Below are 224,144 nucleotides of genomic sequence, written 5' to 3' on the forward strand. Positions count from 1 at the left end.
CGAAGCCGACATGGCGACGATGGAGAAGAAGGGCATGCCGACGGGTCTGACCGTCACGCACCCGGTCTCGGGCGAGCAGATCCCGGTCTGGGTCGGCAACTACGTCCTGATCACCTATGGAGACGGCGCCGTGATGGGCGTGCCGGGCCACGACGAGCGCGATTTCGAATTCGCCAAAAAATACGACCTGCCGATCAAGCAGGTGGTCGCCGTCGAAGGCCAGGAATTCAGCCTGGACGCCTGGCAGGAGTGGTACGGCGACAAGGAAACCGGCCGCACCATCAACTCGGGCAAGTACGACGGCCTGGACTACACCGCGGCCGTGAATGCCGTGTCGGGCGACCTCGCCGCGCAGGAGCTGGGCGACAAGAAGGTGACGTTCCGCCTGCGCGACTGGGGCATCTCGCGCCAGCGCTACTGGGGTACGCCGATCCCGATGATCCACTGCGCCGCGTGCGGCGTGGTGCCGGTGCCGGAAGCTGACCTGCCGGTCGTGCTGCCCGAGCACCTGGTGCCGGACGGTACCGGCAATCCGCTCAACAAGGACGAGGCCTTCCTGAAGTGCGATTGCCCGAAGTGCGGCAAGCCGGCGCGCCGCGAAACCGACACGATGGACACCTTCATCGACTCGTCCTGGTACTACATGCGCTATACCTCGCCGGGCTCGAACGACGCCATGGTCGACGCGCGCAACGATTACTGGATGCCGATGGATCAGTACATCGGCGGCATCGAACACGCCGTCATGCACCTGCTGTACGCGCGCTTCTGGACGAAGGTCATGCGCGACTTCGGCCTGGTGAAGTTCGACGAGCCCTTCGTGAACCTGCTCACCCAGGGCATGGTGCTGAACGAAACCTATTACCGCGACGACGCGTCCGGTAAAAAAACCTGGTTCAATCCGGCCGATGTCGAGCTGACCTTCGACGACAAGGGCCGCCCGCAGAGCGCGATCCTGAAGGCGGATGGCCAGCCGGTCGCCATCGGCGGCACCGAAAAGATGTCGAAGTCGAAGAACAACGGCATCGACCCGGCAGCGCAGATCGCGCAGTACGGCGCCGACACCGCGCGCCTGTTCACGATGTTCGCCTCGCCGCCGGAGCAGACCCTGGAATGGTCGGACAGCGGCGTCGAGGGCGCGAGCCGCTTCCTGCGCCGCGTCTGGGCCTACGGATATGCCCAGCGCGAGCGCATCGCAGCGGGGTTGGCTGACACCGTGGCCGGCCAGCAGCAAGGCACGCTCGAGGAAGCGCATAAAACCCTGCGCCGCGAAGTGCACAAGGTGCTGCAGCAGGCCGACTACGACCTGAAACGCATCCAGTACAACACGGTCGTTTCGGCCTGCATGAAGATGCTCAACACGCTGGAACAGGCCAAGCTGGCCGAGGGCGTGGCGGGCGATGCCGTGATCGCCGAAGGCTTCTCGATCTTCCTGCGCATGCTGAACCCGGTGGCGCCGCACATCACCCACGCGCTGTGGCAGGAACTGGGCTTTGCCAAGACCTACGGCGACATCCTCGACGTGCAGTGGCCGGAAGTCGACCCTGCCGCGCTGGAGCAGGCCGAGATCGAGATGATGATCCAGGTGAACGGCAAGCTGCGCGGTTCGGTGAAAGTGCCGAAAGAGGCGGACAAGGCCGCGATCGAAGCGGCGGCGCTGGCCTCCGAGGCCGTCCAGAAGTTCATCGAAGGCACGCCGAAGAAGGTCATCGTCGTCCCCGGCAAACTCGTCAACATCGTGGTGTAAGGCATGCGCGCCCATTTCCCATCCTTTGCGCGCGCCTGTGCGGCGCTGCTGTTGACCACTACGCTGGCCACCACGCTGACCGCCTGCGGTTTCCATCTGCGTGGCTCGGACGGCGCCTACAACATGCCTTTCTCGAGCATCTACCTGGCCTTCCCGGACACGTCTCCGCTGGGCAATGAGCTCAAGCGCAACCTGCGCGCCGGCGACAAGGTCGTCATCGCCCCCAAGCCGGAGGGCGCGCAGGCGCGCTTCGAAGTGCTCTCCGAGGCGCGCAACAAGGCGATCCTGTCGCTGAACAACCTGGGGCGCGTGCGCGAATACCTGCTCAGCTACACGCTGGTGTTCCAGGTGCGCGACGCCACCGGCAACCTGCTGCTGGGGCCGACCGAGATCACGCTGCGCCGCAACCTCGCCTTCAGCGAGGAAGCCCTGCTGGCCAAGGAAGGCGAGGAAGCGCTGCTGTACCGCGACATGCAGTCCGACCTGGTGCAGCAGATCATGCGCCGCCTGGCCGCCCTGAAGGCGCAATGAGCGCAGCGAGAACCTGATGCAGTTAAGGCCTGAAGCGCTCGAGCCCCATCTGGCGAAGGGGCTGGCGCCCCTGTACGTGATCACCAGCGACGAGCACCTGCTGGCGCTGGAAGCGGCCGACAAGATCCGGCGCGCCGCGCGCGCGGCCGGTCATACCGAGCGCGACGTGCTCACCGTCGAGCGCACCTTCAAGTGGGGCGAGCTGCTGGCGGCGAACCAGGCGCTGTCCCTGTTCGGCGACAAGAAGCTGATCGAGCTGCGCATCCCGAGCGGCAAGCCCGGCAAGGACGGCAGCGCCGCCCTGCAGGCCTATGCGAAGGATCTCAGTCCCGACAACCTCACCCTGATCACGCTGCCGAAACTCGACTGGCAGACGGCCAAGGCCTCGTGGGTGGCCTCGCTGCAGCAGGCCGCCGTCTACATCGAGATCCCGAACGTGGAACGGGCGCAGCTGCCGGGCTGGATCGGCATGCGCCTGGCCGCGCAAGGGCAGAGCGCCGAGCGCACGGCGCTCGATTTCATCGCCGACCGGGTCGAGGGCAACCTGCTCGCCGCGCACCAGGAAATCCAGAAGCTGGGCCTGCTGCACGAGCCGGGCAAGCTCAGCTTCGAGCAGGTGCAGGACGCGGTGCTGAACGTGGCGCGCTACGACGTCTTCAAATTGTCGGAAGCGATGCTGGCCGGCGACCCGGCGCGCCTGGCACGCATGCTCGAGGGGCTGAAAGGGGAGGGCGAAGCCTTGCCGCTCGTCTTGTGGGCCGTCTCCGAAGAAATCCGCACGCTGTTAAAATTGAAAGCCGGGATGGCGCAAGGGCGGCCGCTGGGCGCGCTGTTGAAGGAATACCGGATCTGGGGGCCGCGCGAGCGGATGATGGAACCGGCCTTGCGCCGCATTTCGCTGTCCACCCTGGAAGGCGCGCTGCAGGAGGCGGCGCAGGTCGACAAGATGGTCAAGGGTTTACGGGCCAAGGCCTTCGCGGGCGATGCGTGGGATGCGATGCTGCAGCTGGCCTTGAAGGTGGCGCGGTAGGGTGGGCGCCCTGTGCCCACGCGTAAACGATGAGCAGACGCGACGCTCAATAAACGTCAACACGACGCATGCTTCACGCGTGGGCACGGGGCGCCCACCCTACCTGGAATCTGTACGATGAACATCACCGACTACATGCACACGCTGGGCCGCAACGCCCGTGCGGCATCGCGCGCGATGGCGCGGGCGGACGGCGCGACGCGCAACCGCGCGCTGCTTCACATTGCCGAAGCCATCGAGCGCGAAGCGGCCCAACTGACCGCGGCGAACCAGCTCGATCTCGACGCCGCGCGCGCCGCCGGCCTGGCGCCGGCGCTGCTCGAGCGCCTGGCCCTGTCCCCCGGCGCGATCGCGACCATGGTGGAAGGTTTGCGCCAGATCGCGACGCTGCCCGATCCGGTCGGCGAAATCTCGAACATGAAGTCGCGCCCGAGCGGCATCCAGGTCGGCCAGATGCGCGTGCCGCTGGGCGTCATCGGCATCATTTATGAGGCACGCCCGAACGTGACGGTCGACGCGGCGGGCCTGTGCATCAAGAGCGGCAACGCGGCCATCCTGCGCGGCGGTTCAGAGGCGATCCACTGCAACCGCGCGCTGGCCAGACTCGTCACCGAAGGGCTGAGCAAAGCCGGGCTGCCGCTGGACGCGGTGCAGGTGGTCGACACCACCGACCGCGCCGCCGTCGGCACCCTGATCACGATGCCGCAGTATGTCGACGTCATCGTCCCGCGCGGCGGCAAGGGCCTGATCGCACGTCTGATCGAGGAAGCGACGGTACCGATGATCAAGCACCTGGACGGCATCTGCCACGTCTACATCGACGACAAGGCCGATATCGCCAAGGCGCTGCCGGTCGCCTTCAACGCCAAGTGCCACCGCTACGGCACGTGTAACACGATGGAAACGCTGCTGGTGGCGCGCTCGGTGGCGCCCACGGTGCTGCCGCAACTGGCGCAGCTGTACAAGACGAAGGAAGTCGAGTTGCGCGCCGACCCCGAAGCGCAGACGATCCTGGCCGGCTATCCGCACCTGGCGGCGGCAAGCGAAGAAGACTGGAGTACCGAATACCTGGCGCCGATCCTGGCCGTGAAAGTCGTGGCCGGCATCGACGAAGCGATGGATCACATCGACCGCTATTCGTCGAAGCACACCGAGGCCATCGTCACCGAGGACTACAGCGCGGCGCTGCGTTTCCTGCGCGAGGTCGACTCGGCCTCGGTGATGGTGAACGCCTCGACCCGCTTCGCCGACGGCTTCGAATACGGCCTGGGCGCCGAGATCGGCATCTCGAACGACAAGCTGCACGCGCGCGGCCCGGTCGGGCTGGAAGGATTGACCTCATTAAAATACGTCGTCTTCGGCCACGGCGAGATTCGTAGTTAAACCATAAGGAACCGCATGTACCTCTGGATCAAAGCCTTCCACATCATCTTCATCGCCTCCTGGTTCGCCGGCCTGTTCTACCTGCCGCGCATCTACGTCAACCTGGCGCAGGAAACCAATAGTGCGGCGACCACCCGCCTGCTGGGCATGGCGCGCCGCCTCTACCGCTTCACCACGATGCTGGCGATTCCGGCCGTGCTGCTGGGTGTCTGGCTATGGATGGGCTTCGGGATCAAGGGCGGCTGGCTGCATGCGAAGCTGGCGCTGGTGGTGCTGGCGATCGGCTACCATCATGCCTGCGGGTCGATCCTGAAGAAGTTCGAGGCCGGCGTGAACAAGCGCAGCCATACCTGGTTCCGCTGGTTTAACGAGGTGCCGGTCGTGCTGCTGGCGCTGATCGTGATCCTGGTGGTCGTCAAGCCGTTTTAATTTTCGAACCGAGGTCATCCGCGCGACTCATCCGTGCGTTGAACGCGTGGACGGCATAGCCGTCCACCCTGCTTCGGGTGGACGCACCATGTGAACATTGCAACAAACACCAACACCAACACCAACACCAACACCAACACCGGCAGCGGCGGCGCTTCCGGTGCTTTATTTTTTCACCAACGGACAAAGGGTACCCCCATGACCTCCTATTTCTGCCCCTGCCCGCGCGGCATGGAAGCGGCGCTTGCCGAAGAACTCCTTGAAATCGCCACGGCCCACAGCCCGACCCTGAAGGTGCACAACCAGGTGCCCGGCGGCGTGCACTGCTCCGGCACCCTGGTCGACGCCTACCGCGTCAACCTGCACTCGCGTATCGCCTCGCGCGTGCTCATGCGCATGGGCCAGCGCAGCTACAACAACGAGAACGACATCTACGACCTGGTGCTCGAGCAGCGCTGGGAAGACTGGTTCGGCGTCGACCATACGATCCGCGTCGACGTCACGGCAGTGAAGTCGCCCCTGAAAAGCCTGGAATTCACGACCTTGAAGATCAAGGACGCGATCTGCGACCGCTTTCGCGACATGGTCAACAAGCGTCCGTCGGTCGACACCCGCGAGCCGGACATGCGCATCGTCGGCTTCCTCGACCAGCGCAACTTCATCATCTATCTCGACACCTCGGGCGAGGCGCTGTTCAAGCGCGGCTGGCGCGAAGAGACGGGGGATGCGCCGCTGCGCGAGAACCTGGCGGCCGGCATGCTGCGCGTGTCGGGCTGGAAGCCGGGCGTGCCCTTGTTTGACCCGATGTGCGGCTCGGGCACGATCCTGATCGAGGCGGCGCAGATGGTGCAGGGCATCCCGGCCGGCGCGCGGCGCCGCTTCGCCTTCGAAAAATTCCACGACTTCGAGCGCGAGGCCTGGCAGGAGATGAAGGCGGCGATCAAGGCCAATCCGCTGCCGAGCGAACCGACCATCTTCGGCTCCGACATCTCGGGCGACATGGTCGCCATGACGCGCCATAACCTGAAAATCGCCGGCATCCTGTTCGACGTCCCCCTGAAACAGATCGAAGCCCAGCACGTGAGTCCGCCGGTCGAGGGCCCGGGCATCCTGCTGACCAACCCGCCGTACGGCGAGCGGATCGGCGTGCGCGGCGATTCGACCATGGCGCCGGACGAGATGGCAGTGAGCTTCTATTCCGCGCTCGGCACCACCCTCAAGCAGCGCTTCGCCGGCTGGACGGTGTTCCTGTTCACGGCCGACCTGTCGCTTCCCAAGCTGCTGCGTTTGAAGGAAGCGCGCAAGACGCCGTTCTTCAACGGCGCCCTCGAGTGCCGCCTGTTCCGCTTCGACATGGTGGCCGGCTACAACCGCCGTGAGGAAGCCAAGCCGAAAACCGATCCGGCGCAGGGCTGATCGATGCTGCCGCCGACCGACCCCGACCAGCTGCCCAAGGATCCGGTGATCCCGGTGCCCCTGCCGGCGCCGCACAAGATCGTCATGCTGTCGGCCGGCGGCCTGGCGACCCTGCTGGCGGGATTGTCGATGCTCGGCCCGTTCTCGATCGACGCGTATCTGCCGGCCTTCCCGCAGATCATGGCGAACCTGCATGCGTCGTCGATCGAGGTGCAGCAGACCTTGACGGCCTACATGCTCGCCTTTGCCGGCATGGTGCTGTGGCACGGCGCGCTATCGGACGCCTTTGGGCGGCGCAACGTGATCCTGGTCGCCCTGGTCGTATTCGCGATCGGCACCTTCGGCTGCGCTGCGGCCTCCACCGTCCACTATTTGTGGGTGTTCCGCATTCTGCAGGGGGTTTCGGCCGGGGCCGGGGTCGTGGTCGGGCGCGCCATCATCCGCGACCTGTATTCGGATGCGCCGGCGGCACGGTTGCTGTCGATGGTGACGATGATCTTCTCGATCGCGCCGGCGCTGGCGCCGGTGCTGGGCGGCTGGATCGTCACCTGGTTCGACTGGCGCGCGATCTTCCTGGCGCTGTGCGCCTACACCCTGATCCTGGGCTGGGTGTGCTGGAAGCACCTGCCGGAAACCGTGCCGCAGGCGCAGCGCCAGCCCTTCAATCCGCGCTTCCTGGCGCAGAGCTACAGCGCCATCTTCAGCTCCTTCCTGTTCCACATGAAGGCGGGCGTCACGGCCCTGAACTTCGCCGGCCTGTTCCTCTACATTACTGCGTCGCCGGTGCTGCTGCCGGTGCACCTGGGCCTGGGCCCCTCGCAATTCGCCTGGCTGTTCGTGCCGACCGTGAGCGGAATCTTCCTCGGCTCGATGGCGGCCAACCGCATGGCCGGCAAGTACAGCTTCGCGCGCCAGATCGGGATCGGCTTTGCCTTCATGCTCGGCGCCGTCACCTTCAATGTCGGCTACCACCTGTTCCTGCCGCCGGCGCTGCCGTGGACGGTGCTGCCGATGTTCTTCTTCACCTTCGGCAGCGCGCTCATCTCGCCGGGCGCCACGCTGCTCGCGCTGGATCTGTTCCCGCATATCCGCGGCACGGTCGCGTCCTGCCAGTCCTTCATCGTCACCCTGCTGGGCGCTATCGTCGCTGGGATGATCGCACCGGCGCTGTCGCACTCGGTGCTGGCGCTGGCACTGGGGCAGGCCGGGTTCACCTTGCTGGCGCTGGGCTTCTGGCTGACCTCGCGCCATTACCGGCGCGTGCTGGCGCGCAAGGGGTAGCGCGGCGGTGCCGGACAGACAGGGGGAATGCCGATCGGCGATTTGTTTCAAATAATCAATAAATTCGTGCAAAAAGCATCGTTTGCCCCTGGAAAATTCATACTTTTTGTAGAAAGTATTGTTCCCGAACAGAAATGTATATATGCTAAGACGGCTTTTTGATCTGGATTAAGACTGAAAATTGCCTTCTTATCCAGAGATGCATGAATGTCATGTCGTGGTAGCCCGGTTCGGGAATGCCACCCGAACAAAAACCCCGTACCGTGGCGTCGCTTGAGACAATGCACCAACCAGACCAGGATATCCGCAATCGCCTGCTGATTGCCCGGCTGCCGGCGATGCCGCAGATACTCGTCAAGCTGATCGGGCACCTGCAGGCCGACGACCTCGGCATGCCCGAACTGGCGGCCCTGATCGCCAACGACGCGGGCATGACCGGCAAGCTGCTGGCCGTCGCCAGCAGCTCGGCCTACCACCGCAACGGTCGCGGCGTGAACCTCGAGCAGTCGCTGGTGGCCCTCGGTACCGACATGATCAAGACGCTGGTGATCAGCGATTCCGTCTTCCAGACCTTTAACAGTTTTCCGCACTCGGGCAGCACCGACCTGCGCGCCTTCTGGAAGCGCTCGCTGGCCGCGGCCGTGATCGCGCGCGACATCGCGCGCCGCATCGACTATCCGCACCTGGAAGAAGCCTACCTGGCCGGCCTGCTGCACAATGTCGGCCGCCTGGCCCTGCTTGCCACCGCGCCGAAAGAATACGCCTTCAACTTCACCGCGCTCGACGACGAGGATCTGTGCGCGGTCGAGCAGCGCACCCTGCAGATCACCCATGCCGAAGCGGGCGCCTGGCTGGTCGAGCGCTGGCAGCTCGATTCCTTCCTGGCCGACGCCGTGCTGTACCACCACGAGTCGAGCGAGCGCCTGGAGTCGGCCCACCCGCTGATCCGGATCGTGCGCCTGGCGCACCTGATGTCGCACCACCCGGACGACATCCCGGCCCTGCACGACGGCGCGGCCCTGTGCGGGCTGGACGCGGGCGAGCTGGAGACCATGCTGGCCGGCGCCGCGCGCCAGGTCGACAAGGCCGCCATCCATCTCGGCATCGACCTGGCCGGCGCCGACGACATCCCGACTCCGCCGGCCTATGCCGCGCCGCTGCTCGATCCGGTGCAGCAGCGCCTGCAGGAAGAAGTGCGCAACCTGGTGCTGGTGTCGGAAGTGGGGCAGACCTTCGCGCGCCAGCAGGGCGAAGCCGATCTGCTCGAATCGATGACGCGCTCGGCGCGCATCCTGTTCGACTTCGACAACACGGTGATCCTGCTCGAGAATCCGACCGGACAGATGCTGATCGGCGCGCCCGGCGGCACAACCCAGCGCATCGCCGAATTCGCCATCCCCCTGAACAAGGGCGGCCCGGTCGCCGGCGCCGCGCTGGAACGCCGTACCGCCTATGTGCAGCGCGAAGGCCAGCCCCTGGGCCTGGCCGAAGAGCAGCTGTTCCGCATGCTCGGCACCGACAGCCTGGTCTGCCTGCCGCTGGTGGCCGGCAACCGCTGCCTCGGCGTGATGGTGGGCGGCGTTGCGGCCTGGCAGGTGGCCGGCTGCCAGAAGCGCGAGCGCTTCCTGCAGTCCTTCGGCGCCCAGGCGGCCAGTGCGCTCGAGACGGCCCTGCGCGAGCGCGGCGACGCGCGCCGCCAGCTCGCCAGCGTCGCCGAGGAATACCGCGAAGCCTCGCGCCGCGTGGTGCACGAGGTGAACAACCCGCTGTCGATCATCAAGAATTACCTGAGTGTCCTCGACAGCAAGCTGGCGCGCCAGGAGCCGGTCGCCACCGAGATGTCGGTGCTGAACGAAGAGATCGACCGCGTCGGCCAGCTGATCGGCAGCCTGGCCGAGGTCAAGCCGATCGAGACCGGCCCGCGTCCGCTCGACGTGGCCAAGGTGGCCGAGGACGTCGTGCGCCTGTTCCGCGCCGGCCAGTTCGTACCAAGCAGCGTGCAGATCGCGACCGCCATGGGCGAGGATGCGCGCCTGGTCGAGGGCGAAGCCGACCTGCTCAAGCAGATCCTCGTCAACCTGGTCAAGAACGCGGTCGAGGCGCTGGCGGGCAGCGGCGGCGGGCGCATCGAGATCGTCAACCGCGGCCATGTGCACCGCGAGCGCAAGCTGTACGTCGAACTGGCCGTGCTCGACACCGGCCCCGGCCTGGCGCCGGAAGTGATGGCCAATTTGTTCTCCAGCGTGCGCAGCACGAAGGACGGCGCCCACCGCGGCATCGGCCTGTCGATCGTGCACGGGCTGGTGAAAAAACTGAACGGCCAGATCGCCTGCCGCAGCGGCCGTGGCGGTACCGCATTCGAAATTCTGCTGCCGGCATGGGCCGGCGCCAGCGCGGCGCCGGCCAAGATGCCGCGCGTCCTGGGTTCTGTTTAGGGTCATGATGAACGAGTATCACGTTAACGGGGAACCGGCCTTATCCACCGTGCATGGAGACACCCTCAACCAGCCGCGCCTGCTGCTGGTCGACGACGAGCCGCGCCTGCTGGCGTCGCTCTACGAACTGCTGCGCGGCCGCGGCTTCGATCTCACCACCGCCAGCTCGGGCAGCGAGGCGATCGCGCACCTGTCGCGCAGCCGCTTCGACCTGGTGCTGCTGGACTTGCGCCTGCCCGACATCGGCGGCCACGAGATCATGGATTTCATGAACGAGCGCGGCGTCGACGCCGACGTGATCGTGATGAGCGGCGAAGTGGGCATCGAGGCGGCCATCGGCGCACTGAAGCGCGGCGCCTATGACTACCTGCGCAAGCCCTACAGCCGCGAAGAGCTGATGAAAACCGTCGGCAACGCGCTCGCGCAGCGCCGCCTGGCCGCGGCCAATTCGGTCATGGCGCAGCAGCTGGAAAACTCCGAGAAGATGTACCGCTACCTGGTCGACAGCTCGCCGGATATCATCTACACGCTGAACCACGAAGGCCGCTTCACCTTCGTGAACGACCGCGCCTACCAGTTGCTCGGCTTTTCGCGCGATGAGCTGATCGGCAAGCACTACTCGATCCTGGTGCACGACGAAGACCTGGAGCGCGCACGCTATGTCTTCAACGAGAGACGAGTCGACGAACGCGCCTCGCGCAACGTCGAGCTGCGCCTGAAGTGCCGCGGAGCTAAAAACAATAGCGGCGACCGCACCTTCAACAATACCCTGATGACGATCTCGCTGAACTCGATCGGCATGCACGTGCCCGACAGCGAAGTACAGAAGCTGGAGTTCTTCGGCACCTATGGCGTCGCGCGCGACATCACGGATCGCAAGCGGGCCGAGGAGGTCATCTCCTACCAGGCCTACCACGACATCCTGACGGATCTGCCGAACCGCATCCTGTTCAAGGATCGCCTCGGCCTGGCCGTCATCCAGGCCAAGCGCAAGCAGACCGAACTGGCCGTGATGTTCATCGACCTCGATCGCTTCAAGCTGGTGAACGACACGCTCGGCCATGTAAAAGGCGACGAGCTGCTGCAGCAGGCCGCGCTGCGCCTGAAGGAATGCCTGCGCAAGGGCGACACCATCGCGCGCCAGGGCGGCGACGAATTCACGATCGTGCTGCCGGAACTGCGCGACCGCGACGACGCGCGCATCATCGCCGACAAGTTCCTGGAAAGCCTGCACCGTCCCTTCGACCTCGATGGCCATGAGGTGCACATCTCGGCCTCGATCGGCATCGCCATCTATCCGGGCGACGGCGAATCGATCGACGAGCTGCTGCGCCACGCCGACATCGCGATGTACCAGGTCAAGGCGCTGGGCAAGAACGGCCACAGTTTTTACCATAACTCGATGCTCGACGTGTCGCATCAGAAGATCGCGCTGGAGCAGGCGCTGCGCCGCGCGCTCGAGCACAACGAGCTGGAGATGTACTACCAGCCGCAGATCGATTCGACCAGCGGGCGCATCGTCGGCGCCGAGGCGCTGATGCGCTGGAACCACCCGACCCGCGGCCTGCTGTCGGCCGGCGAATTTTTACCCTTCGCCGAAGAGAACGGCCTGATGCTGCCGATCTCGGACTGGATGATCGGCGCCCTGTGCCGCGACATGCTGCAATGGAACCTGGCCAGCGGCCAGGCCGTGCGCCTGTCGCTGAACCTGTCGCCGCAATACCTGGACCGCGGCGACTTCTTCGAGAAGATGCGCGGCGCCCTGGTGCGCTACGGGATCTCGCCCGGCCAGATCGAGGTCGAGATCACCGAGAACATCTGCATCCGCAATCCGCAGTACGCGATCGAGCAGCTCAACAAGTTGTGCCAGCTCGGTGTGTCGGTCGCGATCGACGACTTCGGCACCGGCTATTCGTCGCTCTCCTACCTGCACCGCTTCCCGATCCACACGATGAAGATCGACCAGTCCTTCGTCAAGGAGATCCACGACGCCGAGGGCCATTATCCGGTGATCCTGGCGATCATCTCGATCGCGCGCGGCCTGAACCTGCACCTGGTTGCCGAGGGCGTCGAGACCGAGACGCAAGCGGACTATCTGCGCGCCAACGGCTGCGAGACGATGCAGGGCTACCTGTTCCACCGTCCGATTTCGCTGTCGAGCTTTATCGGCGTGCTGCGCGCCCAGGCGCCGCTGGCGGGTTCGCCGTCGGGCGTCGTGCATCCGGCCGTGTTCCCGGCGCCGCGCGCGCTACGCGCCTAAGCCGCATCCATGGACGGTGCGAGCGCGACCGATGCCGGCGAGCGCGAGGGGGCACGCCACACCGCCGAGTTCCTGCGCGTAAAAACGCTGGCCGAGCGCGGCGTCGCCAGTGCCCAGCACCAGCTCGGCTTCATGTACGTGAACGGCCAGGGGGTGGCGCGCGACCCGGCGCTGGCCGTGGCCTGGTACCGCAAGGCCGCCGCGGCCGGCCTCGAGCAAGCCCAATACAATCTCGGTCTCATGTTCCAGAAAGGGCAGGGCGTCACCCAGGATCAGGCGCAGGCCCTGGGTTGGTACCGCGCGGCGGCCGAGCAGGGCTATGCGCCGGCCCAATACAACCTGGGCTGGATGTTCGCCAAGGGGCAGGGCACGGTGCCCGACGTGGCCCAGGCCCTGCACTGGTTCGCGCAGGCGGCCGAGCAGGGCGATCCCGGTGCCCAGCACAACCTCGGCATGATGTTCGACGGCGGCAAGGGCGTGGCCCAGGACGGCGACACGGCGCTGCTGTGGTACCGGCGCGCGGCCGAGCAGGGTTACGCGCGCTCGCAGTTCGTGCTGGCGCTGCGCTACGACAGCGGCCAGGGCGTCGAGCGCGACCCGGCCCAGGCGCTGATCTGGCTGCGCCGCGCCGCCGAGCAGAACCACGCGCCGGCCCAGTTCAATCTCGCGCTGCGCTACGACAAGGGGCAGGACGTCGGCCAGGACAGCGCGCAGGCGATCCACTGGTACGAACGCGCCGCGCGCCAGAACCATTTGAGTTCCCAGTTCAACCTGGCCCTGATTTACGACAGCGGCAGCGGGGTGCCGCGCGACGAAGCGGCGGCGTTGACCTGGTACCGGCGCGCCGCGGAAGGCGGCCATGCCGCCGCCCAGGATAACCTCGGCCTGCGCTACGAATATGGCCAGGGCGTCGAGCGCGACCCGGCGCAGGCCGCGCACTGGTACCGCCAGGCCGCGGCCCAGGGCCTGCCTTCCGCCCAATACCATTTGGCCCATCTGTTCGACGCGGGCAGCGGCGTGCCCCAGGATCCGGCCCAGGCCGTGCACTGGTATGCCCAGGCGGCCGAACAGGGCCACCTGCGCGCCCAGTTCGACCTCGCCCTGCGCTACGAAAGCGGCGCCGGCGTGACCCGCGATGCGGCGCGCGCGCTGGCCTGGTACCGGCGCGCCGCAGACCAGGACTATGCGCCGGCCCAGCACATGGTGGGCGTGCTGCTCGAACGCGACGAGACGAGCGATCCGCGCGAAGCTGCCGGCTGGTACCGCAAGGCCGCCGACGCCGGCCACGCGCTGGCCCAGTTCGCGCTGGCGCTGCGCTACGACAGCGCCCACGGCGTCGAGCGCGACTACGAAGCGGCTCATTTCTGGTACCTGTGCGCGGCGCGCCAGGGCCATGCGCGCGCGCAGTTCAACCTCGGCGTGATGTATGCGGCGGGGCAGGGCGCGCAGCGCGATCTGTTGGAAGCCTACGGCTGGCTGGAACGGGCCGCCGGCGCCGGCGTGGCGGGCGCGGCTTCTTACCTGAAACGGATCGCGGCGCGCATGAGCGCGCAGCAGCTGGAACTGGTGCAGGGTTTGCAGGAAGCGGCATAGGGGCTGAGCGTAGGCCGCTTGAACGCGTGGACGGGTTTCCCGTCTACGCGTTCGCCGTACGCATGCATATCCGAAAACTCGCAAAATCCGCGCCGAAGCGCCATGCCCGACAGTTAAAATACTGCCCACAACAACCACACTGCCCCCACGGAGACCCATGAACAAACCGCTTCTCGCTGCGCTGGCCCTCGCCTTCGCTTCGGCCGCCGCGCTGCCGGCGCATGCCGCACCCGCTGCCGCCGCCACCGCCGCAAAATCGCCGTCCTTCGACCGCAAGGCCTACGCGATCAACTTCAAGAAATTCGTGCTGCCGAACGGCCTGACCCTGGTCGTGCATGAAGACCACAGCGTCCCTGTCGTCGGCGTGAACATGTGGTACCACGTCGGTTCGCGCAACGAGAAGCGCGGCAAGACCGGCTTTGCGCACCTGTTCGAGCACTTCTTCTTCAACGGGTCCGAGAACTACCCGCACGGCTTCCGCGAGGCGATGGACGACCTGGGCGCGAACAACCGCAACGGCACCACCAATACCGACCGCACCAACTTCTTCGAAGACGTGCCGGTGTCGGCGCTGGAACGCACCCTGTTCCTCGAATCGGATCGCATGGGCTTCCTCGGCAATTACATCTCGAAGGAGATGCTCGAGCGCGAGCGCGGCGTGGTGCAGAACGAAAAACGCCAGGGCGAGAACCAGCCGTACGGCCGCGTGCGCAACGAGATCAGCGCCAAGATGTACCCGTACTCGCACCCGTATTCGTGGTCGACCATCGGCAGCATGGAAGATCTGCAGGCCGCCTCGCTGGAAGACATCCGCGAGTGGTACCGCACCTATTACGGCCCGAACAACGCGGTGATCTCGCTCGCTGGCGACATCACGCCGGAAAAGGCGCTGGAACTGGTGACCAAGTACTTCGGTGCGATTCCGCCGGGCCCACCGCTGCCGCGCACCGAGACCTGGATTCCCACGCTCGAGCGCAACATCCGCGACGAGATGCAGGATCACGTGCCGCAGGTGCGCATCTATCGCAACTGGCACGTGGCGAACTGGAAGGACGCCGACACCCCGCGCCTGGCGCTGCTGGCCGAAGTCCTGGCCGGCTCCAAGAACGCACGCCTGGACAAGCGCCTGGTCTACGAGAAGGGTCTCGCCACCAGCGTCGGCGCGTTCGTGAACGACGCCGAATTGAGCGGCACCTTCAGCATTTCCGCCACCATCAAGCCGGGCGCCGATCCGCTCGAAGTCGAGCGCGAGATCGACGCCATCGTGGCCGAACTGCTGGCCAAGGGCCCGACGAGTGCCGAACTGGCGCGCGTCAAGACCCGCACCCTGTCCGACTTCTCGCGCAGCATCGAGCGCCTGGGCGGCATGGGCGGCCGTTCCGACGTGCTGGCCGAAAGCCAGACGTATGGCGGATCGCCCGACGCCTACCTGAACCGCCTGGAACAGCTGGCGAGCGCCACCCCGGCCGACGTGAAAGCCGCCGGCAACCGCTGGCTGCGCGGGCACCACTACACGATGACGGTCAACCCGATTGCCAAGCTGGCCGCGACTAAGTCGGCGATCGACCGCAAGGTGCTGCCATCGCTGGGCGAAGCGCCGGACGTCAAGTTCCCGGCCATGCAGCGCGCACAATTGAAGAACGGCCTGAAAGTGATCCTGCTCGAGCGCCACACGGCGCCGATCGTGAACGCGACGCTGGCGGTGGACGCCGGCACGGCGTCCGACAGCAGCGCCAAGGCCGGCGCCGCCTCGCTCGCGCTCGACCTGCTCGACAAGGGCACCAAGACGCGCGACGCCTTTGCGCTGTCGGACGCGCTGGAAAACCTGGGCGCGCGCCTGTCGACCGGCAGCAGCGCCGACCAGTCGCTGGTGCGCCTGCAGGCCACGTCCGCCAACCTGGCGCCGTCGCTGGCCATCATGGCCGACGCCGCACTGGCGCCGAGCTTCCCGCAAGACCAGTTCACGCTGACCAAAACGCGCCGCCTGGCGCAGATCGGCCAGGAAAAGGCGCAGCCGAACAGCCTGGCCATGCGCGTCGTCCCGGCCCTGCTGTACGGCCAGGAACACGCCTACGGCAAGCCGGCCAGCGGCACCGCCGCCAGCGTCGAAGGCATCACCCGCGACGACCTGGCCAAGTGGCATGCCAGCTGGTTCCGTCCGGGCAGCGCGACCCTGATCGTCGCCGGCGACACCACCATGGACAAGCTGCTGCCGGCGCTGGAAGCCTCGTTCGGCCGCTGGGCGGCGGGCAGCGCACCGGCCAAGCCGGCGGCACAGCTGGGCAGCACGACAGGCAAGAAGGTGTATTTGATCGACAAACCGGACGCGCCGCAGTCGACCATCGTCGCCGCCCACCTGTCGCTGCCGTACGGCCAGCCGGAAGATCTCGCGATCGAGCCGGTGATGCACAACTTCGGCGGCATCGCGACCTCGCGCCTGAACCGCAACCTGCGCCTGGATAAACACTGGAGCTACGGCACCAATGCGCGTCTGAGCGAAGTGCGCGGCCAGCGCAGCTTTATCACGATGGCGCCGGTGCAGACGGATAAAACCGTCGAGGCGATGCGCGAAGTGGCGAAAGAGGTCAAGGGCGTGGCGGGCGCGCGTCCGCTGGTCGGCGCCGAGTACGAGAGCATCATGCGCAACATGACCTCGCGCCTGGCCGGCCGCTTCGAGACCCTGTCGGCACTGGAAAGCGCGGCCCTGGCCAGCGTCAACCTGAACCTGCCGGAGAACTACTGGAGCAGCTATTCGGCTAACCTGAAGGCCCTGACCCCGGCGCAGCTGGGCCAGGCCGCGGGCAAGTTCGTCCAGCCGGACAATGTCGTGTGGATGGTGATCGGCGACCTGCGCAAGGTCGAAGCCGGCATCCGCTCGCTGGGTTGGGGTGAAGTCGTGGTTCTGGATCAGGATGGCAAGCCAGTGAGGTAATTTAACGCGCGGGGTGGGCATCAATGCCCACCCCGTAAGATCTGAACCGCCTTTGTCCCGCCACTTCGCGCACTCGCGCGCCGTACATACCCGGACTGGTTTATACTGTACACCCATACAGTTTCTCCACTCCGATGAAACTTTCCGACAAGCTCGAAATCCTGGCGGACGCCGCCAAATACGATGCCTCCTGCGCCAGCAGCGGTGCGCCGAAGCGTGCTTCCGACGGTAACGACGGCGGCATCGGCGCCACCACGGGCATGGGTATCTGCCACAGCTACACGCCGGACGGCCGCTGCGTCTCGCTGCTGAAGATCCTGCTCACCAATTTCTGCGTCTACGACTGCCAGTACTGCGTCAACCGCCGTACTTCGAATGTCCCGCGTGCGCGCTTCTCGGTTGCCGAAGTCGTGAAATTGACCCACGATTTCTATCTGCGCAACTACATCGACGGCCTGTTCCTGAGTTCCGGCATCATCCAGTCGAGCGACTACACGATGGAGCAGCTGGTCGCTGTCGCGCGCACGCTGCGCGAAGAGCACAACTTCAAGGGCTACATCCACCTCAAGACGATCCCGGACGCCGATCCCTTGTTGATCGCCGAAGCGGGCCGTTACGCCGACCGTCTGTCGGTCAACATCGAGCTGCCGACCCACGACAGCGTGTCCCGCCTCGCGCCCGAAAAGAACGTTCACACCATCAAACTGGCAATGGGCTCGATCCGCCGCAAGCTGGATGAAAAAGCGGAAGAGCCGAAGGCGCCGAGCTTCGCGCCGGCCGGGCAGAGCACGCAGATGATCGTCGGCGCCGACGCCAGCGACGACCAGACGATTCTCAACACGGCCGAGACCCTGTACGGCAGCTACAAGCTGAAACGCGTGTACTACTCGGCCTTCAGCCCGATTCCGCAAAGCCCGGACAGCGTGCCGCTGGCGCCGCCGCCGCTCTTGCGCGAGCATCGCCTGTACCAGGCCGATTTCCTGCTGCGCAGTTATGGCTTCAGCGCGGGCGAGTTGATGCCTGAAGCGGGCAACCTGGCGCTCGACGTCGACCCCAAGCTGGCCTGGGCGCTGGCCAACCGCGAGCACTTCCCGATGGATCTGAACCGCGCCGAGGCCGAGATGATCGCGCGCGTGCCCGGCATCGGCCTGCGCAACGCCAAGCGCATCGTCGACCTGCGCCGCCTGCGCCGCATCCGCTGGGAAGACCTGTCGCGCCTGCGCTGCAGCATGAAGAAGATCGCGCCCTTCGTCGTCACCGCCGACTACAAGCCGGCGCAGGGCCTGGCCAGTTCCGACCTGCTGCGCCGTCACCTGGGCGCGCCGCAGGAGCAGATGAATCTGTGGCCGGAGTTGAAGGCGGCATGAACGCGGCGGCCGGTGCTGCTGCGATCGTTGCCGCCGGCCAGCCGCTGGTGGTTTCCAGCTTCCCCGAATGGCGCAGCGCAGCGCGCGAGCTCCTCATGCACGACGTGGCGCCGGAACTCGTTACCTGGAACGAGGCGCGTTCGCTCGACGCCGACCTCTTCTCGGGTGCGCCTCACTCTCCGTCTTCTCCCGATAATGCTCCTGCCGGGCTGATGCCCGTAAAACCCGCACCGCACATTCCACGCGCGCTGATGGACATGCTGCAGTCCGCCGCCTGCTGCCGCGTGCCCGACCGCTGGGCCTTCCTGTACCGCGTCATCTGGCGCTGGCAGCGCGGCGAGCACGACGTGCAGTCGCCGGCCGACGTCGACGGCGGCAAGCTGCACGCGATGGTGAAGGCGGTGCGCCGCGAGGAGCACGACATGCATGCCTATATCCGATTCCGCGAGCGTCCCCTGGAGGCCGGCCCGCCGCAATTCGCCGCCTGGTTCGAGCCGCGCCACGACGTGCTGCCGCAGGTCGCCGAGCATTTCAAGAACCGCATGGGCAACGTTACCTGGATGATCGGCACGCCCGAGGCCAGCGTCATGTGGGACGGCGCGATCCTGCACCATACCGGCCCCCTCATGAAAAGCGCGGCCGACCTGGACGACGCGGGGGAAGCCTTGTGGCTGACCTATTACCGCAGCATCTTCAATCCGGCGCGCGTGAACGCCCAGCTGATGCAAAGCCATATTCCCTCGCGCTTCTGGAAGAATCTGCCGGAAGGCGCGATCGTCCCGCAGATGGTCAGCAACGCCGAACTGGGCGCGCGCAGCACGGGGCAGGCGCAAGCGGTGGGCCGCAAGAGCGGTTTTACGATTCCGATTGCGCCGGCCGACGCCCAGCCGGAACGCCAGCAGCCTTCGAAACTCGACGAATGCCGGCGCTGCGAGCTGTGGCAGTACGCCACGCAGGCGGTGGGCGGGGAAGGGCCGAAGAAGGCGCAGATCATGCTGGTGGGCGAACAGCCTGGCGACCAGGAAGACCTGGCCGGCAAAGCCTTTATCGGGCCGGCCGGCAAGCTGCTCGACCGCGTGTTCGAATCCGCGGGCCTGGAGCGGCGCGAAATCTATCTCACCAACGCCGTCAAGCATTTCAAGTGGGAGCCGCGCGGTAAGCGCCGTCTGCACAAGACCCCGGCGCAGCGCGAGGTCGAGGCTTGCAACTACTGGCTCGACAAGGAACTGGCGGCCGTACAGCCGAAGGTGATCGTGGCGCTGGGCGCGACCGCATTGAAGTCGGTGCTCGGCAGCGGCAGCGCCAAGCTGGGCGAGTCGCTCGGCAAGGCGATCCGGCATGGAGAGTATTGGGTCGTCACCGTCTACCACCCGTCGTACATCCTGCGCGTGCCGGATGAAGAGACCAAGCACCAGGCGTTCAATGTGATGGTCGAGGGTTTCAAGTTGGCGCAGTCGCTGCTGGAGCGGCCGCCGGAAGAGCCACCGGCTTGACCGGTTTTGTAGCGTGGACTCCCGAGTCCACGCGGTGATAAGTGACGGCGAGATCCTCGAGCACGATAGTGGAGCCCGTAGGTATCACCGCGTGGGCACGAGGTGCCCACCCTACTGGTAAAACTCACTTTGCAGGCAAGACCGCCACATCGAAGCGCACCACATCCCCGACGCTGATCTGCCGGGCCGTTGCCGGCGGCATCACGGTGCCGATCGCAAAGCCCGGCTGCACCTGCACGACGCTGAAGGTGCCAAGCGGCGTTTCGACGGCGCCGAGCGGCACCAGCGGGTCGGCGCCATACACCTGCTGGCGCGGGTCGACCCGGTAGACCACGAGCTGGTCGCCCGGCGCCACCGACGAAGTGCTGCCGGCGTCGATGAAGATGCGTTCGCCCTGCACCTGCACTACCTTGGCCGCGAAGGGCAAGGCCGCGATGTCGTCCGAGATGGCGGCGATGCCTTCGTCGAGGGCGCGCAGGATGGCGCCGCCGAAAGGCGTGGCGGCGAAGCTGGCGCTGCCGAAAGGCTTGTCGCGCCCGACGCGGCGCTCGCCGACCTGTTCCACCAGCGCCGTGCGCCGCGCCACCAGGGCGCCGGTGAGTCCGTCATGCACATAGAAGGCGATCTCGATGCGGCGCGCCGCCTTCTTGAGCAGGCCGTAATAGGCCGGCTGCTCGAAGTTACCCGCATCGAGGATCTCGCCCGAGACCACGAACTGGCCCTCGTACATCGACGCCAGGCGGCGGACGGCGGCGCTGTCGGTGCTGGGGCCGTTGACGCCGGGAGAAATGACGTATGGGCTTTCCTTGCCGAGGAATTTGCCGGAACCCGTCATGCGGCGCAGCAGTTCCTGCGGTAGGCGGATGGCGATGTCGTCGACGTCGTCCAGCTGCGGCGAGCGGCGCAGGTGGAAGGGCGTGACGACGATTTTCTTCTTGTAGGCGAGGTTGACGCTGCCGCGCGGACGCGCGTCTTCTTCCTTCACGGCGACGCGCACGTGCAGCAGCGGGCCGGTCTGCCATTCGCGCAGCACCGTGTAGCGCGCGAAATCGACCGCCGGCTGGACGCGGCTGCTTTCCGCGGACTTGCCGCGCGTGGAGCTGCCGGCGGCGACGTCGACGCGGGCGCCGCTCCGCAGGCCGAGCTGCTCGAGCGCGTCGCGGATCGCCGCCTGCCGGGCCTGCGCCAGGCCGCCACCGGCGATCGCGGCGACGCCTTCGGCCTCGATCGGGGCAGCGAAAGCGGGAACGAAAAGAGTGAAAAGCAGTGCCAGGACGGCGCCGCCGAACAGCCGCAGCTTACTGGGCATGGTAGAACGAGGCGCCATAGGCAGCGCCGGGGCCGGCGCCGCCCACCATGGTGCGGGCGTTCTTCGCCACTGCCGGAGCAGCGTGCGGTGCGGGAGGGTGGGACTGGGCCGCATTGGTATCGAAATCCATCTCCACGGTCGTCTCGTAGCTGCCGTCTTCGCGCTGGGCGACGTTGGTCACGCGCGCGCCACGGATGAAGGCGTCAATATACACCTTGAAACTGTCGTCCTTGAGCGCGAGCGACCCAACCGTGCTGCCGCCTTCGATACGCATGCCGTACACCTGTTCGGCCATGGCGCGGTAGGCGTCCAGGCGCGCGGCGCGCATGGCCAGCAGCTTGCGCTGGGCCGGCGAGACGCGGTCGCACTCGCCGTTGCAGGCGGCGGTGTTGACGGCGCCATAGCCGGTGGCGTTCAGGGTGACGATCACCGGCTGGAGTTGAACCTGGGGCACGGGTTTGGAGCGCACGGTGCCACAGGCGGACAGCAGCGAGGCGGCGGCAAGGGCGAGGACAGCGACGATTTTCATGACGGATCCGGAAATAGGTAGGGCATGCGCGCGGTGGCGCGCTATCTCACTGGATAACGGCCGCTCGCGCCGGATCTTGATGGTGTACGGAAATATTTGTACTAAAAATCCGCAAAATCGCAACCAGCTTGGCGCTTCGTCAAGTCCGGTCAGGCTGGCTGGAAGCTGCTCAGGACGAGGACAGGACGAACTGGTTGCCGTCCGGGTCTTTCATGATCGCGAATTCGCCCCAGGGCTGCTTTTGCGGCGGCGAGACGAATTCGACGCCGCGCGCCGAGAGTTGGCGGTAGGTCGCTTCGACATCGTCGCAGGCGAGCGAACCGTTGAACTGGCTGCCGATGCGCTCTTCCTGGCCGGGCGGCGTGAACAGCACGAAGCGGGTTTCCGAAGCGCCGACGCGCAGCTCGATCCAGCGCTGCGGGCCGAAAGGCTGGTCGGTGATCACCCGAAAGCCCAGTTTTTCAGTGTAGAAGGCGAGCGCGACATCCTGGTCGCGGGTCGGAATGCTGACGAATTTGATGTGGGTGATCATGGGCTGTCTCCGGTGGAATGAGCCCGGCATTCTCGCACGCAGGCGGAGCGATCTATAATCATCGTGACTATACTCTTGGTGATGCGAGTGACGACCTTCGACCCGTATGTGCTTGACGTGCTGATGCCCGACCTGGTCGGCCACGAACATTCGCCCTCGGCCTTCCTGATCTATTGCTACCTGTGGCACCGCATCGAGGCCGCCGGCGGACGCGCCGTGCAACTGAGCTATGCGACGATGGCGCTCGACACCGGCCTGTCGCGCATCACCGCCCAGCGCGCCATCGCGCTGCTGCTGCGCCGGCAACTGGTCAGCGCGACCAGCGTCTCGCGTACGGCAGTGCCGAGCTACCTGGTGCTGCGGACCTGGGCGGCGCGCAAGAACAAAGTGAGAATTCGTGATATTCAATATACATATGGCTTGCGTAACATTTTGTCACTAACTTATATCTTGCTTATCTCGCCCAACAGCAACACAATGTCCTTCAGCTAACAACCGGAAGGATGCCGCCATGCTGCAACGTGTCATACCCGCACTCACCCTGTGCCTGCTGAGCTTGCCTGTTTGGGCGCAGACCGAGCCGCCCGCCACGCCGCCGGCGACGGAAAACGCAGCGCCCGCGCAAGTGCTGGAAGAGGTGCCGCAGACCGTGCTGGTGTCCGGGGCGCGCCCGGGGCCGGGCTTGTGGAAGGTCTCGAAAGGCGAACACGTGATGTGGGTGTTCGGCACCTATTCCCCGGTGCCGAAGAAAATGGAATGGCGCTCGCGCGATGTCGAGAAGATCATCGCCGGTTCCCAGGAATACCTGAAGGCACCGGGCGCCGGCTTCGGCGTCGGTTGGAACGGCCTGACGGCGCTGCCTTTCCTGTTCGGTGTCAAGAGCAATCCCGACGGCGAGCTGAAAAACCTGGTGCCGCCCGAGGTCTACGCCCGCTGGCAACCCCTGAAACAGAAGTATTTCGATAACGACGACAGCGTCGAGCGCGAGCGTCCTTCCTTCATCGCCGCCCAGTTGACGAGCCGGGCCTACAAGGAGGCCGGCCTGGTCGGCGGTAATGAGATCACCAAGACCATCGACAAGCTCGCTGAAAAGCACAAGCTGAAGGTGACCAATGCGGCCGTCAACATCCAGATCAAGGATCCAGCCAAGGCCGTGCGCGAATTCAAGAAGTCCCCCATGGACGACGTGCCTTGCCTGATCAAGACCATCGAGCGCCTGGAGGGGGAGCTGGACTTCATGCGTGCCCGCGCCAATGCCTGGGCCGTCGGCGAGATCGAGGACATCCGCAAGCTGAACTACGAGGATCGTGCCGCTTGCCAGCAAGCGTTGAGCTCCAGTTCGCTCGCCAAGAACCAGCCGGAATTCAAAACGCTGCAGGAGACCTCGACCACGAAATGGGTGGAGGCCGCCGAAAAGGCGCTGGCCGCGAATACCAGCACCTTCGCCGTGGTACACATCAAGGACATCTTCGATCCGAAAGGCGTGATCGCGGTATTGCAGGCAAAGGGTTATACGGTCGAGCCGCCGAAATAAGCCGGCCGGGATAAGGCGGCAACGCGCGCCGGACAAGTTGAGAGCGATGCTAGGATCGGCGCATCCTTGTTCCTCCGGCGGATCGCCATGCTGCATGCCTTCGATCGTCATAAAAGCAGTTTTCACATACGTTATCTCGGGGTCAAAGACGAGCTCGAACCCCGGGTCAGTTCCGAAGACGAAATCACCTCGCTCGTCTTCGGCCCCATGGATTTTCTGTCGCCCGCGGATAACTGGCGCTGCTGGGAGACCATCCTGAATCACCAGGCGTCGCGCAAGCGGGGCGGCTTGCCGCCGCCGGATTTTTTCGCACCGTCCTTTACGCCGACCGCATGCACGCTACTGTTCTGGCCCAAGAAAGACAAGGTCGAGCCCGATCTTCATATCGTCTTCTCGGATACGCATGGCACGCGCCGTTCCCTGCTGGTCGAGCTGAAATGGAATGCGCCGCTGAGTGGCGATGATCAGCTCGAGAAGCAATGGGAGCGGTATCACGAAGGCGAGCACGCCCACTCGCTGCACGTCTTCATTGCCAAGCGCGTCGAGGAGTTGCAGGTCGACGAAACGTCCTGGGCCTGCCTGGGCGAGGGCGGCGCTGCGGCCAGCCGCCTGCGCCTGCTGAGCTGGCATGAATTCAGACACGAAATCGAAGGGCTGGGCGCCGCGCCGGATCTTCCGGTGCCGCTGCGGCGCTGGTGCCGGCTGACCAGTCATTTCCTGCTGCAAGTGGGCATCCGCCCCTTCGTCGGGTTCGGCGACAGCATCCGCCTGGCCGATGCCTTCCCGCTCGCAGAGGGCGATCCTGTCACCTTCTGGCATGGCAACGCGCCGTCGACAACTTTCTAAATTCCCAGGTGAAGCACATGCACATGGACGCAGGCACGAAAATCGTACGGGCTGGTGAGCTGATCGAAAACGTCTGGAAGCAGGCCTACGATTTGGGCAACTCGTTAAGGGCCATAACGGAATCGGGCTTGAAAAACAACGAGTTCGATAAGCTGCAAATCGCGGGGAAGTCGAATCTGCGGTATCAGCAAAGTCTGTCCGGATGGTCGACCACGTCGAGCAGCATCAGCATTCCGGTGATGGAAAGAAATCGTCGCAAAATGGCGGCAAGCGCATGGATCAATTACCAGATCAGCGTCTTCGGCGGCGGCCTACCACCTTTGGGCGACGGCCACGGTGAGAGCATCGGCCCCGTGCTCCACGTCTCCTTTTGGCGCCATGCCACCGATTTCAAGGATGAGGAGTTCTATGTCACATTCCCGCCAAACTGGAATTACTGGGAAGTCAAAGATGAGCGTCTGATTTTCTGGGACAGCGAACAGGATGGCAAATATCCGCAATGGACATTCTCGCTCCGGTTGCTCGAGCTGGACAGCGAACATGCGCTCAGAACGAGTGTCCTGGCGCCAATCAAGGCATTGCTGGCGAAGGCCGAACCTGCGGCGGCCCTGCCTGCTAATTTGCCAGGACTGATTTTCTACGCGAATGACGAGACGGGCCTGAATCTGGTGGCAAGCCGTCCGTAAGGCGCCGCTAGCAGCGCCGGCGCCTGAACGCGCGCCGCGCAGCCGCTTAAAAGCAATTACTTCGCGCGCAGATGGCGGCGTGCCGCAACGAAGCCGACCAGCGCGATGCCGAACAGGGCGAAGCTGCCCGGTTCCGGCACCTGGCTCGGCGGCGGGGTCGGGATGACGATGTCGCCACTGAAGCCGGACAGCTTGAAGTAATCGTTGTTCACGGTCAGGCCGCCCGAGGCCGGCATGCCCGAATAACCGGGATTGTAGGTGCTGACCAGCCACCAGGAAGCGGTCTTGGCGTCGCTGCCTGTGTTGAACGAGAGCGGTTTGCCTGGCGCCATCGTCGCGTAGTCGCCGACCAGATCCCAGTCCGCCATATTGCCCAGACCGGTCACGCTGCGGCCCAGGATCGAGGGGGCGGCAGTGCCGGTGTAGCGCAGGATGCTGACATCGGCGTCGCCGCCGCTCCAGCCGATCGACAGCTGGTTCAGCGCGAAGTCGGGGGAACCAAAGTTGATCAGGAAGGCTTCGGTACCGTCGCGGTTGTCCATCGCATGCTGCGAGTTGGTAGTGGGCTCGTTCTTGCCACTGATGCCGATGCCGGCGGATGGATAGTAGCCGATCGTTGCGCTGCTGAAGACGCCGGAAGTAACGGTCGACCAGGCCGACATCGTGGCCGAGCGGCTGGCGCCAGCCGCCTTGATATCGCAGGTGAGCGAGGTGGCCGTGGCCGAACCGGCGACGCAGGTCGTTTCGTTAAACGAGATCGCGCCGGCTTGTGCGACGCCATGAGCGCCGATGATGGCAAGCATGCAGGCGAACGCGCTAAGGGGTTTCAGTTTCATGGAAGCCTTGAATGTTGTTGTTTCTATTGGTCAATTTTAATTGACATGTTACAACAATCAAGCAGGGCTTGATCATTCGACTGAGGTTTTCTCGGGATTTCCAGGAAATGTCGTGGTAAGTAGACACTTTGCCGGGGTGTTGCTGCTCGCTGCCAAGCTGGCAAGGCTGACCAAACGGGCGTAGAATGCTGGCAACGCGGGTGTAGCTCAATGGTAGAGCTGAAGCTTCCCAAGCTTATGACGAGGGTTCGATTCCCTTCACCCGCTCCATTTCCCTCGCACCACATCCCATTCTTTTTCTCTGCAGTTGATCTCGGCACCGACGGCTAGCCTGTCTCTACCTTTGTCGAGAAACCTTACAGTGATTGTCCTGATCTGCCCTCCGTTTATCTCAAGTGCATGTTTACGTTCAAAGGTTTATTGTGGCATGGTAATTGCTATTGATGAATGGTAAGAAAAGATAACCAATAGAAACCAAAACAAGGAATGACCATGCGCGTCAACAAACACTTCGCTTCAGCCCTGATCACGACGGCTGTCCTGTTCGCTTCTTCCGCAAACGCTGCGCCGATCCAGTCAGTCGGACAGAACAGCGCCATCATCAAAACCGACTTCTCGGCAAACTTCGATGGGCTGGCAAGCAATGACAGCCTGGATTACGCCGAAGGTGGCTTGCGCTTTACTCCTGGCAAGTTCCCCGCAGGAGTCGTGTGCCAGGTGGGTCTCTGCGGCAACCACATTGGTTTTGCCAATATGTCGGGTGGAATTTATTACCATGTCGGAACGTATGCTGAAGTCAAAGGCGCCAAGGATGAAGTATTCATGGGCTTCGAGACGATCGTCGGCACCGGCTATTTCACCTCTGCATTGCACGGCGTCTGGGAGACATGGCTGGATAACACGCGTACCGGTATCGGCAGCTTCGACGCCGCTGCGGGCACAGTGATTGGTTTGTACGACGTCAAGGGCTTCGACATGGTGCGGATCGGTACCAGCTCCGCATCGACGCATACGACACTCGACGGCAACGGCGCCACCGCGATCGATAGCGTGCGCATGCAGCTGCAATCGATCCCGGCCGAAGTGCCGGAACCGGGTTCGCTGGCCCTGCTCGGCCTGGGCGTGGCAGCGGCTACCTTTGCACGCAAGCGCAAGGCAGCGAAGTAAGGTGTAACAAGGCGCGTGCCTCTGCCGTCTTCAGAACGGCAGGGGGGCGTCGTCCTCCGGCGGTAGCGAGATATCGATCTCCTCGAAATGCAACTGCTCCAGTTGCAGCAGCGCCAGCAACTCCCCCGTCTGAAACGGCGCATACGCCCGGAAGCCGTTCGGCTCGATCGACACCAGCATGACCGGCAGGGCCGGGTAGTGCTCCGCGACTTTTTTCAGCACCGGTTCCGCCGCGTCTTTCAGCGTGAATGCCGATGCGACGACGGCGACGACGATCGGCGAACCATGGGGCGCGAATTGCGTGACCTGGACGCGCATCAGATCCGGTCGCTTTCCTTGCGCACCACGCGCCCGATGACGAGGCAACCGTCGCCTTCGCAAGCGCGCCGGTAATACGTGCGCTGATCCGGATTGTCCGAGGCCAGCCACCATCTCCCGCCATCCTTCTGCATGCGTTTGACGACGGGTTCGCCATTGAAATTCACGGCGAACACTTCGCCCGCCGCCGGCTTCCTGTCGGCGGTGTTGATGACGACGATATCGTCCTCGTACAGGGTCGGCTCCATGCTTTCGCCCTTGACCAGGATCGCGATCAGGCTGCTTGGATTGAGTCCCTTGCGCTCGACCCAGTCGCGGCGCATGCCGACCGTGCCGCCGTCGTGATGCTCGGGCTCGGTCTGGAACCCGGTGACGCCGGCGGACAGGCGCAGCTTCACCATCGGCACTTGCACGAACGTGTCGTCGTTCACATCGGAGACGACGACGCGCATGGCGCCAGGGTAGAGCGCCACCGGATCGGAGCCGCGCAGGCCGTCGATGATCGCGGCCGGCAGGCTTTTGCCGGTGACCTTGGCGATTGCCAGCAATTGCTGCAGGCTGGGACTGTGCTTTTCCGTCTCCCAATGCGAGATGTTCGCCTTGGTATGGCCGCGCACCGTGCCGAGCTCGAACGCCAGTTTCGTGCCCAAGGCTTCGCCCGACAGCCCTGCCTCGCGCCGTGCTTCCTTGATCCAGTTGGCAATCATCGTTTTAAGTTCCATCGTGAAAGTGTATAGCAAATCTACACGTGCGAGTATAGAAAAACTTTACGAATAAGTATAGTATAACTATACCGCGGTTGACTTGACTCAACGAGAATGGAGACAGCAATGAAACTGAATATGATGGAACTCTCGAGCATGGTAGGCGCACTGGCAGCCGTCGGCACGGCGATGACGCTGGAGCGGGTCGGGGTCGCCCTCGGCATCGTTACCGGCGTGACGACCTGCGCGCTGAACGTGTTTTATATGCTCAGGAAGGACGCGCGTGAACAGCGGCAGGCCGAGCTTGCCATCCGCGAGACCGAGGCGCGGCTGGCGGCGCTGAATACCAAACCCTGAGCTGGAACGTACGGCTATTGAATCCTCATCCAAACTGTGGTGACATGGGGTGTCGGCTGGCCTGCCGGCGCCATTGCGGGAGCGAGCATGCAGGATTTATCGGTCGAACGCAGGATGCTGTTGCGCGCCATGCTCGCGGGCGGGGCCTGTGCAGTGACGGGCGGCGCGCTGGCACAGGCCCCGCAGTTGCTCACGCGCTCGATTCCATCGTCCGGCGAGCAGTTGCCCGTCGTCGGCCTCGGCAGCTGGATCACCTTCAATGTGGGCGACGACCCGGCCGCGCGCGCCCAGTGCACGGCGGTGGTGCGCGCCTTCCTGCAGGGCGGCGGGCGCCTGATCGACTCCTCGCCGATGTACGGTTCCGCCCAGGCCGTCATCGGCCACGCGCTGGCGCAGCTTAAGCATCCGAAGTCGGTGTTTTCGGCCGATAAGGTCTGGATCGGTTCCGGCGCGCGCGGCCCGGCCCAGGTCGAGACGTCGCGCGGCTTGTGGGGCGTTCCCCGTTTCGACCTGCTGCAGGTGCACAATTTACTGGCATGGGAAGACCATCTGCGTACCCTGGTGGCCATGAAGGCGGCGGGCCGGCTGCGCTATGTCGGCATCACCACCTCCGAAGGGCGGCGCCATGACGAACTCGTCGCCATCATGAAAACCCAGCCGCTCGACTTCGTGCAAGTGAGCTACAACGTGCTCGACCGCGAAGTGGAAAACCGGATCCTGCCGCTGGCGCGCGAGCGTGGTATCGGCGTCATCGTCAACCGGCCGTTCCGCCAGGGAGAGCTGACGCAGACGCTGGCGAATACACCTTTACCGGGCTGGGCGCGCGAGATCGGCTGCACTACCTGGGCCCAGGCGTTGCTGAAATTCATCGTCGCCGAGCCGGGCGTCACCTGCGCGATTCCGGCCACGTCCAATCCGGCCCATGCGCGGGAAAACATGCTGGTCGCGCGTGGCCCGCTGCCCGACGCGGCCCTGCGCCGGCGCATCGTTGCGGACGTGAAGCGGCTGACATGAGCGAATGGTGGACGTACACGCTGGCCGATCTGCTGATGTTTTCGAAGGCAACCTATTTCCGCCTGTTCGAACTCCTCAATCTTGCCTTGTGGCCGGTGCAGTTGCTGACGCTGGCGGCCGGGATCGCGCTCGTGGCCGGCCTGCTGCATGGCGGCGCGAAAGCGGGGCGGACGGTGGCAGTGCTGCTGGCGCTGGCCTGGCTGCACGTCGCCTGGCGCTATTTTGCCCAGCGCTACGCCACCATCCACACCGGCGCCCCGTATTTTGCGATCGCGTTCGCGCTGCAGGCCGTACTGCTGCTGTGGCTGGCAAGCAAGCGCCTGGCGCCGCGCTTGACGGAGCCTGTCGGTACGCTCGGTAAGCTGGGGCCGGGGATCGGGCTGGTTGCCCTGATCGGGTATCCGCTGCTGGCGCCGCTGGCTGGGCGGCCCTGGATGCAGGCCGAGGTGTTCGGCATGGCGCCCGATCCGACGGTGGCCCTGACATTGGGCGCCTTGCTGTTGTGGCGTGCGCGTCCCGTGCTGTGGATCGTGCCGCTGCTGTGGTGCGCGGTCGGCAGCGCGACCCTGATCGAGCTAAGGTCGGGCCAGGCCTGGCTGTTGCCGATCCTGGCCGTGCTGGCGGTCGGGGCGCGCGTCATCGCTGCCCGACGCGCCCGTCAATAAAGCTCAGGCACCGAGCAGGTTGCCGGCCCGATGCGCGGTCTCCCCTGCGATCTTGCAAACGTGCATCCCGCGCAGCAGGTGGCGGTGCGCCGTGCTCGCGAAGAAGACGCCGGCGTGTTTAGGCGCTACCGGCGTCACTTGTCCCGTCACCGGGTTGACGATCTCGGCCACCGCCTCGTTCGCCGCGACCCTGTCTCCCAGCTGTTTCAGGAAGACCAGCACGCCGGAGTGGGGCGCGGACAAGGGCTCGACCGCTTCCAGCGGCGTCGGCGCGCACAGCGGCGCGGGCAAGGGGGCGAGCGGCAGATCCAGCACGCCATTCCTCGCCAGGTATTGCAGCAGGGCTTCTGCATCCGGCCGGGCCAGGTCGTAGCGCACGTCGTTCTCCCCGCGCAGCTCGACCGTGATGGCGATACCGGCCGGTGGGATGGCGACTTCCGGCCCAAAGTGCTCTGCCAGATCCCACCACAGACGGCTGCAGGCTTCGTCGAAAGGTTCGCCACCGGACTCGCGCGCCAGCAGCACCGCATGCGCGCCCATCAGGGTGGCCAGCGGCTGCACGGCTTCGGCCAGCGGTTCGCCCGCATACATGTGCAGCACCGCTTCGTTATCGCAATGCAGGTCGAGCATGATGTCGGCGTCGATCGCCATCGACAGCAGGATTTTTTTCAGCAGGCCGCCGCTGGTGGTGGGTTCCCATTCGGCCAGCGAGCCGCGCGCATGTTCGCGGATCAGGGCGACGTTCGCCTGCGCATCCTGGCCCAGCTTGCCTGCCAGCGACCGTTTGAGGTCGTCCGCCACATGTTTATAGGCGCGATTGAAATTCACGCCGGTCGAGAGGTCGTAGCGGCCGAAGGGGGTGCCGTGGATCGTTTGCGACAGGCCGATCGGGTTGGCAGCCGGCACCAGGATGATCTCGCCCTTGATGCGGCCCTCGGCATCGAGGCGATCCAGTTCCTGGCGCAGGAAATGGGCGACCAGCATCGCCGGCACCTCGTCCGCATGCAGCGAGGCCTGGATGTACACCTTCTTGCCGACGCCGGGTGTGCCGTAGTGGAACGAGGTCAATTGGAAGGTCGCGACATTGTCTTCGATCGCGATCGGATGTTTGGTCGAATGCATCGGCAAGCTTTGGCAGGGTGGGCACGAAAGCACAATTATGGCGCAGATTGCCTTCTTGACTAAACACGGATGCGCCGCCCTCATCAGCGCTCCCAGGCCGTAAAGATGCGCAAGCCGTAGGCTATAATGTCCGCCGTTCTTTCCTCTCTTTCATTTCCCATGTCCGCAGACACCCCCGACAACGGCCCGGCCCGTACGATGCTTTACGATCCGACCGAACACCGCATCCGCAGTTTCGTCACCCGCGCCGGGCGCCTGTCGACGGGGCAGGCACGGGCCTTCGAGGAATTCGGGCCGCAGTTCCTGGTGCCCTACCAGAAGGAGATGCTCGACTACGCCGCCGCCTTCGGCCGCGCCGCGCCGACCATCCTCGAAATCGGCTTCGGCATGGGCGACACCACGGCGCACATCGCGCGCCAGATGCCCGAGAAGAATTTTATTGGCGTGGAAGTGCACACGCCGGGCGTGGGCAGCCTGCTCAAGCAGATCGGCGAGCAGGACATCCAGAACCTGCGCCTGATCCAGCACGACGCCTTCGAGGTGCTGAACCACATGATCGCCGACGGTTCGCTCGACGGTTTCCATATCTATTTCCCGGATCCCTGGCACAAGGCGCGCCACAACAAGCGCCGCCTGATCCAGCCGCCGTTCGTAAAGCTGCTGTGCTCGAAGCTCAAACCGGGCGGCTATATCCACCTGGCGACCGACTGGGAAGATTACGCGGTGCAGATGCTGGACGTGCTGGGCGCCGAGCCGCAGCTGGCGAACACGGCCGACGGCTATGCGCCGCAGCCGGCCTACCGGCCGCTGACCAAATTCGAGAACCGCGGCCTCAAACTGGGACATGGCGTCTGGGATCTGGTGTTCACGAAGAAGTGAACAGCTGCGCCGCCCCGGGATTCAATCCGCCCGTGGGCGGCGCGCGAAGATGCCGAAGCACAGGATGACGGCGTAGCACAGTGCCGGGACGATCAAGGCCATTTTCAGGCCGACGCTATCGGCCGCGTGCCCCGTGATCAGCGGCACGATCGCGCCACCGACAATCGCCATGCAGATCAGGCCCGATCCTTCGGCCGCCCGCTCGCCGAGTCCTTCGCAAGCCAGCGAGAAAATGGTCGGGAACATGATCGAATTGAACAGGCCCACCGCCAGCAGCGCCCAGCCCGAGACCATTCCCGTCGTCGTTGCCGACACCAGCAGCAGCGCGATCGTCATCGCCGCCGCGCAGGCCAGCACTTTACCGGGCGAAAACATGCGCAGCAGCGCCGCGCCGATGAAGCGGCCGACCATCGCGCCACCCCAGTACAGGGGGACGTGCTTGCCCGCCGCTTCCGCGCTCAGCCCCAGCACGTTCGCTTCCATCAGGTAGTTGACGATGACGGAGCCGACCGCGACTTCCGCGCCGACATACAGAAAAATGCAGGCCGCGCCGAAGGCGAAGCGTCGCTGGCGCAGCAGTTCGAAGGCGCGCAGCATGCTCACCTTCGGCGCCTTCGTTTCCACCAGCTTGTTGCGGTTGTGCCAGACCAGGGCGGCGACGATCACCAGTGCAAGCGCCAGGCCGAGATAGGTATGCACGACGACCCGCGTCTCCTCGGCGCGGTAGGCGTCCAGCGCCGCGCCCGACAGGCTGGCCGGATCGACCGTGGCGAGCGAACCGAGGATCAGGATGGCGCCGGCATACGGAAACACCGTGGTGCCCAGGGCATTGAAGGCCTGTGCGAAGGTCAGGCGGCTGTGCGCCGTTTGCGGTGCGCCCAGCAGCGAAATCAATGGATTGGCGACCACCTGGACGATCGTGATACCGGATGCCAGCACGAACAGCGCCACCAGGAAGGTGGCGAACACGCCCGACGACGATGCCGGGATGAACAGCAGGCAGCCCGCCGTCATCGTCAGCAGGCCGGCGACGGCGCTGCGCATGTAGCCGATGCGGCGCACGATGGCGGCGGCGGGGATCGAGACGATGAAGTAGGCGGCAAAGAAGGCCGACTGCACCAGCATCGCCTGGGCATAGCTCAAGGTGAACAGATCCTTCAGCTTCGGAATGATGACGTCGTTCAGGCTGGTGATGCCGCCGAAGATGAAGAACAGGGCGAAGACGAAGGTCTGCAGGCTGGCGGCATTGGCCGGCACGGAGTAGGTCGAGGGAGCGGCCGCGGGGGAATCGATGTGCATGATTGGGTCGGTGAATCGTGCCGCGGCGGGTGCTACAGCATCTCGTTGATGATATCGACGATTTCGTCGCCGTAGGAAACCAGTTTCTTCTCGCCGACACCGGACACGCCGCGCAACTGATCGAGCGAGGTCGGCTTCACCTTGGCGATCTCGCGCAGGGTCGCGTCCTGGAACACGACATAGGCCGGCACGCCATGGGTGCGGGCGGCGCCCATGCGCCAGGAGCGCAGACGCTCGAACAGGGCTTGCTCGGATTTCGACAGCTCCAGTTCCTCATAGCCTTTCGAGGAAGCGAAGGTGCGCTTCGGCTTGACCGGCTTCTGGTACTGGCGCAATTGCACCTTCTGCCCGCCTTTCAACACCGGTCTCGCCGCGTCGGTCAGTTTCAGGGAACTGTAGGCGTCGTGGTCGACCGTCACCAACCCCAGCGCAATGGTCTGGCGCACGATGGCGCGCCACTCCTGCTCGCTGCGGTCGTTGCCGATGCCGTAGACCGACAGCGAATCGTGGTGCCACTGGCTGATGCGGTCGGTCTGCACGCCGCGCAGCACGTCGATCACGTGGCCGGCGGCGAAGCGCTGGTCGACCCGGTAGATAGTCGAGAGCAGTTTTTGCACCGGCACGGTGGCATCGAAACTGACCGGCGGAATCAAACACGTATCGCAATTGCCGCAGGGCCCCGAGCGCTCGCCGAAATAGTCGAGCAGGCGCATGCGCCGGCAGCTCAGCGTTTCGCACAGTCCGAGCATGGCGTCGAGCTTCATCGACAGCACGCGTTTGAAGGTTTCGTCGGCTTCGGATTCGTCGATCATGCGGCGCTGCAGCACCACGTCCTGCAAACCGTAGGCCATCCAGGCGCTGGCCGGCATGCCGTCGCGGCCGGCGCGGCCCGTTTCCTGGTAATACCCCTCGATGCTCTTGGGCAGATCCAGGTGGCAGACGAAACGCACATCCGGCTTGTCGATGCCCATGCCGAAGGCGATCGTCGCCACCATCACGATGTTTTCTTCACGCAGGAACTTGGCCTGGTTCTCGGCGCGCTTGGTGTGCTCCATGCCGGCGTGATAGGCCATCGCGCGGATGCCGTGCTCGTTGAGGAAATCGGCCGTTTCCTCGACTTTTTTGCGCGACAGGCAATACACGATGCCGGAGTCGCCCGGATGCTCGGTGGTAATGAAATCGAGCAGCTGCTTGCGGCCGGTGGTCTTCTCGACGATCGAATAGCGGATGTTCGGACGGTCGAAGGAGGAGACGAATTTCCGGGCGTCGTCCAGTTGCAGGCGGTGCGCGATCTCGTCGCGCGTCTGCTGGTCGGCGGTGGCCGTGAGGGCGATGCGCGGCACCTGCGGAAAGCGCTCGTGCAGGATCGACAGGCGAATGTATTCCGGTCGGAAATCGTGGCCCCATTGCGAGACGCAGTGTGCCTCGTCGATGGCGAACAGCGAGATCTGCGAATCCTCGAACAGATCCAGGCAGCGCTGCGTCATGAGGCGTTCCGGCGCCACGTAGACGAGGTCGATCTCGCCGGTGCGCACCAGGCGCTCGATGCGCAGGGTTTCTTCGAAGGTTTGTGTCGAATTCAGGAAGGCGGCGCGCACGCCGACCTCTTCCAGCGCATCGACCTGATCCTGCATCAGCGCGATCAGTGGCGAGACGACCACGCCCACGCCCTCGCGCAGCAGTGCGGGGATCTGGTAGCACAGCGACTTGCCGCCGCCGGTCGGCATCAGCACCAGGGCGTCGCCGCCGCTGGCGACGTGGTTGACGATGTCGGCCTGCTGCCCGCGGAAGGCGGGGTAGCCGAAGACGGTTTCTAAAACGTGAAGCGCACGGGCTTCGAGCTCGGTGGTCATGGTTGTGGTATTGCTGTTGGCTTATTCCGCCCAGTGCACCAGGTCGTAATGCGCGGTGACGAGCACGATGATGCCGAACACGATACGGTACCAGGCGAAGATCGTGAAGTCGTGCGAACTGATGTAGCGCAGGAGCCAGCGGACGCAGAGGAAGGCCGAGATGAAGGCGGACAGGCCGCCGAGGCCGAACATCGGCAGATCCGCCAGCGACAGCAGGGCGCGCTCTTTATAGACCGAGTACACGGTCGCGCCGAGCAGGGTCGGAATGGCAAGGAAGAACGAGAATTCGGTGGCCGCCTTGCGCGACAGGCCGAACAGCATGCCGCCGATGATGGTCGCGCCCGAGCGGCTGGTGCCGGGGATCAGCGCGAAGGACTGGGCGCAGCCGATTTTCAGGGCGTCGAGCACGGTCATCTCGTCGACGGTTTCCACGCGCGAAGCATGGGGCAGTCCCTGCTGTTGCGCATGCTTGGGCCGGCGCTCGACCCACAGGATGATCAGGCCGCCGATGATGAAGGCGAGCGCGACCGGCACCGGCTTGAACAGCTCGGCCTTGATGGCGTTGGCGAAGATCAGGCCGAGCAGGGCGGCCGGCACGAAGGCGACGATCAGGTTGATCACGAATTTCTGCTGGCGCCGCTCGGTGAACAGGCCCGACAGCACGCGCGCAATGCGTTCGCGGTACTCCCAGATCACGGCCAGCATGGCGCCGGCCTGGATCGCGATCTCGAACACTTTGACTTTTTCGCCCGTGAAATTGAGCAGGCTGCCCGCCAGGATCAGGTGACCGGTGGAAGAGATCGGCAGGAACTCCGTGAAGCCCTCGACCAGGCCCATGATGATCGCCTTGATGGCGAGAAGAATGTCCATGAATTGCTTTGTCTCGTAATGCGGAAATGCTGGATGGGAAGAAGGCGCAGGTGCCGCGTAGCGGCGAAGCTTACCACGAGCGGGGGTGGCGCCGCTGAGTCAGGCAGCGCCAGGACGCCCATTGTATGGGAGGGAAATTGGCCTTCTGCCATGTTTTTGTTGCGTAGGCGCCGCCCTGCACAATATCGGCGCGCACCGCGTCACGGCGTCGGATCACGTGCTAGACTGAACCCATGATTCACTCTGCCGTACAACGATGAGTATTGTCGCGATCCTGGTCTTGCTGGCGGTTGCATGGTCCGCCCTTGCCATCGGACAGATTCCCAATCCCTTCCGTGCACGCACTTCCCAGGCCCGCCTGTGGCGCCGCGCCTTTCCCTCCGCATCCAAACGCCAGATCGGCGAATTCCTCGCCCTGTGTGCCGACGCATTTTCCTTCCGCGACAGCGAAGCCCTCAAATTCCGTCCCGACGACCAATTGCTTGGCGTGTACCGCGCGCTGAATCCGGCCAAATGGATTCCCGAGTCGAAGGAAGTCGAACGCCTGGCCAGGCAATTGCGCAACCGCTATGGCGTGGCGCTGGCCGACATCTGGGACGAACGCATCACCCTCGGCGCCCTGTTCGCCTACGTGCAGCAGCAAAAGCGCAGCCACGGCGCCGCCTGAGATACATACCGAATAAAGGCCGCCGGGCCACTTGAAGCGGTCTTGTCGATACTCATGTATTGGCAATGCTGAAACAAAAGCTCAACTGGCGCCGGCCACTCTTCTATCTGCTCCTGCCGATCTTGCTGATCATGGTCTTTCTCGGCTTCCCCTTGCCGGTGGCGCCGCCGCCGGCGATCAAGACGGGGCAGGAGATATCGACGGTGAAAAAGAAGAAGCGGGTGCGCTTGCGCGGGCTGGACTTGTCGGACGAGGATAAGAAGTAGACCTGCCTGACTCCGCGGCGTCAACCGTAGGGTGGGCTCTCAGAGCCCACGCGGATTCGACATACCGATAACAAAACAGGCAACAGCCCCACGTTTCTAAATCACCCGGCTCTATCCCGGCGCCGTTGCCCGCTCTAGCTCACTCAACCACACCATCGCCTGCGCGCGATCGTTCCCGCACATCTCCAGCGACGGCTGCAAGCCTCCGCAAAACGCCGGCCGCTCCGGCTTGCCGAACACCCGGCAACGATTGTCCTCATCGAGCTGCACGCAACGCACGCCCGCCGGCTTACCGTTGGGCATGCCGGGAATCGGACTGGTGATCGAAGGCGCGGTGCAGCAGGCACCACAGTGGTCGCGGCAGTTCATGGAGGAGAGCGAAAAAGTGACCGCATAGTATAAGGCCGCGGCCGCGCCATCGCCAGCGCTTCACAGGCGGGCGCTACGCCCAATTCGATCCTGCTATCGTTGGCGCAACAGTCAACTACCGGAGTCTCTGCAATGGCAAGTTCGCTCAAGCCGCTCGACCAGCAAGTCATCGTCATCACCGGCGCCTCCAGCGGCATCGGTCTCGCCACCGCCCAGGATGCCGCCCAGCGCGGGGCGACCCTGGTGCTGGTGGCGCGCAGCGGCGATGTGCTGGAATCGATCGCCGACGGCCTGGCGACGGGTGGCCATGCGGCCATCCACGTGGTCGCCGACGTTTCCGACCGCGCCCAGGTGGACGAGGTAGCGCGCCGCGCGATTGCCCATTTCGGCCGCATCGATACCTGGGTCAATTGTGCCGGGGCGACGATCTATGGCCGGCTGGACGAAGTCACGGAGGCCGACAGCCGGCGCCTGTTCGACATCAATTTCTGGGGCATGGTCAATGGGTCGCTGGCAGCCTTGCCCCACCTGCGCATGACGGGCGGGGCGCTGGTGAACGTCGGCAGCGAGGCGTCGGAGCTAGCGATTCCGCTGCAGGGCATGTACTCGGCCAGCAAGCACGCCGTCAAGGGTTTTACGGATGCGCTGCGCATCGAGATCGAGCACATGGACGGGGCGCCGGTGTCGATTTCCTTGATCGAGCCGACCGCGGTCGACACGCCGCTGCCCCAGCATGCGCGCAACTACCTGGCGCACGAGCCGAAGCTGCCGGCGCCGCGCCTCGATCCGCACCAGGTGGCCGAGGCCATCCTGCAGGCGGCCACGACGCCGACGCGTAACCTGAAAGTGGGCGCCATGGCCAGCTTCGACGTCACCATGGAAAAGCTGGTGCCCGGCGTGGTCGACGTCCTGTCGGTGTTCCAGGCGCCGCGCCAGCAAACCGATGCGGCGCCGCGCGACCCGGCCGGCAATCTTTATAAAGCCCATGCGGATGGGCGTATCTACGGGCACGGCGGCAAGGCGCCCTAGCGGGCTCCGGAAGCGTAAACACAGGTGCACACCAGCGGTTGCAGAAGCGACACCCTGCTTGACTGCCCCTGAGCCCGGGTCTATATTCGATGACTTAATACTAAGTTGTCGGACAGAAGCATGGAATGCCCCTTTGACACCAAGCCGCGCTGGGAGCGCCGTAAGGATGCTCGTCCACATGAATTGCTGGCGGCCGCGATCGACCTCTTCGTCGAGCGCGGCTTCGCCTCGACGCGCCTAGAAGACGTGGCGCGCCGCGCCGGCGTCTCGAAAGGCACCTTGTACCTGTATTTCGAGAACAAGGAAGAACTGTTCAAGGCCGTCGTGCGCAACAGCATCGTCCCCGTCATCGGGGCGGCCGAGTCCTCGGTCGCCGAATTCGAGGGGCATAGTGCCGACCTCCTCAACAAGGTGATGCTGGACTGGTGGGATCGGATCGGCGCCAGCAAGGCTTCGGGCATCATCAAGCTCGTCATGGCCGAGGCCGGCAACTTCCCGGAACTGGCCAAGTTCTACCAGATCGAGGTCATCAACCGCGGCACGCGCATGATTTCGAGCATGCTCGAGCGCGGCATCACCCGCGGCGAATTCCGCCAGATCGACGTCACGCAAATGACCCAGGTGCTGATGGCGCCGATGCTGATGCTCGTCACCTGGAAGCACTCGGTCGGCCCTTGCGAACGGGGCGACCTCGAACCGCAAGCCTTCCTCGCCAGCTTCCTCGACATGGCGCTGCACGGACTGCTGCCGCCGGGCACGGCGCCTGCGTCCCCGGCCGCGTGACGGCTGAGCGCGCCGCGGCGCCGGATTCGCCGCGTTCACCCCTCTTAAACTGCAGACTGTCGCAATTTCGCGCGATCGAGGTGCCATCCCGATAAGATGCACGCTCCGAGGCAGTTCAACGATAAAATATCGGATTATTTATTTTCCATCGAGTATTAAGATGAATATCGAACAAGCCCGCTTTAACATGATCGAACAGCAGATCCGCCCATGGAACGTGCTGGATCAGGACGTGCTCGACCTGCTGCACGTCGTCAAGCGCGAACAGTTCGTGCCGCAGGCCTACCAGAACCTGGCCTTTGCCGACGTGGAAATCCCGCTGCCGGGCGGCGAAGCGATGTTCAACCCGAAGATCGAAGCGCGCATCCTGCAGGAACTGAACCTCAAAAAACACGAGAACGTGCTGGAAATCGGCGCCGGCTCGGGCTACATGGCGGCCCTGATGGCGCACAAGGCGCGCCACGTGACGACCGTCGAAATTTCGCCGGGAATCAAGGCGCTGGCCGAGCAAAACCTGGCCAGGGCCGGTGTGCAGAACGTGACCGTGGTCGAAGGCAACGGCACCAGCGGCTGGGAGAAAGATGCGCCGTACGACGTGATCGTGATTTCGGGCGCCCTGGAAAACCTGCCGGAAACCTTCCTGAAACAGCTGAAGGTCGGCGGCCGCATCGTTGCCATCGTCGGCCATGCGCCGGCCATGCAATGCGTGAAGGTGACGCGCGTGTCCGAAGCCGCCTACGAGACGGTGACGGTCTTCGAGACCAACGTCAAGATGCTGTCGGGCGCTCCGGCCGCGTCGCGCTTCACGTTCTAACCGGAGCGCGCGATGCAGCACATGACCGCGCCCGAGCTGGCGGAACGCCTGGCCGATGACAACCGGCCGCGTCCGCTGCTGCTGGACGTGCGCGAGAACTGGGAATTCGCCACCTGCCATATAGCAGGCTCGACCCAGATCCCGATGCACCTGGTGCCGATCCGCGCCGGCGAGTTGCCGGACGATCAGGAGATCGTCTGCATCTGCCACCATGGCGCACGCAGCATGCAGGTGGCCGCTTTCCTCGAACGTAATGGGTTCGAGAATGTAACGAATTTGACGGGCGGAATACACGCCTGGGCCGTGCAGGTCGATCCGGCGATGCCGAAGTATTGATCTGTTTTCCAAACTTTTGATGACTCCGACGGAGACCGCAATGCAGAAACCCCTCATCGCCGTGCTGCTGGCCAGCGCTTTCGTGTCGCTCAATGCGCACGCGATCGACCTGATCCAGGTGTACCAGCAGGCCCTGGCCAACGACGCCACCTATGCCAGCGCGCGTGCTTCGCTTGCGGCCGGACGCGAGCGTACTACCCAGGGGCGGGCGGGGTTGCTGCCGCAGGTCGGCCTGTCGGGCTCGATCTCGAAGAACGACAGCGAGTTTTCGCCCTTCAACGAAGGTCAGCCGGGCGTCGTCAATGGCGTGCCGACGATCATCGGTTCGAGCGGCAGCAACCTGCGCACCAACGAATACTCGCTGGCGCTGAGCCAGCCGCTGTTCCGCTGGGATCGCTGGCAGACCTATGAGCAGAGCAAGCTGGCCCAGGCCATCGCCGAAGCCCAGTTCGCGCAGGCCCAGCAAGACCTGATCACGCGCGTGGCGCAGGCCTATTTCGACGTGCTGTCGGCCCAGGACACGCTGGAATCGACGCGCGCCCAGAAGAGCGCCGTGACCGAGCAGCTGGCCTCGGCCAAGCGCAATTTCGAGGTCGGCACCCAGACCATCACCGACACGCATGAAGCGCAGGCCGCCTACGACCTGGTGGTGGCGCAGGAGTTTGCCGCCGTCAACGACCTGGAGAATCGCCGCACGATGCTGCAGATGATCATCGGCGCCGAGCCGGGTACACTGGCGCCGCTGCAAACGGGCGTCACGCTGGCGCCGCCGCAGCCGGCCAATGTCGAGCCATGGGTGTCCTCGGCGGAGACGCAGAACTATGGCGTCACGGTGTCGCAGCTGTCGCTCGAATCGGCCAAGCGCGACATCTCGAAGAACCGCGCCGGCCACCTGCCCACCCTGGATCTGGTCGCCAGCTCCTCGCGCCGCGACGTCAATGGCCGCATCTCGGGCGCCTCGGGCGATACCCGCAATAATGCCATCGGCGTGCAGTGGACGGTGCCGATCTTCAGCGGCTTCGCCGTCACCAGCCGCGTGCGCGAAGCGATCGCGCTGGAAGACAAGGCGCGCAACGACCTCGAGACCACGCGCCGCAACGCGGCCCTGCAGGCACGCCAGGCTTTCCTGGGCGTGAACAGCGGCCTGGCACAAGTCAAGGCGCTGCAGGCGGCCGAGGTGTCGAGCCAGTCGGCGCTCGAATCGAACAAGCTCGGCTACCAGGTCGGCGTGCGCATCAACATCGACGTCCTGAACGCCCAGCGCCAGCTGTACTCGACCCGCACGGATCTGGCGCGCGCCCGCTACAACACCATCCTGAATGGCCTGCGCCTAAAGGCCGCCTCGGGTTCGCTGCGCGAAGCCGATCTGATGCCGGTGAACAATCTGCTGCAAAAATAACGCTGCATACAACATTTGCATCCTGCGCCTGGAATGCAAATAAAAGACGGCGCCCAGGTCGATTGACCGGGCGCCGTTTTTCATTCGGGCTTATTTGCGTGGACGCAGCAAGCCGAGGCCGCCGTTCGTGCGCACCACGATCGCGCCGTCGTCCGCCACCGCCAGCGCCATCGTCAGCACGGTGCCCGCCGGCAGATCCTTGACGCGCTCGTTGAGGTCGACGATGCCGTAGGCCGGGCCCCAGGCGACCGCATGCTCGGCGCCCGCCGCCGGACTCAGGGAAGAACCGACGGCGAGGCCCGCGGCATTGATCGCGACCGCATCGGAATAGCTGCTATCGCCCAGCGAGCCCAGGTCGCGCAGGGTGCTGCCGTCGTGCAGGAAGGCGCGCCGCCCACCGGCGAAATACGCATAACCCACCACCTTACCAGTGGCATTGATGGCGCGCGCCTCGGCCCCTTCGGCGCCCGGCAGCAGGCCCAGGTCGTGCAGCGTCCCTGCTTCGTAGCGGAAGGCGCGCAACAGGCCGGTGCCGTCGCGCGTGTAGCCGACGACCTGACCGGCATCGTTGATGTCCTGCGCCAGCGAATTGCCGGCCGATCCGCCCAGATCCTGGATCGGTGCGCCGGTGCGGGCGTCGTACACGAAGGCGCGGTACCAGGCGTTGTTCGGGCCATAGGCATAGCCGACCGCCTGGCCGACGGCGTTCACGGCCAGCGCGTACGAGCCGGTGCCGCCGAAAGTGCCGAGGTCGCGCATGCCGGCGCTGTCGTGATAGAAGGCGTGGGTTTGCCCAAGCGCGTTGGTGGCCCAGCCGACTACCCGGCCGCAGGTGCTGATTGCGTTGCCGTAGGAATCGGGGCCGCCCAGGGTGCCAAGGTCGTGCAGGGTGCCGTTGTAGAGGAAGCCATGGGGCAGACCGGCTGCGTTCAGGGCCCAGCCGGCGACCTGGCCGCAGCGGTTGACGGAGAAGGCGCGGCCGTAGTTGCCGCCGAAGCTGCCGAGATCGATGTTGGTCTTGCCGTTGTAGAAGAAGGCATGCGGATTGCCGGCCGCATCGTAGGAGGTGCCCGCCACCAGGCCGCCACTCGCGATGCCCTGGCGGAAGACGTCGCCATAGCTGATGCCGGGCAGGCCAAGCAACGTGAAATCGTAGAGCGGGCCCAACTGGGCCGGAGGTGATGGCGGCGCCGGGGGCGTCGGCGTGGCGGGCGGCGTGGGCGTCGTCGCTTGCGGGGCGGGCTGGCCACCGCCGCCACCACCGCCGCACGCGGCCAGCAGGGCCGCCAATGCGATTGCCGCGGCCGCATGACGGGAGGAAGTTGCGGTGTTGGAAGACAGAGAGAACATGGCACGCTCCATGGATGAGTTGAAGGTTCAGTCTAGGACTCGCCATGGACGCGCGTTCTTGTATTGAAGAGATTGCTTGGCGCCGGTCAAACGGGTCGTTGACGGCGTGCAATGTCAGCTAAAGATTCCGGATAGAAAAACGGCGCCGGAGCGCCGTTTCGTTACATCGCTGCCGGCATCAGGCTTGGCGCCGGCGCCATTCGATCAGCTCGGCAATCGTGAGGATCGGGAATCCGCGCTCTTCGGCGAAGCGTTCGATGGCCGCGCCGCGCATCATCGTGCCGTCCGGATTCATCAGTTCGCAGAGGACGGCGGCCGGCTGCAAACCGGCCATGATCGCCAGGTCGACCGAGCCCTCGGTGTGGCCGGCACGGGACAGCACGCCGCCCGGCGTGGCGCGCAGCGGGAACATGTGGCCGGGGCTGACCAGGTGTTCCGGCTTGGCATCGAGGGCCGTTGCCGCGCGCACGGTGGTGACGCGATCCTGGGCCGAGACGCCGGTGCTGATGCCGTCGCGCGCTTCGATCGAAATCGTGAACGGGGTGCCGTAGCGGCTGCCGTTTTCGAGGGTCATCGGCGGCAGTTCCAGGCTGCGCACCTTGTCGGCCGACAGGCACAGGCAAACGATGCCGCTGCATTCGCGGATCATCAGCGCCATCGTTTCGACGGTGAGCTTGTCGGCGGCGACGATCAGATCCGCTTCGTTCTCGCGGTCGAAGTCGTCGAGCAGGATGACGGGGATTCCGGCACAGGTCGCGGCCAGCGCTGCTGCGATGCGGCCGTCCAGGTCGGAACTGTAGAGAGTGTAAGTATTGACTAACATGTGAAACGCTCCTCGCGGTAAGTTGGCGAAAAACGCATCAGGGCAAGCGAAGGCACACGTCGACACAAACCGGCCAGGCGGCAGGCTTGCGATCAACGCGCAATAACGCACATCTTCTTTCATCCGGACTATACCGTCGGCTCTGGCATTTCACCAAGATCTGCTGACCCTGCCCAAAGAATGGGCAGGCGCTCGCGGGCTCGACCGTTGCCGGTCATACCGCCGGTGGGGAATTTCACCCCGCCCCGAAGACGTATTTGTGTTGCCTGGGAATCAGGCGAGGTGATTGTAGCAGCGCCGTGGCGACGCTGCCGGCCACTGCTTAGTTGCTGAGCCCGCGTCCGCCTTCGTTATCCTTACGCTGGATGAACTCGATCTTGTAGCCGTCCGGATCGGTGACGAAGGCGATCACGGTCGAGCCGCCCTTGACCGGGCCCGGTTCGCGCGTGATGTTGCCGCCGGCGGCGCGCACGGCGTCGCAGGTGGCGTAGATGTCTTCGGCGGAGATGGCGATGTGGCCGTAGGCGGTGCCCATCTCGTAGCTGTCGGTGCCGTAGTTGTAGGTCAGCTCGAGTTCGGCGTGGTCGGGATTGCTGCCGTAGCCGAGGAAGGCGAGCTTGTATTTGTACTCGGGGTTGTCGCTGGTGCGCAGCAGTTTCATGCCGAGGACATTGGTGTAGAAGTCGATCGAGCGCTGCAGGTCGCCGACGCGGAGCATGGTGTGCAGGAGGCGCATGGGGTGTCTTTCTGGATGTGTTCGGAAAGATGAAATTTTATGCGGTGGTGGAAAATCCTGCTGGCCGGGCATGCACGCGTGCGTTGAACGCGTGGGCGGGAGACCCGCCCGGTGAAGCCGTGGTCGAGGCCATTGGCCTCGACCACCCCTACGAGCGTGTGAAAAACCGCCATGGCGGCGTTGCGCCGTCTCGCCGTACCCTCGTACTGTCTTCGACGACGCGCCTTGCCCTGGCGATTTTTTCACACGCCCTACGTGCCTGCGCTTTGTTCGAGCTTAATTCTCGAGGCGCGAGGTCAAGGTGATCTCGGCATTCAGGAGCTTCGACACCGGGCAGTTTTCCTTGGCCGTGTTGGCCGCCTTGTCGAAGGCTTCCTGGCTGGCGCCCGGAATCTTGGCGACCAGATCCAGGTGCACGGCCGTGATCGAAAAGCCGCCTTCGACCTTTTCCATCGACACGGTCGCCGTGGTGCGCAGTTCCTGCGCGGTCATGCCGGCATTGCCGAGCTGGCCGGAGAGGGCCATGGTGAAGCAGCCGGCGTGGGCGGCGCCGATCAGTTCTTCGGGATTGGTGCCGGGGCTGTCTTCAAAGCGGGTGTTGAAGCCATACGGCTGCTCTTTCAATGCGCCGCTGCCGGTCGAAACCGCGCCTTTGCCGTCCTTCAGGCCGCCGCTCCAGACGGCGCTGCCGTTACGCTTGATGGTCATGAGTAAATATCCTTTCAGCGGTTCTTGCCCGGGAGGGGCTCGACCGAATCGTGATCGCGCATCGAGCGATGGCGGTCGGGTTGCGGGTTGGCCTGGCCGGTAGCGCCAGGTGCGGGTTCGACGGCTTCGCTGATGCCGGGCGTATTGCGCAGGTCGGTGTCGACCAGGCCCTGCGCCAGGTCTTCGGCGGCCTGCTTCATGATGCCGCGCGGCTCGGTGTCCTGGCCGTCGGGCGCCTCGTCGCGCTCGTGCGGCTCGCGCTTGACGCCGTCATTTTCGATCTTCGCATCGGTATTGACGAAGCGGTCTTTGGTTTCGATAACCATGGTGTTCTCCTCTGCTGACTCTTGCATGAATCCTAACGTGTCGCCCGGAGGACAGTCGCGCAATTGGATGATGCTTTTTTGCAATTAAGTCGCTACCATGGTGTTTTCGTCATCCCTGCCGGAATTTTCCGTGAAAAACGATCTTCAGCTGGAGCACGCCATCGTCTGCCCGAATTGCGCTACCCGGATCGCAGGCAAGTTCTGCCAGGGCTGCGGCCAGCCGGCGCACCTGCACGTGCCGAGCGCGCGCGAATTTCTCCACGAGTTCATCGCCCACTACGTCGCCGTCGAGGGCAAGCTGTGGAAGTCGCTGGGGCTGCTGCTGTTCCGTCCGGGCCGCCTGACGCGCGACTACATCGAAGGCAAGCGCGCCCGCTACGTCGAACCGCTGCGCCTGTACCTCAGCTTCAGCATCATTTTCTTCGCGATCTTTAAACTCGGCGGCGTCAATATCGGCATCGGTGCGCCGGACACGCCGCCTGCCCGCAAGGCGGAAGTGGCGGTGGCGCAGAAGGCGGGCACGGACAACCAGGCCGTTGTTGCCGCGGCGACGCGGGAGCGGGAACGCGCACGGGAGGAGAGCCGCGCCCGCCGGCAAGACGACGATCCGACCCTGCTCCAACTCGACGACGGCGACGACGCAAAGGCGATCAAACTGGCGGCGTCGATCCACCCGGCACTCGGCTCGAAAGTCGCGCGCTTCCTGCAGTTGCCGGCACATGAGCTCAAGGCCGCACTCCTACGCGCCCTGTCGAGCTATGCCCCGTATGCGATCTTCCTGCTGATGCCGGTGTTCGCGGCCCTCCTGAAACTGCTGTATTTCGGCTCGGGGCGGCGCTATGGCGAGCATCTGCTGTTCGCGCTGCACACGAATGCCTTTGCCTTCCTGGCGCTGAGCTTGTTGCTGCTCCTGCCCGACTTTATTCCCCTGGTCGGCTTCGCCCTCGGCGTGTGGCTGGTGTTCTATCTACCGACGGCAATGCGCAAGGTGTATGGTGGCGGGCGCCTGCTCACCGCGCTGCGCTGGATCGTGCTGATGAGCCTGCACCTGGTCTGTATCTTTGTCGCGGTTCTTGCCGCCGGCGCACTGGCTGTGATCGCCTGATCTTGCGGGATCGACGGCCGCGCATCTATACTGTGATTTTGTACAGTATTTGATGCGCGGCCGGGTGGCAGCGGCCGGGATTATCGGTTAATCTCCAGCGTGTTCGCCCATCCACCGCCGAGAGACCTTTATGCCCGCTACACCTGATTCGCAATCGATCATCGCGCTGGTGGTGCGGCAAAATACGGCCGGCATCGAAGAGCCGGTGGCGAGCATCGTCGCCTTCCTCCAGGCGGCCGGCCACCGCGTCGTGTTCGAGGCCGATACCGCGGCCGGTCTCGGCATGCCGAACATCGAAACCATGACGGTCGCCGAGATCGGTGCGCAGGTGCCGCTGGTCATCGTCATGGGCGGCGACGGCACGATGCTCGGCATCGCGCGCCAGCTCGCCAAATACGACATCGCCCTCATCGGCATCAACCTCGGCCGCCTCGGTTTCATCACCGACATTCCGGTCGAGCGCATGCTGCCGGCACTCGGTGAGATCCTGCAAGGCAAATCCACCGCCGAAAAGCGCACGCTGCTGGAAGGGCGCGTGATGCGCGACGGCGAGATGATTTATTGCGGCGTGGCCGTCAACGACGTCGTCGTCGCCCGCGGCAGCGGCGCCGGCATGGCGGAACTGCGCGTGACGGTCGACGGCCACTTCATGTACAACCAGCGCTCGGACGGCCTGATCGTCTCGACGCCGACCGGCTCCACCGCCTACGCGCTGTCGGCCGGCGGGCCGCTGCTGCACCCGAGCCTGCAAGGCATCGTGCTGGTGCCGATCGCCCCGCACGCGCTGTCGAACCGGCCGATCGCCATCCCCGACACCAGCGAGATCGTGGTCGAAATCGTCAGCGGACGCGACATCTCGGTGAACTTCGACATGCAAACCTTCGCCTCGCTGCAGCATGGCGACGAGATCGTCATCTCGCGTTCGCCGAACACCATCACCTTCCTGCATCCGGAAGGCTGGAGCTACTACCACACGCTGCGCGAAAAGCTGCACTGGCACGAATATCCGTCGAACGACGGCAAGCTCAAGTAAAACCATCAATCCCGGGAGACCCCTTCTTTCATGCTGCGCACATTGACCATCCGCGACTTCGTCATCGTCGACGCCATCGAACTCGAATTCGCCCGCGGCTTCTCGGTTTTCACGGGCGAGACCGGTGCCGGTAAATCGATCCTGATCGATGCGCTGCAGCTGGCCCTGGGCGGGCGCGGCGAAGCGAGCATGGTGCGCGAGGGCGCGGCCAAGGCCGACATCACGGCCGACTTTGCGCTGACCGACGCCGCGACCACTTGGCTCGAACAGAACGAATTCGCGGTGGAAGAGGGCGGGGCGCTGCTGCGCCGCGTGATCGACAACGCCGGCCGTTCTAAAGCCTATATCAACGGCATCGCCGCCACCGCCGGCCAGTTGCGCGAACTGGGAGAAATGCTGGTCGACATCCACGGCCAGCACGCGCACCAGTCCCTATTGAAATCCGACGCCCAGCGCGCCCTGCTCGACAACCAGATCGCCGTGCGCGACCCGCTAGCTGCGGCCGAGGCGCAGGAAGTGGCGCTGGCCTGGCGCGCCTGGCGCGCGCTGTCGCGCCAGCGCGAGGAATACGAAACCAACGCGAAGAACGTCCTCATCGAGCGCGAGCGCCTCGAATGGCAGGTAAGCGAACTCGACAAGCTGGCGCCGAAAGCGGGCGAGTGGACGGAGATCACGAACGAGCACAGCCGCCTGTCGCACGCCGCCAGCCTGATCGAAGGCGCGCAGGAAGCGCTGGCCGCGATTTCCGAATCGGATCACCCGATCCTCTCGCAGCTGAGCTCGCTGAACACCAAGCTCGGCAAGCTGGTCGACGTCGACGCCGAACTGCAAACCGTGCTCGACTGCATGGAGCCGGCGCGCATCCAGCTGCAGGAAGCGGTGTACGCGCTCAACAGCTATATCGACAAGGTCGAGCTCGACCCGGCGCGCCTGCGCGAAGTCGACGCGCGCATGGACGCGCTGCACAGCGCCTCGCGCAAGTACCACGTCACACCGGAAGAACTGCACGAGGAACACGCGACGCTGGCCGCCAAGCTGCGCCAGCTGGCCGATGCCAGCGACATGGAAGGTCTGAAACGCCAGGAGGCGAAGGCGGAAGCGGCCTACCGCAAGGTCGCCGAACGCTTGTCGACCCGACGCATGCACGCCGCCCGCGCCCTGAGCGAGCAGGTCACCAACGCCATGCAGGAACTGAGCATGGGCGGCGGGCGCTTCGAGGTCGGCCTTAATCCGGCCGAGCCGGGCGCGCATGGTTTAGAGGTCGTCGAATTCCTGGTCGCGGGTCACGCCGGCGTGGCGCCGCGCCCGCTGGCGAAAGTCGCTTCTGGCGGCGAGCTGGCGCGCATCTCGCTGGCCATCTCCGTCATCACCTCGAACGCCACCACCACGCCGACCCTGATCTTCGACGAGGTCGACAGCGGCATCGGCGGCGGCGTCGCCGAAGTGGTCGGACGCTTACTGAAACGCCTGGGCCAGGAACGCCAGGTGCTGTGCGTGACCCACCTGCCGCAAGTGGCGAGCCAGGCGAACCAGCACTTCCAGGTGGCCAAGGGGACAACGGGCGAGGGCCGCACGGTCTCGCGCATCGAGGTGCTCAACAACCGCGCGCGCGTGGAAGAAGTGGCGCGCATGCTTGGTGGAATCGAGATCACCGAAACGACGAGGAAGCACGCGCGCGAGTTGCTGGCCTCCTGACCGCGTGAACGCTGTGGGCGCTGAAATGGGCCGGCCGGTGTTTCGATGCCGGCCGCATCTTATCTCCTGAGCCTGGCCAGCGGCGACCGCAACACCCGGGCGGCGACAGCGCCATCGACCTGCATGACACGCATGAATATCCGGGCCGCGGCCGGCCCGAAAACCCGATAAACGAACTGCGCCGTGTAGACGCGCTTCGACATTTTCTGATCGGCGCGGGCGTAGCTGCGATCCAGGTCGTCCTCGAATTTATTCGACACGATGCGCGATCCCGGCTAGCAGCGTCACCACACGGTCGGCTTTGATGGGAAGGAAAAGCGCCATGGCGCCGGGAGCGCAGCGCACCGTGGCGGGCGTTGCAAAGACCTGAAGATTCGTCATGGCACTGAGTCCGGTTTGGGCAATCGCGCCATTACAAACGAAGTCGGGAGTCTTACCTAGTGCCCCGCCTGTAAGAAGCGTTACGAAATGTCACCCGATCGGAAATCTCACAATGCGACAAGACCTGGCGATGCCGCGCATGCCTAGCCCTACGGCTGAACCGCCGCTGTCAGATCCTTCCCGCCGTGATCGGAGGCAGCCATCATGACCCGGTTCCTGCCCTTTCGCTTCGCAAGATAAAGCTGAGCGTCCGCTCGTGCAAGCAGACCCTGTACGTCCAGCGTCGCCGGTGAATGATTCATCGCCGCGCCGATACTGACCGTACATCCGTGCGGTAGTCCGGGAAGTGCGGCAGTGCTGAGCACAAACTGAAGGCGAATCGACTCGGCCAGTTCGATCAGGGATCGCGAGGTGGTTGCCTCGGCGACGACGCAAAACTCTTCGCCACCCCAACGGGACACGCTCGTTTTCGATACGTCCATTTCAAGCAATACCCTGCCGAATGTGGCAATCACCTGGTCGCCTACTTCGTGACCATACCTGTCATTGATTTTTTTGAACTCATCGATGTCGAGTAACAGGACGCCGATGGTGTCTTTAGATTCATAATGCGGCGCAAGCAAATCGTCGAATTTCTTGCGCATGCCCCGCCTGTTGAGCAATCCGGTCAGCACATCCCGCTCCGCGGCAGCGCTCAGCTCTGCGACGAGGCGCAGCATGATAAGCAACATCAAAATGGAATTGCCGACGACGGCGCTGAGCAGGGAGCCGGCCCAGCTGATCGTGTTCGCGATCGGAAGCTGCGGCGCGCCATAATCGAACTGCAGGGAACTGGTGCTGACCAGGCCGGCCTGTGCGAGTGCGGACAAGCCTTGCAGCAGCGCCACGGTGGCGGCAGCGAGAAACGCGCGCCGTGAAAAAGCATCGCCGTGTCGAAACAAAACCCAAGCGGTCGCAAAATTCAGGGTGGCCTGATAAACACTCAAGGTCGTAATCCGCCAGGTCGTCTCCGGATAAACCAATGTGAATGCAATCGTCAGCACGATCGCCATCACAGACAAGGCCGGCAACAACTGCCTGCCGTGAAAGCGCATGCAAAAATCCAGCACCCCGACAAACATATACGCCTGTCCTATGCTGAAGGGAATATTGAATAACAGGGAAGCCCATTGCCAATTCGAGATCAATCGGGGGCCGTCGAGTACAGTGGCAAAGCCGATCGCAAGGCAACCAATGGCCCAGAAGCGAACCCCAGCGATGTCACGGGCGAATGCGCCGAGCGCAAAGAAAAGTGCGCTCCCGGCCAGAGATACCAGGCCGAGTACAGTCGTTAATGTTGGCTCATCGACAGTCATTGATTTGACAATGAGAAAGCTATTCGAAAGATGCACTACCCATCTTGGAGTATGCGTCATAAGCAGAGGCCGTTCAGTAGATTCATCCTCCCGTGTGGCGGTCGCGATGCGCGTAAATGGGTCTGGCGAGCGCTCTGCCACCGCCGCATCTGCCACAATCTCCCTCCAACCCAACAACGGAGGATCGCATGAGCATCGATAAAGTCCTGTACCGCGCGAAAGCCACTTCGCAGGGCGGCCGCGAAGGCACGTCGCGCAGCGACAACGGCGTGCTGGACGTCAAACTGACAACGCCGAAAGAGCTGGGCGGAAATGGCGCTACTGGTACCAATCCCGAGCAACTGTTTGCGGCCGGTTATTCGGCCTGCTTCCTGGGCGCGCTGAAATTCGTCGCCGGCCAGGCCAAGGTCAAGCTGCCGGAAGAATTGACGGTCACGGGCGAGGTCGGCATCGGCCAGATCCCGACCGGCTTCGGCATCGAAGTCGACCTGACCGTCCACGGCCCCGGCATGGAGCAACAGCAGTTGCAGGAGCTGGTCGATAAGGCCCACATCGTCTGCCCGTATTCGAATGCCACGCGCAACAACATCGACGTACGCCTGAAGGTCACGACCTGACGGCGTCAAGCCAGCCGGCCGCGGCGCCGACATTGCCGAACGGCTGGCTTAATTCGCTGTTCATAAATATCCGCTCGAGGCCGTAGGCGACGCCCATATAATGGAGGCCCGTTCCGCCTCCTGCTTGCCCATGCCTTTCAGAAAAGAACCTGTTCACACCCACGGTGCGATTGCCCGTAGCGCCATCGTCCTCGTCAACCTCGGCACGCCGGACGCGCCGACCCGGTCGGCGGTGAAACGCTATCTGAAGCAATTCCTGTCCGATCCGCGTGTGGTCGAGATTCCGCGGCTGGTGTGGTGGTTCATCCTGAACTGGATCATCCTGCCTTTCCGCTCCGGCGCATCGGCCAAGAAATACCAGATGATCTGGACGCGCGAAGGTTCTCCGTTGAAGGTGCACACGCAGAAGCAGGCGAACCTGCTGGCCGAAGCCTTGGAAGAACGCGGCCACGAAGGCGTGCAGGTGCGAATGGCGATGCGCTATGGTTCGCCCTCGCTGGCCCAGGTGCTCGACGAACTGAAGGCGGAGAACTGCGACCGCATCGCGGTGCTGCCCGCATATCCACAGTATTCGGGCACGACCACGGGCTCGATCTGGGACGCCGTGTTTGCCCACTATAAGAACATTCGCAACGTCCCCGAGCTGCGCCTGGTGAAGCACTACCACGACCATGACGGCTATATCGACGCGCTGCACGACACCGTGCTGGCGCACTGGGAAGCGCATGGCCGCGGCCAGAAGCTGGTGATGAGTTTCCATGGCGTGCCCAAGCGCACGCTGCTGCTGGGCGACCCGTATTATTGCGAATGCCAGAAGACGGCGCGCTTGCTGGCGGCGCGCCTGCGCCTGGCGCCCGACGAATACGTCGTCACTTTTCAGTCACGCTTCGGCAAGGCGGAGTGGCTGCAGCCGTACACGGCGCCGACGGTGGCCGAACTGGCGCGCCAGGGCGTGGGGCGGGTGGACGTGATCTGTCCGGGCTTTACCAGCGACTGCCTGGAAACCCTGGAAGAGATTTCGATGGAAGTGAAACACGATTTCGAAAGCGCCGGCGGCAAGGAATTCCACTATATTCCCTGCCTGAACGAGGCGCCGAGCTGGATCGTGGGAATGGCCGAGATTGCCGAGCAGCACCTGATCGGCTGGCCGACCATCGTCAGTGCGGCGCAGCGCGAGGCCGAGCGGCGCGATGCGGAGGTGGGGCGCGAGCATGCGCTGCGGCTGGGGGCGTGACAGGCCACCAGTACCGGCGCGGTATATTCGAATCTAACTATCACCGCGTGGGCGGGAAACCCGCCCACCCTACGGATCTCGATTGCCGGCACTGGCATGGCTTATCGGGCACTACTTTTCACCACTGGGCTGGACGATCGTCTTCCGGACTATTGTCCAGCCCAGCCTCCCGGTCGGCTTCGCCGACCTGCTAAAATGGCATGTTTCGACGGCGTGCCTACACCCCGGCGTAGCAAATGCACGCGACTGCAAGCGCGGTGTAGACCACGACGGCGCTGCTGATCATCTTCAATTTCATGACGGCTCCCTTGCCTTGGTTCTTGTTCTTTGCACGCTTTTGATGCGTTACAAGAATGGTAGAGCTTCCGGCTGCAGGGAGAATTACCTCATCGGTAAATCTTGTAACAAATGTTGTCAGACTTTCTGCTGACGCTTGTGCAATACCCCTTGAATTTGTAGGAGATCGCCCCATATGCGGCGCTGTACGACGAGTGTGTCCGTCTCATTATTCAGCCAAGTATTTGATTTCAGGAGTGTTTTCGATGCAAGATCAAGAAAATCCAGAGGTGATTCCCCAGCCGGAGAGCGAAGCTGCTCCTGCTGCTCAGGCCGCTTCGGCAAACGGTGAACCCGGCCTCGAAGAACAGCTGAGCGCGACCGAAGCCAAGCTGGCTGAAATGCATGACGCGTTCATGCGTGCCAAGGCCGACGCCGAGAACATCCGCCGCCGCGCCCAGGAAGATGTCAGCAAGGCGCACAAGTTCGCGATCGAAAGCTTTGCCGAAGCCATGGTGCCGGTGCGCGACAGCCTGGAAATGGCCTTGAAGGTCGAAGCGCCGACCGTCGAGTCGATCAAGGAAGGCGTCGAGATGACGCTCAAGCAGCTGACCGCCGCCTTCGAGAAGAACCGTCTGGTCGAAGTCATGCCGCAGCAAGGCGACAAGCTCGATCCGAACAAGCATCAGGCAGTGGCCGTCGTGCCGGCCGACCAGGAAGCCAATACCGTGGTCAGCGTGCTGCAAAAGGGTTACATGATCTCCGATCGCCTTTTGCGTCCGGCTATCGTTACCGCAGCACAGGCAAAATAAGAAAAACATCCTGTGCTGATAGGCAAAGACCCTTGAAAGCACGCAGTTTTTCCCAATATTCCACATCATCCGAAACTTAGCATCTAAAGGAAAATAATCATGGGCAGAATCATCGGTATCGACCTGGGCACCACCAATTCGTGCGTCGCGATCATGGAAAACGGCCAGCCAAAGGTCATCGAGAACGCGGAAGGCGCGCGTACCACGCCGTCGATCATCGCTTACCAGGAAGATGGCGAGATCCTCGTCGGTGCACCTGCGAAGCGCCAGGCTGTCACCAATCCGAAAAATACCCTGTTCGCCGTCAAGCGCCTGATCGGCCGCAAGTACGACGAGAAGGAAGTTCAGAAAGACATCGGCCTGATGCCGTACCAGATCGTCAAGGCCGACAACGGCGACGCCTGGATCGGCGTGCGCGACAAGAAGCTGGCCGCGCAGCAGGTGTCGGCTGAAATCCTGCGCAAGATGAAGAAGACCGCCGAAGACTACCTCGGCGAAGAAGTCACCGAAGCCGTCATCACGGTGCCGGCCTACTTCAACGACTCGCAGCGTCAGGCAACCAAGGACGCCGGCCGCATCGCGGGCCTGGACGTCAAGCGCATCATCAACGAGCCGACCGCGGCCGCGCTGGCTTTCGGCCTGGACAAGACCGACAAGGGCGACCGCAAGATCGCCGTGTATGACCTCGGCGGCGGTACCTTCGACGTGTCCATCATCGAAATCGCGGACGTGGACGGCGAGAAGCAGTTCGAAGTGCTGTCGACCAACGGCGACACCTTCCTCGGCGGCGAAGACTTCGACCAGCGCATCATCGACTACATCATCGACGAATTCAAGAAGATCAACGGCCTCGACCTGTCGAAGGACGCGATCGCCCTGCAGCGCATCAAGGCCTCGGCCGAGCGCGCGAAGATCGAACTGTCGTCGTCGCAGCAGACCGAAATCAACGAGCCGTACATCGCCATGGCGAACGGCGCGCCGGTTCACCTGAACCTGAAAATGACCCGCGCTAAGCTGGAATCGTTGGTCGAGGAACTGATCGCCAAGACGATCGAGCCATGCCGCACCGCCATCAAGGATGCGGGCGTCAAGGTCACCGACATCGACGACATCATCCTGGTCGGCGGCATGACCCGCATGCCGAAGGTGCAGGAAAAAGTGAAAGAGTTCTTCGGCAAGGATGCGCGCAAGGACGTGAATCCGGACGAAGCCGTCGCTGTCGGCGCCGCGATCCAGGGTTCGGTGCTGTCGGGCGACCGCAAGGACTTGCTGCTGCTGGACGTGACGCCGCTGTCGCTGGGTATCGAAACCCTGGGCGGCGTGATGACCAAGATGATCCACAAGAACACCACGATTCCGACCAAGTTCTCGCAGGTGTTCTCGACCGCCGACGACAACCAGCCGGCGGTGACCATCAAGGTCTACCAGGGCGAGCGTGAAATCGCGGCCGGCAACAAGGGCCTGGGCGAATTCAATCTCGAGGGCATCCCGCCGGCAGCACGCGGCACCCCGCAGATCGAAGTGACCTTCGACATCGACGCCAACGGCATCCTGCACGTCGGCGCGAAAGACAAGGCCACCGGCAAGGAAAACAAGATCACCATCAAGGCGAACTCCGGTCTGACCGAAGAGGAAATCCAGAAGATGGTGAAGGACGCCGAGCTGAACGCCGAAGAAGACAAGAAGGTCAAGGAACTGGCCGAGTCGCGCAACCAGGCCGACGCGCTGGTGCACTCGACCCGCAAGTCGCTGACCGAATACGGCGACAAGCTGGACGCGGGCGAGAAGGAAAAGATCGAAGCCGCGATCACCGACCTGGAAGGCTCGATCAAGTCGGGCGACAAGGCCGACATCGAAGCCAAGACGGCCGCACTGACCACCGCCGCGCAGAAGCTGGGCGAGAAGATGTACGCCGACATGCAGGCGCAGCAGGCTGGCGGCGCGGGTGCCGACGGTGGCCAGCAGGCTGGCGGTGCGGACGCGTCGGCCCAGGCTGACGACGTCGTCGATGCCGACTTTAAAGAAGTCAAAGACGCGAAGTAATTTCGTCATCGCGTGACACGGCCGAGCCGACGTAGCCACCAGGTACGCGGCTCGGCTTTTTTGCTCAGACAGTTCGATTCAGTAGATAACAGCAAGGTGCCAAATGGCAAAGCGTGATTTTTACGAGATCCTTGGGGTCGCAAAGGGTGCTTCGGAAGAAGAGATCAAGAAGTCGTATCGCAAGCTGGCGATGAAGTACCACCCTGACCGCAATCCGGACAACAAGGAAGCGGAAGAGAAGTTCAAGGAGGTCAAGGAAGCCTACGAGATGCTGACCAATCCGGAAAAACGCGAGGCCTATGACCGTTACGGTCACGCCGGCGTCGATCCGAACATGGGCGGTGGCGGCGGCTTCGGCGCCGGTGGTTTCGGCGACGCCTTCGGCGACATCTTCGGCGACATCTTCGGCGGCGGACGCGGCCGCGGCGGCGGTGGCGGGCCCCAGGTCTACCGTGGCGCCGACCTGCGCTACAACCTCGAGATCACGCTCGAACAGGCCGCCAATGGCTTCGACACGACGATCCGCGTGCCGAGCTGGGACAAGTGCGATACCTGCCACGGCAGCGGCGCCAAGCCGGGCACCCAGCCGGTCACCTGCACCACCTGCGCCGGCCACGGCCAGGTGCGCATGCAGCAGGGCTTCTTCAGCATCCAGCAGACCTGCCCGAAGTGCCACGGCAGCGGCAAGATGATTCCGGAACCGTGTGCCGCCTGCTCGGGCGCCGGCCGCATCAAGCGCAACAAGACGCTGGAAGTCAAGATTCCGGCCGGTATCGACAACGGCATGCGCATCCGCTCGACCGGCAACGGCGAACCGGGCACGAATGGCGGCCCGTCGGGCGACCTGTACGTCGAGATCCACATCAAGCCGCACGCCGTGTTCCAGCGCGAAGGCGACGACCTGCATTGCGAAATGCCGATCTCGTTCTCGAAAGCGGCCCTGGGTGGCGAAATCGAAGTGCCGACGCTGACCGGCAAGGTGTCGTTCACGGTGCCGGAAGGCACCCAGACCGGCAAGACCTTCCGCCTCAAAGGCAAGGGCATCAAGGGCGTGCGCTCGGGCTATGCCGGCGACCTGTTCTGCCACATGATCGTCGAGACGCCGGTGAAACTCACGGAAAAGCAGAAAGACCTGCTGCGCGAGTTCGACCGTCTCACCAACGAAGGCGGCGCCAAGCACAGCCCGCAAAGCAAGGGCTGGATGGACAAGGTCAAGGACTTCTTCGAGTAAGACCGCACAGAGAAACCGCCGGGTGGCGCAAGTCCCCGGCGGTTTTTTTGCGCCGTGCGCTTTTGATGTTGCGTTTACAATACGTATCACTGACAGAAAACCACGGCAGGGCGCTTTGGCGGCCTGCCTCAGCAGGAGAATTGAATGGCGAAAACACCGACCGGCCTGACAGCGGCCGACCTCTTCGAGCGCAACCGCAAATGGGCGGCGACGATGGTCGAAGAAGACCCCGGCTTCTTCAAGGACCTGGCCTCGCAGCAGGCGCCGGAATACCTGTGGATCGGCTGTTCCGACAGCCGCGTACCGGCCAACGAACTGCTCGGCATGGCGCCGGGCGAGCTGTTCGTGCACCGGAATATCGCCAACGTGGTCGTGCACTCCGACCTGAACTGCCTCTCCGTGCTGCAGTTCGCGGTCGACGTCCTGAAGGTCAAGCACATCATCATCTGCGGCCACTACGGCTGCGGCGGCGTGCAGGCGGCGCTCACCAACACCCGCGTCGGACTGGCCGATAACTGGCTCGGCCACGTGCGCGACGTGCGCGACAAGCACGGCAAATACCTCGGCAACGTGGCGGGCGTATCGGCGACCAATCGCCTGGTCGAACTGAACGTTGCCGAGCAGGTCATCAATGTCGCCCACACGACCATCGTGCGCGACGCCTGGGAACGCGGCCAGCCGCTAACCATCCACAGCTGGGTCTACGGCGTGCATGACGGCCTGCTGCGCGACCTCGGCATCACGGTCAGCAGCTTCGACGAAATCGCGCCGAAGCTGGCCGTCGTCCTGGACGGCTACCGCGACCGCGGGGAAGAGCTGTGAGCGACGCCGCCGGGCAGGGCGAACTCGCCCGCCTGCGCGAGCTGGTGCGCGTGTTTGTGGACGAGCGCGACTGGGATCAGTTCCATACGCCGAAGAACCTGTCGTCGGCGCTGGCGGTCGAAGCGGCCGAGCTGCTGGAACACTTCCAGTGGCTCCAGCACGGTCGCATCGAGGAACTCGGGCTTGAGAAGCTGACCCAAGTGCGCCACGAGATGGCCGACGTGCTGGTGTATCTCGTGCGCCTGGCCGACAAGCTCGATGTCGATTTGATGGCGGCGGTCGAGGAAAAGATGATCCTCAACCGCGCCAAGTACCCGGCCGATAAAGTGCGCGGCGATGCGCGCAAGTACCACGAGTACAAGGATGTATGAAGTAGGGTGAACGGGGAAAATAAGTCCAGTACCGTAGGGTGGGCTCACCGAGCCCACGTGTTAGTAACGTAGGGTGGGCACCCCGTGCCCACGCGTGACGCACATCACGACTCTGCGTTGGCCGCGGCATATCGCCCCGCGGCGTTCAAAAAAATCTTGATATTCACGTCGTCGGTTCTGCGCACGCCCGTAACGCGTGGGCTCGGAGAGCCCACCCTACGGACGCTCCGAGCCCACGCGTTACGCTAGAACGTCACCAACCTGCTCCACGCCGTCGAGCACTTGTGATCCGCATCGAAGCTGGTCAATACCTTCACGCCCCCGCCCGACGCCACGTCCAGCCCGAGTACGGCGGACGAAGTCGTGGTCAGGGCCGGCCAGTTCGCCGGCACCTCGCCGCCGCTGTTCGGGTTGCCCGTCTTGGCGAAATTCGTCCAGTAGCGCGTCATCGCGGCCTGCAGCTGGCGCCGTTCGTCGTTCCTCAGGTCGCCCAGGTTGTACAGGTATTGCAGGTCGTAGGAGTGGGCGGCGCCTTGCGGGAAGCTGAGGTAATAGCTGCCGTTGGCCACGCCCACCGTCGGCAGGGCGGTCTGGTCGCGGAATTCGTACATCCACACCGGCGAACCCTGGGCGGCGATGCGCTGGGAGGTGCGCAGGGCGGGGCAGGAAAAGCCGAGGTCGGTCGCCAGGCTCGATGCCGCCAGGCTCGGCTGGGTGGCCGGATTGCTGCCGTAATTCGACAGCGGATAGAAGTTGTTGATGACGTCGTTGACGTTCAGGCCCGTTCCCGCCGTGAGGCCGGCGATGGTCGGCGCATAGCCTGCGGCCGGCAGCGCGAAGCTGGTGTTGGCCGGGTCGAAGTTGGGCGGCGTCGCAGCAGCGCGGCGGCCGGCTTCGTTGATCGCGATATACAGCGCGTATTCGTCCTCGTTGGCGCCGTTCACGGTCGGCACCTTGATGTTCTCGCCGGCCGCAAACGTCGCCTTGACGGATTTCGTCAGCACCTTGCCGTCGACCGAAGGCACCATGATCGGCAAGGCGGTGCTGATGGCATTGGCGAGGTGGGTGCGGATCACGGCGTCGGGCAGGCTGCGCAGGCAGGCGGCCGTGACGGCGCCCGGCGCGCAGGCGATGCCGCCGACGCCGGCAGTGCGCGCCGCGTTGATCGCGGTGTCGACGATGGCGCCGCTGGCGGCTGCCATCTGCGCCGCGCTGAGCTGGCGGTCGTTGCCGTAGTTCCCGCTCTGGATCATCGCCTTGCTGAACAGGCCGCGCGAGCCGGGCGACGCGAGGTGGGTCATCACGCTGAAGCCGCCGGCCGATTCGCCGAAGACGGTGACGTTGTTCTTGTCGCCTGCGAACTGTACGATATTGTCCTGTACCCATTTCAGGGCTGCCTGTTGATCCATGATGCCGTAGTTGCCGGCGGTGCCGTCGGTAGCGAGCGAAGGGTGGGCGAGGAAGCCCATGGCGCCGAGCCGGTAGGCGACGTTCACGACGATCACGCCCTTGGTCACCAGGGGAGAAGGATCGGCATAGACCGAGGTGCCGCCCGTATTGAAAGCGCCGCCGTGCAGGTTGACCATGACCGGGAAGGGGCCGAGGCCCGTGGGCGCGTGTACGTCGAGGTAGAGGCAATCCTCGCTGTCGCCGGACAGGCGGAAGGGGCTGGCGCTGGTCTGCAGGCAGGGCGCGGCCGAGCGGGTCGCGGCCAGGGTCGTCGTCCACGGCTGCGGCGGCACCGGCGCCGTCCAGCGGCGTTCGCCGACCGGCGGTGCGGCAAACGGGATGGCGAAATAACTGCGCATGCCCAGGCGGTCAACGGCGCGCACCTCGCCGCCGGCGGTGCGCACGACATCCATGGCGCTGCTCGGATCCGAATAATCGCCGCCGCAGGCGGCCAGCAGCAGGACGACGCTCGATGCGAGCAGGGTTTTGATGGGATGCGGCGCTGTCTTGTTCACTGCGTGTTTCCTCGTTTTGGCTGTTGTGCGGCGTGACCGGGCGGCCACATCTCAATGTGATGTAGATCAATTGATCATAGCGGGTAATTGAACAGCGTGGAGCGAGGACGGCGCTGGATCATGCGCGGTGAATGAGGTGGCGCGGAACGGCGCCGAATCGGCCCCCTTTAGCGGCGATCGATACCGAGGATGCCGTCAGAGCTGGCGATGCCGAGAATGTCCATCAGCCGCTCGAGTTCCACGGCCAACAGCACGCGCAAGCTGTCGTCGGCGACGGCATCGAGGGTCTTCTGGAACTGGCGCAGTACCCACCACTTGGTCGGATGCGCGGCCACGCCGGCGAGCAGGCGCTCGGTCAGCGCGTCCAGCCCCGGCAGTGGCGGTGCGGCCCCCTCCCGATAGGCGCGCAGGGCGTCGAGCACGCGCGGCACGATGAACAGCGGCGCGTCGACCACCCGCGCCATCGGGTCGTCAGTCATTCGACGCGGCCCTTCACACGCCGCCCATGCAGATGTATTTCACGACGAGGTAGTCGTCCATCCCGTAGATCGAGCCTTCGCGTCCCAGGCCGGACTGTTTGACGCCGCCGAAGGGCGCGACTTCGGTCGAGATCAGGCCCGTGTTCACGCCCACCATGCCGGTCTCGATCCCCTCGGCGACGCGCCAGACGCGGCCGATGTCGCGCGAATAGAAATACGAGGCCAGGCCGAACTCGGTGCCGTTGGCCAGTGCGATCACCTCGTCTTCGGTCGTAAAACGGAACAGCGGCGCCAGCGGCCCGAAGGTTTCCTCGCGCGCCACCGCCATCTCGGCCGTGACGTCGGCCAGCACGGTCGGCTGGAAGAAGCTGTGGCCGAGCGCATGGCGCTTACCGCCCAGCAGCAGGCGCGCCCCTTTGCCCAGGGCGTCGGCGATGTGCTGCTCGACTTTGACGACCGCCTTCTCTTCGATCAGCGGGCCCTGGTTGACGCCCGGCTCGACGCCATTGCCGACTTTCAGCTTGTCCACGGCGGCCACCAGCTTCTGCGCGAATTCTTCGTAGACGCCGTCCTGTACATAGATCCGGTTGGCGCAGACGCAGGTCTGGCCGGCGTTGCGGTATTTGGAGGCGATCGCGCCTTCGACGGCGGCGTCGATGTCGGCGTCGTCGAAGACGATGAAGGAAGCGTTGCCGCCCAGTTCCAGCGAGATCTTCTTGACCGTCGGCGCGCATTGCTCCATCAGCAGGCGGCCTACCGCCGTCGAGCCCGTGAAGCTGAGTTTGCGTACCAGCGGATTGCCCGTCATCTCGGCGCCGATCGCTTTCGCATCGCCGATCACGACGCTGAACACGCCTTTCGGCACGCCCGCGCGTTCGGCCAGCACGGCCAGCGCCAGCGCGGAATACGGCGTCAGCTCGGCCGGCTTCAGCACGATCGGGCAGCCGGCGGCCAGGGCCGGGGCGACCTTGCGGGTGATCATCGCGGCGGGAAAATTCCAGGGCGTGATGGCGGCGCAGACGCCGATCGGCTCTTTCGTCACGACGATGCGGCGATCCGGCCAGGGCGACTGGATCGTCTCGCCGGCGACGCGCTTGGCTTCCTCGCCGAACCACTCGAAGAAGGAGGCCGCGTAGGCCACTTCGCCTTTTGCTTCCGCCAGAGGCTTGCCCTGTTCGGCCGTCATCAAGAGGGCCAGGTCGTCGGCATTTTCCAGCATCAGGTCGTTCCACTTGCGCAGGATGAGACTGCGCTCGCGCGCGGTTTTCCTGCGCCAGGCCGGCCAGGCCGCAGCCGCGGCTTCGATCGCGCGCCGGGTTTCCTGCGCGCCCATGTGCGGCACCGTGCCCAGTTTTTCGCCGGTCGCCGGGTTGATCACGTCGACCGTGGCGGATTCATTCGCGTCGCACCAGGCGCCGTCGATATAGGCTTGCTGGCGCAGCAGGGTCGGGTCTTTCAGGTTCAGCATGGGGTTCCTCGCTCGGATTCTGGTCGGTTCGATTTCCCATGGTAGACCTTTTTCGCGCCGCCCGCCCCGCCGCGCGCCTCAGTTGCCGCGGTAGGTCGAGTAGCCGTAAGGGCTCAGCAGCAGGGGAATGTGGTAGTGCTGGGACGTGTCCTCGACCTTGAATTCGACCGGGATCTGGTCGAAGAAGGTGGGCTGGCGCAGGCGGGCATAGTGTTCGCCGGTCTTGAAGACGATGCGGTAGGCGCCCTTGGCCAAAGCCTGGCCGGCCGGATGCAGGGCGCGCACGCGGCCCTGGGCGTCGGTTACGGCGCTGCCCAGCACACGCCACTCGGCGCCGCTGCGCTGCTCGAGGGTCACGCCGACGCCGGCCGTAGGCTGGCCGCTTTGCAGGTCGAGGATGTGGACGCTGAGCGGGTTGTCGGCCGCGGCGGCAAGCAGGGACGCGCCCATCAGGGTGGCGCCGAGGAGGATACGGGAGAGGGTTTTCATGGATGGCTTTCCTGTTAAAAAATCAGTGGACGGGTGCTTCGAACGCGGCGCTCGCGGCAATGGCGGCGCGCGCGCAGGCATGGTCGTTGGCGGCCCCGCCGCCGCCGGCCACGCCGATGGCGCCGACGACCTGGCCTTCGGCGCGCAGGGGAATGCCGCCGCCCAGCAGCAGCAGCTCGGGCAGGTGCGCCAGGTTGCGCGCGTCGGGGTCGGCGGCGGCCTTGCGCGCCAGCTCGAGCGTGGCGCTGCGGGTCGACAAGGCGGTGTACGCCTTGCGCCGGCTGGCCTCGGTGTTGTGCGGGCCGACGCCGTCGGCGCGCTGCAGGGCGACCAGGTTGCCGCCGCGGTCGACGACCGCGACGACAATGGCGCGGCCTTCCTTGCGGCAGGCCTCGACCGCGGCGGCGGCGGCACCGTTGGCCGCAGCGAGCGACAGGTCGGGAAGATGGGGCAGGGCGGCGGCCGGCTGCGCCAGCAGGGCGGCGCACAGCGCCAGGGCGGGCTTGAACATGGTGCTCCTTCGTCGGTGGAGCCGTTACTGTAGGGCCGCGCTCCCGACGCGCACGTGACGGCCAGATGACAATTCCGTCATGTTCGCGGCCGCGCCTGCGGCTTAGAATGCAGCCATGCACATCCTCATCATCGAAGACGAGCCGAAGACCGGCGACTACCTGCAGCGCGGCCTGCGCGAGTCCGGCTTCACGGCCAGCCTGGCGCGCAACGGCCAGGACGGACTGCATCTCGCGCGCGAGGAAGCGGTCGATCTCGTCGTGCTCGACGTCATGCTGCCGCGCATGAACGGCTGGGAGGTGCTGGCCGCCTTGCGGGCTGGCCCGGCGACGGCCCGGCTGCCGGTTCTGTTCCTGACTGCGCGCGACGAAGTGCAGGATCGCGTCAAGGGGCTCGAACTGGGCGCCGACGATTACCTGGTCAAGCCCTTCGCCTTCGTCGAGCTGCTGGCGCGCATCCGCACCCTGCTGCGGCGCGGGCCGGCGCGCGACGACGAGCCCCTGCGCGTCGGCGACATGGAGATCGACGTCATCGCCCGCCGGGTGAAGCGGGGAGGCGAGCCGATCTCGCTGACGGCCCAGGAATTCAATCTGCTGCACCTGCTGGCACGGCGCCAGGGCCAGGTGCTGTCGCGCTCGCTGATCGCTTCGGCGGTATGGGACATGAACTTCGACAGCGACACCAACGTCATCGACGCCGCCATCCGGCGCCTGCGCCGCAAGATCGACGATCCCTATGCGAGCAAGCTGATCCATACAAGGCGCGGCATGGGCTATGTCTGCGAAGTGCAGGCGGAGCCGTCCGCGTGAAGGGCTCGCTGACCCTGCGCGTCAGTCTCGCCCTGATCCTGATCGTGGCCAGCAGCGCGGCCGGGCTGGGCCTGTACCTGTACCACGCCTTTGTCGGCGAAATCGTGCGGCGCGACGAGATCGCCCTGCGCGGCAAGCTGCGCCAGGTGCAGCAGCTGCTTGCCACGCCGGACGCGCAGGCGCTGCTGCACGAACGTCCGCAATATTTCCGCGACACGATGAGCGGGCAGGAAAATGCGCTGGTGCGCATCCTCGATGCGGATGGCCGCTTGCTGCTCGACATCAACCCAGCGGGCGAGCGCTACCCGCTGCCATCGCTCGCCGATGGGGTGATGCAGACGCCGATCCTGGCCTGGAGCAGCCGCGCCGGCGCACCGGCCGCTGTCATTTCCGGCAGCGCCCGCCTGGGCGATGAGCGCGCCGTGCGGGTGCTGGTGGCGCGGGTCTATGCCGACCGCAGCGCCATGTTCGCGCGCTACCGCAACCAGATCGTGCTGGGCTGTACCGGCGCGGCCTTGCTGGCCGGCCTGCTGGCGGCGCTGATGCTGGTGCGCGGCCTGCGGCCCCTGCGGGCGATCGCCGCGCACGCCGCGCTGGTGCGGCCGGGCCGGCTCGACAGCCAGATCGACGGCGCCCAGGCGCCACGCGAACTCCAGCCCCTGATCGCCGCACTGAACGCCATGCTGGTGCGCCTGCATGACGGCTACACGCGGCTGTCGGGGTTCTCGGCCGACCTCGCGCATGAGTTCCGTACGCCGGTCAACAGCCTGCTCGTCCAGATGCAGGTGGCGCTGGCCCAGCCGCGCAGCGCGGGCGAGATCGAGGAATTGCTGGTCTCGAACGTGGAGGAGCTGGAACGGCTGGCGCGCATGATCGACAGCATGCTGTTTCTCGCGCGGGCACAGCAGGAAGACGTGGTGCCGGTGCGCGAGACGCTGGAGATCGGCGAGGAATTCGCGCGCGTTGCAGAATTCTTCGAAGGCATGGCCGAGGAGCGCGAGGTGCGCCTGGCTTGCAGCGGCGCGGGCACGGTGCAGGCCGATGCCCAGCTGCTGCGGCGAGCGCTGGCGAACCTGCTGTCGAATGCGATCCGCCATGCGCATCCGGGCACGACCGTCACGCTCGCGGCCGATGTGCGCGCGGGCCATACCGAACTGATCGTCACTAACCAGGGCGACCCGATCGGGGCGGACGACCTGCCGCACCTGTTCGAGCGCTTCTACCGGGCCGACGCGGCGCGCAGCACAGGCGCGGGATCGACCGGGCTCGGCTTGTCGATCGTCAGCGCCATCATGGCCCTGCATCGCGGCCGGGCGGAAGTGCGCACGGCGCCGGGAACGGTCAGCTTCGTCCTGTTATTTCCTGTGAACTAGCTCTGGCCTGCTGTGTTGGCACCCTTCTTCAGTTAACGTTACCCTTTTGCTATGAAACCGCGAATTGTTTAGCAGATCGGCACGACGTTTGCGAGGTATCCGCTTCGTGTTTGATCTGGATTAATGGCCTATCGCGCTCTGACCAGATTGCTCGTATGATGGTCTCAGTGCGCCCACGACAAGGTAGACACCCATGCGCCCCATCGTCATCGTTCCAGCATGCACGCGTGATTTCGGCGAACACCCGTATCACGCGGCCCAGCACAAGTATGTCGACGCCATCGTCCTTGGCGCCGACTGCGCACCCATGATCCTGCCTTCGCTCGGCAAGGATCTCGACCTGGAAACCATGCTGCAGCTGTGCGACGGGATCATGCTCACCGGTTCGGCCTCGAATGTGCACCCCAGCTATTACTCGGAAGAGGTGCTCGATCCGTCCCTGCCGCAAGATCCGGCGCGCGACGAAACGACCTTGCCGCTGATCCGCGCGGCCGTCGGACGGGGCATTCCGATCATCGCGATCTGCCGCGGTTTCCAGGAGATGAACGTGGCCCTCGGCGGCTCGCTGCACCAGGCGGTGCAGATGGTGGAAGGCAAATTCGACCACCGCGAGAACCCCGAACTCGGCATGGACGAACAATACGGCGACGCGCATAAAATCATGCTGACCCCGGGCGGCATGCTGCACGGGATCGTTGGCGCCAACGAAATTCCCGTCAATTCGCTGCACGGGCAGGGCGTCAATGAAATGGCCCCCGGCCTGGTGGTCGAAGCGGTCGCGGAAGATGGTTTAGTGGAGGCTTTCTCGGTCGGCGCCGCGCCCGGTTTTACCCTGGCGGTGCAATGGCACCCCGAATGGCGCATCACGCACAATCCGTATTCCATGAAGATGTTCGGCGCCTTCGGCCAGGCCTGCCGCGACTACCGCGCCAAGAAACAGGGCCGATCATGAACGCCTGCACCAAATGGGCGGCGTGCGCCGTGCCCTAGCTTGCCTCGTTCTCTCCCTACATGCGGGGCGCCGCGTTGCGCCCTTGCGACCTTGAACACACCGAGAGGCAATGATGGCAATCCGCGAGAATTTTTCTTACACCGACATGGACGAGTGGCTCAATGCCAAGCGCGTCACCGAAATCGAATGCCTGGTTCCCGACCTGACCGGCGTCGCCCGCGGCAAGATCCTGCCCCGGGTTAAATTTACCGAAGAGCGCGGCATGCGCCTGCCGGAAGCCGTGCTCGGCATGACCGTCACCGGCAATTCGCCGACGGACGACGAGGCCTACGACCGCGCCATTTCCGCCACCGACCGCGACATGATCCTGAAGGCCGACCCCACCACCATCACCATGGTGCCCTGGGCCGTCGATCCGACGGCGCAGGTGATTCACGACTGTTATTTCGCCGACGGTAACCTGGTCGACTTCGCCCCGCGCTCGGTGCTGCGCCGGGTGTTGAAACTGTACGAGGAGAAGGGATGGAAGCCGCTGGTCGCGCCCGAGCTCGAGTTTTACCTGACGGCGAAGAACATCGACCCGGATCTGCCGCTGGCCGCCCCGATCGGCCGCAGCGGCCGCGCCGAGACCAGCCGCCAGGTCTACAGCATCGACGCCGTCAACGAATTCGATCCGCTGTTCGAGGACATTTACGATTACTGCGACCTGATGAACCTCGACGTCGACACCCTGATCCACGAGATCGGCGCCGGCCAGATGGAAATCAATTTCCAGCACGGCGACCCGCTCGGGCTGGCCGACAAGGTGTTTTATTTCAAGCGCACCCTGCGCGAGGCGGCCCTGAAACACGACATGTACGCCACCTTCATGGCCAAGCCGATGGCGAATGAGCCGGGTTCGGCCATGCACGTGCACCAGAGCGTGGTCGACGCCAAGACCGGGCGCAATATCTTCAGCAACAGCGACGGCGGCGCGTCCGACCTGTTCCACCATTACATCGGCGGCCTGCAGCGCTACATGCCTTCGGCCATGGCGATCGTCGCGCCCTATGTCAATTCCTACCGCCGCATCGTGCGCCACACGGCGGCGCCGATCAACCTGCAATGGGGCATCGACAACCGCACGGTGGGCTTCCGGGTGCCGGTGTCGGGCGCGCAGGATCGGCGCATCGAGAACCGTATCATCGGCGCCGACGCCAACCCGTACCTGGCGCTGGCCGTGACGCTGGCCTGCGGCTACCTCGGCATGGTCGACGCCATGGCGCCGACCCCGATCGTCGAGGGCAGTGCCTACAAGATGCCGGTCGAGCTGCCGCAAGGCCTGCCCGAAGCGCTGAACCTGGTGCGCAACGAGACGCGCCTGCGCGAAGTGCTGGGCGACCGTTTCATCGATGTCTATTCGGCGATCAAGGAACTCGAGCACCAGGAGTTCATGACCGTCATCAGTCCATGGGAGCGCGAACACCTGTTACTGCACGTCTGAATTTTGCCGCACGTTTGACCAGGGTTTCAAACTAAAACTAGGGTTTATAAACTAAAACGAGGTGCGATCATGGCAACCGACGATACGGCGGTGCTTGCCGCCAGCATGGTCTCCGCGGGCATACCGGACGCGGAGACTTTCGATACGCGCGCCATCCAGGCGCGCGACGCCGCCCATTTCCTGCATCCGTTCACCGACCATGCGGCCCTGCGCACCCGCGGCGCGCGCGTGATCGTGCGCGGGCAGGGCGTGTACCTATGGGATTCCGAGGGCCGCCAGCTGATCGACGGCATGTCCGGGCTCTGGTGCGTCAACGTCGGCTATGGCCGCACGTCGATCTCGCAGGCGGTCTACCGGCAGATGGAAACGCTGCCCTTCTATAACAGTTTTTTCAACACCACCAACGTGCCGGCCGTGCAGCTCGCGACCGAACTGGTGGCCCTCAGCCCGCCCCAGTTCAGTCACGTGTTCTTCACCGGCTCCGGTTCGGAAGCGAACGACACGATCGTCCGCATGGTGCGGCGCTACTGGGACATCCTCGGCCAGCCCGAACGGCAGGTCATCGTCAGCCGCAAGAACGCCTATCACGGCAGCACCATGGCGGGCGCCTCGCTGGGCGGCATGGCCGGCATGCATGCCCAGGGCGGCTTGCCGATCCCCGGCATCCGCCACATCGGCCAGCCGAACTACGCCGAACACGGCCATGGACTGAGCGAGAACGCGTTCGGGCTGGTGGCGGCCGGCTGGCTGGAGGACGAGATCCTCGCCGTCGGCCCCGACAAGGTGGCCGCCTTCATCGGCGAGCCGGTGCAGGGCGCGGGCGGCGTCATCATCCCGCCGCCGACCTACTGGCCGGAAGTGCAGCGCATCTGCGACAAGTACGGCATCCTGCTCGTGGCCGACGAGGTCATCTGCGGCTTCGGGCGCCTGGGCGCCTGGTTCGGCTCCGAACTGATGGGCATGCGTCCCGACCTGATCAGCTTTGCCAAGGGCGTCACCTCGGGCTATGTGCCGCTCGGCGGCGTGCTGGTCGGCAAGCGTGTGGCGCAGGCGCTGGTGGAACAGGGCGGCGATTTCAACCACGGTTTTACCTATTCCGGCCACCCGGTCGCCTGCGCGGCGGCGCTGGAAAACCTGCGCATCCTGCGCGAGGAACGGCTGGTCGAGAAGGTGGCGCTGGAAACCGGGCCGTACCTGAAAGCGGCGTTCAATGAACTGGCGACGCATCCGCTGGTGGGGCACGCCGAGAGCTGCGGCATGGTGGCGGGATTGAACCTGGTACGGCGCAAGGGATCGGGGCCGCACGACTGCGAACGTTTCGCGTCCGACCTGCAGGTGGGGATGGTGTGCCGCGGGCACATGTTCGACAACGGCGTCATCATGCGCGCCGTGGGCGACCGGATGATCGTGGCGCCGCCGCTGGTGATGAGTAAAACGGAGATCGACGAAATGGCGGCGCGGATCCGGGATTGCCTGGATCTGACCCTGGCGGATATCCAGGCGCGCGGCTGGATGTAATTGCCGTGACTTGAACCGAAGGGACGTAGGGTGGGCGGCTTTGCCGCCCACCCTACAGTTTCAGGCGCTGGCCCCGATCGTCTTCGGCGCTTCGGTACGATTCTTCAGGAACTGCGGCGCCAGCGAACCGAGGAACATGCCGGCAAACGCCGCCAGCAAGCCCGCCAGCTGCCCCGGGAAGGCTTCGCCCAAATCGGACACCTGCGGGAAGAGAAGGATCCACACGAACAGCCCGGCGCCGATCGACAGGATCGCGCCCTGGGTCGTGGCGCGCTTCCAGTACAGGCCCATCACGAGCGGCACGAAGGCCGCCACCAGCGTCACCTGGTAGGCGGACGACACCAGCTCATAGATCGAGGTGCCTTCCATCGCGATCGCATACGCCAGCACCAGGGCGGCGAAAATCACGATGGTGACCCGCATGGCGAACAGCTGCTGCTTGTCGCTCATGCCGGGGCGCAGGTTCTTCAGGATGTTTTCCGTAAAGCTGGTCGACGGCGCCAGCAGCGTCGCCGACGAAGTGCTCTTGATCGCCGAGAGCAGGGCGCCGAAGAACAGGATCTGCATGATCAGCGGCATTTTCGTCATGACGAAGGTCGGCAGCAGGCGCTGGTAGTCGTTCTTGGCGATGTCGAGGGCGTTGTCGCCCATCACCACCACGGCGGCGGCGACGATGAACATCGGCACGAAACCGAACAGGATGTAGCTGGCGCCGCCGATCACGGCGCCGGTGCGCGCGGTCGGAGCGTCCTTGGCCGACATCACGCGCTGGAACACGTCCTGCTGCGGGATCGAACCGAACATCATGGTGATGGCCGCGGCAAAGAAGAAGACGATGTCGGTAAAGGTGGGCTCCGGCCAGATGCGCCACAGGTCGGCCTGCTGCGCCATGTCGAGTACGCGGTCGGCGCCGCCGGCGAGGTCGGCCGCGAAGAAGGCGATGATCGACATGCCCAGCACCAGTACGATCATCTGGATGAAGTCGGTCAGCGCGACGGCCAGGAAGCCGCCCACCACCACATAGATCAGCACCGCCAGGGTGCCGATCACCATGCCCACGGCTGGGGCCATGGCGCCGCCCGTCAGCACCGAGAACACCAGGCCGAGCGCCGTGATCTGGGCCGCCACCCAGCCCAGGTAGCTGAGGATGATGGCGACCGAGCAAAAGATCTCGATGCCCTTGCCGTAGCGCTGGCGGTAGTAGTCGCCGATGGTCAGCAGGTTCAATTTGTAGAGCTTGGTGGCGAAGAACAAGCCGACCAGGATCAGGCAGGTGCCGGCGCCGAACGGATCTTCGATGACGGCGTTCAGGCCGCCCTGCACGAATTTCGCCGGCACGCCCATCACGGTCTCGGCGCCGAACCAGGTGGCGAAGGTCGTCGTGATCACCATGATCAGCGGCAGGCTGCGCCCGGCGACGGCGAAGTCGCTGGTATTCTTGATGCGCGTACCCGCCCAAACCCCCAGCGCCAGCGTGCCCAGCAGGTAGAGCACGACACAGGTAATCAAGGTGTAGTTCATGGTGATGAAAGCTCCGGGGCTGCGGGTCTGGCAACACTTCCATGGCTGCGTTACATCGTCTCGCCGTACCAGCGTACTGTCTCCGACGATGCGCCTTGCCCTGAAAGCTTTGCCACACCCTCTAAATATTATCGGGCGGAAAATCGGCGATTATAGCGGCAGAACTTCGTCGCCGGATGGGGTTCTCACTGTTTTTCCTAGGGATTCTATTCACTTTGGAAGGAACACTGGCATGCCAACAACACCATGGTACGAACGCGCCGCCGCGCTGCGGATCGACGGCCGCGCTTTCATAGGCGGCGAGCGCCTGGCCGCCCGCTCGGGAGCGCATTTCGACTGCCTGTCGCCGGTCGACGGGCGCAAGCTCGCCGAGGTGGCGCGTTGCGACGGCGCCGACGTCGACGCGGCGGTGGGCGCCGCCCGCGCCGCCTTCGAGGATCGGCGCTGGGCTGGCATGGCGCGAGCATTTGATGTTGCTGGTGTGAAGCTTCCGCCGCACGCGTTAACGGTTGTGCACCGTAGGGTATCAGTACTGCTGGATTACCGTATACCCGCCGCCATCGCCCGGCTTCGACTCCACCAGCGCATAGCCGTCGATCTTCCAGACCAGCGGCGGCGCTTGCGCCGGTACGGCGGCATTGTTGGCGCGCCGCGCCAGGGTCACGTGGGGACGGTATTTGCGCGCCTCGGGCTGCAGGCCGAGCGCGAGCAGGGCTGCGGACAGCTTGGCGTGCAGGTCGAGTAATTCCGGCGGCTCCTCGTGCGGCTCCAGCACGGCGATCCCGTGCGGCCAGAGCTTGGGCACGCCGATCGACAGGGTAAACGGCGTGAACGGCACCTGGAAGCCGCGGCGCAGCTCGGGAAGGCGTTCGCTCGGGATCTCGCCGAGAAAATGCAGGGTCAGGTGCAGTTTATCGGTGTGCACCGGGCTGGCGCCGCGCGGCCAGTCCCAGGCGTCGCGCCGCTCGCGCAGGGCGTGGCGGATCGCGGGATCCGGCCACAGCGCCAGGAACAGCCGGGTGCTGGGCACACCTTCCATCTCAGAAGCAGTGTTCCGGCGCCGGGAAGCTGCCGTCCTTCACGCCGCCGACATAGGCGCGCACGGCGCCTTCGATGCTGGTCTGCCCCTCCATGAAGTTCTTCACGAACTTCGCCTTGTGGCCGGGGAAGACGCCCAGCATGTCGTGCATCACCAGCACCTGGCCCGAGCAGTCGGGGCCGGCGCCGATGCCGATGGTCGGCACCTGCAGCAGCTCGGTGGTCGCCTTGCCCAGCGCGGCCGGCACCGCTTCCAGCAGCACGATCGCCGCGCCTGCAGCCTGCAGGGCCAGCGCATCGTTTTTCAGGCGCTCGGCGCCCTCATCCGTCTTGCCCTGCACCTTGAAGCCGCCCAGCGCATGCACGAATTGCGGGGTCAGGCCGATGTGGGCGCAGACCGGGATGCCGCGCTCGGTCAGGAAGGAGACGGTGTCGGCCAGCCAGGCGCCGCCCTCGATCTTGACCATCTGGGCGCCGGCGCGCATCAGGGCGGCCGCGCTTTCGAAGGCGATTTCCCTGGTGGCGTAACTGCCGAAGGGCAGGTCGGCCACCAGCAGGGCGTTCTTGTTGCCGCGCGCGACCGAGGCGGTGTGATAGGCCATGTCGGCCAGGGTTACCGGCAGCGTCGAGCTGTGGCCGGCGCAGACCATGCCGAGCGAATCGCCGATCAGCAGGATGTCGACGCCGCTGCGATCCATCAGCGAAGCGAAGCTGGCGTCATAGCAGGTCAGCATGGCAATCTTGGTGCCGGCTGCGCGCATCGCCTGCAGCGCGGGGATCGTGACGGCCTTGGGCGTGGTTTTCACCGGTGCCGGCGCATCGCCGCCCGTCATTTCCTTGCCCTGCAAATAAGCGCTCATGGTGATCCTTTTGAAAACAATTCATTCGACCGGTTAGTGTAATCCGGCCTAAAAAAACCTGCCGAAGGAGGCAATTTTAGCTACGGAAAATAAAGTACACCGCGCCCACCAGGCACAGCGCCGCCCACACGTAGTCGAGTTTAAAAGGCTGGTTCATGTAGAACATCGCGAAGGGCACGAACACAGTGAGGGTGATCGCTTCCTGCATGATCTTCAGTTGCGCCAGGCTGTACTGGGTGGCGCCGATGCGGTTGGCCGGCACCTGCAGCAGGTATTCGAACAAGGCGATACCCCAGCTGACCAGCGCGGCGATGTACCAGGCGCGGTTGTTCAGGCTTTTCAGGTGCCCGTACCAGGCGAAGGTCATGAAGATGTTCGACAGGACGAGCAGGCCCGCGGTCTGGAAGAAAACGGGAATCTGCATGATTTACGTGTCGAGGCGGACGACGGCCTGGTCGGTCACGCTTGCCAAAAAATCGGCGGCCAGGCCGCGGCCCGGGATGATGGTTTCCGGGGCGATTTCCAGCAGCGGCGCCAGCACGAAGGCGCGTTCGTGCATGCGCGGGTGCGGCACCGTCAGGGCGGGCATGTCGATGGTCTCTTCGCCATACAGCAGCAGGTCGAGGTCGAGCGTACGCGGGGCGTTCAGGTAGGGCCGTTCGCGCCCGTGGGCGTGTTCGATGGCGTGCAGGGTGGCCAGCAGGACGTGGGCATCGAGGTCGGTATCGATCAGGGCCACGGCGTTGATGTAGTCGTCGCCCGAGGCGTCGACCGGCGCGGTGCGCCACAGGCTCGATGCCGCCACCATGCGGCAGCCGGACTGGCGTCCCAGGCGCGCCAGGGCGTCGAGCACGTTCTCGCGCGCGTCGCCCAGGTTGGCGCCGATGCCGATCAGGGCGATCATTCCTCGCCCGCGCCCGCGCTGGCGGCCGCTCCTGCACCTGTACCTGAGCTTGCACCGGCGCCTTCGCCGCCACGGTTGCGCGCACCGCGGCGCGGCGCACGTTTCTTCTTCTCGCCGCTCGGGGCAGGGCGGTTGGCCTGGGTTACCAGGCGTTCGCGTTCGCCCGCCTCGGCTTCATAGAAGGCCGTCCACCACTCGCCGATTTCCATCTCGAGCTCGCCCGATGCGCAGCGCAGCAGCAGGAAATCGTAACCGGCGCGGAAGCGCGGATTCTCCAACAATTTGTAGGGCGCCTTGCCGTTGCGGCGCTCGAAGCGCGGCTGCATGGCCCAGATGTCGCGCATGTCGGTAGCGATGCGGCGCTGCAGGGCCAGGTTTTCGGTTTGCGTGTCGAGCACGGCGTCGGCGGCCAGGTGCAGGGCCGGGATCGGCGCTTCTCCGGCGGCGCGGTAGGCCGTCCACTTTTCCAGCACCTGGTGCCACAGCAGCGAGGCGAACAGGAAGCCCGGCGACACGCCCTTGCCGGCCTTCACACGCGCATCCGTGGATTCCAGGGCCAGGGTGACGAACTTCATGCCGATCGGCTGTTCCAGCACCACGTCCAGCAGCGGCAGCAGGCCATGGTGCAGGCCGGCCGAACGCAGCTCCTTCAGGCAGGCCAGCGCATGGCCCGAGAGCAGAAGCTTGAGCATCTCGTCGAACACGCGCGCGGCCGGCACGTTGTCGATCAGCGGCGCCATCACGGGGATCGGCGCGCGCGTGGTCGGCTCGATGGTAAACCCGAGCTTGGCGGCGAAGCGCACCACGCGCAGCATGCGCACCGGGTCTTCGCGGTAGCGCGCTTCCGGCACGCCGATGATGCGCAGGGTCTTTTCGCGGATGTCGGCGATGCCGCCGTGGTAGTCCAGCACCGTCTGCGTGGCCGGATCGTAGTACATCGCATTGATCGTGAAGTCGCGCCGTTCGGCGTCTTCGTGCTGGGGGCCGAAGTTGTTGTCGCGCAGGACGCGGCCGTGTTCGTCCTTCGGGGCGTTGTTGCTGCCCTTGCCGCGGAAGGTCGTCACTTCGAGCAGCTCCTGGCCGAACATCACGTGCACGATCTGGAAGCGGCGGCCGATGATGAAGGCGCGCCGGAACAGCTTTTTCACCTGCTCGGGCGTGGCGTCGGTGGCGATGTCGAAGTCCTTCGGTTTCACGCCCAGCAGCAGGTCGCGCACGGCGCCGCCGACGACGAAGGCCTTGAAACCGGCTTCCTGCAGGGTTTGGGTGAGGCGGATCGCGTTCGGCGACACCAGCTTCAGGTCGATACCGTGTTCCTCCTTGCCGAGGATGTGCGGCTCGGTCGGATCGCGCTCGTCTTTCACGCCAAGGATTTTACGAATGAATTTTTTAATCATTGAAGAGATGGAGTAAAGGCCAGCCCTGGGCCTGGGCATGGCTGGCGAGCACGGCGCTCGGGTTGGTCGCAACCGGGTGCGACACCACCGAGAGCAAGGGAAGGTCGTTGTGCGAATCGCTGTAGAAATACGACCGCTCGAAGCTGGCGAACGAGCGTCCCAGTTCCGCCAGCCAGGCGTGCATGTGCACCACCTTGCCCGGCCCCGAGGTCGGCGTGCCGGCCAGCTTGCCGGTCAGGCGGCCGTCGGCGTCGTATTCCGGCATCGCCGCGATGTGGTGTTCGACGCCGAAGATGCGGGCAATCGGCGCGGTAATGTAGTGGTTGGTGGCGGTGATGATGGCCACCAGGTCGCCGGCGTCCAGGTGGCGCTGCACCAGCGCGCGCGCCTGGGGGCGGATCGCCGGCTCGATCACTTCTTCCAGGTAGCGTCCGTACAGCGCGTCGAGCGCGTCCGGCGCGAAACCGGCCAGCGTGCCGAGGGCAAATTCCAGGTACTCGACCGGGTCGAGCACCCCCGCCTGGTACTGCCTGAAAAAATCTTCGTTGCGGCGCTGGTAGGCGTCGCCATCGACGGCGCCGACGCGCACCAGGAACTGGCCCCACTCGAAATCGGAGTCGATGGGCAGCAGCGTGTGGTCGAGGTCAAACAGGGCGAGGTTCATTGTCTTGGTTCCGGCGGCGTGGAGTCCGGCATGGCGTCCGTCGGCGGATGCGACAGCAGCAGATCGCGCAGCAGCGGCAGCGTGACCGGGCGCTGCGTCTCGAGCGAATACTGGTCGAGGGCGTCGAGCATCGTCGCCAGCGAGCGCATGTCGCGCTTGAAGTGGGAGAGCAGGTAGGGTAGCACGCTGGCCGACAGCGTCAGGCCGCGCGCTTCGGCCGCCTGGGTGAGCGCGGCGATCTTCTGGTCGTCGGACAGGCCGTGGATCAGGTAGATCAAGCCCCAGCCCATGCGCGTGCGCAGGTCTTCGCGCACCGGCAGCACGGCCGGCGGCACCGGGCCGGTCGAGACCATGTAGGCGCCGTGCTCGCGGATCTGGTTGAACAGGGCGAAGGCATCGATCTGGGCCGCGGCCGGGAGGCGGTCGCAATCGTCCAGCAGGTACAGCGAAATCTCGGGCGAATATACGAACTCGCTGCTGGCGGCATCGGCCGCGATGTAGCGCGAGTTCGGGGTGGCGGCCAGCGCCTGCAGCAGGTGGGTCTTGCCGGCGCCGGTGTCGCCCCACAGGTAGGCGAAATGCTCGCGCGAAGCACGCTGCGCGAACTGATGCATCAGGTGCGCCAGTTCGGCATTTTCCCCGACCTGGAAGGTATCGAGGCTGTGCGCCGGCTCGGCGCCTAAATCGAGCACCAGCTGTTTCATGGCAATCGATTCATCCTGGAAGTGTCATACAAGGGATACGCATGCTGCATTATAGATGCGCTTGCGCCAGTGCCGCCGGGAGTGCCGGCGCGGGGGCTGGCGAGATGGGCTCCGGAGGGCGGGAATGAGGGCATCTTTTTATTGTTATCTCGGTTGACGAACTTGGGGCCGGGCCGTTTTGTTAAAATAGCGGATTGACTGGAATCAGTACTGAATTCAGTTTGCGCTTTCTATTTTACCGCCTCCGCTGCCAAATACCATGAGCCAACCATCTAATGTTTCCCTCTCCTACCGCGACGCGGGTGTCGACATCGACGCCGGCGACGCCCTGGTCGAAGCAATCAAACCGTTTGCCAAGCGCACCATGCGGGAAGGCGTGCTCGGCGGGATCGGCGGTTTCGGCGGTCTCTTCGAGATCAGCAAGAAGTTCAAGGAGCCGGTGCTGGTGTCCGGCACCGACGGCGTCGGCACCAAGCTGAAGCTGGCATTCGAGCTGAACCGTCACGACACGGTCGGCATCGACCTGGTCGCGATGAGCGTGAACGACATCCTGGTGCAGGGCGCCGAGCCGCTGTTCTTCCTCGATTACTTTGCCTGCGGCAAGCTCGACGTGGCGACGGCCACCGCCGTGGTCAAGGGTATCGCCGAAGGCTGCGAACAGTCCGGCTGCGCGCTGCTGGGCGGCGAGACGGCCGAAATGCCGGGCATGTACCCGGACGGCGAATACGACCTGGCCGGCTTCGCCGTCGGCGCCGTGGAAAAATCGCTGATCATCGACGGCAGCAAGATCGCCCCGGGCGACGTGGTGCTGGGCCTGGCTTCGTCGGGCATCCACTCGAACGGTTACTCGCTGGTGCGCAAGATCATTCAGGTGGCCAAGCCGGATCTGGAAGCCGATTTCCACGGCCGCAAGCTGTCGGACGTGCTGATGGCGCCGACCCGCCTCTACGTGAAACCGCTGCTGGCGCTGATGGCGGCGATGGAAGTGAAGGGCCTGGTGCACATTACCGGCGGCGGCCTGGTCGAAAACATCCCGCGCGTGCTGCAAGACAATCTGACGGCTGTGCTCGATAGTAAAGCGTGGACGATGCCGCCGCTGTTCCAGTGGCTGCAACAGCATGGCGGCGTGGCTGACGCCGAGATGCACCGCGTGTTCAACTGCGGCATCGGCATGACCGTCATCGTGTCCGCCGAAAACGCGGACGCGGCCATGGCCCAGCTGCAGGCGGCCGGCGAGACCGTGTACCGCATCGGCGAGATCCGTGCCCGCGAAGAGGGGCAAGCGCAGACCGTGGTGCTGTAAGCGCCGCGCTCGCACGCAAACAAAAGGCGCCCCGCGGGGCGCCTTTTTCATTTCAAACCTCAGCTGCTCAGTTCACCTTGGCGCCGCTGCCGATGTGCTGGTCGAGGAATTTCTCGACCCGGCCCCAGAAATTGACGCGGTTTTCCGGCAGGCTCCAGCCGTGGCCCTCGTCGGCGTACTCGATCCATTCGACCTGGCTGTTGTGCGGTTTGACGGCGTCGAGGAACTTGCGGCCGTGGTAGATCGGCACGCGGCGGTCGGCCGTGCCGTAGGCCAGCATCAGCGGCGCCTTGATGCGCGCGGCCTGTTCGATCGGGGAGGTCGCTTTCAGCTGCGCCGCATCCTTGAGCTGGTCGCCGATCAGATCCGGCATGCCGTACTGTTTCCACTGGTCGTTCATGTCGGAGGTGAAGCTCCAGTGGCCGTCGTAGAGCAGGTTGATGTCGGTGACGCCGGCCCAGCTGATGCCGCACTTGAACAGGTCGGGATCGTTGACCAGGCCCATCAGCGTGGCATAGCCGCCGTAGCTGGCGCCGGCGATGCAGATCCGCTTCGGATCGGCGACGCCTTGCGCGATCGCCCAGCGCGCGCCGTCGGCGATGTCGTTCTGCATGGCCAGGCCCCATTGCTTCCAGCCGGCGCGGTAATGCTTGTCGCCATAGCCGGTGCTGCCGCGGAAGTCGGGTTCGAGCACCGCATAGCCGCGCGAGGCCAGGAACTGGGTTTGCCCGTTCCAGCCCCAGTGGTTGCCGCGCACATAGGGGCCGCCGTGCACCAGCACCACCAGCGGCGCGTTCTTGGCGCCGCCTGCCGGCAAGGTCAGCAGGGCCGGAATCTCCATGCCGTCGCGCGCCTTGTAGCGCACCGGATCCTGGCGTCCCATGCGGCGCGGATCGATGCCGGGATAGGCGTCGCCGACCTTGTCGAGCGCGCCGGTCTTGAGGTTGTACAGGTGATAGCTGAGCGGACGCACGTCCGAATACGAGCGCACCAGCACCCATTCCGTGTGGTTCTCGGACGGGAAAGACACCAGGTTGATCAGGCCAGGCAGGGCCTGATCCAGCTTTTTCTGGGCGGCGTCCATGGCCGGGTCGAACCAGACGATGCGCTCGGCATCGGTGCTGACCCGCACGCCCAGCACCTTGTCGCCGCTGCGCACCAGGGAGCCGTCGAAGTCGTAGCCGGGCGCGACCATCAGCGGCTCGGGCTGGAGCTTGCCGGTGGCCAGGTCGACGGCGAAGACACCGGTTATATCGCTCTTGTCGTAGGCGGTCGCATACAGGGTGCCGTCGCCGCCGAAGCCGATCGGCGTGAAGGCGCCCTTGCCGCCTTTATAGGTGGAGAAGGTGCTCAGCACGCGCCACTGCCCGGTCGCCGGATCCAGGTAATGGATGGTGGTGACCCCTTCCTCGCTGCCCATCGCCAGGCGCGGTTCGCCCTTGTGGTCGAGCATCCAGCCGCTTACCTTGCCCGGACGCTGGATGGTCTGGCTCGCGCCGTTCAGCGTGTTCAGCCGCAACAGGTTGACGGCGCGCAGATCGCCGGTATCCCGGTGGTTCTGCTTGAAATCGGCGCTCTGGACATAGATGAAATCGGAATTCTGTGCGCCGCGCGTCTCGAGCATCCTGGTATGCCAGGGCAGGATCTTGCGGTCGATGTTGGAACCGCTGGTGACGGAGACGCCCTGGCGGTGCGCCAGCTGGCGCAGGTTGCCGCCGTCGCGGTCGACCGCGAACAGGCCTGCCGCCAGGTTGTCGCCACCGACGGCGATCTGGCGGTCGGTCAGGTCGTACACCAGGCGGCCATTGTTGACCCAGTCGAAGTGGCGCACGTCGGCGTCCTTGTAGCCGGCCACCAGCTTCGCCGATTTTTGCTGCAGATCGATCACGACCAGGTAGTCGCGCCGGCCGGGGGCGCCGGACAAGGCAGCCAGGTAGCGGGCGTCGGGCGACAGCTTGGCATCGGCCAGCACCGGATTGATGAAGAAGCGCTCGATCGGCGGCAGCGCCGCGGGATCGGTCGCGGCCGAAGCAGCGGCAGCGGCATGGACGGGCGCGTGATTGGCAAGGCCGGCGCAGACCAGCAGCGCCAGAGCCAGGCTGGTGCGGCGCGTAAAATTACCCAGGATCATGTGTTCTCGTTCAGGTTATTGTTGTGATGCAAGCATAGCAGGCGCGGGTTTGCGCAAAACTATCGAAATGTCACCACGGCAACGATTCACGCCCGCTCCAGATGCAGCACTTCTTCATGGCGAAGGACGCAATCAGTGCTGCGCGCCGCTGCCGATATGCTTGTCCAGGAATTTCTCGACCCGGGTCCAGAAGTCGATCCGATTCTTGGCCAGCCGCCAACCGTGGCCCTCGTCCTCGTATTCGATCCATTCGACTTGCTTGTTATGCGGCTTGACGGTGTCGAGGAACTTGCGGCCGTGGTAGATCGGTACGCGGCGGTCGTTGCTGCCGTAGGCCAGCAGCAGCGGCGCCGTGATGCGCGCCGCCTGCTGGATCGGCGAGGTCGCCCTCAACTGGAGCGCGTCCTTGACCTGGTCGCCGATCAGATCCGGCATGCCGTACTGCTTCCACTGGTCGGACAGGTCGGACAGGAAGCTCCAGTGGCCGTCGTACATCAGGTTGATGTCGGTGACGCCGACCCAGTCGACGCCGCACTTGTACAGATCCGGATCGTTCACCAGGCCCATCAGCGTGGCGTAGCCGCCATAGCTGGCGCCGGCGATGCAGATGCGCTTTGGATCGCCATAGCCCTGGGCGACTGCCCAGCGTGCGCCGTCGGCGATGTCGTCCTGCATCGCCAGTCCCCATTGTTTCCATCCGGCCTTGAAGTGGGCGGCGCCATAGCCGGTGCTGCCGCGGTATTCCGGTTCCAGCACGGCATAGCCGCGCGAGGCAAGGAACTGGGTTTCCGGATCCCAGCCCCAGGTCGTGCCGCGCACGTAGGGGGCCGCCGTGCACCAGCACCACCAGCGGCGCATTCTTCGCGCCATTGGCGGGCATGGTCAACAGCGCCGGGATCTCGCGGCCATCGCGCGCCTTGTAGCGCACCGGCGTCTGGCGGCCCATCTGCCTGGGATCGATGCCGGGATAGGTGTCCCCGACCTTGTCGACCTCGCCCGACTTCAGGTTGAACAGCGTGTAGAAGGGCGGGCGCACGTCCGAAAACGAGCGCACCAGTGCCCAGTCGGTGTGGTTGCCGGTCGCGAACGACATCAGGTTGATGGTGCCCGGCAGCGCAGCGTCGAGTTTTTTCTGCGCCTCCTGCATCGCCTTGTCGAACCAGACGATGCCGTCGGCATCGGTACGCAATTGCACGCCCAGCAGTTTTTCGCCGCTGCGCACCAGGGAACCATGGAAATCGTAGCCCGGCGCGGTCACGACCGGGTTCGCGCTGAGCGCGCCGGTGGCAAGGTTGACGGTGTATACCGACGCGGTATCCTGGTTCTTATTGCTCGTCACATACAAAGTGCCGTCGCTGCCGAAACCCAGGGGGGGTAAATGCACCCTTGCCGCCGCCGTAAGTCTGGTAGGTGGTCAGCACCCGCCATGCCGAGGTGGCCGGGTCGAGGTAATACACGGTGGTGACACCCTTTTCGCTCGCGCGAGCAAGACGCGGCTCGCCCTTCTGGTCGAGCGTCCAGTCCGTTACCCGGGCGGGACGCGGGACGACCTGGGAGACGCCGGTGACGGTATCGAGTTTCAGCAGGTTGACGTAGCGCAGTTCGAAGCCGTGGTCTTCCCACTCGTAGCTCTCGACGTAGATGGCGTCGGAATTCTGTGCGCCGTGCTGATCCATCAGAAAGGTGTGCCATGGCAGCATCTTGCGTCCCATGCGCGAGATCCCTTCCGAGATGAACGCGTCGCGCCGGTCGGCAAGCTGGCGCAGCTTGCTGCCGTCGCGGTTGACCGCGTACAGGCCGGCCGCCATGTCCTGCGCGCCCGGTGCTACCGCGTGATCCGTCACATTGAAGACCAGGCGCTCGTCGTTCACCCAGGTGAACTGCTGGATGTCGACGTCGTTGTAGCCCGCGACCAGCTTGCCCGTCTTGGCCTGCAGGTCGATCACGACCAGGTAATCGCGGCGGCCGGCGGCACCCGCAATCGCCGCCAGGTAGCGCCCGCTCGGAGAGAGCGCGGCGTCGGCCAGCGCAGGGGTGGCGAAGAAGCGCTCGATCGGGGGCAAGGGGGCCGGCTGCGGCGCAGCGTGCAGCGGCGCCGCTGCGCACAGGAACAGCGCCAGCATCGCAGCGAGCGGGCGCAGGGAAATTCGTTGGGGCATGGGGTGTGCTTGCAAAGGTGGATCGTCGAACCGGCCTGCCGGCCGCAGCTGGCAAGCATAGCCGGAACGGCATGCCCCAAAACTATCCAATTCTCACAGATGCGCCGGCGGCAGGGCGGGATGCAGCACTTTCGCCACGCGCGCGCCGCGCAGCCGGAAGGCGTCGGGCATGCCGGAGCCAAGGAGGGGCCGCAGATACAGGCGGAAGGCGTCGGTGACGTCGGTGCCGCTCGCGCTGATGAAGGCGTCCTCCATGGTGCGGGTCTTGCCGGCCACCTGGTCGAGCGGCAGCAGTTCGTAGTCGACCGAATAGAAGCCGGTGCGGCGGATGACGACCGAGCCGTCGGCATCGCCCCACATCGCGAATTGCACCGCCTTTTCGCCGACCTCGCGCGCCTCGCGCTGGTCGACGTCCGACACGCAGCCGATGAAGGAGCGCTGCAGGTAGCCGAAGGTGTCGCCGCGCACGCGCTTGATGCCGAGCTTTTCCTTGATCTCTTCGCACAGCAGGTCGGCCAGGGCCCCGGTGCCGGACAATTGCACATTGCCGTGCGCATCCTTTTCGATTTCCTTCGCCAGCAGGGTGACGATCGGCTCGCCGGCGGCGTCGTGCACGCCCTCCGAGACGGCGATCACGCAACGGCCGTAGCGGTCGTAGGCCGTCTTCACGTCGGCCAGGAAGCGCTCCAGCTCGAACACGCGTTCGGGCAGGTAGATCAGGTGCGGGCCGTCGTCGGGGAATTTTTTACCCAACGCGGAGGCGGCCGTGAGAAAGCCCGCATGCCGGCCCATCACCACGCCGACGTACACGCCGGGCAGGGCGGCATTGTCGAGATTGGCGCCGGCAAAGGCCTGGGCGACGAAGCGCGCGGCCGAGGGAAAGCCGGGAGTGTGGTCGTTGCCGACCAGGTCGTTGTCGATGGTCTTCGGGATGTGGATCGAGCGCAGCGGATAGCCGGCGGCGCGCGCCTGTTCGCTGACGATGCGCACCGTGTCGGCCGAGTCATTGCCGCCAATGTAGAAGAAATGTTCGATCTCGTGGGCGCGCAGGACGTCGAAGATGCGCGTGCAATAAGCGGTATCCGGCTTGTCGCGGGTCGAACCCAGGGCTGAGGAGGGCGTGGCCGCCACCAGTTCGAGGTTGTGGCTGGTTTCCTGGGTAAGGTCGAGAAAGTCTTCGTTGACGATGCCGCGTACGCCATGCAGGGCGCCGTAGATGCGGTTCACGTTGCGAAAGCGCCGCGCCTCCAGGGTCACGCCGACCAGCGACTGGTTGATGACGGCGGTCGGGCCGCCGCCTTGTGCAACGAGGATTTTGCCGGATGACATGGAATCTCCTATACGCAATGGGCGATGGGGCGCATTTCGTAGGGTGGGCTCAGGAGCCCACCCTACAACACCGAAGCCAGCATAGCACCGGCACCCGAGCGCAGCCATGCAGCCCGGATAGCGTCGCTTTTTTGTTACTCCGGCGCCCGGATATAGTCCACCAACGCATCGCTGGCACGTGCCGGCGGCGCCGTTAGCAGGCTGGCCACCGCCACCGCCAGCATCCCGGCCGGCACGCCGAAGATCCCGGCCGACATCGGCGCGATATCGAACCAGGCGGCGTCCATTTGCCCACCGAGCATCGGGTGCACGCGGATCATGTAGTACAGGCAGACGAGAAAGCCCACCGCCATGCCGGCGATCGCCCCGGCGTGGTTGGCGCGCTTCCAGAACACGCCCAGCACCAGCGGCGGGAACAGCGTCGAAGCGGCAAGGGAAAAGGCGGCGCCGACCAGCGACAGGATGTCGGCCGGCTTTTGCGAGGCGGCGTAGGCGGCGATGAAGGCGACGGCCAGCAGCAGCAGTTTCGAGATCGTCACCCGTTTCTGGGTCGAGGCGCCGGGGTCGACGATCTTGTAATACACGTCGTGCGAGAGCGCGTTCGAGATCGCCAGCAGCAGGCCGTCGGCGGTGGACAGGGCCGCCGCCAGGCCGCCGGCCGCGACCAGGCCCGAGATCACGTAGGGCAGGCCGCCGATTTCCGGCGTGGCCAGCACCAGCACGTCGCCGTCGATGGCGATTTCCGCCAGCTGCACCAGGCCGTCGCCGTTGATGTCGGTCACCTGGATCAGGGGATTGACCTTGTCGATGTTGGCCCAGTACGAAATCCAGGTCGGCAGCGAAGAAAAATCGCTGCCGACCAGGCTCGTATAGATGTCGTACTTGGCCAGTACGGCCAGCGCCGGGATGCTCAGGTAGATCAGGAGGATGAAGAACAGCGTCCAGAACACGGAGACGCGCGTCTCGTGCACCGAGGGCGTGGTGTAGGAGCGCATCAGGATGTGGGGCAGGGCGGCGGTGCCGAACATCAGGCAGAAGACCAGGGCCAGGAAATTGTTGCGGCGCGCATTCGATTCGTCCTCGGTGGCGCCGGGGAAGGGGGTGGCGTGCGGCTGCGGCGGCTGGGCCCGCGCCAGCAGGCGCGCGCGCTGCTCGCGCCACAGGGTTTCGGCATCGTCCGCCGTCTTCGGGTAGGCCGCCAGGGCGCGTTCGGCGCTGCGCACGTCGGCCAGCGAAACGTTGCGCAGGCGCGCCGTGTCGAGGCGGCGCTGGGCCTCGAGTTTTCCTTGTTCCCAGGAGGCCGGCAGGCCGGCCAGGCGCGCGCCATAGGCATCGGCCTGGCGCTGGAAGCTGGCGCGCACTTCCTGCTCGCGCGGATCCGCCGCCAGCTGCGCTTCGCGCTGGGCCAGTTTCGGCAACACCGAACCGTAGGCGACCTGCGGTAGCGGATTGTCCGCGTGCTTGGCCGAGAGCCACATGGTCGGAATCAAAAACGCGACCAGGATGATGATGTACTGCGCCACCTGCGTCCAGGTGATGCCGCGCATGCCGCCCAGGAAGGAGCAGACCAGGATGCTGGCCAGCCCCAGGAAGATGCCGACCGAGAAATCGACGCCGGTAAAACGCGAGGCGATCAGGCCGACCGCGTAGATCTGCGCCACCACGTAAACAAAGGAGACGATGATGGTCGCGCCCACGGCCAGCGCGCGCACCGGCCCGCCGCGCCCGCCCACGCCGCCGCCATAGCGCACGGCGAGGTAGTCGGGAATCGTGTACTGGGCAAACTTGCGCAGGTAGGGTGCGATCAGCAGGGCGACCAGGCAATAGCCGCCCGTCCAGCCCATGATGTAGGCGAGGGCGTCGAAGCCGGACAAATACAAGCCGCCGGCCAGGCTGATGAAGCTGGCCGCCGAGATCCAGTCGGCGGCGGTGGCCATGCCGTTGAACAGGGCCGGTACCCGGCGTCCGGCGACGTAGTATTCGGTGACGTTCGAGGTGCGGCTGACCACGCCGATGGTGGCGTACAGCACGATGGTGGCGAACATGAACAGGTGCCCGATCCAGAGGCGCGGCATGCCCTCGTTTTCCAGGATCGTCAGGGCCAGCAGGAAGCCGGCGAAGCAGACGCAAAACCAGGCGTAGTAGCCGGACAGGCGCCGGAAATACCGTTTTTGGTTGCTCATCGGGCCGACTCTGCGGCAGGCTCGAGCGCGCGTGCGTACTGGCGGTCGAAGCGGCGCATGCGCCAGGCATAGACTCCGATAATCGCCAGGCAGATCAGCGCCGCTCCTTGCGCCGCCATGTAGAACGACAGCGGCCAGCCGAACAGGGTGATGTCGGCCAGTTCGCGTGCGAAATACACGGTGCAAAAGCCCGTCGCCAGCCACAGCGCCAGCAGCACGAAAGTGAGGCGGCGCGTCTGGCGCCAGTGCGCGGTGCGCGCGGCCAGCAAGCGGCGCTGCTGTTGCTGCTGCTCGAAGGAGGGCGAAGGCGTGGAGTCAGAGGGCATCGATGGCGTCGTTGACAGGTGGCGGGAAGGTCAGCCGGAACAGGCTGCCCGGGAATTTCGCGGAATGGCTGCGCGGGTTATTGAAGATGTCGACCTCGGCGCCATGCTGCCCTGCGATCTCGCGCACGATGGCCAGCCCCAGGCCGCTGCCCGGCGTGTTCGAGCCGAGGATGCGGTAGAAGCGTTCGAACACGTGGGCGCGCTCGTGCGGCGCGATGCCGGGCCCGGTGTCTTCGACCTCCAGCAGCGCCTGTTCGCCGTCGCGCCGCACCCGCACCGTGACGCTGCCGCCGGCGGGCGTGTAGCGCAGCGCGTTGTCGATCAGGTTCGACAGCAGTTCGCGCAGCATCAGGGCGTTGCCGGCGATGCGCACGTCCTCGTCCTGGGCTTCGTAGCCGAGGTCGATACGGTGGGCGAACGAGGCCTGCACCCAGTCCTGCACCACGCCGCGCGCCAGGCCGGCCAGGTCGATTTCCTCGAAGGCGAGGCCCGCATGCGGCTGGTTTTCCGCGCGCGCCAGGGCCAGCAGCTGGTTCACCAGGCGCGTCGCCGACTCCGAACTTTTCGCCAGCTGTTCGAGCGAACGGTGGATCTCGTCGGGATTTTCCTGGCGCAGGGCCAGCTCGGACTGCATGCGCATGCCGGCCAGCGGCGTCTTCATCTGATGCGCGGCATCGGCAATGAAACGCTTCTGCATGTCGATGGTCTGCGAGAGCCGCCCCAGCATGTCGTTCAGGGAGCCGACCAGGGGAGAAATCTCCTCGGGTACCTGGCGCGAGTCGATCGGCGACAGATCGTCCGATGGGCGGGCGCGGATGCGCTCCTGGAGTTCCGCCAGCGGAGACAGCCCGCGCGAAAGGGCGAACCAGACCAGGGCCAGGATGATCGGCAGGATGATGAACTGGGGCAGGATCACGCCTTTGATGATCTCGTTGGCGAGCATGGCGCGCTTGTCGAGCGTTTCCGCCACCTGCACCAGGGCCTTGCGCGGAAAGGCGGGCGAGGCGCTGTCGGGCGGCGCCAGCGGATCGAGGTTGATGTACAGGTAGGCCACGCGCAGCGGATTGCCATGCAGGACGGCGTTGCGGAAGTGAACGGCGCCGTCCTTGTCGCCATCGGCCCCGCTGTCGTCATCGCGCGGGCGCGGCAATTCGCGGTCGCCGTCGACGTGGCGTCCGGCGGCATCGAGTACCTGGAAATACACGCTGTCGATGTCGTCGGCGCGCAGGATGTCGCGCGCGCTGGCGGGCAGGCGGGTATCGATGGCGCCGTCGACTTCGCGCACCTGCTGGGCCAGCACGGTCACCCGGTCTTCCAGCGCATGGTCGAACGGTTGATTGGCGATCGATTTCGCGACCAGATAAGTGATCGCGATGCTCATCGGCCACAGCAGCAGCAAGGGCGCCAGCATCCAGTCGAGGATCTCGCCGAACAGCGAATGCTGGATGTTTTCTTCCGGCTCGGGATTGGGCGGGACGTAGAGCGGCTCGGGCAAGGCGGCGCCAGGAGCGTCGAGCGCGGTCAATCCGGCATCGCGTTCGTTCACTTGTGCTCGACGGCCTGCTCGCTGGCGGCGCCAGCCCGGCCGGCGTCGGAGTATTTTTCCAGGCAATAGCCCAGGCCGCGCACGGTGGCGATGCGCACGCCGCCGACCTCGATCTTCTTGCGCAGGCGGTGCACATACACCTCGATGGCGTTGTTCGACACTTCTTCGCCCCACTCGCACAGGTGGTCGACCAGCTGCTCCTTCGACACCAGGCGCCCGGTGCGCGCCAGCAAAATCTCGAGCAAGCCGAGTTCGCGCGCCGACAGGTCGAGCATCTGGTCGTTGATGTAGGCGCTGCGCCCGACCTGGTCGTAAACCAGCGGGCCGTGGCGGATCACGGTGGGGCCGCCGCCGGCGCCGCGCCGGGTCAGCGCCCGCACCCGCGCTTCCAGCTCGGACAGGGCGAAGGGCTTGGCCATGTAGTCGTCGGCGCCCAGATCCAGGCCCTCGACGCGCTGCTCGACCGAGTCGGCCGCCGTCAGGATCAGCACCGGCAGCAGGGAGGAACGCGCGCGCAGGCGGCGCAGCACTTCCAGGCCCGACATTTTCGGCAGGCCCAGGTCGAGAATCAGCAGGTCGAACTCCTGGGTGGAGAGCGCCGTGTCGGCATCGGCGCCGTTGCGCACATCGTCGATCGCATAGCCGGACTGGCGCAACGAGCGCGTCAGCCCGTCCGCGAGTACGCTATCATCTTCCGCAAGCAAAATTCGCATAAGATCACCCTGTTATCGATTAGACCTCCCGGCTACCCCTGAGGTTGCAAAAAAAATCTTCCATGGCGGCGTTGCCTCGTCTCGCTGTACCAAAGTAATGTGTTCGACGACGCGTCTCGCCCTGGAGTTTTTTTTACAACCTCATTGTGTTTGATTTGGCGCAACAATGCGAGTCTTCTTCGACAGATGGGCAACAGCGGGGGCACGTCGCGCTTGCAAAAACCACTGGATTTATATACAGTAGTACCCTTGTAAAGCGTGAGGGTGCCCACACCTTGGTACCTCCAAGACTAAGAGAAAATTATGGACGACAAAAAAGTAGTACACAACGCTGCTGAAAAAGGTAAAGCACTGGCCGCCGCCCTCGCGCAAATCGAAAAGCAGTTCGGCAAGGGTTCGGTCATGCGCATGGACGCCAACATGCCAGTCGAAGAGGTGCAAACCGTTTCGACCGGTTCGCTGGGCCTGGACATCGCACTCGGCGTCGGCGGCTTGCCGCGCGGCCGTATCGTGGAAATCTATGGCCCGGAATCGTCGGGTAAAACCACGCTGACGCTGCAGACCATCGCGCAGATGCAAAAGCTGGGCGGCACCTGCGCCTTCATCGACGCCGAGCACGCGCTCGACGTCGGCTATGCGCAGAAGCTGGGCATCAAGCTCGACGAGCTGCTGATCTCGCAGCCGGACACCGGCGAACAGGCGCTCGAAATCACCGACGCACTGGTGCGTTCGGGTTCGGTCGACCTCGTGGTCATCGACTCGGTGGCGGCATTGACCCCGCGCGCCGAGATCGAAGGCGACATGGGCGATTCGCTGCCAGGTCTGCAGGCACGTCTGATGTCGCAGGCGCTGCGCAAGCTGACCGCCTCGATCAACCGTACGAACACCCTGGTGATCTTCATTAACCAGATTCGTATGAAGATCGGCGTCATGTTCGGCAGCCCGGAAACCACGACCGGCGGTAACGCGCTGAAGTTCTACGCCTCCGTGCGTATGGACATCCGCCGTACCGGCTCGATCAAGTCGGGTGACGAGGTGATCGGTAACGAAACCAAGGTCAAGGTCGTCAAGAACAAGATCGCGCCACCGTTCCGCGAAGCGCACTTTGACATCCTCTATGGAGAAGGCACTTCCCGCGAAGGTGAGATCCTCGATCTGGGCGCCGACAACAAGATCGTGGAGAAGTCCGGTTCCTGGTACAGCTATAACGGCGAACGTATCGGCCAGGGCAAGGACAACGCCCGCCTGTTCCTGAAGGATCGCCCAGCCCTGGCGCGTGAAATCGAGAACAAGGTGCGTGCTGCCCTCGGCGTGCGTGAGTTGCCGCCGGTGGCAGCCGATGCCGCCGCCGCTGGCGACGACAAGGCGCCGAAGCTGAAGGCCGTGTCGGAGTAATCGGAGCGGGCCTGGCTTGTTGCTAAGCTCGGCCATCCGATGAGCTGTATCCATGCGCCAACCAGTATTAAGCCTGAAAGCCCGAGCCCTGCGCTTCCTCTCCATGCGGGAGCACAGCCGGCTCGAGCTCAAGCGCAAACTGGCGCGCCATGCCGAGGAAGGCGACGACATCGACGCCCTCCTCGATTTCTTAGAGAAGAACAACTGGCTGTCGCAGGAGCGTTTCGCCGAATCGCTGATTCATCGGAAAGCTTCGCGTTACGGCAATAGCCGCGTCATGGCCGAGCTGCAAAGCCACGGCGTGAACGGCGAGGCGCTGGCCGAGCTGAAACCCGGCCTGGCCGAAAGCGAGACGGCGCGCGCGGTCGAAGTCTGGCAGCGCAAGTTCGGCACCGTCGCGCAAGACGCGGCCGAGCGCAGCAAGCAGATGCGTTTCCTGATCGCCCGCGGTTTTTCCAGCGGCGCCGTGCGTACCGCCCTCAAGGGCGCGCCCGAGGACGACGACTTTTAAGTGAAAGCGAGGCCGTCGCCGCCTTGTTCCTCAGCCGTCGCAAGCCTGCTTCCCCACTGATCTATTTCCCCAGGCGCCAGCGCGGAGCGCCATCCGGTGATATGCGGCAGCATATTCCTCAACTCCGGATGACGCCCCCCGCTGGCGCTTGTTTTGCCAAAATAGTTGCCAACATGAAAACACTGCGCGCCTTCGTTCCCCTTGTCCTGCTTGCCGCCTGTGCTGCACCTCCTGCCGATCCGATTGGCCGGTACCGGCTCGATACGGCGGACAAGACGCTGGTGCTCGACGTACGTGCAAGCGGCGATTACGTGCTCCAGATCGACGGCCCCGACAGCATGACCGACGAAATCCGTGGACGCTGGACGGATGAGAAGGGAACGTCGAAGGATGCCGGCTTCCAGGGAATCGTCTGGCATGGCAGCGCACCCGAGGGTGGCAAGGGTTGGTGGCTGGTCTCGTTCGAAAGCGATGGCGGCATCTGCCTCGACGGGGAAGGCCTGGTTTGTTTCGTCAAAGACGGCACGACCTGATCCGCACAGTGCGTGAGCCGGTGTCATACGCGTGGGTTCTAAAGTAAAACCCTAGTGTGGCCCGGTGTTGGCCCAGATGGTGGGCAGGCGGTCATATTGTTCCAGCCACAGAACCAGCTCCGGATCGAGCCAGCCAATGACCTCCATCCCTTTTGCGTGCATAGCGATCAGAGAAGGCGTCAGCCACAATAGCTGCTCATGATGAAACACGCGGTTACGCAAATCGCATATCTGGTTCAAGGCTGACGAGATGGTATGCCGCTGTCGTTCTGCTTTCGGGCAGCGCGGAAAGACCAGGCGGAGATCCTTCCACAGCACCGTTTGAAAGATACCGTTGAAAAGCGAGCTCCAGAAGCCGAAGGCCAGCTCTGCCACAACTTTATCCGGTGTCGCTGTTTCCGCCCGGCGTTGCAGCTTGTTCTTTGCATTGGCTACCTCTTTGGTTTGCCAGGCAAAGACTTGATCCCCTGACCATGCTTCCCACCAGTCGGCTCGCTTGTACAGCGCCGACATGCGGCGGTGAATGCCATTTCTGAGTGCAATCTCCAAGACGCCGAGCATTGGCATCATGGCTTCTGCCAACAGCATGTTGTTCACATATGCCGAGGCAGCTTTTGCCTCATCGCCGCCGCAGAAAGCACGATACCGACCTAAGCGAGCAGGGGAAAAGTGGCGTTCGAGGTCAACCCAGTTCATTGCCCATCTTTTTTGATCATTAGAGCGCCCAATGATATACTGTGCCTGCAGCCCTAGGCTAAGTCCTCTCCCAGCCACCATACTGGTGATGACACTAGGTTAGTTTTGGCCCCGCTCTGCGGGGCCACCCAGATTTCAGACGAACCCGCCTACCGGCGGGTTCGTCGTATTTGGATCGAATTTCTGGAAGGACTGTGACTCGGCATTCGCCAGCTGAATACACTTCAGTCCACTCCCTGCCTTTTCGGCTGCTACCATGTTGCAGTGCAACCCGCCCCCGCGTGTGCTAAACTTTCACGGTTTAAGCAGCGCCGCATGAGCGGTTGTTGCCGCAGAAGCTGCGGCAACGTGCATCAGCACACCGGCTGCCCCATTGATTGCCGCCTTCACCGGCACCCGTTTTTTATGCCTTTGTCCACTCCCGCCCCGCGCTCCCTGCGGCACACTCGCGCCATTACTGTCGAAGCCTATGCGCGCGACGATGGCCTGTGGGATCTTGACGCACGTATCCGCGACATCAAGGCACGCGACATCGTCCTGGCATCCGGCAATCGTCCGGCGGGCACGGCCGTGCACGACCTGAGCCTGCGCATTACCATCAACCGCGATCTCGAGATCGTCGACGCCGAAGCCGCGTCCGACTCGGTGCCGTATTCGGGGCATTGCGACACCATCGGCCCGGCCTACAAGAAGCTGATCGGGCTCTCGCTCGCCAAACATTTCCGGTTGCACCTGAAAGACCGCCTCTCAGGCGTGCTCGGCTGCACCCACCTGACCGAACTGGCGCAGGTTTTGCCCACCGCGGCAATCCAGGCCTTCGCCGATGACGAATTCGAGATTCGCAACGCCGCCAACGATGGCGATGCTGTGCGTCCGTATGAAATCGACCGCTGCCACGCGCTGCGCGCCGACGGCCCCGCTGTGGCAAAGTATTACCCGCGCTGGGTAATCAAGGCCGTACAGGGTTGAGACCGATGTCGAAGTTGTTCAATTAAACCTATCTAAATCAGTAATAGAAGAAGGGAAGCCAGCATGAAAATCCATGAGTATCAGGGCAAAGAAATCCTCCGAAAGTTCGGAGTGACGGTTCCGCGCGGCATTCCGTGCATGTCGGTCGACGAGGCCGTCAAGGCAGCTGAAGAGCTGGGCGGCCCGGTCTGGGTGGTCAAGGCCCAGATCCATGCTGGCGGCCGTGGTAAAGGCGGCGGCGTGAAGGTTGCCAAGTCGCTCGAGCAGGTCAAGGAATACGCGGAACAGATCATGGGCATGCAGCTCATCACGCACCAGACCGGCCCGGAAGGCCAGAAAGTGCGCCGCCTGCTGATCGAAGAAGGCGCCGACATCAAGAAAGAACTGTACGTGTCGATGGTCACCGACCGCGTCACCCAGAAAGTCGTGCTGATGGCCTCGTCGGAAGGCGGCATGGACATCGAAGAAGTCGCGCACAGCAACCCTGAAAAAATCCACTCGATCGCGATCGACCCATCGGTCGGCCTGACCGACGCCGAAGCGGACGACATCTCGACCAAGATCGGCATCCCTGCCGAATCGCTGGCCGAAGCGCGCCAGAACCTGAAAGGCCTGTACCAGGCGTACTGGGACACCGATTCGTCGCTGGCCGAAATCAACCCGCTGATCCTGACCGGCAACGGCAAGGTCATCGCCCTCGACGCGAAGTTCAACTTCGACGCCAACGCCCTGTTCCGCCAGCCGGAAATCCTGGCCTACCGCGACCTGGACGAAGAAGATCCAGCCGAAGTCGAAGCCTCGAAGTTCGACCTGGCCTACATCTCGCTCGACGGCAACATCGGCTGCCTGGTGAACGGCGCCGGCCTGGCCATGGCCACCATGGACACCATCAAGCTGTTCGGCGGCGAGCCGGCCAACTTCCTGGACGTGGGCGGCGGTGCGACGGCTGAGAAAGTCACCGAAGCATTCAAGATCATGCTGAAGAACCCTGGCCTGAAAGCCATCCTGGTCAACATCTTCGGCGGCATCATGCGCTGCGACGTGATCGCCGAAGGCGTAATCACCGCATCGAAGGCCGTCTCGCTGAAGGTGCCGCTGGTTGTCCGCATGAAGGGCACCAACGAAGACCTGGGCAAGAAGATGCTGGCCGACTCTGGTCTGCCGATCATCGCCGCCGATACGATGGAAGATGCAGCCAAGGCCGTCGTCGCCGCTGCAGCTGGTAACGCCTAATTCGAAGGAATAAACAAATGTCGATCCTGATCAACAAAGATACAAAAGTCATCACCCAGGGTATCACCGGCAAGACCGGTCAGTTCCATACCCGCATGTGCCGCGACTACGCGAACGGCAAGGCCGCTTTCGTTGCTGGCGTGAACCCGAAGAAAGCCGGCGAAGACTTCGAAGGCATCCCAATCTACGCCAACGTGTCGGAAGCCAAAGCCGCCACCGGCGCCACCGTGTCGGTCATCTACGTCCCGCCGGCAGGCGCGGCCGCTGCGATCTGGGAAGCTGTCGAAGCCGACCTGGATCTGGCGATCTGCATCACCGAAGGCATTCCTGTCCGCGACATGATGGCCCTGAAGGATCGCATGGCCAAAGCCGGTTCGAAGACCCTGCTGCTGGGCCCGAACTGCCCAGGCCTGATCACCCCGGACGAAATCAAGATCGGCATCATGCCAGGTCACATCCACCGCAAGGGCCGCATCGGCGTCGTCTCGCGCTCGGGCACCCTGACCTATGAAGCAGTCGGTCAGCTGACCGCACTGGGTCTCGGTCAGTCGTCGGCAGTCGGCATCGGCGGCGACCCGATCAACGGTCTGAAGCACATCGACATCATGCGCATGTTCAACGAAGATCCTGATACCGACGCGGTCATCATGATCGGCGAAATCGGCGGTCCGGACGAAGCCAATGCCGCGCATTGGGTCAAGGACAACATGAAGAAGCCGGTCGTCGGCTTCATCGCCGGTGTCACCGCGCCTCCGGGCAAGCGCATGGGCCACGCCGGTGCGCTGATCTCGGGCGGCGCCGATACCGCGCAAGCCAAACTGGACATCATGGAAGAGTGCGGCATCAAAGCCACCAAGAACCCATCGGAAATGGCACGCCTGCTGAAGGCCATGCTGTAATCCGGACAGTTCTTGTTCTCTAAAGAGGAGCCTGCGGGCTCCTCTTTTTTTATCCGTGCGAATCGCGGCGCCCGATGTGGCACCAAAAATTGTTTCCGCATGGACAGAAAATGCGTAGTGGGTGACAAAAATTGTCAGGCCAGATCTCGGCAATGACGCATTTTGTCGGTTTTGTTGCCCAGTAACTAACAAAAGCAAGTAATTCCAGTGGGAAATGACCTGGCACGGCGCTTGCAATAAGGGATACGTGGCACGAAGCAGTACCCGAACAGACAACCCAACACCTACCCCTGGAGATTCACCATGAAATCGATGAAAATTGTTAAGAAAGCACAATCCGGCTTCACCCTGATCGAACTGATGATCGTCGTTGCGATCATCGGCATCCTGGCAGCCGTCGCTATCCCTAACTACCAGAACTACACCGCCAAGTCGAAGTTCAGCGCTGCGCTGGCTGAAGTGTCGGGTGGCAAAGTCGGTTTCGACGCCAAGCTGAACGATGGCGAAACCGTCGCCAAGCCAGAAGATGTCGGCCTGGCCGCAGAAGCCAGCCCAACCGCTAACTGCAAATTCAAGGCCGCTGCTGATTCGCTGACCTGCACCATCGTCGCCGGCCCAGCGAGCGTGAGCGGCCAGGACATCGTCCTGACCCGTGCTGCTGACGGCGGCTGGAGCTGCAAGGCAGCGACCATCGAGTCGAAGCTGATTGGCAAAGGCACCTGCGTCGGCAAGACGTAATCGGTTGAACTGACCGCCTGACCTGATGTAATAAAAACCCCGCTTCGGCGGGGTTTTTGTTTTGGCTGCGCCGCCTCAATCGTGCGCCGGCGGCCACGGTTATCGTTCCGGACTCTTCAACCACCGGAGAATCACCGTGACATGCGTGCAAGTTGTAAAGAAGGAAGCCGGCTTCACCCTGGTCGAGCTGATGATCGTCGTCGCCATCATCGGTATTCTGGCAACGGTCGCCGTCCCGACCTATCAGGACTACATGGCGAAATCGAAGTTCGGCGTGGCGCTCACCGAACTGTCGGCAGGGAAGGTCGGCATCGACATCAAGCTGATCGACGGCGAAACCGTCACCAAGCCCGAAGAGGTCGGCCTGGCCGCCGCCGACAAGCCCACCGCCAACTGCAAGTTCGGCGCCACCGCCGGCCCCGACGCCACCAGCCTGACCTGCGACATCGTCGCCGGCCCGACCAGTGTCAAGAACCAGACGATCACGCTGACGCGCGACATGGCCACCGGCGCCTGGAGCTGCAGTGCCGCCACCATCCCGCAAAAGCTGATCGGTTCCGAAGGCGTGTGCAAGGGCAAGGCCGGGTGAGCGCAGGCGCCACAAAAAGCAAACCCCGCATTCGCGGGGTTTATTTTATTGAGCGTCTGCGCGCCGGTTCATACAATCTTTTGCCGGTCGGCCAACAACGCCTCGTAGGTCATGTTCTGCAGCAGCGTGTAGTGCACCGGATCGAGATCGATGAACTGCATGCCATAGGTGCACAGCTCGCTGTCGTCGGGCGCCCTGGTCACGTTCACGTTGCGGATCGCCGCACGCGCCGCGATGCGCACTTCCTGGTCGTCGGGCGGCGCCTTCAGCGAGAACTGCAGGCCGATCTGCTCCTCGTCGGCCGGCAGGCGGTTCGGCGAGACGACCAGCGCGCCGCTTACCGACAGGTTCAAAATCGTGCAGGCCAGCGGTTGGCCGTGGGTGCCGCTGCCGGACAGCGCCGCCGGCAAGTCGACCTTGACCCGCATCGCCGTGCGCAGGCTGGTACCCTGCACCGAGGTCGGGAACGAAACGTGGACATAGAACAGCGGCCGCCCGAACACCCGCTCGACCGTGCAGGCGAAGGAGCAGACCTTGATGCCCGAGAACACGCGGATCGTCAGGCGCTCGCCTTCGGCCAGGGCGATCGGCGCGCCGCTTTCCATCGGAATCTTGAGGATAATGTACTCATCCTTGACATAGCCGATCAGGCTCGAGAAATACTGGACGGGCTTGACGCGGCGATGGGTGATGAGCTGCAGGCGCGTGCCGACCTGGAGATTCATCATCTCGAAATCGACCTCCTGGGGCTTGAGCTCGTTCGCCTGTACGGCCTGCATGGTATCCGTTCCGGGTAAGGGGCCGGTATTTTACCATTCAGGGAGTTTATCAGCGGCAACGACTTCGGCAGATCCAACAAAAAAGCCCGTGATGACACGGGCTTGACCAGGTTTTATTGCAACGAGATCAGGTAGATTTACCGCTTCAGGTACTGATCCAGCCAGCCGATCACGGTGTGATGCCATTGCAACGAGTTGGCCGGTTTCAATACCCAGTGGTTCTCGTCCGGGAACACCAGTAGCTTGCTCTCGATGCCCTTGCGCTGCAGCGCAGTAAACGTCGACAGGGCCTGCGCGGTCGGGATGCGGAAGTCGAGGTCGCCCTGGATGACGAGCATCGGCGTCTTCCACTTGTTCACGTGGTGCACCGGGTTGAAGCGTTCGTGCTTCTTGGGCACGGCAAAGTATGGGCCGCCGTTTTCCCAGTCGGTGAACCATTGCTCTTCGGTCGAATAGGCCATGCCGCGCGTATCGAACACGCCATCGTGGTTCACCAGGCATTTGAAGCCGTCGGGCCAGTTACCGGCGATCCAGTTCATCATGTAGCCGCCGTAGGAGGCGCCCAGCGCGCAGCTGCGCTCGCGATCGAGCCACGGGAACTTCTTGACGGCCGCCGCCAAGCCTTTTTGCAGGTCGACCAGGGGCGCGCCGCCCCAGTCGCCGCTGATGGAATCGGTGAACTTCTGGCCATAGCCGGTCGAGCCGTGGAAGTCGATGAAGACGGTGGCGTAGCCGGCGCCCGCGTACACCTGCGGGTTCCAGCGGTAGCTCCAGGCGTTGCCGAAGCTGCCCTGCGGGCCGCCGTGCACCAGGAAGGCGACCGGGTATTTCGCGCCCGGCGTGGCGTTCCACGGTTTCATCACGTAACCGTAGACCGTGTCGCCGTTCGCGCCCTTAAACGAGAACTGTTCGAATTCGCCGAAGCGCACGTCGGCCAGTTTCTCGGCATTGTTCTTGGTCAGCTGTTTCGGCGTACCGCTGCGCAGCGCCGTCGTGTACAGCTGGGCCGGCGAGTTCAGCGCCGCCTGGGTGTAGGCGATGGTGTCGCGGCGCATGTCGAAGGCGCCGATCGAACCATTGCCAGTCAGTGGTTTGACGCTGCCGCCGGCGACGTCGATCGCGAACAGGCGGTGCTGGCCCACATCCTCGGCATCGACGACGAGCGTCTTGCCGTCCGTGCTCCACTGCAGGGCGCCAGCCGAGCGATCCCAATTGGCCGCCAGCTTGCGCTTCTTGCCGCTCGCGACATCCATCAGCATGATCTGGTAGCGGTCGGCCTCGAAGCCGGGGCGCGCCATCGCCAGGTAGGCCAGGGTCTGGCCGTCGGGCGAGAACACGCCCTTGGCATCCCAGGCCGGATTGTCGGCGGTAAGATTGCGCGGCGCGGCATTGCCCGCGGCCGGCACGCTGTACAGGTCGAAATTGGTCGACCAGGCTTCGGTCTTGCCGGCGATGCGCACCGAGAACACGATGGTCTTGCCGTCCGGGCTGAAGCGGTATTTCTCGCGGTCGCCGAAAGGTTTCGAAGGCACGTCGCCATCGAGTGCGCCAGACAGGCTGACCGGCGCCGTGCCGACGCGGCCATTGGCGTCGAGCGGGGCCGAGAACAGCACCGCGTTGCGGCCGTCGGCCCAGGTATCCCAGTGGCGCACGAACAGGCGGTCGTAGACGCGCCCGCTCGCCTTGTTCTTGCCCTGCTTCTCCATGCGCTCCTTGGTGCAGGCGAGGTCGGGGCAATCGCGGAACACGGCCAGGCTGAAGGCGATGCGGTCGCCGATCGGCGAGACCCGGAAATTGTCGACGTCGAGCGGCAGGTTCGTCACCTGCGTCGGCTCGCCGCCGCCCGCGGCCTGGCGCCAGACCTGGGAGCTGCCCGAACGGGTCGACAGGAAATAGATGGCGTCACCGGACGGCGACCATTCCGGATCGGAGCTGCTGCTGTCGTGCTGCGCCAGCGCTTTCGGCGCGCCGGATGCGCCCAGGTCGGCGACCCACAGGCTGGTATGCCCGCGGTTTTTGCCAAGGTCGGTGCGACGCACCGTGTAGACGACGCGGCTGGCGTCCGGCGAGACGGCCGGGCTGCCGACGCGTTCCAGGTTGACCAGGTCTTCCACCGTAAAACCGCGCGGCGCGGCCACGGCAGTGGAGGCGGCCAGGGCCGTCGCCAGTGCTAACAAACGTAAAGTCATCGATTCCTCTTTGAGCGTGTCTCGGGTGTTGTTCTTGTCCGCAAGGCACGGTCGTGCCTGGGCGAAGGCAGCAATTTAACATGCTGCGGGGGAGGAACGACGTTTGCCGCACGGATGGCCAGGCTGCCCCGACGGTGTGCGCTGCCCCGGACGGCAAGACCGGCATCTTCGAGAGTTCGCCGGCCCAGGCCAGCGCGGCATACCGGGTTGTCGACTAATCCTTACAGCGCCGCCGTCCAGTCGCCCGATTTCCCGCCGTGCTTCTCCAGCACCCGGATATTCGTCATCACCATCCCGCGATCCACCGCCTTGCACATGTCGTAAATGGTCAGCAGTCCCACCTGCACGGCGGTCAGCGCTTCCATTTCGACCCCGGTCTTGCCGTGCAGTTCGACCTGGGCGCGGCAGTGGACGCTGCTGGCGGCCGCGTCGACCTCGAAGTCGACCGCCACGCGGGTGATCGCCAGCGGGTGGCACAGGGGAATCAGGTCGCTGGTACGCTTGGCGCCCATGATGGCGGCGATGCGGGCGATGCCGAGCACGTCGCCTTTTTTCGCGTTGCCCGACACGATCAGCTGCAGGGTTTCCGGCTTCATGCGAATGGTGCCGGCGGCCACCGCCACCCGGTGGGTCTCGTTCTTGGCGCCGACGTCGACCATATGGGCCTGGCCGGCGGCGTCGAAATGGGTCAGCTGGTCGGCGGCGGGCGCAGTTGCGGGGGCGGCTTGCGGATCGGTCATGTCGGCTTGGTATGCTTGGGTAAGAAAGTGTTTCAGGGCGCGGCAAAGCGTCTGCGGATGGGGTTATCATAGCATCGTGAAACCGCTGACCCATCCCACGTCGCCGCCCGCGCGCTCCCGTTGGCGCCGTTCGCTGGCCGTCCTGCTCGTGTCGGTCACGGCGGGCGTCGTCCCGGCCGCCGCGCCGGCCCAGTCCTTCAACAACGTACCCAGTTCGGCACGCCTGCCGACCCTGGGCGACACCGCGCGCGAAGACCTGTCGCCGATCGTCGAGCGCAAGCTGGGCGAGGAAATCATGCGCGAGATCCGGCGCGACCGCGATTTCCTCGACGACGATGCGATCGGCGAGTACCTGAACAATTTCGGCGGCGCCCTGGTCGATGCCGTGCCCGGCGCGCGCGGCGAGACGAATGCCGACTTCACCTTCTTCCCGGTGCGCGACGGCGCGATCAACGCCTTTGCGCTGCCGGGCGGCTTCATCGGCATCCATTCGGGCTTGCTGCTGGCGGCCCAGACCGAATCGGAGCTGGCCTCCGTCGTCTCGCACGAAATCGGCCACGTCTCGCAGCGCCACATCGCGCGCATGCTCGGCCAGCAGCGCCAGGACGCACTGCTGCCGCTGGCCTCGTTCATCCTGGCGGCGCTGGCGGCGAAAGCCAGTCCGGATGCGGCGATGGGCGTGCTGATGGGCGGACAGGGCCTGGCCGTGCAGCGCCAGCTGAACTTCAGCCGCGACGCCGAGCGCGAGGCCGACCGCGTCGGCTTCCAGATCATGAGCGCCGGCGGCTACGACACTTCGGGCATGGTGGCTTTCTTCAAGCGCCTGCAAAGCGCGAATAAAGTGTATGGCGAGATCCCGGCTTTTCTGAGCAGCCACCCGCTCACGAGCGAACGCATCGTCGATATCCAGGCGCGTATCCGCGAAACGCCGTACCGGCAGCGTCCCGACACGATCGAATTCCACCTTGCCAAGGCGCGCGCGCGGGTGCTGCAGGATCTGGGCACGACGGCGCGGCGCGATACCCGTACCACGCTGCAATCCCAGCTGGCCCAGCAGCACCGCCAGCAGCAGGTGGCGGCGCAGTACGGCTTGTCCTTCCTGTCGCTGAAAGAGGGAGACCTCGCCGCGGCGCGCAGCTGGTTCGACAAGGCGCGCGCCACCATGCGCCCGAAAGAGGGCGTCTTCTCGGCCGCGCCGGCCAGCGACGGCGGCGCCATGTTCGCCGTGCTCGACCTGGAAATCAAGCTCGCACCCGGGCAGCCGCAAGAGGTGATCCAGCAGGCCCTGCGCGATGCCCAGGCCGCCACCAACCGCTATCCGCTCTCGCGCGCGCTGGCGCGCCAGTACGCCGACGCCATGATCAACGCCGGCAAGCTCGACGATGCGACGCGCTACCTGCGCGACCAGGTGCAGCTCTACCGCGAGGATCCGAAGCTGTACGACCTGCTGGCGCGCGCGTACTCGAAGCAAGGAAAAATCGCGCTGCAACACATGGCGCTGGCCGAATCCTATGTGCTGGCCGGGGCGCTGCCGGCCGCCGTCGACCAGCTGAATTTCGCGCGCAAGGCGAGCGACGTCTCGTTCTACGAACAGTCCGTGATCGACGCGCGCGAACGCGAACTGAAGGCGCGCCAGAAGGAAGAAAAAGAAGAAGAGAAGGGCAGATAAGCCGCCCATGCGCCCGGTTCTGCTTCCCATCAAGCTGACGCGGCAGGTCTCCGGCGCGACCGTGGAATACATCCTGGCCGGCGCCGGCGTGCCGAGCGTGGTGCTGGTGAACGGCGCCGGCGGGCCGGTCGAAGGCTGGTTCAAGGTCTTCGCTAAACTGGCCAGCGCCCGCTGCACCTTCGCCTGGAACCGTCCCGGCATCGACCATTCCAGCAAACCGGCGGTGCCGCAGACGGCGCACGAGGTGGTCGAACACCTGCGCGAGATCCTCAAGGCTCTCACGGTGCCGCCGCCCTATGTGCTGGTCGGGCATTCGCTGGGCGGCCTGGCCGTGAACCTGTTCGCGCGCCTGTATCCGGAGGAGGTGGCGGCCGTGGTGCTGCTGGAAGCAACCGCGCCCGACGACGTGCGCGTCTTGCCGCGCTTCGAGAACGGCGCGCAGCGCTGGCTCAAACGCCTGACGCGGCGCCTGCTGCCGCCGCATCCGTTCGACGAGACCGAGCATCTGGAGGCCAGCATGGCCGAACTGGATGCGGCGCCGCCGTTTCCGCCAATTCCCCTGATGGTCGTGACCGGTGCGCAGCCGGCATTAAGCTGGGCAACGCCGAAAGCCTTGTTGACCGCGCGGGCGCGGCATCAGCTGGAGTTGGTGAGCTTGTCGCCGCTCGGGCGGCAGGTCATGGCGCAGAACAGCGGCCACTTTCCGCAGTTTTCGGAGCCGGAGTTGGTGTGCGACGTCATCGATGCCGCCGCGCGCGAAGGGATGGCGCGCCTGCGACCCGCTTGACGTAGGGTGGGCATGCCCACGTGACGCACGTCGCCGCGAGCCGGTGGCCTGGCCATCTCCAGCGGCATTCACGCCGGCAAGCGATCTGTCACCATGTCCGGCCGCGCGATGCGTCCGTAACGCGTGGGCATGCCCACCCTACAAAGGCGATCCGTTTCGAGTGTGATTAGGCGAGCAGCGCCGGTGTCCCCGACAGTTGTTGGCAGTTGCGCACCGTAGGGGTCATTGAGGCCAAGGGCCTCAATGACGGGTTCAACGGGCCTCCGTGCCCACGTGTTACGCACGTTTCCGCAAGCCGATAGCCATACCGAACTCCTTGGGGCGTCTCCATTTGCGCCGTCATTCGCGCCAACGAGCGATACGTTACCGTACGTGGCTGCGTGAGACGTCCGTACCGCGTGGGCGCGGGGGCGCCCACCCTACAACGGCGTCCGTTTCAAGCGTGATCAGGCGTCAGGTGCCGGCGTAGGCACAAAGTTGAAATGCTGCGCCAGCGATGCGCGCGCGATGCGTTCCACCGGCACCGCCTCGCCGCGCCAGCGCAGGGTCAGTGTCCCGGCACCGCCATCGAGCCAGCGCAGCAGCGCCTCGTCGCCAGCCGGCTTGCCATCGAGCTCCAGTGCCTCGAACAATTGCGCCACATCGCGGTCGTCGAGCTGGGCGACGACGTCGCCTGTCTGCACGATGGCGATGCCGACCTCGGTCAGGTACAGGCGCTCGATGTTGGCGAGCGCCGCGCCGGTATGCAGCAGCAACCCCTGGGCCGGATCGGTGCGCGCGATATACGGCGCCGCTTCCAGGTTCACGTAGACGCGCTGCGGGCCGTTCTGGAAGTACCAGCGGCCGGCATCGTCATGTCCGTAGTTGCGGTTGATAAAGCCAACCAGCGCAGCGTTGTTGAGTTTGTCGCCGGCCGCGTTCGCCTGCTGGGCCGCTTCGTCGCGCATGCGCCAGCCGCCGCGCGCGTCGAGCGCGAGCCAGCCGTAGCAGTGCGGCACGTTCGGCCATTTGGCCATTGCCTGTTTTACGATGTCATCCATGGGAGGGAGCTTCGCACAGTTCAGCGCGAGCCGGCGCGCCGCAGGTACCGGCGACTTCATCGAAGAAGGAGAGAATGCGCCGCGGCAGCCAGTCGATCCGGCCCGGGAAGGGCCCGACCGGGAAGCCGACATGGCCGCCTTCGTCCGGGTACTCCAGCGTCACCGCCTTCGATGCGGAGCCCGGCAGATGCCGGCCCGGCAGGAAAGGATCGTTGCGCGCATTCAGCACCAGGGTCGGCACGGTGATCTCGTGCAGCACGTGGCGCGCGCTGGCGCGGTGCCAGTAGTCGTTGGTGTCGCGGTAGCCGTGCAAGGGCGCGGTGACGACGTTATCGAAGGCGTAGAGGTCGCGCGCGGCGAGCAGGGCCGAGCGGTCGAACAGGCCGGGAAACTGTTCCAGTTTGGCCAAGCATTTCGGTTTCAGGGTCTGCAGGAACATGCGCGTATACAGCATGTTGAAACCCGAGGACAGGGCTTCGCCGCCGCGCGCCAGATCGAGCGGGGCGGAAATCGCCGCGGCAGCCGTCACGAAACCGGCGGCGCTGCCCGATTCGCCCACCCAGCGCAGCAGGGCATTGCCGCCCAACGACACGCCGGCGGCGAACAGCGGGCCGGGTGCGCGCCCGCGCAGGCGTTCCATGATCCAGGCGATTTCCAGCGAGTCGCCCGAGTGATAGAAGCGCGCCGTGCGGTTCGGTTCGCCCGAGCAGCCGCGGAAATGCGGCACCGCGCCCGACCAGCCACGGGCCTTGAGCGCCGCCATCAGGCCGCGCGCGTAATGGCTGTTCGACGAGCCTTCCAGCCCGTGGAACAGCACAACCAGGGGTTTACCCGGCTCGCCGTCGACGAAATCCACATCGACGAAATCCTCGCCCAGGGTCGGATGGTGGGTCGTCCAGCGCTCGCGCCGGTAGGCCACCGCCGGCTTATCTACCAGCGTGGCGGGATAGATGGTTTGCAGGTGGCCGCCGGGCAGCCACCGTGGGGCGCGATAGCTCATTGGTGCATGTCGACGCGCCGCATCCGCATCAGTGGTGCTTGAAGGCCACGCCTGGGGCCAGGCGGTAGTGGGTGCCGCAGTACGGGCACTTGGCCGTGCCCTCATGGTCGAAATCGAGGAAGACGCGCGGGTGCGACGACCACAGCGGCATGGCCGGGTTCGGGCAGTGGGCCGGCAGATCCTTGGCCTCGAGTTCCACCACAGGCATCGTCTTGTCAGTCATTCAAATTCTCCGGTACGCAAAGTTGGGCAAAGACAGGATTTTAACGGATAAGAGCGGCAGTTTCGAATGATCGGTAGAATGACGAATCGATCACGGCCGCCCGGCCAGCCTTCTCCCCGGTTCAATGCCCTTCAGTCCTCGTTTCCTTCGCCGCTCTCCCGATTCAGCCTGTTGCAGGACGGCGACATGAACGCGCCCGAGCCTGTTCAGCACACCGCCGTCACCGAACGCCACGATCCCGCCCTCTGGCAGGAAGGCTTGCGTACCGGCCTGCCGAGCCTGTTCGGGATTGCGGCCTGGGGCCTGGTGGTCGGTATCGCCATGGTCAAGACCGGGCTGACGCCGCTGCAGGCCAGCGGTATGACCTTATTGGTGTTCGCAGGTTCCGCGCAGCTGGCCTCCTTGCCCCTGATCCTGGCGCATGCGCCGATCTGGGTGATTTTCGCCACCGCCATGGTCGTCAACCTGCGCTTCGTGATCTTCTCGGCCCTGCTCGCGCCCCATTTCACGCACCTGCCCTGGCGCCAGCGCCTGATGTACGGCTATATCGCCGGCGACCTGACGGTGGCGATGTTCCTGCAGCGCTTTCCGACCGCGGCGCCCGTGCCGGGCAAATTGTCCTATCTGAAAGGGCTGGTATTCCCGAACTGGACGGCCTGGCAGGTGGGTTCGCTGACCGGCATTTTCGTCGGCAGCGCGATCCCGGCCGAATGGGGCCTGGGCTTTGCCGGCACGCTGGCCATCCTGTGCATCACGGTGCCGCTGGTGGCGAATAGCGCGGCCCTGTGCGGGGTGCTGGTGGCCGGCGCCGTCTCGGTGATCGCCAATGGTTTCCCTTATAAACTCGGCCTGCTGGTGGCGGTGTTCGCCGGCATGCTGGCGGCGATGGCGACCGAAGCCGTGCTGGAACGAAGAAAGTCGCGCCATGGCTGAATGGGAAATCTGGGCCACCATCGTGGTACTGGCCCTGTCGACGGCAATCACGCGCAGCGGCTTCTGGCTGATCGGACACAAAGTCGCGATTCCGCCGCGCGTCCAGGAAATGCTGCGTTATGCGCCGGCCTGCGCGCTGGCGGCGATCATCGGGCCGGATCTGCTGCTCGACGCCGGCGGCGGCGTCCACCTGGAACTGGGCAATCCAAAGCTGCTGGCCGGTATTGCCGCGCTCGGTTTTTATCTGTGGCGCCGTAACATGTTGCAAACCATCGTGTTCGGCATGCTGGTCTTCACTCTGTTGCGTGTCTTGCACGTTTTTGGTGCTGCTCAATAAGTGGCGTGCGGTAGAATATCGTTCTTTCACTATTTCACTGTTGAGCCGACATGGACGCCGTTCTCAGTTTCACCCGCTTGCAAGACCTGATCGACCGCGATGCGCTGAAGGATAAGCGCGTCTTCATCCGCGCCGACCTGAATGTGCCGCAGGATGACAACGGCAACATCACCGAAGACACCCGCATCCGCGCTTCCATCCCCGCCATCCAGGCGGCCGTGAAAGCCGGCGCCGCCGTCATGGTGACCTCGCACCTGGGCCGCCCGACCGAGGGTGAATTCAAGCCGGAAGACACGCTGGCGCCGGTCGCCGCGCGCCTCTCCGAACTGCTCGGCCAGCCGGTCGAACTGAAGCAGAACTGGACGGACGGCGTGGACGTCGCCCCAGGTCAGGTCGTACTGCTGGAAAACTGCCGCGTCAACAAGGGCGAAAAGAAAAACGCCGACGAACTGGCCCAGAAGATGGCCAAGCTGTGCGACGTGTACGTGAACGATGCCTTCGGCACCGCCCACCGCGCCGAAGCGACCACCCACGGCATCGCCAAGTTTGCCCCGGTCGTCGCGGCCGGCCCGCTGCTGGCCGCCGAACTCGACGCCCTCGGTAAAGCCCTGGGCCAGCCGGCGCGTCCGCTGCTGGCGATCGTCGCCGGCTCGAAAGTGTCGAGCAAGCTGTCGATCCTGCAAAGCCTGGCAGGTAAAGTGGACAACCTGATCGTCGGCGGCGGCATCGCCAACACCTTCATGAAGGCCGTCGGCCTGAACATCGGCAAGTCGCTGGTCGAGAACGACCTGGTCAATGAGGCCAAGCAGATCATCGACATGATGAGCGCGCGCGGCGCCTCGGTGCCGATTCCTGTCGATGTCGTCTGCGCGAAAGAGTTCTCGCCGACCGCCGCCGCCACCGTCAAGGACGTGGCCGACGTGGCTGACGACGACATGATCCTGGACATCGGCCCGAAGACGGCCGCCATGCTGGCCGAGCAAGTGAAGCAAGCCGGCACCATCGTCTGGAACGGCCCGGTCGGTGTGTTCGAATTCGACCAGTTCGCCGAAGGCACGAAGACGCTGGCGCTGGCCATCGCCGGGTCGCAGGGCTTCTCGATCGCCGGCGGCGGCGACACCCTGGCCGCGATTGCCAAGTACGACATCGGCGACCAGATCGGCTATATCTCGACCGGCGGCGGCGCCTTCCTCGAGTTCCTGGAAGGGAAGACCCTGCCGGCAGTCGAGATCCTGCTGCAGCGAAACGCAAAATAATGAGTGCCAGCGCAGCCCCGAGGCTGCGCTTCTCTTTTCAGAATCGAGGATCCCAACCCATGCACGCCATGCGCCCCCTGTACAACGCCACCAAGATCGTTGCCACCATCGGCCCTGCATCGACCGATTTCGACATCCTTGTCAAGATGATCCGCGCCGGCGTCGACGTCGTGCGCCTGAACTTCTCGCACGGTAAGGCGCAGGATCACATCGACCGCGCCGCGCTGGTGCGCCGCGCCGCCGCCGAGTGCGGCACGGAAGTGGCGATCATGGCCGACATGCAGGGGCCGAAGATCCGCGTCGGCAAGTTCGAAGAGGGCAAGATCTTCCTGAACAATGGTGACCGCTTCATCCTCGACGCCAAGTGGGGAGAAAATGGCGAGCTGGGCAATCAGGAACGCGTCGGCCTCGACTACAAGGCCTTGCCGCGCGACGTGCGCCCGGGCGACCGGCTGCTGCTCAACGACGGCCTGATCGTGCTGGTGGTCGACAAGGTCGCCGGCCACGAGATCTGCACCACGGTGAAGGTGGGCGGCGAGCTGTCGAACAACAAGGGCATCAACCGCCAGGGCGGCGGCCTGACCGCGCCGGCGCTCACCGCCAAGGACATGGAAGACATCAAGACCGCGATGAGCTTCCAGGCCGACTACCTCGCGATCTCCTTCCCGAAGAGCGCGACCGACATGGAAATGGCGCGCCAGCTGGCCAATATCGCGGGCGAACCGTATGCCCACAAGCCGATGATGATCGCCAAGATCGAGCGTGCCGAAGCGATTCCCGTGCTGCAGGAAATCCTGGACGCCTCGGACGGCATCATGGTCGCGCGCGGCGACCTGGCCGTCGAGGTGGGCAATGCCGCCGTGCCCGCGCTGCAAAAGCGCATGATCCGCATGGCGCGCGCGTCGAACAAGCTGGCGATCACCGCGACCCAGATGATGGAGTCGATGATCGTGAACGCCGTGCCGACCCGCGCCGAAGTCTCGGACGTGGCGAATGCCGTGCTGGACGGCACCGACGCCGTCATGACCTCGGCCGAAACGGCCTCCGGTAAATACCCGATCGAGACGGTCGAGATGATGGCCGCGATCTGCCTGGAGGCGGAACAGTCGGAATACAACAAGCTCGACGCCGACTTCCTGAACGTCGAGTTCACCCGCATCGACCAGTCGATTGCCTACGGCACCTTGTTCACCGCTCACCACCTGGCGGTGAAGGCGATCGTCGCCCTGACCGAATCGGGCTCGACGGCACTGTGGATGAGCCGACATAACATCGACACCCCGATTTTTGCCCTGACCCCGTCACAAACGACGCAGCGCAAGGCCTCCCTGTATCGCAACGTGCGAGCATTCCACCTGCTGCAGGAAGGCGGCAGCCACGCCGTGCTGCGCAAGGCGGAAGAGCTCCTGATCAAGGAAGGCATGGTCAACCCGGGCGACACCATTGTCGTCACCTGGGGCTCGCCGATGGGCGAGGCCGGCGGCACCAACGCGCTGAAAATCGTGCGGGTCGGCGAGACGTACAAGGATTAACAGAATAAATGGCGGCTTCGTGTTGTCGAAGCTTCTAAACGGTTTTTTTATCTTGGAGTACTACCATGGCACTCGTATCACTGCGTCAATTGCTGGACCATGCTGCTGAAAATGGCTACGGCCTGCCGGCGTTCAACGTCAACAACCTCGAGCAAGTCCAGGCCATCATGGCCGCGGCCGACGCCACCAACAGCCCGGTGATCATGCAAGCCTCGGCTGGCGCGCGCAAGTATGCCGGCGAAGCCTTCCTGCGTCACCTGATCGACGCCGCCGTCGAAGCCTACCCGCACATCCCGGTCGTCATGCACCAGGATCACGGCCAGTCGCCGGCAGTCTGCATGGCCGCGATCCGTTCGGGTTTTAGTTCCGTCATGATGGACGGTTCGCTCGAAGCGGACGGCAAGTCGGTCGCTTCCTACGAATACAACGTCGAAGTGTCGAAGGAAGTCGTCAAGTTCGCGCACTCGATCGGCGTGACGGTGGAGGCGGAACTGGGCGTGCTCGGTTCGCTGGAAACCATGAAGGGCGACAAGGAAGACGGCCACGGCGCCGACGGCACCATGACCCGCGAGCAGTTGCTGACCGACGTCGCGCAAGCGGCCGACTTCGTCGCCCGCACCCAGTGCGACGCCCTGGCCATCGCCATCGGCACCTCGCACGGCGCCTATAAATTCACCCGCAAGCCAACCGGCGACATCCTGGCGATCGACCGCATCAAGGAAATCCACGCGCGCATCCCGAACACCCACCTGGTGATGCACGGTTCGTCGTCGGTGCCGCAAGACCTGCTGGCGATCATCCGCGAATTCGGCGGCGACATGAAGGAAACCTATGGCGTGCCGGTCGAAGAGATCCAGGAAGGCATTAAGCACGGCGTCCGCAAGATCAACATCGACACCGACATCCGCCTGGCCATGACTGCCGCGATCCGCAAGTACATGTTCCAGAACCCGTCGAAGTTCGACCCGCGCGATTACCTGAAGCCGGCGCGCGAAGCCGCCACCGAGATCTGCAAGGCGCGCTACATCTCCTTCGGCTGCGAAGGGCAGGCAAGCAAGATCAAGCCGATCCCGCTGGAAAAGATGGCCGAGCGTTACAAGGCCGGCGAGCTGGCGCAAGTCGTCAAGTAAACCGTCAGTGTGAACGGGCTGCTGCGGCAGCCCGTGCTTCTTTCATGTTCTTAGCGGCGCGCCGTTTCACGCGGCCCGCCGGCACCGTTTTTCTGAGTCTCCTCCCATGAACAGCCTTTATAAAACCTCGATCAAGTCCCTGCCACTGCTGGGCGTCGGCAAAGTGCGCGACAACTACGCCGTCGGCGACGACAAGATCCTGATCGTCACCACCGACCGCCTGTCCGCCTTCGACGTCGTCATGAACGAACCGATCCCGGGCAAGGGCATGGTGCTGAACCAGATGAGCGATTTCTGGTTCGAGAAGCTCGGCCACATCGTGCCGAACCACCTCACCGGCGTGGCGCCGGAAAGCGTCGTCGCAGCCGATGAAGTCGAGCAGGTGCGCGGCCGCGCGGTCGTCGCCAAGCGCTTGAAGCCGATCCTGGTCGAGGCGGTCGTACGCGGCTACATCATCGGCTCGGGCTGGAAGGACTATCAGCAAAGCGGCGCCATCTGCGGTATTCAATTGCCGGCCGGCCTGCGCCAGGCCGAGAAGCTGCCGCAGCCGATCTTCACCCCGGCCGCGAAAGCCGACATGGGCGAGCACGACGAGAACATCTCGTTCGCCGACATGGAGTCGCGCATCGGCCCGGAACTGGCAGCGAAAATGCGCGACGTCTCGATCGCCCTTTACACCGCCGCTTCCGAGTACGCCGCCACCAAGGGCATCATCATCGCCGACACCAAGTTCGAATTCGGCCTCGACGACAATGGCGTGCTGCACCTGATGGACGAAGTGCTGACCGCCGATTCCTCGCGCTTCTGGCCGGCCGATTCCTACGCGCCGGGCATGTCGCCGCCGTCGTTCGACAAGCAGTTCGTGCGCGACTACCTGGAGACGCTCTCCGACTGGAACAAGACCGCACCGGCACCAAGCTTGCCGCAGGACGTGATCGACAAGACCCAAGCCAAGTACTTCGAAGCCATCGAACGCCTGACCGGCGAAAAGCTGAAGGCCTGAATGATGAGCGAAGCAAAACCTTTGGTTGGCATCATCATGGGCTCGTCGTCCGACTGGGACGTGATGAAGAACGCAGTCGATGTCCTGAAGCAGTTCGGTGTGCCTTTCGAGGCGCAAGTCATTTCGGCACACCGCATGCCGGACGAGATGTTCACTTATGCCGAAACGGCGCGTGCGCGCGGCCTGCGCGCGATCATCGCCGGCGCCGGCGGCGCGGCCCACCTGCCGGGCATGGTCGCCGCCAAAACCATCGTGCCGGTGCTGGGCGTGCCGGTGCCCTCGAAATACCTGCGCGGCGAGGATTCGCTGCTGTCGATCGTGCAGATGCCGAAAGGCGTGCCGGTCGCCACCTTCGCCATTGGCGAAGCCGGCGCCGCGAATGCCGCGCTGACGGCGGTGGCGCTGCTGGCCGCGAACGACGACGCCCTGGCGGCCCGGCTGGAACAGTTCCGCCTGGATCAGACCGCCGCCGCCCAAGCGATGATCCTGCCTGTCTGATATTTTTATGAGCAACAAAAGTACTTCTCACAACGGCGCCTTCCTGCCCAGCGCCAATCCGCCGACCTGGCTCGGCGTGATGGGCGGCGGCCAGCTCGGCCGCATGTTCGCCCACGCCGCCCAGGCCATGGGCTACAAGGTGGCCGTGCTCGAACCGGCGGCCGATTGCCCGGCCGGGCAGGTCGCCGAGCGCCTGATCGATGCCGATTACGGCGACAGCGTGGCGCTGGGCCAGTTGTCGGCCCTGTGCGCGGCCGTCACTACCGAATTCGAGAACGTGCCGGCCGACAGCATGAACCTGCTGGCGCATGGCAGCTTCGTCGCACCGAGCGGCGCCTGCGTGTCGATCGCCCAGGATCGGGTGCTGGAAAAGCGCTTCTTTGTCGACTGCGCGCCGCAATCGGGCGTGATGCCGGCGCCGCACAAGGTGATCGCCTCGAACGAGGACATCGACGCCATCGACGACGATCTGCTGCCGGGTATTTTGAAAACCGTGCGCATGGGCTACGACGGCAAGGGGCAGGTGCGCGTCAAAAGCCGCGAGGACGTGCGCGCCGCCTTTGCCGCCATGCAGGGCGTTACCTGCCTGCTCGAGAAAATGCTGCCGCTGGCCTACGAGGTCTCGGTGCTGACGGCGCGCGGCCATGACGGCGCCTCGGTCGTGTATCCGATCGCCGAGAACGTGCACCGCGACGGCATCCTGTTTACCACGGTCGTGCCGGGGCCGAACGTTTCGCCCGAATGCGCGCAAAAGGCGCAGGACGCGGCGCGCGCCATCGTCGCCCAGCTCGGCTATGTGGGCGTGCTGTGCATCGAATTCTTCGTGCTGACGGACGGCAGCCTGGTCGTCAACGAAATGGCGCCGCGCCCGCACAACAGCGGTCATTACACGATCGACGCCTGCATGACGAGCCAGTTCGCGCAGCAGGTGCGGGCGATGGCGCGCTTGCCGCTGGGCGACGTACGCCAGCATTCGCCGGCCGTGATGCTCAATATTTTGGGCGACGTCTGGTTCGAGGGCGACACGCTTCGCGAACCGGCCTGGGATCGGGTGCTGGCGCTTCCGGGCGCTTTTGTCCACTTGTACGGCAAGGACGATCCGCGCCGCGGCCGCAAGATGGGCCATGTCACCTTCGTTGCGCCGACGCTGGACGAAGCGCAGGCGCAGTTGCAGGCCGCCTGCGCCATCCTGGGGATCGCAGCGTGAGCCAGGACATCGATATCACGGCCATCGAAGCGGCCGCGCGTGCCCTGGAAGGGGGAAACCTGGTCGCCTTCCCGACCGAGACCGTGTACGGCCTCGGCGCCGATGCCGAGAACCCGGCGGCGGTGGCCGCCATCTACGCCGCCAAGGGCCGCCCGCAGGATCATCCGGTGATCGTGCACCTGGCGCCGGAAGCGGACATCGCGCACTGGGCCGCCGAGATTCCGCCGGAAGCGCATGCCCTGGCGAACGCCTTCTGGCCCGGCCCGCTGACCATGATTTTGAAGCGCGCGCCCAACATTCCGGACGCCGTCAGCGGCGGCCAGGACACGGTCGGTTTGCGCTGCCCCGCGCACCCGGTGGCGATCGCCCTGCTGCGCGCCTTCAAAGGCGGACAGGGCGGCGTCGCGGCGCCGTCGGCGAATAAATTCGGCCACGTCAGCCCGACCCTGGCCCAGCACGTGCGCGACGAGTTCGGCGCCGACGGCACCGTCGCCACGGTGCTCGACGGCGGCGCGTCGCAAGTCGGCATCGAGTCGACCATCGTCGACCTGTCGCGCCTGGCCACCCACGGCCCGGTGCTGCTGCGGCCCGGGCACGTCAGTGCGGAGGCGATTGCCGCCGTGATCGACCAGATCCCGGCCGCGCCTGACGTTGCTGCGCCGCGCGCCTCCGGCACGCTCGAATCGCATTACGCGCCGCACACGCCGGTGGCGATGCAGGACACGGCCACGCTGGTGCGCACCCTGGAGCAGATGGCGGCGGCGGGACGCAAGGTCGCGCTGATCCATTATTCCGACCTGTGGAATGCCCATGCCAGCGAGCGCCTGCCGGCCACGCCGGAAGGATTTGCGCATGCCTTGTACGCGGCTTTGCGCGCGATGGACGGGCAAGGGGCGGACGTGATCCTGGTCGAGGCGCCGCCGCAGGACGGGGCCTGGCTGGGAGTCAACGACCGCCTGCGCCGTGCGGCACATGGTTCGACCGGGATCGTGCATGGCTTGTTGAATCGCGACGCTGAGGTGTAAGCCTCATCCGGCGCGGGCGTGCACCGTTTCCACGCGGGCATGCCCGCCCTACGTTACACCACGCTGCGGTACACGGTAGGGCGGGCATGCCCGCGTGCAGAATGCGCACCGCGATAACGCAAGCAAACCCGCATCAATCGCGTCCTCTAACACCCACGCCACACCCATATTTCCTAGCACCCAAGCTGTTACCTTTCGAGATATTACGCAAGGCAATGCTTGTTATAATCGACAAGAGTTGCCATCCACCATTTCTGCCTGTTGTCTTTGGTTGACACCATGACAAGGGAAATTTCTATACAAGCGGAAAGAAGACTGGCATATTAGTTTGGGATGCGAATAGCACGAGCGTTCGTTTCACAGAAAAATAGTTCATTCCCTTAGGAGACACAATGCGTCAAACGAATTTCGCGCTCGCGCTGCTGACCGCAGCCGCGCTGGCCGCATGCGGCGGCACCGGCAGCAGCGGTGGCGATCAAACGCACGCCGTTACGTTCAGCCAGCAAGTCAGCTTCGGCGACAGCCTGTCGGACGTCGGCACGTATAAAGTCGGCGCGATCGCGGCCGCCGGCGGCGGCACCTTCACCATCAACGGCGACAACACGAGCGTCAACCCGGCTTACACCGGCAAGAACTGGACGGAAGTCCTGGCTGCCGAGCTGAACCTGCCGAAGCCATGCGCCGCCCAGACCGGCCTGCAAGGCGTCGACAACGCCAACCCGGCGCTCGACTTCAATGTCCCGGTCGTCAACTACGCCAACTGCTACAACTATGCGCAGGGCGGCTCGCGCGTGACCGATCCGATCGGTTCGCACCACCGCACCAACGATCCGCAAGTGGGCCAGCTGACCGTGCCGCTCGTGACCCAGATCGCCAACCACCTGGCCAAGCCGAACGTCAACGGCAAGTTCAGCGGCACCGAGCTGGTCACCGTCATGTCCGGCGGTAACGACGTGCTGATGCAACTGGGCGCGCTGAGCGCCGGCGCCACCGCGGCCGGCACCCGTGCCGGCCAGACGGCCTTCCCGACCCTGCTGGTCACCGGCCTGGTCGCCACCGTGCCGACCGCAAACCGCGCCGCCGCACCGGCAGCCATCACCACCGCAGTGCAGACCGCGGCGGCTGCGGGCGGCAACCAGCAGACCATCGCCGGCGCCGCCGTGATGGCCGCCATTAACCTGCAAGCCGATCCGGCAGCAGCGCAGGCCGCCGCCGCCAAGGCCGGTACCGATGCGGCCGCCGCCGGCGCCAAGGCCGGCGCCGACTACGCCGCCGCGCAAGGTCCGGCCATGGTCGCCGCACTCGGCAAGGCCGGCGCCGAAATGGCTGCGCTGGTGAAGACCCAGATCGTCGCCAAGGGCGCGAACTATGTCGTCGTCAACAACCTGCCGGACGTCGCCAGCACCCCGTCGGGCAAGGCGCAGAGCGCGGAGACCCAGGTGCTGATCGGCGCCATGGTCGACGCCTTCAACGCGCAACTAAAGGCCGGCCTGGGCGACGATCCGAAGATCGCCTACGTCGACCTGTTCTCCGTCAGCCGCGACCAGGTCGCCAATCCGGCCATCTACGGCCTGACCAACACCGCGCAGAAGGCCTGCACCAGCGACTCGTCGCTGACCTGCACCGCCAAGACGCTGTCGGCGCCGGACGTGAGCCACTACATGTTCGCCGACGACATCCACCCGACCCCGTACGAGTACTGGCTGGTCACGCGCTATGTCTTGAAAGACATGGCTGTCAAAGGCTGGCTGTAATCCGATAACAGATTGGCCGCGCCTGCCTCCAAGGGGCGGGTGCGGCCGGCTTCAACAAGAATTCAGGAGAAAGTATGAAAGTACGTATGAATAGCGTCGCCAAAACGCTGGTCGCCGCCGCCGCGCTGGCATGCGCCGCGGGCGCGTCGGCCCAGTCGGCCGGCCAGTTCACCGTGAAGGTCGGCGTCAACCAGCTGACCCCGAAGGTCGAGAGCGGCGACATCTCGGCGCCGGCCCTGCCGTTCACCAAGGCCGACGTCAAGAGCGACATCCAGCCGGTCGTGATCATCGCCTACGGCCTGACCGACAACATCTCGCTCGAAGGCGCGCTCGGCACGCCGTACAAGCACAAGATCATCGGCGCGGGTTCGATCGCCGGCACCGGCGAGCTGGGCACGGTCGAGGCGCTGCCGCCGACCCTGTTCGCGCAGTACCGCTTCTTCGCACCGACGGCGACCTTCCGTCCCTTCGTCGGCATCGGCGCCACCTATGCCTACTTCATGAAGGCGCGCGGTTCGGGCAAGCTGACCGCCCTGACCAACCCGGGCGGCAACCCGACGACCTTCGACATCGATAACAAGTTCACCTACACGGCGCAAGTCGGCGTGGCGATGAACTTCAACGAAAAATGGTTCGCCGACGTCACCGTCAACAAGAGCCGTGTGCGCACCGACGTGCACTTCTCCACCGGCCAGAACCAGCACATGAAGCTCGATCCGGTCGCCGTGGTGCTGGCCGTCGGCTACAAGTTCTAAGGATCCGCGCGGTTCGCCGCCTCCGGCCGGCCGGGCGCCACCGCCTTGCCGGCTTTTTTTACGTCCATTCATCCATGCACCAGCCCAGAACCTTGCACCTCGTTTGCCCGCGGCAGTGCCGCTTCATGCCGATCATATTGAGCTGCCTGGGCATCTCCATGCTCGTTCCCGTGTTGGCGAACAGCGGGCAGCGCGCGCCGCAGGGCGCGGCCGGCTACCTGTTCATCGCAGTGGCGCTCGGCATGCTCGCCTGCATGCTTGGCATCCTGTACCGCAACCTCGTGTTCAGGGACAGCCTCATCGTCGTCCGCAGCGAAGGAATGCCGGGCCAGCGCTTCGACTGTTTCGTCCACGAGATCCTGGCCGTACGCCGCCTGCCGGCGCCGGCGCCGTCTTCGCCCGAAGGCAAATGGGCCGCGCTCGGCCTGGGGGAAGGCTTGATCGAAATCCGCACGGAGACTGGCAGCCTACGCTTCGGCGCCGGCCTGCACGAGCATGCGATCGATGCGGCGATCGAACGCATCACCGCCTTCTGCCAGCTCCAGTGGGGCCTGCAGGCTTAATGCAGGCTGGACGCGTAGGCCGCGAAACGCTCGCCGCTGAGCGCGCGCTCGTAGAGGTAGCCCTGGTACACGAAACAGCCGGCTTCGGACAGCCATTCGCGCTGGCCCTGGGTTTCGACGCCTTCGGCGATCACCTGCAGGCCCAGGCTGCCGCCGAGGGCGATGATGGAGCGCACGATCGAGGCGTCGTTGCGGTCGGTGAGCACGTCGCGCATGAAGGAATAATCGATTTTCAGCTGGGCCAGCGGCAGTTTGCGCAGGTAGGCCAGCGACGAGTAACCGGTGCCGAAGTCGTCGAGCGAGAAGGTGATGCCGAGGCGGCGCAGGGTTTCCATCGTCTCGACCGTGTGCGCGAAATCGGTCACCACCAGCGTCTCGGTAAGTTCGAATTTCAGGCCGTGCGGATCGACACCGGTGGCCGCCAGGATCTCCTGGGTCATGGCGACGAAATCGGGCTCGACGAACTGGCGCGCGCTGACGTTCACCGACAGCGACAGGTGGCGCGTGGCCGGATTTCTCTGCCAGGCAGCCAGCTCGAGGCAGGCCGTGCCCAGTACCCAGCGCCCGATGTCGACGATCAGGCTGGTTTCCTCGGCCTGCTTGATGAAATCGGTCGGGTACAGGATGTCGCCGTTCGGCTGGCGCCAGCGCAGGAGCGCCTCGGCGCCGATCACGCGGCTCTCGCCGTCCAGCTGCGGCTGGTAGTTCAGCATGAACTCGTGGTTGCGCAGTGCGCGCCGCAGCCCGTTCTCGAGTTCCGAGCGGGCCGTCCACTTGGCCTGCATGTCGGGGTCGAAGAAGCGGAAGGTGTTACGTCCGGCCGCCTTGGCCTGGTACATCGCCGTGTCGGCCTGTTTCAGGGTCGATTCGACGGTGTCGGTGGCGCCGCTGATCATGGTCACGCCGACGCTGGTCGAGACCGCATACGCGAAATCGGCCAGCTGGAAGGGCGCGCGCATCGCGTTCACCACCTTGGCAGCCACGGTTTCGGCCTGGTGCGCGGCGGCCTCCATCGTCTCTTCCTCGGGCTGCACCAGGATCACGAACTCGTCGCCGCCCAGGCGCGCCACCATGTCGGCTTCGCGCACGCTGTGCTCGAGGCGGCGGGCGACGGCCTGCAGCAGCATGTCGCCGGCCGCGTGGCCGTGGGTGTCGTTGAGCGTCTTGAAATTGTCGAGGTCGAGGAACATCAGCGCCCCGATCTTGCGCGACCGCGCACTGCCGAGCAGGGCGCGGCGCAGGTGGTCGAGCAGGCTGGCGCGGTTCGGCAGTTCGGTCAGGGCGTCGAAATAGGCGAGGCGGTGGATACGCGCCTCGTTGCTCTTGCGCTCGCTGATGTCGGTGCTGATCACCAGGATCTTTTGCGGCGCGCTCGTGGCCGGGTCGGCCGGCACCACCGTCCAGCGCGTGTCGGCGTGCAGCAGGCTGCCGTCGCGCCGGCGCTGGTGCAGTTCGCCCACCCATTCGCCTTCGTAAAGCGCGGTTTTGTAGGCTTCGCTATAGGCGGCGTGGTCGTCGCACAGCAGGTCGGACATGCGCTGGCCGACGGCTTCCTCCGCTTCCCAGCCGTAGAGCCGCTCGGCGCCCTTGTTCCAGTAAGTGATGTGCGAACCCATGTCCATCACGAAGATGGCGTCGCGCGCCTTATCCAGCAGCGCGGCCTGTTCGCGCGCCAGCATGTCGGCGCGGCGCAGCACCGTGATGTCGCCGATGAAGCCTTCGAGCGCCTCGACATTGCCGTCCTCGTCGAACACGGCCGAGCCCTGTTCCCAGGCCCAGCGCAGCTTGCCGGATGCGGTCGTGAAGCGGTAGGTGAACTGGAAGGCGCGGCGCTCGCGCACCGCGGTCTCGGTTTCCTCGGCGACGCGGGCGCGGTCGTCTGGATGGATCAGGCTGGCAAACGACATCGGATGCTCGCCCGTGAAGGCCGATGCCGGGTAGCCGGTGAGCTTTTCGACGCCGGCGCTGAAAAAGATCATCGTCCAGTCGGGATCGTTCAGGCAGCGGTAGGCCACGCCCGGCAAGTTGCTCAGCAATAGCTCGAGCGACAAGCCGGACGCCGCCGGGGAACGCAAATTCGTCGTTGCTGGATGGCTAGATGAGTGCATGTTCCGCGCGCTTGAGATAGGTGGAACACTATCAGGGGCTTGCTTGATTAAGCACACATGGTAACGCGAAAGTAGTGTCGATTCGTTACCAGAGCGGCGCTTTATTCGATCTGTTGCCAGATCAACACGCATCTATACAGGCTTTTACCCGGCCCGGATAGACGGGCCGGGGTAGCGGCGTTAGAACGCAGCGATACCCGTCTGCGCCCGGCCCAGGATCAGGGCGTGGATGTCGTGCGTGCCTTCATAGGTGTTCACGACTTCGAGGTTGACCATGTGGCGGATGATGCGTCTGCGCCCGGCCCAGGATCAGGGCGTGGATGTCGTGCGTGCCTTCATAGGTGTTCACGACTTCGAGGTTGACCATGTGGCGGATGATGCCGAACTCGTCGGAGATGCCGTTCCCGCCCAGCATGTCGCGCGCGACGCGCGCCACGTCCAGCGCCTTGCCGCAGGAATTACGCTTCATCATCGAGGTGATCTCGACCGCCGCCGTGCCCTCGTCCTTCATCCGGCCCAGGCGCAGGCAGCCCTGCAGGCCGAGGGTGATCTCGGTCTGCATGTCGGCCAGCTTCTTCTGCACCAGCTGGTTCGCGGCCAGCGGTTTGCCGAACTGGTGGCGATCCATGGTGTACTGGCGCGCCGTCTGCCAGCAGGCTTCGGCTGCACCCAATGCACCCCAGGCGATGCCGTAGCGCGCCGAGTTCAGGCAGGTGAACGGGCCCTTCAGGCCGCGCACGTCGGGGAAGGCGTTTTCTTCAGGGCAGAACACGTTGTCCATCACGATCTCGCCGGTGACGGAGGCGCGCAGGCCGAACTTGCCGTGAATGGCAGGAGCGCTCAGGCCTTCCATGCCCTTGTCGAGGACGAAGCCGCGGATCGCGCCTTCGTCGTCTTTCGCCCAGACGACGAACACGTCGGCGACCGGCGAATTGGTGATCCACATTTTCGAACCGGTCAGCGCATAGCCGCCATCGACCTTGCGCGCGCGCGTGACCATCGAGCCCGGATCGGAGCCGTGGTTCGGTTCGGTCAAACCGAAGCAGCCGATCCATTCGCCGGTGGCCAGCTTCGGCAGGTATTTCTGCTTGGTCGCCTCGTTGCCGAACTCGTAGATCGGTACCATCACGAGCGAGGATTGCACGCTCATCATCGAGCGGTAACCCGAATCGACGCGCTCGACTTCACGCGCGATCAGGCCGTAGGCGACGTAGTTCAGGCCGGGGCCGCCGTATTGTTCGGGGATGGTCGGGCCGAGCAGGCCGAGTTCGCCCATCTCGCGGAAGATGGTCGTGTCCATCGCCTCGTGGCGGAAGGCTTCCAGGATGCGCGGCTGCAGCTTCGTCGGTCAGCTGGCTGTTGAGCAGCAGCGGATCGTCCCAGTGGAAGGCGGCCTTGCGTGGCGAATCGGAATGGTTCATGGATGTCCTGGTCTCGGTTTCTTGTGGGAGGCGCAGCGTGCGGTGGTGCCGCGCCGCGCCAGGCCATTATAGGAAGGAGAGCGCGGGCCATCTTTTCAAACTGCGACAGCCATTTTCATAATTGTATGGACAAGACCCTTGCCGGCTACTGCGCGAAGGAAACCGCGTTTGCCAGGCCGACATTGCGCAGGCGCGAAATGTCGCGCGTCGGCGCGTCGCCGAAATGGCGTGTGTATTCGCGGCTGAACTGCGAGGCGCTCGCATAGCCTACGCGCTGGCAGGCCAGGCTCGCATCCATGCCGGTCGAGAGCATCAGCCGCCGCGCCTCCTGCAAGCGCAGGGTTTTCTGGAACTGCAACGGACTCATCGAGGTCAGCGACTTGAACTGCTCGTGCAGTGAAGACGGACTCATGTGTGCAAGCGCGGCCATGTCGTCGATGCGGATGGCCTGGTCGTAATTGGCGCGGATCCAGGCGACGACCTTGCCGATGCGGTGCGATTCGATCCGGCCAAGCTGCGCCAGCCGCGCGCCGAACGGGCCGCGCAGCAGGCGCAGCAGGATTTCGTCGATCACCAGCGGCGCCAGCAACGCAGCATCCTCCTTCTGCGCCGCCAGCGCCATCAGCCGTGCCGCCGCGTCGATGACAGGCTCGCCGGCCTGCGCCACGTGCACCGCGCGCTGGTCGCGCAGCGGCGGCACGCCGTCCGGATAAACCTTCAGGATCAGTTCGCCAAGGCGCGCCTGGTCGAAGTCGAGCCGGAAGGATAGATAGGGTGCCGCCGCGCTTGCTTGGCGAATCAGCGCCGCGATCGGCAGGTCGAGCGAGAAGATCATCATGCGCGACGGGTCGTAGTCGTACGACTCGCCGCCCAGCATCACCGTCTTCGCCCCCTGGGCGACGATGCACAAGGCCGGGCGGTGCAGGCCGTGCACCAGTTCCGTGCTGGAACTGGCGGCGCGCACGGCATGCACACCGGGAATGCAGGTCGCGAAGCTGCCGTCGTACGGCGCAAGGGCGGCCAGGTGGCCGGCCAGGCGCGCCAGGGCGCCGGCAGCGGACGTATGGTCGAGTGGTGTCATGGCGATGAGCAGTCAGGATACACCATCGGCGCCGGCCCTAGGCTGCGTGGTCGGTGGACTCCGACAGGACGCGCCATTCGTCCAGCCCAGCGCGGCGGGCAGCGAGCGCGGCCTGCGTCATGGCAACGGCGTCGCTGCCAGCCAGCAACTGCTGCGGCGGCGTTTCCATCCCCGCAAGGCGAACGACGAGCGCAGCCAGCTTGACCGGATCGCCCAGCTGCTTGCCTCGGTAGGGACTGTAGGCGTCCTCGACCGTACCTTGTGCGGCGTAGTCGTCGATCGTCTTCGCGCCATAGCGCACCGAGCTTGCATCGAGGAATTCGGTCCGGAAGAAGCCGGGTTCGACCGCAGTCACGTGGATGCCGAATGGTTGCAGTTCGGTTGCCAGCGAAGCCGACAAGCCCTCGATCGCGTACTTGGTCGCGCAATACACCGAAGCGCCGCTGAAGCCGAGCAAGCCGCCGACCGAGCTGATATTGATGACGTGGCCGGCGCGCTGGCGCCGCATGACGGGCAGCACTGCCTGCAGCATGTGCATCACGCCGTAGACATTCACGTCGAACTGACGTGCGACTGCGGCCATCGGCACTTCTTCCAGGTTGCCCATTTGTCCGTAGGCGGCATTATTGACGAGCACGTCGATCCGGCCGAAGCGCTCGACTGCGGCCTCGACGGCGGGAAGCGCCTGCGCTTCGATGGCGACGTCGAGGGCGAGCGGCAGCAGGCGCGCCGGATCGGCATCCGCGAAGCGCTCCTGCAATTGGGCCAGACTGCGGCCCGTAGCGACGACGTTGTCGCCGTGGGCGAGGGCGGCGCGGGCGATGTCGGCGCCGATGCCGCGACCGGCACCCGTGATGAACCAGGTTTTACGCATGATTGCTCTCCATGTTGTGCCATGCGAATGGCGTTGATATGGACAGCATGGTAGGGCGCGACCTGCACGCCGGTTTGCCTGAAACTCCGGCAAGCTGGCACGATCCTCGCCATCTGCATGGTGGGCAGCGGGTCAGGCGGCCCCGGTCGTGCCGAAGCGTCCGCCGTGGAACAGCAAGCCGGCCTGCGGCTGCACATTGCAGTCCTCGACTTCGCCCACAAAAATCACGTGGTCGCCTTCCGGATAGCGGCTGCGGTTATGGCATTCGAACCAGGCGGTCACGCCTTTCAGGATCGGCAGGCCGGTGCGCGAGAGTTCGTAGTCGACGCCCTCGAAGGGATCGATCCCGCTGCGGCGCGAGAAGCGCAGGGCCAGGTCTTGCTGGCCGGCGGCGAGCACGTTGATGACGTAATGCGAGTTGCCGCTGAAGACAGGCATGCTGTTGGCGCCCGCGCCCAGGCTCCACAGCACCAGCGGCGGATCGAGCGAGACGGAATTGAACGAACTGGCGGTCAGGCCGCGGAAGCTGCCGTCGGCAAGCCGCGTCGTGATCACGGTCACGCCGGTGGCGAACTGCGACAGCGCCTGGCGGAAATGCGCCGAGTCGAATCCGCGCTCGGTGGCGCGGGGAGAGCGTGTGTTCATTGGTACCCTGGAAAGTTGCACGCTCATTATGCCATCGCCGCCCGGCGGCCGTCGCCACGACAGGGCGGGCCCTTCCGCAAAAGCTAACGCGCCAGCATGGCGGAGCACTTTGCGTTAGCATCGACCCATCTGGAACAACAGGCGAGGCATGGCATGAGCGAGCAAGGACAGCGTGAGGTAGCGATTCTGGGCGGCGGATGTTTCTGGTGCGTCGAGGCCGTGTACCTCGAGGTGCGCGGGGTCACGCGCGTCGAATCGGGCTATATGGGCGGACATGTCGTGAACCCGACCTACGAGCAGGTATGCGGCGCCGGCACCGGGCACGCCGAGGTCGTGCGCCTCGAATTCGATCCGGCCGTCATCAGCTACCGCGACATCCTGCAGATCTTCTTCACCATCCACGATCCGACCACCCAAGACCGCCAGGGCAACGACGTCGGCCCGCAATACCGCTCGGTGATCTTCTTCGAGAACCCGGAGCAGGAAGCGACCGCGCGCCAGGTGATGGCGGAAATGGCCGCGGTCTGGGACGCGCCGCTGGTGACGCAGCTGGCGCCGAGCGAGACCTGGTACAAGGCCGAGGAATATCACCAGAATTACTATGCCCAGCACCCGATGCAGGGGTATTGCGCGTTCGTGGTGGCGCCGAAGGTGGCGAAGTTTCGCAAGACGTTTTCGCACTGGATGAAATGACCTGGGGCGCATCGGCCTTGTGATGCGCCGCCCGCGCCTTACGAATACATGTACTTGCGCGACCATGGCATCTGCGCCGGGTCTTCCCCCGCCTTGCCGCCCACGATCTGGTACAGGCTGATCCAGTCGTGGGCAAAGGCGTAGGCGCAGCCGGCCAGGTAGACGTGCCAGATGCGCAGGCGTTTCGGATCGGTCAGGCGGCCGATGTCGTCCAGCCGGTTCTCGAAATTCTCCGTCCACAGGGTGCAGGTGCGGGCGTAGTGGCGGCGCAGGTTTTCGACGTCGCGTACCTCCAGGCCGCCTTGCTGCATGGCCTTGATCACCGTCGACAGGTGGGCCAGCTCTCCCTGCGGGAACACGTACTGGTCGATGAACTCGCCGCCGCCGTAGGGCGTGGCGCGGGCGGCGACGTCGGTGGTGGTGATCCCGTGGTTCATGACCACGCCGCCCGGCGCCAGCAGGGCGGCGATCTTGCCGAAGTAGGCGGCCAGGTGCTGCAGGCCCACGTGCTCGAACATGCCGACGCTGGTGATGCGGTCGAATTCGCCGTCGAGGTCGCGGTAATCCTGCAGGCGGATCTCGACCAGCCCCTCCAGCCCGGCGCGGGCCACGCGTTCGCGCGCGAGCTGCGCCTGGTTTTCCGAGAGCGTGATGCCGACGCAGCGCGCGCCGAAGCGTTCGGCCGCGCGGATCGCCAGCGCGCCCCAGCCGCAGCCGATGTCGAGCAAACGCTGGCCCGGACGCAGGTCGATCTTGCGCAGGATGTGGTCGATCTTCTTGACCTGCGCGCCGGCCAGGTCTTCGTCGCCGTCCTCGAAATAGGCGCAGGAATACACCAGGTTCGGATCGAGCCAGGCGGCATAGAAATCGTTGGAGACGTCGTAGTGGTAGCGGATCGCCTCGGCGTCGCGCGCGCGCGTGTGCTTCGAGAACAGGCGCAGGGGATTCGGACGGCGCCTGGCGTCGCCCCTGGCGGCGGCCAGGGCGCTGCCGATGTGGATCATGTCGGCGGCGCGGCCGCGGATTTCGAGCGCGCCTTCGACATAGGCCCGTCCCAGGCTGTAGAGGGTGGGGGAGAGCAGGTAGCGCAGGCTGGAGGGATGAGGCACGCGGATCGTCACGCGCGGCGGGTCGGACGAAAAATCCAGGTGCTCCCCGTTCCACAGTTCCACGCGCAAGGGTAAGGATAGCTGGCTGCGCAGGCCGCTGCTCCAGGCGCTGAGCTTCATCTCGGTGAACATGGCTTCCTCCGGCGGTAAGCGCGCCGGCCAGAGCGCGCCGGCATCGAAACCCGCCTTCGGAGCGTAGTGCAGCGGTAGCTACGCACCGGCTGCCATCACCCGCTAAAACGGGTTCCTACGAGCCTGTGAAAAAATCACCATGGCTGCGTTGCACCGCCTCGCCGTACCCTCGTACTGTCTTCGTCGGCGCGCCTTGCCCTGACAATTTTTTCACACGCTCTACGGTTGCAAACGCTGCCGTGCCCAGCTTCCGTCTTCCTGCCGCTCGTAGACGATGCGGTCGTGGAAACGCGAACGGCGCCCCTGCCAGAACTCGATGCGCTCGGGCACCAGGCGGAAGCCGCCCCAGTTGGCGGGACGCGCCGGCGCGTCGCCGGCGGAGGCGGCGACCGCTTCGTAGTTCCGTTCCAGGGCCGCGCGGTTGTCGATCGGCGCGCTCTGCTGGGAGGCGATCGCCGACAGGCGGCTCTTCAACGGCCTGCTATGGAAATACTTGTCGCTTTCTTCGGCCGAGGTCGTTTCGACCCGGCCTTCGATGCGCACTTGGCGTTCAAGTTCGCTCCAGAAGAATAGCAGCGCCGCATACGGATTGGCGCGCAATTCCTGAGCTTTTCGACTGTCGTAGTTGGTGTACCAGGTGAAACCGCGCTCATCGAATTGTTTTACCAACACGATGCGCGAACTCGGGCGGCCATCTGCCGCCACCGTCGCCACATTCATCGCATTCGGTTCGTTCACCTGCGCCTTCAAGGCCTGTTCGAACCAGCGCGTGAACTGCAGCATCGGGTCGTCCAATACGTCGTCTTCGTTCAGGCTGGCCTGGCCGTAATCCTTGCGCAAATCGGCCACCGCCTCGCCGATCGCCGGCGCGTTCGGGGCCGCGCTACTCCCTGCAACGGCACCGGCGTCGATGCCGCGGCGGCGCGCCATGGCCTCGCCCAGTTGCGCCATCTGCGCGGGCGAGAACAGGCGCAGCGCCATCGGCGCCATCGTGTTTTCCTCGCGCTCCATGTGGGCCGAATAGCGCTGGCAGAAGCGCTGCACGGCGGAGGCCGACAGGGTGCTGGCGCTGCCCTCGGCAATCGCCGTCAGCTGCTCGTGCAGGTCTTGCCAGAGGGTGTCCATGTCCTTGTGGTCTTGCAGGATCACCGGCGCCAGCGCCTGCAGCGTGGCGGCGTCGTCGCCCTGCGCCACGGCGCGCAGCATTGGGATCAGGTTCTGCTCCTCGTCGTCGTGGTGCAGGTGCGCGGCCTTCTCGAAATACTTCAGCACGGCGCCGGCGGCCTGGCGTGCGGCCTCGTCGGCACCGTGTTCGGGCAGGTGCGACAGCAGGCGCTCGAGCGTGCTCAGTTGCTTGCGGATGCGGCCGTGGCAGTGCTTGAGCACGGCGATCGGCTGGTCGAAGCCGGGCGCCGTATCAGGAAGGAAATCGTTCATGTGCGTATTTTTGACAGAGGGAAGTTTTTTGATTGACAGAGCGCTATTTTAGTGCGGGCGCGAAAGATCCGTCCGGTAAAATGGCCGGATGAACGCAATCGAATCCCCACTCTTTTCGGCGCCGCAAGGCGATGACATCGACTTCGCGCGCCGCTTCGGCGGCGTTGGCCGTCTCTACGGCGAGCGTGCACTGGAACGTTTTAGAACGGCGCACGTTTGCGTGATCGGGGTGGGCGGCGTCGGCTCGTGGCTGGTCGAGGCGCTGGCGCGTAGTGCGGTCGGCCGCCTGACCCTGATCGACCTCGACAACGTGGCCGAATCGAACATCAATCGCCAGATCCAGGCGCTGACCGAGACCATCGGCCAGCCCAAGATCGAGGCGCTGCGCGACCGCATCGCTGGGATCAATCCCTATTGCCAAGTGACCCTGGTCGAGGATTTCATCGAACCGGACAATATTGCCCAGATGATCGGCGGCAAGGGCTTCGATTACGTCGTCGATGCCATCGACAGCGTGAAAGCCAAGGCCGCGCTGATCGCGTTCTGCCGCGAGCAGGGCATCCCGCTGCTGACCAGCGGCGGCGCCGGCGGCCAGCTCGACCCGACCAAGATCGAAGTGCGCGACCTGGCCCGCACCGAGCAGGAACCGCTGCTGAAGAAGGTGCGCAAGGTCTTGCGTGCGCAGTATGGTTTTTCGCGCGGCGAGAAGCAGAAATACCATATCGACGCCGTGTTTTCGATGGAGCCGCTGCGCTATCCGGAAGCGGAGGACGCTTGCGAGATCGAATCGAGCATCACCGGCCTGAATTGCGCCGGCTTCGGCTCGAGCATGGTGGTGACGGCCAGTTTCGGCATGATCGCGGCGGCCCACATCCTGCGCAAGATGGCGGAGGCTGCATCGAGCGAGCTGGTGCAAGCCGTCCCGCAGCCCGAGTTTGTAAGCGTCTGAGTCACCGCTGGGCAGGCCGACGCGGGCTTGCTATGATGGGATGTCGATTGAACTCCTGTCATTGAAAGAGCCCACATGATGCGTCGTATCACTTTAGCCGCCCTGATGCTGGCGGCCTCCGCCGCCCACGCCCAGCAAGCCACTCCGGCCGTCACGCCGGCCAATGCGCCGACGCCGGCTGCCGCACCGGCCACCCCTGCCGCCACCGACCAGGCGGCCACCGCTGTGCGCCAGCAAGGCGTCCAGAGCGCCGCCGACCAGGCCGCCGCCACCTCGCAGCAGGCCGCCGGCCAGGCTGCCGCCCCGACCGAACCGAGTGCCGCGGCCCAGGCCGCCGCCGCCGCGCAAGCCGCGCAGCCGGTGCCGCCGACGCCGTCCGGCCCCCAGCTGCAAATCGTCGACCGCGTGGTCGGCAAGGGCAAGGAAGCCAGCATCGGCAACCAGGTGCGCGTCAATTACACGGGCTGGTTCCACAAGCCGCTGTCGAGCACTGGCCGCGGCCGCAAATTCGATTCCTCGCTCGACGCCGGCCGCGAGCCGCTCGAATTCCGCCTCGGCGCCGGCCAGGTCATCAAGGGCTGGGAGCAGGGCGTGGCCGGCATGAAGGTCGGCGGCAAGCGCACCCTGATCATTCCGAGCCAGCTCGCCTACGGCAAGCGCGGCGCGCCGGGCGGCTCGATTCCGCCGGACAGCGATCTGATTTTTGATGTGGAACTGCTCGGCGTTAAATAACCTCAATCATTGGCGGGAGAACGGCTATGCGTATCGCGAACGATGTGACTGAACTGATCGGCAATACCCCTCTCGTCAGGATCCGCAAGCTGGGATCCGGTGGTGCGCAAAACGGTGCCCGGATCCTGGCCAAGCTCGAGTTCCACAATCCCGCGCACAGCGTCAAGGATCGCATCGGCCTGGCCATGATCGAAGCGGCCGAGCAGGCCGGCAAGATCGGCCCGGACACCGTCGTCGTCGAGCCCACCAGCGGCAACACCGGCATCGCGCTGGCGATGGTGTGCGCCGCGCGCGGCTACCGCTGCAAGCTCGTCATGCCAGAGACCATGAGCAACGAGCGGCGCATGCTGCTGCGCGCCTATGGCGCCGAGCTGGTGCTCACGCCCGGCTCGGAAGGCATGCTCGGTGCGATCCGCCGCGCCGAGGAAATCGTCGCGAGCGATCCGCACGCCTTCATGCCGCAGCAGTTCAACAATCCCGCCAACCCCGAGGTGCACCGCCGCACGACCGCCGAGGAAATCTGGCGCGACACCGACGGCCAGGTCGACATCGTGGTGGCCGGCGTCGGCACCGGCGGCACCATCACCGGCGTCGGCGAAGTGCTGAAGGAACGCAAACCCGGTTTCCAGGCCATCGCCGTCGAACCCGAAGCCTCGCCGATGCTGTCGAAAGGAACGAAAGGCCCGCATCCGCTCCAGGGCATCGGCGCCGGCTTCGTGCCGCAGGTCTTGAATACCGGGATCTATGACGAGATCATCACCGTCAGCAACGACAACGCCTTCGAAACGGCGCGCGCCGCCGCCCGCGAAGAGGGTTTGCTGGTCGGGATCTCGTCGGGCGCGGCCCTGTGGGCGGCGCTGCAGGTGGCGCAGCGGCCGGAGAATGCGGGCAAGACGATCGTGGTGATCATCCCGTCGTTTGGTGAGCGCTATCTGAGTACGGCCTTGTTCGCTAATTTAGCCGGCTGAGCGTTAATTGACGCGTGGACGGGGAACCCGTCCACCCTACAGCCACCGCCGTAGGGTGGTCAGCTCCACCACCGCACGGTGCGCATCCGCACCGTATGCGCTGCCCACGCGGTGATCGATGGCAGCAAGATCATCCGGATCGATAACGGAGCCGGTAACGATTTAAGCGATCAACGCACACCGATGCTGCAAGGTTCCTTCTTCCACCTGCAGCGTGCAATGCCCGATCGCATACTCGTCCCGTAGTGTCGTCGCGATTCTGTCGATGGCGACGTCGCCCGGATACCCGCCCGGCATCACCAGGTGCGCGGTCAGCGCCGTCTCGGTGGTGCTCATCGCCCAGATGTGCAGGTCGTGCACCCCGGCCACGCCCGGCTGGTCGGCCAGGAAATGCTTGATCGCGGCCGCGTCGACGCTGTCGGGCACGGCTGCCATCACCAGGCGCAGCGATTCGCGCAGCAGCGACCAGGTGCCGGCGACGATCACCAGCACGATTACCAGGCTGACCGCCGGGTCGAGCCAGGTCCAGCCGGTGCCCATGATGACCAGGCCCGAGACCACCACCCCCAGCGAGATCGCGGCGTCGGCCGCCATATGCAGGTAGGCGCCGCGGATATTCAAGTCGCCCTTGCTGCCAGCCATGAACAGCCAGGCCGAAAAGCCGTTGATCGCGACGCCGATGGCCGCCACCACCGACACCGTGAGTCCGGCCACGGGCGCGGGCGCCGTGAAGCGGTGCACGGCTTCCCAGGCGATGGCGCCGCAGGCGGCCAGCAGCAGCAGGGCATTGGCCAGCGCCGCCAGGATCGAGGAGCTGCGCATGCCGTAGGTGTAGCGCGCGCTCGGCGCGCGTTTGGCGAGCACCGCTGCGGCCCAGGCCAGCACCAGGCCCAGCACGTCCGACAGGTTATGGCCGGCGTCGGCCATCAGCGCCGTCGAGTTGGCCAGGAAACCGTAGACGAATTCGATGGCGACGAAGACCGCGTTGACGCCGATCGCCAGTGCGAAGGCGCGTCCGTGGCCGGCGGCGGGCGTGTGATGATGGTGGTGCCCATGGCCGTGGTGGTGGCCGTGGCCGTGATGGTGGTGATGATCGTGATCGTGGCTCATGCGTCCATTCCGGTGGTGGGTTCGGCGATGTGCTCGACCATGGTGGCGAGCAGGGTGCCGATGTGGGCGTCGGCGGCGGCATAGAACACCTGCTTGCCCTGGCGCTCGGCTTTCACGATGCGCGCCGCGCGCAGCAGGCGCAAGTGGTGGCTGACGAGCGAGCTCGACAGGGTGAGGGTAGCGGCGATCTCGCCCACTGCGGTCGGCTGCGCCAGACAGGCCAGCACGATGCGCAGGCGGGTCGGATCGCCCAGCAAATGGAACAGATCGGCCATCTGGCCGATGGCATCCTCGGGGGTGTCGGGTGTCGCCATTGTTAACATGTGAATAGTTGTTCACATGTTAGATCATTGTCTGCCGTTCGACAAGTCCATTTCTCGCAAAGCCAGCAGTGGTGCGCCTTTCGGCTGAATTTGTATGTACCGCCCACCCCATCCAATCGAACGGGGGTTAACGCGAAGCGCGACATATAATTGTCGGTGTATTAATAAATAGAACGGCCAGTGTCGTTGAGTGTGCAACAAGAATATTTCCAACGTTTGCACTGTTTTTCAGCCGTCATTTGTTTGGTACACGGAAACACATTTTGGCGGCGCCGGTTCGGTCAGCAGGGGGATCGCGCCTCACAATCATCAATCAACAGTTTAGGGATAAAGACACATGAACAAGAAGATCGCCATTGTCGGCGCTGGATTTTCCGGAGCTGTGATTGCCAACCAGCTGGCACAGGCCGGCTATACCGTCGAAGTCTTCGAATCGCGTTCCCATATCGCCGGCAATTGCCACTCCGAGCGCGATGCCGAAACCGGCGTCATGCTGCACGTCTACGGCCCGCACATCTTCCACACCGACAACGAGCGCGCCTGGGAATTCGTGAACCGCTATGCCGAGTTCAAGCCGTACGTGAACCGCGTCAAGGCCATTACCAAGAACCAGGTCTTCACCCTGCCGATCAACCTGCTGACGATTAACCAGTTCTTCAATAAAACGATGGGCCCGGCCGAAGCGGAAGAATTCCTGGCCTCGCTGGGCGACAAGTCGATCGTCGACCCGCAGACCTTCGAAGAGCAGGCGCTGCGCTTCGTCGGCCGCGAACTGTATGAAGCCTTCTTCAAGACCTATACGGTCAAGCAGTGGGGCCTGGAGCCGAGCGAACTGCCGGCCAGCATCCTGAAACGCCTGCCGGTGCGCTTCAACTACGACGACAATTATTTCAGCCACAAATACCAGGGCATGCCGGCCGAGGGTTACACGGCGCTGGTACAGAACATCATCGACGTACCGGGCGTGACCGTGCACCTGAACACCCGCTTCGACCCGGATCTGAAGTCCGAGTACGAACACGTCTTCTACAGCGGCCCGATCGACGCCTGGTTCAAGCATGCCGAAGGCCGCCTGCCGTACCGCACGCTCGACTTCGAAACCTTCCGCGCCACCGGCGACTACCAGGGCAACGCGGTCATCAACTACTGCGACGACGCCCAGCCCTATACCCGCATCACCGAGCATAAACATTTCTCGCCGTGGGAAAAGCACGAAAAGACGATCTGCTACAAGGAATACAGCCGCCAGTGCGAAGAGAAGGACATCCCCTACTACCCGATCCGCCTGGCGCGCGACAAGCAGCAGCTCGAGCTGTACGTGAACCTGGCGAAGAAGGAGCCGAACGTCACCTTCGTCGGCCGCCTGGGTACCTACCGCTATCTGGATATGGACGTCACGATCAACGAGGCGCTGATCACGGCGGATAAGTTCCTGGAGTGCGCGCAGCAGAAGGCGCAGATGCCGGCATTCGTCATCGATCCGCTGGCGTAAAAGTCGTCACGCTCGGCAAAAAAGCCCGTCACACGACGGGCTTTTTTGCTTTTGTAGGGGTTATTGAGGCCAATGGCCTCAATAACCCCTACAAAGGCAGCTGCCCCATCAGAATCAGCGATACGGGCTTGCCGGTATCGGGATGAACCGGTTCTTTCAGGCTCGTCACGCGCAAGCCGCTGTCGACAAACAGCGCAACCCAGCTTGCCAGTGTCCGAAAATACCAGGGTGGCGCATCGGTGAAAGCGCTGCTGAACCCGGCCCAGCTGCCCTCTCTCCAGCCATCGACATAGGGCGCGTCGCCGCAGGCCATCAGCGGGTGCACGGTCTGCACGATCAGCGTGCCGCCCGGACGCAGGTAACGCGGCGCGGCGCGCAGCAGGTTCGCCGTCGACGCTTCGCCGATCAGCGAGAAATTGCAGACGGCGACATCGGCCGCCAATTGCAATTCTCCGGCCGCGATCTCTTCATACGACAGCACCCGGAAGTCGCCGCCGCCGGAAGCCCGGGCCGCCTCCACCAGACCGGCAATCGCATCGACCCCGACCATGCTGATCTCCGGCAGCGCGCGGATCAACCAGCCTTCGCCGCAGCCGAGATCCACGCCAGTGCGCGGCGCGCAGGAACGCACGGCCTCGACGATGGCGGCATCCGTCACCAGCGCGCGGCTGGCGATCTCGCGACCGCGCACCGCGGCCACCCACGGGTCGGTATTGCGCGACCATGACTCGACGATGCGCGCGTCGGTCAAGCCGCTCATGGCCGCAGCTGCCCTTCGCGCAGTTGCCCTTCACTGTCGCGCACCTCGACGGGCCCGAGCTTCAGCTTGTCGAGCTGGGGCGCGATCTTCTTGCGCTCGCCGACCGCGACCACCGTCAGCCGGGCCGGGTCGAGGTAGCGTTTGGCTGCCGCCTGCACGTCAAGCGCGGTGACGGCCGCCAGCTTGGCCGGCAGCTGGCTGTAGTAGTCGAGCGGCAGGTCGAAGACAAACGTCTCGGCCAGGCTGGCGCTGATGTCTGCATTCGTCTCGAACCGGTTCGGCAGCGACAACAGCTCGGCATTGCGCGCGCCGGCCAGTTCCTGCGGATCGAGCGGCCGGTCGATCATCGCCTGCGCCTCCTTCAGCAGTTCGCTCACCGAGGCGCCGGTGACGTTGGCGCGCACGCTGCCGGCGATGATGAAGGGGCCGGGCGTGCGGTCGTAGCGAAAGCCCGAGTACACGCCGTAGGTATAGCCCTTTTCTTCGCGCAGGTTCTGGTTGATGCGGCTCGTGAACAGGCCGCCGAAGGCCGCGTTCATGACTTCCAGCGCCGGGTACAGCGGCGTCTTGCGCTCGGCCGCCAAGCTGGTCAGGCGCAGCGCCGTCTGGCCGGCGCCGGGCTGGTCGACCAGCACCACGCGCGCCTTCGTCGTGACGGGCGCGCCCGGCAGCAGCGGCGGCACCGGCGCGCTCTTCCAGCCGAGGAAACGCGCCTCGGCCAGGGCCTTCAGTTCGTCGCGCGAGATGTCGCCCGCGACCACCAGCGCCGCATTGCCCGGCACGTAATGGCGGCGCCAGAAGCCAGATAAATCGTCGCGCGTCACGGCGCGGATGGCCGGTTCCGTGCCCAGCTGGCCGTAGCCGTAAGGGTGGCGCGGGCCGAACAGGGCGCCGCCGGCGGCCAGCGCCGCGATCAGTTCCGGCTCGTCGCGCTGCTGCATCAGTTCACCCAGGCGGCTGGCGCGCTGGCGCTCGACTTCCGCGCTCGGGAAGGCGGGGTTCTGGACGACGTCGGCCATGATGGCCAGCGCCGCGTCGAAATTGGCGCGCAGCGACAGCAGCGACACGCTGGAGCCGCCGGTGCTGCTGTCGGCATCCATGAAGGCGCCCAGCTGCGCGATCTCGTCGGCGATGCGCGGCGCGCTGCGCGTGGCGGTGCCTTCCATCAGCATCTGCGCCGTGAAGCCGGCCAGGCCGGGCAAACCGGGCGGATTGGCGTCCGAACCGCTGCGCACGACCAGTTCGGCCGACACCAGCGGCAGCGCCGGATTGTAGTGGTGGATCACCGTCAGGCCGTTGGCGAGCGTGAAGCTTTCGCCTTGCGGCAGCTTCAGGCGCGGCGCCCGGCCGGCTTTCGGCATCTGGGCGCGCCAGGCTTCGGCTTCGTTGATGCCGCCGGGTTCGCCCTTGGCCTTGGCGCGCGCCTTCGGCGGCTTCGGTGCCGGCGGATCGGGCGGCAGCTCGGGAATGCCGGGCACGCCGGCGACCACCACGCGCGCGCGCGGCTGCAGCCAGGTGCGCACGGCGCGCTGGACGTCGGCGGGGGTGATCCTGCGCAGCTGGGCCACGTCCTGCGCCAGGTAGCCGGGGTCGCCCGTGTACTGGTTGTAGTGGTTCAGCTGGTCGGCCAGGCCGTCGCCGCCCAGCTTTTCGAGCGAGCTGACGATCGCCGTCTCGATCTGGTTGCGCGCGCGCGTCACTTCCTGCTCGGTCGGCCCGTGCTCGCGCAGGGCTTCCAGTTCGGCGTCGATGGCCTTCTCGAGTTCGGCCGGCGTGTGGCCGGCGCGCGCCGTCACTTCGATCAGGAAGGCCGAGGTCAGCGCCCGCGCATCCTGGTCGGCGTCGACGTCCTGGGCGATCTGCCGTTCGTAGACCAGCGATTTATACAGGCGGCTCGACTTGCCGCCGGCGAGAATTTGCGCGGCTACCGCCAGTTCGGCATCGCCCGGCTGGTAGGCGGGCGGCGTGAGCCAGCCCATGTAGACGCGCGGCAGTTCGACCCGATCCGGCACCACCAGGCGCTTTTCAACGGTGATCGGCGGCGTTTTGACTTGCGGGCGCACCACGGCCGGGCCGCGCCGCAGGCTGCCGAAGTACTTGGCGACCAGCGCCCGCGTTTTCACTTTGTCGATGTCGCCGGCGATGACGATGCTGGCGTTGTTGGGGCCGTAGTAGCGGGTGAAGAAGTCGCGCACGTCGTCCAGCTTGGCGTTCTGGATGTCGGTGTGCGAGCCGATCACCGAGGCGCGGTAGGGGTGATCCTGCGGGAACAGCGCGTGGTTCAGCGCTTCCTCGACGATGCCGTAGGGTTCGTTCTCGACCGTGTCGCGCCGTTCGTTGCGCACCACGTCCTGCTGGTTGGTGAGCGATTTCTGGTCGAGCACGTCGAGCAGGTAGCCCATGCGGTCGGCGTGCACCCACAGCGCCAGTTCGAGCTGGTTCGAGGGGACGGTGTCGTAGTAATTGGTGCGGTCGTAATCGGTGCTGCCGTTGCTGTCGCTGGCACCGGCGCCTTCCATCAGGCGGTCGGCCAGGCCGCGCGGCAGGTGTTTGCTCCCCGCGAACATCATGTGCTCGAACAGGTGGGCGAAGCCGGTCAGGCCTGGCACCTCATTGGCCGGGCCGACGTGGTACCAGACGTTCACCGCCACCAGCGGCAGGCGCTTGTCCTCGACCAGGATGACTTGCAGGCCGTTGGGCAGCGTGTACTTGTCGAAGGCGATGTTCGGGATGCCGGGCAGGCTCGTTTGCTGCGCCGTGCCCGCGGGTGCGGCGCTGCCCCCGCCGCCCTGCGCGCCGGCGCCGTTGAGGGCGGCCATCAGCAGCGATGCGGCAACGAACGGGCGGGTTTTCATGTGATGCTCCAAAAGATGATGAGGTAAAGCAGATTCAGTGACAGCGCCCGCTGCCGTGGTCGGGCGGCGAGGGGTTCGGTAGCTGAGGTGGGGTCGCTTCCAGGAATTCCCAGTCGTAGCCGCCTGCATATAGCCGCAGGCGCAGCACGCCGTTGCGGCTGGCGTCGCGAAAGTCGCTATTGTCGCGCAAGCGCAGGAAAGGCGTCGGATAGGCGCCGCCGGTGCCGACGACGAACTGGCGGATTCCCTGCGGCTCGGCGCGTCCGCGCGCATCCTGCGGCGCAAAGCGCTCGTAATCGTGATCGTGGCCGGACAGGACGAGCTCCGCGCCGGCCGCGTGCAGCAGCGTCCAGGCCGCGCGCATGTGCGGCATGCTGCCATGGCCGCCCGAACTGTACAGGGGATGGTGCCAGAACGCCAGCGTGCAGGACGGCGTGTCACCGGCACCTGCCGCGGCATCGCGCGCCAGTTCATTCTTCAACCAGGCCAGCTGCCTTTCCTGCGCGGCGCCTTTCAGGTTGCTGTCGAGCGAATAGATGCGCCAGACGCCGAGCCGCAGGGCGTAATAGCCCTGGCCGGCGCGTGCGCCGAAATAGGCGAAATAGGGCAGGGCCCCTTTTGTATAGTATTCGTGGTTGCCGGGTGCGGGCCAGGTGCGTTCCTTGAAGCGGCCCCAGGTCGGCCCGTAGCACTGTTCGAATTCGGCGGTCGTGCCGCGCGGGTAGGTGTGGTCGCCCAGGGTCAGCACCACGGCTTGCTGGTCGGCGGCGAGGCCTGCCGCGACCACGGCGGCCGTGTCGGCGGCGCCCGACCAGCGCGGGTCGGGGTGACGGCAGCGGGCGATGTCGCCGACGGCATACACGGTCTGCACTCCGGGTTCGGCAGGAGAAGTCGGGACGGCTGCCGCGCAGGTCGCTATACAGGCGAGCAGGGACGCGGCGCCGGGCCGGATCCAGCGCACGATGCGCGCCGCACCGGCGAAGCGTTCGGCGCTTATTGGCGGCGTCTCACTCAATGAAGCGCAGCAAACCGCGCAGCGCATGCGCCACGGTCTGCTCGCGCACCGACTGGCGGTCGCCCTGGAACACGAGGCGCTCGGTGTGGGTGCTGTCGCCGCGCGACCAGCCGAAACAGACGGTGCCGACAGGCTTGCCGGGTACCGCGCCAGTGGGGCCGGCGATGCCCGTGGTCGAGACGGCGACGTCGGCATTGCTGTTCGAGAGCGCGCCCTCGGCCATCGCGCCGGCGACTTCTTCGCTGACCGAGCCGAACTGGGCGATGAGCGCCGCCGACACGTCAAGCATTTCCGTTTTCGAGGAATTCGAATAGGTCACGAACCCGCACTCGAACCAGCCAGTGGAGCCGGCGATCTCGGTGATGGCCTGCGACACGCCGCCGCCGGTACAGGATTCGGCCGTTGCCAGCACCAAGCGCTTGGCCTGCAGCGCCATGCCCACTTTCGTTGCAAGATCGATTAAGTCGTTCGTCACGTGCAGCTCCTTCAGGTGGCGCCAGGCGTGCCCGGCGGCGCGGCAGCGGGTGGCCGCGCATGGTTCATTCTAGCGCGACGCGGCCTTGACCGGTGTGGCAAACTTGCCGCGTTCCAGCCACGGGCCGGCGGAACGCCGCGCACCGCTCAAGTTGTATCCGTAGAAGAAATGTCCCGTGCGACACGGGTGGATTCGGGACTGCTATCCTGCATCGCGCCGGTTGCTGCCGCGTTTCATTTTTTCAACAGAATTCTATGCCGCATGCATTTTTCACGTGCTCCCGGGTAAGGACGATCCCATCGTGATGGCGTTCGCCGTCCGCGCCGTGCGCTGCGCACGTCCCTTCCTCCTTGCCCTGTGGCTGCTCGCCGGCGCCGCCGGCGCACAGCCGGCGCGCGCCGAAGCCCGGCTCGAAGTCCAGGTCAAAGCGGCCTACCTCTACAAATTCGCCGGCTTCGTCGACTGGCCGGCCGCCGCGTTCGCGCGCCCCGACAGTCCGCTCGTGATCGGCGTGGCCGGCAACGAGGAACTCGCGGCCCAGCTAGAACGCCTGGTTTCCGGACGCAACGTGGGTGGCCATCCGCTGACGGTGCGCCGGGTCGGGCGCGGCGAAGCGCTGGCCGGCCTGCACGTGCTGTATGCCGGCGGCCTCGATGGCGCGGCCTTGCTGGCCCATGCGCGCGGATTGCCCTTGCTGACCGTGGGCGACGCCGCCGAGGCGCCCGCAGGCATGATCCGCTTTCTCGTCGTCGACGAACGGCTGCGCTTCGAAGTGGCGCTCGGCCAGGTCGCGCCGAGCGGCCTGAAGATCAGCGCGCGCCTGCTGGCGGCCGCGCTGCGCGTGACGGGGGCCTCATGATCCGTTCCTCGATCCGCCAGAAACTGGTGGTGGTGGTGATGGCCACCACCTTCGCCGCGCTGCTGGTCTCGGTCGGCCTGATCATCGCCTACGACCTGCGCAGCTACCAGCGCTCGCTGGTGAACGACCTGGCGACCCAGGCCGAACTGGTCGGGCACATGACCTCGGCCGCGCTGGCTTTCGACGACCCGCGCCTGGCTGGCGAAAACCTGGCGCTGCTGCGCACCCGGCCCGCGGTCGAGGGTGCCGCCATCTTCGACGAGAACGGACGCCTGTTCGCCTCCTACACAGCGCGCGGCAAGACGCCCACGATCCCGGCGCGGCCGGAAAGCGCCGGCACGCGCACCGAGGACAAGTCGCTGGTGCTGTTCCGCCCCATCGTGGAAAACGGCGAGACGATCGGCACGGTCTGGCTGCGCGCCGAGAACCGCATGCTGGCGCGCACCCTCGACTACCTCGCCATCGCGCTCGGGGTGATGCTGCTGGCGATGGGCACTGCCTACCTGGTGATGCGGCGCATGGGCGGCGTGATCACGACGCCGATCGTCGCCGTCACGGAAATCGCGCGCGAGGTCGTCGCCACGCGCGACTATTCGCGCCGCGCGCCGCGCGTCGGCGACGACGAGGCGGCCGAGTTGGCCGATTCCTTCAACGCGATGCTGACCGAGATCGAGCAGCGCACGCGCGAGCTGGAAGGCTCGAACGCCGAGATCGTGCGCGAAGCGGCCGAGCGCTCGCGCGCTCAGCAGGAAGTGATGCGCCTGAACGAGCAGCTCGAGCACCGCGTCGACGAGCGCACGATGCAGCTGGCGCTGGCCAACGCCGAACTGGCCAATGCCATCGACGAGGCGAGAAAGGCGAACCAGGCGAAATCGGCTTTCCTGTCCTCGATGAGCCACGAACTGCGCACGCCATTGAATGCCATCCTCGGCTTCGCCCAGATCCTCACTTCGCAATCGCTGCCCACCACCGAGGCGCAAAAGAAGGAGTTCGCCAACCACATCCTGAAGTCCGGGCGCCACCTGCTCACCCTGATCAACGAGATCCTCGACCTGGCGAAAGTCGAGTCGGGCACGATCACGCTGTCGATGGAGCCGGTCGGGCTGGGCGAAATCCTGGGTGAATGCCAGAGCATGATCGAACCGCTGGCGGCCGCGCGCGGCATCCGGGTGCTGTTCCCGCAGCAGGTCGACGCCGTGCTGCTGGCCGACCGCACGCGTCTGAAGCAGGTGCTGCTCAACCTGCTGTCGAACGCGATCAAGTACAACCGCGACGCCGGCGCCGTGGTGCTCGACTGCGCCCAGGTGGGGCGCGAGCGCCTGCGCATTTCGATCCAGGACACCGGCATGGGCTTGACCGCCGACCAGGTCGACAACCTGTTCCAGCCCTTCAACCGGCTCGGCCAGGAAGCGGGCGCCCAGGAAGGCACCGGCATCGGCCTGGTCGTCACGCGCCGCCTGGTCGAACTGATGAACGGTACTATCAATGTTACGAGTAGCCCGGGAGTGGGCAGCGTGTTTACGATCGAACTGGGGACGACCGCGCCGCTGGCTTCGAGCGCCGGCGCCGGCGCCCAGGCCGTCGCGGCACCGGTGCCGGGTGCGGCGGGCGCGCCCCATCTGCTGCTGTATGTCGAGGACAATCCGGCCAACCTGAAACTGGTGGAGGAAATCGTGCGCTTCCGTTCCGACCTGCGCCTGCTGGCCGCCGGCGACGGCCCGCTCGGCCTGTCGCTGGCGCGCGTCCACCACCCCGAGATCATCCTGATGGACTTGAACTTGCCCGGCATGAGCGGACTGGAAGTGCTGGCCCAGCTGAAACGCGAACCGGCCACGCGCGACATCCCCGTGATCGCGCTGACGGCCAACGCCATGCCGCGCGATATCGAGCGCGGGATGGAGGCCGGCTTCTTCCGCTATCTCACCAAGCCGATCGACATCGACAAGTTCAACGAGGCGATCGACCTCACGCTGGCACAGCGGCGCACGGCTGCGGGAGACGCTTCATGATCAAGCCCGCCGAGGTGCGCCGCGCGCGGGTGCTGGTGGTCGACGACCAGCCGGTGAACGTCCAGCTGCTCGAATACCTGTTGAAAACCACCGGCTACGAAAACGTCCACAGCACGAGCGATCCGCGCCAGGTGGTGGCGCTGCACCTGAAATACCGCTTCGACCTGATCATCCTCGACCTGCACATGCCGCACCTGGACGGCTTCCAGGTGATGGAAGCCTTGAAACCGCTGGAAAGCGAATCCTGGCTGCCGGTGCTGGTGGTGACGGCCGAGCCGGACAAGAAGCTGGCGGCGCTGGAAGCGGGCGCGCGCGACTTCCTCAACAAGCCGCTCGACACGGTCGAGGTGATGACGCGCATCCGCAACCTGCTCGAGGTGCGCCTGATGCACCGCGAGTCGCGCGAGTACGGCGCGCGCCTGGAACGCATGGTGCGCGAGCGTACCGCCGCGCTGGGGCGCTTCAGGAGCGCGATGGACGCGACCACCGACGGCATCTTCCTCATCGACGCGGCCAGCCTGGCGCTGGTCGACGTCAGCGACGGCGCCTGCCGCATGCTCGGCTTTTCGCGCGAGGCGCTCTTGCGCATCGACCCGGTGGCGCTCGGGCTGACCACCGCGGCGCAGCTGGAGCGGCACCTGGCGACCAACGGCGCGGCTCACGAGACCGACATCGCCGAGACGGAGTTGCTGCGCGCCGGCGGCGAGGGCGCGGTGCCGGTCGAGATCAGCTGGCAGTGGACGGAGAACGGCAGCAGCAAGCTCCTGATCGCGGTGGCGCGCGATATCAGCGAGCGCCTGCAAGCGCAGCAGCACCTGAAGCACCTGGCCAGTTTCGACGCGCTCACCGGCCTGCCGAACCGTACCCTGTTCTTCCAGAACCTGGGCGAGACGATCGAGCTGGCCCAGGACAAGGCCTGGCGCGTGGCGGTGCTGTTCATCACGCTCGACCGCTTCAAGATCGTCAACGATTCGCTGGGCGCGACGCTGGGCGACGAACTGCTGCGCCAGTTCAGCAACCGGCTGGTGCGCGTGCGCGAACAGCGCGACGCGATCGGGCGCCTCGGCGGCGACGAGTTCGCCGTCATCCTCAGCATGACGCGCGAGCAGCACGACGAAGCCGCCCACCTGGCCAACGAGATCCGCGAATCGCTGCGCACGCCGTTCGACCTGGACGGCCAGCAGGCCATCCTCACCGCCAGCATCGGCATCGCCATGTACCCGGACGACGCGGTCGAACCGGAGACGCTGGTGAAGTACGCCGATGTCGCCATGGTGCGCGCGAAGGAGGCGGGGCGCGACGGCTACCGCTTCTTCACGGCCGGCATGAACGTGCAGGTGCTGGCGCGGCTCGACCTGGAAGTGGCGCTGCGCGGCGCGCTCGAGGGCAAGCAGTTCGTGCTGCATTACCAGCCCAAGCTGGAACTGTCGATGGGGCGCGTGTGCGGAGTCGAGGCGCTGCTGCGCTGGCACCGTCCCGGCCACGGCCTGGTGTATCCGGCCGAATTCGTGCCGGTGCTGGAAGAGACCGGGATGGTGGTGCGCATCGGCGACTGGATCATCGGCGAGGCCTGCCGCCAGATCGCCGAGTGGAATGCCCAGGGCGTGCGCGACATCCGGGTGGCGGTAAACGTGTCGAGCCGCCAGTTCGTCGAGGGCGACCTGGAAGGCGTGGTGCGCGCGGCCATCCGCCAGCATGGCATCGAACCCGGCATGCTGGAACTGGAGCTGACGGAAAGCGCGCTGATGACCAATGCCGAGCGCACCATCGCGGTACTCGAGCGGCTCAAGAAGCTCGGCATCCGGATCGCGATCGACGACTTCGGCACCGGCTACTCGAGCCTGGCCTATCTGAAACGCTTCCCGATCGACAAGCTGAAGATCGACATCGCCTTCGTGCGCGACATCGTCACCAGCCCGGACGACGCCGCCATCGCGCTGGCCATCATCAGCATGGCGCACAGCCTGCACATGCAGGTGATCGCCGAGGGCGTCGAGACGCGCGCCCAGATGGCCTTCCTGCGCCGCCACCGCTGCGACGAGATCCAGGGTTTTCATTTTTCGCGCGCGCTGCCGGCCGGGCAACTGGCCCAACTGGTGCGCAAGAACCGCGAGGCGCCCGAGCACCCGAACGTCGACGACAGCAACGTGCAGACCATCCTCGTGGTCGACGACGACGTCGACACCCTGAGCGCGCTGCACCGCCTGCTCCGGCGCGACAACTATCGCGTGCTGACGGCGCCGACGCCGACCGAGGCCTTCGAATTGCTGGCGCTGTACCGGGTGCAGGTCGTGATGTGCGACCAGCGCATGTCCTCGATGAGCGGCACGGAATTCCTGAGCAAGGTAAAGGAGATGTACCCGGACACGATGCGCATCATCCTGTCGGGTTACACGGGCGTCAAGACGGTGCTCGAATCGATCAACCGGGGGTCGATCTACAAGTTTTATACGAAGCCGTGGAACGATGCGGAATTGCGCGACAACGTGCGGCTGGCATTCCGGCATTACTGGATGGAGCACGGGCCGTATGACGACCGCAAGGTGCCGCGGACGGGGTAGACATCGGCACGGTGCCGTAGGGTGGGCGCCCCCGTGCCCACGCGGTACGGAACCGATCAATCCCCGCTGAAGTGATCCCAGCCCTGCACATCCATCTCCAGCGGCTTGCCCGCCGCATCCACGAAGCGCATGCCTGGCTGGGCGTCGATCGTGCCGACGCGCGTCACCGGCGTATTCGCCGACGCGGCCGCAGCGAGTACGGCGTCGCGCTGGGACGCCGGGGCGGTGAAGCACAGTTCGTAGTCGTCGCCGCCGGCCAGGGTAAAGCGGCGGCGCAGCGCCAGCGATTGCCGCGCCAGCACCGGGCCGGGCGGCAGGGCGTCGGCGTTCAGCGTGGCGCCGACCTTGGAGGCGTCCAGAATATGTTGCAGGTCGCCGACCAGGCCGTCCGAGATGTCGAGCGCCGCGTGCGCGATCGGCAGCGCGGCGAGCGCCCGGCCGAGTTCGACGCGCGGCGTCGGCAGGTGCATGCGCGGCGCGGCCTCGGCCAGCGCCTCGGGGTCGAGCGCGATCTCTTTCCAATAGCCGGCCAGCGCCAGGCGCGCATCGCCCAGGGTGCCCGAGATCCAGATGTCGTGCTTGGGGCGCGCAGCGTCGCGCCGAAGCGCGTGGCCTGGCGCGATTTCGCCGAAGACGGTGATACAGATCGCCAGCGGCCCGCGCGTCGTGTCGCCGCCGATCAGTTCGCAGTCGTGGCGGTCGGCCAGGGCGAACATCCCGCTTGAAAACGCCTCCAGCCATTCGGGGTCGGCGCCGGGCAGCGACAGGGCCAGCGTGAAACCGACCGGTCTGGCGCCCATGGCGGCGAGATCGGACAGGTTCACGGCCAGGCTTTTATGGCCGAGCATACGGGCGTCGGCGCCGGCGAAGAAATGGCGGCCTTCAATTAGCAGGTCGGTCGAGATCGCCGTCTGCATGCCGGGCGTGGGCGCCAGCAGGGCGCAATCGTCGCCGATGCCGAGCACGGCATGGCCAGGATGACCGCTCAGGGCGCGGCGGAAGTATCGTTTGATGAGGTCGAATTCGGAAAGCATGGGCCAATTCTACCGTCCGCCCGGGCAAACCGTCGGCGTGGCGAATCGGTGTCAACGCGACAACATCCGCATTCATCGGGTTTGCTTATGCGGCGATTCGAAGCGTAGCCTGGGCTCCCCGAGTCCAGGACTCGTTGCATGCATCATGTTTGCTTATGGGAGAGTCCCTCGCATCAGCTTTTCTTATGAAAGCCTTAGGCGTGGAAAATACGTAGCCGTCAGAAAGAGTCAGTCTGATAAAATTGGAGGTTCCCCTCTAAGTTCAGGAAGGCTGCATAGCATGGATTCGTCATCGGACAAAAAAGAAGAACTGCGCCAGCAACTGCGTGCTGCAGCACTCGAGTACCACCAGTTCCCACGTCCGGGCAAGATCGCCGTCACTCCGATAAAGGGCCTGCTGAATCAGCGCGACCTGGCCCTGGCGTACTCGCCGGGCGTCGCCGCGCCTTGCGAGGAAATCGTCAAGGATCCGGCGGCATCGTACAAATACACGTCGCGCGGCAACCTGGTGGCCGTGATCTCGAACGGCACCGCCGTGCTCGGCCTCGGCAACATCGGCCCGCTGGCCTCGAAGCCGGTCATGGAAGGCAAGGGCGTGCTGTTCAAAAAGTTCGCCGCCATCGACGTCTTCGACATCGAGATCGCCGAGAACGACCCAGATAAGCTGGTCGACATCATCGCCGCTCTGGAACCGACGTTCGGCGGCGTGAACCTGGAAGACATCAAGGCGCCCGAGTGCTTCTACATCGAGCGTAAACTGCGCGAGCGGATGAAGATTCCGGTCTTCCACGACGACCAGCACGGCACCGCGATCATCGTCGGCGCCGCCATCCTCAACGGCCTGAAGGTCGTCAACAAGGACATCAAGCACTGCAAGCTGGTCGTGTCCGGCGCCGGCGCCGCGGCCCTGGCCTGCCTCGACCTGATCGTCGACCTCGGCTTCCCGATCGAGAACATTTTCGTGACCGACCTGGCCGGCGTCGTCTACAAGGGCCGCGCCGAACTGATGGATCCGGACAAGGAACGCTTCGCCCAGGACACCGCGCACCGCACCCTGACCGACATCATTCCCGGCGCCGACATCTTCCTCGGCCTGTCGGCCGGCGGCGTCTTGAAACCGGAGATGGTCGCGCAGATGGGCCCGAACCCGATCATCCTGGCGCTGGCCAACCCGAATCCGGAAATCCTGCCGGAAGACGCAAAGGCGGTGCGCAGCGACGTCATCATCGCCACCGGCCGTTCGGACTATCCGAACCAGGTCAACAACGTGCTGTGCTTCCCGTACATCTTCCGCGGCGCCCTCGATTGCGGCGCGACGACGATCACGCGCGAAATGGAGATCGCGGTCGTGCATGCGATCGCCGACCTGGCCCATGCCGAGCAGTCGGACGTGGTAGCCACCACCTACGGCATCAACAACCTGTCGTTCGGCCCGGAATACCTGATTCCGATGCCTTTCGATCCGCGTTTGCTGACGCATATCGCGCCGGCCGTGGCCAAGGCGGCGATGGACGGCGGCGTGGCCGCGCGTCCGATCGCCGACCTGGACGCCTATGCCGAGAGCCTGCAGCAGATCGTGTACCGCAGCGGCTCGTTCATGAAGCCGCTGTTCCAGGTCGCGAAAAGCACGCCGCCTGAGCTGAAACGCATCGTCTATGCCGAAGGCGAGGACGAACGCGTGCTGCGCGCGGTGCAGGTGGTGGTCGACGAGAAGCTGGCGCGCCCGATCCTGGTCGGCCGTCCGGCCGTGCTTGAGCAGCGCATCGAGAAGTTCGGCCTGCGCCTGAAGCAGGGCCTGCACTTCGACGTCATCAACCCTGACTTCGACGAGCGCTACCGCGATTACTGGCAGACCTACCACCAGATGGTGATGCGCCGCGGCGTGACGGCGGATATGGCAAAGCTGGCGATGCGCCGCCGCCATACGCTGATCGGCGCGATGATGATCCACAAGGGCGACGCCGACGGCATGATCTGCGGCACCTACGGCACCACCTGGACGCACCTGGACTTCATCGACAAGGTGCTGGGCCGGCGCGCGGGCACGAATGTATACGCGGCGATGAACTTCATCATCACCGAGGAACGCCAGCTGGCGATGGTCGACACCCACGTCAACGAGAACCCGAGCGCTGAAGAACTGGCCGAGATCACGATGATGGCGGCCGAGGAACTGGAACGCTTCGGCATCACCCCGCGTGTGGGCCTGCTGTCGCATTCGAATTTCGGCACTTCCGACAGCGAGTCGGCGCAGAAGATGCGCGCCACGCTGGCGCTGGTGCAGCAGAAGGCGCCGCACCTGGAAATCGACGGCGAAATGCATGGCGACGCGGCGCTCGACTCGAAGCTGCGCGCCAAGATCATGCCGCAGTCGACGCTCAAGGGCGACGCCAACCTGGTGGTGATGCCGAACATCGATTCGGCCAACATCGCCTACAACCTGCTCAAGACGGCGGCCGGCAACGGCATCGCGGTCGGCCCGGTGCTGCTCGGCTGCGCGAAGCCGGTGCACATCCTGACGCCGTCGGCGACGGTGCGCCGCATCGTCAACATGACGGCGCTGTGCGTGGTGGATGCGGTGTCGAACCGCTGACCCGGCGCGGGCGGTACGCCCTTAGGCAATCGGGCCACCCGGAAGTTCGGGCCGCCTGAGCGCTTCTTGCGGGAGACGGACAGGCGAGCGTGCTCGCCTGTTTTTTCATGGCCAGACAAGTAACAATCCGTAAGCGTGCAGCGCCGTAGGTATTACTTTGTCCGATAATGCGGCGGCGTGCGGCTGTTTTATGCCTTGTTGTTATCCCGCTATGCAATCGTTTTTGACAATTTCCTCTGCTACAATATGAGGTTGTCTAAAAAGTATTTGCGCGCACGACACTCATCTGGAATTTCACATCATGCAGAACACAACAAAAAGAGCGGTCATCACCGGTATCACTGGCCAGGACGGCGCCTATCTGGCGCAATTGTTGCTGGAAAAGGGTTACCACGTGACCGGTACCTTCCGTCGCGCCAGCTCCACCAATTTCTGGCGTATCGAAGAACTCGGCATTGCAGCGCACCCGAACCTGTCGCTGGTCGAATACGACCTGACCGACCTGGCATCGAGCCTGCGCCTGATCCAGACCGCGCAGCCGGATGAGGTCTACAACCTGGCGGCGCAAAGCTTCGTCGGCGTGTCTTTCGACCAGCCGCTGACCACCGCCTCGATCACCGGCCTGGGCGCCGTCAACCTGCTCGAAGCGATCCGCATGGTCAATCCGAAGATCCGCTTCTACCAGGCGTCGACCTCGGAAATGTTCGGCAAGGTGCAGGCGATCCCGCAGGTCGAGGACACCCCGTTCTACCCGCGCAGCCCGTACGGTGTGGCCAAGCTGTACGCGCACTGGATGACGATCAACTACCGCGAGAGCTACGGCATCTTCGGTTCCTCGGGCATCCTGTTCAACCACGAGTCGCCGCTGCGCGGCCGTGAGTTCGTCACCCGCAAGATCACCGATTCGGTCGCCAAGATCGTGCTGAACAAGCTCGACGTGCTGGAACTGGGCAACCTCGACGCCAAGCGCGACTGGGGCTTCGCCAAGGAATACGTGGAAGGCATGTGGCGCATGCTGCAGGTCGACCAGCCCGACACCTATGTGCTGGCAACGAACCGCACCGAGACCGTGCGCGACTTCGTCAGCATGGCCTTCAAGGCCGCCAACATCACCATCGAGTGGAACGGCAGCGGCGAAAACGAAACCGGCACCTGCAGCCAGAGCGGCAAGACCCTGGTGCGCATCTCGCCGAAGTTCTACCGTCCGGCCGAAGTCGAGCTCCTGATCGGCAACCCCGAGAAGGCCAAGCGCGATCTGGGCTGGGAGCCGAAGACCACCCTCGAAGAGCTGTGCGACATGATGGTCAAGGCCGACCTGCGCCGCAACGAACAGGGCTTCTCGTTCTGATCATGGCGGGCGCGATGAACGATGTCCAGCCTGAGACCGGCCCGCGCGAAGGCGAGGGCAAGCGCGCCCTGATCACCGGCCTGCGCGGCTTCACCGGGTATTACGTCGCGCGCGAGCTGGAAGCGGCGGGCTACCGGGTGTTCGGTACCGCCATGCCCGGCGGCGAGACCGGCGCCGACGTGCTGCCGGTCGACCTGTGCGACCGCGCCGCCGTCGGTGCGATGGTCGAGCAGGTGCAGCCGGACGTCGTGGTGCACCTGGCCGGCATCGCCTTTGTCGCGCACAGCAACGTCGAGCAGATCTACCGCGTCAACGTGGTCGGCACCCGCAACCTGCTCGAAGCGCTGGCGGGCGCGCGCCACAAGGCGTCCTGCGTGCTGCTGGCCTCGTCGGCCAACATCTACGGCAACGCCAGCGTGCCCGTCATCACCGAGGACGTCGCGCCGGCGCCGGCCAACGATTACGCCGTCAGCAAGCTGGCCATGGAATACATGGCGCGCCTGTGGATGGACAAGCTGCCGATCGTCATCGCGCGCCCGTTCAACTACACCGGCCAGGGCCAGAGCGACCAGTTCCTGCTGCCGAAGATCGTCTCCCATTTCCGTCGCCGCGAACGCCGCATCGAACTGGGCAACCTGGCGATCTCGCGCGATTTTTCCGATGTGCGCATGGTGGCGCGCAGCTACCGCAGGCTGCTTGCGGCCGCGCCAGCCGGCGAGGCCTTCAATATCTGTTCGGGGCGCAGCAACTCGCTGGGCGAGGTGATCGACCTGTGCGCCGAGATCGCCGGCTACCGTATCGAGGTGGAAGTCAATCTTGCCTTCGTGCGCGCCAACGATGTCCTGACGCTGTCGGGCAGCAACGCGAAATTGGCCGGAGTGATCGGGCCGATCGACCCGCCGCCGCTGCAGGACACCTTGCGCTGGATGCTCGAGGACGGATCCACCGCGGGCTAGTCCCGAGGGGCTGATCATGGACAGGCCGGCGTCCGGGCAGTCCGGATCGGCCCCCGCGCTACGGCCGCGCGCCTGTTCTTTCCCACACTACCTATGCGCGTCCTTCATTTCTACAAGACCTATTATCCCGACACTGTCGGCGGGATCGAGCAGGTCATCCGCCAGATGTGCGTCGGCACCGGCCGCCTCGGCGTGTCCAATACGGTGCTGTCGCTGTCGCGCGAAAAGAACCTGGTGCCGATCGCCTTCGAGGGCCATACCGTGCACCGGGTGCCGCTCGACTTCGAGTTCGCCTCGAACGCCTGTTCGGTGGCCTCGCTCGGCGCACTGGCGCGCCTGGCCGCCGAAGCCGATGTCGTGCACTACCATTTCCCCTGGCCGTTCATGGATCTGGCCCACTTCGTCGCGCGCGTGAAAAAGCCGACCGTGGTGACCTACCACTCCGACATCGTGCGCCAGAAGAACATGCTGCGCCTGTACCGGCCGCTGAAGCAGCGTTTCCTGCGCAGCGTGGACGCCATCGTCGCTACCTCGCCGAACTACATGGAATCGTCGCCGGTGCTGGGACGCTATCGCGACAAGACCCGCATCATCACCTATGGTCTCGACCAGACCACCTATCCGCAGCCGGATCCGGCGCGCCTGGCGCACTGGCGCGAGCGGATCGGCCCGAAGTTCTTCCTGTTCGTCGGCGTGCTGCGCTATTACAAGGGCCTGCACGTGCTGCTCGAAGCCGCGGCGGGAAGCGGCTATCCGGTCGTCATCGTCGGCGCCGGGCCGGAAGAAGCGGCCCTGAAAGCGCAGGCGCTCAGCCTCGGCCTGGACAACGTCATCTTCGTCGGCGCCGTGGGCGAGGAAGACAAGGTCGCCCTGCTGACCCTGTGCTACGCGCTGGCCTTCCCGTCGCACCTGCGCTCGGAAGCCTTCGGCATCTCGCTGCTGGAAGGGGCGATGTTCGGCAAGCCGATGATCTCCTGCGACATCGGCAGCGGCACCACCTATATCAACATCGACGGCGAGACCGGTCTGGTGACGCCGCCGGCCGACCCGCAGGCGCTGCGCGCGGCCATGCGCAGGCTATGGGACGACCCGCAGATGGCGCGCGAGATGGGCGCGCGCGCGGCGGCCCGTTTCCAGGAAGTGTTTACGGCGGAGCGGATGGCGGCCAGCTATACGGCGCTGTACCGCGAAGTGGTGGCGCGGCGCGCGGCGCCGGATCGCGTCTTGCCGGGTGTCGCGCCCGGCGCCGGTTCGGCAACGCCGGACTGAGCGAACCGGCGGCCTAGGTAATCAAGCCGCTTCCGCCCAGCGCAGGCGCACGGTGCGAACCGCCGGCAGCTGGGCGACGAACAGGTCGACCAGCGCCGGATCGAAGTGCTTGCCCTTTTGCTGCACCAGGTAGTCGACCGCTTCCTCCTCGCTCCAGGCGCGTTTGTACGGCCGGATCGAGGTCAGGGCGTCGAACACGTCGGCGATGGCGACGATGCGTCCGGTGAGCGGGATGGCGTCGCCCGTCAGGCCGTTCGGGTAGCCGCTGCCGTCGTATTTCTCGTGGTGGGTCAGCGCGATCTGGTGCGCCAGCTGCAGCATGCCGTCGCCATGTTCGCCGATGATCTCGGCGCCGATCGTCGCATGGCTCTGCATTACCTTCCATTCGTCGGCGTCGAGCGGGCCCGCCTTCTGCAGGATGCGATCCGGGATGCCGATCTTGCCGACGTCGTGCATCGGCGCCGCGTGCAATAAATCGTCCGCTTCCTGTTCCGACATGCCGGCCGCCAGGCCGAGAATCTGCGCGAAGTGGCTCATGCGGATCACGTGCAGGCCGGTCTCGTTGTCCTTGTACTCGGCGGCCAGACCGAGGCGCTGGACGATCGCCAGGCGCGAGGCTTTCAGTTCTTCCATCCGCACCAGCGACAGGTGGGTGCGCACGCGCGCGCGCACCACCGGCGGGCTGACCGGCTTGGTGATGTAGTCGACCGCGCCGGCCTCAAAGCCTTCGAGTTCGTCGGCGGTGTCGGACAGGGCGGTCACGAAGACTACCGGAATCGGTGCGGTAAGAGGATTGGCCTTCAGGGCCGCGCAGACTTCATAGCCGCTCATCCCCGGCATCATCACATCGAGCAGCACCAGGTCGGGGCGCTCCTTGTTCGCCAGTTCGAGGGCGCGCGCGCCGTCTTTGGCGAACAGCAGGCGGTAGTGATCCTGCAGGATCTGGCGCAGCAACTGCAGGTTGCTGGCTTCGTCGTCGACCGCCAGAATCAGCGGCTTGTTACTGGTCGTGCTCATTACATCGTTTCCTGTGGCATAGAGTCATCGTGCGCGTCGAGTTCGGCGATGGCGGCGTCGAGCTGCTGCTGGGCGAGGTCGAAATCGAAATCCGACAGCGCCGCCTGCACCTGGGTGACGCGGGCGGCGGCCGGATGGCCGGCCAGCGCGGCCGACAGGCCGGCCAGGGCCGCGTCGTCGAGGGCGCCGCGTCCGAGCGCCTCGCGCAGCACCTTGCCGGCGCGCAGGGCGCGCGGGAGGTCGAACGCGCTGACAGGCGACGGCAGCGCCTGCGACTGCGCCGGACGTTCGGCGCGGATCATCAGGATTGCCGCTTCATGGGCCGCCTCGGCCTTGGCCAGGGCGCCCGGCAGCAGGGCGACGCCGGCCAGCTGCTGGCCCTTGTCGCCTTCGGCCAGCTGTTCCAGTTCGGCCAGCGCATCGGCCAGCAGTTCGAGGCCGAGGTTGGCGGCCACGCCGCGCGCCTTGTGCGCCAGCATGCGCAGCGACGGGTAGTCGGCGCTGGCCAGGAAGCCCTGCAGGAACTGCGGCAGCATCGCGTGCTGGCTGTGGAAGTGCTCCAGCGCTTCGCGGTAGGCGTCTTCCTTGCCGCCCCAGCGGTTCACGCCGGCAGTGCGGTTCAGGACATGGCGTTCCAGCACCGGGGCGGCGTCGAGGCCGCCATTGCCGGATCCGAGGCCCAGCACGCGCGCGATCTCGTGCGACAGCGTGACCCAGTCGACCGGCTTCGAGGCGAAACCGTCCATGCCGACCTCAATGCTGGCGCGGCGGTGTTCGGGCAGCACGCTGGCCGTCATCGCGATCACCGGCACGCGGGCGCGGCCACCGGCCGCTTCCTGCTCGCGGATGCGGCGCGTGGCTGACAGGCCGTCGAGCACCGGCATCTGGAAGTCCATCAGGATCAGGTCGAATTCCTGGCTGCCGGCCAGCTCGACGACGGCGCCGCCGTCCGAGACGGCCGTGAGCGTGTGGCCGCGGCGCGCCAGCAGCAGCTGCAGCAGTTCGAGGTTCTGCGGCACGTCGTCGGCGGCCAGCACGCGCAGCGGCGGCAGGGCGGCGGCGGTGCGCACGCGCGCCTGCTGCGGCGCGAAGCGCGCCACCACCAGCGGCAGCACCACGTGGAAGGTCGTGCCTGCGCCGATGACGCTCTCGGCCCAGATCTTCCCGCCCATCAGCTCGACGAGCTGCTTGCTGATCGTGGTGCCGAGACCCGTGCCGCCGAAGCGGCGCGTCATCGAGGCGTCGGCCTGGGTGAACGGATCGAAGATCGCCTGCAGGCGCTCCGGGGCGATGCCGATGCCGGTGTCCTTCACGCTGAAATGCAGCATGCCTTCCTGCTGTTCGGCGCGCAGCAGCACGGTGCCGGCCGCGGTGAACTTGATCGCGTTGTCGAGCAGGTTGGTCAGCACCTGGCGGATGCGCAGCTCGTCGCCGCGCAGGTTGGTCGGCAGGGCCGGGTCGTAGTGGATGTCGACCTGCAGGCCCTTGGCACGCGCGTTCGCCGCCAGCGTCGAGGACAGTTCGTCGATCAGGGACAGCAGATTGAAATCGTTGATCTCGAGTTCGACCGCGCCTTTTTCCAGTTTCGCCGTGTCGAGGATCTCGTTGAGCAGGCGCAGCAGCGAGCGGCCGTTGCTGCGCACGGTATCGAGGTGGCGGCGCTGGTCGGGCGCGAGTTCGCCGTCGAGCAGGACGTCGGTGAAGCCGAGGATCGAATTCATCGGCGTGCGGATCTCGTGGCTCATGTTGGCGACGAAACTGGCGCGCGCGGCGGCGGCCTGCTCGGCCGCGTCCTTGGCCTGGCGCAGGGCGTCTTCCATCGTGCGGCGCTCGCTGATGTCGAGGATCACGCCGTCGAGCCAGGCCAGTTCGCCCGCCTCGTTGCGCACGCCGGTGCCGTTTTCCCACAGCCAGCGGGTGCTGCCATCGGCATGCAGCAGGCGGTATTCGACGAGATACGGACGGTCTTCCTGTAGCGCCGTCTGGATCGCCTCGGACACGCGCACGCGGTCGGCGGCGTGGATCAGGGCGCCGAAGGAGCGGCGTGGCGCGGCGCCGGGCGGGTCGCCGATGAAGTCGCGCGCCGGGTAGCCGGCCACGCGTTCGACCGCGTCGCTGATGAAGACCATCGGGTGCGCGCCTTCGATGCGGCTGCGGTAGGAGATGCCGGGGATGGTGCCGATCAGGGAGCGGAACTGCTGCTCGCTGTCGCGCAGCGCCGCCACCATCGCGCGCCGTTCGCTGATGTCGGTGACGAAGCAGACGAACAGCTCGCGTTCCTTGAGGCGCGCATGGCCGATCGCGACGCGCACCGGCACCAGGCTGCCGTCGCGTCGCACGGCTTCGACTTCGGCGCTGTTGGTGGCGTGGTAGGCGTCGCTGTCCTTCAGGTAGCCGAGCAGGCCGCTGGCATTGTTACGTTCGGCCTCGGTCATCAGCAGGCGCACGTTGCCGCCGATGATCTCGTCGCGGCGCCAGCCGAAGATCTTCTCGGCCGAGGCATTGAATTCCTCGACGGTGCCGTCGCGGTCGATTGTGATCACGCCGTCGACCGTGGTGGTGAGCAGGGCGCGCATCCAGGCTTCGCTGCGCGAGAGTTCGAGGTAGAGCTGGCGGTAGCGCAGCAGGCCGTTCGCGCCCAGCACGACGACCGTGAACAGCACCGTGATCAGGGAAATGGCCAGCGCCAGGAAAGTGGTATTCGACGCGACGACGGCGTTCGGGTCGACCGTGCCGACGAAACGCGAGGCGGCCATTGCGGTGTAGTGCATGCCGGTGACCGCGCAGCCCATGACCACAGCGGCCAGCAGCAGGCGCTTGCCTTCGGAAAGACGCAGGCGCTTCAGGCCAAAGCGCACCCACAGCGCCAGCGTGGCCAGCACGACGGCGACCACGATCGACAGGCCGAACATCAGCGGGTCGTAGCGCAGATCCAGGCTCATGCGCATGCCGGCCATGCCGGAATAATGCATGGCGCCGATGCCGGCGCCGACCAGCACGCCGCCCACGAGCAGGCCGCCGGCGCCGATGCGTTCACGCGCGATCAGGCTCAGCGCCACGAAGGAGGCGCCGATGCTCGGCAGGTTCGACAGGATCGTGATCATCGGGTCGTAATCGACCTGGGTGCACAAATTAAAGGCCAGCATGCCGATGAAGTGCATCGACCAGACGCCGGCGCCGAGCGCCAGGCTGCCGGTGAACAGGAACAGGTTGCGCTGGCGCGTCTGCTGGCGCGCCTGGCCGGCAATCTGCAAGCCCATCCAGGAGGCGAAGATCGCCACCAGCAAGGACAGCAAGACCAGCTTCGGATCGTAGATTCCGTAACTGAGCAGCGACGGATCGCTGGGCAACATGAAGAACGACATAGGGGTTCCGGCAGAGTGAGGGCCCAGAGCGGGCGGCAGTATCGTCAGTATGACATTTTCCACAGGGAAAGTCTTGTTTGGAATTATTGAAATTGCCGAAGTCACAAGCAAACTGTCGCGCCCTTGCCACCATATGGTCGAGCACGAAAGCGTGGCGAAGATAAGGACTTGCCAATACGGTATGCTGCCTGCATGCGGGACACTTATTGGACATGTCCTGGACGGGTGCGCGATATGTTGATTCGACAATTCCAATGGACGGCGCTGGCCGCGCTGCTGTTATTCGCTTGCGGCGCGCGGGCGGACGTCGGCGCCATGGCCGGGCAGCCGGAAGGCCGGCCCGCGGCCCTCTATATCACCACCGAAGCGGCCGCCCCCTCGAGCATGGAGGATGGCGAGGGCAGGGTGGTGGGCATCTCGACCGACAAGGTGCGCGCCGCCCTCGCGCGCGTCGGCCAGCCCTACACGATCGAACTGTTGCCCTGGAAGCGCGCCTACGCGGCGGCGCGCGAGCGGCCCGACGCCTGCGTCTACTCGACCACCCGTACGCCCGAGCGCGAGGGCCTGTTCAAATGGGTCGGCCCGATCGACAGCGCGGAATGGGTACTGATGGCGCGCGCCAACCGCCGCTTCGCCCTACGCACGCTGGAAGACGCGCGTCCCTACCGGATCGGCACCTATCATGGCGACGCGCGCGACCAGTACCTGCGCAGCCGCGGTTTCAAGGTGGACTCGGCGCACAACGAGCTCACCAATCCGCGCAAGCTGCTGCTGGGACGGATCGACCTGTGGGCGGCGGCGCTGCGCGCGGGCAGCCCCGTGCTCCAGCAAAACAACTGGGACGGACGGATCGTGCCGGTGCTGGTGTTCAACCGGATCGATGTCTTCCTGGCCTGTAACCGCGCAGTGCCGGACGCGCTGATCGCGCGCCTGAACGGCGCCTTCGCGGCGCTCGAGCGCGACGGCACGATGGGACGGATCGAACGCGCCTACGACGGGTGGACGGCCCAGCCCGCTGCCAGATAGTATCATCCAGCGATACCTGATAGTTCGCCTGGCGGTACTTTTGGCGCCGCTGTTGCCGGCCCGTGGCGGCTTTGACAGCATGGCTTCCGTTCATTCACGGAGGTACCATGCAACGCATTCTTCTGAGTTCCCTGTTCAGCCTGGCCCTGATAAGCGGGACGGCAAGTGCGGCTCCGGTAGGCGGCCCGTCGGCGCCCTCGCAGGCCAGCGCCAACCTGTCGGCCGTCGTCGTGGGCGGCTCGGTGCTCACGGTGGCGGTCGCCGGCAGCGTGGTCGTCGCCAGCGTGCGCACCGTTGGCGACATGCTCGAGATCGTGCTGGAAGGCGTGGCCGACGCCAGCCGCGCCACCGTGCGCGTCTCGGCCGCCACCGCCGGCGGCCTGTCGATCGCCACCGGCACCGTGCTGGAAGTGGTCACCGCTTCGACCGGGCAGGTACTGGTGATGTCGGGGAAGGCGATTGCCTTCCTGCCGAACGAAGCCGGCAAGGGATTGCTGCACCATGCGCGCGCGATCTGAGCCGCGGCGGGCGGCACGGCGGCTGCTGGCGGGCCTGCTGCTGGCCGGCGCCCTGAGCACTTTGCCGGCCCAGGCCGGCCAGGCCTGCGCCGACAAACCGCTGAGCGCGGGCGAGGTCGTCCGTTCGATGGACTTGGCGCAGCGCACCGTGCAGGCGCTCGAGGACAGCGGCGCCCGCGTCGTCCTGGTCTCGCGTGCCGGCCAGGACTTGAGCCGCTACGGCCTGCGCTACTCGCACATGGGCGTGGCCGTGCGCGACCATCCGCGCGGCCGCTGGACGGTCGTGCATGAACTCAACGACTGCGGCACGGCCGCCTCCGGCCTCTACTACGAAGGCATGGGCAATTTCTTCCTGACCGACCTGCACCGCTTCGAGGCGCAAGTGATCATTCCCGGCGCCGCTCTGCAGGAACGCCTCGCAGCCCTGTTCGCCACGCGCACGCCCTTGCGGCTGCACGAGCCGCGCTACAACATGGTCGCGTATGTGTACTCGACGCAGTACCAGAATTCGAACCAGTGGGTGCTGGAAACGCTGGCTGCCGCCAGCGCGCCGCCGGGCGAAGTCGCCACCCGCGAGGAAGCGCAAGGCTGGCTGAAGGAGATGCGCTACCAGCCAACGACGCTGGCGATCCCCGCCTCGACCCGCCTCGGCGGACGCATGTTCCGCGCGAATGTCGCCTTCGATGACCATCCTTTTGATCGGCGCATGGCCGGGCAGATCGATACGGTGACGACGGACGCCGTGCGTAAGCTGGTGCGGGCGGTCGATCCGCAGGCGCGGACCCTGGTGGTCGACTAGGTTGCAGCTTGCTGCAAGCGGCCGGCGGCTAGACTTGCGCCGTCGTGCAATCCTCGTCGTAGGCCTCGTCGATGAGGGGGCCGGCGGCGACCATGAGCCGGTTGACATACGGGTCGACGGCGGCCGCGCCGCGATACGCGACCGGTTCGTATTCATAAACCAGGCAGGGCAGCAGCGAATACTGGATGCCCAGCAGCAGGCGCGCGCGGCCGGCCAGCGGCATGCCCTTGTGGATGCCCTTGGTATCGATGAGGAAGGCGGTGCCCGCCGCCCCGGTCACGACGATCCCCGCGCCATGCAGGCGCGCGATGTCGGCGTCGGCATAACGCTGCATGCGCAGCGGCATGCGGTCGCGGTGGGTGCCCGGCACGTAATGGTGCGGGCCGGCGTCCATGTCGACCTCGGTCAGGTAGACCATCAGCTTGACGCTGCCCGCCTCCGAATCGCGATGAAAACCCTGGACGTCGACGTCGGGCCGGTCATCCGGAAACGACCAGCGCATGCCCAGCAAGGTAATGGTCGGCGTGTACCCGATATAGCTTGCCGCCAGGGCCAGCAGGGCAGGGTGGTTGGCCAGTTCCATGATATGCAGGCAATTGACGACATGCTCGAGCTCGTGGTCGCCGGTCGAGGTGCCTGGCGGCACAGCATCCACGGTAAAAGATTCGCCGCTACCACGGGTCGCCTTGATCCGCTTGCTGCGCATATGGGCAAGAATTTCGTCGCATTGCTGTCCGGACAGCAATCGGCCAAGCGGCAGATAGCCTGTTTCGCGCAACGCGACGACCGATTCGGACAAACCGCCGCTGGATGCTGCGCGTCCACGCAGGGCGCGTAGGCAGGCAATGGTCGTGAGCGTGGCTGCATGACGCAGGCGCCGGCTGGTCGTCAGCCGCTGCAGGTAATACGCCATCAGTTTCAACCGGGCATAGCTGGAACTGCTGCGCATGCTGATGTATTTCATCGTGCCCCTAGGAAACGCGTCAATTTGCAAAGAGGCTAAATGCCTATTGGCAATTTTACAAGCGAAATATTTCAGGGTTGCTGCAAGGGGAGGATGAGCGCCAGGGGCAGAGCTTTTGCTGAGCAATGAAAGAAAAAACCGCACGACCTTGCGGTGTGCGGCTTCAGCATTTCCTACTTAAATTTTTTGGTGCCGGGAACCGGAATCGAACCGGTACGCCTCGCGGCGCGGGATTTTGAGTCCCGTGCGTCTACCTATTCCGCCATCCCGGCAACGCGCTCCGCATTATCGCTGATTTGGATTGTAGCGGCAACAGTTTCCCAGCCTGAAACAGTGGACTGCGGCGCAGCCGGCGCGGGCGTGGCCTGAGGTGCCGGCGCCGTGCCGGCCAGGGCCGCCTGCAGGGTGCGCAGGATCGGGATCGGGCCGGTGACTTCGAGCGCGTGCGGGCGGATGCGCACGCTGACCGATTGCGCGCGCCAGGCGCCGGCGCCGGCCTTGAGGTAGCGGATGCGCTCAAGGCCGGCACGGGTTTCGACGAACCCCATCTCGCCGAGCACGCCGTCCAGCGTGGCGCGCATGTGGCAGGCGTGGAAGCGGGTGCTGATGTCGAGCCGGCCGGGGGCGCTGGCGCATAGCGGCAGGGCCAGGCCGGCCAGCACCGGCAACACGATCAGGGCGAGCGGCGTTTCCGGCGCCGCCGCGCGCAGGGCCAGCACCAACAGCGGGGTGCCGACCGCGAGGGTGAGGCCGTAGGCGGCCAGCGGGGTCATGCCGCGCAGGCCGGCGCAGCGGGGCGCTTGCACGATTTCCGAGAACATTACGCTTTTCATGTTGTCTCCTTCTAAGGGGGCAGAGCGAAATCGGCACGGCACCTTTGCCATTGTCGGCCCCGCTTACGCCCTGGAATTGATGTGACGCAAACAACCGGGCTGAGCGCTTGCCCATGGCATGGCGCGCTCGCGGCCCGGTCGCACGTCGACCTGACCGACGCAACGCCAACTTGCCGATGGAGGCACCATGAAACGACACTGGATCGTGCCGGGGGCCGCGCTCTCAGCCCTCCTCTTTGCCTTCCCGCCGGGCGCATCCCAGGCGCAGGCGCAGACGATCGAACGCAGCGTGGAGCTGGCGCTGGCGCCCGACGGGGCGGGCGGCTTCAATGCGGTGTTCGGCGACACTTTTACGCAGGCGCAAAGCGGCGCCGGCTTTGTCGACCTGTTTACTTTCCTTGTGAGCGGCACGCCTTTCGATGCCAGCGCCTCGCTGACCTCGTCCGTCCTCGATTCGCCTGGCTCGAAAGACCTGCAGATCACCAGCTTTTCGCTCTACCGTTACGATCCGCAGACGCTGGACGTGATCGGCAATGCGCTGGCCGGCATCGACCTGACGGGCACGGGCGAGAATTCCGTCGATTCCTGGACGGTGACCGGCCTGAACCTGGCCAGCGGCGCCTACGCGCTGCGGGTGGACGGAGAGGTAATCGGCGCGGCCGGCGGCAGTTTCGGCGCCGATCTGACGGTGTCGCCGGTGCCGGATGCGCCTGCCTACGCACTGCTGCTGGCCGGTCTGCTGGGCGGCGCGCTGGCCTGGCGCCGCGGGCTGGCGCTGGCGCCAAAAGAAAAGCCGCCCGGGAGGGCGGCTGGGGGCTGAACTATGGGCTGACCTGCGGGCTGACCGAACGCGCTCAGCGCGCGCGCCGGTACAGGCGGAAGCGCTCGTCGCGGTCGGAAGCACGCCGGCCTTCCCACAGCAGCGTGGCGCCGCGCGCATTCCAGGTGCGGAACAGGGCGCGGTCGTCGCGGGTCTTGACGTTGTCCTGCAGCAGCACATAATCACATTGAGCACCCTGAGCGCCCTGGCCGCCTTCGACGCCGGCGAACGGCAGGCGACCGAAGTAGGCAAACGAGGCACGCTGGGCCGGGGCGGCGTTCGTGTCGATGCAGTCGGCGTCGTGCGGCAGCCTGGCCGCGATCGCCTGTGCGACGCCGGCGTAGCTCTTGCTGTAGTTCAGATCCGGCAGGAACAGGGTCATCAGCAAGACCCACAGCAGGATCAGGCCGCTCGAGGAGAGCACCACCGCGCGCCACAGCACGGTGCGCTGGCGTGACACGCGCCAGCGCACCAGCCAGATCCAGCCGATCGACACCGCAGCCGCCACCGTGAAGGCGACGATGCCGAATTCGGGCGTGAAGCCGGGCACGAGCTTCAGCGCATTGTGCGACAGCTTGGCCGGCCAGCCGGTCAGCTTCGCGATCCAGAACAGCCAGACCAGGGCGGCGAGGGTGGTCAGGGCCATCACCGAGAACCAGTCGATGGCATTGATGGCGCCGCGCTTCATGGTCGGCAGGCCGAAGGCGGCCATCAGGGCCAGCGGCGGCAGGAGTTTCAGCAGATCTCCGTTTTCCGGTGTCGGATCGCACAGGAACAGGGCCGTCAGTGCGCCCAGGAAGGTCAGCGGCAGCACGATGTGCAGCATGTTTTCCTGGCGCCGCCAGGCCCAGATCGCCCAGCCGGCAAAGGGCCAGGCCGGCCAGAAGAACCAGACCCCGACCCGGAAGAAGGCCTTGACCGAGGTCCAGCCAGGCAGGGCAAGCTGCTCCACGTTCGAGACGAACCAGGTTGCGACCGGCGAGTCGCCATAGGGTTGCACCAGGCTGGTGGGCAGCACCCACACCAGCGTCAGGGCCACGGCGGCGCCGGCGGCCAGCAGCATGTGGCGCAGCGCGGTTGCGGCCGGCACGTGGAAGAAGCGCGTGCACAGCAGCAGGGCCAGCAGCAGGGCAAGCGGCGACAGCGGGCCGCGCGTCAGCGCCAGCGCGCCCAGCGACAGGCCGACCAGGGCGGCGTTGCGCGCGTTCGAGCTCTCGATGTAGCGCACCGCGCGGTAGAGGAAATAGGCGACCAGCGAACCCTGCAACGTGACGGCCAGGGTTTCATGGCTGTACAGCAGCAAACCAAGCGAGCCGAGGTAGATCAGTACCGTGGTATCGGCCAGGGTGCGGCCGTAGGCGTCGGGCTCGGGCTGGCCGCCGAAGGCCAGGCGAAGCGGCTGCGCTTCGGCGCGGCGCCCGAGGTGGAAAGCGGTGTACCAGAGCGACATGCCGCCCATCACGAAAATGCCGAGGTTCGACACGCGCGCGGCCAGTACGTCGCCCAGCAGCCAGCCGAACAGCTTGATGCAGAGGGCGCCCAGCCAGAACACGAGCGGGCCGTCCTCGGTGGCGGGCAGGCCGGCGATGTTCGGATACAGCCAGTCGTCCAGGCCACCGCGCGCCATCGTCCACATGATACCGAAGCTGCCGGCGTCGTCCTTCCACGGATCGCGGCCGATCAGTCCCGGCAGGATATACAGCAGGCCGAGCGCGAACAAGGCCCAGCGCGGCAATGCCAGCGTGGCGGCGGCGGGGAGGCGGACTGGTTTCATCGATAAGTCTGATGTGTGAAATTAACGTCGCGCTAGTATAGCGGGAATGAAAAGATGAAAAAAAAGAAGCCGGAAACCGGCTTCTTTTTCAGCACATCTGGAAGCGAACTTCCAATGCGGTATTGGCTGCTTAGCCGTTCGCGACCGAGGTCTTCGAACCGACGGCGCCGAACTTCTGGCGGAACTTCTCGACGCGGCCAGCGGTGTCGACGATCTTGTGCTTGCCGGTGAAGAACGGGTGCGATTCAGCCGAGACTTCGATCTTGACGAGCGGGTAGTCCTTGCCTTCGTGGTTGATCGTTTCGCGGGTAGCGATGGTCGAACGGGTCACGAATTTGAAGTCGCACGACACGTCATGGAAGACGACTTCGCGGTAATCTGGATGGGTTTCGGTTTTCATGTTTCTGCCTTGGGTTTGGTTGGTAGCCAAACAGCACTTCGTCGGTCGTCCTGCTTCTTGACCCGATTGCCGCTCACTTGCCAGTTGAACTGCTGAACCGACGATTATAAAACGGTTGCGGGTTCATGGCAACCGTGGGGGTGTTGCGGCGTTTACGCGGGCATGCCCGCCCTTACGTTACGCCACAGTTCGTTGAACTTGCTACGGGCGGCTGTGCACCGTAGGGCGGGCATGCCCGCGCGTAAACGATGCGCACCGCCTGCGGAAATAAAAAAAGGGCAGCCGCAGCTGCCCTTCATCGATGCTTTGAACGGTAATCAACCGCCGCGGCGCATCATGTCGAAGAACTCGATATTGGTCTTCGTCGCACGCATCTTGTCGAGAATGAACTCCATCGCTTCGATCTCGTCCATCGAGTACAGCAGCTTGCGCAGGATCCAGATCTTTTGCAGCTGATCCGGCTTGATCAGGAGTTCCTCGCGGCGCGTGCCCGACTTGTTCAGGTTGATCGCCGGGTAGACGCGCTTCTCGGCCAGGCGGCGCTCGAGGTGGACTTCCATGTTGCCGGTGCCCTTGAATTCCTCGTAGATCACGTCGTCCATGCGCGAGCCGGTTTCGATCAGGGCGGTCGCGACGATGGTCAGCGAGCCGCCTTCTTCGACGTTACGGGCAGCGCCGAAGAAACGCTTCGGACGCTGCAGCGCGTTGGCGTCGACACCACCGGTCAGCACCTTGCCCGAAGCCGGGATCACGGTGTTGTAGGCGCGCGCCAGGCGGGTGATCGAGTCGAGCAGGATGACGACGTCCTTCTTCATTTCGACCAGGCGCTTGGCCTTTTCCAGCACCATCTCGGCGACCTGCACGTGGCGGGTGGCCGGTTCGTCGAAGGTCGAGGCGACGACTTCGCCGCGCACCGAACGCTGCATCTCCGTCACTTCTTCCGGACGCTCGTCGATCAAGAGGACGATCAGGGTCACGTCCGGATGATTCGCGGTGATTGCGTGGGCGATGTGCTGCAGCATGACCGATTTGCCCGACTTTGGCGAAGCCACCAGCAGGCCGCGCTGGCCCTTGCCGATCGGAGAAATCAGGTCGACGATGCGGCCGGTGATGTTCTCGGCGCCGTTCATGTCGCGCTCGAGGCGCAGCGGCTCGTTCGGGTGCAGCGGCGTCAGGTTTTCAAACAGGATGCGGTGCTTCGAGGCTTCCGGCGATTCGCCGTTGACCTTGTCCACCTTTACCAGGGCAAAGTAACGTTCGCCGTCTTTCGGCGTACGCACTTCGCCTTCGATCGAGTCACCCGTATGCAGGTTGAAGCGGCGAATCTGCGACGGCGAAATATAGATGTCGTCGGTCGATGCCATGTAGCTCGCATCCGGGGAACGCAGGAAGCCGAAGCCGTCGGGCAGGACTTCAAGTGCGCCATCGCCGAAGATCTGTTCGCCGGATTTGGCGCGCTTCTTCAGGATCGCGAACATCAGTTCCTGCTTGCGCAGGCGCGCTGCGTTGTCGATGTCGAGGCCGATGGCCATCTCCAGCAGCGCGGAGACGTGCATTGCCTTCAGTTCAGATAAGTGCATGTTGTGTGGGTGTCCCGTGACGGGAAATAAAGGTAGGGGAGGGAACTGCGTTGGTTGGTCAATAAGGGAACGGGTCGGAGCCGACCGGGTTCCCGTCCGGACAATGGCGGCAGTGCGGGCGCGCTGCCGCCGCTATGCGTTTTCTTCTTAGATGTTGCTGTCGATGAAGGCGGTCAGCTGGCCCTTGGCCAATGCGCCGACTTTCTGCGCAGCGACTTCACCGTTCTTGAACAGGATCAGGGTCGGGATGCCACGGATGCCGAACTGGGCCGGCACGGCCTGGTTGGCGTCGACGTCCATCTTCGCGATCGTGATCTTGCCGTCGTATTCCTTGGCGACTTCTTCGAGGATCGGGGCGATCATCTTGCACGGACCGCACCACTCGGCCCAGAAGTCGACCAGTACCGGACGCTCGGACTTGAGCACGTCGGTTTCGAAAGAAGCATCGCTGATGTGTTTAATGTTTTCGCTCATGTTTTCCTCAAAGAGAGGTAAGGATCAATGCCTGGAGACAAGGCCGATGTTCTGGCTCGTCCGGCTTCCGCTTGTCGATAAAACCAGTTGCAACGCAATGGTGGAGGCAATGCGCGCGAACTCAATGGGAAGGGCGTCTGGAGGACGTCAGGCGGGGGATTTAGGCCGAATAATACCTGAATTTCCAAAAAAGTGTTCGGGCGTTTGTACAAAATCCTAACACGCCACCGCCGAGCGTAACTGGTCGGGCGCGATGGGCTTGCGGAAGATACCCGCCACGTGTAAGCCGAGCACCCGCGCCAGTTCCCCGGCCGCGTCGCGCACCCCTGAATCCATGCCCGAGAGCAGGATCACGCCGCCGCGAAAACCGCGTTCCGCCGCCGCCTGCAGAAACTCGATGCCATCCATATCCGGCAGCGCCAGGTCGCAGACCAGCACGTCCGGCACCTGCTCGGCCAGGGTCGCCAGCGCATGGCGGGTGGTGGCTTCGGTATACACCTCGCGCACGCCGATGGTGTGCAGCATGTCCTTCAACATCTCGAGCATGAAACGGTCGTCGTCGAGCACCAGCACGCGCGGCGGCTGGCCATCGCCTGACGGGGCGATCTTGTTCATACAGTTGGTTCCGGCGAATTATTGACTGGCAGCGATTATGTGCGAGAACACGCCTGCGTGGCATATCGTGTTCAAAATATTCTCGCCGGGTAGAACAATCCTGCCCTGTCAGCCCACGCTGCCCGTAAACTGGATCAGGTGGCCCGGATGCCACATCGTGACGACCGAGGCGACGCGCCCCTGCGAGGTCGTCCTGCGCTTGAGTACGAGGCAGGGCGTGCGCCCGTCGATGCCGAGCAATTCCGTGACTTCGCGCGGTGCGCCCGACGCTTCCAGACTATATGTGGCGCCCTGCAGCGGCGCCACCGCCATCAGGTGCTCGTTGGGCGTGATGCTGGCGAAATCCTGTTCCAGGTAGGCCGGCGCGCAGGCCGGATTGACCCAGCGGTCTTCCAGCTGGATCGGCACCTCGTTCTCGAAGTGCACGATCAGCGAGTGGAACAGCAGTGCGCCCGGCGCCAGCTCGAACTGCAGCGCCAGCGCCTCGGAAGCCGGCGCCCCTTCCAGAAGATGCAGGCGGCTCGCATGGCGGTGGCCGCGCGCGCGTACTTCGTCGGCGATGTTGCGGATCTCGACCAGCGTCGCCTGGTATTTACGCGGCGCGACAAAGGTGCCCGAACCCTGGCGCCGGGTCAGCACCTGCTCGGCCGTCAGTTCGCGCACGGCGCGGTTGACGGTCATGCGCGAGACGCCGAACTGGCGCACCAGCGCCTGCTCGGAGGGCACCAGGTCGCCTTCCTTCCAGCGCCCGGTGGCGATCTCGCCGACCAGGTAGTCCTTGATTTGCTGGAAGATGGGGGTGCTCGCTTGCGCGCTGGATTCGTCCAAACTGCTCTCCGAAAGGCGATAATGATGACTCGAATGGATAAGAATATCGATGCTGATCCTTGCTGCGATTTTAGCATCGCGAATTCGAAAGCAAGCGGTGGAGTGCGCGGCGTTCTCCATCCTGCCAGGATGACGCCATTGCCCTTCTACTTGGACGCGCCATGAACACCGACAGCATCGCCCACCCCTACGCCAGCGACGCCGCGCGCTGGGCCGCCGTGCAGCAGCGCGACGCGGCGGCCGACGGCGTTTTTTACTATTCGGTGCGCACGACCGGCGTCTATTGCCGCCCCTCCTGCGCCGCCCGCCCCGCGCTGCGCGCGAACGTCGCCTTTCACGCCAGCTGCGCCGAGGCCGAAGGAGCCGGCTTTCGCCCCTGCCTGCGCTGCAAACCGGATCAGCCGCCGCTGGCCGAGCGCCAGGCGCAGGCGGTGGCCGCGGCTTGCCGCCTGCTCGACGCCTGTGAGGACGCGCCCGATCTGGAGGCCGTCGCGGGAGCGGTCGGCATGAGCCGCTTCCATTTCCAGCGCGTCTTCAAACTGCATGCTGGCGTGACGCCCAAGGCCTATGCGGCGGCGCGCCGGGCCGCGCGCGTGCGCGACGCGCTGGCGACCAGTGGCAGCGTCACCGATGCCCTTTACAGCGCCGGCTTCAATTCCAGTTCGCGCTTTTACGCCGACAGCGCCGCGATGCTGGGCATGGCGCCTTCCCGCTTCAAGGCAGGCGGCGCGGGCGAACAGATCCGCTTCGCGGTGGGCGCCTGTTCGCTCGGCGCCATCCTGGTCGCGGCAACGGAGCGCGGCATCTGCGCGGTGCTGATGGGGGACGATCCCGAGCTGCTGGTGCGCGATTTGCAGGATCGCTTTCCGCAGGCGGCGCTGATCGGCGCCGACGCCGGCTTCGAGCGCACGGTGGCGCAGGTGGTGGGTCTTGTCGAGGCGCCGCGCATCGGCCTGGACTTGCCGCTGGACGTGCGCGGCACCGCGTTCCAGCAGCGCGTGTGGGCCGCCTTGCGCGCGATACCGGCGGGCGAGACGGTCAGTTATACCGAGCTGGCAGGGCGCATCGGTTCTCCGGCCGCGGTACGCGCGGTGGCGGGGGCCTGCGCGGCCAATCCGGTGGCGGTGGCGATTCCCTGTCACCGGGTGGTGCGCAACGATGGCGGCTTGTCGGGGTATCGGTGGGGGATCGAGAGGAAGGCGGCGCTGATCGCGCGCGAAAAAGACGCGTCGTGAGCTGTAGGGTGGACGGGTTTCCCGTCCACGCGTCAACGCACAGATGAATGAGCGTACGGGATTTGCAAGTAGTGGTTGAACGCGTGGGCGGGAGACCCGCCCACCCTACAGCACTCCGGTCACTGCTTCTTGGCCTCTGCCGCCAGCGTCTCCGCCAGCCGCTTGCGCCCAGCCTGCGCATACGCCTTGCACGCCCCGGTATCGACCAGCGCCCCCTTCGCCTGGCGCTCGATCACGTCGCTCGCATTCGGATGCGCCGTCACCAGGATGTCGCAGGGCAGCGCCGCCACGCGCGCGATCGAGCCTTCGATGTCGTTCTTGGCGTTCGGGTAGTCGGCCGTGCCGCTGTAGCGGAAGTTCGGGCCGGCGACGGCGATCAGGCTGTCCGCATACACCATGTTCAGCGCCTTGCCCCCTTCGGCCGACTGCCAGGTCCAGCTGACGCCGCCCTTGGTATGGCCCGGCGTGTAGTGCGCCTTGATCGCCAGCGGGCCGAGGGCGACGGTCTCGCCATCGCGCACGGCGGCCACCTTCGGCAGCGGCGTCATGTCGGGCAGGGTGCCGAATTGCGGGTCGCCCTTGTCCGGCTTGCCCGTCTCCAGCACCGGCTTCGCGGCCGCGCTGGTGAGTACGATGGCGCCGCTCAGGCGCTGCAATTCGGCGACGCCGCCCACATGGTCGTAGTGCTCGTGCGAAGTGAGGATGTAGCGGATGTCTTCCAGCTTGAAGCCGAGCTGGCGGATGTGGGCCGCGATCTGCACCGCCGCCTTCGGACTGGCGCCGTCAATCAGGATGTGGCCGGCCGGCGAGGTGACCAGCACCGAACTGAGACCCTCGGTACCGACATAGTAGCTGTTGCCGTAGAGTTTGAACGGATCCTGCGGGCCTTCCCATTCGGCCGCATGGACAAGGGAGGGCAGGGCGGCAAGGCAGGACAGCAGGACGGCGATTCGTTTCACGAGCACTCCTATTCGGTGATTGGGTATTGCAACCTCGAAATCATAACGAAAAAACATGCGCGCCGGGCCGCCGGCAGTGTCCAAGGAAGGAGGACTTCGCTACACTGGTGTTTTGCATTTATTAAATATTTGGAGACTTCATGCAGCCCAGCCTCAAGCAGTGTTCCGCGTTCGTTCTTGCCGCCCTTGCCATGGCCGGCGTGCAGGCCGCGCCGACCGATACCGTCATCGTCAACGCCAACGGATACACGCTGAACGCCAAGGGGGATCTGGTGCAGTTCGCCGCGCTCGCTTTCGACGGCAAGGGCAAGATCCTGGCCGTCGGCAGCGCCGCCGACGTCGCTGCGAAAGCGCCCGGCGCGCGCCAGGTCGATTTGCAGGGCAAGACGGTATTGCCGGGCCTGATCGATGCCCACGGCCACGTCTTCGGTCTGGGCCAGATGCTGACCCAGCTCGACCTGTCGGCCACGACCTCGCTGCCCGATGCGCTGAAAGCCATCGGCGACTATGCCAAGGCCAATCCCGGCCAGGGCTGGCTGCGCGGACGCGGCTGGAACCAGGAGAACTGGAAGCTGGGCCGCTTCCCGACCGCGCTTGATGTCGATGCGGTCGTCAGCGACCGCCCGGTCTGGTTCGAGCGCGTCGACGGCCACGCCGGCTGGGCCAACAGCCGCGCCCTGGCGGCGGCCGGCATCACCGATAAAACGCCCGACCCAGCCGGCGGCAAGATCGTGCGCGACGCCAACGGTAAAGCCACGGGCGTGCTGATCGACGCGGCGCAGGAGCTGGTCGCGAAAGTGCTGCCGGCCCAGACCGAAGCCGAGGGCCGCGTGGTACTCGACCGCGCGCTCGGCGCGATGGCGCAGGTCGGCATCACCAGCACCCACGACGCCGGCGTGGGCGTGGCCGAAGACCGCCTGTACCGCGCCTATGCCGATGGCGGCAAGCTGACCGCGCGCATCTACGGCATGATCGGCGGCACCGACGCCGACTTCGACGCCCTGGCCAAGAACGGCCCCCTCAAAACCTACGGCAACGACATGTACGCGCTGCGCGCCGTGAAGCTGTATTCGGACGGCGCGCTCGGCAGCCGCGGCGCCGCCCTCATCAAGCCCTACAGCGACGAGCCGCATTCGCACGGCCTGCTGTTCTTCAAGCTCGACCAGATGGACGCGAAGATGAAGAAGGCAATGGCGCGCGGCTACCAGGTCAACGTGCACGCCATCGGCGACGCCGGCAACAAGCAGATCCTCGACATCTACAAGAAGGAATTGGGTGCGACCAAGAGCGCGGCCCAGCGCCACCGCATCGAACACGCGCAGGTGGTGACGCCCGCCGACATCGTCCGTTTCAAGACCTTGGGCATCATCCCGTCGATGCAGCCGACCCATGCCACCTCGGACAAGAACATGGCCGAAAGCCGCGTCGGCGCCGAGCGCATCAAGGGAGCCTACGCCTGGCGCAGCTTCCTGCACCAGGGTTCGCGCATCGCCTGCGGTTCGGACTTCCCGGTCGAGTCGCCGAACCCGTTCTTCGGCATCCACGCGGCCGTCACGCGCCAGGACGCGTCGGGCCAGCCGATCGCCGGCTGGTACCCGAACCAGGCGATGTCGCTGAAGGAAGCCTTCCGCTGCTTCACGCTTGACGCGGCCTATGCGGGCCACGCGGAAAACAGCCTGGGCTCGCTGGAGCCGGGCAAATGGGCCGACTTCATCGTCATCGACCAGGATCTGTTCAAGATGCCGACCTACGACATCCACAAGACAGGCGTGCTGCAGACCTGGGTGGCGGGCAAGGCGGTGTACCGGAAATGACACCCGGCGGGCATGACAAAATGGATTGACGGTCTTGTATAGACAACTTAGACTCCGAGCACGTCCAGGGCGGGTGAGGCTTCATCCGCCGTTCTCATTCCAGGAGCTGCCATGAACCAAGCATCGTCCCCAGCTGTTGATCAACCCGTCGATCCGCGTTTCGATCCGACCCGTTCCATCCGCGCTCCGCGCGGCACCGAACTTTCCTGCAAGAGCTGGCTCACCGAAGCCGCCTACCGCATGTTGCAGAACAACCTCGATGCCGAGGTGGCCGAGGATCCGCAGCGCCTGGTGGTGTACGGCGGCATCGGCCGCGCCGCGCGCAACTGGGAGTGTTACGACCAGATCCTGGCCTCGCTGCGCGCCCTGGAAGGCGACCAGACTTTATTGATCCAGTCCGGCAAGCCGGTCGGCGTGTTCCAGACCCACGAGAATGCCCCGCGCGTGCTGCTGGCGAACTCGAACCTGGTGCCGAAATGGGCGAACTGGGAGCATTTCAACGAGCTCGACCGCAAGGGCCTGTTCATGTACGGCCAGATGACGGCCGGCAGCTGGATCTATATCGGCACCCAGGGCATCGTCCAGGGCACCTACGAAACTTTCGCGGAGGCGGGCCGCCAGCATTTCGGCGGCGACTGGGGCGGACGCTGGATCCTGACCGCGGGTTTGGGCGGCATGGGCGGCGCCCAGCCGCTGGCCGCGACCTTCGCCGGCGCGGTGTCGCTCAACATCGAGTGCCAGCAGAGCAGCATCGATTTCCGCCTGCGCACGCGTTATCTCGACAAGCAGGCGAAAGACATCGACGAGGCGCTCGCCCTCATTCAGCACCACTGCGAACGACGCGAAGCCGTCTCGATCGGCCTGCTCGGCAATGCCGCCGACGTGCTGCCGGAACTGGTGCGCCGCGCCCGCGCCGGCGGCCTGGTGCCCGATCTCGTCACCGACCAGACCTCGGCCCACGACCTGATCCACGGCTACCTGCCGCAGGGCTGGACGGTCGACGAATGGAAGGCGGCCCAGGCCGACCCAGGCCAGCACGCGCGCCTGAAAGCGGCGGCCGCCGCCTCCTGCGCGACCCATGTCCGTGCCATCCTCGACTTCAAGGCGCTCGGCAGCCAGGCCGTCGATTACGGCAACAACATCCGCCAGGTAGCCCTGGACGAGGGCGTCGCGAATGCCTTCGATTTCCCCGGCTTCGTGCCTGCCTATATCCGCCCGCAGTTTTGCGAAGGGCGCGGCCCGTTCCGCTGGGTGGCGCTCTCAGGTGACCCGGAAGACATCTATAAGACGGACGCCAAGATCAAGGAGCTGTTCCCGCAGCACGCGCAGGTGCACCGCTGGCTCGACATGGCGCGCGAACGCATCGCCTTCCAGGGCCTGCCGGCGCGCATCTGCTGGCTGGGCCTCGGAGAACGCCACATCGCCGGCCTCGCCTTCAACGAGATGGTGAAGAACGGCGAGCTCAAGGCGCCGATCGTGATCGGCCGCGACCACCTCGACACCGGTTCCGTCGCCAGCCCGAACCGCGAAACCGAGAGCATGCGCGACGGTACCGACGCCGTCTCCGACTGGCCGCTGCTCAACGCCATGTTGAACACCGCCGGCGGTGCGACCTGGGTCTCGCTGCACCACGGCGGCGGCGTCGGCATGGGCTACTCGCAGCATTCCGGCGTCGTCATCGTGGCCGACGGTACCGAGGCCGCCGCCAAACGCCTGGCACGCGTGCTGGTCAACGACAGCGGCTCGGGCGTCATGCGCCATGCCGATGCGGGCTACCCCTCCGCCATCGCCTGTGCCGAGCGCACCGGCCTGAATCTCCCGATGATCAATCAAGGCAGCAAGCAATGAATCACGACGCACACCACAACTGGACTCTGAACCCTGGCGCCCTGAGCCTGGCCGACCTGCGCGCGGCCTGGGCCGGTCACTTCGCGATCGCACTGTCGCCTGAGGCGGCGCAACCGATCGCCGCGTCCGCGTCCCTCGTGAAAACCATTGTCGACAAGGGCGATCCGGCCTACGGCATCAACACCGGCTTCGGCATCCTGGCCAAGGCCCATATCCCGAACGACCAGCTCGAACAATTGCAGCGCAACCTGATCCTGTCGCACGCGGTCGGTACCGGCGAGCTGATGTCGGATGCCGTCGTACGGCTGATCCTGTTGACGAAAATCGGCAGCCTGGCGCGCGGCTATTCGGGCGTGCGTCCGGTGATCATCGACACCCTGATCGCCATCTACAATGCCGGCCTGATGCCGGCCATTCCCTGCCAGGGTTCGGTCGGCGCCTCGGGCGACCTGGCGCCGCTGGCGCACATGACCCTCGCCATCCTCGGCGTCGGCCCGGTGCGTTACCAAGGCCGCATCATGGAGGCAAGCGAGGCGCTGGCGCAGGCCGGCATCGAGCCCGTCACGCTGGCGGCGAAAGAGGGCCTGGCCCTGATCAACGGCACGCAGGTGTCGACCGCGCTGGCCTTGCACGGCCTCTTCATGGCCGAGCGCCTGGTGGAAGCGGCAATGGTCACCGGCGCCTTGTCGGTCGACGCTGCCCGCGGCAGCGACGCGCCTTTCGACGCCCGCATCCACGCGGTGCGCGGCCAGCCGGGCCAGATCGCCGCGGCCGCCATCTACCGCGAGCTGATGGCGGGCAGCGCGATCCGCGCCTCGCACCTGGTCGGCGACGAGCGCGTGCAGGATCCCTACAGCCTGCGCTGCCAGCCGCAGGTGATGGGCGCCGTGATGGATCTGGTGGCCAACGCCAGCCGCACCCTGCTGATCGAGGCGAACGCCGTCACCGACAATCCGCTGCTCTTCCCCGACGACGGTGCGATCGTCTCGGGCGGTAACTTTCATGCGGAGCCGGTGGCCTTTGCCGCCGACACGCTGGCCCTGGCGATTGCCGAAATCGGTGCGCTGGCCGAGCGCCGCATCGCGCTGCTGATCGACGCCAACCTGTCCGGCCTGCCGGCCTTCCTGGTGCGCGAACCGGGCCTGAACTCGGGCTTCATGATCGCCCACGTGACGGCCGCGGCGCTGGCCTCGGAAAACAAATCGCTGGCGCATCCGGCCAGCGTCGACAGCCTGCCGACCTCCGCCAACCAGGAAGACCACGTCAGCATGGCCACCTTCGCGGCGCGCCGGCTCGACCAGATGGCGCACAATACGGCGGTGATTGTCGGGATCGAATTGCTGGCGGCGGGACAGGGCATCGAGTTCCACCGTCCGCTGGCCAGCTCGGAACACCTCGAGCACGTGCATGCGCAGCTGCGCCGCCGCGTGGCGCCCTTCGATGCCGACCGCTTCTTCGCGCCGGACATCGAGGCGGCGCGCCAGATGGTGGTGGCGGGCGAGTTGTCGGCCACGTGCAAGGAATTGTTCGCCGTCTTACACCCTTAATTTCAACAGGAGTCGTGATGGATTTCCGGTTCAAGGCAGGTGATGCGCCGATGCTGTTGTCGATGCCCCATGTGGGCACCGACATTCCCGACGAGGTGGCCGCGCACATGACGCCCTGTGCGCTGGCGAAAGCCGATACCGACTGGCACCTGGCCGAACTCTACGACTGCGCCGGCCGGCTCGGCATCTCGACGCTGGCGGCGCGCTGGTCGCGCTATGTCATTGACCTGAACCGCCCGCCCGAGAACACCAACCTGTACCCGGGCCTGGACACGACCGGCCTGTGCCCGGTCGACACCTTCGGGCGCGAAAGCCTGTACCAGGAAGGACGGGTGCCGGATCAGCAGGAAGTGCAGCGCCGCCTGCTGCGCTACTGGCAGCCCTACCATCATCAATTGCGCGCCGAGCTGGCGCGCCTGCTGGCCCTGCACGGGCGCGTGGTGTTGTGGGATGCGCACTCGATCGCCTCGCAAGTGCCGCGCTTTTTCGAGGGCAAGCTGCCGGATCTGAACTTCGGCACCGCCGATGGGAGCTCCTGCGATCGGGGCCTGGAGAATGCCGTGGTCGGCGTCGCGCGCGCCCAGGACCGCTTCAGCATCGCGGTGAATGGCCGCTTCAAGGGCGGCCACATCACCCGCTTCTATGGCCAGCCGAAGGAGGGCGTGCACGCGATCCAGCTCGAGATGTGCCAGTGCCTTTATATGGACGAGGCGGCACCCTTCGCCTACCGCCCCGAGATCGCGGCCGAGGTGCAGCCGCTGTTGCAAGACATGATGGGAGCCGCGCTCGACTGGGTGCGCGCATGAACGCCCTGTTCGCGCGCCACGCGCTGCTGGCCGAGGGCTGGCAGGGCGATGTGCTGGTCGAATGGGATGCGCGCGGCAACCTGACGCGGGTGCAGCCCGGCGCGCGCCCGCCGATCGGCGTGGCGCGCGCCGAGTACGTGGTGCCGGGCATGGTCAACCTGCACTCGCACGCCTTCCAGCGCGCGCTCGGCGGCCTGACGGAAAAGGCGGGCGACGGCCCGGACAGCTTCTGGACCTGGCGCGACTTGATGTACCGCTTCGGGGCCAACATTACGCCGGAACAGCTGGAAGCGATCGCGGCCCAGCTGTTCTCCGAATGCCTGCGCCATGGCTATACCTCGCTGTGCGAGTTTCACTATATCCAGCGCGACCCGGACGGCGTCTCCTATGCGCGCCCGGCCGAGATGGCCGAACGCATCGCCGCGGCCGGACAGCAGGCCGGCATCGGGCTGACGCTGCTGCCGGTGCTCTACAGCCACAGCGGCTTCGGCGACCAGCCTTTGAAGCCGGAGCAGGCGCGCTTTCGCACCGATGTCGACGACGTGCTGCGCATCGTCGAGGCTTTAGCGCCCCTGCGCGGCGGCCAGCTCGAAGTGGGGGCCGCGCCGCATTCGCTGCGCGCGGCCGGCACCGACCAGATCCGCGCGCTGATGGCGGCGCTGCCGCCGGAACGGCCGCTGCACATCCACATCGCCGAGCAGCAGGGCGAAGTGCGCCAAAGCCTGGACTTCAGCGGGCGCCGGCCCGTCGAATACCTGTTCGACGAAGTGCGCATCGACGCGCGCTGGTGCCTGGTGCACGCTACCCACCTGAACCCGGCCGAAGTGGCGCAGCTGGCCGCCAGTGGCGCCGTCGCCGGCCTGTGCCCGACCACCGAGGCCAACCTGGGCGACGGCCTGTTCCCGCTGGGCGACTACCTGGCGCAGGGCGGACGCTGGGGCATCGGCAGCGACAGCCACGTGTCGCAGAGCCCGGTGGAAGAACTGCGCTGGCTCGAATACGGGCAGCGCCTGCTGCACCAGCGCCGGAACATCGCCGCCACGCCGGCACGGCGCGACGTCGCGCTCAACCTGTGGCAGGATGCACTGCGTGGCGGCGCGCAGGCGGCCGGGCGCCCGGTCGGGGAACTGGCGGCGGGACGCCGGGCCGACCTGCTGGTGCTCGATGCCGCGCATCCGAACCTGGACGGCGTACAGGATACCGACGTGCTGGGACGTCTGGTATTCTGCGGCAACGACAATCTGGTGCGCGACGTACTGGCCGGCGGACGCTGGGTGGTGCAGGGCGGGCGCCACATGGCGCAGGAAGCCGTCGAGCGCGGCTACCGGCAAGCCATTCAACAGTTGCGCGCCAATTGAGCATAAGTATGAGCATGAGCGAGGCATGAGCATGAACATTCTGATTCCGTTTGCCGGCCTGTCGGCACTCCCCTGGAAGAACGGCGGCGGCAGCACCACGACGATTGCAGTCGGCCCGCCCGAGGCCGGCTTCGAGGACTTCGACTGGCGCGTCAGCCTGGCCACGATCGCCGAGGACGGCCCGTTCTCGCGCTTCCCGGGCGTCGACCGCACGCTGGCGCTGGTCGACGGCCACGGCATGACGCTCGATATCGACGGCAGCGAACGCGTGATCATCTGCGAAAGCGGCCCGGTGCTCGCCTTCGACGGCGATTCGCAGGTGACCGCCAAGCTCAATCGCGGGCCGACCACCGATTTCAACGTCATGACCCGCAGCGACCGCTGCTACCACCAGTTCGGTCGGCGCCGCCTGGCCGGCAAATCGCGCTTCGTGGCGCGCGCCGACCTGACCCTGATGTTCCTGGCCGAAGGGGAGACCCTGGAAATCGCCAGCGACGCCGAGCGCATCAACATGGTGCGCTACGACGCCGTCCTGTTCGACCCGGGCACGATCTGGTCGATCGAGGCGACCCAGGCGGTCATCTTCATTGTCGATATTTTCTATTACAACGAGGACGAGGACTACGAAGATGAGTGAGCGCCACGGCCCGCGCGTCGACGCGGTGTTTGCGAACGTGAACCTGGCCACGATGGTCGACGGCTATGGCGAAATGCAGGATGGCGCGATCGCCGTGCAGCACGGCCGCATCGCCTGGCTGGGCCCGCGCCGCGAGGCGCCGCGCGCCGCCGTCATCCACGATTGCGACGGCGCCTGGCTCACGCCCGGCCTGATCGACTGCCATACCCACATCGTCCACGCCGGCAACCGCAGCGACGAGTGGGAAGCGCGCCTGGAAGGGGCCAGCTACGAGGACATCGCCCGCAACGGCGGCGGCATCATGTCGACCGTGCGCGCCACCCGTGCCGCCAGCGTCGAAGACCTGCTGCGCCAGAGCGCGCCGCGCGTGTCGCAACTGCTGGCCGAGGGCGTGACCACGCTCGAGATCAAATCGGGCTACGGCCTGAACCTGCAGGGCGAAGCGAATCTGCTGCGCGCCGCGCGCCGCATCGGCGAACTGCTGCCGATCAAGGTACGCACCACCTTCCTGGGCGCGCACGCGCTGCCGCCGGAGTTTACGGGCCGCCCCGACGACTATATCGCCGAAGTGGCCGAACGCATGCTGCCGCTCCTGGTGAAAGAGGGCCTGGTCGACGCGGTCGACGCCTTCTGCGAGCACATCGGCTTCAGTTACGACCAGACCGAACGGGTGTTTGCCGCCGCTAAAAAGCTCGGACTGCCCGTCAAGCTGCACGCCGAACAATTGTCCGACCAGCGCGGCGCGGAACTGGTGGCGCGCTACCGCGGGCTCTCGGCCGACCACCTGGAACACCTGACCCCGGCCGGCATCAACGCCATGGCCGCGGCCGGCACCGTGGCCGTGCTGCTGCCGGGCGCCTATTACTTCCTGCGCGAGACGCAGGCGCCGCCGATCGCCGCCCTGCGCGGCGCCGGCGTGCCGCTGGCGGTGGCCACCGACTGCAATCCCGGCACCTCGCCCCTGAGTTCGCTGCTGCTGGCGATGAACATGGCGTGTACGGTGTGGCGCCTGACGCCGCGCGAAGCGCTGCAGGGCGCCACCGTCAACGCGGCGCGCGCGCTCGGTTTGCAGGAGCAGATCGGGACGCTGGAAGTGGGCAAGCGAGCGGATTTTGCCTTGTGGGACATCAGCCGACCGGCCGAACTGGCTTATGCGGTCGGCTTCAACCCCTGCCAGGCGGTGGTGAACGGCGGCGTGATGCGGGCGCGCGACGTGGGCTTGCCGGCGGGGTTCTAAGACCTTCCAGAACCGCAGGGCCGGCTCCGGCCCTGCACGTCTTCTTCACAGCGACTGCAGCTTCGAGCGCGTGCTCGACACCGCCCGGTGCAGCATGCGCTCGGCATGAAAATCGTTCTCGCGCTGGGCCGCGATCGCTGTCAGGCTGCGGTTGTAATTGTCGAGGCGGGAACGCAGCCACGCCTTGTAGAGCCGCCTGGTAATCGGTCGGAAGATGAATGCCATGGTGTCTCCCCTTGTGCGAAGAGCACATTTTCAGGCACGTCATTCCCTTGCATTTGTGATCACTCAATCGTGCGACAGCGGCGGTCGTCCCTTGATTGGCGTCAATTCGCCCATTCCCAGCTCGGTGATGATAGGTATCAGACAATCCGTAAGAGAGGTAAGCAATTGTAAGAACAACAGCTTCCGGCGAGTTCACCCAGCTATAGTGAAATCGTTGATTTCCAGTCTCCCCTCCCCATTAACATAATGGGTTCGCCCACGGTGCTTCAAAGCTCCGTGGGCTTTTTATTGCGGGCCGCTCTTAGTTTTAATCCGCGCGGCGTGCCAGGTGATCGAGCGCTTCGCCCGTCACGCGGCAGATGCGCCATTCCGGCAGGATCTCGGCGCCCATCGTCCGGTAAAAACCGATCGCCGGCTCGTTCCAGTCCAGTACCGACCATTCGAAGCGGCCGCATTTGCGTTCCACCGCAATCTGCGCCAGCGTCGACAGCAACTGGGTGCCGTAGCCCTTGCCGCGGTGCGACTGGCGCACATATAAATCTTCCAGGTACAGGCCCTTCTTGGTAAGGAAGGTCGAGAAATTGTGGAAGAACAGGGCAAAGGCGACGACTTCGCCGTTTTCCTCGCCGACGATGGCTTCGCAGGCCGGCCGCGTGCCGAACAGGCCCTCGTGCAGCAGCTCTTCGGTGGCGACGACCATGTGCTCGAGTTTCTCGAACACGGCCAGCTCGACGATCATCGAGTGGATGTGGCTGACGTCGGCGGGTTCGGCGGGACGGACGGTGAAATGGGTGACAGCGGTCATGGGGTTTCGGTTGCGTTGTTCAAGGTTGCGGCTTGCACCGGTTTTGCGGCTGCGGGTGCGCGCAGGGCCCAGGCCACGCTGGCCAGGCACAGGATCATGCCCAGGAACTCGACGGGCCCCGGGCGGTAATGTTCGAGTTTAATGGACAGCAGCACCGACAGCACCGGCGTGATGACGCCGATGTACACCGCCTTGTGCGGCCCGATGCGGTTGATCAGCGTGAAATAGGCGAGGAAGGCGATCACCGAACCGAAGATCGACAGGTAGAGCAGGCCCAGCGTGTAGGAGGCGGTCGGCGGCAGCATGAAGCGCTGCCCGGTGACGACGGCATAAATGGCCACCATCAAGGTGCCCCAGAACATCGACCAGGCGGTGGTCAGCATCACATTGCCCGACTGCTCGCGCACCTTGGCGACGACGATGCTGCCGGCCGAGCTGGCGATCGTCGCCACCAGGGCCAGCACCACGCCCAGCAGGAAGTGGCCGCTGCCGCCCGCCTGCACATCGCGCCAGGCGGTGCCGATCGAGTGGTAGAAGAGCAGGGCGACGCCGCCGGTGGCGACGGCACCGGCGCCCCAGGTACGCGGCGCGATCGGGGTGCCGTAGAACACGCGGCCCAGGAGCGGCGTCCAGAACACCATCAAGGCGAACAGCACGGCCACCAGTCCGGAAACAACGACTTCCTCGGCCTGGTAGGTGCAGATATACGACAGGCCGAAGGTCGCCATGCCCTGCAACATCAGCCATTTCTGGGTACGCCAGGGCAATTGCAGTTTGAAACCGCGGCCGATGCAGATGATGAACAGGACGCTTGAGGCCAGGGCGAAGCGGTAGACCACGGAGACCGAGGGCGGCACTTCGCCCAGCTGCAAGGTGATGGCCCAGAAGGTCGAGCCCCAGATGAGCGAGGCGAGGGTAAATAGGACGGGAGAAGACATCGCGGAAGTATACGTGCTTTCCCCATTTCCTGCCGTCTATAAATCGCGACGGCGCGGGGCGAACGCGGCGCCGCCCTGCAGGCGTTTCTAATGGGTCACACGCGTGTTGTAGCCGTTACTCAGCAGGCGCACGCGCTCGCCGGGGCGGAACAGTTCATCGGCTTCCTGGGTGATGGCGCGCAGCTCTCCGCTGTCGAGCTTGACCGTGATTTCGAACCCCGGACGCATGTTGGCGCGGTTCTCGACCCGTTGCCCGATCAGGCCGCCCGCGATGGCGCCGACGATGCCCATCGCCGCCGAGCCGTTGCCGTTGCCGCTGCCGGCCTGCGAACCGGCCAGGCCTCCGAGGGCGGCGCCGCCCATGGTGCCCACGCCCGACTCCGGATTGGCGATGACGACATTGCGCACCGACTCGACCGTGCCGGTACGCACGACCTGTTCGTTCTGTGTCTGGTAAGAACGGTAGACGCTGCCCGATTGCGGCGGCGTGGCGCAGCCGGCAAGGGCCGCAAGAAGGAGGAGGGGAAATGTGGCTTTCATGGCAATCTCCGAAACGCGCGATGCGCCTCCGAAAGCTTACTCCTGAAAGCCGGCGACGCCGCACACGCCGGCGCGGCGCGTCAGCGAGCAGATGGGATCAATAGGCCAGGTTCAGGCGCCGGTACAGGAAGCCCAGCACGAACAGCGGCCCGACCAGCAGGAAGCGCAGGTCGTCTAGGAATGACGGCTTCTTGCCTTCGATCTTGTGGCCGATGAACTGGCCGATCCAGGCCACGACGAACACGGCGATCGACAGCGGCAGCACCGTCAGCGGCGGCATCGCCGCCAGGATCGCCAGCATCAGGATCGCCATCGCCAGCATGCCCACCGCGAATGGCTTCGACAGTTGCAGGTAATACCACATCGACCCGGCCACGGCGGCCAGCGCGACCACGGGATGCAGCGCGTACAGGATGCCGAGCAGCGAGAACACGATCAGCGGCACGCACACGAAATGAATCAGTTCGTTGGTCGGGTTGCGGTGGCTCTCGCTGTACTGGGCAAGCAGGGTATGGATGTTGCGCGAGGGTGCGCTGGACTGTGCGTTGTTCAAGACTGTCTCCGGCTGTGATTGTTATGCGGAAGATTCTACACCGCTGACAGCGCAGAAATCACCCTTGGGCTGAATACCGGCGCTACTAAAAGCTGTCGACAAGCTTTACAGTCGATGAACAATACGCAGGTGTAAATTCAGCAAGTTATTCATCTATAAGAAATTTTTCCGGTTGGCATTGAAATTGCATGGGGTAAATACGCAAAACAAAAATTTCATCCACCACTTCCAAAACCACATGAAAACCACTCTCCTGATCGCTGCCGTGTCCGCACTCTTTGCCTGCAACGCCACCGCTGCCGTCATCGCCAACGATACCACCCCGGTCACTCAAGACGGGCAGACCTACACCCGTACGTTCGCTCTGGACGGCACGACCTACACCGGCGTGAAGGTCGCACTGACCGCCAAGGGCGACTACGGCTTCAACTACAGCGGTTTCAACGAATACTTCGATTTCATGATCGATGGCACGCAGTACGCGCACTGGAGCAGCAGCAACGGCGGCCCGGCTAGTGTCGTGCAGAATGTCGAAGACTACGACTACACGCTGACCGGCGTCCTGAGCCTGACCGATGCCCAGTGGGCCGAGATCGCCAAGGACAAGGCAGTGACCATCAGCTGGCGCAATACCAGCGGCGTGAACGCCTACCCGATCGACGGCGGCGCCGACTTCGTCGGCTTTAGCCTGAGCGGCATCGCAGCCGCCACCGACGTGCCGGAACCGGCATCGCTGGCCCTGCTCGGCCTCGGCATCGCCGGCTTGGGCATGGCGCGCCGCCGCAAAGCCTGATTGTTCGATCCCGGCAGGCGGGTGCTACCCGCCTGCCATGTCCCCGGTGCGGCAACTCAAGCAGCGACAGCCGCATCGGCGGCCACGGCCGGCCGCGCACCCAGGCGCATCTGCGGATGGTTGGCAAACACCTCCGACACCCATTCCACGAACACGCGCACCTTGGCCGACATGTGGCGGTTCTGCGGGTAGACGATGTGTACCGGCAGCGGGTCGCTGCGCCAGTCCGGCAGCACCTGCACCATGCGGCCTTCCTCGACATGGCGCATCAACAGGTAATCGGTCATCTGGACGATGCCCAGCCCCGCCAGCCCCGCCTGCACATAGGCATTCGAATCGTTCAGGGCGATCATTCCCGGCATCGGCACCTCGATGCGTTCGCCATCGCGGTTGAAATCCCAGTCGTACACTTTACCGGTCTTCGCCGAAAAATAGTTCACGCAGCGGTGCCGCGCCAGCTCGTTCGGATGCAGCGGCACGCCGAAGCGCGCCAGGTAAGAGGGCGCGGCGGCGGTGACGAAGTTGATGATGCCGACGCGCCGCGCGATCAGGCTGGTATCGAACAGCGCCCCGCCGCGCACCGCGCAGTCGACGCCTTCCTCGACCAGGTCGACCGGGCGGTCGGTGCTGCCCAGTTCCAGGGTAATGTCCGGGTAGCGCTCGAAAAAGGCGGGCAGGGCCGGCACCAGGATCTCGCTCGACAGGCCTGTCGGGGTGTCCACGCGCAGGCGCCCGCTGGGATTGCTGCGCATGCGCGAGAGCGATTCCTCGGCTTCGCGCACGTCCGACAGGATGCGCACGCAGCGCTCGTAATAGGCCGCGCCGTCCGAGGTCACCGTCACCTGCCGTGTCGTGCGGTGCAGCAGCTTGGCCGAGAGCGAACTTTCCAGCGCCTGCACCAGGGTCGAAACGCTGGCCTTGGGCAAATCCAGCATCTGCGCCGCCCGCGTAAAACTGCCGGTATCGACCACTTGCACGAAAACTTCCATCGCCTGCAGCTTGTTCATACGTCCCCCGCCATCAATTTCTATGCTCATTGTTCGCGATATCCGAACAATCAATTCGATAATGCCATCTTTATCAGATTGTAGATGATGTCTATAGTGTCCGTACTGGAGCAGTATTTAATTGGCAGGCAGGAGCGACACATGAAGATTCGGGACAGCATCGTGGCAACGATCGCACTGGCGACTGGGATTCTGGCGATGGCCGGGATCGTCGGCAGCGGCGCCTATGCGCAGGCAGCGGGCGCCGAGGCGCGCGGCGTGCACGCACTCTCGAGCGTCGTGGCGGAAACGCTGTGCCAGGATCCTGCGCGCGGCGCGACCCTGATGGCCGCTGCAAAGGTGGCGCCATGAACGACCGCCTGGATGCCGCGAATGCCTTGGCCGATGATGTCAGGGTGCGCGAACTCGACGTGACCGGCGAGCAGGGCCCATTAAAGGCGCGCCTGTACGCCACCAACGCGAAGGGGAAACGCGACACCCTGGTTGTGTTCTTCCCGGGCGGCGGTTTTGTTGCCGACGACCTCGAGGATTCCGACGGCTTCCTGCGTCACCTGGCCGGCGTCAGCCATACCCCGGTCGTGCTGGCGTCGAGCTACACGCTGGCCACGGTGCGCCCCTTCCCGGCTGCGGTCGAAGATGCCCACGCCGTGCTGCTGTGGGCGAAAAAGAACAAATCCAAGCTCGGCTGGAACGGCAAGCACCTGCTGGTGGCCGGCATCGAGGCGGGCGCCAATCTCGCCGCCGTCTGCGCCCTGATGTCGCGCGACCGCGGCGCGCCGAAACTGGCCGGCCAGATCCTGATCATGCCGATGCTCGATCCGGGCCTGTCGACCTGCTCGATGCGCGAAATGCCGAACTGCCCCGACCAGGAAAAACTGGCCGACGGCGCTGCCGCCGCCTATCGCGGCTACCTGCCGAACGCGGCCGACCGTACCCACCCGTACGCGTCTCCCCTGCAATCGAGCCGGCTGAAAAACCTGCCGCCGGCCCTGATCCTCTCCGCCGAGGACGATCCCTTGCGCGACGAAGCCGAAGCCTATGGCGCGAAACTCGCCGGCTTCGGTGTCCAGGCCACCGTGCGCCGCATGCTGCCGGCGCCGCAGATGGCCGATCAACGCAACGAATGCGCCTGTGCACAGTCGGCGCTCGTCGAAATCGCCGGCTTCATTGCTGAACTCGAGGGGCAGGAGGCCCCTCCCGCCTAAGTCAGCACCACCCTGATTTTCCACTACTGAACGAACGGACAACTGCACCAATTTGGTGCGGCGGGGCCCGCTTTTTCCTGTGATTCGCGACGGCGACCACGGGTGGGATGGGTGTCGCCCTCTTCTTAACATTCTCACAAGAAAAAGGAGTCAACATGAGAAAGCTGACAAACCAACTAAGCGCGGTAAAACCGCTGATCGCGGCACTGGCCATCGCCGGCCTGGCCGCCGGCACGCTCTCCGGCTGCGGGGACGCAACTGGTAAAGCCGCGCCTGCCGCGCCCGCGGCGCCACCCGTCTCCGCCGCGCTCGTGCTGGAGAAGCCGGTCGCCGAAACCCAGGAGTTTTCGGGCCGACTGGAAGCGGTCGAGCGGGTCGAGATCCGTTCCCGCGTGAGCGGTTTCATCACCGCCGTACACTTCAAGCCGGGCAGCGAAGTGAAGAAGGGCGACGTCCTGTTCGTGGTCGACCCGCGCCCTTACCAGGCTGAAGCCACGCGCGCCGAAGCGGCAGCGGCATCGGCCCGCGCCAAGGCCGACCTCGCCAAGCGCGAACTGGCGCGCGCCGAAAGCCTGATGGCCGACAAAGCCATCGCCCGGCGCGAATTCGACGAAGCGGCCGCCACCCACAAGGAACTCGAAGCGGCGGCGGCCGCCGCGCAGGCCCAGTACGAGGCGGCGCGCCTGAACCTGGCCTATACCCGCGTCGTCGCGCCGATCGACGGCCGCGTCTCGAAAGCCGAAATCACGCTCGGCAACCTGGTCGATCCGACTGCGCTATTGACCAGTGTCGTCTCGCTCGACCGCATCTACGCCAGCTTCGACGGCGACGAGGACACCTACCTGCGCGTCGGCGCCAAGGCGCGCGATGGCGCCCCGGTGGCGGTGCGGGTGGGCCTGGCCAACGAAGAGGGCTTCCCGCACGAGGGCAAGCTCGAATTCGTCGACAACCAGCTCGACGCCCGCACCGGCAGCGTGCGCATGCGTGCCGTCTTCGAGAACCGCGACGGCGTCCTGGTGCCGGGCCTGTTCGCACGGGTGCAGCTGGGCGCGGCCGATAGCCGCAAGGCCGTGCTGATCAACGAGCGCGCGGTCGGCACCGACCAGAGCCGCAAGTTCGTGTATGTGGTCGACGCCGCCGGCAAGGCCGAATACCGGCCCGTGACGCTCGGGCCCGTGGTCGATGGCCTGCGCGTCGTGCGCAGCGGCGTCAAGGCAGGCGAGAAGATCGTCGTCAACGGCCTGCAGCGCGTACGTCCCGGCGCCCCGGTATCGCCCTTGATTGTGCCGATGGAAAGCGGCGGCTCGCTGGCGCTGGCCGCCGTCGCCCCCGCCAAGGAGTAAGCCATGAACTTTTCCCGCTTCTTTGTCGACAAACCGATCTTCGCCGTCGTGCTGTCGGTGCTGGTCTTCGTTTCGGGCCTGATCGCGATCTTCCAGTTGCCGATCTCCGAATACCCGGACGTGGTGCCGCCCTCGATCGTGGTGCGCGCCCAGTACCCAGGCGCCAATCCGAAAATCATCGCCGAGACGGTGGCCGCGCCGCTGGAAGAGCAGATCAACGGCGTCGAGAACATGCTCTACATGTCCTCGCAAAACACCTCGGACGGCGCCCTGATGCTGACCGTGACCTTTGCCATCGGCACGAACGTCGAGCAGGCCGAGACGCAGGTGCAGAACCGCGTCCAGCGCGCGCTGCCGCGCCTGCCGGAAGAGGTGCGCCAGATCGGCGTCACCACGGTGAAAAGCTCGCCCAACCTGACGATGGTGGTGCACCTGAATTCCCCGGACGGCCGCTACGACGACCTCTATCTGCGCAACTACGCGACCCTGAACATCAAGGATCGCCTGGCGCGCATCGAGGGCATGGGCGAAGTGCAGCTGTTCGGCTCCGGCGACTACGCGATGCGCGTCTGGCTCGATCCGCAAAAGGTCGCCGCGCGCGGCCTGGTGGCGGGCGACATCGTCGACGCCATCCGCGAGCAGAACGTGCAGGTCGCGGCCGGCGTCATCGGCCAGGGCCCGGCCAAGGACGCCCAGTTCCAGCTGACCGTGAACACCCAGGGCCGCCTGCAATCGGTCGAGGAATTCGGTGCCATCATCGTCAAGACCGGCGAGGACGGTTCGACCACCTTGCTGAAAGACGTGGCGCGCCTGGAGATGGGCTCGAATTCGTATGCCCTGCGCTCGCTCCTGAACAACAAGTCGGCCGTCGCCATCCCCATCTTCGAGGCGCCGAACGCGAACGCCCTGCAGCTGTCGACGGACGTGCGCGCCACCATGGCCGAGCTGTCCGAAGAGTTTCCGGAAGGTGTCGAATACAGCATCGTGTACGACCCAACCCAATTCGTGCGCGAGTCGATCGACTCCGTCATCAAGACCCTGTTCGAAGCGATCGTGCTGGTGGCGCTCGTCGTGATCGTCTTCCTGCAAAGCTGGCGCGCGTCCATCATTCCGCTGCTGGCCGTGCCGGTGTCGGTGGTCGGCACCTTCGCCGTGATGCTGATGTTCGGCTTCTCGATCAATACCCTGTCGCTGTTCGGCCTGGTGCTGGCAATCGGCATCGTGGTCGACGACGCCATCGTCGTGGTCGAGAACGTCGAGCGCAACATCGCCAACGGCCTGAATCCGCACGACGCGACGATCCAGGCCATGAAGGAAGTGTCCGGCCCGATCATCGCCATCGCCCTGGTGCTGTGCGCCGTGTTCGTGCCGATCGCCTTTGTCGCCGGCCTGACGGGGCAGTTCTACCGCCAGTTCGCGCTGACGATCGCCATCTCCACCGTGATCTCGGCCTTTGCCTCGCTGACGCTGGCGCCGGCCTTGTCGGCCGCGCTGCTCAAGTCGCACGACGCACCGAAAGACCGCGTCACGCGCGCCATCGACACCGTGTTCGGCCGTTTCTTCGCCGCCTTCAACCGCTTCTTCGGACGCGCCTCGCACCGTTACGAAGGCGGTGTGCAGACCGTCCTGCGCCGCAAGACCATCTCGCTGGCCGTGTATGCGGTGCTCGGTGTCGCCGCGCTGTTCATGTTCAAGGCGGTGCCGCCCGGCTTCGTGCCGCAGCAGGACAAGGCCTACCTGATCGGCTTTGCCCAGCTGCCCGACGCCGCCTCGCTCGACCGCACCGACGCCGTGATCCGGCGCATGTCGGCCATCGCCAAGGAGATTCCGGGCGTCGAATCCTCGATCGCCTTCCCGGGCCTGTCGATCAACGGCTTTACCAATGCGCCGAACGCCGGCATCGTATTCACGGGCCTGAAACCGTTCAGCGAACGGCGCGGCAAGGAGCAGTCCGCGGAGGCCATCGCCGCCGAGATCAACAAGCGCATGGGCGCGATCGAGGACGCCTTCGTGATGGTGCTGCCGCCGCCGCCGGTGAACGGCCTCGGCACTACGGGCGGTTTCAAGATGATGCTGGAAGACCGCGGCAACCTCGGCTACGACGCGCTGTACAAGGCGTCGCAGGCGATGCAGGCCAAGGCCTGGGCCGACCCGCGCCTGGCGGGGGTGTTCTCGAGCTACCAGATCAACGTGCCGCAGCTGTTCGCCGACGTCGACCGTGTAAAGGCCAAGCAGCTCGGCGTGCCGCTGCAGACGATCTACCAGACCCTGCAGGTGAATCTCGGCTCGCTCTACGTGAACGATTTCAATCAATTCGGCAGGACGTACCAGGTGCGGGTGCAGGCGGACGCCCAGTTCCGCTCGCAGCCGGAGCAGATCGCCCAGCTGAAGGTACGCAATGTGAAAGGCGAGATGATCCCGCTGTCCTCGCTGATGCAGGTGAAGGACAGCTATGGCCCGGATCGCGTGCAGCGCTACAACGCCTATGTCACGGCCGACATGAACGGCGGCCCGGCGGCTGGCGTGTCGTCCGGCCAGGCGCAAGCCATCTTCGAGCAGATCGCAAAAGAGACGCTGCCGAAAGGGATCGCCTACGAATGGACGGATCTGACCTACCAGGACATCCTGTCGGGGAACACCATGGTCTTCGTCTTCCCGCTGTGCGTGCTGCTGGTGTTCCTGGTGCTGGCTGCCCAGTACGAAAGCTGGACGCTGCCGCTGGCCGTGATCCTGATCGTGCCGATGTCGATCCTGTGCGCGCTGCTGGGCGTAAAGCTCACCGGCGGCGACAACAACATCTTCACGCAGATCGCGCTGTTCGTGCTGGTGGGCCTGGCCTCGAAGAACGCGATCCTGATCGTGGAATTCGCCCGCGAACTCGAACACCATGGCCGCAGCGTGGTCGATGCGGCATTGGAGGCGAGCCGCCTGCGCCTGCGTCCGATCCTGATGACTTCGATCGCCTTCATCATGGGCGTGGTGCCGCTCGTGTTCAGCAGCGGCGCCGGCGCCGAGATGCGCCACGCGATGGGCGTCGCCGTCTTTGCCGGCATGCTGGGCGTGACCTTCTTCGGCCTGTTCCTGACGCCCCTGTTCTACGTCCTGCTGCGCACCTTTGCCAAACGTTTCGAGAAAAAGCCTGTCGCCCCGGTCGTGGTGGCAGTGGAAGGAGTCGCACAATGAAATCGATGATTGCACGCGAGGTTACCCCACTTCTTGCGCCGCTCATGGCGGCACTGCTGCTGAGTGCCTGCGCGGCGCCCGCCTTTAAACAGCCGACCCTCGATACGCCGGCGGCGTTCAAGGAGGCAAATCAGATCCAGACCGCCCCCGACGGCAGCCGCTGGGCCAAAGCACGCCACGCCGAGCAGCAGCCGCGCGGGCAGTGGTGGCTGGCCTTCCAGGATCCGCGTTTGACGGAACTGGTCGACGAAGCGACCCGCAACAACGCCAGCCTGGCCGTCGCCGCGGCGCGCGTGAAGCAGGCAAGGGCGATCGCCGGCATCGCGCAGGCCGACCGTATGCCGCAAGTGGGCGTCGGCGTGCAGGCCCGGCGCGCCCGTCCGGCCCCGCTCGACCTCAACCTGCCGCAGGGCAGCCTGGTCGCGCCGCAGAACAGTTACAGCGCCAGCCTGAGCGCCAGCTACGAGCTCGACCTGTTTGGCCGCGTGAGTTCGGGTGTCGAGGCGGCGCGCCAGGATGCCGGCGCCGTCGAAGCGAGCTATCGCTCGGTGCTCTTGTCCTTGCAGGCCGACGTGGCCCAGACCTGGTTCCGCCTGCGTGCGCTGGACGCCGAGCTGGCGACGGTGGATGCCGCCGTGAGCCTGCGCGAGGAAAGCGTACGCGTCAACCAGCGCAGGTTCGACCTGGGCGACATCGGCGAATTCGACCTGACCCGCGCGAAGACGGAACTGTCGGCCACGCGCGCTGAGGCGATCGGCCTGCAGCGCCAGCGCACGAATGCCGAACACGCGCTTGCCGTGCTGCTCGGCCGTCCGGCCGCGCGCTTCGCGGCGAGTACCAATCCCTTGCCGGAAGACGTGGCGCTGCCGGAGATTCCGGCCGGGCTGCCCTCAAGCCTGCTCGAACGCCGGCCCGACATCGCCGCCGCCCAGCGCGCGATGGAAGCGGCGAACGCCCGCATCGGCGTGGCGCGATCGGCCATGTTCCCGGCGCTGACCATCAATGCGGCCGGCGGCGGCGTCGGCGGCACGATGGCCGAGGTGTTCAACTGGAGCAGCCGCTCCTGGGTGCTGGGCGCGCTGCTCTCGCTGCCCATCATCGACGGTGGCCGCAACAAGGCGAACGTGACGCGCAGCGAAGCGGTGCTGGAAGAATCGGTCGCGGCTTACCGCGAGCGGGTGCTGGCTGCCTTCGCCGAAGTCGAGGACAACCTCGCCGGCGTGCGCATCCTGGCCGAGCAGGGCGTGGAGATCGACGATGCCGTGCGCTCGGCGCGCCGCTCGGCGGAACTGGCCCGCAAGCTCTACGATGCCGGCCGCTCGAGCTACCTCGACCTGCTCGACGCCCAGCGCAATCTGGCTGCCGTGGAGCGCAGCGCGGTGCAGCTGCGCGGCAACCAGGCGCTGACAACGATTGCCCTGATCCGCGCCCTGGGCGGCGGCTGGGATGCGTCGGCAGAAGAGGGGGCAAGCGTGGCGGCGCGCTAGGCGGCGCGGCGTCGTCCGTGCGGCAGGGCTACAATCGCCGCATGACGACTTCCGCCGCTTCCCTTGATTCTCACGCTTCGCCTGAGTCGGCGCTGCTGACCGGCCTGGCGCCGGTGCTCGCGCCGGATACCCGCATCCTCATCCTCGGCAGTTTTCCGGGCGCGCAGTCGCTGGCTGCCGCCCAGTACTATGCCCATCCGCGTAACCAGTTCTGGCGCCTGGTCTCAGCCCTGGTGGACGAGGATCTAGCGGCGCTGCCCTACGCCCAGCGCCTGCCACGCCTGCTCGCGCACCGCATCGGCCTGTGGGACGTGCTCGGCGCCTGCGAGCGCGAAGGCAGCCTCGACTCAAGCATTCGCAAACCGGCCGCCAACGATTTCGCGCGCCTTCACGTGCTGTGTCCGGAACTGCGGACAGTCGGCTTCAACGGCCAGGCCTCGGGCAAGTTCGCACCGCAGTTCGCCGAGGCCGGCTACCGGACGGTGGTGCTGCCGTCGAGTTCACCGGCGCATATGGCGATGACGTTCGAACAGAAGCTGCAGGTGTGGCGTCAGCTCGTGGAGGAGGCTTCGCCGCAGCAGGCCTTGCCGATGCAACGTTCGCTGCTCTGACCAGCGCTGTTGCTGCATGCGGACATTCCTGGACTGATCCATACGCGCTTGTTCGATCCGTGTTACACTGGTTTCAGTCGTGAGGGTCATGAGGCCTCCACGACATCCTGTACGAGCCCGCAACGCGATGTGTGTAACGTCGCCAGCGACCAGCCGAACGGGATTGTCATTCGAGATACGTTGATCGACTTACACCGATGGAGGCACCACGCAGATAGCATGGGCGTCCAGGGCTCCGCACCTTGCAGATAGCACCGGCGGAGCAGCGATACAAGCATTGGCAATACATTGAAACGAAGCCCGCAGCAAGCGGGCTTTTTTTTCTCTCACCGCGCAGGTCGGCGTCCGGCTGCAGTCCCGGATCGAAGCCGCCGCCATCCACTGTCCGCCAGATCGCGGCCCATCCACTTTCAACACCGATCCAGTCTCCTGCGGGCGCTGGCATCGAGCAGCAGCATTCGTCGCGGCGCGTCATCTTGCGCCAGCTCGCAGCATCACCTTTATAAGGAAGAACAACATGGCAAAAGAAGAACTCATCGAAATGAACGGCCTCGTCACCGAAGTGCTGCCGGAGCTGCGCTTCCGCGTCGAAATGGACAACGGCCACAAGCTCGTTGCCTACACCTCGGGCCGGATGAAGAAGAACCACATCCGCATCCTGGCGGGCGACAAGGTGACGCTGGAACTGTCGCCGTACGACCTGAACAAGGGCCGTATCGTATTCCGTCACATCGAAACCCGCGGCGCCCCGGCGCCACGTCAGGGCGGCTTCCAGCGCCGCCGTTAAACCTTCGCTTCCCTTGCCGCGGTGTGCGCCTGACGCCACTGCGGCAGTCGTATCGCAACGCGGCCTGTCGGCCGCGTTCGCATTTCTCCCTTCAATACGCCCGCGTTTCCGCCGCCACGCCGCGCAGGTGCGCCAGCTTGGCCGCATAGCGCTCGCGCATGTCGAGCCGCACGCTCGTGTCGCGGGCCAGCGCCAGCTGCTTTTGCGCCGTCTTCATGTCTCCCAGCTGCAGGTTGGCCACGCCGAGCCAGAAGTGGAATTCGTCGTTGTAGGGCGCGCGCGCCACTTCGCGCGCGAACTGGGTGCGCGCCAGGGCGAAGTTGCCGGCCTGGTAGGCTTCCATGCCCTGCTTGAAGTAGTGGTAGGGCGGCGCCGGATACAGGCGCGCCACGCGCTGCAGCAGCGCTTGCGCTTCCTCCGGTTTGCCGTTGGCGGCCAGCAGCGGCGCCAGGTTCTGCATCACCACCAGGCTGTCGGGCTCGTGCTCGAGCGCGGCGCGGTAGGCCTGCTCGGCCAGCAGCGGCTGGCCGCTGCGCTGGTAGACCACGGCCAGGGTGTTGAGCGCGGCCCCGAAATAGGGTTTTTTCAGGAGCGCACCGCGCGCCCACCAGTAGGCTTCGGCATGGCGGCCCTGCGCCAGTTCCTCGGCCGCGCGGTTGTTCATGTAGCGGGCGACGATGCCGGTTTCGTCGAGGACGCGCACGCGCGTGCTGGCGTTGGGCGGCAGCCGCACGAAGTCGACGGTGAGCATCTCGGCCATGTCCTCGGGCCCGCGCGGCCCGCCCGGGGCCAGGCTCAGGTTGACGTGCTTGCTGACGAAGTAGAGCGCGCGGTCGCGCGTCCAGGTGTCCTCGACCTGCACGTCCTGGTAGCGCACGTTCATGCCCAGTTCGCGCGCGAAGGCGGCGGTCATGATCACCAGCGACAGGCAGTTGCCCTTGCGCGCGGCATAGGTCTCGGCGGCGGTGCCGGTGTAGGCGGCATCGTAGTCGAGCGCCAGTTCGCGCCGGTCGTAGAGAGCGCGCACCAGGCCCGAGGCCTGGCCGTGCTCGCGCAGGAAGGTACGGAACGAGGGGCTGTCGAGATGGCTGCGCATCTCGGGGCTGAGCGCGAACAGCTTGTCGGTGCTGATGGGCGTCGCGGGCGGCGCGAACGCGGCGTCGTTGAGGAGGGCGGCGACGCGGCTGGTGGCGCCGGGATCGGGGCCGACGTGGGCGCAGCCGGCCAGCAGTACCAGCAGCGACAGAATCCAGGTTCTCATCATGCCTCCCCATGCAGATGGCGACGTTTCAGTATCGTCCTGCCGGGGTGGCCTGTCAAAGAATAATGCCTGTGATGCGGTGCTTGTGCTGATTAGCTGTACTTAATGATCGTCGTGCAGCGCTTCTTCGAGTTCGTCCAGCAGCTCGGCCGTCTCGTCCTCGTCGAGCGACAGGTAGGCGCGGGCGCGCTCCCCACCTTTGTCCCATTCGGGCGAGCCGGCGTGGCCCTGGTAGCGGCGGATCGCGCGCTCGGCCAGCAGGGACAGCGCGACCAGCGAGCGCACCACATCGTCGGTGTGCTCGTCTTCCAGCACCGCGTAGTCGTGGTGGTGCAGGATGGCCCAGGCCACCTCGCTGGACAGACCCCAGTTCTTCGCCAGCAGGGTGCCGACGGCGGCGTGGTTGGTGCTGTGGCGCTCGTCCTCGAGTGCCGTGAAGGAGCGCTCCTGCTCGGCGCCGGCGTCGAGGAAGGTCGACTCGTAATCGGGGAAGCGTTTTACCAGAAGCGGCATGCCGGTATCGCAGAACAGGCCGAAGGTATGGGCGATGTCGGGCGCGCCGATGCGCAAGCGGCGGGACAGGAACACCATCGCATGCGAGCGCTTGGTCGAGACGTCCCAGAAATTGGCCAGGGCCGCGCTCTCGACGGGGATCGCCTGGCGCGCCAGCAGGCCTGTCATCAGCGCCGCCACCTGGTTGATTCCCAAGAACAGGATCGCCTGCTCGATCGACTTGGCGCGGCGGCCGCCGAACAGCGAGGAGTTGGCCAGTTTCAGCAGGGCGCCGGCCATGCCGACGTCGCGCGCGACGATGCGGCCGATGCGTTCCGGCGACGGATCGCTGGACGCCAGCTCGGCCTGCAGATCGGCCAGCAGGCTGGGACGGGGCGGGATGCGGATCGATTTGATCAGCTCGTCGACCGCGTCGACGCTGCCGGCGGCCGCAGGCGCGGCGGGACGCGGCGATACACGCGGTGCGGCGCGCGATGGCATTGCTTTAGCGGCAACAGTACTCATGGAAGAAGGGTGCTTATAGGAAATAAAAGCGAAGACCGCCATGATAAACGATGCTGCGTTTCCTTGCAGCAACATGATGCATTGAAGCTGTCTTATGTGGCAAAACGGACAGATCGGTGTTGTGCGAAGACCTACAATTGCGTCATGAATGCAGCAAACAAGCCAGCACCTATGCCAGCACATCTTGCAGGAATCGACTTTTACGCGTCGAGCGAGGTCGTGGCGCGCCAGCTGATCGGGGTGGTGGTGCTGGTCGACGGCGTCGGCGGGCGCATCGTCGAAACCGAAGCCTACGACCGTGAGGATCCCGCCTCGCATGCCTTTTCCGGCCCCACCGAACGCAATGCGGCGATGTTCGGGCCGCCCGCGCACTGCTATGTCTATCGCTCCTACGGCATCCACTGGTGTCTGAATTTCGTCTGCCGCGAGGAAGGGCATGGCGCCGGGGTGCTGATCCGCGCGATCGAACCGCTTGCCGGCCTCGACCTCATGCGCCAGCGCCGCGATGCCGAGGACATCGCGGCGCTGTGTTCCGGTCCGGGGAAACTGTGTCAGGCGCTGGAGGTGACGCGCGCCTTCAACGGCAGATCGCTGGCGCAGCCGCCGTTCCAGCTGGAGGCCGCGCCCGCTGGCATCGAGATCGTCAGCGGCCCGCGCATCGGCATCTCCAAGGCGATGGACGTGCCCTGGCGCTTCGGCCTGGCGGGCTCGCGCTTCGTCAGCCGTCCGTTCCGCTGATCCGCTCGGCCCTGGTGCGGGTCTTGGCAGCGGTGTTCGGCAGCGCCGGCGGCGTGCCGCGCATCGGGCTGCCGGCTGCGCGCCGCTCGCCCGGCTCCTGAAACTCGTCTGGCTCATCTCCCTCGCCGGCCGCGGCCAGCGGTTCGATCCCGTCGATCTGGAACACGGAGACCGCGCGCGCCAGGTTCACCGTCTGCTCGTGCAGGCTTTCGGCCGCCGCCGCCGCTTCCTCGACCAGGGCCGCGTTCTGCTGGGTCATGTCGTCCATCTGCCCGACCGCGCGATTGACCTCGGCGATGCCGTCGGCCTGCTCGGTACTGGCGATGCTGATACGCTCGATGATGTCGTTCACCTGCGCCACCGAGGCGACGATGTGCCCCATGCTGCTGCCTGCCTCGTTGACCGAGGCCGCGCCGCCGTCGATGATCGAGACCGAGTCGGCGATCAGCGCCTTGATTTCCTTGGCCGCCGCCGCCGAGCGCTGCGCCAGCGTGCGCACCTCGGAGGCCACCACTGCGAAGCCGCGCCCTTGTTCTCCGGCGCGCGCCGCTTCGACTGCCGCGTTCAGCGCCAGGATATTCGTCTGGAACGAAATGCCGTCGATGACGCCGATGATCTCGACGATCTTGCGCGAGCTGGCGCGGATCGATTCCATCGTCGTCACGGCGCGGTCGACGGCCTGACCGCCGTGGGCCGCCAGACGCGCTGCTTCGGCCGCGAGATCGGTGGCCAGGCGCGCGTTATTCGCGTTGTCCTTCACCGCCACCGTCAGCGTCTCCATGGCGCTGGCGGTCTGCTCGAGCGAGCCGGCCTGCATTTCGGTGCGGGTCGACAGATCGAGGTTGCCGGTGGCGATTTCCTTCGAAGCCGTGTCGATCGAGCGCACCGAAGTCAAGATCGCGTGCAGCGTCGTGTTCAGGGTGCCGATCGTGTGGTCGAGGGCGCGCGAGGTGTCCGCGATTTCGTCGCGGCCGGTGCTGCCGGTGGCGCTGGCCAGGCGTCCTTCGGCCAGTTCGCCCACCACGTTCGAAATCGCGCGGATGTCAAGCAGCATCGCCCGCCGCACCAGCATCGTCACCGTCAGCGACAAGGCGATCGACAGCAGCACCAGCACCGCCATCGTCACGCCCAGCGTGCGGAATTCGGCGCCGGCGGCCGCATAGGCTTCTTCGCTCAGCTGCGTTTCCAGCGCCGCCAGCTGGGCCAGCTGGGTGTTCAGTACGCCGAAATCCTTTTCCGCCTTCTGCATCGAATTGGTGGCGATCGACTGGTCGACCTGGGCTATCTCGATGGTTTCCAGCACCGCCTTGCGGTAGGCGGCCAGCGCCGTGCCGGAGGCGTCGATCAGCTTGCGTTCGGCCGGGTTGGCGACTTTCGCCATGGCGGCGAGACGGGTGCCGATCGACGCGTGCTTGTTGCCGATGTCCTCCACCAGGGCGTCGAGCCGATCCTTCGCGAAGCTGCCGCTGATCCAGGCCAGCAGCTGGTAGATGTTCGCGTGCGCGTACTTGGCGTCACCGGCGACGTCGGCCGTGTCCTGCAGGCGCGCCGCGCGTACCTGCACCATGTTCTCCAATGAGGCATGCTGGCGCACCATGCCGTAATAGGCGCCGCCGGAAAGCAGCGTCAGCAGCACCAGCACCAGTCCCGGCGCCAAGAGCAGCTTCGGGCCAATCCGTAGTTTTTTCAGCATGCTTTTCTCCGTACAAATAAAGAGGGCGGCCGAAGCCGCCCTGTACCGTTGCTCGCTTATTTCTTGTAGATGCCGGCTTCCAGCACCACGTCGTCGACCTTCATCACATAGGTCGTCTTCGGCTCGATCTTGCCGGTGGTCGGATTCTTGTACATGTAGTCGACCCAACCCTTGCCTTTGGCGGCGGCCAGGTCGATGATCGCGCGGCGGTATTTCTTGCCGTTGGCGTCAGGCACGTCGGTCAGATCCTTGCCGACGATCGAAGGATTGTGCGGATGCGCCAGCATCACGCCCGATTTGATGTCGCGCATGCCGACATACAGTTCGCCCTGGACGAATTCCGGATCCTTGGCGCTGATGCGCTTCATCATTTCATCCTTGCCCTTGGATTTCATCAGGGCCGCGCCGCGTTCGGTCATCGCGATCGCATCCTTTTCGGTCGGTTCATTGGCCAATGCACCGGAGCAGGCGAGTCCGAGGCACAGGGCGGTGGCAGTGGCGAGCAGCTTCATAGGAACAATCCTTTCGATAAGACGTGCATGGGTAAAACTTTCCTAAGTGCATTGGGAAATGTACGCCCCAGTTCCTACGGTTAATTTGCGCTCGCACAAGCAGTTCCGTCGGGTGCAGACAAAGCACCACATGTCTCCAGGCAAACTAATTATTCTTAAGAGCAAGTTCTATTGATTTCCGTTGATTGTGTGCAACTCATACGGACTTCATGCCTCATAAGATGAATTCCCGTCGGCAATTTCTTACTCAAGAATTCGTCCGCCGTTCCCTCATCTTTCCTTTCCAGGAGCATGACGTGACCTCCACCGATTCGACCCCCGCCAAGTTCAAGCCCTATACACGCCAGACCATCGCGCTCGCGCGCCAGTGGAAATGGATGAGCCCGGAGTTGCAGGAAGCAACCCAGGTCGTTTCGCATGTGCTGCCCTTTCGCGTCAACGAATACGTTCTCGACCACCTGATCGACTGGGACAAGATTCCCGACGATCCGATCTTCCGCCTGACCTTCCCGCACCGCGACATGCTGCCGGCGCGCGAATACGAGCAGTTGCGCGACCTGGTGCTGCACAAGAAGGACGATGCCGCCACCGCCAAGCTGGTGCACCAGATCCGCATGCGCATGAACCCGCACCCGGCCGGCCAGATGACCCATAACGTCCCGCGCGTGAACGACACGCCGCTGCACGGCCTGCAGCACAAGTACAAGGAGACCGTGCTGTTCTTCCCCAGCGCCGGCCAGACCTGCCACGCCTACTGCACCTTCTGCTTCCGCTGGCCGCAGTTCGTCGGCATGGACGACATGAAGTTCAATGCGAAGGAGTGTTCCGAACTGGTGTCCTACCTGGCCATGCATCCGGACGTGACCGACGTCCTGCTCACCGGCGGCGACCCGATGATCATGAATACGCGCTCGCTCACGGAGTTTTTGGAACCATTATTGGCGCCGGAGCTGGCGCACATCCAGAACATCCGCATCGGCACCAAGTCGGTCGCCTACTGGCCGCAGCGCTTCGTCTCCGACAAGGACTCGGACGACCTGATGCGCCTGTTCGAACGCGTGGTCAAGGCCGGCAAGAACCTGGCGATCATGGGCCACTACAACCATGCGGTGGAGCTGCGCGCGTCCGTAGCGCAGGCGGCCGTGAAGCGCATCGTCGGCACCGGCGCCACGCTGCGCATGCAGGGCCCACTGATCCGCCACATCAACGAAGACCCGAAGAGCTGGGCCGAGCTGTGGACGACGGGCGTGCGCCTGGGGGCGATCCCGTATTACATGTTCGTCGAGCGCGACACCGGCCCGAGCGATTACTTCGCGCTGCCGTTGGCCAAAGCCCACGAGATCTTCCAGCAAGCCTATTCGATGGTCTCGGGCCTGTCGCGCACCGTGCGCGGCCCGTCGATGAGCGCCTTCCCGGGCAAGGTCGTGATCGACGGCGTGGTCACCATCAATGGTGAAAAGCTGTTCGCGCTGCAGTTCCTGCAGGCGCGGAATCCGGACTGGGTGCGTAAACCCTTCTTCGCCAAGTACGACTCCGAGGCCACCTGGCTCGACCACCTGAAGCCCGCCTTTGGCCGCAAGAAGTTCTTCTTTGAGGAGGAAGCAGGGGACGCCGGCCTGTACGTGCCGGGCGGACGCGTGATCCCGATCGCGCAGGCGCCGCAGCACGACCGCCGCGCCAGCGACAGCCAGCCCAGCGCGGCCTGATCCGGATCCGGATCGGCCATGGGCGACCAAAGCTCGCCACGCATGTCAGGCGTGGCGGTTTTCTTCTGCGTGTTCCTGCCGTTCGCGCTGGGACACTACCTGTCTTCGCTGGTACGCAACGTGAACGCGGTGCTCGCGCCCGACCTGGTCGACGCGCTCGCGCTCACGCCCGGCCAGCTCGGACTGCTGACCAGCGCCTTCTTCTTCGCGGCGGCGCTGGTGCAGCTGCCGGTCGGGATGGCGCTCGACCGCTACGGCCCGCGCAAGGTGCAGCTGGTGTTGATGACCTGCGGCGCGCTCGGGGCGCTGATGTTCGCCTACGGCCAGAACTTCATCCAGCTCCTGATCGCGCGCACCCTGATCGGCGTCGGCCTGGGCGGCTGCTTCATGTCGGCGGTCAAGGCGGTGTCGACCTGGGTCGATCCGAAGCGCCTGCCTTCGGTGCAGGGCTACCTGATCGCGGTCGGCGGCCTGGGCGCGGCCTCGTCGACGATGCCGGTGACGAAAGTGCTGCAGTACATGGACTGGCGCGGCGTGTTCATCGCGATCGCCGGCCTAATCGCCTGCTGCGGCCTGCTGATCCGCCTGCTCAGCCCACCGGCCGCCACGGGCAGCGGCAAGGCGCCGACGGTCAAGTCGATCCTCGACGTCTACCGCAACCCGGCCTTTCGCAAGACGACCTCGCTGGTGGTGGTGTCGCACATGGTCTTCTTCGGCATCCAGGGCCTGTGGATCGGGCGCTGGCTGTCGGACGTGGCGCGCTTTCCGGAGCCGGTGGTGGCCTACCTGCTGTACATGGGCATGGCCTCGGTGATCTTCGGCGCGATCGCGGTCGGCATGATCACCGAATGGGCGGGACGGCGCGGCATCGCGCCGCTGGACGTGGCGGCGCTCGGGGTCGCCTTGTTCGTGCTGATCCAGATGGCCATCGTGTGTAACTGGAAGCCGAGCATGCAGCTGCTGTCGGTGGTGTTCACGCTGGTCGGTACGATCACCGGGATCGAGTTCGCGATCGTCTCGCAGAGCATGCCCAAGGAACTCACCGGGCGCGCCGCCACCTGCCTGAACCTGGTGATTTTCGTCGGCGCCTTCCTGGTGCAGGCGGGCTTCGGCCAGGTGGTGGGCCTATGGACGCCGGATGCGGCGAACCATTATCCGGCCGTCGCCTACCAGGTCGCCTTCGGCATCCTGGTGCTGCTGCAGTTGCCCGGGCTGGTCGGCTACTTCCTTCGGCGGCGTCCGCTACAATGCGAGATTGCCATATTGAGCCCGAAGGAAGATTATGAGATTGGTACGCTACGGTCGCCCCGGTAAGGAAAAACCGGGATTGCTGGACGATGAAGGACGGCTGCGCGATCTCTCCGGCGTCATCGGAGACATCGACGCAGCCGTGCTCTCCGACCGTGCCCTGCGCAAGCTCGCGAAGATCGACACCAAAACCCTGCCGGCCGTGCGCGGCAACCCGCGTCTGGGCGTGCCGGTGAAGGGCACCGGCAAGTTCATCGGCATCGGCATGAACTATTCGGATCATGCGGCCGAAATCGGCGCGCCGATCCCGAGCGAGCCGATCATGTTCATGAAGGCGATCACCTGCCTGTCCGGCCCGGACGATCCGATCCAGCTGCCGCAAGGCTCGAAAAAGACCGACTGGGAAGTCGAACTCGGCGTCGTGATCGGCACCCGCGCGCAGTACGTCGACGAAGCCGACGCCTTGCAATTCGTGGCCGGCTACTGCGTCGTCAACGACGTCTCGGAACGCGCTTACCAGTTCGAGCTGGGCTCGCAATGGGACAAAGGTAAAGGTTGCGACACCTTCGGCCCGGTCGGCCCCTGGTTGGTCACGCGCGACGAGGTCTACGACGTGCAGGACTTGAACATGTACCTGGAAGTGAACGGCAAGCGCATGCAGACCGGGAACACGGCGAACATGGTGTTCACGGTGGCGCAGATCGTCAGCTACCTGTCGAAGTTCATGACCCTGGAACCGGGCGACATCATCTGCACCGGCACTCCGCCGGGCGTCGGCATGGGACGCACGCCGCAACGCTTCCTCAAGAAGGGCGACCAGGTGCGCCTGGGGATCGAGGGACTGGGCGAGCAGCAGCAGGACGTGCTGGCCTGGGCCAAGTAAGAAAATCGAAGAGCCCTGCGCTGGCCGGTGCTTGCTGGCCAGCGCGCGGGCGGAAGCGGTCAGACGGGGTTCAGCTGAGCCAGTAGCGCGTCAGGTGGCGCACCGGATCCGAATATTTGCTGCGAGCGTGCATCAGGCGCTGGTTGTCCCAGATGAGCATGCTGCCTTCGGGGATCAGCACCTGGATCATGTGCTCGTAGAAGAACTTCTCGCCGCATTCCGCAATCTGCCCCAGCGGGGTCTGGGCCGATTGTCCTGCGGCTTGCGCCAGGTCGCCTTCCGACGGATTAACGTCGCCGAAGCGAAATTGGTTATAGCTGAAGCGAAACAGGCGGGCGCCGTCCTTTTCTTCCACCAGCCGCGTGCGGAACAGGCGCCGCTCGGCGCCGGGCATGGCGCTGGCCATGAACACGACGTCGTTGGCATCGGCCCAGGCCTTCAGCTCCGGGCTGAGCGAGGCGTGGAAGGCGAAGCCGTCGGCCAGCAGGGTCTGGCCGCCGCCGCAGCTTGCCTGGCGGTGGCAGTGCAGGGCCAGATATTTGGGCGGCGGGTCGTACACCGGCGCCTCCGTGTGCGGGCCGATGCTGTTTTTACTTTGCGAGAAGGGCAGCTTCTCGAAGCCCGGCTTCAGCGTCACCTCATAGGTTTCCTCGCCATTAAACTGCGGCACGATGCGGCCGAAATGCGCCAGCGCCGGACGCGGGCCGTCGCGCAGCAGGTCGCGCGCCAGGATCGTCCAGCCGCGTTCCTCCAGTTCGGCCTTGCAGCGGGCGATGCCGGCGCCCGCTTCCATCACGTTCGATTCGCTCATGGTCTACCTTCCTTTCGAATGGGGAGATGATGCGGGGTTCAGGGCTGCAGTGCGGCGTCGAGCGCTTCCGCCAGCCGGGTCACGATTTCGCCCAGCTCCGCCTCGCTCGTGATGAAGGGGGGCGCCAGCAGGATGTGGTCGCCCGACTGGCCGTCGATGGTGCCGCCCATCGGGAACACCATCAGGCCGCGTTTGAAAGCCTGCGCCTTAACGGCCGCGTGCAGCTTGCGCTCCGGTGCGAACGGCGCCTTGGTCGCGCGATCCTGCACCAGCTCGAGGGCCATGAACAGGCCGCGGCCGCGGATGTCGCCCACGTGCGGATGGCGGCCGAACACGTTGCCCAGCATGCGGCGCAGGGTGGCGCCGCGTTTCTGCACCTGCGCCAGCAGCTTGTCGCGCTCGATCACCTTTTGCACGGCCAGCGCCGCCGCCGCCGCCACCGGATGGCCGATATAGGTGTGCCCATGCATGAAGGCACCGCTGCCCTGGCGCAGCCGCTCCACGATCGCGCCCTGCGCCAGCACCGCGCCGATCGGCTGGTAGCCGGCGGCCAAGCCCTTGGCCACCGTGATGATGTCCGGCGCCACGCCTTCCTGCTCGATCGCGTACATGGTGCCGGTGCGGCCCATGCCGCACGCGATCTCGTCGGCGATGAAGAGGATGCCGTGGCGGTCGCAGATCTCGCGCACGCCCTTGAAGTAGCCCGGCGTCGGCGGCACCGCGCCGGCGCTGGCGCCGACCACCGGTTCGGCCACGAAGCCGATCACGTTCTTGGCGCCGGCCTTCAGGATCGCCGTCTCGAGTTCGTCGAGCAGGGCGGCCGTGTAGGCATCGACCGACTGCTGCTCGCCGCGCCCGCGGTATTCGTTGCAGGGCGAGACGCGCGGCACGTCCATCAGGATCGGCGCGAAGGGTTTGCTGCGCCATTCGCTGCCGCTGATCGCCAGCGCACCCAGCGTATTGCCGTGGTAGCTCTGGCGGCGCGAGATGAACAGCTTGCGCTGCGGTTCGCCGCCTTCATAAAAATACTGGCGCGCCAGTTTTAAGGCGGTCTCCATCGCCTCGGAACCGCCCGAGAGGAAGTAGACGCCCTTGATGCCGGCCGGCGCCCCGGCCACCAGGCGCTCGGCCAGCTCCTCGGCTGCGTCGGTGGTGAAGAAGCCCGTGTGGGCATAGGCGCACTGGTCGATCTGGCGGTGCATCGCCTCGATAATGTCCGGGTGCGCATGGCCGAGGGCGGAGACAGCGGCGCCGCCGCAGGCGTCGATATAGGTATTGCCTTGGGTATCCGTCAGCAGGATGCCCTGGGCCGAGGCGACGACGGGCGGCGTCTGGTGCAGGCTGCGGTGGATGATGTAGCTCATGGTGCTCCCTTCCGTTTGAAGTTGACGGTCAACCTTAAGCGGGCGGGATCGGGTTTTTGTTGATGTTGGTTGGAAATTGGACACATATTTTTCCAACAGGACACTTTCGCAACGCTGCGCCCGAAAGCAGAGGAATGGGGCGACAATTTCAACCGAATCGCGCGTAGCGGCATTGTCTTTTTCGCTACACTCGGCGCATCCGCTCGACCCATTCCAGGAGAACGCCATGCGCCTTCGCCCATCTTCCGTCCTTGCCGCAGCCGTGCTGCTCGCGCTGGCGGCCTGCGCCGACCAGTCCATCCTCCCGGTCGACGCCGGCGTCGGCCCGGCGCCGACGCTGCCGCAGCCACAGAAAAGCCTGATTCCGACGGTCGACATCGCGCCCGCCAAGGGCTGGAACGGCGCCAGGCCGAGCGCTGCCCAGGGCCTGGACGTGAGCGCCATGGCAAGCGGCCTGGATCATCCGCGCTGGCTGCACGTCCTGCCCAACGGCGACGTGCTGGTGGCCGAATCGAACAAGCCGCAAACGCCGGAGACCAGGAAATCGGGCATCAAGGCCTGGGTCATGAAGAAGGTGATGGAAAGGGCCGGTGCCGGCGTGCCGAGCGCCGACCGCATCACCTTGCTGCGCGACGCCGACGGCGACGGCTTGGCCGAGACCCGCAGCGTCTTCCTCAAGAACCTGCATTCGCCTTTCGGCATGGCGCTGGTCGGCGAGACGCTGTACGTGGCAAATGCCGACGGCATCGTGCGCTTCCCGTACAAGGCGGGCGCCACTGCAATCGCCGACGCGCCGGTGAAAGTGGCGCCGCTGCCGGCGGGGCTGAACCACCACTGGACGAAGAACATCATCGCCAGCAAGGACGGCGCCAAGCTGTACGCCACGGTCGGTTCGAACAGCAATGTCGGCGAAAACGGCATGGAGAACGAAATCAACCGCGCCGCCATCCTCGAGGTCGACGTCAGGAGCGGGGCCACGCGCCTGTTCGCCTCCGGCCTGCGCAACCCGAACGGCATGGCCTGGGAACCGCAGACCGGCGCGCTGTGGACGGTCGTGAACGAGCGCGACGAGATCGGCAACGACCTGGTGCCCGATTACCTGACCTCGGTGAAGGAGGGCGGCTTCTACGGCTGGCCCTACAGTTACTATGGCCAGCACGTCGATGAGCGCGTGAAACCGCCGCGCCCGGATCTGGTGGCGAAAGCCATCCCGCCCGACTACGCGCTCGGGGCCCACGTCGCCGCCCTCGGCCTCACGTTCGCCGAGGGCGCGAAACTGGGTTCGCAATTCGCCAACGGCGCCTTCATCGGCCAGCACGGCTCCTGGAACCGCAAGCCGCTGTCGGGCTACAACGTCGTCTTCGTCCCCTTCGCCGAGGGCCGGCCGAACGGCAAGCCGGTTCCGGTGCTGACCGGTTTCGTCGACGGGAACGGCGACGCGCTCGGGCGCCCGGTGGGAGTGGCGATCGACAAGGCGGGCGCGCTGCTGGTGGCGGACGATGTCGGCAACGTCGTCTGGCGCGTGCGATCTGTAGCGCGCTAAACGTTTCGATGGGCGGACGTGCGTTGAACGCGTGGGCACAGGGCGCCCACCCTACCTTCCTCCGGCACAGTCCGTAGGGTGGGCGCCCCGTGCCCACACGTGACCGATGATCATCGTTGGACGGGGTCGATCAATCGCGCATCAATTCAAGCGCAGCTATCCACAAACCACAGCGGCACCGACGTCCACGCAATCCCCGCGAACGCCAGCAAGGCCGTCAGCGCCGCCGCCCGATCCAGCAGCGGCGTGTGCTCATCGGCGCCGCCCAGCGCATGGCGCGTGTGCCAGGCCAGCGCCGCGCAGATCGCCAGCGCGATGACCGTCATCAGCGCCAGCGGCAGCCGGTGCGGACTGCCCGGCGCGAAGCCGGCCGGGCTGCACTGGGCCGCCACCAGCACATAGCTGCCGGCGAAATGCGCGGCCCAGACCAGGAGCGGCAATGTGCCGCGGATCAGCTTTCTGAAGAACCGTTCGCGCATCGATCACTCCATCAGCAAGGGGACGACATGCACCGCCAGCGCTAGCGCGATGCCCTGCAGGGTCGTGTAGTGCCAGATCAGGGCCGTATTGTCGAGCGTCGCACGGCTCGATGGGCCGAGGCGCCCGCTCCAGGCACGCGCCGCCAGATAAGGCCCGGCGATCGCCAAAATGACCACGTGCAGGCCCTGGTAGCTTACCAGCGCCGCGATCGTCGCGCTCCATGCCTGCGCGCGCGGCGCCAGTCCCGCCAGGCCGTAGCCGTGCAGGTCGACCAGGAAGGCGGCGACCGCGCAGCCGGTGGCCGCCAGCGCGAGCCAGGGCAGGCGCCGGGTGCCGAGGCTGCGCAGAGCCCAGAGCATGCAGGCCGATCCCGCCGCCAGCAGCGCGCCCGAGATCAGCGGCCAGCGCACGTCCGGCAGCGTGGCCGCGGGCGGCGGGCACACTTCCAGGCGCATCGAGATGTGGATATAGGCGAAGACGAGGGAGGCGAAGATGGTCGCGTCGACCACCAGCATGACGATCGTGCCCCACCACGAATGCGAAGCCGTGCCGCGCGCCCCGACCGGCAGCACCAGGGTGTCGGAGACGCGCGCCTCGCGGATCGGCGGCTTCGTGTCCGAGCCCCACAGCCAGGCCACGGTCGAGACGACCGCCGTGATCCCGCAGGCCCAGGCGATTAGCGTCATCTTCACCGTCAGCAGCAGGAAGAAGCCCGCGGTGCCGGCGGCGGCAACAAACGGCAGCCAGCCGTCGGTCGGCAGGATCAAGAGGTAGGTCGGCCTGGCGGCAACCGGGCTGGTGGCGATCGTCTCGCGCCGGCCGCTGGCGGTGCCCGGCAGGTAATGCTGGCCCGCTTCCACCTGTTCGGTGAGGCCCGGCTGATCCCAGAGCGGATCGGCCGATTTTACTTGCGGGATGCTGCGCGTGTTGTAGGTCTCGGTCGGCAGCCATTCGAGCGTCGACGCATTCCACGGATTGCCGACTTTCTGCTCGGGCCGGCGCAGCGTGCGCACGACGTCGACCAGGAACAGCAGCACGCCCGCCGCCAGCACAAAGGCGCCGACCGTCGACACCAGGTTCAGCCAGTCCCAGCCCATCTCGGTCGGGTAGGTGTAGACCCGGCGCGGCATGCCGAGCAGGCCGGTGATGTGCATCGGGAAGAAGGCGATATTGAAACCGCCGAACATCAGCCAGAACACCCATTTCGCCAGGCGCTCGGACATGCGCTGGCCCTTGAGCAGCGGCATCCAGTAGTACATGGCCGCGAACACCGGGAACACCATGCCGCCGACAAGCACGTAATGCAGGTGGGCGACGATGAAATAGGTGTCGTGCGCCTGCCAGTCGAAGGGCAGCAGCGCCACCATCACCCCGGTCAGCCCGCCCAGCACGAAGATGAACATGAAGCCGCCCAGGAACAGGGCCGGTGCGTTCATGGTCACCTTGCCGCGCCAGAGGGTGGCGATCCAGCCGAACACCTGGATCGCGGTCGGCACGGCGACGGCCATGCTGGCGGCCGAAACGAAACTCATCGTCATCACGCCCAGGCCGGCCGTGAACATGTGGTGCGCCCACAGCGCGAAGCTGAAGAAGCAGACCACGACCAGCGCCACGATGATCGCCTTTCTGCCGACCAGCGGCGTGCCGGCAATGGAGGGGATCATGGTCGAGACCATGCCGGCGGCGGGCAGGAAGATGATGTAGACCTCGGGGTGGCCGAAGAACCAGAACAGGTGCTGCCACAGAACCGGGTCGCCCCCGCGCTCGGCAATGAAGAAGGGCCAGTCGAAGGCGCGCTCCATTTCCAGCAGCGTGGTGCCGGCGATGATGGCCGGGAAGGCGAACACGATCATCACGGCGACGACCAGCATGGCCCAGGCATACACCGGCATGCGCGACAGCGTCATGCCGGGCGCGCGGGTGAACAGGATGCCGACGATCAGTTCGATGGCGCCGGCGATCGCCGAGATTTCGATGAAGCCGATCCCGAGCAGCCAGAAATCGGCGTTCAGCCCCGGCGAATACTGCTTGCTGGTCAGCGGCGGGTACATGAACCAGCCGCCGTCGGGCGACAGGCTGAAGAACAGGGTGCAGAAGAAGGCGAGGCCGCCGATCGCATACGCCCAATAGGCATAGGCCGACAGGCGCGGGAAGGGCAGGTCGCGCGCGCCCAGCATGTTCGGCAGCAGGAACACGGCAATCGCCTCGACGATGGGAATGGCGAACAGGAACATCATCACCGTGCCGTGCATGGTGAAGACCTGGTTGTACACCGAGGCGCTCATCAGGCCGTTGTCGGGCACGGCCAGCTGGGCGCGCATCATCAGGCCGAGGATCCCGGCCAGCAGGAAGAACAGCAGCGCGGTGCCGATATAGAGCAGGCCGATGCTGGTGTTGTCGACGCGGGTGAAGAAGCGCAGGCCGGTCGGGCGGCGCCAGGGCTGCTCCAGCTTTTCCAGCTCGTCGGGAGGGCGGGGCAGGGAAGAAGGCAATGCGCTGGGCAGTGTGTCCCGGGTCGTGGTCGTGGTCATTTCAGCTGTTCGAGGTAGGCCGCCAGGGCTTGCAGCGTGGCCCCGTCGATGTCAGTGGCGGCCGGCATGCGTGCGCCCGGCTTGATGGCTTGCGGATCGGCGATCCAGCCGGCCAGCGTGCCGCGGTGGTTGCGCAGGGTGCCGGCGGCGATGTGGGTGCGGCCGCCCACGTGCGTGAGATCCGGGCCCAGGCGCGCCAGTTCGGCGCCGGGCAGGCCGCGGATCGTGTGGCAGCTCTGGCAGCGCTGTTCGAGGAAGGCGGCGCGGCCGCGCTCGACCAGGGCGTTGTCGGCGGCCTTGGCCGGCTGCGCCTCGTTCGCGAGCCAGCGTTGGAAGTCGGCGGGCGCCAAGGCGATCACGTGCAGCGCCATGCGCGCATGCTGCTCGCCGCAGTATTCGGCGCACTGGCCGCGGTAGACGCCGGGTTTGTCGGCATGCAAGGTCAGGCCGTTGATGCGTCCCGGGATGGTGTCCATCTTGCCGTTCAGGGCCGGCACCCACAGGCTGTGGATCACGTCGGTCGAGGTCAGGCCGACATACACCGGGCGCCCGGCGGGAATCCGGATCTCGTTGGCGCTGACGACTTGTTTGCCGCTAGCGGGATCGTGATAGCGCACTTCCCACCACCACATCTTGGCCGTCACGCCGATGCTCATCGCGCCGCGCGAGGTCTGCGGCGTCAGGTCGGCGCTGCGCCAGGTGCTCCAGACCAGCAGCGCGGTCAGCACGACCACCGGGAAGACGACGCCGGCGCCGGCGATCCACCAGCGCGTCGAAACCGGCCGCGCGGCAGGGCGCATGCTGAGCACCACCAGCGCCATCACGGCGACGAAAATGACCGCGGCGCCGCCGAACAACACCCAGGACAGGTGCGCGATGAGCGCCGCGTCGGGGCCGGCGGGATGCAGCACGGACTGCAGTGGCGCACTCATCTCGGCACTCATCGCAAGGTCATCAGATAGGCCGCCATGTGGCGCGCCTCGTCGGGCGAGACGCCCAGATCCGGCATGGCGCTGCCCGGTTTCAGGGCTTGCGGGTTGTCGAGCCAGCGGGTGAGGTTGTCGGGGGTGTTCGGGATGCCGCCGGCGATATAGCTGCTCCGTCCAAACTGCTCCAGCGACGGCCCCGCATTGCCGGCGGGGCCAGGCACTTCCGGAATCGCATGGCAGGCGGTGCACTGGTACTGCGCCATCAGGCGCTGTCCCTGGGCCGGGTTGCCGCCGCTGACCTGCTGCGGCGCTTTTTCCTTGCCGCAGCCGGCCAGCAGGATCAGGCACAGTCCGGCGCCAAAGAAGCGGGTGGCGCGCGCAGCAGGAGCAGAAAAGTAATTGCGCACAATTGAATCCGAGAGAAGCGATGGCTCTATATAATACAAGAGAAACAATATCATTTTTTCAACAGTGCGCACCCTGGCGACCACCCATGCTTTCACAACGACATCGCCTGATCCTGAAAACCGCCGCCGCCACCCTGGCGCTGGCGGGGCTGGCGGCCGCCATCGCCGGCGGCGTCGTGCTGCGCGCCGGCTGGTACGACACCACGGCCACCTCCCAGCATCTGCAGCCCGTGTATTCGGTGCTGGAGCAGGGCATGGCCTATTCGGTGCGCAACCATTCGAAGGACGTGACGGTGCCGGCGCTGGGCGCGCCGCAGCAGGTGGCGCGCGGCGCCGGCGTCTATCAAGCGCATTGCGTGCAGTGCCATGGCGCGCCCGGCGTGGCCCAGGCCAAGATCGGGCAGAGCATGCAGCCGCTGCCCGGCCCGCTGATCGATGCGAGCATGCGCTGGGAGCCGCGCGAGTTGTACTGGATCACGAAGCACGGCATCAAGATGAGCGGCATGCCGGCCTGGCAGTTTCATTTGAGCGACGCCGACCTGTGGGCGGTGGTGGCCTTCATGGGCAAGCTGCCGGCGCTGTCGGCGCGCGATTATGCGCAGGCGACGGCGGTTCCGCCCGCCGCCGCCACCGGAGCCGCACGATGAACGCGCGCCTGTCCAGCTGCCTCCTGACTTTGGCGCTGCTGGCCGGCTGCCAGGATCAGCCGCCATCGACCACCCTGCAGGGCGACCCCGAGCGCGGCCGCATCGCGCTGGCCCAGCACGCCTGCCGCGCCTGTCACATGATCCCTGGCTTGACCGGCCCCGAGACCCACGTCGGCCGTCCGCTGACCGACCTGGCCGAACAGCGCTTCATCGCCGGCAGCCTGCCGAACAACCAGGCCAACCTGGTGCGCTGGATCCGCGACCCGCAATCGATCGACCCGCACACCGCGATGCCGGCCATGGGCGTGAGCGAACGCGATGCGCTCGACATGAGCGCCTGGCTGCTGGGGCCGCAAAAATAGCGCTTCCCGGCTTGTCAAACGTAAGGTTTGACAAGACGCTAACCGCACCCGGATTCTTTTTGATCTTTCACGGAAGCTGTGCGACTATTTTTTCCGTTTAGACATTGATCTTGGGAAGCCGCTCATGACCGACCGCCTGCCTCCGATTTCCCCGGCCCTGCTGACCGACGCCCAGCGCCGCGCCGCGCAAACCGTCATCGAAGGGCCGCGCGGCGCCCTGTACGGCCCCTTCGTGCCGCTGCTGCGCAGTCCCGAGCTGCTGGAAAACGCCCAGCGCATGGGCGAATACCTGCGCTACCGCAGCGCGATCGGCGTGCGGCTGTCGGAACTGGTGATCCTGGTGACGGCGCGCCACTGGAACCAGGCGGTCGAGTGGGCGATCCACGCGCCGATCGCGGCGCAGGTAGGACTGACGTCCAGCCTGATCGATGCCATCGCCCACCGCGCCCGCCCTGAAGGCATGCTGATGGACGAAGCGGTGGTCTACGATTTTTGTACCGAACTGCACCAGACCAAGGGCGTCTCGGATCGCACCTATGGGCAGGCGCTGGCGCTGTTCGGCGAGCAGGGGGTGGTCGACCTGATGGGATTGAACGGTTATTACACCTTCCTGGCGATGGTGATGAACACGGCGCGCACCGAGATGCCCGTGTCGAGCGCGGCGCCGCTGCCCGAATAGCGGCGCCGTGGTTCAGGCCAGCGCTTCCTTCGCCGCCTCTTCCGGCGTCAAGCCGTCGTAGAACAGATCCGTGAACCACTCGACCTGTTCTTCGATGTGATCCTGGGCCTCCTTCTGCGTCGCGCCGCCGGCGACCAGGTGTTTTTCGACTTCGATGCACCAGTTAATCAGCGCCATCGTTTCTTCGTCGAGTTCTTCTTTTTTGGCCATTGTGTAGCCCTCCAATGTAAAACGGGAGCCAAGAGCGCCTTCCAAAACCCTCATGGCGGCGTTGCATCGTCTCGCCGTACTAGCGTACTGTCTTCGACGATGCGCCTTGCCCTGAGGATTTTGGAAGGCGCTCTGCAGCTCCCGTTGGTTGAGGCTTCTTGAGCCAGTACCTTCTTAAGCCAGTACCTTCTTCAGCCACGCCGAGATGTCCTGCACCTCCTCGAAGCAGAGCGAATGCTGCATCGGGTACGCGTGCCAGTCGATCGTATAACCGAGCTCCTTGAGGATGTCGCGCGACTGCTCGCCGCGCAGGAAGGGCACGACGTGGTCCTGGCGGCCGTGCGCCATGAAGATCGGGGTGTCGATGCTTTCCTCGGTGCGCTCATGAGGGACTTTTTCGTGGAGCGGCAGGTAGCCCGACAGGCACAGCATGCCGGCCAGCTTTTCCGGGTGGCGCAGGCCGGTCTGCAGCGTCATCGCGCAGCCTTGCGAGAAGCCGGCCAGGATGATTTTCGAGGCCGGAATGCCACGTGCTTTTTCGCGTGCGATCAGGGCCTCGACGTCGCGCTGCGAGTCGCGCAGGCCGGTTTCGTCTTCGCGGCGCGTCAGTTCGGCGCCGGTGATGTCGTACCAGGCGCGCATCACATAGCCGCCATTGATCGTCACCGGGATCGTCTTCGCATGCGGGAAGACGAAGCGGATGCCCGGCAGTCCTTGTAAATCCAGTTCGCGCACCAGCGGCACGAAGTCGTTGCCGTCGGCGCCCAGGCCGTGCAGCCAGATGACGGCGACCGTCGGATTCGGTGCGGTGTCGATTTCAATCGTTTGCAGCAGATCGCTCATGCGGTGTCCTGGGTAGGGGCCGGACGCTGGGCGCTCTTCGGGCGCCAGGCGGTCGTGACGGCCGGGTTGGTTTCCATGTAGGGGCCGCCGATCAGGTCGATGCAGTAGGGGACGGCGGCGAAGATGCCGCCGGCGACGACTTTGCCGTCGGCGTCCTTCAAGCCTTCCAGTGTTTCCTTGATCGCCTTCGGTTGGCCCGGCAGATTCATGATCAGCGCCGCGTGGTCGGCCGTCTCGCGGATCACCGCGACCTGGCGCGACAGGATCGCGGTCGGCACGAAGCGCAGGCTGATCTGGCGCATCTGCTCGCCGAAGCCCGGCATTTCCTTGGTGCCGACGGCGAGCGTCGCCTCGGGCGTGAGGTCGCGCCGCGCCGGGCCGGTGCCGCCGGTGGTCAGCACCAGGTGGCAGCGGGCGACGTCGACCAGCTCGACCAGGGTCTTCTCGATCTGCATACGCTCGTCGGGAATCAGGCGCGGCTCGATCCGGTAAGGCGTCGTGACGGCCGAGGCGATCCAGTCCTGCAGCGCAGGAATGCCCTTGTCCTCGTAGATGCCGCCGCTGGCGCGGTCCGAGACCGACACCAGGCCGATCACCAGCTCCACCTCGTTACTCGTCTGCGGGCTCATCGTCTTCCGATTCGTCGTCGACCGGGGCAGCCTTTTTCTTGCCCAGGTCCTTCAGGATCTGGAACAGCTCGCGGTAGGCTTTCGGCGGCTTCGACTCAGCCTGTTCCTTGCGCGCATTGCGGATCAGGGTGCGCAGTTGCTGGGCGTCGAGTTCCGGGTTTTCCTCGAGGAGCTGGGTCAGCGCCTTGTCGTCGGCGAGCAGCTTCTCGCGGCGGCGCTCGAGCGCGTGCAGCGCGGCCGTCTCGGCCTTGGAGGCGCCTTTCCAGCTGTCGATGGTGCGCTGGATGACGGCCACTTCCTCGTCGGTCAGGGTGCGCATCTTCTTGCCCACGAATTGCAGCTGGCGGCGCCGGCCTTCGTGGTTGGTGATGGTCTGGCACATCAGGATGGCTTCCTTGACGTCTTCCGGCATCGGGACGCGCTTGACGCGGTCGCGCGGCTCGGCAACGAGTTGTGCTCCGAGTTTCTGCAACTCGTCCATCTGGCGCTTCAGTTCAGATTTGGAAGGGCGTTCGTATTCTTGCTCGAACTCGTTGGACTGGAAGCCCACCGAGCCGCGGTTTGGATTTGGCATGGTATCGAATGATCCGATTGGCACGGAGCCGATCAGTAAAAACAGTAAACGGCTGCTATGATAACTGTTTTAGGGCTTGCGACGAAAAACACGATATGAACGACACCGTTTTTACCCACACCCAAGACCAGTTGAAAGCATTGGCGCAGAGCGTGCTCGCATTCGCCCAGGAACAGGGCGCGAGCGATGCCTCGGTCGAAATCAGCGAGGGTAGCGGGCTGTCGGTGTCGGTACGTCGCGGCCAGATCGAGACCATCGAGCAGAACAAGGACAAGGGCATTGGCGTTACCGTCTACGCCGGCCAGCGCCGGGGCAACGCCAGCACCTCCGACTTCTCGGAAGCTTCGCTGCGCGCCACCGTGGAAGCGGCCTGGAACATCGCCCGCTTCACCGCCGAGGACGACGCGGCCGGCCTGCCCGACGCCGACATGCTGGAAATGAACCCGCGCGACCTGCGCCTGTGCTACCCGTGGCAGATCAGTACCGAAGAAGCCGTCGAACTGGCGCAGCGCTGCGAGAACGCGGCCTTCGAGGTCGACCGCCGCATCACCAACAGCGAAGGCGCCAGCGTCTACGTGCAGCAATCGCATTTCGTGGCCGCCAACACGCGCGGCTTCATCGGCGGCTATCCGTTCTCGCGCCATACGATGTCGATCGCGCCGATCGCGGGTAAAGGCAACAAGATGCAGCGCGACGACTGGTATACCTCGGCGCGCGACCCGAAGAAGCTGGCCAAGCCGGAAGCCGTCGGCCGCTACGCCGCCGAGCGCGCGCTGGCGCGCCTGAACGCCCGTAAGCTCGACACCCGCACCTGCCCGGTGCTGTTCGAGGCGCCGCTGGCGGCGGGCCTGCTGGGCGCCTTCGTGCAGGCGGTATCGGGCGGCTCGCTCTACCGCAAATCGAGTTTTCTGCTCGATACCCTCGGCCAGCAGGTCTTCCCGAGCCATATCCAGGTGCTGGAAGACCCGCACGTCATCGGCGAAGTGGGCTCGTCCCCGTTCGACGAAGAAGGCGTGCGCACCGTGCGCCGCAAGGTCATCGACAGCGGCGTCCTGCAGGGCTACTTCCTGTCCTCGTACTCGGCCCGAAAGCTCGGCATGAAAACGACGGGCAATGCCGGCGGCGCCCACAACCTCAGCATCACATCAAGTGAAACCAGGCTGGCCGACACTTTCGAGGGCATGCTGCGCAAGATGGGCACGGGCCTGCTCGTGACCGAACTGATGGGGCAGGGCGTGAACTACGTCACCGGCGACTATTCGCGCGGCGCCTCGGGCTACTGGGTCGAGAACGGCGTCATCCAGTATCCGGTCGAGGAAATCACCATCGCCGGCAATATGCGCGAGATGTTCCAGCAGATCGTCGGCGTCGGCAACGATGTGCTCAGCCGCGGAAACAAATCGACCGGGTCGATCCTGATCGAGAAGATGGTCGTTGCAGGTAACTGATAAGGAATCCACAGCATGAGCCAGTTCATTCGCATCGACAAGGACAGCAACCCGAAAAAGGCCGTGCTCCTGAACCTCGACCTGGTGGCATCGGTCGAACTGTCGCCCCAGTCCGACCTGCTCAGCTCCGCCGACGAGAAGCGCGTCTACCTGAGCTGTCTGGCGCACGACAAGACGGTGATCGCGACCGTGCATTTCGACAGCGTCGAGGATGCGCACGCGTGGATCCAGAACCACCTGGGCGTGCAGGTCTGACGGCCGGCGCGCGGACATGAGCGCCAACAAGACTCAACCCACCGCGGTCGACGCCGCGGCCTATCTGCAGGCGATCGACGACCCGGTACGGCGCGCCGACTGCGCGCAGCTGGCCGCGCTGATGGAGCGCATTACGGGTGCGCCGGCCGTCATGTGGGGGCCGAGCATCGTCGGCTTCGGCAGCTACCACTACCGCTACGCCAGCGGCCGCGAAGGCGATGCGCCCCTGGCCGGTTTCGCCGCGCGCAAGGGCGACATCAGCATCTATCTCAGCTGCGACGACGCCGCACGCGCGCCGCTGCTGGCGCGCCTGGGCCGGCACAAGATGGCCCAGGCCTGCCTCTACGTGCGCAAGCTGGCCGACATCGACCTGGCCGTGCTGGAAGAACTGGTGCGCGAATCGATCGCCACCACCACCGCGCTCTATGGCGGCGCAGGCAAGGGCAGCACCGCAACCGCCGGCTAGTTCGGCCGCGTCTCGTTCCCGGCCTTGCCCAGGGCCCGTTCCACGGTCGCCGCCAGCTCGGCCAGCTGGAAGGGTTTGCGCAGCAGCAGGTCGTCCTCGATCACCTCTTCGATCGCCTTCATGTCGGCGTAACCGGTAGCGATAATCATCGGTACGCCCGGCAATTCCGCACGCGCGCGCAGCACCAGTTCGGTGCCGGTCATGCCCGGCATCAGGTAGTCAGTGATGACCAGGTCCGGCGCCGCGCGTTTCAGTTCGATGAGGCCGGCCGCGCCGTCGGCGGCCTGCGCCACCGTGTGGCCCAGGGCTTCGAGCGATTCGACCATCGACTCGCGCACGAAATCGTCGTCTTCCACCACCAGGATGCGCACGCCGGGACGCGGCGCCGCGGCAGTGGCGGGCGCCGCCGCCGGCAGCGCCGCGCTGCCGGCCTTTGCCGCGGGTAGCCAGATCTCCACCGTCGTGCCCACGCCCTGCTCGCTCAGGATGCGCGCCGCCCCGCCGGACTGCTGCGCCATGCCGTAGACCTGGGACAGGCCCAGTCCCGTTCCCTTGCCCACGCCCTTGGTGGTGAAGAAGGGTTCGAACACGCGCGCCGCCACTTCCGGCGCCATGCCGGCGCCGCTGTCGCTGACGGCGATGCGCACGTAGTCGCCGGCGGGCAGCAGCCCTGCCGGCGGCGTGGCGGCTCCCGCATGAAAGCGCAGTTCTCCGCCGCCATCCATGGCGTCGCGCGCGTTGATGGCCAGGTTCAGCAGCGCCATCTCCATCTGGTTGGTGTCGGCCATGACGCTGGCCGCCGGCATGTCGACCTCGAACGAAAGGGCGATGCCGGCACCGAGCGAGGTCGCCACCAGTTCGCGCACGCCGTCGAACAGGGTCGCCAGGTCGAGCGGGCGCAGATCCAGGCTCTGGTTGCGCGAGAAGGCCAGCAGCTGGCTAGTCAGCTTGGCGCCGCGCTGGCAGGCGCGGCGCGCCACCTCGGCGCGGCTCTTCGCAACCTCGTCCTTCGACATCAGGAGGATCAAGTCCATGCTGCCCTGCACCACGTTGAGCAGGTTGTTGAAGTCGTGTGCCATGCCGCCGGTGAGGCGTCCGATCGCTTCCATCTTCTGCAGCTGCACCATGGCCTGCTGCACGCGCTCGCGCTCGATGACCTCGTTCATGAGGCGGTCGTTGGCCTGGGCCAGCGCGCGCGTGCGCTCCTCGATGCGCGCTTCGAGCGTCTCGTTCAGGTGCACCAGCGCTTCCTGGCTCTGGCGCAGGCTTGCGGCCGTGCGCTCGCGCTCGAGCAGCAGGTCGCGCGCCTGGTACTGGCGCCGGCGCGCGCGCAAGGCCGACAGCGCGGCGCTGCGCAGCGTCTGCGTGTTGAGCGGGCGCTCGAGCAGGATCACGTTGCCGAGTTCGCCCAGGCGCGCACGGGCGCCATCGGCCGGCACGCCGCCGCTGCGGGTGAGCAGCACGACGAAGGGGAAATCGGACCAGTGCGGCTGCCCGTCGAGCCAGGCGCGCAGGCGCCCCGTGGCGGCGCCCTGCAGGGCTTCCTCGGCGACGATCGCCGCCCCTGCGCCGGTGGCGATGCTGTCGGCGAAGGCATCGAAATTGTCGACCGTGGCGCAGCCGAAGCCATCGCGCGCGAGCACCGAGCACATGACCTGCGCATCGCGGCCGTGCGGTGCGAAGATCAGGACGCGCTCCTCGAAGGCGTCAGCCGGCTGCATGCGGCACGGTCGGCATCATGGGGGTCGAGCCGCGGTAGCTCGGCAGGCCGGTGAGCACGCCGTCGAAGCCCTCGAGCGGTTCGCCGACGCGCACGCCTTCCTCGCCCAGCTGCAGCTCGTGGATGGTCAGCGCGTGGCTGGCGGTGCGGCTCTTGATGACCGTGATCGCACGGCGCAGGCGCCCGTTCGCTTCAAAGAAGCGGAGCAGCACGGTGGTATCGGCCAGGTAGCTCAGGTCGACGTCGCTGTGCACCTCGCCGATCAGGCCGTGCTGCCCGAGCACCAGCAGCGTCGTTACGCCCTGCTGGTTCAGGTAGGAGAGCAGTTCGTGCATCTGCAGGGTCAGGTACTGCTCGCCCGGCATCGCTTGCAGATAGGCGTTGAGGCTATCGATACCGATGAAGGAAACCCCATGCTGCTCAACCGCATCGCGCAGCATTTGCGCGAATTCGCCCGGCGAGAGCTCGGCCGGGTCGATATGATGCAGGCGCAGCCGTCCATTGTCGACGAAGGGCCGCAAGTCCATGCCAAGGGCCACGCTGCGGGCGAAGAAGGTGCCAAGGCCTTCGTCGAACAGGTAGAACGATGCCGTCTCCCCGCGTTCGAGCGCCGACAACAGGCAGCGCGCGACCATCGTCGTCTTGCCGATCCCGGACGGGCCGACGATCAAGGTATTGGTGCCGCTTACCAAGCCGCCGCCGAGCAGCTTGTCGAAGCCGCTCGATCCGGTCGAGCGCAGGGTCGGTGTGAAGTCGAGCATGTGCTCGGCGGCGACCAGCCGGGGATACATGGTGATGCCGCCGGTATCGAGCGTGTAGTCGTGGAAGCCGCCGCGGAAGCGGATGCCGCGCATCTTGACGATGTTGACGCGGCGCCGCTCCTTGCCGAATTCCTTGGCGATCTGCTCCAGGCTGATGACGCCGTGGGCGATGCTGTGCAGGTGCTGGTCGGAGCTGCTGGTCTTGTCGTCGAGGAGCAGCACGGTGCAGGCGCGCGTGGTGAAGAACTGCTTCAGCGCCAGGATCTGGCGCCGGTAGCGCAGCGGATTCTGGGCCAGCAGGCGCATCTCCGACAGGCTGTCGAAGACCACGCGCAGCGGTTTCACGCGGTCGACCTCGTCCATCACGTTGCGGGTGGTTTCGCCCAGTTCGACTTCGGACGGGTGGAAGATCGACTGCTGGGCGTCGATGTCGAGCGACATGTCGCTGGCCAGTTCGTACAGCGACAGCGCATCGAGCGACCAGCCGTGGCTGGCGGCCACGGCTTTCAATTCGTCGGTCGTTTCCGACAGGGTGATGTACAGGCCATGCTCGCCCCTCGTGACGCCGTCGAGCAGGAATTGCAGGCCGAGCGTGGTCTTGCCCGCACCGGGCGAGCCTTCCACCAGGTAGATGCGCTGCGGCGTCAGGCCGCCCCCGAGGATGTCGTCGAGGCCGGCGATGCCGGTCGACATCCGGGGTGGTGGAGTGGACTCTGCGGTGCGAAGGGAAACGGGGGAAGTCATGAATACGGCCTGTCGAGAGGCCGGGATGCCGTCGCAGTCCTGGCCGGGTGGTGGCACTGCCGCCCTGTGCGGCAATGCGGATGGAGCGATTATAGTGCCAGTCAGCGCCGTTTTATTGTACGTACGGGCACATTCAGGCGGCCTCGATGCGTTTCAGGCGCTGGCCGTAGATGCCCCAGGTGACGTCCACGCCGTCGACCTGGCCGCGCAGGGCCCAGCCGGTGCCGATCTTTTCGACCGTGACCGGCGCTTCGATCTCTTTCGCGACCTTGGCGGCCCAGCCCTCGGCCGCGCCGCGCCCCTTGAATAGTTCCTGGCCGTTGTAGACCACGGTGGCGTCGAAGACGGAGGCGGAGAAGATGCTCATGCGATGACTTTCAATGACAGGAAAACGCCCCGGCTGGCGGGGCGTCGGAACGGTTTATTTCAGTGCGCGGATCGACTGCAGCACCGGTTGCAGCACCGCCGCGCCGAGGCGGGCGCTGCGCGCGCCGTCCCAGCCGACCTGCGGATCGGGGTCGTTGGCATTGTCCTTGAACGGCAATTCCAGGGTCAGCGACAGGCAGCCGAAGGCGTGCGTGATGTGGGGCGAGCCCATGGTCAGCGTCTCTTCGGTATACGGCGACTCGCCATAGCCGTGCACGTCCTGGAAGTCCGGGCTGGCGATCTTGAAATCGTCGCTGAAACGCTTCTGGGCGGCGGCCTGCTCCGGCGTGAAGTTCGGCAGCGACTCGCTGCCGGCCACGAACACATACGGCAGGCCTTCGTCGCCGTGCACGTCGAGGCAGAGGTCGACGCCGACTTCATGCATCTTCTGCTTGACGAGGAAGACTTCCGGGCTGCGCTCCATGGTCGGGTTCAACCACTCGCGGTTCAGGTTGGCGCCGGCGGCATTCGTGCGCAGGTTGCCGCGGACGGAACCGTCCGGGTTCATGTTCGGCACCACGTAGAACACGGTCTCGTTCAGCAGCTGGCGCGCGAACGGGTGCGCAGGATCGAGCAGGGCGTCGAGCATGCCTTCGATGAACCATTCGGCCATCGTCTCGCCCGGGTGCTGGCGCGCGATGACCCAGACTTTTTTCTTTTCCGGCGACGGTTCGCCGATGACCAGCATGTTCAGGTCGCGGCCGTCGACGGTGGAGCCCAGGTCGACCATGCGCACCTGTTCGCTCATCTGCGCGCGGTCGAGCAGCTCGAGGTGGCGTTCCCAGGAATACGGCTCGAAATACGCGTAGTAGACACTGTCCATGCCCGGCGTGTGATTGATCGTCATCACCTGGCCGTCGTAGGAGGTCGGCACGCGGAACCAGTTGATGCGGTCGTAGCTGGCCATCGCCTGGTAGTCTTCCCAGCCGGCCGGATACGCGGCCTGACCGGCGTTCAGGAAGCGGATGGTGCAGGGTTGACCCGCCGCGCCTTGCAGGCGGAAGTAGAACCACTGGATGATGTCGGCGTGCGAGTCCTTGCGGATGTTCAGATCGATAGCGTTCGCGCTCGTGGCGTTCACGACCTCGATGGCGCCGGCGTCGAACTGGCTGCTGATCTTGATAGACATGGTGTGTCCCGTAGAAGAAGGCGTAAAGCCGAGATGATAACCGGTTTCGGGTCGTGTTTGAGGGTGGTGATGTGCATGCGATATACCCCGTGGAGTCCCGACTCCACGGGGGTACAACGCCCGCTCAGCCGCGCAATCCCCCGAAGCGCTGATAAAACGCCGCATCCGCCCCCGGCGCCTCGCCATCCTCGCGCCGCAGCACCGTATCGATATGCACCTCCGCCTGCGCAACCACCATCAAATACACCTCGCGCGCCACCGCGTAGGCATCCGTCCCCGGCCACGGATCGGGCAGCAACTCGAGCGGCAGCAGCGGGTCGTGCAGTTGCAGGCGGCGGTAAGCGTGGATCAGGAGCGAACGGATCGCGAACGCCGCTTCGGGCGCCAGCTGCGGCTCGGCGCGCAGCAGGGCCAGGAGCGGCGTGAACTGCCCGATGAAGTCGCGGTAGCTTTGCGCCACGGCCGTCAGATCCCAGCCTTCGCCGACGAGTTCGCGCAGCGGGCGCGAACCCACGTCCGGCAGCTCGGCCGCGCTGACCACGAAGACGCGGCCGGCGCCCCCGGTGCGTGCCAGCGCATCGCGCAGGCCTTCGGGATCGGCCCCCGGATGTGCCAGCACGCCGGTGCCCAGCATGGCGAAACCTTCCCATTCGAGTTCCTTCCTCACCGCCGTGCGCAGCTCGCCGTCGATGCTGCCGTTGGGCGCGAGCACCAGCGTCCAGCGCCCGTCCCAGTGCAGGCCGGGCGGGGCATAGATGCGGCGGTCGGCGCGCTGGAAACGCGGCAGCGACTTCGGATCGAAGGCGTAACGGCTGCGCCGTCCCTCGCGGCTGGCCGTCAGCCAGCCTTCCTGCACCAGCCGGAACACGCTGGTGCGCACCAGGCGGTCGGTCACGCCGAGCGGGGCCAGCAATTCGATCAGGCTGCCCAGCCAGACCGCGCCGCCATGGGGCGCGATGGCGTCGCCCATTACCGTCATCACCAGCGATTTCGAGCGTAGTGACTCGAGGGAAAGTGCCTGGGCGATCCATTCATTGCTAGTCAATTGTGTCATGCAAATCCATTCGTCCGGGCTGGGTGTTGCTTCTCGATATGATTCAAAATTTTGGTGTACATCTCGTTTTCTGTATCGTATTATGAGCTCACGATGTTTGCAATGGGAGACTGACCATGTACGCACAGATGGTGGAAACGGGCCTGAAAAAGGTTCAAACGAACGAAGACATGAGTGCCGAGGAGCAGGCTTTCCAGGCACGCATCGACGCCGGCGTCAAGATCGAAGCCAAGGACTGGATGCCGGATGCTTACCGCAAGACCCTGGTGCGCCAGATCTCGCAGCACGCGCACTCGGAAATCGTCGGCCAGCTGCCCGAGGGCAACTGGGTGACGCGCGCGCCGACGCTGAAACGCAAATCGGTGCTGCTGGCCAAGATCCAGGACGAAGCCGGGCACGGTCTGTATTTATACAGCGCCGCCGAAACCCTGGGCGTGTCGCGCGACGAACTGCTCGCCGCGCTGCACTCCGGCAAAGCCAAGTATTCCAGCATTTTCAATTATCCGACCCTCAGTTGGGCCGACATGGGCGCGATCGGCTGGCTGGTCGACGGCTCGGCGATCATCAACCAGATCCCGCTCTGCCGCTGCTCCTACGGCCCGTATGCGCGCGCCATGATCCGCGTCTGCAAGGAAGAGTCCTTCCACGCGCGCCAGGGCTACGACATCATGATGAGCCTTGCCAAGGGCACGCCGGAACAGAAGGCGATGGCCCAGGATGCGCTCAATCGCTGGTGGTGGCCCTCGCTCATGATGTTCGGCCCCTCGGACGCCGAATCGGTCAACAGCGCGCAGTCAAGCAAATGGCGCATCAAGCTGTTCTCGAACGACGAACTGCGCCAGCGCATGGTCGACCAGACCGTGCCGCAAGCCGAATACCTCGGCCTGACGATCCCCGACCCTGACCTCAAATTCAATGAGGAAACGGGCCACTACGAATTCGGCGAGATCGACTGGAGCGAATTCCACAACGTCCTGAAGGGCAACGGTCCCTGCAACCGCGAGCGCCTGCGCACGCGCGTGAAAGCCTGGGACGACGGCGAATGGTTCCGCGAGGCCCTGGTCGCCCACGCCGAAAAAGCAGCAGCCCGCAAAGCCGCCGCTTAATGGCATCTGCCGCGTAAACCGCGGCGGATGTGTACCGTAGGGTGGGCACTCCGTGCCCACGCGGTGCAGCGCCTGCTTCGTCGAACACGAAGCAGCATCGCCCGCGAACGTCAACAAAATAGAAACACCGGAGACATACCATGAGCAAAGAATGGCCCCTGTGGGAAGTTTTCATCCGCAGCCAGCACGGCCTCGCCCACAAGCACGTCGGCAGCCTGCACGCCCCTGACGCCGAAATGGCGATCAACAACGCGCGCGACGTCTACACGCGCCGCAACGAAGGCGTCTCGATCTGGGTCGTGCGCGCCGCCGACATCGTCGCTTCCAGCCCGTCCGACAAGGAAGCCCTGTTCGAGCCGGCCAACAGCAAGGTCTACCGCCACCCGACCTTCTTCCCGATGCCAGAAGAAGTCAAGAACCTGTGAGCGCGCAGTTGGAGACCAACCTTATGGACGCAAAAATCCAGTATCTCCTGCGCCAGGGCGACAATGCCCTGATCCTCTCGCAGCAGCTCAGCCAGTTGTGCGGCAAGGGCCCGGCGCTGGAAGAGGACATGGCGCTGACCAACGTCGCGCTCGACCTGCTGGGCCAGACCCGCATGTGGCTGACCTATGCCGGCGAACTCGAAGGGCAGGGACGCGACGAGGACAAGCTCGCCTTCGGTCGCGATGCTCACGACTACCGCAACGTCCTGCTGGTCGAGCAGCCCAACGGCAGCTATGCCGAGACGATGATGCGCCAGTTCCTGTTCGATACCTGGCACTACTTCCTGATGCAGGGGCTGCTCCAGTCCAGCGACCCGCGCATCGCCGAGATCGCCGAAAAGTCGTTCAAGGAAGTCACCTACCACCTGCGCCGCAGCGGCGACCTGGTGGTGCGCCTGGGCGACGGCACCGACGTCAGCCACGCCAAGATGCAGGCGGCGCTGGACGACCTCTGGATGTACAGCGGCGAAGTGTTTATTTACGACGAGATCGACAACGCCATGGTCGAGCAGGGCGTCGCCCCGCGCTTCGAAGGCCTGCGCGCCGCCTTCCTCGAGCACGTGAGCGAGATCCTGGCCGAGGCCACCTTGAGCATGCCTTCGCCGGACGCGTACATGCAGCGCGGCGGCAAGCAGGGCCGCCACTCCGAGCGCCTCGGCTTCATCCTGGCCGAGATGCAGTTCCTGCAGCGCGCCTATCCCGGCGCCGAGTGGTAGGGAGCCGGCAATGAGCGCAGCAGCGAGCACCGCCACGGTCGACCAGGTCTGGGCCTGGCTCGGCGAGGTGCCAGACCCCGAGATTCCGGTGATCTCGGTGGTCGACCTCGGCATCGTGCGCGACGTCGCCCTTGTCGGCGACGAGTGGGTCGTGACGATCACGCCGACCTATTCCGGCTGTCCGGCGATGCAGGTGATCAGCGAAGCCGTCACCGAAGCCCTGCACGCGCACGGCCTGGAAAAGGTCAAGCTGGTGAGCCGCCTGTCGCCGGCCTGGACGACCGACTGGATGAGCGAGGCCGGCAGGGCCGCGTTGAAAGGCTACGGCATCGCGCCGCCGGTGCAGCAGGCCATTGACATCAGCGGTCTGCGCGGCGGAGTAAAGCGCAAAGCCTTCGTGGAGCCGGAAGTCGCCTGCCCGAACTGCGGCAGCAAGCACACCCAGCTCACCAGCCAGTTCGGTTCGACCCCGTGCAAGGCCTTGTACAAATGCCTGGATTGCCGCGAACCCTTCGATTACTTCAAGTGCCATTAAGTGCACCAAGCGACAAAGAGACGCCATGAGCAAATTCTATCCACTCACCGTGGCCAAGGTGAAGCACGAGACGCGCGACGCCGTCGCCGTCACCTTCGCCGTGCCGCCCGAACTGAAATCCACCTTCGCCTACCAGCAGGGCCAGCACCTGACGCTGCGCGCCATGATCGACGGCGAGGACGTGCGCCGTTCCTATTCGATCTGCTCGGCCGTGCAGGACGAGCAGCTGCGCGTGGCGATCAAGCGCACCTCCGGCGGCCTGTTCTCGAACTGGGCCAACGAAAACCTGGAGCCGGGCGCCACGCTGGAAGTCATGCCGCCGATGGGCCACTTCAACGTGCCGCTCGACCCGGATAGCGAGCGCCACTACCTGGCCTTCGCCGCCGGCAGCGGCATCACGCCGATCCTCTCGATCATCAAGACCACCCTGCTGGCCGAGCCGAAGAGCCGCTTCACCCTCGTCTACGGCAACCGCGCGTCCTCGTCGGTCATCTTCCGCGACGAGCTGACCGACCTGAAGGACATCTACATGGGCCGCCTGAAGCTGGTCTATGTGATGAGCCGCGAGCAGCAGGACATCGAGCTGTTCAATGGCCGCATCACGGGCGAGAAGTGCAGCGCCTTCCTGAAAAGCTGGATCAATGCCGAGGACATCGACGTCGCCTTCATCTGCGGCCCGGAAGACATGATGCACGGCGTCTCGAAGTCGCTGCAGGACGCCGGCATGGCCAAGGAAAAGATCCGCATCGAGCTGTTCGCGGCCAGCATTCCGAAGCACGCTGATGGAGCAATGCGCAAGCCGCACCCGGCAGCGCAAGGAACCCGGCAGCAGACCGAAGTCACCGTCATCATGGACGGCAGCGCCGCCAGTTTCACGATGGAGAAGGACAAGGAATCGATCCTGGACGCCGGCCTGCGCGCCGGCATCGACATGCGCTACTCCTGCAAGGGCGGGGTCTGCTCGACCTGCCGCTGCAAGGTCGTCGAAGGCAATGTCGAGATGGACGTGAACTATGCGCTGGAAGACTACGAAGTCGCGCGCGGCTTCGTGCTCTCCTGCCAGGCCTTCCCGATCACCGACAACGTCATCGTCGATTTCGACCAGCACGAGTAAATAAAGCCAAAAACTGGAGGAGACACCATGAGCTACGAATCGATCCTGTTCACCATCAAGAATGGCGTCGCCGTCCTGACGCTGAACCGCCCCGACCGCCTGAACAGCTTTACCCAGGCCATGCACCTGGAAGTGCGCGACGCGCTCGACAAGCTGCAAGCCGATACATCGGTGCGCGTGCTGGTGCTGACCGGCGCCGGCCGCGGTTTCTGCGCCGGCCAGGATCTGGGCGACCGCGCCGTGGCGCCGGGTGCGCCGGGCGTCGACCTGGGCGAATCGGTGGAAAAATTCTATGCGCCGCTGGTGCTCACCCTGCGCGGCCTGCCAATGCCGGTGATCTGCGCCGTCAACGGCGTGGCCGCCGGCGCCGGCGCCAACCTGGCCCTGGCCTGCGACATCGTGCTGGCCGCGAAGTCGGCCAGCTTCATCGAAGCCTTCTGCAAACTCGGCCTGATCCCGGACACCGGCGGCACCTGGCACCTGCCGCGCCTGATCGGCCATGCGCGCGCCACGGGCCTGGCCATGCTGGGCGAAAAACTCTCGGCCGAAAAGGCGGAAGAGTGGGGCCTGATCTGGCGCTGCGTCCCGGACGAGGCGCTGATGGACGAGGCCATGGCCATGGCCGACCACTTCGCCAGCGCGCCGACGAAAGGCCTCGCCTTCACCAAGAAGGCGCTGCAGGCCAGCTACGCCAACACCCTGCCCGAGCAGCTCAAGCTGGAAGGCGAGATGATGCGCGAACTCGGCTACAGCCACGACTACCGCGAAGGCGTCGCCGCCTTCATCGCCAAGCGCCCGGCGCAGTTCAAGGGAGAGTAGGCATGACGGGACTGGCAAAGGGCAGCGTCGTCGCCGTCATCGGCAGCGGCGCCATGGGCGCGGGCATTGCCCAGGTGGCGGCCAGCAGCGGTCACGAGGTGCGCCTGTTCGACACGCGGCCCGAGGCCGCCGCCAAGGCCATCGCCGAGATCGGCAAGGTGTACGCGAAGCTGGTCGACAAGGGCCGCATGGGCGCGGCGGAAGCCGATCTCGCGCGCGAGCGCCTGCAGGCCGTCGGCTCGCTGGCGGAAGTGAAGGACGCGGCATTGGTGGTGGAAGCCATCGTCGAGAACCTGGAGGCCAAGCGTACGCTGTTCGCCGAGCTGGAAGGCATCGTCGACGCGCGCTGCATCCTCGCCACCAACACCTCCTCGATCTCGGTCACCGCGATCGCGGCGCCGCTGCGCCATCCGGAACGCCTGGTCGGCATGCACTTCTTCAATCCGGTGCCGCTGATGGCGCTGGTCGAAGTCATCAGTGGCCTGGCCACTGATAAAAGCGTTGCCGACACCGTCCACGCCACCGCGCTCGCCTGGGGCAAGGATCCGGTGCACGCGAAGTCGACGCCCGGCTTCATCGTCAACCGCGTCGCCCGTCCGTATTACGCCGAAGCGCTGCGCCTTCTGCAGGAAGGCGCGGGCGATGCGCCCACGCTGGACGCGGTCATGCGCGACTGCGGGGGCTTTCGCATGGGCCCCTTCGAGCTGATGGACCTGATCGGCCACGACGTCAATTTCTCGGTCACGCAATCGGTGC

General features: G+C 65.3%; 215 protein-coding genes, 2 tRNA genes, 2 pseudogenes and 1 riboswitch (2 of these 220 only partly in view). Of the genes and pseudogenes, 121 read left to right on the top strand and 98 right to left on the bottom strand.

Features of this window, described 5'->3' with window-relative positions; genetic code table 11:
* From leuS to ASF77_RS19095, 13 genes are all read left to right on the top strand, one after another.
* Positions 1–1,747, top strand: partial view of a leucine--tRNA ligase gene (leuS, locus tag ASF77_RS19035; RefSeq protein ID WP_056342964.1) — the 3' portion only. It extends 908 nt beyond the left edge of the window; the window shows 1,747 of its 2,655 coding nt (coding positions 909–2,655); its start codon lies beyond the left edge, outside the window; it ends in the stop codon at positions 1,745–1,747.
* Between the two features lie 3 nt (positions 1,748–1,750).
* The gene (gene lptE, locus ASF77_RS19040; RefSeq protein WP_056342967.1) at positions 1,751–2,278 is read left to right on the top strand and encodes an LPS assembly lipoprotein LptE; all 528 of its coding nucleotides are present in this window, start codon (positions 1,751–1,753) and stop codon (positions 2,276–2,278) included.
* Positions 2,279–2,294: 16 nt separating this feature from the next.
* Positions 2,295–3,308 (top strand): DNA polymerase III subunit delta, encoded by a 1,014-nt coding sequence (gene holA, locus ASF77_RS19045; protein WP_056342970.1) that lies wholly within the window; start codon positions 2,295–2,297, stop codon positions 3,306–3,308.
* A 117-nt stretch (positions 3,309–3,425) separates the two neighbouring features.
* The gene (locus ASF77_RS19050; protein ID WP_056342974.1) at positions 3,426–4,691 is read left to right on the top strand and encodes a glutamate-5-semialdehyde dehydrogenase; all 1,266 of its coding nucleotides are present in this window, start codon (positions 3,426–3,428) and stop codon (positions 4,689–4,691) included.
* Positions 4,692–4,706: 15 nt separating this feature from the next.
* On the top strand, positions 4,707–5,120 hold the full coding sequence (locus ASF77_RS19055) for a CopD family protein (protein WP_056342976.1): 414 nt from the start codon (positions 4,707–4,709) through the stop codon (positions 5,118–5,120).
* A 198-nt stretch (positions 5,121–5,318) separates the two neighbouring features.
* Positions 5,319–6,536, top strand: a complete 1,218-nt coding sequence (locus ASF77_RS19060; RefSeq protein WP_373961940.1) for a class I SAM-dependent RNA methyltransferase — start codon at positions 5,319–5,321, stop codon at positions 6,534–6,536.
* Positions 6,537–6,539: 3 nt separating this feature from the next.
* Positions 6,540–7,817, top strand: coding sequence for a multidrug effflux MFS transporter (locus ASF77_RS19065; protein ID WP_156648943.1), 1,278 nt, complete (start codon positions 6,540–6,542; stop codon positions 7,815–7,817).
* A gap of 281 nt (positions 7,818–8,098) precedes the next feature.
* Positions 8,099–10,252 (top strand): HDOD domain-containing protein, encoded by a 2,154-nt coding sequence (locus ASF77_RS19070; protein WP_056342979.1) that lies wholly within the window; start codon positions 8,099–8,101, stop codon positions 10,250–10,252.
* A gap of 7 nt (positions 10,253–10,259) precedes the next feature.
* Positions 10,260–12,512 (top strand): EAL domain-containing protein, encoded by a 2,253-nt coding sequence (locus tag ASF77_RS19075; protein WP_056344135.1) that lies wholly within the window; start codon positions 10,260–10,262, stop codon positions 12,510–12,512.
* Positions 12,513–12,521: 9 nt separating this feature from the next.
* A complete protein-coding gene (locus ASF77_RS19080) occupies positions 12,522–14,105 on the top strand; it encodes a tetratricopeptide repeat protein (RefSeq protein ID WP_056342982.1) in 1,584 nt (527 codons plus the stop codon).
* 157 nt (positions 14,106–14,262) lie between these two features.
* Positions 14,263–17,037 (top strand): pitrilysin family protein, encoded by a 2,775-nt coding sequence (locus ASF77_RS19085; RefSeq protein ID WP_056342986.1) that lies wholly within the window; start codon positions 14,263–14,265, stop codon positions 17,035–17,037.
* A gap of 134 nt (positions 17,038–17,171) precedes the next feature.
* On the top strand, positions 17,172–18,404 hold the full coding sequence (locus ASF77_RS19090) for a putative DNA modification/repair radical SAM protein (RefSeq protein ID WP_056342989.1): 1,233 nt from the start codon (positions 17,172–17,174) through the stop codon (positions 18,402–18,404).
* Positions 18,401–19,897: a UdgX family uracil-DNA binding protein gene (locus ASF77_RS19095; protein WP_056342992.1), complete on the top strand. Its 1,497-nt coding sequence runs from the start codon at positions 18,401–18,403 to the stop codon at positions 19,895–19,897. Before ASF77_RS19090 ends, ASF77_RS19095 begins: the two co-directional genes overlap by 4 nt.
* A gap of 124 nt (positions 19,898–20,021) precedes the next feature.
* On the opposite strand, the gene ASF77_RS19100 is transcribed toward ASF77_RS19095, so the two are convergent.
* From ASF77_RS19100 to ASF77_RS19110, 3 genes are all read right to left on the bottom strand, one after another.
* Positions 20,022–21,206: a flagellar assembly protein T N-terminal domain-containing protein gene (locus tag ASF77_RS19100; protein ID WP_056342995.1), complete on the bottom strand. Its 1,185-nt coding sequence runs from the start codon at positions 21,204–21,206 to the stop codon at positions 20,022–20,024.
* Entirely contained in the window at positions 21,196–21,735 is a 540-nt protein-coding gene (locus ASF77_RS19105) for an LPP20 family lipoprotein (RefSeq protein ID WP_056342998.1), read from the bottom strand. The genes ASF77_RS19100 and ASF77_RS19105 overlap by 11 nt, the downstream gene beginning before the upstream one ends.
* A gap of 169 nt (positions 21,736–21,904) precedes the next feature.
* Positions 21,905–22,267: a VOC family protein gene (locus ASF77_RS19110; RefSeq protein ID WP_056343001.1), complete on the bottom strand. Its 363-nt coding sequence runs from the start codon at positions 22,265–22,267 to the stop codon at positions 21,905–21,907.
* 87 nt (positions 22,268–22,354) lie between these two features.
* Between ASF77_RS19110 and ASF77_RS19115 the strand changes: the two genes are divergently transcribed.
* From ASF77_RS19115 to ASF77_RS19130, 4 genes are all read left to right on the top strand, one after another.
* On the top strand, positions 22,355–22,759 hold the full coding sequence (locus ASF77_RS19115) for a helix-turn-helix domain-containing protein (RefSeq protein WP_200934206.1): 405 nt from the start codon (positions 22,355–22,357) through the stop codon (positions 22,757–22,759).
* A 19-nt stretch (positions 22,760–22,778) separates the two neighbouring features.
* On the top strand, positions 22,779–23,801 hold the full coding sequence (locus ASF77_RS19120; protein ID WP_056343004.1) for a TraB/GumN family protein: 1,023 nt from the start codon (positions 22,779–22,781) through the stop codon (positions 23,799–23,801).
* Between the two features lie 87 nt (positions 23,802–23,888).
* On the top strand, positions 23,889–24,647 hold the full coding sequence (locus ASF77_RS19125; protein WP_056343007.1) for a hypothetical protein: 759 nt from the start codon (positions 23,889–23,891) through the stop codon (positions 24,645–24,647).
* Between the two features lie 17 nt (positions 24,648–24,664).
* Positions 24,665–25,333, top strand: a complete 669-nt coding sequence (locus tag ASF77_RS19130; protein ID WP_056343010.1) for a hypothetical protein — start codon at positions 24,665–24,667, stop codon at positions 25,331–25,333.
* A 56-nt stretch (positions 25,334–25,389) separates the two neighbouring features.
* Here the strand turns inward: ASF77_RS19130 and xdp1 are convergent, their stop codons facing one another.
* Entirely contained in the window at positions 25,390–26,169 is a 780-nt protein-coding gene (gene xdp1, locus ASF77_RS19135) for an exosortase-dependent surface protein XDP1 (RefSeq protein ID WP_082493902.1), read from the bottom strand.
* 196 nt (positions 26,170–26,365) lie between these two features.
* On the opposite strand from xdp1, the gene ASF77_RS19140 reads away from it, so the two are divergent.
* A tRNA-Gly gene (locus ASF77_RS19140) sits at positions 26,366–26,439 on the top strand.
* A 222-nt stretch (positions 26,440–26,661) separates the two neighbouring features.
* Positions 26,662–27,336: a PEP-CTERM sorting domain-containing protein gene (locus tag ASF77_RS19145; protein ID WP_229445498.1), complete on the top strand. Its 675-nt coding sequence runs from the start codon at positions 26,662–26,664 to the stop codon at positions 27,334–27,336.
* A 30-nt stretch (positions 27,337–27,366) separates the two neighbouring features.
* Here the strand turns inward: ASF77_RS19145 and ASF77_RS19150 are convergent, their stop codons facing one another.
* Together ASF77_RS19150 and ASF77_RS19155 are read right to left on the bottom strand one after the other, a co-directional pair.
* Positions 27,367–27,654, bottom strand: a complete 288-nt coding sequence (locus ASF77_RS19150) for a hypothetical protein (RefSeq protein WP_056343018.1) — start codon at positions 27,652–27,654, stop codon at positions 27,367–27,369.
* The gene (locus tag ASF77_RS19155) at positions 27,654–28,361 is read right to left on the bottom strand and encodes an XRE family transcriptional regulator (protein WP_056343021.1); all 708 of its coding nucleotides are present in this window, start codon (positions 28,359–28,361) and stop codon (positions 27,654–27,656) included. The genes ASF77_RS19150 and ASF77_RS19155 overlap by 1 nt, the downstream gene beginning before the upstream one ends.
* 123 nt (positions 28,362–28,484) lie before the next feature.
* On the opposite strand from ASF77_RS19155, the gene ASF77_RS19160 reads away from it, so the two are divergent.
* The 3 genes from ASF77_RS19160 (at position 28,485) to ASF77_RS19170 (ending at position 30,394) form a co-directional block, all read left to right on the top strand.
* Entirely contained in the window at positions 28,485–28,715 is a 231-nt protein-coding gene (locus tag ASF77_RS19160) for a hypothetical protein (RefSeq protein ID WP_056343024.1), read from the top strand.
* Between the two features lie 87 nt (positions 28,716–28,802).
* Entirely contained in the window at positions 28,803–29,729 is a 927-nt protein-coding gene (locus ASF77_RS19165) for an aldo/keto reductase (protein WP_082493904.1), read from the top strand.
* Complete coding sequence (locus ASF77_RS19170) at positions 29,726–30,394, top strand: DUF6064 family protein (RefSeq protein WP_056343027.1); 669 nt, start codon at positions 29,726–29,728, stop codon at positions 30,392–30,394. Before ASF77_RS19165 ends, ASF77_RS19170 begins: the two co-directional genes overlap by 4 nt.
* 3 nt (positions 30,395–30,397) lie before the next feature.
* On the opposite strand, the gene ASF77_RS19175 is transcribed toward ASF77_RS19170, so the two are convergent.
* A complete protein-coding gene (locus ASF77_RS19175) occupies positions 30,398–31,516 on the bottom strand; it encodes a succinylglutamate desuccinylase/aspartoacylase family protein (RefSeq protein WP_056343028.1) in 1,119 nt (372 codons plus the stop codon).
* A 198-nt stretch (positions 31,517–31,714) separates the two neighbouring features.
* Between ASF77_RS19175 and trmB the strand changes: the two genes are divergently transcribed.
* The gene (gene trmB, locus ASF77_RS19180; protein ID WP_056344140.1) at positions 31,715–32,395 is read left to right on the top strand and encodes a tRNA (guanosine(46)-N7)-methyltransferase TrmB; all 681 of its coding nucleotides are present in this window, start codon (positions 31,715–31,717) and stop codon (positions 32,393–32,395) included.
* A 21-nt stretch (positions 32,396–32,416) separates the two neighbouring features.
* Here trmB and ASF77_RS19185 read toward each other — a convergent pair whose 3' ends face one another.
* The 3 genes from ASF77_RS19185 to ASF77_RS19195 are packed head-to-tail and all read right to left on the bottom strand — an operon-like array spanning position 32,417 to position 36,417.
* Complete coding sequence (locus ASF77_RS19185) at positions 32,417–33,694, bottom strand: sugar MFS transporter (RefSeq protein WP_056343032.1); 1,278 nt, start codon at positions 33,692–33,694, stop codon at positions 32,417–32,419.
* A 32-nt stretch (positions 33,695–33,726) separates the two neighbouring features.
* Complete coding sequence (recQ, locus tag ASF77_RS19190) at positions 33,727–35,547, bottom strand: DNA helicase RecQ (protein ID WP_056343035.1); 1,821 nt, start codon at positions 35,545–35,547, stop codon at positions 33,727–33,729.
* A 21-nt stretch (positions 35,548–35,568) separates the two neighbouring features.
* The gene (locus ASF77_RS19195; RefSeq protein WP_056343039.1) at positions 35,569–36,417 is read right to left on the bottom strand and encodes an undecaprenyl-diphosphate phosphatase; all 849 of its coding nucleotides are present in this window, start codon (positions 36,415–36,417) and stop codon (positions 35,569–35,571) included.
* Between the two features lie 256 nt (positions 36,418–36,673).
* Between ASF77_RS19195 and ASF77_RS19200 the strand changes: the two genes are divergently transcribed.
* Positions 36,674–37,084, top strand: coding sequence for a hypothetical protein (locus ASF77_RS19200; RefSeq protein ID WP_056343042.1), 411 nt, complete (start codon positions 36,674–36,676; stop codon positions 37,082–37,084).
* Positions 37,085–37,149: 65 nt separating this feature from the next.
* The gene (locus ASF77_RS19205) at positions 37,150–37,350 is read left to right on the top strand and encodes a hypothetical protein (RefSeq protein WP_056343044.1); all 201 of its coding nucleotides are present in this window, start codon (positions 37,150–37,152) and stop codon (positions 37,348–37,350) included.
* Between the two features lie 111 nt (positions 37,351–37,461).
* On the opposite strand, the gene ASF77_RS23810 is transcribed toward ASF77_RS19205, so the two are convergent.
* Positions 37,462–37,719: a YkgJ family cysteine cluster protein gene (locus ASF77_RS23810; RefSeq protein WP_082493905.1), complete on the bottom strand. Its 258-nt coding sequence runs from the start codon at positions 37,717–37,719 to the stop codon at positions 37,462–37,464.
* 132 nt (positions 37,720–37,851) lie between these two features.
* Between ASF77_RS23810 and ASF77_RS19210 the strand changes: the two genes are divergently transcribed.
* From ASF77_RS19210 to ASF77_RS19230, 5 genes are all read left to right on the top strand, one after another.
* Positions 37,852–38,748, top strand: a complete 897-nt coding sequence (locus ASF77_RS19210) for an SDR family oxidoreductase (protein ID WP_056343049.1) — start codon at positions 37,852–37,854, stop codon at positions 38,746–38,748.
* A gap of 120 nt (positions 38,749–38,868) precedes the next feature.
* Complete coding sequence (locus tag ASF77_RS19215) at positions 38,869–39,531, top strand: TetR/AcrR family transcriptional regulator (RefSeq protein ID WP_056343050.1); 663 nt, start codon at positions 38,869–38,871, stop codon at positions 39,529–39,531.
* A 160-nt stretch (positions 39,532–39,691) separates the two neighbouring features.
* Positions 39,692–40,345, top strand: a complete 654-nt coding sequence (locus ASF77_RS19220; protein ID WP_056343054.1) for a protein-L-isoaspartate O-methyltransferase — start codon at positions 39,692–39,694, stop codon at positions 40,343–40,345.
* 12 nt (positions 40,346–40,357) lie between these two features.
* Entirely contained in the window at positions 40,358–40,681 is a 324-nt protein-coding gene (locus ASF77_RS19225; protein WP_056343059.1) for a rhodanese-like domain-containing protein, read from the top strand.
* Between the two features lie 40 nt (positions 40,682–40,721).
* Positions 40,722–42,080: a TolC family outer membrane protein gene (locus ASF77_RS19230; RefSeq protein WP_056343062.1), complete on the top strand. Its 1,359-nt coding sequence runs from the start codon at positions 40,722–40,724 to the stop codon at positions 42,078–42,080.
* Positions 42,081–42,170: 90 nt separating this feature from the next.
* Here the strand turns inward: ASF77_RS19230 and ASF77_RS19235 are convergent, their stop codons facing one another.
* From ASF77_RS19235 to ASF77_RS19255, 5 genes are all read right to left on the bottom strand, one after another.
* Positions 42,171–43,430: a hypothetical protein gene (locus ASF77_RS19235; protein ID WP_082493906.1), complete on the bottom strand. Its 1,260-nt coding sequence runs from the start codon at positions 43,428–43,430 to the stop codon at positions 42,171–42,173.
* 178 nt (positions 43,431–43,608) lie between these two features.
* Positions 43,609–44,253, bottom strand: a complete 645-nt coding sequence (gene ribB / locus ASF77_RS19240) for a 3,4-dihydroxy-2-butanone-4-phosphate synthase (RefSeq protein WP_056343066.1) — start codon at positions 44,251–44,253, stop codon at positions 43,609–43,611.
* 107 nt (positions 44,254–44,360) lie between these two features.
* A riboswitch (FMN riboswitch) is annotated at positions 44,361–44,510 on the bottom strand.
* Positions 44,511–44,575: 65 nt separating this feature from the next.
* Positions 44,576–44,989: a lactoylglutathione lyase gene (gene gloA / locus ASF77_RS19245; protein WP_056343071.1), complete on the bottom strand. Its 414-nt coding sequence runs from the start codon at positions 44,987–44,989 to the stop codon at positions 44,576–44,578.
* Between the two features lie 276 nt (positions 44,990–45,265).
* On the bottom strand, positions 45,266–45,697 hold the full coding sequence (locus tag ASF77_RS19250; protein ID WP_156648946.1) for an OsmC family protein: 432 nt from the start codon (positions 45,695–45,697) through the stop codon (positions 45,266–45,268).
* Positions 45,698–45,711: 14 nt separating this feature from the next.
* The gene (locus ASF77_RS19255; RefSeq protein ID WP_056343081.1) at positions 45,712–46,023 is read right to left on the bottom strand and encodes a hypothetical protein; all 312 of its coding nucleotides are present in this window, start codon (positions 46,021–46,023) and stop codon (positions 45,712–45,714) included.
* 130 nt (positions 46,024–46,153) lie between these two features.
* Here ASF77_RS19255 and ASF77_RS19260 point away from each other — a divergent pair, with 130 nt between their 5' ends.
* From ASF77_RS19260 to recN, 3 genes are all read left to right on the top strand, one after another.
* Entirely contained in the window at positions 46,154–47,128 is a 975-nt protein-coding gene (locus ASF77_RS19260) for a DUF3667 domain-containing protein (protein ID WP_229445499.1), read from the top strand.
* Between the two features lie 130 nt (positions 47,129–47,258).
* Complete coding sequence (locus ASF77_RS19265; RefSeq protein WP_056343089.1) at positions 47,259–48,161, top strand: NAD kinase; 903 nt, start codon at positions 47,259–47,261, stop codon at positions 48,159–48,161.
* 30 nt (positions 48,162–48,191) lie between these two features.
* Positions 48,192–49,856 (top strand): DNA repair protein RecN, encoded by a 1,665-nt coding sequence (gene recN / locus ASF77_RS19270; protein WP_056343094.1) that lies wholly within the window; start codon positions 48,192–48,194, stop codon positions 49,854–49,856.
* A gap of 59 nt (positions 49,857–49,915) precedes the next feature.
* Here the strand turns inward: recN and ASF77_RS19275 are convergent, their stop codons facing one another.
* From ASF77_RS19275 to ASF77_RS19280, 3 genes are all read right to left on the bottom strand, one after another.
* Positions 49,916–50,116 carry a hypothetical protein gene (locus tag ASF77_RS19275; RefSeq protein ID WP_056343096.1) on the bottom strand — a complete coding sequence of 67 codons (201 nt, stop codon included), beginning with the start codon at positions 50,114–50,116 and terminating at the stop codon, positions 49,916–49,918.
* Positions 50,106–50,237, bottom strand: a complete 132-nt coding sequence (locus tag ASF77_RS25130) for a hypothetical protein (RefSeq protein WP_267875211.1) — start codon at positions 50,235–50,237, stop codon at positions 50,106–50,108. Before ASF77_RS25130 ends, ASF77_RS19275 begins: the two co-directional genes overlap by 11 nt.
* 149 nt (positions 50,238–50,386) lie before the next feature.
* Positions 50,387–51,628 (bottom strand): diguanylate cyclase, encoded by a 1,242-nt coding sequence (locus ASF77_RS19280; RefSeq protein ID WP_162244872.1) that lies wholly within the window; start codon positions 51,626–51,628, stop codon positions 50,387–50,389.
* Positions 51,629–51,780: 152 nt separating this feature from the next.
* Here ASF77_RS19280 and ASF77_RS19285 point away from each other — a divergent pair, with 152 nt between their 5' ends.
* From ASF77_RS19285 to ASF77_RS19315, 7 genes are all read left to right on the top strand, one after another.
* Positions 51,781–52,209, top strand: a complete 429-nt coding sequence (locus ASF77_RS19285; RefSeq protein ID WP_056343101.1) for an organic hydroperoxide resistance protein — start codon at positions 51,781–51,783, stop codon at positions 52,207–52,209.
* Between the two features lie 130 nt (positions 52,210–52,339).
* The gene (gene hemH, locus ASF77_RS19290) at positions 52,340–53,443 is read left to right on the top strand and encodes a ferrochelatase (RefSeq protein ID WP_056343106.1); all 1,104 of its coding nucleotides are present in this window, start codon (positions 52,340–52,342) and stop codon (positions 53,441–53,443) included.
* Positions 53,444–53,985: 542 nt separating this feature from the next.
* On the top strand, positions 53,986–54,531 hold the full coding sequence (grpE, locus tag ASF77_RS19295) for a nucleotide exchange factor GrpE (protein WP_056343110.1): 546 nt from the start codon (positions 53,986–53,988) through the stop codon (positions 54,529–54,531).
* A gap of 99 nt (positions 54,532–54,630) precedes the next feature.
* Positions 54,631–56,574 carry a molecular chaperone DnaK gene (dnaK, locus tag ASF77_RS19300; RefSeq protein WP_056343113.1) on the top strand — a complete coding sequence of 648 codons (1,944 nt, stop codon included), beginning with the start codon at positions 54,631–54,633 and terminating at the stop codon, positions 56,572–56,574.
* A 103-nt stretch (positions 56,575–56,677) separates the two neighbouring features.
* The gene (dnaJ, locus tag ASF77_RS19305; RefSeq protein ID WP_056343119.1) at positions 56,678–57,805 is read left to right on the top strand and encodes a molecular chaperone DnaJ; all 1,128 of its coding nucleotides are present in this window, start codon (positions 56,678–56,680) and stop codon (positions 57,803–57,805) included.
* Positions 57,806–57,949: 144 nt separating this feature from the next.
* Positions 57,950–58,627 (top strand): carbonate dehydratase, encoded by a 678-nt coding sequence (can, locus tag ASF77_RS19310; protein ID WP_056343122.1) that lies wholly within the window; start codon positions 57,950–57,952, stop codon positions 58,625–58,627.
* The gene (locus ASF77_RS19315; protein ID WP_056343130.1) at positions 58,624–58,998 is read left to right on the top strand and encodes a nucleotide pyrophosphohydrolase; all 375 of its coding nucleotides are present in this window, start codon (positions 58,624–58,626) and stop codon (positions 58,996–58,998) included. Before can ends, ASF77_RS19315 begins: the two co-directional genes overlap by 4 nt.
* A 245-nt stretch (positions 58,999–59,243) precedes the next feature.
* Here ASF77_RS19315 and ASF77_RS19320 read toward each other — a convergent pair whose 3' ends face one another.
* From ASF77_RS19320 to ASF77_RS19340, 5 genes are all read right to left on the bottom strand, one after another.
* On the bottom strand, positions 59,244–60,962 hold the full coding sequence (locus ASF77_RS19320; protein ID WP_056343133.1) for a carboxylesterase/lipase family protein: 1,719 nt from the start codon (positions 60,960–60,962) through the stop codon (positions 59,244–59,246).
* 167 nt (positions 60,963–61,129) lie between these two features.
* Positions 61,130–61,441: a hypothetical protein gene (locus tag ASF77_RS19325; RefSeq protein ID WP_082493909.1), complete on the bottom strand. Its 312-nt coding sequence runs from the start codon at positions 61,439–61,441 to the stop codon at positions 61,130–61,132.
* Between the two features lie 13 nt (positions 61,442–61,454).
* Positions 61,455–62,909 carry an NAD-dependent succinate-semialdehyde dehydrogenase gene (locus tag ASF77_RS19330; RefSeq protein ID WP_056343138.1) on the bottom strand — a complete coding sequence of 485 codons (1,455 nt, stop codon included), beginning with the start codon at positions 62,907–62,909 and terminating at the stop codon, positions 61,455–61,457.
* Between the two features lie 78 nt (positions 62,910–62,987).
* Positions 62,988–63,398: a hydroxyisourate hydrolase gene (uraH, locus tag ASF77_RS19335; protein ID WP_056343140.1), complete on the bottom strand. Its 411-nt coding sequence runs from the start codon at positions 63,396–63,398 to the stop codon at positions 62,988–62,990.
* A gap of 22 nt (positions 63,399–63,420) precedes the next feature.
* The gene (locus ASF77_RS19340) at positions 63,421–63,909 is read right to left on the bottom strand and encodes a heme-binding protein (RefSeq protein ID WP_056343143.1); all 489 of its coding nucleotides are present in this window, start codon (positions 63,907–63,909) and stop codon (positions 63,421–63,423) included.
* 115 nt (positions 63,910–64,024) lie between these two features.
* On the opposite strand from ASF77_RS19340, the gene ASF77_RS19345 reads away from it, so the two are divergent.
* The 5 genes from ASF77_RS19345 to ASF77_RS19365 all read left to right on the top strand — a co-directional run bounded on the left by ASF77_RS19345 (position 64,025) and on the right by ASF77_RS19365 (position 70,043).
* Positions 64,025–64,717, top strand: coding sequence for a heavy metal response regulator transcription factor (locus ASF77_RS19345; RefSeq protein ID WP_056343152.1), 693 nt, complete (start codon positions 64,025–64,027; stop codon positions 64,715–64,717).
* Positions 64,714–66,090 carry a heavy metal sensor histidine kinase gene (locus ASF77_RS19350; RefSeq protein WP_056343155.1) on the top strand — a complete coding sequence of 459 codons (1,377 nt, stop codon included), beginning with the start codon at positions 64,714–64,716 and terminating at the stop codon, positions 66,088–66,090. Before ASF77_RS19345 ends, ASF77_RS19350 begins: the two co-directional genes overlap by 4 nt.
* A 193-nt stretch (positions 66,091–66,283) precedes the next feature.
* Positions 66,284–67,042, top strand: a complete 759-nt coding sequence (locus ASF77_RS19355) for a gamma-glutamyl-gamma-aminobutyrate hydrolase family protein (RefSeq protein ID WP_056343161.1) — start codon at positions 66,284–66,286, stop codon at positions 67,040–67,042.
* A gap of 112 nt (positions 67,043–67,154) precedes the next feature.
* Positions 67,155–68,525 carry a glutamine synthetase family protein gene (locus tag ASF77_RS19360; RefSeq protein WP_056344149.1) on the top strand — a complete coding sequence of 457 codons (1,371 nt, stop codon included), beginning with the start codon at positions 67,155–67,157 and terminating at the stop codon, positions 68,523–68,525.
* Positions 68,526–68,630: 105 nt separating this feature from the next.
* Positions 68,631–70,043, top strand: coding sequence for an aspartate aminotransferase family protein (locus tag ASF77_RS19365; RefSeq protein ID WP_229445528.1), 1,413 nt, complete (start codon positions 68,631–68,633; stop codon positions 70,041–70,043).
* Positions 70,044–70,103: 60 nt separating this feature from the next.
* On the opposite strand, the gene ASF77_RS19370 is transcribed toward ASF77_RS19365, so the two are convergent.
* Positions 70,104–71,564, bottom strand: a complete 1,461-nt coding sequence (locus tag ASF77_RS19370) for a sodium:solute symporter family protein (protein WP_056343164.1) — start codon at positions 71,562–71,564, stop codon at positions 70,104–70,106.
* A gap of 232 nt (positions 71,565–71,796) precedes the next feature.
* Between ASF77_RS19370 and ASF77_RS23815 the strand changes: the two are divergent.
* Positions 71,797–72,030 (top strand): annotated as a pseudogene (locus tag ASF77_RS23815) (aldehyde dehydrogenase family protein); the annotation flags it as partial.
* A 60-nt stretch (positions 72,031–72,090) separates the two neighbouring features.
* Here the strand turns inward: ASF77_RS23815 and thpR are convergent.
* The 7 genes from thpR to hda all read right to left on the bottom strand — a co-directional run bounded on the left by thpR (position 72,091) and on the right by hda (position 77,131).
* Positions 72,091–72,603, bottom strand: coding sequence for an RNA 2',3'-cyclic phosphodiesterase (gene thpR / locus ASF77_RS19375; RefSeq protein ID WP_056343165.1), 513 nt, complete (start codon positions 72,601–72,603; stop codon positions 72,091–72,093).
* Between the two features lies 1 nt (position 72,604).
* On the bottom strand, positions 72,605–73,462 hold the full coding sequence (gene panB, locus ASF77_RS19380) for a 3-methyl-2-oxobutanoate hydroxymethyltransferase (protein ID WP_082493910.1): 858 nt from the start codon (positions 73,460–73,462) through the stop codon (positions 72,605–72,607).
* Positions 73,463–73,538: 76 nt separating this feature from the next.
* The gene (locus ASF77_RS19385) at positions 73,539–73,886 is read right to left on the bottom strand and encodes a DMT family protein (RefSeq protein WP_056343166.1); all 348 of its coding nucleotides are present in this window, start codon (positions 73,884–73,886) and stop codon (positions 73,539–73,541) included.
* A gap of 3 nt (positions 73,887–73,889) precedes the next feature.
* The gene (gene folK / locus ASF77_RS19390) at positions 73,890–74,366 is read right to left on the bottom strand and encodes a 2-amino-4-hydroxy-6-hydroxymethyldihydropteridine diphosphokinase (RefSeq protein ID WP_056343169.1); all 477 of its coding nucleotides are present in this window, start codon (positions 74,364–74,366) and stop codon (positions 73,890–73,892) included.
* Positions 74,363–75,763 carry a polynucleotide adenylyltransferase PcnB gene (gene pcnB, locus ASF77_RS19395; protein WP_056343172.1) on the bottom strand — a complete coding sequence of 467 codons (1,401 nt, stop codon included), beginning with the start codon at positions 75,761–75,763 and terminating at the stop codon, positions 74,363–74,365. Before pcnB ends, folK begins: the two co-directional genes overlap by 4 nt.
* Positions 75,756–76,427, bottom strand: coding sequence for an HAD family phosphatase (locus tag ASF77_RS19400; protein WP_056343175.1), 672 nt, complete (start codon positions 76,425–76,427; stop codon positions 75,756–75,758). The genes pcnB and ASF77_RS19400 overlap by 8 nt, the downstream gene beginning before the upstream one ends.
* Positions 76,424–77,131 carry a DnaA regulatory inactivator Hda gene (hda, locus tag ASF77_RS19405; protein WP_056343178.1) on the bottom strand — a complete coding sequence of 236 codons (708 nt, stop codon included), beginning with the start codon at positions 77,129–77,131 and terminating at the stop codon, positions 76,424–76,426. The genes ASF77_RS19400 and hda overlap by 4 nt, the downstream gene beginning before the upstream one ends.
* A gap of 259 nt (positions 77,132–77,390) precedes the next feature.
* Here hda and purM point away from each other — a divergent pair, with 259 nt between their 5' ends.
* Positions 77,391–78,434, top strand: a complete 1,044-nt coding sequence (gene purM, locus ASF77_RS19410; protein WP_056343181.1) for a phosphoribosylformylglycinamidine cyclo-ligase — start codon at positions 77,391–77,393, stop codon at positions 78,432–78,434.
* A 67-nt stretch (positions 78,435–78,501) separates the two neighbouring features.
* Here the strand turns inward: purM and ASF77_RS19415 are convergent, their stop codons facing one another.
* Together ASF77_RS19415 and ASF77_RS25000 are read right to left on the bottom strand one after the other, a co-directional pair.
* Positions 78,502–80,565: a S9 family peptidase gene (locus tag ASF77_RS19415; RefSeq protein ID WP_082493911.1), complete on the bottom strand. Its 2,064-nt coding sequence runs from the start codon at positions 80,563–80,565 to the stop codon at positions 78,502–78,504.
* Between the two features lie 132 nt (positions 80,566–80,697).
* The gene (locus ASF77_RS25000) at positions 80,698–81,423 is read right to left on the bottom strand and encodes a S9 family peptidase (RefSeq protein ID WP_229445500.1); all 726 of its coding nucleotides are present in this window, start codon (positions 81,421–81,423) and stop codon (positions 80,698–80,700) included.
* Between ASF77_RS25000 and ASF77_RS25005 the strand changes: the two genes are divergently transcribed.
* Positions 81,398–81,943, top strand: coding sequence for a hypothetical protein (locus ASF77_RS25005; RefSeq protein ID WP_229445501.1), 546 nt, complete (start codon positions 81,398–81,400; stop codon positions 81,941–81,943). The two genes, ASF77_RS25000 and ASF77_RS25005, sit on opposite strands and share 26 nt — an antisense overlap.
* On the opposite strand, the gene ASF77_RS25010 is transcribed toward ASF77_RS25005, so the two are convergent.
* The 6 genes from ASF77_RS25010 to ASF77_RS19445 all read right to left on the bottom strand — a co-directional run bounded on the left by ASF77_RS25010 (position 81,891) and on the right by ASF77_RS19445 (position 88,821).
* Positions 81,891–82,724: a hypothetical protein gene (locus ASF77_RS25010; protein ID WP_229445502.1), complete on the bottom strand. Its 834-nt coding sequence runs from the start codon at positions 82,722–82,724 to the stop codon at positions 81,891–81,893. The genes ASF77_RS25005 and ASF77_RS25010 overlap by 53 nt on opposite strands.
* A 93-nt stretch (positions 82,725–82,817) precedes the next feature.
* The gene (locus tag ASF77_RS19425; RefSeq protein ID WP_056343183.1) at positions 82,818–84,053 is read right to left on the bottom strand and encodes a 6-phosphofructokinase; all 1,236 of its coding nucleotides are present in this window, start codon (positions 84,051–84,053) and stop codon (positions 82,818–82,820) included.
* A gap of 134 nt (positions 84,054–84,187) precedes the next feature.
* Positions 84,188–86,236 carry a sodium:solute symporter family protein gene (locus ASF77_RS19430; RefSeq protein WP_056343186.1) on the bottom strand — a complete coding sequence of 683 codons (2,049 nt, stop codon included), beginning with the start codon at positions 86,234–86,236 and terminating at the stop codon, positions 84,188–84,190.
* Entirely contained in the window at positions 86,233–86,562 is a 330-nt protein-coding gene (locus tag ASF77_RS19435; protein ID WP_082493912.1) for a DUF4212 domain-containing protein, read from the bottom strand. The genes ASF77_RS19430 and ASF77_RS19435 overlap by 4 nt, the downstream gene beginning before the upstream one ends.
* Positions 86,552–88,108, bottom strand: coding sequence for a sensor histidine kinase N-terminal domain-containing protein (locus ASF77_RS19440; RefSeq protein ID WP_082493913.1), 1,557 nt, complete (start codon positions 88,106–88,108; stop codon positions 86,552–86,554). The genes ASF77_RS19435 and ASF77_RS19440 overlap by 11 nt, the downstream gene beginning before the upstream one ends.
* The gene (locus ASF77_RS19445) at positions 88,105–88,821 is read right to left on the bottom strand and encodes a response regulator transcription factor (protein WP_056343189.1); all 717 of its coding nucleotides are present in this window, start codon (positions 88,819–88,821) and stop codon (positions 88,105–88,107) included. Before ASF77_RS19445 ends, ASF77_RS19440 begins: the two co-directional genes overlap by 4 nt.
* Before the next feature lie 303 nt (positions 88,822–89,124).
* Between ASF77_RS19445 and recA the strand changes: the two genes are divergently transcribed.
* From recA to ASF77_RS19460, 3 genes are all read left to right on the top strand, one after another.
* Entirely contained in the window at positions 89,125–90,216 is a 1,092-nt protein-coding gene (recA, locus tag ASF77_RS19450; protein WP_056343192.1) for a recombinase RecA, read from the top strand.
* A 52-nt stretch (positions 90,217–90,268) separates the two neighbouring features.
* Entirely contained in the window at positions 90,269–90,727 is a 459-nt protein-coding gene (gene recX / locus ASF77_RS19455; protein ID WP_056343195.1) for a recombination regulator RecX, read from the top strand.
* Between the two features lie 173 nt (positions 90,728–90,900).
* Complete coding sequence (locus tag ASF77_RS19460) at positions 90,901–91,260, top strand: hypothetical protein (RefSeq protein WP_156648947.1); 360 nt, start codon at positions 90,901–90,903, stop codon at positions 91,258–91,260.
* Between the two features lie 51 nt (positions 91,261–91,311).
* Here the strand turns inward: ASF77_RS19460 and ASF77_RS19465 are convergent, their stop codons facing one another.
* Positions 91,312–91,956: an Abi family protein gene (locus tag ASF77_RS19465; protein WP_056343203.1), complete on the bottom strand. Its 645-nt coding sequence runs from the start codon at positions 91,954–91,956 to the stop codon at positions 91,312–91,314.
* Positions 91,957–92,361: 405 nt separating this feature from the next.
* Here ASF77_RS19465 and ASF77_RS19470 point away from each other — a divergent pair, with 405 nt between their 5' ends.
* The 5 genes from ASF77_RS19470 (at position 92,362) to ASF77_RS19490 (ending at position 96,384) form a co-directional block, all read left to right on the top strand.
* Positions 92,362–92,925 carry a DUF2889 domain-containing protein gene (locus tag ASF77_RS19470; RefSeq protein WP_056343206.1) on the top strand — a complete coding sequence of 188 codons (564 nt, stop codon included), beginning with the start codon at positions 92,362–92,364 and terminating at the stop codon, positions 92,923–92,925.
* Between the two features lie 63 nt (positions 92,926–92,988).
* Entirely contained in the window at positions 92,989–94,158 is a 1,170-nt protein-coding gene (gene sucC, locus ASF77_RS19475) for an ADP-forming succinate--CoA ligase subunit beta (RefSeq protein ID WP_056343209.1), read from the top strand.
* Between the two features lie 17 nt (positions 94,159–94,175).
* Entirely contained in the window at positions 94,176–95,057 is an 882-nt protein-coding gene (gene sucD / locus ASF77_RS19480) for a succinate--CoA ligase subunit alpha (RefSeq protein WP_056343211.1), read from the top strand.
* A 312-nt stretch (positions 95,058–95,369) separates the two neighbouring features.
* Entirely contained in the window at positions 95,370–95,795 is a 426-nt protein-coding gene (locus ASF77_RS25020; protein WP_056344164.1) for a pilin, read from the top strand.
* A 145-nt stretch (positions 95,796–95,940) separates the two neighbouring features.
* A complete protein-coding gene (locus ASF77_RS19490; RefSeq protein WP_056343212.1) occupies positions 95,941–96,384 on the top strand; it encodes a pilin in 444 nt (147 codons plus the stop codon).
* A gap of 68 nt (positions 96,385–96,452) precedes the next feature.
* Here ASF77_RS19490 and ASF77_RS19495 read toward each other — a convergent pair whose 3' ends face one another.
* Positions 96,453–97,163 carry a flagellar brake protein gene (locus ASF77_RS19495; RefSeq protein ID WP_056343213.1) on the bottom strand — a complete coding sequence of 237 codons (711 nt, stop codon included), beginning with the start codon at positions 97,161–97,163 and terminating at the stop codon, positions 96,453–96,455.
* A gap of 137 nt (positions 97,164–97,300) precedes the next feature.
* Positions 97,301–99,352: a S9 family peptidase gene (locus tag ASF77_RS19500; protein WP_056343217.1), complete on the bottom strand. Its 2,052-nt coding sequence runs from the start codon at positions 99,350–99,352 to the stop codon at positions 97,301–97,303.
* An 80-nt stretch (positions 99,353–99,432) separates the two neighbouring features.
* Between ASF77_RS19500 and ASF77_RS24420 the strand changes: the two genes are divergently transcribed.
* On the top strand, positions 99,433–99,570 hold the full coding sequence (locus ASF77_RS24420) for a hypothetical protein (protein WP_156648948.1): 138 nt from the start codon (positions 99,433–99,435) through the stop codon (positions 99,568–99,570).
* 3 nt (positions 99,571–99,573) lie between these two features.
* Here the strand turns inward: ASF77_RS24420 and moaC are convergent, their stop codons facing one another.
* Entirely contained in the window at positions 99,574–100,092 is a 519-nt protein-coding gene (gene moaC / locus ASF77_RS19505) for a cyclic pyranopterin monophosphate synthase MoaC (RefSeq protein ID WP_056343220.1), read from the bottom strand.
* Positions 100,093–100,168: 76 nt separating this feature from the next.
* Between moaC and ASF77_RS19510 the strand changes: the two genes are divergently transcribed.
* Positions 100,169–101,761, top strand: a complete 1,593-nt coding sequence (locus ASF77_RS19510) for a M48 family metalloprotease (protein WP_229445503.1) — start codon at positions 100,169–100,171, stop codon at positions 101,759–101,761.
* 7 nt (positions 101,762–101,768) lie between these two features.
* Complete coding sequence (locus tag ASF77_RS19515) at positions 101,769–102,548, top strand: alpha/beta fold hydrolase (RefSeq protein ID WP_056343223.1); 780 nt, start codon at positions 101,769–101,771, stop codon at positions 102,546–102,548.
* A 446-nt stretch (positions 102,549–102,994) separates the two neighbouring features.
* Here ASF77_RS19515 and ASF77_RS19520 read toward each other — a convergent pair whose 3' ends face one another.
* Genes ASF77_RS19520 through ASF77_RS19530 form a run of 3 tightly spaced genes read right to left on the bottom strand, consistent with a single transcriptional unit; the run spans position 102,995 to position 104,811 of the window.
* Complete coding sequence (locus tag ASF77_RS19520; RefSeq protein ID WP_056343225.1) at positions 102,995–103,588, bottom strand: DUF2946 family protein; 594 nt, start codon at positions 103,586–103,588, stop codon at positions 102,995–102,997.
* A complete protein-coding gene (locus ASF77_RS19525) occupies positions 103,581–104,588 on the bottom strand; it encodes a YheT family hydrolase (RefSeq protein ID WP_056343227.1) in 1,008 nt (335 codons plus the stop codon). Before ASF77_RS19525 ends, ASF77_RS19520 begins: the two co-directional genes overlap by 8 nt.
* Positions 104,589–104,616: 28 nt before the next feature.
* A complete protein-coding gene (locus ASF77_RS19530; RefSeq protein ID WP_056343230.1) occupies positions 104,617–104,811 on the bottom strand; it encodes a zinc-finger domain-containing protein in 195 nt (64 codons plus the stop codon).
* Between the two features lie 186 nt (positions 104,812–104,997).
* Between ASF77_RS19530 and ASF77_RS19535 the strand changes: the two genes are divergently transcribed.
* From ASF77_RS19535 to ASF77_RS19590, 12 genes are all read left to right on the top strand, one after another.
* Entirely contained in the window at positions 104,998–105,744 is a 747-nt protein-coding gene (locus ASF77_RS19535; RefSeq protein WP_056343231.1) for an AzlC family ABC transporter permease, read from the top strand.
* A complete protein-coding gene (locus tag ASF77_RS19540; RefSeq protein WP_056343235.1) occupies positions 105,737–106,081 on the top strand; it encodes an AzlD domain-containing protein in 345 nt (114 codons plus the stop codon). Before ASF77_RS19535 ends, ASF77_RS19540 begins: the two co-directional genes overlap by 8 nt.
* Positions 106,082–106,131: 50 nt before the next feature.
* Positions 106,132–107,337 (top strand): phosphoglycerate kinase, encoded by a 1,206-nt coding sequence (locus ASF77_RS19545; protein ID WP_082493915.1) that lies wholly within the window; start codon positions 106,132–106,134, stop codon positions 107,335–107,337.
* 59 nt (positions 107,338–107,396) lie between these two features.
* Complete coding sequence (gene pyk, locus ASF77_RS19550; protein ID WP_373961953.1) at positions 107,397–108,869, top strand: pyruvate kinase; 1,473 nt, start codon at positions 107,397–107,399, stop codon at positions 108,867–108,869.
* 65 nt (positions 108,870–108,934) lie between these two features.
* Positions 108,935–109,999, top strand: coding sequence for a class II fructose-bisphosphate aldolase (fba, locus tag ASF77_RS19555; protein WP_056343239.1), 1,065 nt, complete (start codon positions 108,935–108,937; stop codon positions 109,997–109,999).
* 106 nt (positions 110,000–110,105) lie between these two features.
* Positions 110,106–111,002, top strand: coding sequence for a phosphoribosylaminoimidazolesuccinocarboxamide synthase (locus ASF77_RS19560; protein ID WP_056343243.1), 897 nt, complete (start codon positions 110,106–110,108; stop codon positions 111,000–111,002).
* Entirely contained in the window at positions 111,003–111,500 is a 498-nt protein-coding gene (purE, locus tag ASF77_RS19565) for a 5-(carboxyamino)imidazole ribonucleotide mutase (protein ID WP_056343247.1), read from the top strand. It abuts the gene before it with no gap.
* A gap of 7 nt (positions 111,501–111,507) precedes the next feature.
* A complete protein-coding gene (locus ASF77_RS19570; RefSeq protein ID WP_056343250.1) occupies positions 111,508–112,707 on the top strand; it encodes a 5-(carboxyamino)imidazole ribonucleotide synthase in 1,200 nt (399 codons plus the stop codon).
* A complete protein-coding gene (locus ASF77_RS19575; protein ID WP_056343254.1) occupies positions 112,704–113,732 on the top strand; it encodes an L-threonylcarbamoyladenylate synthase in 1,029 nt (342 codons plus the stop codon). Before ASF77_RS19570 ends, ASF77_RS19575 begins: the two co-directional genes overlap by 4 nt.
* A gap of 392 nt (positions 113,733–114,124) precedes the next feature.
* Positions 114,125–115,486 carry an SGNH/GDSL hydrolase family protein gene (locus ASF77_RS19580; RefSeq protein WP_056343257.1) on the top strand — a complete coding sequence of 454 codons (1,362 nt, stop codon included), beginning with the start codon at positions 114,125–114,127 and terminating at the stop codon, positions 115,484–115,486.
* A 74-nt stretch (positions 115,487–115,560) separates the two neighbouring features.
* The gene (locus ASF77_RS19585; RefSeq protein ID WP_156648949.1) at positions 115,561–116,241 is read left to right on the top strand and encodes an OmpW family protein; all 681 of its coding nucleotides are present in this window, start codon (positions 115,561–115,563) and stop codon (positions 116,239–116,241) included.
* Between the two features lie 125 nt (positions 116,242–116,366).
* Positions 116,367–116,804, top strand: a complete 438-nt coding sequence (locus tag ASF77_RS19590; RefSeq protein WP_156648950.1) for a hypothetical protein — start codon at positions 116,367–116,369, stop codon at positions 116,802–116,804.
* Here ASF77_RS19590 and ASF77_RS19595 read toward each other — a convergent pair.
* From ASF77_RS19595 to ASF77_RS19615, 5 genes and pseudogenes are all read right to left on the bottom strand, one after another.
* Positions 116,801–118,840, bottom strand: coding sequence for a bifunctional diguanylate cyclase/phosphodiesterase (locus ASF77_RS19595; protein ID WP_229445504.1), 2,040 nt, complete (start codon positions 118,838–118,840; stop codon positions 116,801–116,803). The two genes, ASF77_RS19590 and ASF77_RS19595, sit on opposite strands and share 4 nt — an antisense overlap.
* A gap of 316 nt (positions 118,841–119,156) precedes the next feature.
* Positions 119,157–120,333, bottom strand: a pseudogene (locus ASF77_RS19600) (acyl-CoA dehydrogenase).
* A 145-nt stretch (positions 120,334–120,478) separates the two neighbouring features.
* The gene (locus tag ASF77_RS19605; protein WP_056343267.1) at positions 120,479–121,414 is read right to left on the bottom strand and encodes an AraC family transcriptional regulator; all 936 of its coding nucleotides are present in this window, start codon (positions 121,412–121,414) and stop codon (positions 120,479–120,481) included.
* A gap of 37 nt (positions 121,415–121,451) precedes the next feature.
* The gene (locus ASF77_RS19610; RefSeq protein WP_056343268.1) at positions 121,452–122,288 is read right to left on the bottom strand and encodes an oxidoreductase; all 837 of its coding nucleotides are present in this window, start codon (positions 122,286–122,288) and stop codon (positions 121,452–121,454) included.
* Between the two features lie 132 nt (positions 122,289–122,420).
* Positions 122,421–122,933 carry a flavin reductase family protein gene (locus ASF77_RS19615; RefSeq protein WP_056343271.1) on the bottom strand — a complete coding sequence of 171 codons (513 nt, stop codon included), beginning with the start codon at positions 122,931–122,933 and terminating at the stop codon, positions 122,421–122,423.
* A 153-nt stretch (positions 122,934–123,086) separates the two neighbouring features.
* Between ASF77_RS19615 and msrA the strand changes: the two genes are divergently transcribed.
* Complete coding sequence (gene msrA / locus ASF77_RS19620; protein ID WP_056343274.1) at positions 123,087–123,626, top strand: peptide-methionine (S)-S-oxide reductase MsrA; 540 nt, start codon at positions 123,087–123,089, stop codon at positions 123,624–123,626.
* 38 nt (positions 123,627–123,664) lie between these two features.
* On the opposite strand, the gene ASF77_RS19625 is transcribed toward msrA, so the two are convergent.
* Positions 123,665–124,867: a cyclopropane-fatty-acyl-phospholipid synthase family protein gene (locus ASF77_RS19625; RefSeq protein ID WP_056343276.1), complete on the bottom strand. Its 1,203-nt coding sequence runs from the start codon at positions 124,865–124,867 to the stop codon at positions 123,665–123,667.
* A 219-nt stretch (positions 124,868–125,086) separates the two neighbouring features.
* Positions 125,087–126,304 (bottom strand): pyridoxamine 5'-phosphate oxidase, encoded by a 1,218-nt coding sequence (gene pdxH / locus ASF77_RS19630; protein WP_056343280.1) that lies wholly within the window; start codon positions 126,302–126,304, stop codon positions 125,087–125,089.
* An 88-nt stretch (positions 126,305–126,392) separates the two neighbouring features.
* Between pdxH and tcdA the strand changes: the two genes are divergently transcribed.
* The 3 genes from tcdA to cysK all read left to right on the top strand — a co-directional run bounded on the left by tcdA (position 126,393) and on the right by cysK (position 128,953).
* The gene (tcdA, locus tag ASF77_RS19635; protein ID WP_056343283.1) at positions 126,393–127,253 is read left to right on the top strand and encodes a tRNA cyclic N6-threonylcarbamoyladenosine(37) synthase TcdA; all 861 of its coding nucleotides are present in this window, start codon (positions 126,393–126,395) and stop codon (positions 127,251–127,253) included.
* Positions 127,254–127,328: 75 nt separating this feature from the next.
* Entirely contained in the window at positions 127,329–127,985 is a 657-nt protein-coding gene (locus tag ASF77_RS19640; RefSeq protein WP_229445505.1) for an FKBP-type peptidyl-prolyl cis-trans isomerase, read from the top strand.
* Positions 127,986–128,011: 26 nt separating this feature from the next.
* The gene (gene cysK / locus ASF77_RS19645) at positions 128,012–128,953 is read left to right on the top strand and encodes a cysteine synthase A (RefSeq protein ID WP_056343285.1); all 942 of its coding nucleotides are present in this window, start codon (positions 128,012–128,014) and stop codon (positions 128,951–128,953) included.
* A gap of 162 nt (positions 128,954–129,115) precedes the next feature.
* Here the strand turns inward: cysK and ASF77_RS19650 are convergent, their stop codons facing one another.
* Positions 129,116–130,063 (bottom strand): cation diffusion facilitator family transporter, encoded by a 948-nt coding sequence (locus ASF77_RS19650; protein ID WP_056343288.1) that lies wholly within the window; start codon positions 130,061–130,063, stop codon positions 129,116–129,118.
* Positions 130,060–130,377: an ArsR/SmtB family transcription factor gene (locus ASF77_RS19655; protein ID WP_373961955.1), complete on the bottom strand. Its 318-nt coding sequence runs from the start codon at positions 130,375–130,377 to the stop codon at positions 130,060–130,062. Before ASF77_RS19655 ends, ASF77_RS19650 begins: the two co-directional genes overlap by 4 nt.
* Positions 130,378–130,723: 346 nt before the next feature.
* Here ASF77_RS19655 and glf point away from each other — a divergent pair, with 346 nt between their 5' ends.
* Positions 130,724–131,878, top strand: a complete 1,155-nt coding sequence (glf, locus tag ASF77_RS19660) for a UDP-galactopyranose mutase (protein ID WP_056343294.1) — start codon at positions 130,724–130,726, stop codon at positions 131,876–131,878.
* An 88-nt stretch (positions 131,879–131,966) separates the two neighbouring features.
* On the opposite strand, the gene ASF77_RS19665 is transcribed toward glf, so the two are convergent.
* Genes ASF77_RS19665 through ASF77_RS19680 form a run of 4 tightly spaced genes read right to left on the bottom strand, consistent with a single transcriptional unit; the run spans position 131,967 to position 136,944 of the window.
* On the bottom strand, positions 131,967–132,638 hold the full coding sequence (locus ASF77_RS19665) for a bifunctional 2-polyprenyl-6-hydroxyphenol methylase/3-demethylubiquinol 3-O-methyltransferase UbiG (RefSeq protein ID WP_056343296.1): 672 nt from the start codon (positions 132,636–132,638) through the stop codon (positions 131,967–131,969).
* Complete coding sequence (locus ASF77_RS19670) at positions 132,635–135,493, bottom strand: pitrilysin family protein (RefSeq protein ID WP_056343298.1); 2,859 nt, start codon at positions 135,491–135,493, stop codon at positions 132,635–132,637. The genes ASF77_RS19665 and ASF77_RS19670 overlap by 4 nt, the downstream gene beginning before the upstream one ends.
* Positions 135,494–135,527: 34 nt before the next feature.
* The gene (locus tag ASF77_RS19675; RefSeq protein WP_229445506.1) at positions 135,528–136,508 is read right to left on the bottom strand and encodes a metallophosphoesterase; all 981 of its coding nucleotides are present in this window, start codon (positions 136,506–136,508) and stop codon (positions 135,528–135,530) included.
* Entirely contained in the window at positions 136,501–136,944 is a 444-nt protein-coding gene (locus ASF77_RS19680) for a CinA family protein (RefSeq protein ID WP_056343301.1), read from the bottom strand. Before ASF77_RS19680 ends, ASF77_RS19675 begins: the two co-directional genes overlap by 8 nt.
* 343 nt (positions 136,945–137,287) lie before the next feature.
* Between ASF77_RS19680 and ASF77_RS19685 the strand changes: the two genes are divergently transcribed.
* Genes ASF77_RS19685 through ASF77_RS19695 form a run of 3 tightly spaced genes read left to right on the top strand, consistent with a single transcriptional unit; the run spans position 137,288 to position 142,412 of the window.
* On the top strand, positions 137,288–137,842 hold the full coding sequence (locus ASF77_RS19685; protein ID WP_162244873.1) for a YfiR family protein: 555 nt from the start codon (positions 137,288–137,290) through the stop codon (positions 137,840–137,842).
* Entirely contained in the window at positions 137,839–139,851 is a 2,013-nt protein-coding gene (locus ASF77_RS19690; RefSeq protein WP_056343306.1) for an ATP-binding protein, read from the top strand. The genes ASF77_RS19685 and ASF77_RS19690 overlap by 4 nt, the downstream gene beginning before the upstream one ends.
* Positions 139,848–142,412 carry an EAL domain-containing protein gene (locus ASF77_RS19695; RefSeq protein WP_056343308.1) on the top strand — a complete coding sequence of 855 codons (2,565 nt, stop codon included), beginning with the start codon at positions 139,848–139,850 and terminating at the stop codon, positions 142,410–142,412. Before ASF77_RS19690 ends, ASF77_RS19695 begins: the two co-directional genes overlap by 4 nt.
* Before the next feature lie 56 nt (positions 142,413–142,468).
* On the opposite strand, the gene thiL is transcribed toward ASF77_RS19695, so the two are convergent.
* A complete protein-coding gene (gene thiL / locus ASF77_RS19700) occupies positions 142,469–143,446 on the bottom strand; it encodes a thiamine-phosphate kinase (protein ID WP_056343312.1) in 978 nt (325 codons plus the stop codon).
* A 280-nt stretch (positions 143,447–143,726) separates the two neighbouring features.
* On the opposite strand from thiL, the gene ASF77_RS19705 reads away from it, so the two are divergent.
* From ASF77_RS19705 to ASF77_RS19720, 4 genes are all read left to right on the top strand, one after another.
* Positions 143,727–146,039 carry an NADP-dependent malic enzyme gene (locus ASF77_RS19705; protein ID WP_056343315.1) on the top strand — a complete coding sequence of 771 codons (2,313 nt, stop codon included), beginning with the start codon at positions 143,727–143,729 and terminating at the stop codon, positions 146,037–146,039.
* A 301-nt stretch (positions 146,040–146,340) separates the two neighbouring features.
* Complete coding sequence (gene gmd / locus ASF77_RS19710; protein WP_056343318.1) at positions 146,341–147,387, top strand: GDP-mannose 4,6-dehydratase; 1,047 nt, start codon at positions 146,341–146,343, stop codon at positions 147,385–147,387.
* Between the two features lie 14 nt (positions 147,388–147,401).
* Complete coding sequence (locus ASF77_RS19715) at positions 147,402–148,343, top strand: NAD-dependent epimerase/dehydratase family protein (RefSeq protein WP_056344185.1); 942 nt, start codon at positions 147,402–147,404, stop codon at positions 148,341–148,343.
* A 93-nt stretch (positions 148,344–148,436) separates the two neighbouring features.
* Positions 148,437–149,612, top strand: a complete 1,176-nt coding sequence (locus tag ASF77_RS19720; RefSeq protein ID WP_056343320.1) for a glycosyltransferase family 4 protein — start codon at positions 148,437–148,439, stop codon at positions 149,610–149,612.
* A 21-nt stretch (positions 149,613–149,633) separates the two neighbouring features.
* Here the strand turns inward: ASF77_RS19720 and ASF77_RS19725 are convergent, their stop codons facing one another.
* A complete protein-coding gene (locus ASF77_RS19725) occupies positions 149,634–150,629 on the bottom strand; it encodes a two-component system response regulator (RefSeq protein ID WP_056343323.1) in 996 nt (331 codons plus the stop codon).
* The gene (locus tag ASF77_RS19730; protein WP_056343326.1) at positions 150,629–153,994 is read right to left on the bottom strand and encodes an MHYT domain-containing protein; all 3,366 of its coding nucleotides are present in this window, start codon (positions 153,992–153,994) and stop codon (positions 150,629–150,631) included. The genes ASF77_RS19725 and ASF77_RS19730 overlap by 1 nt, the downstream gene beginning before the upstream one ends.
* 234 nt (positions 153,995–154,228) lie before the next feature.
* Here ASF77_RS19730 and ASF77_RS19735 point away from each other — a divergent pair, with 234 nt between their 5' ends.
* The 3 genes from ASF77_RS19735 (at position 154,229) to ASF77_RS19745 (ending at position 156,337) form a co-directional block, all read left to right on the top strand.
* Positions 154,229–155,020: an ABC transporter substrate-binding protein gene (locus ASF77_RS19735; protein WP_082493921.1), complete on the top strand. Its 792-nt coding sequence runs from the start codon at positions 154,229–154,231 to the stop codon at positions 155,018–155,020.
* A gap of 107 nt (positions 155,021–155,127) precedes the next feature.
* The gene (locus tag ASF77_RS19740; RefSeq protein ID WP_056343328.1) at positions 155,128–155,538 is read left to right on the top strand and encodes a hypothetical protein; all 411 of its coding nucleotides are present in this window, start codon (positions 155,128–155,130) and stop codon (positions 155,536–155,538) included.
* Entirely contained in the window at positions 155,522–156,337 is an 816-nt protein-coding gene (locus tag ASF77_RS19745) for a DUF2145 domain-containing protein (protein WP_056343331.1), read from the top strand. The genes ASF77_RS19740 and ASF77_RS19745 overlap by 17 nt, the downstream gene beginning before the upstream one ends.
* Before the next feature lie 28 nt (positions 156,338–156,365).
* Here ASF77_RS19745 and ASF77_RS19750 read toward each other — a convergent pair whose 3' ends face one another.
* The 3 genes from ASF77_RS19750 to ASF77_RS23820 form a co-directional block, all read right to left on the bottom strand.
* Positions 156,366–157,301, bottom strand: a complete 936-nt coding sequence (locus ASF77_RS19750; RefSeq protein WP_056343334.1) for a phytanoyl-CoA dioxygenase family protein — start codon at positions 157,299–157,301, stop codon at positions 156,366–156,368.
* A 187-nt stretch (positions 157,302–157,488) separates the two neighbouring features.
* Positions 157,489–157,573: transfer RNA gene (locus ASF77_RS19755), tRNA-Leu, on the bottom strand.
* The gene (locus ASF77_RS23820) at positions 157,556–158,134 is read right to left on the bottom strand and encodes a hypothetical protein (protein ID WP_082493922.1); all 579 of its coding nucleotides are present in this window, start codon (positions 158,132–158,134) and stop codon (positions 157,556–157,558) included. Before ASF77_RS23820 ends, ASF77_RS19755 begins: the two co-directional genes overlap by 18 nt.
* A gap of 187 nt (positions 158,135–158,321) precedes the next feature.
* On the opposite strand from ASF77_RS23820, the gene ASF77_RS19760 reads away from it, so the two are divergent.
* On the top strand, positions 158,322–158,954 hold the full coding sequence (locus ASF77_RS19760; protein ID WP_056343336.1) for an FxDxF family PEP-CTERM protein: 633 nt from the start codon (positions 158,322–158,324) through the stop codon (positions 158,952–158,954).
* 34 nt (positions 158,955–158,988) lie between these two features.
* Here the strand turns inward: ASF77_RS19760 and ASF77_RS19765 are convergent, their stop codons facing one another.
* The 6 genes from ASF77_RS19765 to hutC form a co-directional block, all read right to left on the bottom strand.
* Positions 158,989–160,728: a glycosyltransferase family 39 protein gene (locus tag ASF77_RS19765; protein WP_056343339.1), complete on the bottom strand. Its 1,740-nt coding sequence runs from the start codon at positions 160,726–160,728 to the stop codon at positions 158,989–158,991.
* Positions 160,729–160,858: 130 nt separating this feature from the next.
* Positions 160,859–161,128 (bottom strand): type B 50S ribosomal protein L31, encoded by a 270-nt coding sequence (locus ASF77_RS19770; RefSeq protein WP_056343342.1) that lies wholly within the window; start codon positions 161,126–161,128, stop codon positions 160,859–160,861.
* A gap of 317 nt (positions 161,129–161,445) precedes the next feature.
* Positions 161,446–162,708: a transcription termination factor Rho gene (rho, locus tag ASF77_RS19775; RefSeq protein ID WP_056343345.1), complete on the bottom strand. Its 1,263-nt coding sequence runs from the start codon at positions 162,706–162,708 to the stop codon at positions 161,446–161,448.
* A 147-nt stretch (positions 162,709–162,855) separates the two neighbouring features.
* Complete coding sequence (gene trxA / locus ASF77_RS19780) at positions 162,856–163,182, bottom strand: thioredoxin TrxA (protein ID WP_056343349.1); 327 nt, start codon at positions 163,180–163,182, stop codon at positions 162,856–162,858.
* A 216-nt stretch (positions 163,183–163,398) separates the two neighbouring features.
* Complete coding sequence (locus tag ASF77_RS19785; RefSeq protein WP_056343353.1) at positions 163,399–163,797, bottom strand: response regulator; 399 nt, start codon at positions 163,795–163,797, stop codon at positions 163,399–163,401.
* Between the two features lie 108 nt (positions 163,798–163,905).
* Positions 163,906–164,625, bottom strand: coding sequence for a histidine utilization repressor (hutC, locus tag ASF77_RS19790; protein ID WP_056343357.1), 720 nt, complete (start codon positions 164,623–164,625; stop codon positions 163,906–163,908).
* A gap of 161 nt (positions 164,626–164,786) precedes the next feature.
* Here hutC and ada point away from each other — a divergent pair, with 161 nt between their 5' ends.
* Positions 164,787–165,860 (top strand): bifunctional DNA-binding transcriptional regulator/O6-methylguanine-DNA methyltransferase Ada, encoded by a 1,074-nt coding sequence (gene ada / locus ASF77_RS19795; RefSeq protein ID WP_056343358.1) that lies wholly within the window; start codon positions 164,787–164,789, stop codon positions 165,858–165,860.
* A 119-nt stretch (positions 165,861–165,979) separates the two neighbouring features.
* On the opposite strand, the gene bla is transcribed toward ada, so the two are convergent.
* On the bottom strand, positions 165,980–166,819 hold the full coding sequence (gene bla / locus ASF77_RS19800; RefSeq protein ID WP_162244874.1) for a subclass B3 metallo-beta-lactamase: 840 nt from the start codon (positions 166,817–166,819) through the stop codon (positions 165,980–165,982).
* A 140-nt stretch (positions 166,820–166,959) separates the two neighbouring features.
* On the opposite strand from bla, the gene ASF77_RS19805 reads away from it, so the two are divergent.
* The 7 genes from ASF77_RS19805 to hutI all read left to right on the top strand — a co-directional run bounded on the left by ASF77_RS19805 (position 166,960) and on the right by hutI (position 176,066).
* Entirely contained in the window at positions 166,960–168,633 is a 1,674-nt protein-coding gene (locus ASF77_RS19805) for an amidohydrolase (RefSeq protein WP_056343364.1), read from the top strand.
* A 111-nt stretch (positions 168,634–168,744) separates the two neighbouring features.
* The gene (hutU, locus tag ASF77_RS19810) at positions 168,745–170,481 is read left to right on the top strand and encodes a urocanate hydratase (RefSeq protein ID WP_056343367.1); all 1,737 of its coding nucleotides are present in this window, start codon (positions 168,745–168,747) and stop codon (positions 170,479–170,481) included.
* Entirely contained in the window at positions 170,478–172,028 is a 1,551-nt protein-coding gene (hutH, locus tag ASF77_RS19815) for a histidine ammonia-lyase (protein WP_056343370.1), read from the top strand. Before hutU ends, hutH begins: the two co-directional genes overlap by 4 nt.
* A gap of 17 nt (positions 172,029–172,045) precedes the next feature.
* Positions 172,046–172,834: an N-formylglutamate deformylase gene (hutG, locus tag ASF77_RS19820; protein ID WP_056343373.1), complete on the top strand. Its 789-nt coding sequence runs from the start codon at positions 172,046–172,048 to the stop codon at positions 172,832–172,834.
* On the top strand, positions 172,831–174,192 hold the full coding sequence (locus ASF77_RS19825; RefSeq protein ID WP_056343376.1) for a formimidoylglutamate deiminase: 1,362 nt from the start codon (positions 172,831–172,833) through the stop codon (positions 174,190–174,192). The genes hutG and ASF77_RS19825 overlap by 4 nt, the downstream gene beginning before the upstream one ends.
* A 25-nt stretch (positions 174,193–174,217) precedes the next feature.
* Positions 174,218–174,829, top strand: a complete 612-nt coding sequence (locus tag ASF77_RS19830; RefSeq protein WP_229445507.1) for a HutD family protein — start codon at positions 174,218–174,220, stop codon at positions 174,827–174,829.
* Complete coding sequence (gene hutI / locus ASF77_RS19835; RefSeq protein ID WP_056343379.1) at positions 174,822–176,066, top strand: imidazolonepropionase; 1,245 nt, start codon at positions 174,822–174,824, stop codon at positions 176,064–176,066. Before ASF77_RS19830 ends, hutI begins: the two co-directional genes overlap by 8 nt.
* Positions 176,067–176,111: 45 nt before the next feature.
* Here the strand turns inward: hutI and ASF77_RS19840 are convergent, their stop codons facing one another.
* The 5 genes from ASF77_RS19840 to ASF77_RS19860 form a co-directional block, all read right to left on the bottom strand.
* Positions 176,112–176,291, bottom strand: a complete 180-nt coding sequence (locus ASF77_RS19840) for a hypothetical protein (RefSeq protein WP_056343383.1) — start codon at positions 176,289–176,291, stop codon at positions 176,112–176,114.
* A 307-nt stretch (positions 176,292–176,598) separates the two neighbouring features.
* Entirely contained in the window at positions 176,599–177,096 is a 498-nt protein-coding gene (locus tag ASF77_RS19845) for a GNAT family N-acetyltransferase (protein ID WP_056343386.1), read from the bottom strand.
* Positions 177,093–178,034 (bottom strand): DMT family transporter, encoded by a 942-nt coding sequence (locus tag ASF77_RS19850; RefSeq protein ID WP_056343388.1) that lies wholly within the window; start codon positions 178,032–178,034, stop codon positions 177,093–177,095. The genes ASF77_RS19845 and ASF77_RS19850 overlap by 4 nt, the downstream gene beginning before the upstream one ends.
* Positions 178,035–178,121: 87 nt before the next feature.
* On the bottom strand, positions 178,122–178,574 hold the full coding sequence (locus tag ASF77_RS19855; RefSeq protein WP_056343391.1) for a hypothetical protein: 453 nt from the start codon (positions 178,572–178,574) through the stop codon (positions 178,122–178,124).
* 97 nt (positions 178,575–178,671) lie between these two features.
* Positions 178,672–179,127, bottom strand: a complete 456-nt coding sequence (locus ASF77_RS19860) for a DUF962 domain-containing protein (RefSeq protein WP_056343394.1) — start codon at positions 179,125–179,127, stop codon at positions 178,672–178,674.
* Between the two features lie 238 nt (positions 179,128–179,365).
* On the opposite strand from ASF77_RS19860, the gene ASF77_RS24715 reads away from it, so the two are divergent.
* Positions 179,366–179,920 (top strand): PEP-CTERM sorting domain-containing protein, encoded by a 555-nt coding sequence (locus ASF77_RS24715; RefSeq protein ID WP_056343397.1) that lies wholly within the window; start codon positions 179,366–179,368, stop codon positions 179,918–179,920.
* A gap of 56 nt (positions 179,921–179,976) precedes the next feature.
* On the opposite strand, the gene ASF77_RS19870 is transcribed toward ASF77_RS24715, so the two are convergent.
* On the bottom strand, positions 179,977–180,927 hold the full coding sequence (locus tag ASF77_RS19870) for a LysR family transcriptional regulator (RefSeq protein WP_056343402.1): 951 nt from the start codon (positions 180,925–180,927) through the stop codon (positions 179,977–179,979).
* Positions 180,928–181,068: 141 nt separating this feature from the next.
* Between ASF77_RS19870 and ASF77_RS19875 the strand changes: the two genes are divergently transcribed.
* The 7 genes from ASF77_RS19875 to infA all read left to right on the top strand — a co-directional run bounded on the left by ASF77_RS19875 (position 181,069) and on the right by infA (position 189,543).
* Complete coding sequence (locus tag ASF77_RS19875; protein WP_056343405.1) at positions 181,069–181,278, top strand: hypothetical protein; 210 nt, start codon at positions 181,069–181,071, stop codon at positions 181,276–181,278.
* The gene (locus tag ASF77_RS19880) at positions 181,275–182,132 is read left to right on the top strand and encodes an alpha/beta hydrolase (RefSeq protein WP_056343408.1); all 858 of its coding nucleotides are present in this window, start codon (positions 181,275–181,277) and stop codon (positions 182,130–182,132) included. Before ASF77_RS19875 ends, ASF77_RS19880 begins: the two co-directional genes overlap by 4 nt.
* A 155-nt stretch (positions 182,133–182,287) precedes the next feature.
* On the top strand, positions 182,288–183,475 hold the full coding sequence (locus ASF77_RS19885; protein WP_056343411.1) for an efflux RND transporter periplasmic adaptor subunit: 1,188 nt from the start codon (positions 182,288–182,290) through the stop codon (positions 183,473–183,475).
* A 3-nt stretch (positions 183,476–183,478) separates the two neighbouring features.
* A complete protein-coding gene (locus ASF77_RS19890; RefSeq protein ID WP_056343415.1) occupies positions 183,479–186,658 on the top strand; it encodes an efflux RND transporter permease subunit in 3,180 nt (1,059 codons plus the stop codon).
* A complete protein-coding gene (locus ASF77_RS19895) occupies positions 186,655–188,145 on the top strand; it encodes an efflux transporter outer membrane subunit (protein ID WP_056343419.1) in 1,491 nt (496 codons plus the stop codon). The genes ASF77_RS19890 and ASF77_RS19895 overlap by 4 nt, the downstream gene beginning before the upstream one ends.
* A 41-nt stretch (positions 188,146–188,186) precedes the next feature.
* Positions 188,187–188,756 (top strand): DNA-deoxyinosine glycosylase, encoded by a 570-nt coding sequence (locus ASF77_RS19900; protein WP_056343422.1) that lies wholly within the window; start codon positions 188,187–188,189, stop codon positions 188,754–188,756.
* Positions 188,757–189,273: 517 nt separating this feature from the next.
* Entirely contained in the window at positions 189,274–189,543 is a 270-nt protein-coding gene (infA, locus tag ASF77_RS19905; protein WP_056343425.1) for a translation initiation factor IF-1, read from the top strand.
* A 91-nt stretch (positions 189,544–189,634) separates the two neighbouring features.
* Here infA and ASF77_RS19910 read toward each other — a convergent pair whose 3' ends face one another.
* Both ASF77_RS19910 and ASF77_RS19915 read right to left on the bottom strand, forming a co-directional pair.
* Positions 189,635–190,804, bottom strand: a complete 1,170-nt coding sequence (locus ASF77_RS19910) for a tetratricopeptide repeat protein (RefSeq protein ID WP_229445508.1) — start codon at positions 190,802–190,804, stop codon at positions 189,635–189,637.
* A 102-nt stretch (positions 190,805–190,906) separates the two neighbouring features.
* A complete protein-coding gene (locus tag ASF77_RS19915) occupies positions 190,907–191,797 on the bottom strand; it encodes an HDOD domain-containing protein (protein ID WP_229445509.1) in 891 nt (296 codons plus the stop codon).
* Positions 191,798–191,992: 195 nt separating this feature from the next.
* Between ASF77_RS19915 and ASF77_RS19920 the strand changes: the two genes are divergently transcribed.
* Entirely contained in the window at positions 191,993–192,559 is a 567-nt protein-coding gene (locus ASF77_RS19920) for a DNA-3-methyladenine glycosylase (RefSeq protein WP_156648952.1), read from the top strand.
* Here the strand turns inward: ASF77_RS19920 and ASF77_RS19925 are convergent.
* Positions 192,540–194,252, bottom strand: a complete 1,713-nt coding sequence (locus ASF77_RS19925; protein WP_056343434.1) for a methyl-accepting chemotaxis protein — start codon at positions 194,250–194,252, stop codon at positions 192,540–192,542. The two genes, ASF77_RS19920 and ASF77_RS19925, sit on opposite strands and share 20 nt — an antisense overlap.
* A gap of 56 nt (positions 194,253–194,308) precedes the next feature.
* Positions 194,309–194,764 (bottom strand): cache domain-containing protein, encoded by a 456-nt coding sequence (locus ASF77_RS19930; protein WP_056343437.1) that lies wholly within the window; start codon positions 194,762–194,764, stop codon positions 194,309–194,311.
* Between the two features lie 296 nt (positions 194,765–195,060).
* On the opposite strand from ASF77_RS19930, the gene ASF77_RS19935 reads away from it, so the two are divergent.
* From ASF77_RS19935 to ASF77_RS19945, 3 genes are read left to right on the top strand one after another with little or no spacing between them, the layout of a single operon-like run.
* Entirely contained in the window at positions 195,061–196,470 is a 1,410-nt protein-coding gene (locus ASF77_RS19935; protein WP_056343441.1) for a KamA family radical SAM protein, read from the top strand.
* A gap of 18 nt (positions 196,471–196,488) precedes the next feature.
* Positions 196,489–197,784 (top strand): nitrate/nitrite transporter, encoded by a 1,296-nt coding sequence (locus ASF77_RS19940; protein ID WP_056343444.1) that lies wholly within the window; start codon positions 196,489–196,491, stop codon positions 197,782–197,784.
* On the top strand, positions 197,753–198,601 hold the full coding sequence (locus ASF77_RS19945) for a fumarylacetoacetate hydrolase family protein (RefSeq protein WP_056343448.1): 849 nt from the start codon (positions 197,753–197,755) through the stop codon (positions 198,599–198,601). Before ASF77_RS19940 ends, ASF77_RS19945 begins: the two co-directional genes overlap by 32 nt.
* A 70-nt stretch (positions 198,602–198,671) precedes the next feature.
* On the opposite strand, the gene ASF77_RS19950 is transcribed toward ASF77_RS19945, so the two are convergent.
* Together ASF77_RS19950 and ASF77_RS19955 are read right to left on the bottom strand one after the other, a co-directional pair.
* On the bottom strand, positions 198,672–199,412 hold the full coding sequence (locus ASF77_RS19950) for a TauD/TfdA family dioxygenase (protein ID WP_056343451.1): 741 nt from the start codon (positions 199,410–199,412) through the stop codon (positions 198,672–198,674).
* 38 nt (positions 199,413–199,450) lie between these two features.
* Positions 199,451–200,776, bottom strand: coding sequence for an aspartate aminotransferase family protein (locus tag ASF77_RS19955; protein WP_056343455.1), 1,326 nt, complete (start codon positions 200,774–200,776; stop codon positions 199,451–199,453).
* Between the two features lie 226 nt (positions 200,777–201,002).
* Here ASF77_RS19955 and ASF77_RS19960 point away from each other — a divergent pair, with 226 nt between their 5' ends.
* Positions 201,003–202,319 (top strand): sorbosone dehydrogenase family protein, encoded by a 1,317-nt coding sequence (locus ASF77_RS19960; protein WP_056343458.1) that lies wholly within the window; start codon positions 201,003–201,005, stop codon positions 202,317–202,319.
* A 146-nt stretch (positions 202,320–202,465) separates the two neighbouring features.
* Here the strand turns inward: ASF77_RS19960 and ASF77_RS19965 are convergent, their stop codons facing one another.
* Genes ASF77_RS19965 through ASF77_RS19980 form a run of 4 tightly spaced genes read right to left on the bottom strand, consistent with a single transcriptional unit; the run spans position 202,466 to position 206,666 of the window.
* A complete protein-coding gene (locus ASF77_RS19965; RefSeq protein WP_056343461.1) occupies positions 202,466–202,798 on the bottom strand; it encodes a hypothetical protein in 333 nt (110 codons plus the stop codon).
* A 3-nt stretch (positions 202,799–202,801) separates the two neighbouring features.
* Positions 202,802–205,330 (bottom strand): cytochrome c oxidase subunit I, encoded by a 2,529-nt coding sequence (ctaD, locus tag ASF77_RS19970; RefSeq protein WP_056343464.1) that lies wholly within the window; start codon positions 205,328–205,330, stop codon positions 202,802–202,804.
* Positions 205,327–206,262 (bottom strand): cytochrome c oxidase subunit II, encoded by a 936-nt coding sequence (coxB, locus tag ASF77_RS19975; RefSeq protein ID WP_156648953.1) that lies wholly within the window; start codon positions 206,260–206,262, stop codon positions 205,327–205,329. Before coxB ends, ctaD begins: the two co-directional genes overlap by 4 nt.
* An 8-nt stretch (positions 206,263–206,270) precedes the next feature.
* Complete coding sequence (locus ASF77_RS19980) at positions 206,271–206,666, bottom strand: cytochrome c family protein (protein WP_229445510.1); 396 nt, start codon at positions 206,664–206,666, stop codon at positions 206,271–206,273.
* 86 nt (positions 206,667–206,752) lie between these two features.
* On the opposite strand from ASF77_RS19980, the gene ASF77_RS25030 reads away from it, so the two are divergent.
* The 3 genes from ASF77_RS25030 to ASF77_RS19990 all read left to right on the top strand — a co-directional run bounded on the left by ASF77_RS25030 (position 206,753) and on the right by ASF77_RS19990 (position 208,354).
* Positions 206,753–207,313 carry a cytochrome c gene (locus ASF77_RS25030; protein ID WP_229445511.1) on the top strand — a complete coding sequence of 187 codons (561 nt, stop codon included), beginning with the start codon at positions 206,753–206,755 and terminating at the stop codon, positions 207,311–207,313.
* Positions 207,310–207,675, top strand: a complete 366-nt coding sequence (locus tag ASF77_RS25035) for a cytochrome c family protein (protein ID WP_229445512.1) — start codon at positions 207,310–207,312, stop codon at positions 207,673–207,675. The genes ASF77_RS25030 and ASF77_RS25035 overlap by 4 nt, the downstream gene beginning before the upstream one ends.
* Positions 207,676–207,799: 124 nt before the next feature.
* Entirely contained in the window at positions 207,800–208,354 is a 555-nt protein-coding gene (locus ASF77_RS19990) for a carboxymuconolactone decarboxylase family protein (RefSeq protein ID WP_056343469.1), read from the top strand.
* Positions 208,355–208,366: 12 nt separating this feature from the next.
* Here ASF77_RS19990 and ASF77_RS19995 read toward each other — a convergent pair whose 3' ends face one another.
* The 4 genes from ASF77_RS19995 to yjgA all read right to left on the bottom strand — a co-directional run bounded on the left by ASF77_RS19995 (position 208,367) and on the right by yjgA (position 210,610).
* Positions 208,367–208,564, bottom strand: a complete 198-nt coding sequence (locus ASF77_RS19995) for a hypothetical protein (RefSeq protein WP_056343472.1) — start codon at positions 208,562–208,564, stop codon at positions 208,367–208,369.
* A 174-nt stretch (positions 208,565–208,738) separates the two neighbouring features.
* Complete coding sequence (locus ASF77_RS20000; RefSeq protein WP_056343474.1) at positions 208,739–209,407, bottom strand: alpha/beta hydrolase; 669 nt, start codon at positions 209,405–209,407, stop codon at positions 208,739–208,741.
* Positions 209,404–210,036, bottom strand: a complete 633-nt coding sequence (gene mog / locus ASF77_RS20005) for a molybdopterin adenylyltransferase (RefSeq protein ID WP_056343478.1) — start codon at positions 210,034–210,036, stop codon at positions 209,404–209,406. Before mog ends, ASF77_RS20000 begins: the two co-directional genes overlap by 4 nt.
* On the bottom strand, positions 210,017–210,610 hold the full coding sequence (gene yjgA, locus ASF77_RS20010; protein WP_056343481.1) for a ribosome biogenesis factor YjgA: 594 nt from the start codon (positions 210,608–210,610) through the stop codon (positions 210,017–210,019). Before yjgA ends, mog begins: the two co-directional genes overlap by 20 nt.
* 95 nt (positions 210,611–210,705) lie before the next feature.
* Here yjgA and pmbA point away from each other — a divergent pair, with 95 nt between their 5' ends.
* The 3 genes from pmbA to ASF77_RS20025 are packed head-to-tail and all read left to right on the top strand — an operon-like array spanning position 210,706 to position 212,779.
* Positions 210,706–212,058, top strand: coding sequence for a metalloprotease PmbA (pmbA, locus tag ASF77_RS20015; protein ID WP_056343484.1), 1,353 nt, complete (start codon positions 210,706–210,708; stop codon positions 212,056–212,058).
* 15 nt (positions 212,059–212,073) lie between these two features.
* Complete coding sequence (locus ASF77_RS20020) at positions 212,074–212,313, top strand: hypothetical protein (RefSeq protein WP_056343486.1); 240 nt, start codon at positions 212,074–212,076, stop codon at positions 212,311–212,313.
* Between the two features lie 16 nt (positions 212,314–212,329).
* Positions 212,330–212,779 (top strand): DUF1801 domain-containing protein, encoded by a 450-nt coding sequence (locus ASF77_RS20025; protein WP_056343490.1) that lies wholly within the window; start codon positions 212,330–212,332, stop codon positions 212,777–212,779.
* Here ASF77_RS20025 and ASF77_RS20030 read toward each other — a convergent pair.
* The 5 genes from ASF77_RS20030 to paaX form a co-directional block, all read right to left on the bottom strand.
* A complete protein-coding gene (locus tag ASF77_RS20030) occupies positions 212,776–214,500 on the bottom strand; it encodes a response regulator (protein ID WP_056343493.1) in 1,725 nt (574 codons plus the stop codon). The two genes, ASF77_RS20025 and ASF77_RS20030, sit on opposite strands and share 4 nt — an antisense overlap.
* Positions 214,487–215,953 (bottom strand): ATPase domain-containing protein, encoded by a 1,467-nt coding sequence (locus ASF77_RS20035; protein WP_229445513.1) that lies wholly within the window; start codon positions 215,951–215,953, stop codon positions 214,487–214,489. Before ASF77_RS20035 ends, ASF77_RS20030 begins: the two co-directional genes overlap by 14 nt.
* Before the next feature lie 184 nt (positions 215,954–216,137).
* Entirely contained in the window at positions 216,138–216,371 is a 234-nt protein-coding gene (locus tag ASF77_RS20040; RefSeq protein WP_056343499.1) for a hypothetical protein, read from the bottom strand.
* Positions 216,372–216,425: 54 nt separating this feature from the next.
* Complete coding sequence (locus tag ASF77_RS20045) at positions 216,426–217,559, bottom strand: M14-type cytosolic carboxypeptidase (protein WP_056343502.1); 1,134 nt, start codon at positions 217,557–217,559, stop codon at positions 216,426–216,428.
* 124 nt (positions 217,560–217,683) lie between these two features.
* Positions 217,684–218,613, bottom strand: a complete 930-nt coding sequence (gene paaX / locus ASF77_RS20050) for a phenylacetic acid degradation operon negative regulatory protein PaaX (RefSeq protein WP_056343505.1) — start codon at positions 218,611–218,613, stop codon at positions 217,684–217,686.
* A 116-nt stretch (positions 218,614–218,729) separates the two neighbouring features.
* On the opposite strand from paaX, the gene paaA reads away from it, so the two are divergent.
* The 7 genes from paaA to paaH all read left to right on the top strand — a co-directional run.
* Complete coding sequence (paaA, locus tag ASF77_RS20055; protein ID WP_056343508.1) at positions 218,730–219,719, top strand: 1,2-phenylacetyl-CoA epoxidase subunit PaaA; 990 nt, start codon at positions 218,730–218,732, stop codon at positions 219,717–219,719.
* Between the two features lie 140 nt (positions 219,720–219,859).
* Positions 219,860–220,144, top strand: a complete 285-nt coding sequence (paaB, locus tag ASF77_RS20060) for a 1,2-phenylacetyl-CoA epoxidase subunit PaaB (RefSeq protein ID WP_020651929.1) — start codon at positions 219,860–219,862, stop codon at positions 220,142–220,144.
* A gap of 23 nt (positions 220,145–220,167) precedes the next feature.
* Positions 220,168–220,920, top strand: a complete 753-nt coding sequence (gene paaC / locus ASF77_RS20065; RefSeq protein ID WP_056343511.1) for a 1,2-phenylacetyl-CoA epoxidase subunit PaaC — start codon at positions 220,168–220,170, stop codon at positions 220,918–220,920.
* Between the two features lie 10 nt (positions 220,921–220,930).
* Positions 220,931–221,455: a 1,2-phenylacetyl-CoA epoxidase subunit PaaD gene (gene paaD, locus ASF77_RS20070; RefSeq protein WP_056343513.1), complete on the top strand. Its 525-nt coding sequence runs from the start codon at positions 220,931–220,933 to the stop codon at positions 221,453–221,455.
* Between the two features lie 25 nt (positions 221,456–221,480).
* A complete protein-coding gene (paaE, locus tag ASF77_RS20075) occupies positions 221,481–222,569 on the top strand; it encodes a 1,2-phenylacetyl-CoA epoxidase subunit PaaE (RefSeq protein ID WP_056343516.1) in 1,089 nt (362 codons plus the stop codon).
* A 27-nt stretch (positions 222,570–222,596) separates the two neighbouring features.
* Positions 222,597–223,388, top strand: a complete 792-nt coding sequence (gene paaG, locus ASF77_RS20080; protein ID WP_056343519.1) for a 2-(1,2-epoxy-1,2-dihydrophenyl)acetyl-CoA isomerase PaaG — start codon at positions 222,597–222,599, stop codon at positions 223,386–223,388.
* Positions 223,389–223,390: 2 nt separating this feature from the next.
* Positions 223,391–224,144, top strand: partial view of a 3-hydroxyacyl-CoA dehydrogenase PaaH gene (paaH, locus tag ASF77_RS20085; protein WP_056343522.1) — the 5' portion only. It continues 809 nt past the right edge of the window; 754 of the gene's 1,563 nt are visible here — the first part of the coding sequence; the start codon lies at positions 223,391–223,393; the stop codon falls past the right edge of the window.

This window comes from Massilia sp. Leaf139 (genome assembly GCF_001424165.1).
Lineage (GTDB): Bacteria > Pseudomonadota > Gammaproteobacteria > Burkholderiales > Burkholderiaceae_D > Telluria.

Excerpts from the sequence above, each read along its gene's own strand:
- lptE (WP_056342967.1), top strand. The coding sequence starts at position 1,751 with ATGCGCGCCCATTTCCCATCCTTTGCGCGCGCCTGTGCGGCGCTGCTG.
- holA (WP_056342970.1), top strand. The coding sequence starts at position 2,295 with ATGCAGTTAAGGCCTGAAGCGCTCGAGCCCCATCTGGCGAAGGGGCTG.
- ASF77_RS19050 (WP_056342974.1), top strand. The coding sequence starts at position 3,426 with ATGAACATCACCGACTACATGCACACGCTGGGCCGCAACGCCCGTGCG.
- ASF77_RS19055 (WP_056342976.1), top strand. The coding sequence starts at position 4,707 with ATGTACCTCTGGATCAAAGCCTTCCACATCATCTTCATCGCCTCCTGG.
- ASF77_RS19060 (WP_373961940.1), top strand. The coding sequence starts at position 5,319 with ATGACCTCCTATTTCTGCCCCTGCCCGCGCGGCATGGAAGCGGCGCTT.
- ASF77_RS19065 (WP_156648943.1), top strand. The coding sequence starts at position 6,540 with ATGCTGCCGCCGACCGACCCCGACCAGCTGCCCAAGGATCCGGTGATC.
- ASF77_RS19070 (WP_056342979.1), top strand. The coding sequence starts at position 8,099 with ATGCACCAACCAGACCAGGATATCCGCAATCGCCTGCTGATTGCCCGG.
- ASF77_RS19075 (WP_056344135.1), top strand. The coding sequence starts at position 10,260 with ATGAACGAGTATCACGTTAACGGGGAACCGGCCTTATCCACCGTGCAT.
- ASF77_RS19080 (WP_056342982.1), top strand. The coding sequence starts at position 12,522 with ATGGACGGTGCGAGCGCGACCGATGCCGGCGAGCGCGAGGGGGCACGC.
- ASF77_RS19085 (WP_056342986.1), top strand. The coding sequence starts at position 14,263 with ATGAACAAACCGCTTCTCGCTGCGCTGGCCCTCGCCTTCGCTTCGGCC.
- ASF77_RS19090 (WP_056342989.1), top strand. The coding sequence starts at position 17,172 with ATGAAACTTTCCGACAAGCTCGAAATCCTGGCGGACGCCGCCAAATAC.
- ASF77_RS19095 (WP_056342992.1), top strand. The coding sequence starts at position 18,401 with ATGAACGCGGCGGCCGGTGCTGCTGCGATCGTTGCCGCCGGCCAGCCG.
- ASF77_RS19100 (WP_056342995.1), bottom strand. The coding sequence starts at position 21,206 with ATGCCCAGTAAGCTGCGGCTGTTCGGCGGCGCCGTCCTGGCACTGCTT.
- ASF77_RS19105 (WP_056342998.1), bottom strand. The coding sequence starts at position 21,735 with ATGAAAATCGTCGCTGTCCTCGCCCTTGCCGCCGCCTCGCTGCTGTCC.
- ASF77_RS19110 (WP_056343001.1), bottom strand. The coding sequence starts at position 22,267 with ATGATCACCCACATCAAATTCGTCAGCATTCCGACCCGCGACCAGGAT.
- ASF77_RS19120 (WP_056343004.1), top strand. The coding sequence starts at position 22,779 with ATGCTGCAACGTGTCATACCCGCACTCACCCTGTGCCTGCTGAGCTTG.
- ASF77_RS19125 (WP_056343007.1), top strand. The coding sequence starts at position 23,889 with ATGCTGCATGCCTTCGATCGTCATAAAAGCAGTTTTCACATACGTTAT.
- ASF77_RS19130 (WP_056343010.1), top strand. The coding sequence starts at position 24,665 with ATGCACATGGACGCAGGCACGAAAATCGTACGGGCTGGTGAGCTGATC.
- xdp1 (WP_082493902.1), bottom strand. The coding sequence starts at position 26,169 with ATGAAACTGAAACCCCTTAGCGCGTTCGCCTGCATGCTTGCCATCATC.
- ASF77_RS19145 (WP_229445498.1), top strand. The coding sequence starts at position 26,662 with ATGCGCGTCAACAAACACTTCGCTTCAGCCCTGATCACGACGGCTGTC.
- ASF77_RS19150 (WP_056343018.1), bottom strand. The coding sequence starts at position 27,654 with ATGCGCGTCCAGGTCACGCAATTCGCGCCCCATGGTTCGCCGATCGTC.
- ASF77_RS19155 (WP_056343021.1), bottom strand. The coding sequence starts at position 28,361 with ATGATTGCCAACTGGATCAAGGAAGCACGGCGCGAGGCAGGGCTGTCG.
- ASF77_RS19160 (WP_056343024.1), top strand. The coding sequence starts at position 28,485 with ATGAAACTGAATATGATGGAACTCTCGAGCATGGTAGGCGCACTGGCA.
- ASF77_RS19165 (WP_082493904.1), top strand. The coding sequence starts at position 28,803 with ATGCAGGATTTATCGGTCGAACGCAGGATGCTGTTGCGCGCCATGCTC.
- ASF77_RS19170 (WP_056343027.1), top strand. The coding sequence starts at position 29,726 with ATGAGCGAATGGTGGACGTACACGCTGGCCGATCTGCTGATGTTTTCG.
- ASF77_RS19175 (WP_056343028.1), bottom strand. The coding sequence starts at position 31,516 with ATGCATTCGACCAAACATCCGATCGCGATCGAAGACAATGTCGCGACC.
- trmB (WP_056344140.1), top strand. The coding sequence starts at position 31,715 with ATGCTTTACGATCCGACCGAACACCGCATCCGCAGTTTCGTCACCCGC.
- ASF77_RS19185 (WP_056343032.1), bottom strand. The coding sequence starts at position 33,694 with ATGCACATCGATTCCCCCGCGGCCGCTCCCTCGACCTACTCCGTGCCG.
- recQ (WP_056343035.1), bottom strand. The coding sequence starts at position 35,547 with ATGACCACCGAGCTCGAAGCCCGTGCGCTTCACGTTTTAGAAACCGTC.
- ASF77_RS19195 (WP_056343039.1), bottom strand. The coding sequence starts at position 36,417 with ATGGACATTCTTCTCGCCATCAAGGCGATCATCATGGGCCTGGTCGAG.
- ASF77_RS19200 (WP_056343042.1), top strand. The coding sequence starts at position 36,674 with ATGAGTATTGTCGCGATCCTGGTCTTGCTGGCGGTTGCATGGTCCGCC.
- ASF77_RS19205 (WP_056343044.1), top strand. The coding sequence starts at position 37,150 with ATGCTGAAACAAAAGCTCAACTGGCGCCGGCCACTCTTCTATCTGCTC.
- ASF77_RS23810 (WP_082493905.1), bottom strand. The coding sequence starts at position 37,719 with ATGAACTGCCGCGACCACTGTGGTGCCTGCTGCACCGCGCCTTCGATC.
- ASF77_RS19210 (WP_056343049.1), top strand. The coding sequence starts at position 37,852 with ATGGCAAGTTCGCTCAAGCCGCTCGACCAGCAAGTCATCGTCATCACC.
- ASF77_RS19215 (WP_056343050.1), top strand. The coding sequence starts at position 38,869 with ATGGAATGCCCCTTTGACACCAAGCCGCGCTGGGAGCGCCGTAAGGAT.
- ASF77_RS19220 (WP_056343054.1), top strand. The coding sequence starts at position 39,692 with ATGAATATCGAACAAGCCCGCTTTAACATGATCGAACAGCAGATCCGC.
- ASF77_RS19225 (WP_056343059.1), top strand. The coding sequence starts at position 40,358 with ATGCAGCACATGACCGCGCCCGAGCTGGCGGAACGCCTGGCCGATGAC.
- ASF77_RS19230 (WP_056343062.1), top strand. The coding sequence starts at position 40,722 with ATGCAGAAACCCCTCATCGCCGTGCTGCTGGCCAGCGCTTTCGTGTCG.
- ASF77_RS19235 (WP_082493906.1), bottom strand. The coding sequence starts at position 43,430 with ATGTTCTCTCTGTCTTCCAACACCGCAACTTCCTCCCGTCATGCGGCC.
- ribB (WP_056343066.1), bottom strand. The coding sequence starts at position 44,253 with ATGTTAGTCAATACTTACACTCTCTACAGTTCCGACCTGGACGGCCGC.
- gloA (WP_056343071.1), bottom strand. The coding sequence starts at position 44,989 with ATGCGCCTCCTGCACACCATGCTCCGCGTCGGCGACCTGCAGCGCTCG.
- ASF77_RS19250 (WP_156648946.1), bottom strand. The coding sequence starts at position 45,697 with ATGACCATCAAGCGTAACGGCAGCGCCGTCTGGAGCGGCGGCCTGAAG.
- ASF77_RS19255 (WP_056343081.1), bottom strand. The coding sequence starts at position 46,023 with ATGGTTATCGAAACCAAAGACCGCTTCGTCAATACCGATGCGAAGATC.
- ASF77_RS19265 (WP_056343089.1), top strand. The coding sequence starts at position 47,259 with ATGCCCGCTACACCTGATTCGCAATCGATCATCGCGCTGGTGGTGCGG.
- recN (WP_056343094.1), top strand. The coding sequence starts at position 48,192 with ATGCTGCGCACATTGACCATCCGCGACTTCGTCATCGTCGACGCCATC.
- ASF77_RS25130 (WP_267875211.1), bottom strand. The coding sequence starts at position 50,237 with ATGACGAATCTTCAGGTCTTTGCAACGCCCGCCACGGTGCGCTGCGCT.
- ASF77_RS19285 (WP_056343101.1), top strand. The coding sequence starts at position 51,781 with ATGAGCATCGATAAAGTCCTGTACCGCGCGAAAGCCACTTCGCAGGGC.
- hemH (WP_056343106.1), top strand. The coding sequence starts at position 52,340 with ATGCCTTTCAGAAAAGAACCTGTTCACACCCACGGTGCGATTGCCCGT.
- grpE (WP_056343110.1), top strand. The coding sequence starts at position 53,986 with ATGCAAGATCAAGAAAATCCAGAGGTGATTCCCCAGCCGGAGAGCGAA.
- dnaK (WP_056343113.1), top strand. The coding sequence starts at position 54,631 with ATGGGCAGAATCATCGGTATCGACCTGGGCACCACCAATTCGTGCGTC.
- dnaJ (WP_056343119.1), top strand. The coding sequence starts at position 56,678 with ATGGCAAAGCGTGATTTTTACGAGATCCTTGGGGTCGCAAAGGGTGCT.
- can (WP_056343122.1), top strand. The coding sequence starts at position 57,950 with ATGGCGAAAACACCGACCGGCCTGACAGCGGCCGACCTCTTCGAGCGC.
- ASF77_RS19325 (WP_082493909.1), bottom strand. The coding sequence starts at position 61,441 with ATGACTGACGACCCGATGGCGCGGGTGGTCGACGCGCCGCTGTTCATC.
- ASF77_RS19330 (WP_056343138.1), bottom strand. The coding sequence starts at position 62,909 with ATGCTGAACCTGAAAGACCCGACCCTGCTGCGCCAGCAAGCCTATATC.
- uraH (WP_056343140.1), bottom strand. The coding sequence starts at position 63,398 with ATGAAAACCCTCTCCCGTATCCTCCTCGGCGCCACCCTGATGGGCGCG.
- ASF77_RS19340 (WP_056343143.1), bottom strand. The coding sequence starts at position 63,909 with ATGTTCAAGCCCGCCCTGGCGCTGTGCGCCGCCCTGCTGGCGCAGCCG.
- ASF77_RS19345 (WP_056343152.1), top strand. The coding sequence starts at position 64,025 with ATGCACATCCTCATCATCGAAGACGAGCCGAAGACCGGCGACTACCTG.
- ASF77_RS19355 (WP_056343161.1), top strand. The coding sequence starts at position 66,284 with ATGCGCCCCATCGTCATCGTTCCAGCATGCACGCGTGATTTCGGCGAA.
- ASF77_RS19360 (WP_056344149.1), top strand. The coding sequence starts at position 67,155 with ATGGCAATCCGCGAGAATTTTTCTTACACCGACATGGACGAGTGGCTC.
- ASF77_RS19365 (WP_229445528.1), top strand. The coding sequence starts at position 68,631 with ATGGTCTCCGCGGGCATACCGGACGCGGAGACTTTCGATACGCGCGCC.
- ASF77_RS19370 (WP_056343164.1), bottom strand. The coding sequence starts at position 71,564 with ATGAACTACACCTTGATTACCTGTGTCGTGCTCTACCTGCTGGGCACG.
- thpR (WP_056343165.1), bottom strand. The coding sequence starts at position 72,603 with ATGGAAGGTGTGCCCAGCACCCGGCTGTTCCTGGCGCTGTGGCCGGAT.
- panB (WP_082493910.1), bottom strand. The coding sequence starts at position 73,462 with ATGAGCGCTTATTTGCAGGGCAAGGAAATGACGGGCGGCGATGCGCCG.
- ASF77_RS19385 (WP_056343166.1), bottom strand. The coding sequence starts at position 73,886 with ATGCAGATTCCCGTTTTCTTCCAGACCGCGGGCCTGCTCGTCCTGTCG.
- folK (WP_056343169.1), bottom strand. The coding sequence starts at position 74,366 with ATGATCGCCCTGATCGGCATCGGCGCCAACCTGGGCGACGCGCGCGAG.
- pcnB (WP_056343172.1), bottom strand. The coding sequence starts at position 75,763 with ATGATTAAAAAATTCATTCGTAAAATCCTTGGCGTGAAAGACGAGCGC.
- ASF77_RS19400 (WP_056343175.1), bottom strand. The coding sequence starts at position 76,427 with ATGAACCTCGCCCTGTTTGACCTCGACCACACGCTGCTGCCCATCGAC.
- hda (WP_056343178.1), bottom strand. The coding sequence starts at position 77,131 with ATGAAACAGCTGGTGCTCGATTTAGGCGCCGAGCCGGCGCACAGCCTC.
- purM (WP_056343181.1), top strand. The coding sequence starts at position 77,391 with ATGAGCCAACCATCTAATGTTTCCCTCTCCTACCGCGACGCGGGTGTC.
- ASF77_RS19415 (WP_082493911.1), bottom strand. The coding sequence starts at position 80,565 with ATGATCCTGGGTAATTTTACGCGCCGCACCAGCCTGGCTCTGGCGCTG.
- ASF77_RS25000 (WP_229445500.1), bottom strand. The coding sequence starts at position 81,423 with ATGCGCCGCTGGTGGTGCTGGTGCACGGCGGCCCCCTACGTGCGCGGC.
- ASF77_RS25010 (WP_229445502.1), bottom strand. The coding sequence starts at position 82,724 with ATGCCCCAACGAATTTCCCTGCGCCCGCTCGCTGCGATGCTGGCGCTG.
- ASF77_RS19425 (WP_056343183.1), bottom strand. The coding sequence starts at position 84,053 with ATGTCATCCGGCAAAATCCTCGTTGCACAAGGCGGCGGCCCGACCGCC.
- ASF77_RS19430 (WP_056343186.1), bottom strand. The coding sequence starts at position 86,236 with ATGAGCAACCAAAAACGGTATTTCCGGCGCCTGTCCGGCTACTACGCC.
- ASF77_RS19435 (WP_082493912.1), bottom strand. The coding sequence starts at position 86,562 with ATGCCCTCTGACTCCACGCCTTCGCCCTCCTTCGAGCAGCAGCAACAG.
- ASF77_RS19445 (WP_056343189.1), bottom strand. The coding sequence starts at position 88,821 with ATGCGAATTTTGCTTGCGGAAGATGATAGCGTACTCGCGGACGGGCTG.
- recA (WP_056343192.1), top strand. The coding sequence starts at position 89,125 with ATGGACGACAAAAAAGTAGTACACAACGCTGCTGAAAAAGGTAAAGCA.
- recX (WP_056343195.1), top strand. The coding sequence starts at position 90,269 with ATGCGCCAACCAGTATTAAGCCTGAAAGCCCGAGCCCTGCGCTTCCTC.
- ASF77_RS19460 (WP_156648947.1), top strand. The coding sequence starts at position 90,901 with ATGAAAACACTGCGCGCCTTCGTTCCCCTTGTCCTGCTTGCCGCCTGT.
- ASF77_RS19465 (WP_056343203.1), bottom strand. The coding sequence starts at position 91,956 with ATGAACTGGGTTGACCTCGAACGCCACTTTTCCCCTGCTCGCTTAGGT.
- ASF77_RS19470 (WP_056343206.1), top strand. The coding sequence starts at position 92,362 with ATGCCTTTGTCCACTCCCGCCCCGCGCTCCCTGCGGCACACTCGCGCC.
- sucC (WP_056343209.1), top strand. The coding sequence starts at position 92,989 with ATGAAAATCCATGAGTATCAGGGCAAAGAAATCCTCCGAAAGTTCGGA.
- sucD (WP_056343211.1), top strand. The coding sequence starts at position 94,176 with ATGTCGATCCTGATCAACAAAGATACAAAAGTCATCACCCAGGGTATC.
- ASF77_RS25020 (WP_056344164.1), top strand. The coding sequence starts at position 95,370 with ATGAAAATTGTTAAGAAAGCACAATCCGGCTTCACCCTGATCGAACTG.
- ASF77_RS19495 (WP_056343213.1), bottom strand. The coding sequence starts at position 97,163 with ATGCAGGCCGTACAGGCGAACGAGCTCAAGCCCCAGGAGGTCGATTTC.
- ASF77_RS19500 (WP_056343217.1), bottom strand. The coding sequence starts at position 99,352 with ATGACTTTACGTTTGTTAGCACTGGCGACGGCCCTGGCCGCCTCCACT.
- ASF77_RS24420 (WP_156648948.1), top strand. The coding sequence starts at position 99,433 with ATGCTGCGGGGGAGGAACGACGTTTGCCGCACGGATGGCCAGGCTGCC.
- moaC (WP_056343220.1), bottom strand. The coding sequence starts at position 100,092 with ATGACCGATCCGCAAGCCGCCCCCGCAACTGCGCCCGCCGCCGACCAG.
- ASF77_RS19515 (WP_056343223.1), top strand. The coding sequence starts at position 101,769 with ATGCGCCCGGTTCTGCTTCCCATCAAGCTGACGCGGCAGGTCTCCGGC.
- ASF77_RS19520 (WP_056343225.1), bottom strand. The coding sequence starts at position 103,588 with ATGGATGACATCGTAAAACAGGCAATGGCCAAATGGCCGAACGTGCCG.
- ASF77_RS19525 (WP_056343227.1), bottom strand. The coding sequence starts at position 104,588 with ATGAGCTATCGCGCCCCACGGTGGCTGCCCGGCGGCCACCTGCAAACC.
- ASF77_RS19530 (WP_056343230.1), bottom strand. The coding sequence starts at position 104,811 with ATGACTGACAAGACGATGCCTGTGGTGGAACTCGAGGCCAAGGATCTG.
- ASF77_RS19535 (WP_056343231.1), top strand. The coding sequence starts at position 104,998 with ATGAACGCGCCCGAGCCTGTTCAGCACACCGCCGTCACCGAACGCCAC.
- ASF77_RS19540 (WP_056343235.1), top strand. The coding sequence starts at position 105,737 with ATGGCTGAATGGGAAATCTGGGCCACCATCGTGGTACTGGCCCTGTCG.
- ASF77_RS19545 (WP_082493915.1), top strand. The coding sequence starts at position 106,132 with ATGGACGCCGTTCTCAGTTTCACCCGCTTGCAAGACCTGATCGACCGC.
- pyk (WP_373961953.1), top strand. The coding sequence starts at position 107,397 with ATGCACGCCATGCGCCCCCTGTACAACGCCACCAAGATCGTTGCCACC.
- fba (WP_056343239.1), top strand. The coding sequence starts at position 108,935 with ATGGCACTCGTATCACTGCGTCAATTGCTGGACCATGCTGCTGAAAAT.
- ASF77_RS19560 (WP_056343243.1), top strand. The coding sequence starts at position 110,106 with ATGAACAGCCTTTATAAAACCTCGATCAAGTCCCTGCCACTGCTGGGC.
- purE (WP_056343247.1), top strand. The coding sequence starts at position 111,003 with ATGATGAGCGAAGCAAAACCTTTGGTTGGCATCATCATGGGCTCGTCG.
- ASF77_RS19570 (WP_056343250.1), top strand. The coding sequence starts at position 111,508 with ATGAGCAACAAAAGTACTTCTCACAACGGCGCCTTCCTGCCCAGCGCC.
- ASF77_RS19580 (WP_056343257.1), top strand. The coding sequence starts at position 114,125 with ATGCGTCAAACGAATTTCGCGCTCGCGCTGCTGACCGCAGCCGCGCTG.
- ASF77_RS19585 (WP_156648949.1), top strand. The coding sequence starts at position 115,561 with ATGAAAGTACGTATGAATAGCGTCGCCAAAACGCTGGTCGCCGCCGCC.
- ASF77_RS19590 (WP_156648950.1), top strand. The coding sequence starts at position 116,367 with ATGCCGATCATATTGAGCTGCCTGGGCATCTCCATGCTCGTTCCCGTG.
- ASF77_RS19605 (WP_056343267.1), bottom strand. The coding sequence starts at position 121,414 with ATGACACCACTCGACCATACGTCCGCTGCCGGCGCCCTGGCGCGCCTG.
- ASF77_RS19610 (WP_056343268.1), bottom strand. The coding sequence starts at position 122,288 with ATGCGTAAAACCTGGTTCATCACGGGTGCCGGTCGCGGCATCGGCGCC.
- ASF77_RS19615 (WP_056343271.1), bottom strand. The coding sequence starts at position 122,933 with ATGAACACACGCTCTCCCCGCGCCACCGAGCGCGGATTCGACTCGGCG.
- msrA (WP_056343274.1), top strand. The coding sequence starts at position 123,087 with ATGAGCGAGCAAGGACAGCGTGAGGTAGCGATTCTGGGCGGCGGATGT.
- ASF77_RS19625 (WP_056343276.1), bottom strand. The coding sequence starts at position 124,867 with ATGTTCACCGAGATGAAGCTCAGCGCCTGGAGCAGCGGCCTGCGCAGC.
- pdxH (WP_056343280.1), bottom strand. The coding sequence starts at position 126,304 with ATGAACGATTTCCTTCCTGATACGGCGCCCGGCTTCGACCAGCCGATC.
- tcdA (WP_056343283.1), top strand. The coding sequence starts at position 126,393 with ATGAACGCAATCGAATCCCCACTCTTTTCGGCGCCGCAAGGCGATGAC.
- ASF77_RS19640 (WP_229445505.1), top strand. The coding sequence starts at position 127,329 with ATGATGCGTCGTATCACTTTAGCCGCCCTGATGCTGGCGGCCTCCGCC.
- cysK (WP_056343285.1), top strand. The coding sequence starts at position 128,012 with ATGCGTATCGCGAACGATGTGACTGAACTGATCGGCAATACCCCTCTC.
- ASF77_RS19650 (WP_056343288.1), bottom strand. The coding sequence starts at position 130,063 with ATGAGCCACGATCACGATCATCACCACCATCACGGCCACGGCCACCAC.
- ASF77_RS19655 (WP_373961955.1), bottom strand. The coding sequence starts at position 130,377 with ATGGCGACACCCGACACCCCCGAGGATGCCATCGGCCAGATGGCCGAT.
- glf (WP_056343294.1), top strand. The coding sequence starts at position 130,724 with ATGAACAAGAAGATCGCCATTGTCGGCGCTGGATTTTCCGGAGCTGTG.
- ASF77_RS19665 (WP_056343296.1), bottom strand. The coding sequence starts at position 132,638 with ATGAGCGGCTTGACCGACGCGCGCATCGTCGAGTCATGGTCGCGCAAT.
- ASF77_RS19670 (WP_056343298.1), bottom strand. The coding sequence starts at position 135,493 with ATGAAAACCCGCCCGTTCGTTGCCGCATCGCTGCTGATGGCCGCCCTC.
- ASF77_RS19680 (WP_056343301.1), bottom strand. The coding sequence starts at position 136,944 with ATGGCGCTGCAGGCCAAGCGCTTGGTGCTGGCAACGGCCGAATCCTGT.
- ASF77_RS19685 (WP_162244873.1), top strand. The coding sequence starts at position 137,288 with ATGGCGTTCGCCGTCCGCGCCGTGCGCTGCGCACGTCCCTTCCTCCTT.
- ASF77_RS19690 (WP_056343306.1), top strand. The coding sequence starts at position 137,839 with ATGATCCGTTCCTCGATCCGCCAGAAACTGGTGGTGGTGGTGATGGCC.
- ASF77_RS19695 (WP_056343308.1), top strand. The coding sequence starts at position 139,848 with ATGATCAAGCCCGCCGAGGTGCGCCGCGCGCGGGTGCTGGTGGTCGAC.
- thiL (WP_056343312.1), bottom strand. The coding sequence starts at position 143,446 with ATGCTTTCCGAATTCGACCTCATCAAACGATACTTCCGCCGCGCCCTG.
- ASF77_RS19705 (WP_056343315.1), top strand. The coding sequence starts at position 143,727 with ATGGATTCGTCATCGGACAAAAAAGAAGAACTGCGCCAGCAACTGCGT.
- gmd (WP_056343318.1), top strand. The coding sequence starts at position 146,341 with ATGCAGAACACAACAAAAAGAGCGGTCATCACCGGTATCACTGGCCAG.
- ASF77_RS19715 (WP_056344185.1), top strand. The coding sequence starts at position 147,402 with ATGAACGATGTCCAGCCTGAGACCGGCCCGCGCGAAGGCGAGGGCAAG.
- ASF77_RS19720 (WP_056343320.1), top strand. The coding sequence starts at position 148,437 with ATGCGCGTCCTTCATTTCTACAAGACCTATTATCCCGACACTGTCGGC.
- ASF77_RS19725 (WP_056343323.1), bottom strand. The coding sequence starts at position 150,629 with ATGAGCACGACCAGTAACAAGCCGCTGATTCTGGCGGTCGACGACGAA.
- ASF77_RS19730 (WP_056343326.1), bottom strand. The coding sequence starts at position 153,994 with ATGTCGTTCTTCATGTTGCCCAGCGATCCGTCGCTGCTCAGTTACGGA.
- ASF77_RS19735 (WP_082493921.1), top strand. The coding sequence starts at position 154,229 with ATGTTGATTCGACAATTCCAATGGACGGCGCTGGCCGCGCTGCTGTTA.
- ASF77_RS19740 (WP_056343328.1), top strand. The coding sequence starts at position 155,128 with ATGCAACGCATTCTTCTGAGTTCCCTGTTCAGCCTGGCCCTGATAAGC.
- ASF77_RS19745 (WP_056343331.1), top strand. The coding sequence starts at position 155,522 with ATGCGCGCGCGATCTGAGCCGCGGCGGGCGGCACGGCGGCTGCTGGCG.
- ASF77_RS19750 (WP_056343334.1), bottom strand. The coding sequence starts at position 157,301 with ATGAAATACATCAGCATGCGCAGCAGTTCCAGCTATGCCCGGTTGAAA.
- ASF77_RS23820 (WP_082493922.1), bottom strand. The coding sequence starts at position 158,134 with ATGAAAAGCGTAATGTTCTCGGAAATCGTGCAAGCGCCCCGCTGCGCC.
- ASF77_RS19760 (WP_056343336.1), top strand. The coding sequence starts at position 158,322 with ATGAAACGACACTGGATCGTGCCGGGGGCCGCGCTCTCAGCCCTCCTC.
- ASF77_RS19765 (WP_056343339.1), bottom strand. The coding sequence starts at position 160,728 with ATGAAACCAGTCCGCCTCCCCGCCGCCGCCACGCTGGCATTGCCGCGC.
- ASF77_RS19770 (WP_056343342.1), bottom strand. The coding sequence starts at position 161,128 with ATGAAAACCGAAACCCATCCAGATTACCGCGAAGTCGTCTTCCATGAC.
- rho (WP_056343345.1), bottom strand. The coding sequence starts at position 162,708 with ATGCACTTATCTGAACTGAAGGCAATGCACGTCTCCGCGCTGCTGGAG.
- trxA (WP_056343349.1), bottom strand. The coding sequence starts at position 163,182 with ATGAGCGAAAACATTAAACACATCAGCGATGCTTCTTTCGAAACCGAC.
- ASF77_RS19785 (WP_056343353.1), bottom strand. The coding sequence starts at position 163,797 with ATGAACAAGATCGCCCCGTCAGGCGATGGCCAGCCGCCGCGCGTGCTG.
- ada (WP_056343358.1), top strand. The coding sequence starts at position 164,787 with ATGAACACCGACAGCATCGCCCACCCCTACGCCAGCGACGCCGCGCGC.
- ASF77_RS19805 (WP_056343364.1), top strand. The coding sequence starts at position 166,960 with ATGCAGCCCAGCCTCAAGCAGTGTTCCGCGTTCGTTCTTGCCGCCCTT.
- hutU (WP_056343367.1), top strand. The coding sequence starts at position 168,745 with ATGAACCAAGCATCGTCCCCAGCTGTTGATCAACCCGTCGATCCGCGT.
- hutH (WP_056343370.1), top strand. The coding sequence starts at position 170,478 with ATGAATCACGACGCACACCACAACTGGACTCTGAACCCTGGCGCCCTG.
- hutG (WP_056343373.1), top strand. The coding sequence starts at position 172,046 with ATGGATTTCCGGTTCAAGGCAGGTGATGCGCCGATGCTGTTGTCGATG.
- ASF77_RS19825 (WP_056343376.1), top strand. The coding sequence starts at position 172,831 with ATGAACGCCCTGTTCGCGCGCCACGCGCTGCTGGCCGAGGGCTGGCAG.
- ASF77_RS19830 (WP_229445507.1), top strand. The coding sequence starts at position 174,218 with ATGAGCATGAACATTCTGATTCCGTTTGCCGGCCTGTCGGCACTCCCC.
- hutI (WP_056343379.1), top strand. The coding sequence starts at position 174,822 with ATGAGTGAGCGCCACGGCCCGCGCGTCGACGCGGTGTTTGCGAACGTG.
- ASF77_RS19840 (WP_056343383.1), bottom strand. The coding sequence starts at position 176,291 with ATGGCATTCATCTTCCGACCGATTACCAGGCGGCTCTACAAGGCGTGG.
- ASF77_RS19845 (WP_056343386.1), bottom strand. The coding sequence starts at position 177,096 with ATGACCGCTGTCACCCATTTCACCGTCCGTCCCGCCGAACCCGCCGAC.
- ASF77_RS19850 (WP_056343388.1), bottom strand. The coding sequence starts at position 178,034 with ATGTCTTCTCCCGTCCTATTTACCCTCGCCTCGCTCATCTGGGGCTCG.
- ASF77_RS19855 (WP_056343391.1), bottom strand. The coding sequence starts at position 178,574 with ATGAAAGCCACATTTCCCCTCCTCCTTCTTGCGGCCCTTGCCGGCTGC.
- ASF77_RS24715 (WP_056343397.1), top strand. The coding sequence starts at position 179,366 with ATGAAAACCACTCTCCTGATCGCTGCCGTGTCCGCACTCTTTGCCTGC.
- ASF77_RS19870 (WP_056343402.1), bottom strand. The coding sequence starts at position 180,927 with ATGAACAAGCTGCAGGCGATGGAAGTTTTCGTGCAAGTGGTCGATACC.
- ASF77_RS19875 (WP_056343405.1), top strand. The coding sequence starts at position 181,069 with ATGAAGATTCGGGACAGCATCGTGGCAACGATCGCACTGGCGACTGGG.
- ASF77_RS19880 (WP_056343408.1), top strand. The coding sequence starts at position 181,275 with ATGAACGACCGCCTGGATGCCGCGAATGCCTTGGCCGATGATGTCAGG.
- ASF77_RS19885 (WP_056343411.1), top strand. The coding sequence starts at position 182,288 with ATGAGAAAGCTGACAAACCAACTAAGCGCGGTAAAACCGCTGATCGCG.
- ASF77_RS19890 (WP_056343415.1), top strand. The coding sequence starts at position 183,479 with ATGAACTTTTCCCGCTTCTTTGTCGACAAACCGATCTTCGCCGTCGTG.
- ASF77_RS19895 (WP_056343419.1), top strand. The coding sequence starts at position 186,655 with ATGAAATCGATGATTGCACGCGAGGTTACCCCACTTCTTGCGCCGCTC.
- ASF77_RS19900 (WP_056343422.1), top strand. The coding sequence starts at position 188,187 with ATGACGACTTCCGCCGCTTCCCTTGATTCTCACGCTTCGCCTGAGTCG.
- infA (WP_056343425.1), top strand. The coding sequence starts at position 189,274 with ATGGCAAAAGAAGAACTCATCGAAATGAACGGCCTCGTCACCGAAGTG.
- ASF77_RS19910 (WP_229445508.1), bottom strand. The coding sequence starts at position 190,804 with ATGAGAACCTGGATTCTGTCGCTGCTGGTACTGCTGGCCGGCTGCGCC.
- ASF77_RS19915 (WP_229445509.1), bottom strand. The coding sequence starts at position 191,797 with ATGCCATCGCGCGCCGCACCGCGTGTATCGCCGCGTCCCGCCGCGCCT.
- ASF77_RS19920 (WP_156648952.1), top strand. The coding sequence starts at position 191,993 with ATGCCAGCACATCTTGCAGGAATCGACTTTTACGCGTCGAGCGAGGTC.
- ASF77_RS19925 (WP_056343434.1), bottom strand. The coding sequence starts at position 194,252 with ATGCTGAAAAAACTACGGATTGGCCCGAAGCTGCTCTTGGCGCCGGGA.
- ASF77_RS19930 (WP_056343437.1), bottom strand. The coding sequence starts at position 194,764 with ATGAAGCTGCTCGCCACTGCCACCGCCCTGTGCCTCGGACTCGCCTGC.
- ASF77_RS19940 (WP_056343444.1), top strand. The coding sequence starts at position 196,489 with ATGGGCGACCAAAGCTCGCCACGCATGTCAGGCGTGGCGGTTTTCTTC.
- ASF77_RS19945 (WP_056343448.1), top strand. The coding sequence starts at position 197,753 with ATGAGATTGGTACGCTACGGTCGCCCCGGTAAGGAAAAACCGGGATTG.
- ASF77_RS19950 (WP_056343451.1), bottom strand. The coding sequence starts at position 199,412 with ATGAGCGAATCGAACGTGATGGAAGCGGGCGCCGGCATCGCCCGCTGC.
- ASF77_RS19955 (WP_056343455.1), bottom strand. The coding sequence starts at position 200,776 with ATGAGCTACATCATCCACCGCAGCCTGCACCAGACGCCGCCCGTCGTC.
- ASF77_RS19960 (WP_056343458.1), top strand. The coding sequence starts at position 201,003 with ATGCGCCTTCGCCCATCTTCCGTCCTTGCCGCAGCCGTGCTGCTCGCG.
- ASF77_RS19965 (WP_056343461.1), bottom strand. The coding sequence starts at position 202,798 with ATGCGCGAACGGTTCTTCAGAAAGCTGATCCGCGGCACATTGCCGCTC.
- ctaD (WP_056343464.1), bottom strand. The coding sequence starts at position 205,330 with ATGACCACGACCACGACCCGGGACACACTGCCCAGCGCATTGCCTTCT.
- coxB (WP_156648953.1), bottom strand. The coding sequence starts at position 206,262 with ATGAGTGCGCCACTGCAGTCCGTGCTGCATCCCGCCGGCCCCGACGCG.
- ASF77_RS25030 (WP_229445511.1), top strand. The coding sequence starts at position 206,753 with ATGCTTTCACAACGACATCGCCTGATCCTGAAAACCGCCGCCGCCACC.
- ASF77_RS25035 (WP_229445512.1), top strand. The coding sequence starts at position 207,310 with ATGAACGCGCGCCTGTCCAGCTGCCTCCTGACTTTGGCGCTGCTGGCC.
- ASF77_RS19990 (WP_056343469.1), top strand. The coding sequence starts at position 207,800 with ATGACCGACCGCCTGCCTCCGATTTCCCCGGCCCTGCTGACCGACGCC.
- ASF77_RS19995 (WP_056343472.1), bottom strand. The coding sequence starts at position 208,564 with ATGGCCAAAAAAGAAGAACTCGACGAAGAAACGATGGCGCTGATTAAC.
- ASF77_RS20000 (WP_056343474.1), bottom strand. The coding sequence starts at position 209,407 with ATGAGCGATCTGCTGCAAACGATTGAAATCGACACCGCACCGAATCCG.
- mog (WP_056343478.1), bottom strand. The coding sequence starts at position 210,036 with ATGAGCCCGCAGACGAGTAACGAGGTGGAGCTGGTGATCGGCCTGGTG.
- yjgA (WP_056343481.1), bottom strand. The coding sequence starts at position 210,610 with ATGCCAAATCCAAACCGCGGCTCGGTGGGCTTCCAGTCCAACGAGTTC.
- pmbA (WP_056343484.1), top strand. The coding sequence starts at position 210,706 with ATGAACGACACCGTTTTTACCCACACCCAAGACCAGTTGAAAGCATTG.
- ASF77_RS20020 (WP_056343486.1), top strand. The coding sequence starts at position 212,074 with ATGAGCCAGTTCATTCGCATCGACAAGGACAGCAACCCGAAAAAGGCC.
- ASF77_RS20025 (WP_056343490.1), top strand. The coding sequence starts at position 212,330 with ATGAGCGCCAACAAGACTCAACCCACCGCGGTCGACGCCGCGGCCTAT.
- ASF77_RS20030 (WP_056343493.1), bottom strand. The coding sequence starts at position 214,500 with ATGCAGCCGGCTGACGCCTTCGAGGAGCGCGTCCTGATCTTCGCACCG.
- ASF77_RS20035 (WP_229445513.1), bottom strand. The coding sequence starts at position 215,953 with ATGTCGACCGGCATCGCCGGCCTCGACGACATCCTCGGGGGCGGCCTG.
- ASF77_RS20040 (WP_056343499.1), bottom strand. The coding sequence starts at position 216,371 with ATGAGCATCTTCTCCGCCTCCGTCTTCGACGCCACCGTGGTCTACAAC.
- ASF77_RS20045 (WP_056343502.1), bottom strand. The coding sequence starts at position 217,559 with ATGTCTATCAAGATCAGCAGCCAGTTCGACGCCGGCGCCATCGAGGTC.
- paaX (WP_056343505.1), bottom strand. The coding sequence starts at position 218,613 with ATGACACAATTGACTAGCAATGAATGGATCGCCCAGGCACTTTCCCTC.
- paaA (WP_056343508.1), top strand. The coding sequence starts at position 218,730 with ATGTACGCACAGATGGTGGAAACGGGCCTGAAAAAGGTTCAAACGAAC.
- paaB (WP_020651929.1), top strand. The coding sequence starts at position 219,860 with ATGAGCAAAGAATGGCCCCTGTGGGAAGTTTTCATCCGCAGCCAGCAC.
- paaC (WP_056343511.1), top strand. The coding sequence starts at position 220,168 with ATGGACGCAAAAATCCAGTATCTCCTGCGCCAGGGCGACAATGCCCTG.
- paaD (WP_056343513.1), top strand. The coding sequence starts at position 220,931 with ATGAGCGCAGCAGCGAGCACCGCCACGGTCGACCAGGTCTGGGCCTGG.
- paaE (WP_056343516.1), top strand. The coding sequence starts at position 221,481 with ATGAGCAAATTCTATCCACTCACCGTGGCCAAGGTGAAGCACGAGACG.
- paaG (WP_056343519.1), top strand. The coding sequence starts at position 222,597 with ATGAGCTACGAATCGATCCTGTTCACCATCAAGAATGGCGTCGCCGTC.